Annotated in this window: 206 protein-coding genes, 4 tRNA genes, 1 other RNA gene and 6 pseudogenes; 75 read left to right on the top strand and 142 right to left on the bottom strand. The window is 68.0% G+C overall.

Annotation, left to right across the window (positions count from 1 at the left end; genetic code table 11):
* From smc to RJ1_RS06390, 4 genes are all read right to left on the bottom strand, one after another.
* Window positions 1-2,482, bottom strand: a 2,482-nt coding sequence (gene smc / locus RJ1_RS06375) for a chromosome segregation protein SMC (RefSeq protein ID WP_073359134.1), incomplete at its 3' end; no start/stop codon positions are given.
* A 22-nt stretch (window positions 2,483-2,504) separates the two neighbouring features.
* Window positions 2,505-2,765 (bottom strand): acylphosphatase, encoded by a 261-nt coding sequence (locus RJ1_RS06380; RefSeq protein WP_083400771.1) that lies wholly within the window; start codon window positions 2,763-2,765, stop codon window positions 2,505-2,507.
* 14 nt (window positions 2,766-2,779) lie between these two features.
* Complete coding sequence (locus tag RJ1_RS06385) at window positions 2,780-3,709, bottom strand: NHL repeat-containing protein (protein WP_083400770.1); 930 nt, start codon at window positions 3,707-3,709, stop codon at window positions 2,780-2,782.
* The gene (locus RJ1_RS06390; protein ID WP_073359137.1) at window positions 3,709-4,149 is read right to left on the bottom strand and encodes an OsmC family protein; all 441 of its coding nucleotides are present in this window, start codon (window positions 4,147-4,149) and stop codon (window positions 3,709-3,711) included. Before RJ1_RS06390 ends, RJ1_RS06385 begins: the two co-directional genes overlap by 1 nt.
* A 152-nt stretch (window positions 4,150-4,301) precedes the next feature.
* Here RJ1_RS06390 and RJ1_RS06395 point away from each other — a divergent pair, with 152 nt between their 5' ends.
* Complete coding sequence (locus tag RJ1_RS06395) at window positions 4,302-5,000, top strand: pyridoxamine 5'-phosphate oxidase family protein (protein ID WP_073359138.1); 699 nt, start codon at window positions 4,302-4,304, stop codon at window positions 4,998-5,000.
* Here the strand turns inward: RJ1_RS06395 and mutM are convergent.
* The 10 genes from mutM to RJ1_RS06445 form a co-directional block, all read right to left on the bottom strand.
* On the bottom strand, window positions 4,951-5,820 hold the full coding sequence (gene mutM / locus RJ1_RS06400; protein WP_073359139.1) for a bifunctional DNA-formamidopyrimidine glycosylase/DNA-(apurinic or apyrimidinic site) lyase: 870 nt from the start codon (window positions 5,818-5,820) through the stop codon (window positions 4,951-4,953). The genes RJ1_RS06395 and mutM overlap by 50 nt on opposite strands.
* The gene (gene rnc, locus RJ1_RS06405; RefSeq protein WP_073359140.1) at window positions 5,813-6,571 is read right to left on the bottom strand and encodes a ribonuclease III; all 759 of its coding nucleotides are present in this window, start codon (window positions 6,569-6,571) and stop codon (window positions 5,813-5,815) included. Before rnc ends, mutM begins: the two co-directional genes overlap by 8 nt.
* A gap of 19 nt (window positions 6,572-6,590) precedes the next feature.
* On the bottom strand, window positions 6,591-6,773 hold the full coding sequence (rpmF, locus tag RJ1_RS06410; protein WP_005240446.1) for a 50S ribosomal protein L32: 183 nt from the start codon (window positions 6,771-6,773) through the stop codon (window positions 6,591-6,593).
* Window positions 6,774-6,775: 2 nt separating this feature from the next.
* Window positions 6,776-7,336, bottom strand: a complete 561-nt coding sequence (locus RJ1_RS06415) for a YceD family protein (protein ID WP_073359141.1) — start codon at window positions 7,334-7,336, stop codon at window positions 6,776-6,778.
* A 160-nt stretch (window positions 7,337-7,496) separates the two neighbouring features.
* Complete coding sequence (locus RJ1_RS06420) at window positions 7,497-8,270, bottom strand: DivIVA domain-containing protein (protein WP_073359142.1); 774 nt, start codon at window positions 8,268-8,270, stop codon at window positions 7,497-7,499.
* Window positions 8,271-8,377: 107 nt separating this feature from the next.
* Entirely contained in the window at window positions 8,378-8,872 is a 495-nt protein-coding gene (gene coaD / locus RJ1_RS06425; protein WP_073359143.1) for a pantetheine-phosphate adenylyltransferase, read from the bottom strand.
* Complete coding sequence (rsmD, locus tag RJ1_RS06430) at window positions 8,869-9,435, bottom strand: 16S rRNA (guanine(966)-N(2))-methyltransferase RsmD (RefSeq protein WP_073359144.1); 567 nt, start codon at window positions 9,433-9,435, stop codon at window positions 8,869-8,871. The genes coaD and rsmD overlap by 4 nt, the downstream gene beginning before the upstream one ends.
* Entirely contained in the window at window positions 9,432-12,836 is a 3,405-nt protein-coding gene (locus tag RJ1_RS06435; protein WP_073359145.1) for a pyruvate carboxylase, read from the bottom strand. The genes rsmD and RJ1_RS06435 overlap by 4 nt, the downstream gene beginning before the upstream one ends.
* A gap of 155 nt (window positions 12,837-12,991) precedes the next feature.
* The gene (gene recG / locus RJ1_RS06440) at window positions 12,992-15,250 is read right to left on the bottom strand and encodes an ATP-dependent DNA helicase RecG (protein WP_073359146.1); all 2,259 of its coding nucleotides are present in this window, start codon (window positions 15,248-15,250) and stop codon (window positions 12,992-12,994) included.
* A gap of 8 nt (window positions 15,251-15,258) precedes the next feature.
* A complete protein-coding gene (locus tag RJ1_RS06445; RefSeq protein WP_073359147.1) occupies window positions 15,259-16,944 on the bottom strand; it encodes a DAK2 domain-containing protein in 1,686 nt (561 codons plus the stop codon).
* Window positions 16,945-17,180: 236 nt separating this feature from the next.
* Here RJ1_RS06445 and rpmB point away from each other — a divergent pair, with 236 nt between their 5' ends.
* Window positions 17,181-17,372, top strand: coding sequence for a 50S ribosomal protein L28 (gene rpmB / locus RJ1_RS06450; protein ID WP_005240429.1), 192 nt, complete (start codon window positions 17,181-17,183; stop codon window positions 17,370-17,372).
* A 148-nt stretch (window positions 17,373-17,520) separates the two neighbouring features.
* Window positions 17,521-18,309: an enoyl-CoA hydratase/isomerase family protein gene (locus RJ1_RS06455; RefSeq protein WP_073359148.1), complete on the top strand. Its 789-nt coding sequence runs from the start codon at window positions 17,521-17,523 to the stop codon at window positions 18,307-18,309.
* A gap of 218 nt (window positions 18,310-18,527) precedes the next feature.
* Here RJ1_RS06455 and RJ1_RS06460 read toward each other — a convergent pair whose 3' ends face one another.
* The 3 genes from RJ1_RS06460 to RJ1_RS06470 are packed head-to-tail and all read right to left on the bottom strand — an operon-like array spanning window position 18,528 to window position 20,710.
* Window positions 18,528-19,202 carry a uracil-DNA glycosylase gene (locus RJ1_RS06460; RefSeq protein WP_073359149.1) on the bottom strand — a complete coding sequence of 225 codons (675 nt, stop codon included), beginning with the start codon at window positions 19,200-19,202 and terminating at the stop codon, window positions 18,528-18,530.
* On the bottom strand, window positions 19,202-19,723 hold the full coding sequence (locus tag RJ1_RS06465; RefSeq protein ID WP_073359150.1) for a gamma carbonic anhydrase family protein: 522 nt from the start codon (window positions 19,721-19,723) through the stop codon (window positions 19,202-19,204). The genes RJ1_RS06460 and RJ1_RS06465 overlap by 1 nt, the downstream gene beginning before the upstream one ends.
* Window positions 19,724-19,732: 9 nt before the next feature.
* Entirely contained in the window at window positions 19,733-20,710 is a 978-nt protein-coding gene (locus RJ1_RS06470; protein ID WP_073359151.1) for a thiamine-phosphate kinase, read from the bottom strand.
* A gap of 191 nt (window positions 20,711-20,901) precedes the next feature.
* Between RJ1_RS06470 and RJ1_RS06475 the strand changes: the two genes are divergently transcribed.
* Entirely contained in the window at window positions 20,902-21,135 is a 234-nt protein-coding gene (locus RJ1_RS06475; RefSeq protein ID WP_073359152.1) for an Lrp/AsnC ligand binding domain-containing protein, read from the top strand.
* Window positions 21,136-21,137: 2 nt separating this feature from the next.
* Complete coding sequence (locus RJ1_RS06480; protein ID WP_073359153.1) at window positions 21,138-21,734, top strand: DUF3515 domain-containing protein; 597 nt, start codon at window positions 21,138-21,140, stop codon at window positions 21,732-21,734.
* Window positions 21,735-21,753: 19 nt separating this feature from the next.
* Here RJ1_RS06480 and RJ1_RS06485 read toward each other — a convergent pair whose 3' ends face one another.
* From RJ1_RS06485 to RJ1_RS06495, 3 genes are all read right to left on the bottom strand, one after another.
* Window positions 21,754-22,860 carry a D-alanine--D-alanine ligase family protein gene (locus tag RJ1_RS06485; protein ID WP_073359154.1) on the bottom strand — a complete coding sequence of 369 codons (1,107 nt, stop codon included), beginning with the start codon at window positions 22,858-22,860 and terminating at the stop codon, window positions 21,754-21,756.
* A 94-nt stretch (window positions 22,861-22,954) separates the two neighbouring features.
* A complete protein-coding gene (locus RJ1_RS06490) occupies window positions 22,955-24,079 on the bottom strand; it encodes a cystathionine gamma-lyase (RefSeq protein ID WP_073359155.1) in 1,125 nt (374 codons plus the stop codon).
* 4 nt (window positions 24,080-24,083) lie between these two features.
* Entirely contained in the window at window positions 24,084-25,082 is a 999-nt protein-coding gene (locus RJ1_RS06495) for an NAD(P)H-dependent glycerol-3-phosphate dehydrogenase (protein WP_073359156.1), read from the bottom strand.
* Window positions 25,083-25,254: 172 nt separating this feature from the next.
* Between RJ1_RS06495 and cofC the strand changes: the two genes are divergently transcribed.
* The 3 genes from cofC (at window position 25,255) to RJ1_RS06510 (ending at window position 29,207) form a co-directional block, all read left to right on the top strand.
* The gene (cofC, locus tag RJ1_RS06500; RefSeq protein WP_417716682.1) at window positions 25,255-25,956 is read left to right on the top strand and encodes a 2-phospho-L-lactate guanylyltransferase; all 702 of its coding nucleotides are present in this window, start codon (window positions 25,255-25,257) and stop codon (window positions 25,954-25,956) included.
* A 68-nt stretch (window positions 25,957-26,024) separates the two neighbouring features.
* On the top strand, window positions 26,025-28,238 hold the full coding sequence (locus tag RJ1_RS06505) for an RNA degradosome polyphosphate kinase (RefSeq protein WP_073359158.1): 2,214 nt from the start codon (window positions 26,025-26,027) through the stop codon (window positions 28,236-28,238).
* 33 nt (window positions 28,239-28,271) lie between these two features.
* The gene (locus RJ1_RS06510; protein ID WP_073359159.1) at window positions 28,272-29,207 is read left to right on the top strand and encodes an NUDIX hydrolase; all 936 of its coding nucleotides are present in this window, start codon (window positions 28,272-28,274) and stop codon (window positions 29,205-29,207) included.
* A 74-nt stretch (window positions 29,208-29,281) separates the two neighbouring features.
* Here the strand turns inward: RJ1_RS06510 and RJ1_RS06515 are convergent, their stop codons facing one another.
* The 3 genes from RJ1_RS06515 to leuC all read right to left on the bottom strand — a co-directional run bounded on the left by RJ1_RS06515 (window position 29,282) and on the right by leuC (window position 32,187).
* Window positions 29,282-29,971, bottom strand: coding sequence for an HU family DNA-binding protein (locus RJ1_RS06515; protein WP_073359160.1), 690 nt, complete (start codon window positions 29,969-29,971; stop codon window positions 29,282-29,284).
* A 158-nt stretch (window positions 29,972-30,129) separates the two neighbouring features.
* Window positions 30,130-30,738, bottom strand: coding sequence for a 3-isopropylmalate dehydratase small subunit (gene leuD, locus RJ1_RS06520; protein WP_073359161.1), 609 nt, complete (start codon window positions 30,736-30,738; stop codon window positions 30,130-30,132).
* A gap of 27 nt (window positions 30,739-30,765) precedes the next feature.
* Window positions 30,766-32,187, bottom strand: coding sequence for a 3-isopropylmalate dehydratase large subunit (gene leuC / locus RJ1_RS06525; RefSeq protein ID WP_073359162.1), 1,422 nt, complete (start codon window positions 32,185-32,187; stop codon window positions 30,766-30,768).
* 137 nt (window positions 32,188-32,324) lie between these two features.
* Between leuC and RJ1_RS06530 the strand changes: the two genes are divergently transcribed.
* The 3 genes from RJ1_RS06530 (at window position 32,325) to RJ1_RS46675 (ending at window position 33,835) form a co-directional block, all read left to right on the top strand.
* A complete protein-coding gene (locus RJ1_RS06530) occupies window positions 32,325-33,026 on the top strand; it encodes an IclR family transcriptional regulator (RefSeq protein ID WP_073359163.1) in 702 nt (233 codons plus the stop codon).
* A gap of 38 nt (window positions 33,027-33,064) precedes the next feature.
* Complete coding sequence (locus tag RJ1_RS06535) at window positions 33,065-33,583, top strand: pyridoxamine 5'-phosphate oxidase family protein (RefSeq protein WP_073359164.1); 519 nt, start codon at window positions 33,065-33,067, stop codon at window positions 33,581-33,583.
* A gap of 84 nt (window positions 33,584-33,667) precedes the next feature.
* Window positions 33,668-33,835, top strand: coding sequence for a DUF5302 domain-containing protein (locus RJ1_RS46675; RefSeq protein WP_162850380.1), 168 nt, complete (start codon window positions 33,668-33,670; stop codon window positions 33,833-33,835).
* A 62-nt stretch (window positions 33,836-33,897) separates the two neighbouring features.
* Here the strand turns inward: RJ1_RS46675 and RJ1_RS06540 are convergent.
* From RJ1_RS06540 to RJ1_RS06555, 4 genes are all read right to left on the bottom strand, one after another.
* Window positions 33,898-33,970 (bottom strand) — tRNA-Glu (locus RJ1_RS06540).
* 76 nt (window positions 33,971-34,046) lie between these two features.
* Window positions 34,047-34,118, bottom strand: a tRNA-Gln gene (locus tag RJ1_RS06545).
* A 141-nt stretch (window positions 34,119-34,259) separates the two neighbouring features.
* Complete coding sequence (gltX, locus tag RJ1_RS06550) at window positions 34,260-35,735, bottom strand: glutamate--tRNA ligase (RefSeq protein ID WP_073359165.1); 1,476 nt, start codon at window positions 35,733-35,735, stop codon at window positions 34,260-34,262.
* 73 nt (window positions 35,736-35,808) lie between these two features.
* Window positions 35,809-36,582 carry a fumarylacetoacetate hydrolase family protein gene (locus RJ1_RS06555; RefSeq protein ID WP_073359166.1) on the bottom strand — a complete coding sequence of 258 codons (774 nt, stop codon included), beginning with the start codon at window positions 36,580-36,582 and terminating at the stop codon, window positions 35,809-35,811.
* A gap of 115 nt (window positions 36,583-36,697) precedes the next feature.
* On the opposite strand from RJ1_RS06555, the gene RJ1_RS06560 reads away from it, so the two are divergent.
* The gene (locus RJ1_RS06560; RefSeq protein WP_073359167.1) at window positions 36,698-37,942 is read left to right on the top strand and encodes an MFS transporter; all 1,245 of its coding nucleotides are present in this window, start codon (window positions 36,698-36,700) and stop codon (window positions 37,940-37,942) included.
* Here RJ1_RS06560 and RJ1_RS06565 read toward each other — a convergent pair.
* From RJ1_RS06565 to RJ1_RS06585, 5 genes are all read right to left on the bottom strand, one after another.
* Window positions 37,939-38,949 carry a 3-isopropylmalate dehydrogenase gene (locus tag RJ1_RS06565; protein ID WP_073359168.1) on the bottom strand — a complete coding sequence of 337 codons (1,011 nt, stop codon included), beginning with the start codon at window positions 38,947-38,949 and terminating at the stop codon, window positions 37,939-37,941. The genes RJ1_RS06560 and RJ1_RS06565 overlap by 4 nt on opposite strands.
* Before the next feature lie 70 nt (window positions 38,950-39,019).
* Window positions 39,020-40,615: a phosphoglycerate dehydrogenase gene (gene serA / locus RJ1_RS06570; RefSeq protein ID WP_005240386.1), complete on the bottom strand. Its 1,596-nt coding sequence runs from the start codon at window positions 40,613-40,615 to the stop codon at window positions 39,020-39,022.
* 224 nt (window positions 40,616-40,839) lie between these two features.
* Window positions 40,840-41,841 carry a ketol-acid reductoisomerase gene (gene ilvC, locus RJ1_RS06575; protein ID WP_061700158.1) on the bottom strand — a complete coding sequence of 334 codons (1,002 nt, stop codon included), beginning with the start codon at window positions 41,839-41,841 and terminating at the stop codon, window positions 40,840-40,842.
* A 50-nt stretch (window positions 41,842-41,891) separates the two neighbouring features.
* Window positions 41,892-42,395, bottom strand: a complete 504-nt coding sequence (gene ilvN, locus RJ1_RS06580; protein WP_005240383.1) for an acetolactate synthase small subunit — start codon at window positions 42,393-42,395, stop codon at window positions 41,892-41,894.
* Complete coding sequence (locus RJ1_RS06585; RefSeq protein ID WP_073359169.1) at window positions 42,392-44,335, bottom strand: acetolactate synthase large subunit; 1,944 nt, start codon at window positions 44,333-44,335, stop codon at window positions 42,392-42,394. Before RJ1_RS06585 ends, ilvN begins: the two co-directional genes overlap by 4 nt.
* Window positions 44,336-44,602: 267 nt before the next feature.
* Here RJ1_RS06585 and RJ1_RS06590 point away from each other — a divergent pair, with 267 nt between their 5' ends.
* The 3 genes from RJ1_RS06590 (at window position 44,603) to RJ1_RS06600 (ending at window position 48,882) form a co-directional block, all read left to right on the top strand.
* Window positions 44,603-45,100 carry a PH domain-containing protein gene (locus tag RJ1_RS06590; RefSeq protein WP_073359170.1) on the top strand — a complete coding sequence of 166 codons (498 nt, stop codon included), beginning with the start codon at window positions 44,603-44,605 and terminating at the stop codon, window positions 45,098-45,100.
* Window positions 45,101-45,152: 52 nt separating this feature from the next.
* A complete protein-coding gene (ilvD, locus tag RJ1_RS06595) occupies window positions 45,153-46,997 on the top strand; it encodes a dihydroxy-acid dehydratase (protein WP_073359171.1) in 1,845 nt (614 codons plus the stop codon).
* A 349-nt stretch (window positions 46,998-47,346) separates the two neighbouring features.
* Entirely contained in the window at window positions 47,347-48,882 is a 1,536-nt protein-coding gene (locus RJ1_RS06600) for an amino acid permease (RefSeq protein ID WP_073359172.1), read from the top strand.
* A 69-nt stretch (window positions 48,883-48,951) separates the two neighbouring features.
* Here the strand turns inward: RJ1_RS06600 and RJ1_RS06605 are convergent, their stop codons facing one another.
* Window positions 48,952-49,821: a DoxX family protein gene (locus RJ1_RS06605; protein ID WP_073359173.1), complete on the bottom strand. Its 870-nt coding sequence runs from the start codon at window positions 49,819-49,821 to the stop codon at window positions 48,952-48,954.
* A gap of 98 nt (window positions 49,822-49,919) precedes the next feature.
* Here RJ1_RS06605 and RJ1_RS06610 point away from each other — a divergent pair, with 98 nt between their 5' ends.
* Window positions 49,920-51,074: a PQQ-dependent sugar dehydrogenase gene (locus RJ1_RS06610; protein WP_073359174.1), complete on the top strand. Its 1,155-nt coding sequence runs from the start codon at window positions 49,920-49,922 to the stop codon at window positions 51,072-51,074.
* Window positions 51,075-51,150: 76 nt separating this feature from the next.
* On the opposite strand, the gene gatB is transcribed toward RJ1_RS06610, so the two are convergent.
* From gatB to RJ1_RS06630, 4 genes are all read right to left on the bottom strand, one after another.
* Window positions 51,151-52,662: an Asp-tRNA(Asn)/Glu-tRNA(Gln) amidotransferase subunit GatB gene (gatB, locus tag RJ1_RS06615; RefSeq protein ID WP_073359175.1), complete on the bottom strand. Its 1,512-nt coding sequence runs from the start codon at window positions 52,660-52,662 to the stop codon at window positions 51,151-51,153.
* 42 nt (window positions 52,663-52,704) lie between these two features.
* The gene (locus RJ1_RS06620; RefSeq protein ID WP_073359176.1) at window positions 52,705-53,736 is read right to left on the bottom strand and encodes an ATP-dependent 6-phosphofructokinase; all 1,032 of its coding nucleotides are present in this window, start codon (window positions 53,734-53,736) and stop codon (window positions 52,705-52,707) included.
* 97 nt (window positions 53,737-53,833) lie between these two features.
* Window positions 53,834-54,496, bottom strand: a complete 663-nt coding sequence (locus tag RJ1_RS06625; protein ID WP_073359177.1) for a response regulator — start codon at window positions 54,494-54,496, stop codon at window positions 53,834-53,836.
* A gap of 9 nt (window positions 54,497-54,505) precedes the next feature.
* Window positions 54,506-55,702, bottom strand: a complete 1,197-nt coding sequence (locus RJ1_RS06630) for a sensor histidine kinase (protein WP_073359178.1) — start codon at window positions 55,700-55,702, stop codon at window positions 54,506-54,508.
* Between the two features lie 139 nt (window positions 55,703-55,841).
* Between RJ1_RS06630 and RJ1_RS06635 the strand changes: the two genes are divergently transcribed.
* Entirely contained in the window at window positions 55,842-56,486 is a 645-nt protein-coding gene (locus RJ1_RS06635) for a hypothetical protein (RefSeq protein ID WP_073359179.1), read from the top strand.
* Entirely contained in the window at window positions 56,483-57,934 is a 1,452-nt protein-coding gene (locus tag RJ1_RS06640) for an alpha/beta-hydrolase family protein (protein WP_073359180.1), read from the top strand. Before RJ1_RS06635 ends, RJ1_RS06640 begins: the two co-directional genes overlap by 4 nt.
* Here RJ1_RS06640 and gatA read toward each other — a convergent pair.
* From gatA to RJ1_RS06655, 3 genes are read right to left on the bottom strand one after another with little or no spacing between them, the layout of a single operon-like run.
* Window positions 57,931-59,412, bottom strand: coding sequence for an Asp-tRNA(Asn)/Glu-tRNA(Gln) amidotransferase subunit GatA (gene gatA, locus RJ1_RS06645; protein ID WP_073359181.1), 1,482 nt, complete (start codon window positions 59,410-59,412; stop codon window positions 57,931-57,933). The two genes, RJ1_RS06640 and gatA, sit on opposite strands and share 4 nt — an antisense overlap.
* Entirely contained in the window at window positions 59,409-59,708 is a 300-nt protein-coding gene (gene gatC, locus RJ1_RS06650; protein ID WP_073359182.1) for an Asp-tRNA(Asn)/Glu-tRNA(Gln) amidotransferase subunit GatC, read from the bottom strand. Before gatC ends, gatA begins: the two co-directional genes overlap by 4 nt.
* A gap of 59 nt (window positions 59,709-59,767) precedes the next feature.
* Window positions 59,768-60,325, bottom strand: a complete 558-nt coding sequence (locus RJ1_RS06655; RefSeq protein ID WP_073359183.1) for an antibiotic biosynthesis monooxygenase — start codon at window positions 60,323-60,325, stop codon at window positions 59,768-59,770.
* A 204-nt stretch (window positions 60,326-60,529) separates the two neighbouring features.
* Here RJ1_RS06655 and RJ1_RS06660 point away from each other — a divergent pair, with 204 nt between their 5' ends.
* The gene (locus RJ1_RS06660; RefSeq protein ID WP_073359305.1) at window positions 60,530-61,180 is read left to right on the top strand and encodes an ACT domain-containing protein; all 651 of its coding nucleotides are present in this window, start codon (window positions 60,530-60,532) and stop codon (window positions 61,178-61,180) included.
* Window positions 61,181-61,217: 37 nt separating this feature from the next.
* On the opposite strand, the gene RJ1_RS06665 is transcribed toward RJ1_RS06660, so the two are convergent.
* The 9 genes from RJ1_RS06665 to RJ1_RS06705 all read right to left on the bottom strand — a co-directional run bounded on the left by RJ1_RS06665 (window position 61,218) and on the right by RJ1_RS06705 (window position 70,941).
* Window positions 61,218-61,706 (bottom strand): GNAT family N-acetyltransferase, encoded by a 489-nt coding sequence (locus RJ1_RS06665; RefSeq protein WP_073359184.1) that lies wholly within the window; start codon window positions 61,704-61,706, stop codon window positions 61,218-61,220.
* Window positions 61,707-61,764: 58 nt separating this feature from the next.
* Window positions 61,765-63,855 (bottom strand): NAD-dependent DNA ligase LigA, encoded by a 2,091-nt coding sequence (gene ligA / locus RJ1_RS06670; RefSeq protein WP_073359306.1) that lies wholly within the window; start codon window positions 63,853-63,855, stop codon window positions 61,765-61,767.
* Between the two features lie 41 nt (window positions 63,856-63,896).
* Entirely contained in the window at window positions 63,897-64,919 is a 1,023-nt protein-coding gene (locus RJ1_RS06675) for a methionine synthase (RefSeq protein WP_073359185.1), read from the bottom strand.
* Window positions 64,916-66,010 (bottom strand): tRNA 2-thiouridine(34) synthase MnmA, encoded by a 1,095-nt coding sequence (gene mnmA, locus RJ1_RS06680; RefSeq protein ID WP_073359186.1) that lies wholly within the window; start codon window positions 66,008-66,010, stop codon window positions 64,916-64,918. The genes RJ1_RS06675 and mnmA overlap by 4 nt, the downstream gene beginning before the upstream one ends.
* Window positions 66,010-67,230 (bottom strand): cysteine desulfurase family protein, encoded by a 1,221-nt coding sequence (locus RJ1_RS06685; protein WP_073359187.1) that lies wholly within the window; start codon window positions 67,228-67,230, stop codon window positions 66,010-66,012. Before RJ1_RS06685 ends, mnmA begins: the two co-directional genes overlap by 1 nt.
* 17 nt (window positions 67,231-67,247) lie before the next feature.
* Complete coding sequence (locus RJ1_RS06690) at window positions 67,248-68,171, bottom strand: lysophospholipid acyltransferase family protein (protein WP_073359188.1); 924 nt, start codon at window positions 68,169-68,171, stop codon at window positions 67,248-67,250.
* On the bottom strand, window positions 68,168-69,001 hold the full coding sequence (locus tag RJ1_RS06695; RefSeq protein ID WP_073359189.1) for a GNAT family N-acetyltransferase: 834 nt from the start codon (window positions 68,999-69,001) through the stop codon (window positions 68,168-68,170). The genes RJ1_RS06690 and RJ1_RS06695 overlap by 4 nt, the downstream gene beginning before the upstream one ends.
* Window positions 69,002-69,136: 135 nt before the next feature.
* Complete coding sequence (locus RJ1_RS06700) at window positions 69,137-70,093, bottom strand: electron transfer flavoprotein subunit alpha/FixB family protein (protein ID WP_073359190.1); 957 nt, start codon at window positions 70,091-70,093, stop codon at window positions 69,137-69,139.
* A 47-nt stretch (window positions 70,094-70,140) separates the two neighbouring features.
* Complete coding sequence (locus RJ1_RS06705) at window positions 70,141-70,941, bottom strand: electron transfer flavoprotein subunit beta/FixA family protein (RefSeq protein ID WP_073359191.1); 801 nt, start codon at window positions 70,939-70,941, stop codon at window positions 70,141-70,143.
* A gap of 235 nt (window positions 70,942-71,176) precedes the next feature.
* Here RJ1_RS06705 and RJ1_RS06710 point away from each other — a divergent pair, with 235 nt between their 5' ends.
* From RJ1_RS06710 to RJ1_RS06720, 3 genes are read left to right on the top strand one after another with little or no spacing between them, the layout of a single operon-like run.
* Complete coding sequence (locus tag RJ1_RS06710; protein WP_073359192.1) at window positions 71,177-72,004, top strand: class I SAM-dependent methyltransferase; 828 nt, start codon at window positions 71,177-71,179, stop codon at window positions 72,002-72,004.
* Window positions 72,001-73,599, top strand: coding sequence for a 1,4-alpha-glucan branching protein domain-containing protein (locus RJ1_RS06715; protein WP_083400690.1), 1,599 nt, complete (start codon window positions 72,001-72,003; stop codon window positions 73,597-73,599). Before RJ1_RS06710 ends, RJ1_RS06715 begins: the two co-directional genes overlap by 4 nt.
* Window positions 73,596-74,840, top strand: a complete 1,245-nt coding sequence (locus RJ1_RS06720) for a glycosyltransferase family 4 protein (RefSeq protein WP_073359193.1) — start codon at window positions 73,596-73,598, stop codon at window positions 74,838-74,840. The genes RJ1_RS06715 and RJ1_RS06720 overlap by 4 nt, the downstream gene beginning before the upstream one ends.
* A 73-nt stretch (window positions 74,841-74,913) precedes the next feature.
* Here RJ1_RS06720 and RJ1_RS06725 read toward each other — a convergent pair whose 3' ends face one another.
* Both RJ1_RS06725 and RJ1_RS06730 read right to left on the bottom strand, forming a co-directional pair.
* Complete coding sequence (locus RJ1_RS06725; RefSeq protein ID WP_073359194.1) at window positions 74,914-75,171, bottom strand: DUF3253 domain-containing protein; 258 nt, start codon at window positions 75,169-75,171, stop codon at window positions 74,914-74,916.
* Window positions 75,172-75,193: 22 nt separating this feature from the next.
* Window positions 75,194-75,937, bottom strand: a complete 744-nt coding sequence (locus RJ1_RS06730) for an acyltransferase (protein WP_073359195.1) — start codon at window positions 75,935-75,937, stop codon at window positions 75,194-75,196.
* Between the two features lie 139 nt (window positions 75,938-76,076).
* On the opposite strand from RJ1_RS06730, the gene RJ1_RS06735 reads away from it, so the two are divergent.
* Window positions 76,077-77,384, top strand: coding sequence for an outer membrane protein assembly factor BamB family protein (locus RJ1_RS06735; protein WP_073359196.1), 1,308 nt, complete (start codon window positions 76,077-76,079; stop codon window positions 77,382-77,384).
* Window positions 77,385-77,423: 39 nt separating this feature from the next.
* Here RJ1_RS06735 and RJ1_RS06740 read toward each other — a convergent pair whose 3' ends face one another.
* The 5 genes from RJ1_RS06740 to RJ1_RS06760 form a co-directional block, all read right to left on the bottom strand.
* Entirely contained in the window at window positions 77,424-78,581 is a 1,158-nt protein-coding gene (locus tag RJ1_RS06740) for a THUMP-like domain-containing protein (protein ID WP_073359197.1), read from the bottom strand.
* 1 nt (window position 78,582) lies between these two features.
* On the bottom strand, window positions 78,583-79,554 hold the full coding sequence (locus RJ1_RS06745; RefSeq protein ID WP_073359198.1) for a class I SAM-dependent methyltransferase: 972 nt from the start codon (window positions 79,552-79,554) through the stop codon (window positions 78,583-78,585).
* A 55-nt stretch (window positions 79,555-79,609) separates the two neighbouring features.
* Window positions 79,610-80,389, bottom strand: a complete 780-nt coding sequence (locus tag RJ1_RS06750; protein ID WP_073359199.1) for an enoyl-CoA hydratase/isomerase family protein — start codon at window positions 80,387-80,389, stop codon at window positions 79,610-79,612.
* A gap of 57 nt (window positions 80,390-80,446) precedes the next feature.
* The gene (locus RJ1_RS06755; protein WP_073359200.1) at window positions 80,447-81,289 is read right to left on the bottom strand and encodes an NUDIX hydrolase; all 843 of its coding nucleotides are present in this window, start codon (window positions 81,287-81,289) and stop codon (window positions 80,447-80,449) included.
* 65 nt (window positions 81,290-81,354) lie between these two features.
* A complete protein-coding gene (locus RJ1_RS06760) occupies window positions 81,355-82,179 on the bottom strand; it encodes an ABC transporter ATP-binding protein (protein WP_073359201.1) in 825 nt (274 codons plus the stop codon).
* A gap of 50 nt (window positions 82,180-82,229) precedes the next feature.
* On the opposite strand from RJ1_RS06760, the gene glgX reads away from it, so the two are divergent.
* Window positions 82,230-84,377: a glycogen debranching protein GlgX gene (gene glgX, locus RJ1_RS06765; RefSeq protein WP_073359202.1), complete on the top strand. Its 2,148-nt coding sequence runs from the start codon at window positions 82,230-82,232 to the stop codon at window positions 84,375-84,377.
* 23 nt (window positions 84,378-84,400) lie between these two features.
* On the opposite strand, the pseudogene yczE reads toward glgX, so the two are convergent.
* The 4 genes and pseudogenes from yczE to ctaD all read right to left on the bottom strand — a co-directional run.
* Window positions 84,401-84,946: pseudogene (gene yczE / locus RJ1_RS49225) on the bottom strand (membrane protein YczE); the annotation flags it as partial.
* A gap of 83 nt (window positions 84,947-85,029) precedes the next feature.
* Window positions 85,030-85,809, bottom strand: coding sequence for an aminoacyl-tRNA hydrolase (locus RJ1_RS06775; RefSeq protein ID WP_073359203.1), 780 nt, complete (start codon window positions 85,807-85,809; stop codon window positions 85,030-85,032).
* Window positions 85,806-87,026, bottom strand: coding sequence for a phosphoserine phosphatase SerB (gene serB / locus RJ1_RS06780; RefSeq protein ID WP_015890195.1), 1,221 nt, complete (start codon window positions 87,024-87,026; stop codon window positions 85,806-85,808). The genes RJ1_RS06775 and serB overlap by 4 nt, the downstream gene beginning before the upstream one ends.
* A 104-nt stretch (window positions 87,027-87,130) precedes the next feature.
* Window positions 87,131-88,921 (bottom strand): aa3-type cytochrome oxidase subunit I, encoded by a 1,791-nt coding sequence (gene ctaD / locus RJ1_RS06785; RefSeq protein WP_005240299.1) that lies wholly within the window; start codon window positions 88,919-88,921, stop codon window positions 87,131-87,133.
* Window positions 88,922-89,223: 302 nt separating this feature from the next.
* Between ctaD and RJ1_RS06790 the strand changes: the two genes are divergently transcribed.
* From RJ1_RS06790 to RJ1_RS06800, 3 genes are read left to right on the top strand one after another with little or no spacing between them, the layout of a single operon-like run.
* On the top strand, window positions 89,224-90,231 hold the full coding sequence (locus RJ1_RS06790) for an ABC transporter substrate-binding protein (RefSeq protein WP_073359204.1): 1,008 nt from the start codon (window positions 89,224-89,226) through the stop codon (window positions 90,229-90,231).
* A gap of 35 nt (window positions 90,232-90,266) precedes the next feature.
* Entirely contained in the window at window positions 90,267-91,334 is a 1,068-nt protein-coding gene (locus RJ1_RS06795; RefSeq protein WP_073359205.1) for an iron-siderophore ABC transporter substrate-binding protein, read from the top strand.
* Window positions 91,335-91,342: 8 nt separating this feature from the next.
* Complete coding sequence (locus tag RJ1_RS06800) at window positions 91,343-91,816, top strand: NUDIX hydrolase (RefSeq protein WP_073359206.1); 474 nt, start codon at window positions 91,343-91,345, stop codon at window positions 91,814-91,816.
* 65 nt (window positions 91,817-91,881) lie between these two features.
* Here RJ1_RS06800 and nrdF read toward each other — a convergent pair whose 3' ends face one another.
* The 4 genes from nrdF to RJ1_RS06820 form a co-directional block, all read right to left on the bottom strand.
* The gene (nrdF, locus tag RJ1_RS06805) at window positions 91,882-92,847 is read right to left on the bottom strand and encodes a class 1b ribonucleoside-diphosphate reductase subunit beta (RefSeq protein WP_015890191.1); all 966 of its coding nucleotides are present in this window, start codon (window positions 92,845-92,847) and stop codon (window positions 91,882-91,884) included.
* Window positions 92,848-92,924: 77 nt separating this feature from the next.
* Window positions 92,925-95,108, bottom strand: coding sequence for a class 1b ribonucleoside-diphosphate reductase subunit alpha (nrdE, locus tag RJ1_RS06810; protein ID WP_083400689.1), 2,184 nt, complete (start codon window positions 95,106-95,108; stop codon window positions 92,925-92,927).
* Entirely contained in the window at window positions 95,066-95,542 is a 477-nt protein-coding gene (gene nrdI, locus RJ1_RS06815) for a class Ib ribonucleoside-diphosphate reductase assembly flavoprotein NrdI (RefSeq protein WP_073359207.1), read from the bottom strand. The genes nrdE and nrdI overlap by 43 nt, the downstream gene beginning before the upstream one ends.
* Before the next feature lie 88 nt (window positions 95,543-95,630).
* A complete protein-coding gene (locus RJ1_RS06820) occupies window positions 95,631-95,864 on the bottom strand; it encodes a redoxin NrdH (RefSeq protein ID WP_005240286.1) in 234 nt (77 codons plus the stop codon).
* A 563-nt stretch (window positions 95,865-96,427) separates the two neighbouring features.
* On the opposite strand from RJ1_RS06820, the gene RJ1_RS06825 reads away from it, so the two are divergent.
* On the top strand, window positions 96,428-97,261 hold the full coding sequence (locus RJ1_RS06825; protein ID WP_073359208.1) for a siderophore-interacting protein: 834 nt from the start codon (window positions 96,428-96,430) through the stop codon (window positions 97,259-97,261).
* A gap of 30 nt (window positions 97,262-97,291) precedes the next feature.
* Here the strand turns inward: RJ1_RS06825 and RJ1_RS06830 are convergent, their stop codons facing one another.
* Entirely contained in the window at window positions 97,292-97,855 is a 564-nt protein-coding gene (locus RJ1_RS06830) for an NAD(P)H-dependent oxidoreductase (RefSeq protein WP_073359209.1), read from the bottom strand.
* Between the two features lie 101 nt (window positions 97,856-97,956).
* Between RJ1_RS06830 and RJ1_RS06835 the strand changes: the two genes are divergently transcribed.
* Entirely contained in the window at window positions 97,957-98,556 is a 600-nt protein-coding gene (locus RJ1_RS06835) for a TetR/AcrR family transcriptional regulator (RefSeq protein ID WP_073359309.1), read from the top strand.
* A gap of 34 nt (window positions 98,557-98,590) precedes the next feature.
* Window positions 98,591-99,361: an META domain-containing protein gene (locus RJ1_RS06840; RefSeq protein WP_073359210.1), complete on the top strand. Its 771-nt coding sequence runs from the start codon at window positions 98,591-98,593 to the stop codon at window positions 99,359-99,361.
* Here RJ1_RS06840 and RJ1_RS06845 read toward each other — a convergent pair.
* Entirely contained in the window at window positions 99,358-99,909 is a 552-nt protein-coding gene (locus tag RJ1_RS06845; RefSeq protein ID WP_073359211.1) for a nucleosidase, read from the bottom strand. The genes RJ1_RS06840 and RJ1_RS06845 overlap by 4 nt on opposite strands.
* Window positions 99,910-99,959: 50 nt before the next feature.
* On the opposite strand from RJ1_RS06845, the gene nadE reads away from it, so the two are divergent.
* Both nadE and RJ1_RS06855 read left to right on the top strand, forming a co-directional pair.
* Window positions 99,960-100,799: an NAD(+) synthase gene (gene nadE, locus RJ1_RS06850; RefSeq protein ID WP_073359212.1), complete on the top strand. Its 840-nt coding sequence runs from the start codon at window positions 99,960-99,962 to the stop codon at window positions 100,797-100,799.
* Window positions 100,800-100,803: 4 nt separating this feature from the next.
* Window positions 100,804-101,577 carry an SDR family oxidoreductase gene (locus RJ1_RS06855; RefSeq protein WP_073359213.1) on the top strand — a complete coding sequence of 258 codons (774 nt, stop codon included), beginning with the start codon at window positions 100,804-100,806 and terminating at the stop codon, window positions 101,575-101,577.
* A gap of 22 nt (window positions 101,578-101,599) precedes the next feature.
* On the opposite strand, the gene RJ1_RS06860 is transcribed toward RJ1_RS06855, so the two are convergent.
* A complete protein-coding gene (locus tag RJ1_RS06860; RefSeq protein WP_073359214.1) occupies window positions 101,600-101,857 on the bottom strand; it encodes a MoaD/ThiS family protein in 258 nt (85 codons plus the stop codon).
* A complete protein-coding gene (gene moaA, locus RJ1_RS06865; RefSeq protein ID WP_073359215.1) occupies window positions 101,850-102,905 on the bottom strand; it encodes a GTP 3',8-cyclase MoaA in 1,056 nt (351 codons plus the stop codon). Before moaA ends, RJ1_RS06860 begins: the two co-directional genes overlap by 8 nt.
* 121 nt (window positions 102,906-103,026) lie before the next feature.
* Here moaA and RJ1_RS06870 point away from each other — a divergent pair, with 121 nt between their 5' ends.
* From RJ1_RS06870 to RJ1_RS06885, 4 genes are all read left to right on the top strand, one after another.
* Window positions 103,027-104,211: a molybdopterin molybdotransferase MoeA gene (locus tag RJ1_RS06870; RefSeq protein ID WP_073359216.1), complete on the top strand. Its 1,185-nt coding sequence runs from the start codon at window positions 103,027-103,029 to the stop codon at window positions 104,209-104,211.
* On the top strand, window positions 104,208-105,182 hold the full coding sequence (gene moaCB, locus RJ1_RS06875; RefSeq protein ID WP_073359217.1) for a bifunctional molybdenum cofactor biosynthesis protein MoaC/MoaB: 975 nt from the start codon (window positions 104,208-104,210) through the stop codon (window positions 105,180-105,182). The genes RJ1_RS06870 and moaCB overlap by 4 nt, the downstream gene beginning before the upstream one ends.
* A complete protein-coding gene (locus RJ1_RS06880; RefSeq protein ID WP_073359310.1) occupies window positions 105,175-105,588 on the top strand; it encodes a molybdenum cofactor biosynthesis protein MoaE in 414 nt (137 codons plus the stop codon). The genes moaCB and RJ1_RS06880 overlap by 8 nt, the downstream gene beginning before the upstream one ends.
* 250 nt (window positions 105,589-105,838) lie before the next feature.
* Window positions 105,839-107,257, top strand: coding sequence for a DEAD/DEAH box helicase (locus tag RJ1_RS06885; protein WP_174694944.1), 1,419 nt, complete (start codon window positions 105,839-105,841; stop codon window positions 107,255-107,257).
* On the opposite strand, the gene bluB is transcribed toward RJ1_RS06885, so the two are convergent.
* The 3 genes from bluB to RJ1_RS06900 are packed head-to-tail and all read right to left on the bottom strand — an operon-like array spanning window position 107,254 to window position 109,841.
* Window positions 107,254-107,913: a 5,6-dimethylbenzimidazole synthase gene (gene bluB, locus RJ1_RS06890; RefSeq protein WP_073359218.1), complete on the bottom strand. Its 660-nt coding sequence runs from the start codon at window positions 107,911-107,913 to the stop codon at window positions 107,254-107,256. The genes RJ1_RS06885 and bluB overlap by 4 nt on opposite strands.
* Window positions 107,910-108,947 (bottom strand): CobW family GTP-binding protein, encoded by a 1,038-nt coding sequence (locus RJ1_RS06895; RefSeq protein ID WP_073359219.1) that lies wholly within the window; start codon window positions 108,945-108,947, stop codon window positions 107,910-107,912. Before RJ1_RS06895 ends, bluB begins: the two co-directional genes overlap by 4 nt.
* A 45-nt stretch (window positions 108,948-108,992) precedes the next feature.
* On the bottom strand, window positions 108,993-109,841 hold the full coding sequence (locus RJ1_RS06900; protein WP_073359220.1) for an alpha/beta fold hydrolase: 849 nt from the start codon (window positions 109,839-109,841) through the stop codon (window positions 108,993-108,995).
* Window positions 109,842-109,906: 65 nt separating this feature from the next.
* Between RJ1_RS06900 and RJ1_RS06905 the strand changes: the two genes are divergently transcribed.
* Window positions 109,907-110,431, top strand: coding sequence for a MarR family winged helix-turn-helix transcriptional regulator (locus RJ1_RS06905; RefSeq protein ID WP_073359221.1), 525 nt, complete (start codon window positions 109,907-109,909; stop codon window positions 110,429-110,431).
* Here the strand turns inward: RJ1_RS06905 and RJ1_RS06910 are convergent.
* A complete protein-coding gene (locus tag RJ1_RS06910; protein ID WP_073359222.1) occupies window positions 110,371-110,856 on the bottom strand; it encodes an acyltransferase in 486 nt (161 codons plus the stop codon). The genes RJ1_RS06905 and RJ1_RS06910 overlap by 61 nt on opposite strands.
* 124 nt (window positions 110,857-110,980) lie before the next feature.
* Between RJ1_RS06910 and RJ1_RS06915 the strand changes: the two genes are divergently transcribed.
* On the top strand, window positions 110,981-111,382 hold the full coding sequence (locus tag RJ1_RS06915) for a PAS domain S-box protein (RefSeq protein ID WP_073359223.1): 402 nt from the start codon (window positions 110,981-110,983) through the stop codon (window positions 111,380-111,382).
* Window positions 111,383-111,651: 269 nt separating this feature from the next.
* On the opposite strand, the gene RJ1_RS45755 is transcribed toward RJ1_RS06915, so the two are convergent.
* From RJ1_RS45755 to prfB, 16 genes are all read right to left on the bottom strand, one after another.
* Entirely contained in the window at window positions 111,652-111,861 is a 210-nt protein-coding gene (locus RJ1_RS45755; protein ID WP_011598322.1) for a hypothetical protein, read from the bottom strand.
* A gap of 86 nt (window positions 111,862-111,947) precedes the next feature.
* A tRNA-Ala gene (locus RJ1_RS06920) sits at window positions 111,948-112,020 on the bottom strand.
* 162 nt (window positions 112,021-112,182) lie between these two features.
* Complete coding sequence (locus RJ1_RS06925) at window positions 112,183-112,914, bottom strand: DsbA family protein (RefSeq protein WP_073359224.1); 732 nt, start codon at window positions 112,912-112,914, stop codon at window positions 112,183-112,185.
* Between the two features lie 41 nt (window positions 112,915-112,955).
* The gene (locus tag RJ1_RS06930) at window positions 112,956-113,444 is read right to left on the bottom strand and encodes a MauE/DoxX family redox-associated membrane protein (RefSeq protein ID WP_073359312.1); all 489 of its coding nucleotides are present in this window, start codon (window positions 113,442-113,444) and stop codon (window positions 112,956-112,958) included.
* 26 nt (window positions 113,445-113,470) lie between these two features.
* Entirely contained in the window at window positions 113,471-114,697 is a 1,227-nt protein-coding gene (locus RJ1_RS06935) for an MFS transporter (protein WP_073359225.1), read from the bottom strand.
* Between the two features lie 59 nt (window positions 114,698-114,756).
* Window positions 114,757-116,388: a phosphoglucomutase (alpha-D-glucose-1,6-bisphosphate-dependent) gene (pgm, locus tag RJ1_RS06940; protein ID WP_073359226.1), complete on the bottom strand. Its 1,632-nt coding sequence runs from the start codon at window positions 116,386-116,388 to the stop codon at window positions 114,757-114,759.
* Between the two features lie 73 nt (window positions 116,389-116,461).
* The gene (gene crcB, locus RJ1_RS06945) at window positions 116,462-116,806 is read right to left on the bottom strand and encodes a fluoride efflux transporter CrcB (protein ID WP_073359227.1); all 345 of its coding nucleotides are present in this window, start codon (window positions 116,804-116,806) and stop codon (window positions 116,462-116,464) included.
* Window positions 116,803-117,174: a fluoride efflux transporter FluC gene (locus RJ1_RS06950; protein WP_073359228.1), complete on the bottom strand. Its 372-nt coding sequence runs from the start codon at window positions 117,172-117,174 to the stop codon at window positions 116,803-116,805. The genes crcB and RJ1_RS06950 overlap by 4 nt, the downstream gene beginning before the upstream one ends.
* Window positions 117,175-117,270: 96 nt before the next feature.
* Window positions 117,271-117,642: a transfer-messenger RNA gene (gene ssrA, locus RJ1_RS06955) on the bottom strand.
* Window positions 117,643-117,737: 95 nt separating this feature from the next.
* On the bottom strand, window positions 117,738-118,604 hold the full coding sequence (locus RJ1_RS06960; protein WP_501193849.1) for a DMT family transporter: 867 nt from the start codon (window positions 118,602-118,604) through the stop codon (window positions 117,738-117,740).
* Window positions 118,601-119,074: an SsrA-binding protein SmpB gene (smpB, locus tag RJ1_RS06965; protein ID WP_073359230.1), complete on the bottom strand. Its 474-nt coding sequence runs from the start codon at window positions 119,072-119,074 to the stop codon at window positions 118,601-118,603. Before smpB ends, RJ1_RS06960 begins: the two co-directional genes overlap by 4 nt.
* Before the next feature lie 76 nt (window positions 119,075-119,150).
* A complete protein-coding gene (gene ftsX / locus RJ1_RS06970; RefSeq protein ID WP_073359231.1) occupies window positions 119,151-120,056 on the bottom strand; it encodes a permease-like cell division protein FtsX in 906 nt (301 codons plus the stop codon).
* Between the two features lie 79 nt (window positions 120,057-120,135).
* Window positions 120,136-120,825: a cell division ATP-binding protein FtsE gene (gene ftsE, locus RJ1_RS06975; RefSeq protein WP_005240222.1), complete on the bottom strand. Its 690-nt coding sequence runs from the start codon at window positions 120,823-120,825 to the stop codon at window positions 120,136-120,138.
* A gap of 54 nt (window positions 120,826-120,879) precedes the next feature.
* Window positions 120,880-121,341, bottom strand: a complete 462-nt coding sequence (locus RJ1_RS06980; RefSeq protein ID WP_073359232.1) for an Rv3103c transmembrane domain-containing protein — start codon at window positions 121,339-121,341, stop codon at window positions 120,880-120,882.
* Window positions 121,338-122,234, bottom strand: coding sequence for a mechanosensitive ion channel family protein (locus RJ1_RS06985; protein ID WP_073359313.1), 897 nt, complete (start codon window positions 122,232-122,234; stop codon window positions 121,338-121,340). Before RJ1_RS06985 ends, RJ1_RS06980 begins: the two co-directional genes overlap by 4 nt.
* A gap of 5 nt (window positions 122,235-122,239) precedes the next feature.
* Window positions 122,240-123,346, bottom strand: coding sequence for a peptide chain release factor 2 (gene prfB / locus RJ1_RS06990; RefSeq protein WP_073359314.1), 1,107 nt, complete (start codon window positions 123,344-123,346; stop codon window positions 122,240-122,242).
* 166 nt (window positions 123,347-123,512) lie between these two features.
* Between prfB and RJ1_RS06995 the strand changes: the two genes are divergently transcribed.
* The 5 genes from RJ1_RS06995 (at window position 123,513) to RJ1_RS07015 (ending at window position 129,843) form a co-directional block, all read left to right on the top strand.
* Window positions 123,513-124,007, top strand: coding sequence for a beta-class carbonic anhydrase (locus RJ1_RS06995; RefSeq protein ID WP_073359233.1), 495 nt, complete (start codon window positions 123,513-123,515; stop codon window positions 124,005-124,007).
* A 49-nt stretch (window positions 124,008-124,056) separates the two neighbouring features.
* Window positions 124,057-124,845 carry a histidinol-phosphatase gene (gene hisN / locus RJ1_RS07000; RefSeq protein ID WP_073359234.1) on the top strand — a complete coding sequence of 263 codons (789 nt, stop codon included), beginning with the start codon at window positions 124,057-124,059 and terminating at the stop codon, window positions 124,843-124,845.
* Between the two features lie 532 nt (window positions 124,846-125,377).
* A complete protein-coding gene (locus tag RJ1_RS07005) occupies window positions 125,378-126,790 on the top strand; it encodes an acyl-CoA dehydrogenase family protein (RefSeq protein ID WP_073359235.1) in 1,413 nt (470 codons plus the stop codon).
* A 28-nt stretch (window positions 126,791-126,818) separates the two neighbouring features.
* Window positions 126,819-128,024, top strand: coding sequence for an acyl-CoA dehydrogenase family protein (locus RJ1_RS07010; RefSeq protein WP_073359236.1), 1,206 nt, complete (start codon window positions 126,819-126,821; stop codon window positions 128,022-128,024).
* A 184-nt stretch (window positions 128,025-128,208) separates the two neighbouring features.
* On the top strand, window positions 128,209-129,843 hold the full coding sequence (locus RJ1_RS07015; RefSeq protein WP_073359237.1) for an acyl-CoA synthetase: 1,635 nt from the start codon (window positions 128,209-128,211) through the stop codon (window positions 129,841-129,843).
* A gap of 54 nt (window positions 129,844-129,897) precedes the next feature.
* Here the strand turns inward: RJ1_RS07015 and RJ1_RS07020 are convergent.
* Window positions 129,898-130,801: pseudogene (locus RJ1_RS07020) on the bottom strand (nitrate ABC transporter substrate-binding protein); the annotation flags it as partial.
* A gap of 525 nt (window positions 130,802-131,326) precedes the next feature.
* Here RJ1_RS07020 and RJ1_RS07025 point away from each other — a divergent pair.
* The 3 genes and pseudogenes from RJ1_RS07025 to RJ1_RS07035 all read left to right on the top strand — a co-directional run bounded on the left by RJ1_RS07025 (window position 131,327) and on the right by RJ1_RS07035 (window position 134,336).
* A pseudogene (locus RJ1_RS07025) lies at window positions 131,327-133,003 on the top strand (transposase family protein).
* Window positions 132,991-133,591: pseudogene (locus tag RJ1_RS07030) on the top strand (2OG-Fe(II) oxygenase family protein); the annotation flags it as partial. The pseudogenes RJ1_RS07025 and RJ1_RS07030, both read left to right, overlap by 13 nt.
* Window positions 133,592-133,691: 100 nt before the next feature.
* Window positions 133,692-134,336 (top strand): GntR family transcriptional regulator, encoded by a 645-nt coding sequence (locus RJ1_RS07035; RefSeq protein ID WP_073359238.1) that lies wholly within the window; start codon window positions 133,692-133,694, stop codon window positions 134,334-134,336.
* A gap of 73 nt (window positions 134,337-134,409) precedes the next feature.
* Here RJ1_RS07035 and RJ1_RS07040 read toward each other — a convergent pair.
* Window positions 134,410-134,486: transfer RNA gene (locus RJ1_RS07040), tRNA-Met, on the bottom strand.
* 440 nt (window positions 134,487-134,926) lie between these two features.
* Between RJ1_RS07040 and RJ1_RS07045 the strand changes: the two are divergent.
* Together RJ1_RS07045 and RJ1_RS07050 are read left to right on the top strand one after the other, a co-directional pair.
* Window positions 134,927-135,256 (top strand): annotated as a pseudogene (locus RJ1_RS07045) (transglycosylase family protein); the annotation flags it as partial.
* Window positions 135,257-135,737: 481 nt separating this feature from the next.
* On the top strand, window positions 135,738-136,304 hold the full coding sequence (locus tag RJ1_RS07050) for a transglycosylase family protein (protein WP_073359240.1): 567 nt from the start codon (window positions 135,738-135,740) through the stop codon (window positions 136,302-136,304).
* A gap of 78 nt (window positions 136,305-136,382) precedes the next feature.
* On the opposite strand, the gene RJ1_RS07055 is transcribed toward RJ1_RS07050, so the two are convergent.
* Window positions 136,383-139,361: a UPF0182 family protein gene (locus RJ1_RS07055; protein ID WP_073359241.1), complete on the bottom strand. Its 2,979-nt coding sequence runs from the start codon at window positions 139,359-139,361 to the stop codon at window positions 136,383-136,385.
* 154 nt (window positions 139,362-139,515) lie between these two features.
* Between RJ1_RS07055 and RJ1_RS07060 the strand changes: the two genes are divergently transcribed.
* Window positions 139,516-140,127, top strand: coding sequence for a PPA1309 family protein (locus RJ1_RS07060; RefSeq protein ID WP_073359242.1), 612 nt, complete (start codon window positions 139,516-139,518; stop codon window positions 140,125-140,127).
* Window positions 140,128-140,131: 4 nt separating this feature from the next.
* On the opposite strand, the gene RJ1_RS07065 is transcribed toward RJ1_RS07060, so the two are convergent.
* On the bottom strand, window positions 140,132-141,154 hold the full coding sequence (locus tag RJ1_RS07065) for a YlbL family protein (protein WP_073359243.1): 1,023 nt from the start codon (window positions 141,152-141,154) through the stop codon (window positions 140,132-140,134).
* Between the two features lie 113 nt (window positions 141,155-141,267).
* Here RJ1_RS07065 and RJ1_RS07070 point away from each other — a divergent pair, with 113 nt between their 5' ends.
* From RJ1_RS07070 to RJ1_RS07080, 3 genes and pseudogenes are all read left to right on the top strand, one after another.
* Window positions 141,268-142,695 carry a zinc-dependent metalloprotease gene (locus tag RJ1_RS07070; RefSeq protein WP_073359244.1) on the top strand — a complete coding sequence of 476 codons (1,428 nt, stop codon included), beginning with the start codon at window positions 141,268-141,270 and terminating at the stop codon, window positions 142,693-142,695.
* 119 nt (window positions 142,696-142,814) lie between these two features.
* Window positions 142,815-143,708 (top strand): annotated as a pseudogene (locus RJ1_RS07075) (hypothetical protein).
* Window positions 143,705-145,060, top strand: coding sequence for an ABC1 kinase family protein (locus tag RJ1_RS07080; RefSeq protein WP_073359245.1), 1,356 nt, complete (start codon window positions 143,705-143,707; stop codon window positions 145,058-145,060). Before RJ1_RS07075 ends, RJ1_RS07080 begins: the two are co-directional and overlap by 4 nt.
* An 87-nt stretch (window positions 145,061-145,147) precedes the next feature.
* On the opposite strand, the gene RJ1_RS07085 is transcribed toward RJ1_RS07080, so the two are convergent.
* Window positions 145,148-145,489 carry a WhiB family transcriptional regulator gene (locus tag RJ1_RS07085; protein ID WP_073359315.1) on the bottom strand — a complete coding sequence of 114 codons (342 nt, stop codon included), beginning with the start codon at window positions 145,487-145,489 and terminating at the stop codon, window positions 145,148-145,150.
* A gap of 457 nt (window positions 145,490-145,946) precedes the next feature.
* Window positions 145,947-148,085, bottom strand: coding sequence for an ATP-dependent DNA helicase UvrD2 (locus RJ1_RS07095; RefSeq protein ID WP_073359247.1), 2,139 nt, complete (start codon window positions 148,083-148,085; stop codon window positions 145,947-145,949).
* Window positions 148,086-148,163: 78 nt separating this feature from the next.
* On the opposite strand from RJ1_RS07095, the gene RJ1_RS07100 reads away from it, so the two are divergent.
* Window positions 148,164-148,418, top strand: coding sequence for a mycoredoxin (locus RJ1_RS07100; RefSeq protein ID WP_073359248.1), 255 nt, complete (start codon window positions 148,164-148,166; stop codon window positions 148,416-148,418).
* Here RJ1_RS07100 and nudC read toward each other — a convergent pair.
* Both nudC and RJ1_RS07110 read right to left on the bottom strand, forming a co-directional pair.
* Window positions 148,415-149,326: an NAD(+) diphosphatase gene (gene nudC / locus RJ1_RS07105; protein WP_073359249.1), complete on the bottom strand. Its 912-nt coding sequence runs from the start codon at window positions 149,324-149,326 to the stop codon at window positions 148,415-148,417. The genes RJ1_RS07100 and nudC overlap by 4 nt on opposite strands.
* Before the next feature lie 20 nt (window positions 149,327-149,346).
* On the bottom strand, window positions 149,347-150,414 hold the full coding sequence (locus RJ1_RS07110) for a potassium channel family protein (RefSeq protein WP_073359250.1): 1,068 nt from the start codon (window positions 150,412-150,414) through the stop codon (window positions 149,347-149,349).
* Window positions 150,415-150,535: 121 nt separating this feature from the next.
* Between RJ1_RS07110 and RJ1_RS07115 the strand changes: the two genes are divergently transcribed.
* On the top strand, window positions 150,536-150,934 hold the full coding sequence (locus RJ1_RS07115) for a DoxX family protein (protein ID WP_073359251.1): 399 nt from the start codon (window positions 150,536-150,538) through the stop codon (window positions 150,932-150,934).
* On the opposite strand, the gene RJ1_RS07120 is transcribed toward RJ1_RS07115, so the two are convergent.
* The gene (locus tag RJ1_RS07120) at window positions 150,900-154,244 is read right to left on the bottom strand and encodes an ATP-dependent helicase (protein ID WP_073359316.1); all 3,345 of its coding nucleotides are present in this window, start codon (window positions 154,242-154,244) and stop codon (window positions 150,900-150,902) included. The genes RJ1_RS07115 and RJ1_RS07120 overlap by 35 nt on opposite strands.
* Window positions 154,241-157,537: an ATP-dependent helicase gene (locus tag RJ1_RS07125; protein ID WP_073359252.1), complete on the bottom strand. Its 3,297-nt coding sequence runs from the start codon at window positions 157,535-157,537 to the stop codon at window positions 154,241-154,243. The genes RJ1_RS07120 and RJ1_RS07125 overlap by 4 nt, the downstream gene beginning before the upstream one ends.
* Before the next feature lie 56 nt (window positions 157,538-157,593).
* Between RJ1_RS07125 and RJ1_RS07130 the strand changes: the two genes are divergently transcribed.
* Both RJ1_RS07130 and RJ1_RS07135 read left to right on the top strand, forming a co-directional pair.
* Complete coding sequence (locus RJ1_RS07130) at window positions 157,594-158,379, top strand: alpha/beta fold hydrolase (protein ID WP_073359253.1); 786 nt, start codon at window positions 157,594-157,596, stop codon at window positions 158,377-158,379.
* 10 nt (window positions 158,380-158,389) lie between these two features.
* Window positions 158,390-158,698 (top strand): MGMT family protein, encoded by a 309-nt coding sequence (locus tag RJ1_RS07135; protein WP_073359254.1) that lies wholly within the window; start codon window positions 158,390-158,392, stop codon window positions 158,696-158,698.
* 11 nt (window positions 158,699-158,709) lie between these two features.
* Here RJ1_RS07135 and RJ1_RS07140 read toward each other — a convergent pair whose 3' ends face one another.
* Both RJ1_RS07140 and yczR read right to left on the bottom strand, forming a co-directional pair.
* The gene (locus tag RJ1_RS07140; RefSeq protein WP_073359255.1) at window positions 158,710-159,990 is read right to left on the bottom strand and encodes a lipase family protein; all 1,281 of its coding nucleotides are present in this window, start codon (window positions 159,988-159,990) and stop codon (window positions 158,710-158,712) included.
* Window positions 159,991-160,120: 130 nt separating this feature from the next.
* Complete coding sequence (gene yczR, locus RJ1_RS07145) at window positions 160,121-161,566, bottom strand: MocR-like transcription factor YczR (protein WP_073359256.1); 1,446 nt, start codon at window positions 161,564-161,566, stop codon at window positions 160,121-160,123.
* Window positions 161,567-161,627: 61 nt separating this feature from the next.
* Here yczR and RJ1_RS47530 point away from each other — a divergent pair, with 61 nt between their 5' ends.
* Window positions 161,628-161,753: a hypothetical protein gene (locus RJ1_RS47530; protein WP_255284869.1), complete on the top strand. Its 126-nt coding sequence runs from the start codon at window positions 161,628-161,630 to the stop codon at window positions 161,751-161,753.
* 22 nt (window positions 161,754-161,775) lie between these two features.
* Window positions 161,776-163,524, top strand: coding sequence for an NTP transferase domain-containing protein (locus tag RJ1_RS07150; protein ID WP_073359257.1), 1,749 nt, complete (start codon window positions 161,776-161,778; stop codon window positions 163,522-163,524).
* Here the strand turns inward: RJ1_RS07150 and RJ1_RS07155 are convergent.
* From RJ1_RS07155 to RJ1_RS07180, 6 genes are all read right to left on the bottom strand, one after another.
* A complete protein-coding gene (locus RJ1_RS07155; RefSeq protein WP_143048957.1) occupies window positions 163,513-164,244 on the bottom strand; it encodes a sirohydrochlorin chelatase in 732 nt (243 codons plus the stop codon). The genes RJ1_RS07150 and RJ1_RS07155 overlap by 12 nt on opposite strands.
* Window positions 164,241-165,398 carry a uroporphyrinogen-III synthase gene (locus RJ1_RS07160; protein WP_073359258.1) on the bottom strand — a complete coding sequence of 386 codons (1,158 nt, stop codon included), beginning with the start codon at window positions 165,396-165,398 and terminating at the stop codon, window positions 164,241-164,243. Before RJ1_RS07160 ends, RJ1_RS07155 begins: the two co-directional genes overlap by 4 nt.
* On the bottom strand, window positions 165,395-165,796 hold the full coding sequence (gene nirD / locus RJ1_RS07165; protein ID WP_073359259.1) for a nitrite reductase small subunit NirD: 402 nt from the start codon (window positions 165,794-165,796) through the stop codon (window positions 165,395-165,397). The genes RJ1_RS07160 and nirD overlap by 4 nt, the downstream gene beginning before the upstream one ends.
* Before the next feature lie 81 nt (window positions 165,797-165,877).
* Window positions 165,878-168,388: a nitrite reductase large subunit NirB gene (gene nirB, locus RJ1_RS07170; protein WP_073359260.1), complete on the bottom strand. Its 2,511-nt coding sequence runs from the start codon at window positions 168,386-168,388 to the stop codon at window positions 165,878-165,880.
* 52 nt (window positions 168,389-168,440) lie between these two features.
* Window positions 168,441-169,847 (bottom strand): MFS transporter, encoded by a 1,407-nt coding sequence (locus tag RJ1_RS07175; protein WP_240319976.1) that lies wholly within the window; start codon window positions 169,845-169,847, stop codon window positions 168,441-168,443.
* A gap of 131 nt (window positions 169,848-169,978) precedes the next feature.
* Complete coding sequence (locus RJ1_RS07180; RefSeq protein WP_073359262.1) at window positions 169,979-171,229, bottom strand: CynX/NimT family MFS transporter; 1,251 nt, start codon at window positions 171,227-171,229, stop codon at window positions 169,979-169,981.
* 11 nt (window positions 171,230-171,240) lie between these two features.
* Between RJ1_RS07180 and RJ1_RS07185 the strand changes: the two genes are divergently transcribed.
* Window positions 171,241-171,906: a FadR/GntR family transcriptional regulator gene (locus RJ1_RS07185; RefSeq protein ID WP_073359263.1), complete on the top strand. Its 666-nt coding sequence runs from the start codon at window positions 171,241-171,243 to the stop codon at window positions 171,904-171,906.
* Here the strand turns inward: RJ1_RS07185 and RJ1_RS07190 are convergent.
* The 3 genes from RJ1_RS07190 to RJ1_RS07200 form a co-directional block, all read right to left on the bottom strand.
* Window positions 171,903-172,757, bottom strand: a complete 855-nt coding sequence (locus RJ1_RS07190) for a TIGR02569 family protein (protein ID WP_005562508.1) — start codon at window positions 172,755-172,757, stop codon at window positions 171,903-171,905. The two genes, RJ1_RS07185 and RJ1_RS07190, sit on opposite strands and share 4 nt — an antisense overlap.
* An 81-nt stretch (window positions 172,758-172,838) precedes the next feature.
* The gene (gene moeZ / locus RJ1_RS07195; protein WP_073359264.1) at window positions 172,839-174,023 is read right to left on the bottom strand and encodes an adenylyltransferase/sulfurtransferase MoeZ; all 1,185 of its coding nucleotides are present in this window, start codon (window positions 174,021-174,023) and stop codon (window positions 172,839-172,841) included.
* A gap of 135 nt (window positions 174,024-174,158) precedes the next feature.
* Complete coding sequence (locus tag RJ1_RS07200) at window positions 174,159-175,295, bottom strand: DUF3152 domain-containing protein (protein WP_143048956.1); 1,137 nt, start codon at window positions 175,293-175,295, stop codon at window positions 174,159-174,161.
* Window positions 175,296-175,519: 224 nt separating this feature from the next.
* On the opposite strand from RJ1_RS07200, the gene fasR reads away from it, so the two are divergent.
* Complete coding sequence (gene fasR / locus RJ1_RS07205; RefSeq protein ID WP_073359265.1) at window positions 175,520-176,191, top strand: HTH-type transcriptional activator FasR; 672 nt, start codon at window positions 175,520-175,522, stop codon at window positions 176,189-176,191.
* A gap of 57 nt (window positions 176,192-176,248) precedes the next feature.
* Here fasR and RJ1_RS07210 read toward each other — a convergent pair whose 3' ends face one another.
* Together RJ1_RS07210 and RJ1_RS07215 are read right to left on the bottom strand one after the other, a co-directional pair.
* Window positions 176,249-176,479 (bottom strand): DUF3107 domain-containing protein, encoded by a 231-nt coding sequence (locus tag RJ1_RS07210; protein WP_073359266.1) that lies wholly within the window; start codon window positions 176,477-176,479, stop codon window positions 176,249-176,251.
* A 133-nt stretch (window positions 176,480-176,612) separates the two neighbouring features.
* Window positions 176,613-177,293, bottom strand: a complete 681-nt coding sequence (locus RJ1_RS07215; protein WP_073359267.1) for a ferritin-like fold-containing protein — start codon at window positions 177,291-177,293, stop codon at window positions 176,613-176,615.
* 324 nt (window positions 177,294-177,617) lie between these two features.
* On the opposite strand from RJ1_RS07215, the gene RJ1_RS07220 reads away from it, so the two are divergent.
* Window positions 177,618-179,240 carry a DEAD/DEAH box helicase gene (locus tag RJ1_RS07220; protein ID WP_073359268.1) on the top strand — a complete coding sequence of 541 codons (1,623 nt, stop codon included), beginning with the start codon at window positions 177,618-177,620 and terminating at the stop codon, window positions 179,238-179,240.
* Window positions 179,241-179,249: 9 nt separating this feature from the next.
* Window positions 179,250-180,464 carry an Rv3212 family protein gene (locus tag RJ1_RS07225; RefSeq protein WP_073359269.1) on the top strand — a complete coding sequence of 405 codons (1,215 nt, stop codon included), beginning with the start codon at window positions 179,250-179,252 and terminating at the stop codon, window positions 180,462-180,464.
* Window positions 180,465-180,473: 9 nt separating this feature from the next.
* Here the strand turns inward: RJ1_RS07225 and RJ1_RS07230 are convergent, their stop codons facing one another.
* A complete protein-coding gene (locus RJ1_RS07230) occupies window positions 180,474-180,848 on the bottom strand; it encodes a VOC family protein (RefSeq protein ID WP_073359318.1) in 375 nt (124 codons plus the stop codon).
* Between the two features lie 93 nt (window positions 180,849-180,941).
* Window positions 180,942-181,931 (bottom strand): GlxA family transcriptional regulator, encoded by a 990-nt coding sequence (locus tag RJ1_RS07235; protein ID WP_073359270.1) that lies wholly within the window; start codon window positions 181,929-181,931, stop codon window positions 180,942-180,944.
* Window positions 181,932-182,030: 99 nt separating this feature from the next.
* Here RJ1_RS07235 and RJ1_RS07240 point away from each other — a divergent pair, with 99 nt between their 5' ends.
* Window positions 182,031-182,828: an NAD(P)H-dependent oxidoreductase gene (locus tag RJ1_RS07240; RefSeq protein ID WP_073359271.1), complete on the top strand. Its 798-nt coding sequence runs from the start codon at window positions 182,031-182,033 to the stop codon at window positions 182,826-182,828.
* A gap of 8 nt (window positions 182,829-182,836) precedes the next feature.
* Window positions 182,837-183,667 (top strand): SDR family oxidoreductase, encoded by an 831-nt coding sequence (locus RJ1_RS07245; protein ID WP_073359272.1) that lies wholly within the window; start codon window positions 182,837-182,839, stop codon window positions 183,665-183,667.
* On the opposite strand, the gene RJ1_RS07250 is transcribed toward RJ1_RS07245, so the two are convergent.
* Window positions 183,639-184,436: a ParA family protein gene (locus tag RJ1_RS07250; protein WP_073359273.1), complete on the bottom strand. Its 798-nt coding sequence runs from the start codon at window positions 184,434-184,436 to the stop codon at window positions 183,639-183,641. The genes RJ1_RS07245 and RJ1_RS07250 overlap by 29 nt on opposite strands.
* Window positions 184,437-184,505: 69 nt before the next feature.
* Here RJ1_RS07250 and RJ1_RS07255 point away from each other — a divergent pair, with 69 nt between their 5' ends.
* Together RJ1_RS07255 and RJ1_RS07260 are read left to right on the top strand one after the other, a co-directional pair.
* Entirely contained in the window at window positions 184,506-185,120 is a 615-nt protein-coding gene (locus tag RJ1_RS07255) for an acid phosphatase (protein ID WP_073359274.1), read from the top strand.
* Window positions 185,117-185,596, top strand: coding sequence for a GNAT family N-acetyltransferase (locus tag RJ1_RS07260; RefSeq protein WP_073359275.1), 480 nt, complete (start codon window positions 185,117-185,119; stop codon window positions 185,594-185,596). Before RJ1_RS07255 ends, RJ1_RS07260 begins: the two co-directional genes overlap by 4 nt.
* On the opposite strand, the gene RJ1_RS07265 is transcribed toward RJ1_RS07260, so the two are convergent.
* Complete coding sequence (locus tag RJ1_RS07265) at window positions 185,593-186,042, bottom strand: hypothetical protein (RefSeq protein ID WP_073359276.1); 450 nt, start codon at window positions 186,040-186,042, stop codon at window positions 185,593-185,595. The genes RJ1_RS07260 and RJ1_RS07265 overlap by 4 nt on opposite strands.
* Window positions 186,043-186,119: 77 nt before the next feature.
* Here RJ1_RS07265 and RJ1_RS07270 point away from each other — a divergent pair, with 77 nt between their 5' ends.
* Both RJ1_RS07270 and RJ1_RS07275 read left to right on the top strand, forming a co-directional pair.
* The gene (locus RJ1_RS07270; RefSeq protein ID WP_073359277.1) at window positions 186,120-187,076 is read left to right on the top strand and encodes a diacylglycerol/lipid kinase family protein; all 957 of its coding nucleotides are present in this window, start codon (window positions 186,120-186,122) and stop codon (window positions 187,074-187,076) included.
* A 241-nt stretch (window positions 187,077-187,317) separates the two neighbouring features.
* Complete coding sequence (locus tag RJ1_RS07275) at window positions 187,318-187,572, top strand: WhiB family transcriptional regulator (RefSeq protein WP_073359278.1); 255 nt, start codon at window positions 187,318-187,320, stop codon at window positions 187,570-187,572.
* Window positions 187,573-187,635: 63 nt separating this feature from the next.
* Here the strand turns inward: RJ1_RS07275 and RJ1_RS07280 are convergent, their stop codons facing one another.
* Together RJ1_RS07280 and RJ1_RS07285 are read right to left on the bottom strand one after the other, a co-directional pair.
* Window positions 187,636-189,138, bottom strand: coding sequence for a sensor histidine kinase (locus RJ1_RS07280; protein ID WP_073359279.1), 1,503 nt, complete (start codon window positions 189,136-189,138; stop codon window positions 187,636-187,638).
* A 21-nt stretch (window positions 189,139-189,159) separates the two neighbouring features.
* Window positions 189,160-189,375 (bottom strand): biotin/lipoyl-binding carrier protein, encoded by a 216-nt coding sequence (locus tag RJ1_RS07285; RefSeq protein WP_005240095.1) that lies wholly within the window; start codon window positions 189,373-189,375, stop codon window positions 189,160-189,162.
* Between the two features lie 94 nt (window positions 189,376-189,469).
* On the opposite strand from RJ1_RS07285, the gene RJ1_RS49230 reads away from it, so the two are divergent.
* Window positions 189,470-189,544 carry a 50S ribosomal protein bL37 gene (locus tag RJ1_RS49230; protein WP_022597109.1) on the top strand — a complete coding sequence of 25 codons (75 nt, stop codon included), beginning with the start codon at window positions 189,470-189,472 and terminating at the stop codon, window positions 189,542-189,544.
* 70 nt (window positions 189,545-189,614) lie between these two features.
* Here the strand turns inward: RJ1_RS49230 and rsrA are convergent, their stop codons facing one another.
* Both rsrA and RJ1_RS07295 read right to left on the bottom strand, forming a co-directional pair.
* The gene (gene rsrA, locus RJ1_RS07290; protein ID WP_015890105.1) at window positions 189,615-189,896 is read right to left on the bottom strand and encodes a mycothiol system anti-sigma-R factor; all 282 of its coding nucleotides are present in this window, start codon (window positions 189,894-189,896) and stop codon (window positions 189,615-189,617) included.
* The gene (locus tag RJ1_RS07295; RefSeq protein WP_073359319.1) at window positions 189,893-190,630 is read right to left on the bottom strand and encodes a sigma-70 family RNA polymerase sigma factor; all 738 of its coding nucleotides are present in this window, start codon (window positions 190,628-190,630) and stop codon (window positions 189,893-189,895) included. The genes rsrA and RJ1_RS07295 overlap by 4 nt, the downstream gene beginning before the upstream one ends.
* A gap of 101 nt (window positions 190,631-190,731) precedes the next feature.
* Here RJ1_RS07295 and ybaK point away from each other — a divergent pair, with 101 nt between their 5' ends.
* Window positions 190,732-191,226 carry a Cys-tRNA(Pro) deacylase gene (gene ybaK / locus RJ1_RS07300; protein WP_073359321.1) on the top strand — a complete coding sequence of 165 codons (495 nt, stop codon included), beginning with the start codon at window positions 190,732-190,734 and terminating at the stop codon, window positions 191,224-191,226.
* On the opposite strand, the gene RJ1_RS07305 is transcribed toward ybaK, so the two are convergent.
* On the bottom strand, window positions 191,213-191,971 hold the full coding sequence (locus RJ1_RS07305; protein ID WP_073359280.1) for an SOS response-associated peptidase: 759 nt from the start codon (window positions 191,969-191,971) through the stop codon (window positions 191,213-191,215). The two genes, ybaK and RJ1_RS07305, sit on opposite strands and share 14 nt — an antisense overlap.
* Before the next feature lie 77 nt (window positions 191,972-192,048).
* Between RJ1_RS07305 and aroA the strand changes: the two genes are divergently transcribed.
* Together aroA and rsgA are read left to right on the top strand one after the other, a co-directional pair.
* The gene (aroA, locus tag RJ1_RS07310) at window positions 192,049-193,383 is read left to right on the top strand and encodes a 3-phosphoshikimate 1-carboxyvinyltransferase (protein ID WP_073359281.1); all 1,335 of its coding nucleotides are present in this window, start codon (window positions 192,049-192,051) and stop codon (window positions 193,381-193,383) included.
* A complete protein-coding gene (rsgA, locus tag RJ1_RS07315) occupies window positions 193,329-194,369 on the top strand; it encodes a ribosome small subunit-dependent GTPase A (protein WP_083400687.1) in 1,041 nt (346 codons plus the stop codon). Before aroA ends, rsgA begins: the two co-directional genes overlap by 55 nt.
* 29 nt (window positions 194,370-194,398) lie before the next feature.
* Here rsgA and RJ1_RS07320 read toward each other — a convergent pair whose 3' ends face one another.
* The 6 genes from RJ1_RS07320 to RJ1_RS07345 form a co-directional block, all read right to left on the bottom strand.
* Complete coding sequence (locus tag RJ1_RS07320; RefSeq protein WP_073359282.1) at window positions 194,399-195,637, bottom strand: fatty acid desaturase family protein; 1,239 nt, start codon at window positions 195,635-195,637, stop codon at window positions 194,399-194,401.
* Window positions 195,638-195,749: 112 nt separating this feature from the next.
* On the bottom strand, window positions 195,750-197,006 hold the full coding sequence (locus RJ1_RS07325; protein ID WP_073359283.1) for a fatty acid desaturase family protein: 1,257 nt from the start codon (window positions 197,004-197,006) through the stop codon (window positions 195,750-195,752).
* Between the two features lie 62 nt (window positions 197,007-197,068).
* Window positions 197,069-198,184 carry a ferredoxin reductase gene (locus tag RJ1_RS07330; protein WP_073359284.1) on the bottom strand — a complete coding sequence of 372 codons (1,116 nt, stop codon included), beginning with the start codon at window positions 198,182-198,184 and terminating at the stop codon, window positions 197,069-197,071.
* Between the two features lie 93 nt (window positions 198,185-198,277).
* Window positions 198,278-198,790 (bottom strand): DUF6912 family protein, encoded by a 513-nt coding sequence (locus RJ1_RS07335; protein ID WP_073359285.1) that lies wholly within the window; start codon window positions 198,788-198,790, stop codon window positions 198,278-198,280.
* A 30-nt stretch (window positions 198,791-198,820) separates the two neighbouring features.
* Entirely contained in the window at window positions 198,821-200,245 is a 1,425-nt protein-coding gene (locus RJ1_RS07340; protein ID WP_073359286.1) for a WS/DGAT/MGAT family O-acyltransferase, read from the bottom strand.
* Entirely contained in the window at window positions 200,239-200,676 is a 438-nt protein-coding gene (locus RJ1_RS07345) for an HAD-IA family hydrolase (protein ID WP_073359287.1), read from the bottom strand. Before RJ1_RS07345 ends, RJ1_RS07340 begins: the two co-directional genes overlap by 7 nt.
* A gap of 105 nt (window positions 200,677-200,781) precedes the next feature.
* On the opposite strand from RJ1_RS07345, the gene RJ1_RS07350 reads away from it, so the two are divergent.
* Window positions 200,782-201,309, top strand: coding sequence for an Rv3235 family protein (locus tag RJ1_RS07350; RefSeq protein WP_073359288.1), 528 nt, complete (start codon window positions 200,782-200,784; stop codon window positions 201,307-201,309).
* Window positions 201,310-201,324: 15 nt separating this feature from the next.
* Here RJ1_RS07350 and secA read toward each other — a convergent pair whose 3' ends face one another.
* The 15 genes from secA to RJ1_RS07425 all read right to left on the bottom strand — a co-directional run bounded on the left by secA (window position 201,325) and on the right by RJ1_RS07425 (window position 220,027).
* On the bottom strand, window positions 201,325-204,195 hold the full coding sequence (gene secA, locus RJ1_RS07355) for a preprotein translocase subunit SecA (RefSeq protein ID WP_073359289.1): 2,871 nt from the start codon (window positions 204,193-204,195) through the stop codon (window positions 201,325-201,327).
* Window positions 204,196-204,346: 151 nt separating this feature from the next.
* On the bottom strand, window positions 204,347-205,024 hold the full coding sequence (gene hpf / locus RJ1_RS07360) for a ribosome hibernation-promoting factor, HPF/YfiA family (RefSeq protein ID WP_073359290.1): 678 nt from the start codon (window positions 205,022-205,024) through the stop codon (window positions 204,347-204,349).
* A 171-nt stretch (window positions 205,025-205,195) separates the two neighbouring features.
* Window positions 205,196-205,894, bottom strand: a complete 699-nt coding sequence (locus tag RJ1_RS07365) for a ComF family protein (protein ID WP_073359291.1) — start codon at window positions 205,892-205,894, stop codon at window positions 205,196-205,198.
* A 31-nt stretch (window positions 205,895-205,925) separates the two neighbouring features.
* The gene (gene lpqB, locus RJ1_RS07370) at window positions 205,926-207,716 is read right to left on the bottom strand and encodes an MtrAB system accessory lipoprotein LpqB (RefSeq protein WP_073359292.1); all 1,791 of its coding nucleotides are present in this window, start codon (window positions 207,714-207,716) and stop codon (window positions 205,926-205,928) included.
* Entirely contained in the window at window positions 207,713-209,491 is a 1,779-nt protein-coding gene (mtrB, locus tag RJ1_RS07375; protein WP_073359293.1) for an MtrAB system histidine kinase MtrB, read from the bottom strand. The genes lpqB and mtrB overlap by 4 nt, the downstream gene beginning before the upstream one ends.
* A complete protein-coding gene (mtrA, locus tag RJ1_RS07380; protein WP_005240059.1) occupies window positions 209,488-210,165 on the bottom strand; it encodes an MtrAB system response regulator MtrA in 678 nt (225 codons plus the stop codon). The genes mtrB and mtrA overlap by 4 nt, the downstream gene beginning before the upstream one ends.
* A 45-nt stretch (window positions 210,166-210,210) precedes the next feature.
* Entirely contained in the window at window positions 210,211-210,894 is a 684-nt protein-coding gene (locus tag RJ1_RS07385) for a dTMP kinase (protein WP_073359294.1), read from the bottom strand.
* Window positions 210,895-210,950: 56 nt separating this feature from the next.
* Window positions 210,951-212,435: an adenosylhomocysteinase gene (ahcY, locus tag RJ1_RS07390; RefSeq protein WP_073359295.1), complete on the bottom strand. Its 1,485-nt coding sequence runs from the start codon at window positions 212,433-212,435 to the stop codon at window positions 210,951-210,953.
* Window positions 212,436-212,526: 91 nt separating this feature from the next.
* Entirely contained in the window at window positions 212,527-213,147 is a 621-nt protein-coding gene (locus RJ1_RS07395; RefSeq protein ID WP_073359296.1) for a TetR/AcrR family transcriptional regulator, read from the bottom strand.
* A gap of 84 nt (window positions 213,148-213,231) precedes the next feature.
* Window positions 213,232-214,740 carry an amino acid permease gene (locus RJ1_RS07400; RefSeq protein WP_073359297.1) on the bottom strand — a complete coding sequence of 503 codons (1,509 nt, stop codon included), beginning with the start codon at window positions 214,738-214,740 and terminating at the stop codon, window positions 213,232-213,234.
* A 28-nt stretch (window positions 214,741-214,768) separates the two neighbouring features.
* Window positions 214,769-215,695 carry a cation diffusion facilitator family transporter gene (locus RJ1_RS07405; RefSeq protein WP_073359298.1) on the bottom strand — a complete coding sequence of 309 codons (927 nt, stop codon included), beginning with the start codon at window positions 215,693-215,695 and terminating at the stop codon, window positions 214,769-214,771.
* A 78-nt stretch (window positions 215,696-215,773) separates the two neighbouring features.
* Window positions 215,774-217,006 carry a mannose-6-phosphate isomerase, class I gene (manA, locus tag RJ1_RS07410; protein ID WP_073359299.1) on the bottom strand — a complete coding sequence of 411 codons (1,233 nt, stop codon included), beginning with the start codon at window positions 217,004-217,006 and terminating at the stop codon, window positions 215,774-215,776.
* Window positions 217,006-218,085 carry a tobH protein gene (locus RJ1_RS07415; protein ID WP_073359300.1) on the bottom strand — a complete coding sequence of 360 codons (1,080 nt, stop codon included), beginning with the start codon at window positions 218,083-218,085 and terminating at the stop codon, window positions 217,006-217,008. Before RJ1_RS07415 ends, manA begins: the two co-directional genes overlap by 1 nt.
* Window positions 218,086-218,160: 75 nt before the next feature.
* Complete coding sequence (locus RJ1_RS07420; protein WP_073359301.1) at window positions 218,161-219,528, bottom strand: phosphomannomutase/phosphoglucomutase; 1,368 nt, start codon at window positions 219,526-219,528, stop codon at window positions 218,161-218,163.
* A gap of 103 nt (window positions 219,529-219,631) precedes the next feature.
* Window positions 219,632-220,027 (bottom strand): DUF3499 domain-containing protein, encoded by a 396-nt coding sequence (locus RJ1_RS07425; RefSeq protein ID WP_073359302.1) that lies wholly within the window; start codon window positions 220,025-220,027, stop codon window positions 219,632-219,634.
* Between the two features lie 79 nt (window positions 220,028-220,106).
* On the opposite strand from RJ1_RS07425, the gene RJ1_RS07430 reads away from it, so the two are divergent.
* On the top strand, window positions 220,107-220,598 hold the full coding sequence (locus RJ1_RS07430) for a metallopeptidase family protein (RefSeq protein ID WP_073359303.1): 492 nt from the start codon (window positions 220,107-220,109) through the stop codon (window positions 220,596-220,598).
* Between the two features lies 1 nt (window position 220,599).
* Here the strand turns inward: RJ1_RS07430 and RJ1_RS07435 are convergent, their stop codons facing one another.
* Window positions 220,600-220,860 (bottom strand): WhiB family transcriptional regulator, encoded by a 261-nt coding sequence (locus RJ1_RS07435; protein ID WP_166680705.1) that lies wholly within the window; start codon window positions 220,858-220,860, stop codon window positions 220,600-220,602.
* Window positions 220,861-221,344: 484 nt separating this feature from the next.
* Between RJ1_RS07435 and RJ1_RS07440 the strand changes: the two genes are divergently transcribed.
* A partial coding sequence (locus RJ1_RS07440; protein WP_174694945.1) for a 2-phospho-L-lactate transferase CofD family protein occupies window positions 221,345-221,561 on the top strand: 217 nt, incomplete at its 3' end.

Raw genomic sequence — 221,561 nt, forward strand, 5'->3', positions numbered from 1 at the left:
CGCGCTCCACCTGTGCGGCACGGCGCAGGGAGTCGGCCTTGCCGCGCACCGACTCGGCCCGCTCCTCGGCGGTCCGCACGGACAGGCGGGCTTCCACTTCGACGGCCCGCACTTCGGCCAGCGCCGCTGCCGCCATCTCGCGATCGATGCTCGTCGAATCGGAACCACCCGTGTCGGCTCCGGCGGGTGATCCTTCCTGTTCCGCCATGCGCAGCCGTTCCTCGAGCTCGGCCAGCGCGGTCAGGGTGTCCTCGCGACCGCTCTCGGCCTTGTCCCGCTGCGCCATGAGCCGGTCGGACTCGGCATGCGCGGCCCTCGCCGCCTGGCCGAGACGGCCGAGACGCTCGTAGATGGCGGACATCGCGGCGTCGGACTCGTTCAGCGCGGCCAGCGCCTGCTCGGCGTTCTCCTGGCGATCGGCCTGTTCCGCGACCGCACCGGACAGTGCCGCCGACAGTTCCTCGGCCCGCCGTTCGGCGCGGGCGAGATCCAGCACCGAGTTGTCGATGGCGGCCTGGACCTCGAGGGTGCTCGGCTGCCGGTCGGAGCCGCCGCTCATCCAGCCCGCACCGAGGAGATCTCCGTCGCGGGTGACGGCGCGCACGTCGGGCCTGCGCCGGACGTGCTCGACGGCGTCGTCGAGGGAATCGACCACGACCACTCCGCCGAGGAGCGCCGCAAGTCCGGTCCGCAGTTCGGCCGGGCAGTCGATGACGTCGACGGCCCACCGGGCGCCGGACTCCAGGTGCCCACCGTTCGGCGCGGCCTGATCGGTTCCGATGACGAGGGACGCCCGCCCGTTGTCCGTGTCCTTCAGCGCGCCGACCGCGCTGCGGGCGGCGTCGAGGGATTCGGCGACGACGGCGTCGGCGGCGGGTCCCATCGCGGCCGCGACGGCGCCCTCGTACCCCTTCTCGACGGTAATGAGTCCACCGATCGACCCCCGGATGCCCTGTGAACTGCGGTTCTCGACGAGCCAGCCGGCGCCGTCCTTGCGTTCGAGACCCATCGACAGGGCGTCGATCCGGGCGCGCAGCGACGCCACCTCCTGCCCGGCGGCGCGCTCGTCGCTCTGGAGTTCGGTGACGCGTTCGGTGATCAGGCGCAGCGCCTCGACGGCACGCTCGTGATGGGAGTCGAGCCCCAGCTCTCCCGCGTCGAGGTCACCGATCTCGTCCTGGACGACCTCGAATTCGGACTGCGCCGCGTCGCCGCGCTGGCGGGCCTCCTCGATCGCGACCGTCAGCCGGGACACTTCGGCGTCGACGGAGTCGGCGCGCGTGCGCAGCGTGTCGACCTGCCCGGACAACCGGGCCAGGCCTTCGCGGCGGTCCGCGATGGCCCTGACCGCGGCCATGTGGGCCCGTTCGGCCTCGGCGGCGGTCTCCTCCCCCAGCGCCAGCTGCTCCTTGGCCGCGTCGAGCGCCGCGCGCGCCATCTCGACTGCTTCGACGAGTTCCAGTTCCTCCGCGGCGATCCGGTCGGCGCGGGCCTCCATCTCGTCGGGGTCCTGACCACGGTTGGCGGACGGCTCCGAGTCGAGGTGGCGCGCCCGCTCCCGGGCGATGCGGATGGTCGCGTTGACGCGCTCTGCGAGCGCCGACAACTGGAACCACGTCTGCGCGGCCGCTTCCGCGCCCGGAGTGAGCCTCGACAGTTCCTGCTCGTGACGGCCGAGCTCGAGATTGGCCTCGTCGAGCGCCGCGGTGACCTGGTCGTGCTGCTCGCGGGCCACCTTCTCGTCCTGGGCCTGGTCGGCCAGCTCCTCGCGCCGCGTCACCAGATCGTCCGCGGCGAGCCGCAGCTTCGCGTCACGGAGATCGGCCTGCACGGTCTGGGCGCGGCGTGCCACCTCGGCCTGACGCCCGAGTGGTTTGAGCTGCCGTCGCAACTCCGCGGTGAGGTCGTTCAGACGCGCCAGGTTGGCCTGCATCGCGTCGAGTTTGCGGACCGCCTTTTCCTTGCGTTTGCGGTGCTTGAGAACTCCGGCTGCTTCCTCGATGAAGGCGCGCCGGTCTTCCGGGCGCGATTCGAGGATCGCGGCGAGGCGGCCCTGCCCGACGATGACGTGCATCTCCCGGCCGATGCCGGAGTCGCTGAGGAGTTCCTGCACGTCCATCAGCCGGCAGGAGCTGCCGTTGATCTCGTATTCGCCGGCGCCGTCGCGGAACATGCGCCGGGTGATGGACACCTCGGAGTAGTCGATCGGCAGGGCGCCGTCCGAATTGTCGATGGTCAGCGTGACCTCGGCGCGTCCGAGGGGGGCCCGCCCGGCGGTGCCGGCGAAGATGACATCTTCCATCTTGCCGCCGCGCAGGGCCTTCGCCCCCTGCTCGCCCATGACCCAGGTGAGCGCGTCGACCACGTTGGACTTACCCGACCCGTTGGGCCCCACGACACAGGTGATTCCCGGCTCGAATCGCAGAGTCGTTGCGGACGCAAAGGATTTGAATCCCTTCAGCGTCAGACTCTTCAGATGCATGACGGAGAACTTTACCTGCGGTTCACCGTTCGACGAACCCGATGAGGTCTCCGCGCGCGGAATCCCACTGCTCCACGACGAGATCCACCGCGCCCGGCGTGTCGCCGGAACGGAGCAGCGTCAGCAGCGACTCCAGCTTGTCGCGCGGTCCCTCGGCGATCACGAGCACGCGGCCGTCCTTCTGATTGGCCGCATATCCGACGAGGCCGAGTTCCAGCGCGCGGGCGCGGGTCCACCACCGGAACCCCACCCCCTGCACGTATCCGTGCACCCACGCGGTCATTCTCTCCATACCTGTCACGACCGTTCGAGCTTGTAGATCTTTCCGGTGAAACTCGTGGCGTAGAGCGCGTCCGGATCCCAGCCCGGTCCGGCGCCGAACCGCACCGACGACACGAGGGGCAGTCCGGATGCCAGCGCGCAGCTCTCCCCGGTGGCGGGATCGACACGCACCACCCTGCCGCCGCCGTTGTAGGCGACGTACACGATGCCGTCCGGTCCGACGGTGAGGTCGTCGGCCGCGTTGAGGGGCCCCGAGCCGGGCAACTCGACCGACACGACGGGACCGCTGAGGTCGTTCTCGCGGAGGATCCGCAACGTGGTCGTCGTGTCGAACGTCGTCACCGTGTAGACGTTGCCGTCGTGCACCGCCAGACCGTCGACGGTTCCCAGATCGGTGCGCACCACCTCGGGTGTGTGGGGATCCGCGGCCGGGACGCGGGTCAGTCCCGCCCCGGAGCCCAGATTCCGGGCGGTGAGGATGTCGCCGTTGCTCAGCCGTACCAGCCCGTTGGGCATGACCAGACCCTCGGCCAGAGTCCGGGTGTCGCCCGTGTCGAGGTTCACGACGTCGACCGTGCCGTTCGTCGAGCCGGTGACCCCGGCCGCGAACGAGTTCCCCGTGGCGAAGTAGGCGTCTGCGCCGTCCACGGCGATCCCGCCCGGCGCCTCCACCTCGGGCACGACCGGGGTGACGGTGCCGTCGGGGCGGACGCCGTCGAGAGCTCCACCGCCGACCAGCCCGGTCCGCGACACCAGCATGGTTCCCGAGCCGTCGAAGGCCAGGTTCTCGAGAACACCCGCCCCGGACGCCACCTCGGACGCCGACCACGGGGTGCACGCGCCGGCCGGAGGCGAGAACGCCGGCCCGGCCGCGGCGGGCGCGACCACGAGCAGACCCGCGCAGAGCGCCGTCCCGCCCGCGAGCGCCGCAAGCTCTCGCCGCATCATGCTTCTCTCGCGACGGTCAACGTCACTTTCGTTCCGGCCTTCAACGTCCGCCCGACCGTGCACACCTTGTCGACCGACCGTTCCACGAGCGCCACCAGACGCTCCTGAGCGTCGGCGTCGAGCTCGCTGAGATCGAGTTCCATCACCTCGTCGAGCTGCGGGTACACCTCGTTCTCGCGGTCCGCGACGCCGGACACCCGGATGGTGGTGTCATAGTTTTCGCCGAGGCGACGCGACAGCGGGAAGTCCGAGCTCATTCCACTGCACGCGGCGAGGGCGATCTTCAGAAGTTCCCCGGGGGTGAACACGCCTTCCACGCCCTCGGAGCCGATCAGGACCTCGGCGCCGCGCGAGCTGCGGCCGGTGTACCGCCGCGTGCCCGTGCGCTCGACCCACAGTGAGGTGGGCGCCGTCGTGTCGGAAGTCTGTTCTGCCATGCGTCAATCCTGCCACCGGTCGGCGCAACGCCAGGTAGGAGGGTGGGCGACACCGGGTTCCGCGCACTTGTGAACGCGGATTCTCGGCAGAGGAAACCGTTGGGCCGTAGGGTGAACCGACCAATGACGCCGAGACGTAGCGGGGAATACAGATGGGTCAGATCGGTAGTGCGGGAGAGCACCGACTCCAATCCGAGCACGGCACCGAGGATCGTGCCGCCAAGTTCTACTCGGATCAGGTGCTGGACCATCTCAATCCGACGATGATCGAGTTCGTCGGACGCCAGGAGATCGCGTTCATCGCCACCGCCGACGCATCCGGTGAGTGCGACAACAGCCTTCGCGCCGGAACACCCGGGTTCATGCACGTCATCGATTCGAAGACCCTCACGTACCCGGAGTACCGCGGCAACGGCGTCATGGCGAGCCTCGGCAACATCCTGGAGAACCCGCACGTGGGAATCGTTCTCGTGGACTTCGTGCAGGATCTGATCGGTCTGCACGTCAACGGCTCGGCCCGGATCGTCGAGGACGCCGTTCTCCGCTCCGACATCGCCGACCTGCCGGCGGACCACGCCAACGGCCGGATCCCGGAACGCTGGGTGGTCGTGGAGGTCGAGGAGGCATACATCCACTGCCGCAAGCACATTCCGAGGATGGCGCCGGTCCCCCGGCACCGGGAGTGGGGCACCGACGACGTGAAACGCAAGGGCGGCGACTACTTCGACGCCAAGGCGACACCGCGGCACGACACCGACGGCCGGACGTCCGACGAGAACGTGACCGCCGAACTCACGCAGCTTATTTCGCCGGGCTTCTCCGTGGCGCCGGCTGGCACTTCGGGCAACTGAACGACGAGCGGTTCATGAACTTCTCCCGCCGGATCGCGGCGCCGCACCGTGGGCACGGGCGATCCTCCTGACCGTAGGCAGACAGGGAACGGTCGAAGTACCCCGACTCGCCGTTGACGTTCACGTACAACGCATCGAAGGACGTGCCGCCCTGAGTCAGCGCCTCACGCATGACATCCTGAGCGGCGGTGAGCAGTTCACGGATCTTCGGACCGCTCAGCCGGTCGGTGAGCCGGTTTCCGTGGATCTGTGCACGCCACAACGCCTCGTCCGCGTAGATGTTGCCGATGCCGGAGACCACGGTCTGGTCCAGCAGCGCGCGCTTGATCTCGGTGTGCTTGCCGCGCACGACCTTCACGGTGGCAGCGAGGTCGAAGCGGGGGTCCAAGGGGTCGCGGGCGATGTGCGCGACCGAGTCCGGGACGAGCGAACCGTCGACCTCGACGAGAGGCGCCAGCGCCCATCCCCCGAACGTCCGCTGGTCGACGAACCGGAGGTCGAGACCGGAATCGAGCCGCGCCCGGATACGGAGATGCTTCTCGGTCGGCAATTCCGGTGGCTGCACGAGCATTTGACCGCTCATGCCGAGATGCACCACGAGGGCGACCGTGCTGGGTTCGAGGACCAGCCACAAATACTTTCCCCGGCGGTCCGCGCTCGCGATGCGTTCGCCGGTGAGTTGCCCGGTGAGATCGGCCGCGCCGGGGAGGTGACGCCGAATCGCCCGCGGGTGAAGGATGTCGACCGAATCGATCGACGCCCCCACGATGTGGCGTTCGAGTCCGCGCCGGACCACCTCGACTTCGGGTAGTTCAGGCACTGACGTCGTCGGCGGCTACGTCGGGTCCGGCGTCGGACAACGCGTTCCACGCCGTGCTCGCGGCCTTCTGCTCGGCCTCTTTCTTGGAGCGGCCGATGCCGACGCCGAGGGGTTTGCCGCCGACGATCACAGTGGCGGTGAACTCCTTGTCGTGATCCGGTCCGGTCGCGGTGATCTCGTACGCCGGAACACCGACGCCACGCTCCGCGGTCAGCTCCTGCAGACTCGTCTTCCAGTCCAGGCCGGCCCCGAGGCGGGGGGCTCGCTGGAGGAGGTCGCTGAAGAGGTCGAGTACGACGCGTCGCGCCGTCTCGATGCCGTGCTCGAGGTGGATGGCGCCGAGAATCGACTCCATGCCGTCGGCCAGGATGCTCGGCTTGTCGCGGCCGCCGGTCATCTCCTCGCCCTTCCCGAGCAGGAGATGGGCACCGAGGCCGCCCTCACCGAGACTGCGCGCCACCTCCGCGAGCGCGTGCATGTTCACGATGCTCGCCCGAATCTTCGCGAGGTCGCCCTCGGATTTGTCGGGATGCGCGAGATAGAGCTTCTCCGTGACGGTGACTCCGAGTACGGAGTCACCGAGAAACTCGAGACGCTCGTTGGTGGGCAGACCACCGTTCTCGTACGCGTACGAGCGGTGCGTCAACGCCAGGGTGAGCAGCGAAGGCTCGATTTCTACGCCGAGGGCGGCGAGGAGGGAAGCGTGATCCTCCTCGCCGCCGGCGGGTGTATTACTGATGTCGCTCGTCACAACGCCTCTCCGTGGAGAATTAGACGGCGGCAGTGACCTGGCGGCCCTTGTATGTGCCACACGACGGGCACGCGACGTGGGGCAGCGTCTTCTCGCCGCAGCCACGGTTGGGGCACGTGACGAGGGTGGGCACAGTGGTCTTCCACTGGCTGCGACGCGACCTCGTGTTGGATCGCGACATTCTGCGCTTGGGGACAGCCACTTCTACTTCTCCTCGGCTTCGTTGTTCACAAGATTCTTGCTGGGTTCTGAATCCACGCCAAATTTGGCTGCAAGACCAGCCCAGCGAGGATCAAGTATGTCATGCCCATGGCCAGATTCGGCAATCGCCAGGCGAACGCCACATTCTGGGCACAATCCTTGGCAGTCGTCACTGCAGAGCGGCTGCAATGGCAGTGCGAGGCCGACGGCGTCGATCACGACGGGTTCGAGGTCGATCTCGTCGTCGACGACGTGATAGACCTCCCCCTCCTCCGTGGTCTCTACCGTGGTGCTGTCCGGGTATGCGAACAGCTCCGTGAGTGTGAGGTCCACCGTGTCGGAGAACGGCTCGAGACACCTCGAGCACTCCCCTGCGGTGTCGGCTCGCAACGAACCGGTGACCAGAACCCCCTCGGATACGGCCTCCAACCGGAGATCGAGATCGATCTCCGATCCTTCCTCGATGGCGATCAGGTCGAGACCGATGCGCCGTGGCGCCGTCACCACCCGTTCCACGGTGCGCATCGAACCGGGGCGACGGCCGAGTTTGACCGTATCCAGCACGAAGTCCGCGTCCCGACGGGAACGCGATGAGCTGTGGCGATGGGATGACAACAAACTTCACTTTCGAGAAAAGGGAAACGACAAAGGGCAACCACTCCACGATACGCAATCTGCGCGGTGGAGCCAAATTCGATCAGGTGCGCCGACCGGAGGGGACGCCTCAGCGGCGACGCTCGGCGCGGCGGTCGTCGACGTCATAGTCGGAGGAGTAGTCGGGAACACCCGAGCCCGTCCGCAACTGCTGACGGCCGCGCCCCACGGACCGGATGGTGCCGTTCAGGAAGTCCTCGAACTCCGCGAGCTTGGTGTCGACGTAGAGGTCGCAGTCCGAGCGGAGACGATCCGACTCGGCGTGCGCGGAGTCGATCACCCGGGCCGACTCGGCGTGCGCGGTCTGGACAACCTCCGTCTGCGAGACGAGACGCTCCTGCTCCGCCGTGCCCTCCGCGACCGACCGCTCGTAGGACGCCTTACCCGATTCGATCATCCGATCGGCCTCGGACCGGGCCCGGCCCGTGAGCGAGTCGTATTCGCGCTGGCCTTCCGCCACGGAGGATTCGGCCTCGGCGCGCGCGTCGGTGACCAACTGCTCGGCGTGCGCGCGGGCCTCGGCCACCATCCGGTCGGCCTGCGCCTTCGCGTCGGCCAGAATGCGGTCGGCGTCGTCGCGTGCGTTCTCGATGGTGGAGTTCGCCTCGGCGTTTGCGCCGGAGATCGTCTTCTCCGCGTTGGACCGCGCGTCCCCGACCAGTTTGTCCTTGTGGTCCAGGACGTCCTGGGCGTCGTCGAGTTCACCGGGGATCGCATCGCGCACGTCGTCGAGCAGTTCGAGGACGTCGCCGCGCGGAACGACGCAGCCGGCGGTCATCGGTACGCCGCGTGCCTCTTCGACAATCGCGACAAGTTCGTCGAGCGCCTCGAATACCCGGTACACAAGCAACCCCAATCGTCATGACCCTCAGCAGGTCGGCGCAGCCTTCTCCGTGCAAGTCTGCCCGACCGGACGCCGAGGGTGCGTCGTGGCAGCCGGTGTGTCGGGTATCAGCTGCTCTCGGCGGCGCGCTCGGCGATCCTCGCGAGGAGGCGGGCGTGTACCTTCTCCGGCAGCATGTCGGAGACGTCGCCACCGAACGTGGCCACTTCCTTCACGAGCGAACTCGACAGGTAGCTGTACGTGGGGTTGGTCGGGATGAAGAGGGTGTCGACGCCACTGAGCTTCTGGTTCATCTGGGCCATCTGCAGCTCGTAGTCGAAGTCGTTGGCGCCGCGCAGGCCCTTGACGATCGCCGTGATCCCTTGCTGCTTGGCGTAATCCACCAGCAGGCCGTGCCACGAGGACACCCGGACGTTGGGCAGTTCGCTGGTGGAGTCTTCGAGCATCTCGATGCGCTCGTCGACGGTGAACAGGCCACGCTTGCTCTTGTTGACCATGACCGTGACGATGACCTCGTCGAACTGCGCAGCAGCTCTGCCGATCACGTCAAGGTGGCCGTTGGTCACGGGGTCGAAGGATCCGGGGCAGACAGCGCCAGTCATGAGTCCAGACCGTAGCAGGTCGCCAATTCGATTCTCGCCTCGCCGTACTTCTTCGCCTTGACGGGCGCGAAGCCGTCGGGCCACGCGGTCTCGGGTGATCTCGACGACCGCTCGAGCACTACGATCGAGCCGTCGCCGACCCAGCCGTTGGCCCGCAGATGGCCGAGCACCGTCTGCACCGCCTCGTCGTCCACGGCGTACGGCGGATCCGCCATCACCAGGTCGTACGGCCGGTCGGCTGTGCCCGCCAGGACCGCGGCTACCGGAGCGCCACGCACTTCGGCGCCCGGCAGACCGACCGTGGTGACGTTGTGTTTGATGATCCCGGTGGCTTTGGAATCGGACTCGACTAGGACGACCCGATCCGCACCCCGGGAGAGCGCCTCCAGGCCGAGCGCCCCCGATCCCGCGTAGAGGTCGAGGACGGATGCGCCCTCGAGGTCCATCCTTGCGTGCAACGCACTGAACAACGCCTCGCGGACCCGGTCCGAGGTGGGCCGGGTCCCGCTCGGCGGGACCCGCAGGCGTCGACCGCCCGCGAGTCCCGCGATGATCCGAGTCACTCGCTCGCGGACTCCCCTGTCGCCACGACGGCGAGCAGGTCGCCGCCCTCCACCTGCTGGACCGATCCGATGGCCAGCCGGGAGACGGTGCCACCGCGGGGTGCGGTGATGGCCGCTTCCATCTTCATGGCCTCGATGGTCGCGATCGTGTCGCCGGCGGCGATGTGCTGGCCCTCGGTGACGGCGAGCGTCACGACACCGGCGAACGGCGCCGGGACGTGGCCGGGGTTGCTCTTGTCGGCCTTCTCCGCGGCGGGGATCTCACTGGAGATGGACCGGTCGCGCACCGACACCGGACGCAGCTGCCCGTTGAGGATGCACATCACGGTGCGGTAGCCCCGCTCGTCGGGTTCGGAGATGGCCTCGAGCCCGATGATCAGCTCGACACCCTGCGCGAGGCGGACCCGGTGCTCGTCGCCGCGGCGCAGACCGTAGAAGAACTGGTTCGCCGAAAGCTGCGAGGTGTCGCCGTACTTGTCCCGGTGCTCGAGGAATTCCTTCGTCGGGCCGGGGAACAGCAACCGGTTGAGGGTGGCGCGGCGTTCCGCGGACGTGCCGGAGAGGGCCTTCTCGTCCTCCGCGGACAGCGGCACCTCGGGCTTCGCGGCGCCGCGGCCTTCCAGTGCCCGGGTGCGGAACGGTTCCGGCCAGCCGCCGGGCGGGGTGCCCAGTTCGCCGCGCAGGAACCCGACCACGGAATCGGGGAGGTCGAACTTCGCCGGGTTGTCCTTGAACTCCTCGGTGGACGCCCCGGATCCGACGAGATGCAGGGCCAGGTCGCCGACCACCTTCGACGACGGGGTGACCTTGACCAGGCGGCCCAGCATGCGGTCGGCGGCCGCGTACTTGGCCTCGACCTCCTCGAACTTGTCGCCGAGACCGAGGGCCACGGCCTGGGTGCGCAGGTTCGACAGCTGACCACCGGGGATCTCGTGGGTGTAGACGCGACCGGTCGGGGCGGGCAGCCCGGACTCGAACGGCTTGTACACCTTCCGCAGCGCCTCCCAGTACGGCTCGAGGTCGCACACGGCCTGCAGGTCCAGGCCGGTGTCGTACTCGGAATGCGCGGCCGCCGCCACGATCGCCGACAACGCGGGCTGGCTGGTGGTGCCGGCCATCGCGGCCGAGGCACCGTCGACCGCGTCCGCGCCGGCCTGCCACGCCGCCAGGTACGTGGCGAGCTGACCGCCCGGGGTGTCGTGGGTGTGCACGTGCACGGGCAGGTCGAAGTTCTTGCGCAGCGCCGTCACCAGGGTGGTGGCGGCCGGGGCGCGGAGCAGTCCGGCCATGTCCTTGATCGCGATGACGTGCGCACCTGCCTCGACGATCTCCTCCGCCAGGCGCAGGTAGTAGTCGAGGGTGTACAGGTTCTCGTTCGGGTTCGACAGGTCGCCGGTGTAGGACAGGGCGACCTCGGCGAGGGCGGTGCCGGTCTCGCGGACGGCGTCGATGGCCGGCCGCATCTGGTCGACGTTGTTGAGGGCGTCGAAGATGCGGAAGATGTCGATGCCGCTGTTGGTGGCCTCCTCGACGAACGCCCGCGTCACCTTCTCCGGGTACGGGGTGTAGCCGACAGTGTTGCGTCCGCGCAGCAGCATCTGCAGGCAGATGTTGGGCACGGCCTCACGCAGCGCCGACAGCCGGTACCACGGGTCCTCGTGCAGGAACCGCAGCGCCACATCGTAGGTGGCACCGCCCCACGCCTCGATCGACAGCAGTTCCGGGGTCAGCCGGGCCACATGCCCGGCGACGTCGAGCAGACCGCTGGTGCGCACCCGGGTCGCGAGCAGCGACTGGTGGGCGTCGCGGAACGTGGTCTCCGTGACGGCGAGGGCCTTCTGCTCCCGCAGTGCCTTGGCGAAGCCTTCCGGACCGAGGGCCAGGAGCTTCTGGCGGCTGCCGTCCGGCGGCGGGGTGGACAGGTCGATCTGGGGCAGCTTGTCGCGCGGGTAGACCGCCGACGGCCGCTCGCCGTGCGGCTTGTTGACCGTCACGTCGGCGAGGTAGGTGAGGATCTTGGTGCCACGGTCGGCGGAGCTGCGCAGAGTGAGCAGCTGGGGGCGCTCCTCGATGAAGGACGTCGTGACCCGGCCGGCCTTGAAATCGGGGTCGTCGAGCACCGCCTGCAGGAACGGGATGTTCGTCGACACCCCGCGGATGCGGAACTCGGTGACCGCGCGGCGGGCCCGGGCGACGGCGGTTTCGAAGTCGCGGCCGCGGCAGGTGAGCTTGACGAGCATCGAGTCGAAGTACGCGGAGACCTCTGCCCCGACCGACGTACCGCCGTCGAGGCGGATACCGGCACCGCCCGGGGTGCGGTAGCCGGTGATCCGGCCGGTGTCCGGGCGGAACCCGTTGGCCGGGTCCTCGGTGGTGATGCGGCATTGCAACGCAGCCCCACGCAGGGTGATCTTGTCCTGAGTCAGGCCCAGATCGGCGAGGGTCTCGCCCGACGCGATCCGCAGCTGCGACTGCACCAGGTCGACGTCCGTGACCTCTTCGGTGACGGTGTGCTCAACCTGGATGCGCGGGTTCATCTCGATGAACACGTGGTTGCCGCGGGTGTCGAGGAGGAATTCGACGGTGCCCGCGCAGGAGTAGTTGATCTCCTTCGCGAACGCCACCGCGTCGGCGCAGATCTTCGCCCGCAGCTCTTCCGGAAGGTTCGGGGCCGGCGCGAGCTCGATCACCTTCTGGTGACGACGCTGCAGCGAGCAGTCCCGCTCGAACAGGTGGATGACGTTGCCCTGACCGTCGGCCAGGATCTGGACCTCGATGTGCCGCGGGTCGACGACGGCCTGCTCGAGGAACACCGTCGGGTCACCGAACGCCGATTCCGCCTCGCGGGCGGCGGCCTCGATGGACTCCTTGAGCTGCGCCGGCTCGGCGACACGGCGCATGCCGCGGCCACCGCCGCCTGCGACGGCCTTCACGAAGAGGGGGAACTGCATCGTCTCGGCCGCGGCCAGCAACTCGTCCACATCGGCGGACGGCGCCGACGACGCCAGCACCGGCAGACCGGCGGCCTTCGCGGCGGCGATCGCGCGCGCCTTGTTGCCGGTCAGCTCGAGCACCTCGGCGGAGGGGCCCACGAACGTGATGCCCGCCTCGGCGCACGCGGCGGCGAGATCCGGGTTCTCGGAAAGGAAGCCGTAGCCGGGGTAGATGGCGTCGGCGCCTGCCTGCTTGGCCGCGGAGACGATCTCGTCGACGGAGAGGTACGCCCGAACCGGGTGGCCCTCCTCGCCGATCTGATAACTCTCATCAGCCTTCAGACGGTGGATCGAGTTCCGATCCTCGTACGGGAACACCGCGACCGTTCCAGCACCTAGTTCGTAGGCGGCACGGAAAGCGCGGATCGCAATTTCGCCACGGTTGGCGACCAGGACTTTGGAGAACATTGGAGCAAACTACCCCGCTTTCGACGGTCGCGGAGAAATGGCATCCCACAATGCAAGATCCTCCGCAATCTTCACAAAGACGCCCCTGACGTGTGCGAATTCTGCAACAGACCCGAAACAGACGAGCGAAGATTTACGTGAAGCGAAGTAAGTTCTCACGTTTTCTCCAGGTATTCGATGCGGTCGGCGTCCAGAGCCGACGTCACCATCGCGGACAGCCCCGGGTGGTTCTCGAGTCGCGGATCGTCGGCGATCACCGATCGCGCGAACTCGGACGCCGCAGCGATGACGTCCTCGTGACCGAGTAGCGACAACAGGCGCAGCGTGGACGTCGTGCCCGACTGCGCCGCGCCGAGGATGTCGCCCTCGCGCCGGGTGGCGAGGTCGAGTTGCGCGAGTTCGAACCCGTCGTTGGTCGACGCCACGTTCGACAGTCGCTCGTAGGCGGGACCGCCCGGATTCATCTCCGTGACGAGGATGCACAGCCCCTGATGCTTGCCACGACCCACGCGTCCGCGCAGCTGGTGCAGCTGACTGACACCGAACCGATCCGCGTCGACGATCACCATGATCGTCGCGTTGGGGACGTCGACGCCGACCTCCACGACCGTGGTGCACACGAGGACGTCGATGTCGCCGGCCGTGAAGTCGCGCATCACGGCGTCCTTCTCGTCCGCCGGCAGCCGTCCGTGCAGCAGTCCCACCCGCAGGTCGGGCATGATGCTGCCGCTCAATTCCTCGAACACCTCGACGGCGGACTTCGTCTCTGGCTGCTTCTCGTCGAAGGAGTCCTCGCCGTCGCCCTTCTCGCCGTCGCCGATCCGCGAGCAGACGACGTACGCCTGCCGCCCCTCGGCGACGTCCTCCCGGATCCGTTCCCACGCCCGCGTGACCCACTGCGGTTTCTGGGACGCAGGTACCACACTGCTCTTGATCGGTGACCGGCCCTTTGGCAGCTGGCGCAGCGTCGACACCTCGAGATCGCCGAGCACGGTCATCGCGATCGTGCGGGGAATCGGCGTCGCCGTCATCACCAGCAGGTGCGGACTCAGCCCTTCCCGTGCCCGCGACCGCAACCGGTCCCGCTGCTCGACACCGAACCGGTGCTGCTCGTCGACCACCACCATCCCGAGGTTGAAGAACTCGACGTTGTCCTGGATGAGGGCATGTGTGCCGATGACGATCCCGGCGTCGCCCGTGATCGCTTCGTTGAGCGCCGCGCGTTTGGCGGCGACCGGCATCGACCCCGTCAGGAGCGCCACCCGCGTCGCCTTCTCGTGCGCCCCCAGCTCCCCCGCAGTGGCGAGCGAGCCGAGCATCGCCCGCAACGACCGGGCGTGCTGCGTCGCGAGCACCTCGGTGGGAGCGAGCAGTGCGCACTGGTAGCCGGCGTCGACCACCTGCAACATGGCGCGCAGGGCCACGATCGTCTTGCCCGAGCCCACCTCGCCCTGCAACAGCCTGCTCATCGGGTGCGGTTGCGCGAGATCGGCGGAGATCTCGTCGGCGACCGCGTGCTGTCCGTCGGTCAGCTGGAACGGCAGCATGCTCTCGAACACGTCGGCGATCCCGCCGGGCACCGGTGGGCACTCCGGTGCCAGCCTCTCCGCGTTGTCGTGGCGGCGGCGCGCGAGAACCAACTGGAGCGCGGTCGCCTCGTCGAACCGCAGACGGTCGTGGGCGTTCTCGACGTCCTCGCGGGTGTCGGGCAGGTGGACCGATCGGAGTGCCTCGTCGAGACCGATCAGGTCGCGTTCGGTGCGGACGTTCTCCGGCAGCGGGTCGTCGACGTGATCGAGCTGGTCCAGGATCTGCCGGACGCATTTCATGATCGTCCAGCTCTCGACCTCCCGGGTGGCGGGATAGAGCGGGATCAACGCACGGTCGAACACGGACATGTCGACCCCCGCACCGGCTTCCTGCGACGCCCGGGCGATGCCGGCGAGGTCACCGGCGCCGCGGATCCGCCCGACGTTCACCACGGGGTCCTCGCTGCCCGCACGCGGTTCGGGAAGGATCAGGTAGCTCGGATGGGTGAGGCTCCATTTGCTACGGAAGTACTTGACCGTTCCCGAGAACATCGCGCGCACGCCGGGCTTGATCACGTGCTTGACCTTCTGCGGACTGAAGAAGGTGACGTCGACGTTCTGGGTGTCGGTCGCGAGGACCACCTTGAGCATGCTGCCCGGCCGGTTCTTCATCTTCACGACGGCCGCGGACGTGACCCGGGCGATGATCGTGATGTGCTCACCCTCCGGCGGGTCTTTCTCGGCGAGCTCGCGGCCCTGCGAGGCGTAACGGTGCGGGTAGTGCCGCAACAGGTCCTCGACCGTGCGGATGTCGAACGCCGCCTCGAGCGCGTCGGCGGTCTTCTTCCCCAGCAGATGATCGAGCCGGTCGGACAATGTGGCCATCGAATTCCTCATTCCACCCCGAGTTGCAACAGATCTCCAGGCTGTCCACCGTGGTAGATCATCACCTCGACGCCGGGGTGCCGCTGCGAGATGTGATCCGCCAGTTCCGTGTCGAGCCCTTCCGGCGCCTCCGACCCCATCAGGAGGGTCACCAATTCTCCACCGGCACCGAGGACGAGGTCGACGAGTCGGCGTCCGGCTGCGACCGCGTCCGGTTCGATCACGATCACCTCGTGCCCCATCAGTCCGATGCCGTCTCCGGGTTCGCAGGTGCCCACGTAGGTGAGGGCGCGTTCCCGGGCGATTCGCAGCGACCCCCAGCGGGTGGCGGCGGCCGCCTCCGACATCGCGAACGCGTCGTCCACGGCCTCGCGCTCCGGATCGTGCACCGCCAGCGACGCGAGCCCCTGCACCATCGCGGACGTCGCGAGGAGAAGGACCTCGTGGCGGGCGTCCCTCGCCGCCGCACTGACCGCGACGAGCTCCTGGGCCGTCAGCGCGCCATTGGGGAGGACGAGCACCTCGGTGCGTCCCATCTGCCGGATGATGCCGAGGAGCTGGGCGCGGGTGACGGGAGCGTCGTCGCAGCGGAGAACGGTCGCGCCCTCGCTCGCGAACAGTTCGGCGGCGCCGTCTCCGGCGACGACGGCGACGATTCCGCGTTCGCCCTGATCCGGCCTGGTCCGGACCTGCGGGACGAGCAGCCCCTGGTCCCGAGCGTCCACGAGGAAGCTGCTGACCCGGATTCCGTGGATGCGTCCCGCGGCGAGTCCGGCCTCCACGGCCGCGCCCGCGTCCGTGCAGTGCACGTGCACCGACCAGCCCCCGCCGCCGTCGCCGACGATCACGATCGAGTCGCCCATCTCGTTCAGCGCGCTACGGAGGTCCGCCATGCGGGACTCGTCCGATTCCGCGACCAGATACATCACCTCGAAGTCCTGGTCCGAACCGTCGTCGCAATCCGGTCCGACGCCCGGGTGCGCGTGCATGTCCCGCGGGCTGTGCGCGAGGACGAGTTCGGTGGGGCGTGCGGAGGGTGTGCGGCGCGGAACGTGGACTGCGATCGGCGCCCGATCCGGCGGCGCACCCGTCACGGCCGTCACGAGAGCGTCGAGAATCACCACGAGTCCGAGCCCGCCCGCGTCCACCACACCCGCGGTGCCGAGCGCGTCGAGTTGTGACGGTGTCCTGGTCAGAGCCGCCGCCGCGGCATCGGCGGCGGCGCGTGCGGTGACCGCGATCGGCACCTCGTCGGGGAACTCCGCCGCCGCATCCGCCGCGCAGCGCAGCACGGTGACGATGGTCCCCTCCACCAGATAACTCACCGCGTCCGTCACCAGATTGGTGGCCATCAGCAGTCCCGTGCGGACCGTCCTCGTGTCGACGGCGGGGGTGACGGCTGCTTCCGCGAGACCTCGCAGCACCTGGGACAGGATCACCCCCGAGTTGCCCCGTGCGCCGGCGACCGCTCCCTTGGCGAGCGCGATCGCCACCTGCCGGACGTCCTTCGTGCCGCCGTCGGTCCCCGCGTACTCGTCGATCGCACCCAGCGCCGCGCGCATCGTGAACAGAAGATTCGTGCCCGTGTCGGCGTCCGGGATGGGAAACACGTTGAGGCTGTTGATCTCCTCGCACCGCCTTTCCAGTCCCGCAACGGCGGTCCGCGCCCAGGACTCGAGGACTCGACCGTCCATCGGGAGCTCAGGGGCCACTGTCGTCCTCTCCGGCCGGGGAATGGGGAAGGTGCCGTCAGACTAGTCGGGGGACGATGATCGGGCCTGCGGTCCGAGCCGTTCGGGACCGGGTTTGGCCAATCTGCACTCGAGCGGCTACTCTTGCACGGTTGCCTCGTTAAGGGCGCACTTGCTGTGTCCTGTCTTCACGAGGCCAGCAAATTTCACAGTTCACTATCTTGAAGGAGTTCGCGACTATGGCTGCCGTCTGCGACGTATGCGCCAAGGGGCCCGGCTTCGGTAAGTCGGTCTCGCACTCGCACCGGCGTACCAACCGTCGCTGGAACCCGAACATTCAGACTGTTCGTGCCGAGGTTGCCCCCGGAAACACCCGGAAGGTCAACGTCTGCACCTCCTGCCTGAAGGCTGGAAAGGTTGCTCGGGGCTGACCCGACGCTGCGTGCGATGTCACTGCGCCCCCGACACTTCGGTGTCGGGGGCGCAGTTTTTTTGTGTCGCCGCACCTGCCCGATTCGGCATCGGCGCAGCGCATCGGGGCACGACGGACACCGACCGGGGCCCACGTAAGGTGCAACGGTGACTTCTCTCGATGGACTCAGCAAAGTACAGCTCGAAGACGGCGTCCTGCGCATCACGATCGCGACGGCGGAGAACGGCACCTCGCTCGACGGCGAGGGCATGGAGCAGGGTGCCCGCGCACTCGAGGCGGTCGGTGACGAGATCGGCAGCGTGCTTCTCGTCGGTGAGGGCCCGAACTTCTGCGCGGGCGGCAACGTGCACGCTTTCGCGTCCGCGCCGGTGCGGAGCGAATACGTCGCCGAGGTGGCGCGCGTGTTCCACATCTTCGTCCGTGCGCTCGACGCCGTGACCGTTCCGGTGATCGCCGGCGTTCACGGATGGGCGGCGGGGGCCGGAATGAGCCTCGTGTGCCTGACGGACGTCGCGATCGGCGGTCCGGGCACCAAGATGCGACCGGCGTACCCGTCCATCGGCTTCACCCCGGACGGCGGAATGTCCTGGACCCTCCCGCGCATCGTCGGTGACGCCCGCGCCCGCGAGATCCTGATCAGCGATACCGTTCTCAGCGGTGACGAGGCCGTCCGCCTGGGCATCCTCAGCCGCCTCGTCGGCGACGACGTCGTCCAGGACGAGGCACTCCGGCTCGCCCGCACCCTCGCTGCCGGCCCGACGTCCTCCTACTCGGGGATCAAGAAGCTCGTCCGTGAGTCGCGGTCGCGCACGCTGTCCGAGCAGCTCGACGCCGAGGCCGCGTCGATCGCCACTGCCGCCGACAGTCCGGTGGGACTCGAGGGCGTCGACGCGTTCGTGGAGAAGAGGCGTGCCGATTTCGCATCGGTGAAGTGAAGAGGCGTGCCGATTTCGCATCGGTGAAGTGAAGAGGCGTGCCGATTTCGCATCGGTGAAGTGAAGAGGCGTGCCGATTTCGCATCGGTGAAGTGAAGAGGCGTGCCGATTTCGCATCGGTGAAGTGAAGAGGCGTGCCGATTTCGCGTCGGTGAAGTGAAGAGGCGTGCCGATTTCGCATCGGTGACGGAAACGCAGGCCTGAGGTGGGGCAGCCGGTTAGGGCAGCTGCCAGTTCACGGGCTCGGCGCCCAGACCGTCGAGGAGTTCGTTCGCGCGACTGAACGGCCGCGAACCGAAGAATCCGCGCGACGCGGACAACGGTGAGGGGTGGGCCGACTCGATCGTCGGCACGTCGCCCAGCATCGGTTTCAGCGTGGACGCGTCCCGGCCCCACAGAATCGCGACGAGGGGTGCGGGGCGCGCCACGAGAGCACGAATTGCCTGTTCGGTCACCGCCTCCCAGCCCTTCTTCCGGTGCGAGGCGGGAAGTCCCGGTTGCACGGTGAGGACCCTGTTCAGCAGGAGCACACCCTGCCGCGACCACGGTGTGAGGTCGCCGGTGGACGGCGTCTGGTATCCGAGGTCCTTGCTGTACTCGGTGAAGATGTTGCCGAGGCTGCGCGGCACGGGGCGCACGTCCGGAGCGACCGAGAAGCTGAGTCCGACGGCGTGACCGGGTGTCGGGTAAGGGTCCTGACCGACGATGAGGACCTTGACTTCGGCGAACGGGTGGGTGAATGCCCGCAGCACGTTCTCTCCGGCCGGCAGATATTCACGTCCGTCGGCGATTTCCGCACGGAGGAATGCGCCCATCTCCGTGATCCGTCCGGACACCGGTTCGAGCGCGTCGGCCCACCCGGCCTCGACGAGGTCCGACAGCGGCGCCGCCATCAGTCGAGCCTGCGGAGGGAGTCGCGGTAGTAGGCCGCGTTCGCGGCGTACATCTTCACGTTCATCTCGAGGTGGCCTTCGGGAACCTCGTAGCCCTGCCGTATCTTCGCGGGGACGCCGAGCGCCATGCTGCGCGGGGGCACCTCGAACTTGAACGGGACGACGGCGCCCGCTCCGACGACCGAGCCCGCACCGATGACCGATCCGTTGAGCACGATCGAGCCGGATGCGATGAGGCAGTGGTCGCCGATCGTGGAGCCCTCGATGTGTGCGGCGTGTCCCACGACGCACCCGGCACCGATGACGGTGGGATCGATCATCGTGCAATGGATCACGGTGCCGTCCTGGATGTTCGTGTCGGCGCCGACGGTGATGGTGCCGTAGTCGGCGCGCAGCACGGCCTGCGGCCACACCGAGGTTCCTGCTGCCAGGGTGACGTTGCCGATCACGACGGCGTCGGGATGGACGTAGGCGTCCGGATGGATGTCGGGTTCACGGTCCCCGAGCGCGTAGATAGCCATGCGTGCAACCTATACCGAGAAACTCTGCCAGCCTCCGGCCCCCGGCCGGGTCTCGCCGTCGACCGAGATGCCGGACCCGTCGTGGACCGCGCCGATCCTCGTCCACCCGGCGGGCAGGGGGACGTCGGCGGGAAACGTCGCGGCGAAGCCGTGATCTTCTCCCCCGCTGAGGACCCATTCCCAGTAGTCTGCGCCGAGAGCGTCCGCCGCCGCCACCACTTCGGGTGACACGGTCATGTCTGCACGGGTCAGTGACATTCCGACCCGGGACGCCTCGCAGATGTGGCCGAGATCGGCGAGCAGTCCGTCGGAGATGTCGGTCATCGAGTGGGCGCCTCCGTCGGCGGCGGCCCAGGCGGCGTCGTACGGCGGAGCGGGGACCCGGTGGGCGGCGAGAAGGGCCGGGAAATCCGAGGATCCTTCGAGCAGCAGTGCGAGCCCGGCTGCCGATCGGCCGAGGTCGCCGGCCACTGCGACGACGTCGCGGGGCTTCGCCCCCGACCGCCGGATCGGACTGCGGCCACCCAGATCGCCCAGGACGGTGACGGAAATCACGACCTGCCCGGCCTGCACCAGATCGCCGCCGACGACGCCGGCCCCGAGTTCCTCGGCGCCCTCACCGATGCCCGCCGAGATCCCGTCGGCCACGTCGATCGGAGTGTCCGGGGGCAGACCCAGAGACACCAGGAAGGCTGTCGGCCGCGCACCCATCGCCGCGACGTCGGCCGCGTTCTGTGCGACCGCCTTCCGCCCCACCTCGTGCGGCGACGACCAGTCGAGCCGAAAGTGCCTGTCCTGCACCAGCATGTCGGCCGACACCGCCACCCGGCCGTCCGCAGCCCGGATGAGGGCGGCGTCGTCTCCCGGTCCGATCAGTGTGGACTGCGGCTGCACCCGGCCCTCGACCGCTCGGCCGATCACGGCGAACTCGCCGACGTCGGCGACGGTGAGGAGCGGGTTCGGGTCCGGGGAATCCGTCGATGTGATGGTGTGCCTCCGTGCGCGCCGTAGTGTCGGGTGGCCCGCGCATCGGCTGTGGGTCCGTCGACGGAATGTGCGACTGCGGTACCTTCTAGCTGTTGCCGGGACTTCTCGGCACGTGACCGATCAGCGCGCCGAAGCACCCGCGACTCTACCGAGATCCATGCGGCGCGGAGCAGGGAAGGGCCGGAGCGAGAGTGCAAGCGTTCATCCTGATCCAGACGGAAGTCGGCAAGGCTGCGGCAATCGCAACCGAGATCGCGAAGATCACCGGAGTCCGGACCGCCGAGGACGTGGTCGGACCGTACGACGTGATCGTGCGGGTGTCCGCGGACGAGGTGGCCCCCGTCGTGCAGGAGATCCGTCAGGTCGCCGGCATCACCCGCACCCTCACCTGCGACGTCCCCCAGAAGTCTGCGAACAAGAACTGAGCATGTCCGACCTCGAACCCGAACAGAACACTCCCGCCGGCGACTCCGACGCGGCTCCGCCGGAGCGCCGGAATCCGGCACTCATCGCCACGGCGGTGGCGCTCCCGGTGGCCCTGGTCATCGGCATCGTCGTCGCCGCCGTGTTCGCCGGACGCAATCCGGTGAAGGAACCCGTGTCTCTGGGCCCGGTGCCCGCGCCGGCGTCCGGTTCGGCGGAGTGCGCCACCCTGATGGCCGGTCTCCCCGATGCCCTGGGCGACTACACGAGAGCAGAACTCACCGAACCGGCCCCGGAGGCGACCGCCGCGTGGCAGCCCGCCGAGGGTGAACCACTCGTGTTGCGGTGCGGACTGGATCGTCCCGCGGAGTTCGATCAGGCCTCGCCGCTCCAGGTGATCGACGGAGTCCAGTGGTTCGAGATCTCGGGTGAGAGCGCCGGCATCGATGCGAGCAGCTGGTTCGCCGTCGACCGTGGCGTGTACGTCGGACTGACGGTCCCGACCGGGGTGGGCCCGACGCCGCTCCAGGACATTTCCGGTGCGGTGTCGCAGGCGTTGCCGCAGAAGCCCCTCGATCCGGCGCCCGTCGCGAATCCGTGATCGCCGGACCGCCGCTCCTCTAGCGCAGGCCGATGCCGCGCGCGAGGGCCGTGTCGACGAGGGTCGAGACGAGGGTGCCGTAGTCGACACCGACCGCACCCCACATGCGCGGGTACATCGAGATCGACGTGAATCCCGGCATCGTGTTGATCTCGTTGATCACGGGACCTTCCTCGGTCACGAAGAAGTCGACGCGGGCGAGGCCTTGGCAGTCGAGCGCCGCGAATGCGCGCACCGCGAGTGCACGGATCTCCTCGCTGACCGATTCGTCGAGTTTCGCGGGCACATCGAATTCGCACACGTCGTCGAGGTATTTGCTGTCGAAGTCGTAGAACGTCTCGTCGTCGGCGGACGCTTCCGGCATCCGGATCTCTGCGATGACGCTGGCCCGGACCTCACCGTCCGGGAATTCGAGGACTCCGCACTCGACCTCGCGGCCGGTGATACCCGATTCGACGATCACCTTCGGGTCGTGCAGCCGGGCGTGGGCGATGGCGTCGTCGAGCGCGGCCCAGTCGGCCACCCGGGTGATACCGATGGACGATCCGCCGCGGGCCGGCTTCACGAATACCGGGAGGTGCAGGCGGGACTTCTGCTCGTCGGTCAGTGTGACGGTTCCGGGACGCAGGACCACCTGGAACCCGATGGGCAGGCCTTCCGCGGCGAGCAGCTTCTTCGTGAACTCCTTGTCCATGCCCGCGGCGCTCGCCAGCACGCCGGGACCGACGTACGGGACACCGGCGAGTTCGAGCAGGCCCTGGATGGTGCCGTCCTCGCCGTAGGCGCCGTGGAGGACAGGGAAGACGACGTCGACCGAGGCCAGGATCTTTCCTGCCTCGCCGTCGTCGAGGGCGACGAGGTCACCGGAACGGGTGGGGTCGGCGGTGAGTGCGAGTGCGGACCCGTCGGAGTCGACGCTGGGCAGGGCCCGGCCGCGAATGGACAGTGTCTCGGGGTCGGTCGAGCCGAGGACCCACGAGCCCTCGGTGGTGATGCCGATCGGCACCACCTCGTACCGTTCCGGGTCGAGGTTCCTCAGGACGCTGCCGGCCGACACACAGGACACGGAATGTTCGTTGCTGCGGCCACCGAAGATGACGGCTACCCGGGTACGCGGTTTACTCACGACACAAACCGTACCGTCGCCGTGACCCGCTCACCGAACCCACCTCTCCTCGCATTTCCTTCGCCGACCTCACGACACACCGGTCCCCGCAGCCTCACAGTGCGGACAGCGCCCGCTCGAGATCGGCCACGACGTCGTCGGTGTCCTCGATTCCACACGAGATCCGCACGAACCCGTCGGGTACGGGGTCGCCCCACCGCGCCCGGCGGTCGGCGCTGGTGTGGATGCCGCCGAAGCTCGTCGCCGGCACGAGGAGCTCACTGGCTGCCACGAGCTGATGGAACTGCGCGGCGGTATCCAGCTCGAAGCTCACGAGCCCACCGAATCGACGCATCTGACCGGAGGCGACGGCGTACGCGGGATCACCGGGAAGACCCGGGTACCGCACGCGGTGGGCGGCCGGGTGCGACTCGAGCAGGCCTGCGACAGCCAGGGCGTTGGCGCACTGACGCTCGAAACGCAGACCCGCCGTTCCGAGGCTCCGGTGGGCGAGCCACGTCTCGAACGGCCCCAGCACCGTTCCGGACAGCGCCCGCTCGCGCTCCATCCCGGCCAGGAAATCCGCATCCGATGCGGCGATGTAACCCATGAGGAGGTCGCTGTGACCACTCAAAGCCTTTGTGCCGCTGGCAACTACCACGTCAGCGCCCAGCGCGAGCGGTTGCTGGCCGAGCGGGGTGGCGGTCGTGTTGTCCACCACGAGAACGGCGCCGGCGATCGCGCACTGCTCCGACACCGCGCGCAGGTCCACCACGTCGAGAGACGGGTTGGACGGGGTCTCCGCCACCACGACCGTCGTCCCCTCGGCGGAGGCGAGCAGCGCGGCGGCGGTCTCGCCGGCCATGTCGGCCGTCTTCAATTCGTGCACGGTGATGCCCATCGGCTCCAGCCGCTCGCGGGCGTACGCGCGCACCTGGTAGTAGCCGTCGGACGGAACGACCACGGTGTCGCCTGCGGTGAGCAGGCTCCTCAGCACGACGGTGACCGCCGACATCCCGGAGCCGACGACGAGCGCGCCCGCGGCGCCCTCGAGCGTCGCCAGCGCCGACTCGAGGTCGCGCCAGCCCGGATTGGAAGCCCGGGCATAGGTGTCGGATTCGGTTCCCTCATCTGCGCTCAGTTGATACGGAGCCGCGAAAACCGGCCCCCGCTGCATCGGCGATCCGGGAATATGTTCTGCTGCAACCGCTTTGACGCAGCGGGTGGAATCACCACTCACGAGTTCACTCCGGCTTCGTACGGCGGCCGAGCAACTGGCCGATCGCGTCCTGCACCGCGAGACCCTCATGGCACACCCGGTGCACGGCATCGGTGAGCGGCATCTCGACGTCGTAACTGGCCGCGAGAGCCCGCACCGAGGAGCACGATTTGACGCCCTCCGCGACCTGGCCGTGGGTGGCAGCCTGGGCGCTCTCGATCGAACCGCCCTGACCGAGACGCTCTCCGAACGACCGATTCCGCGACAGCGGTGACGTGCAGGTGGCAACCAGATCGCCCACTCCGGCGAGGCCCGCGAGGGTGGCGGGCTTCGCACCGAGCGCGACTCCCAGCCGGATGATCTCGGCGAGACCGCGAGTGATGATGCTGGCGATCGTGTTCTCTCCCAGACCGATTCCCGACGCCATCCCGCACGCGAGCGCGATCACGTTCTTGCAGGCGCCGCCGATCTCGCAACCGATGACGTCCGAGTTCGTGTACGGGCGGAAGTATCCGGTGGCCGACGCCTTCTGCAGTGCGAGCGCCCGCGTCGAATCCGTGCACGCGACGACCGTGGCCGCCGGCTGACCGATCGCGATCTCCCGGGCCAGGTTGGGCCCGGACAGCACGGCGACGCGCCCCGGGTCGGCGCCGGTGACCTGAATGATCACCTGGCTCATCCGCATGAGGGTGCCCGTCTCGATTCCCTTGGCGAGACTGAGCATGGTCGCGTCCTCGGGAATCATCGGACTCCAGACCTGCAGGTTGTCGCGCAGAGACTGCGACGGCACCGCGAGGACGACGATGTCGGCGCCGTCGAGGGCCGCCCGGGCGTCGTCGGTGGCGGTCAACGACGGAGGCAGGGCGATGCCCGGCAGGTAGTCCGCGTTCTCGTGCCGCGTGACGATCGACTCGGCGACCTCACCGCGTCGCGCCCACATGGTGACGTCGGTCCCGGCGTCGGCCAGAACCTTCGCAAAAGCCGTCCCCCATGAACCCGCTCCCAGTACCGCAGCCTTGCTCACACAGCCCCCTCGTCGTTCGTTTCCCGATACATCGCCCACAGTATTGCCGATGCCGAGGTCGGGCGCTGCCCCGCTACCAAACCTCACTTGCCGCTCGACCGGGGAGCGGGCGCTCGGAGCACCACTGCGCGCGGACTGGCAAGATATCGGCATGAGCACAGCGACCCGATCCGTGGCGCCGCGCGCCCACGTACTCGTCGCCGTGAAGGAACTTCACGCAGCCAAGACGCGACTGTCGGGTGTCTTCGACACGGCCGACCGCACCGGTCTGGTGCTGTCGATGCTCCGCGACACCCTGTCGGTGGTCCGCGACGTCGCAACCGTCGTGGGTGTCACCGTCGTCACGCCGGACCCCGCGGTGGCCCGGCTCGCGCGCAGCGTCGGCGCGCACGTCTACGCCGATCCCGCCCCCGTCGCCGCGGAGAACCGGGAGGACGAGGCCGGGACCGAGCACAGTCTCAACGCGGCACTGTCGGCGGCGGCCGAGCACGTCCGCCGCAACGAGCGCGGAGTGGATGTCGTCGCCCTGCAGGCAGATCTTCCGTCCCTGCGCGGAGGTGAATTCCGCGAAGCACTCGCGGCGGCGAGAACCGGTGGCAGGTCGGTGGTCGTCGACCACCACGGCACCGGAACCGCGGCGCTGTTCTCCTGTGATCCGGCAGTTCCGCTCGATCCCCGGTTCGGGCCGGGTTCGGCGAAGCGGCATCTCGAGTCGGGGGCGCGCCGCCTCGACGGGCACTGGCCGGGACTGCGGACCGACGTCGACACCGCCGACGACCTCGACGCCGCGCAGGCTCTCGGCGTCGGACCTGCGACGCGAGCGGCACTCGACGCTCTCGCCCACACCACTCCCTCGCGCTGCGGAAACGAATAGGCTCCGGGCGCCGAGTGAATTTGCGCCATCGATTGTCCGTGGCCGAATTCTCGAGGGATGATCGTGGGGTGAGTAATCGTGAAGCACTCGACCAGCAGACCGACGTCGACCGTAGGGACGGCAGGAACGGAACCCGCGAGGGCACCATCACACCGAACCCCACGAGCGTTCCGATGGCTCCCCCTGCTGCGACCAGTGCACTCACCAGCGCCCTGATCGACGGGCTCCCCGAAGATCGTTACCTGAACCGCGAACTCAGCTGGCTCGATTTCAACGCCCGGGTTCTCGCCCTCGCCGAGGACACGTCGCTCCCGTTGCTCGAGCGCGCGAAATTCCTCGCCATCTTCGCGTCCAATCTGGACGAGTTCTTCATGGTCCGGGTCGCGGGGCTCAAGCGTCGCGACGAGACCGGACTGTCCGTGCGGTCCGCCGACGGCCTCTCCCCGCGCGAACAGCTCTCGCTGATCGCGACCCGGACGCAAGAGATCTCGGAGAAGGCCGCGCGGGTGTTCCTCGACTCCGTCCTTCCGGCGCTTGCCGCCGAAGGGATCTCCATCATCGGGTGGGCCGATCTCACCGACGACGACCGTGAGCGCCTGTCCGTGCATTTCCAGGACCAGATCTTCCCGGTCCTCACTCCCCTCGCCGTCGACCACGCCCACCCGTTCCCCTATATCAGCGGCCTGAGCCTCAACCTCGCGGTGACGGTGAAGGATGCGGTGACGGGCGGCGAACACTTTGCGAGGGTCAAGGTTCCGGACAACGTGGGACGGTTCGTCCGAGTCCGCCGCAACGAGACTCCGTCCTCCATCGACGCGTTCCTGCCGTTGGAAGATCTGATCTCCGCTCACCTCGACATGCTCTTCCCGGGCATGGAGATCGTGGAGCACCACGCGTTCCGGATCACGCGCAACGCCGATTTCGAGGTCGAGGAGGATCGCGACGAAGATCTCCTGCAGGCGCTCGAGCGTGAGCTGGCGCGCCGCCGCTTCGGTTCTCCGGTGCGGCTCGAGGTCGCGGACGACATGACCGAGCACATGCTCGAACTGCTGCTGCGCGAACTCGACGTCGATCCCGGCGACGTCATCCAGGTTCCCGGCCTGCTGGATCTGTCGTGCCTCTGGCAGGTGTACGCCGTCGACCGCCCGGCACTCAAGGACGCGCCGTTCGTTCCGGCAACGCACCCCGCGTTCGGCGAGCGCGAGACTCCCAAGAGCGTCTTCTCCACCCTGCGCGATGGCGACGTCCTGGTCCACCACCCGTACGACTCGTTCTCCACGAGCGTCCAGCGCTTCATCGAACAGGCCGCCGCCGACCCCCAGGTGCTGGCGATCAAGCAGACCCTGTACCGCACCTCGGGTGACTCCCCCATCGTCGACGCGCTGGTCGCCGCAGCGGAGGCGGGCAAACAGGTTGTGGCACTGGTCGAGATCAAGGCGCGATTCGACGAGCAGGCCAACATCAAGTGGGCCCGCAAGCTCGAACACGCGGGCGTACACGTGGTGTACGGACTCGTCGGGCTCAAGACCCACTGCAAGACGTGCCTCGTCGTTCGTCGCGAAGGCTCCACCATCCGGCGTTACTGCCACATCGGAACCGGCAACTACAACCCGAAGACCGCCCGGCTGTACGAAGACATCGGACTGCTCACCGCGGCGCCCGAGATCGGCGCCGACCTCACGGACCTGTTCAATTCCCTCACCGGTTATTCGCGGAAGACGCAGTACCGCAACCTCCTCGTCGCGCCCTACGGTGTGCGCCGGGGAATCGTCGAGCGGATCGACGCCGAGGTGGCGCACCAGTTGCGGGGTGACGAGGCCGGAATCCGACTCAAGGCCAATGCGTTGGTCGACGAACAGGTCATCGACGCGCTCTACCGCGCATCCAAGGCCGGTGTGCGCGTCGAGATCGTCGTCCGCAGCATCTGCGCTCTCAAACCCGGGGTTCCCGACCTGAGCGAGAACATCCACGTCCGGTCCGTCCTCGGGCGGTTCCTCGAGCATTCCCGCGTGTTCCACTTCCGCGGCGCGGACGAATACTGGATCGGCAGCGCCGACATGATGCACCGCAACCTCGACCGCCGCGTCGAGGTCATGGCGCAGGTGAAAGATCCTCGCCTCACTGCTCAAATCGGCGAGATCCTCGATTCGGCGCTCGACCCCTCCACGCGGTGCTGGGCTCTCGGACCCGACGGCCGGTGGGTTCCGTCGCCGGCGCACGGCGAGGACGTCCGCGACCATCAGGAGGCCATGATGCGCAAGCGAATGGGCACCGGATCCTGATCGCGCGAATCCGCGGCAGAAGGAAGGAACTCGGTGAGCAGTTCACCCGGCAAACCGGTCAAAGCCAATATCTTCGCCGCCGGAGCAGTGCTGTGGCGAAAGTCTCCCGATAATCCCGACGAGATCGAGATCGCGCTCATTCACCGGCCCAAATACGAGGACTGGTCATTTCCCAAGGGAAAACTCGACCCCGGCGAGACCGCTGTCGTGGCCGCATTGCGGGAAGTGGAAGAGGAGACGGGTATCCGCGGGCGCCTCGGGAGGCACCTCGGCGCTTTGACGTATCCGATACCGGGGCATCGCCGTTTGAAACGAGTGGAGTACTGGGCGGCCGAGGTCCGCGACGGTGAATTCGCTGCCAACAGCGAAGTGGACGAAATGCGGTGGCTTCCCGTATCCGAGGTAGCCGACGCACTGTCGTATCCCATGGATCGCAAGATGCTCCGCCGATTCACGGCTCAGCCGCCCGACACGGCAACAGTTCTTCTGGTGCGGCATGCGAAGGCCGGAAGCCGGAAACGCTACAAGGGTGACGACACCACCCGCCCCTTGGATGCGAACGGCCGGCTCCAGGCCGACGCGCTCATCGCACAACTCGACGCCTTCGGAGCCACCGACATCACGTCCGCCGATCGGACGCGGTGCACGCAGACGGTCGAACCGCTGGCCCGCGCCCTGGACACGACCGTCCGGTTGGATCCGCTGCTGACCGAGGAGAGCTACACCGCCGACCCGGCGGCCACCCGCACCCGGGTCCGCAAGATCGCTGCTCTCGGCGGAGTTCAGGTGATCTGCAGTCAGGGCGGCGTCATTCCCGATCTGCTCGAGTGGTGGGCGGAGAACGACGGCGTCGCCCTTCCCCCGGCACGGAACAGAAAAGCGAGCACCTGGGTGCTGTCGCTGTCCGGCGGCAAACTCATCGCCGCCGACCACATCGACAGTCCCCTACCCCCGTCGCGCAAGGACTGAGCGCCTACACAGACAGGCGCCGACCCCAGGGGTCGGCGCCTGTCTGTGTTCAAGCAGTCCTGCGTGCGCTGGTATTACTTGGCACGCTTCGCGGGAGCCTTCTTTGCCGCGGTCTTCTTGGCTGCAGTCTTGGCCGGAGCCTTCTTGGCTGCAGTCTTCTTGGCGACGGTCTTGGCCGGAGCCACCTTCTTCGCCACGGTCTTCTTCGCTGCCGTGGTCTTGGCCGGAGCCTTCTTGGCTGCAGTCTTCTTGGCGACGGTCTTGGCCGGAGCCACCTTCTTCGCCACGGTCTTCTTCGCTGCCGTGGTCTTGGCCGGAGCCTTCTTCGCCACGGTCTTCTTCGCTGCCGCAGTCTTGGCGGGAGCCGCCTTCTTGGCTGCGGTCTTCTTCGCCGCCGTCTTCTTGGCTGCGGCCTTCTTCGCGGCGGCCTTGGTGGCGGGCGCCGCTGCGCCGCGCTTGACCGCCGGACCGGTGGCCGGAAGCTTCTGGCCGCCAGCGATAACCGCCTTGAACTGAGCGCCCGGACGGAACGCCGGCACCGACGTCGGCTTGACCTTCACGGTCTCACCCGTGCGCGGGTTACGTGCGACACGTGCCGCACGACGACGCTGCTCGAAGACACCGAAACCGGTGATGGTCACGCTGTCGCCGCGGTGCACCGCGCGGACGATCGTGTCCACGACATGCTCGACAGCTTCTGTTGCCGTGCGCCTGTCCGTCCCCAGTTTCTCGGTCAGAACATCGATGAGCTCTGCCTTATTCATTGAAATTCCTCCGCGAACTAATGGCCCATCATCGGACCGACTACGAACTACGGTAAACCTGAATACCGCAGGAGTCTATGTGCCACGCCAATTCTCATACAACGCGGCACCATTCTCAGGAACTTATTATCTCGGAGACAGGGCTCCGATTCCAACTTTCAGTCGGCCGAAGTGGGCTCCGGAAGAGTCGCAGGTTTCCAAGAAGGCCTTGACTTTTCGAACTCGGAAATGGCTTCTACCTGCCGTAATGTCAATCCGATGTCGTCCAGACCCTCGATCAGACGCCACCTCGTGTAGTCATCAATATCAAAGGGCACCACGGTGGTTCCGGCGGTCACGGTCTTGTTCTCGAGGTCCACGATCAATTCGAGACCGGGTTGCTCGTCGAGCAACTTCCAGAGCAGTTCGACGTCGGGCTGGGCCACCTGGGCGGCGAGCAGACCGGCCTTGCCGGAGTTGCCCCGGAAGATGTCCGCGAAGCGAGACGCGATCACGACCCGAAATCCGAAGTCGGATAGCGCCCACACGGCGTGCTCCCGGGAGGAGCCCGTGCCGAAGTCGGGGCCCGCCACCAGAACGCTCCCCTTGTCGTACGGCGCGACGTTCAGAACGAAGTTCGGATCGTTGCGCCATGCGGCGAACAGACCGTCCTCGAAACCGGTGCGGGTCACTCGTTTCAGATAGACCGCCGGGATGATCTGGTCCGTGTCCACGTTGGATCGCCGCAGCGGGACGCCGATACCTTTGTGTGTGCTAAAGGATTCCATCGAAAAATCTCCTAAATTCCTTGAGTCCTAGGCCAGATCTGCCGGCGCGGACAGCGTTCCCCGGACCGCGGTCGCGGCGGCGACGAGCGGCGAAACCAGGTGAGTGCGGCCGCCCTTGCCCTGACGTCCCTCGAAATTGCGGTTGGACGTGGAGGCCGAACGCTCGCCGGGCGCGAGCTGATCCGGGTTCATGCCGAGGCACATCGAGCATCCCGCCTGCCGCCATTCGGCGCCCGCAGCGATGAAGATCTCGCCCAGACCCTCCTTTTCGGCCTGCGCGCGCACACGCATCGAGCCCGGCACGACGAGCATCCGGACCCCGTCGGCGACGTGGCGGCCGCGCAGCACATCGGCCACTGCCCGCAGATCCTCGATCCGGCCGTTGGTGCACGAACCCACGAAAACTGTGTCGATCGCCACCTCACGCAACGGAGTTCCGGCCTCGAGACCCATGTAAGTCAACGCCTTCTCGGCGGCGTGGCGTTCGCTCTCGTCGACGATCTCGGCCGGATTCGGCACCGTCTCGCCCAGCGGCAGTCCCTGCCCCGGGTTGGTGCCCCAGGTCACGAACGGCGTGAGGGCGCTCGCGTCGATGTGGACCTCGTTGTCGAAAACCGCACCCTCATCGGTCTTCAACTGCTCCCACGCCGCCACCGCGGCGTCCCAGTCGGCGCCCTTCGGGGCGTGCGGGCGCCCCTTGATGAATTCGTAGGTGATCTCGTCCGGGGCGATCATCCCGGCCCGCGCGCCCGCCTCGATGGACATGTTGCAGATGGTCATCCGCGCTTCCATCGACATCGTGCGGATCGCTTCGCCGCGGTACTCCAGGACATATCCCTGACCTCCGCCCGTTCCGATCTTGGCGATGACGGCCAGAATGAGATCTTTGCTCGTCACGCCGTCGGGCAATTCGCCGTCGACGGTGATCGCCATCGTCCGGAAGGGACGCAACGACAACGTCTGCGTCGCCATGACGTGTTCGACCTCACTGGTGCCGATACCCATCGCGAGCGCGCCGAAGGCGCCGTGTGTGGACGTGTGGCTGTCGCCACAGACCACCGTCATGCCGGGCTGGGTGAGACCCAGCTGCGGGCCGACGACGTGGACGATGCCCTGATCGATGTCGCCCATCGGGTGCAGCCGGACACCGAATTCCTCACAGTTACGCCGCAGCGTGTCCACCTGAGTCTTGGAGACGGGGTCGGCGATCGGCTTGTCGATGTCGACGGTGGGGACGTTGTGGTCTTCGGTGGCGATCGTCAGGTCGGGCCGGCGCAGCGGACGCCCGGCGAGCCGAAGTCCGTCGAATGCCTGCGGACTCGTCACTTCGTGAACGAGATGCAGATCGATGTAGATGAGGTCGGGGTTGTCTCCCTCACCCCGGACCACGACGTGGTCGTCCCACACCTTCTCTGCCAGGGTGCGTGCTTTCTCGGCCATCTTCTCCACCTCTGTGTGTCCTCTCGCACCGCGGGCTTCGGGCTGGTCCGCTGTGCGCCTGATGTCGCTACCCTCTCCTCGGACACGCACTCGCCTGAGACGAAGGTGCGCTATGATCCCAATATGCGAGAATGTGGTATCGACCTATGAGACAGCATAGCGGCATCGGAGTCCTTGACAAAGCGGTGGGCGTGCTCCATGCCGTGGCCGAGAAGCCCTGCAGCCTCACCGAACTGTGTTCGCGTACCGGACTCCCCCGCGCCACCGCCCACCGGCTGGCCGTCGGGCTCGAGGTCCACCGCCTTCTGACCCGGGATTCCGACGGATTGTGGTGCCCCGGTCCCGGGCTCGCCGAACTGGCTGCGACGGCCAACGATCCGCTCGTCTCGGCGGCCGCCCTGGTGCTGCCACGACTGCGCGAGATCACCGGTGAGAGCGTGCAGCTGTACCGGCGGGAAGGCACGCAACGCATCTGCGTGGCGGCGATGGAACCACCCACCGGCCTTCGCGACACCGTTCTCGTCGGGGCGCGCCTGCCGATGAGTGCCGGTTCGGGCGCCAAGGTCCTTCTCGCCTGGGCCGACCCGCAAACGCAGCGGACGGTTCTCCCCGACGCGGCGTTCGGCGAACGCGTCCTCCTCGAGGTCCGCCGGCGCGGCTGGGCCCAGAGCGCCGCCGAGCGCGAACCCGGCGTCGCCAGTGTCGCCGCCCCCGTGCGGGACTCCTCCGGTGCTGTCATCGCAGCGATCTCGGTATCCGGGCCCATCGACAGAATGGGCAGGCGCCCCGGCGCCCGGTGGGCCGCCGATCTGCTCGCCGCCGCGGAGGCGTTGCACAAAAGACTCTGATCACGCGCGACCGACGTTCACTGCGACAGGAGAAGCCGATGGGGAAGAACCAACGCTCACAGATCACGTTGACGGATTCGGAGATCTCCGAATTCGTGGATCGGAGCCGGATCGCCACGCTCGCAACGGTGGCAGCGGACGGCAGACCCCACCTGGTCGCCATGTGGTACGCCGTGATCGACGGCGAGATCTGGTTCGAGACCAAGACCAAATCGCAGAAGGCGGTCAACCTGCGCCGCGACGACCGGGTCACCGTCCTGATCGAGGACGGCGACACCTACGACACCCTGCGCGGGATTTCGGTGGAGGGCCGGGCGGAGATCGTGGAGGACCCGGACGCGATGTTCGCGGTCGGGGTCAGCGTGTGGGAGCGCTACACCGGGACTTACACCGACGAACTCCGCCCCGCCATCGACCAACTCCTGCACAAGCGGGTGGTCGTGCGGATCGTTCCCGAGCGCATCAGGAGCTGGGACCACGCAAAGCTCGGCCTCCCCGCCATGCCGGTGGGCGGGACCACGGCCGCATACCTGGAGGCGGCCGACCGCCGCGCCTGATTACGCGCCAGAGAAAAAACGGGAGCATTCTCGGTGTCCTCGGCGTAGCTTCACAGAGTGAACCGACTACCGAGGGAGTTCACCATGACTGACGCCAGTAACGAGGACACGAAAAAGAAATTCCGCGAAGCACTCGAACGGAAGAATCATCAGGCCGGGCTGTCCACCGATCACAAGGACGGGCATTCCAAGGCACACGACGCCCACGGGCCCGCCGACCACAAACGCGAATTCCGCCGTAAGACCGGATAAACGACATATCATCCGGATAAAAAGAAACACCCTCCAAATTCTGTGGAGGGTGTTTCTCTTTGTAGCCCCGACGGGATTCGAACCCGCGCTACCGCCTTGAGAGGGCGGCGTCCTAGGCCGCTAGACGACGGGGCCAGGAACTTTGTCTTGCTTTGGAAGCTCGGCAAGCATAGCTTCCAGAAGTTCGGAGTCAAAATCGGCCGAACTTCCGCTGGGGTACCAGGACTCGAACCTAGAATGGCGGTACCAGAAACCGCTGTGTTGCCGATTACACCATACCCCAATGGCCGTTCTCGAACCGCTGAGCTTCTGGGCTCTGCGGTCCGCCTCGGGCCGTAGAAGAGATTACCAGCCTACTGCCGGGATTTACCAAATCGTATGGTCAGAGACTGTTTTTGCACCCTCCTCGGCCCGAGGGCGGCGCCTAACCAGCGATGCCGGCCCGCGCTGAGCGCAGCCGGGACAGCGAGAGGTCGCGCCCGAGCAGTTCCATCGATTCGTAGAGCGGTGGGCTGATGTGCGAGCCCGTGAGGGCCACCCGGACCGGAGCGAATGCCTTACGCGGCTTGAGGCCCAGTTCGTCCACGAGAGCGGTCTTGAGGGCCCCTTCCAGTGACGCCGCGTCCCACACGTCGACCGCGTCCACCGACGCGATGGCGGCGTCGAGAACCGGCGCGGCGTCGGCCCCGAGGTTCTTGGCCGCAGCGGCCGGATCGATCGAGAAGTCGGCTTGGTCGACGAACAGGAACTTCAGCAGATCCCAGGCGTCGGACAGCACCACGATCCGCGTCTGGACCAGTTCCGCAGCGGTCGCGAAGACGGACTCGTCCACCGTCTCACCGAGATGACCGTGGACCGTGAGGAAGGCCCGGAGGCGCGCCGCGAAATCTGCGGGCTCGAGCAGCCGGATGTGCTCGGCGTTGATCGCGTCGGCTTTTTTCTGGTCGAACCGCGCCGGATTGGAATTGACCTTGGAGATATCGAAGGCCGCCACCATCTCGTCCAGCGAGAACACGTCGTGGTCGTCGGAAATGCCCCAGCCGAGCAGCGCCAGGTAATTCAGCAAACCCTCGGGAACGAAACCGCGGTCGCGGTGGATGAAGAGGTTCGACTCGGGGTCGCGCTTCGACAGCTTCTTGTTGCCCTGTCCCATGACGAACGGAAGGTGCCCGAACTGCGGCGTGAAATCGGCCACGCCGATCCGCTGCATCGCCTCGTAGAGGGCGAGCTGACGGGGCGTCGACGACAGCAGGTCCTCGCCGCGCAGGACGTGTGTGATCTTCATCAACGCGTCGTCGACGGGGTTGACCAACGTGTAGAGCGGAATGCCGTTTCCGCGGGTGAGCGCGAAGTCGGGCACGGTTCCCGCCTTGAACGTCGTCTCGCCGCGCACGAGGTCGACCCACGTCAGGTCGTGATCCGGCATGCGGAGCCGCACGACCGGCTTGCGTCCCTCGTCGAGGAACGCCTGCCGCTGCTCCGGCGTCAGGTCCCGATCGAAGTTGTCGTAACCCAGCTTGGGATCGCGGCCGGCCGACTTGTGCCGCTCCTCGACCTCCTCGGGCGTCGAGAACGACTCGTATGCCTCGCCGGCCGCGAGCAGTTTCGCGACGACGTCCAGGTGCAGGTCGCGCCGCTGGGACTGACGGTAGGGCTCGTACGGTCCCCCGACCTCCGGGCCCTCGTCCCAGTTCAGTCCGAGCCAGCGCAGCGCGTCCAGGATCGCCTGATACGACTCCTCACTGTCACGGGCAGCATCGGTGTCCTCGATGCGGAACACGAACGACCCGCCGTTGTGTCGGGCGAACGCCCAGTTGAACAGGGCGGTTCGGACGAGCCCGACGTGCGGGGTTCCGGTGGGAGACGGACAGAAACGGACGCGAACTTCGCTTGTGGTCATGGCTCACTTGGGTCGACGCTGGGAAAACGGACTCCTACAGGCTAGTCCGCTCCCGATCTCGACACGAGAGCCGTCAACGCTTGGCGGTCACCGGGTTGGTGAGGGTGCCGATGCCACCGATGGTCACGCTCACACTCTGGCCGTCGACGATCGGACCGACGCCCTCCGGCGTCCCCGTGAGGATGACGTCGCCCGGGAGCAGCGTCATGACGGCCGACACCCACTCGATGATCTTCGGAATGTCGTGCAGCAGAAGCGAAGTGTTGCTGCGCTGCTTCACTTCGCCGTCCACCTCGGTGGTGATGTCGACGTCGGATGCGTCGAGCCGGGTCTCGATCCACGGCCCGAGCGGGCAGAACGTGTCGTGGCCCTTCGCCCTCGTCCACTGCCCGTCGTGGCGCTGGTGGTCGCGGGCCGACACGTCGTTGGCTGCCGTGTATCCGAGCACGACGTCGAGCGCCTTGGCTGCGGGCACGTCCTTGCAGGGGCGTCCGATGACGACCGCCAGTTCACCTTCGTAATGAACCTCGTTGGAGGACTTCGGCAGGACGATCGCGGCGTCGGGGCCCACGATCGAGGTATTGGGCTTGAGGAAGATCACAGGGTCGGCCGGCGCCTCTCCCCCCATCTCGGCGGCGTGCGCGGCGTAGTTCTTTCCGATGGCCACGACCTTGCTGGCGAGGATCGGGGCCAGCAGTCGCACATCGGCGAGCGGCCAACTCCGGCCGGTGAAAGTGGGAGTGCCGAAGGGGTGCTCGGCGATCTCCTTCGCGATTCGGGACTCCCCGTCTCCCTCGATACTGACGAACGCAACACCATCGGGACTTGCCACTCGACCAAGACGCATGGGGCCGAGTCTATCGGCCCGGCGTCACCGACGTTCCGGGACGCCGGAGGACGGGAGGTATAGACTCCGAACGTTCGCCAATATATGAGAAGTCAATCCTAGATACTGAGATGACATGACTGCATCGATCGACACGCCGTCCTCCGTCGGAACTGCCCGCAGATGGTGGATGCTCGCACTCGGGATGTTCGCCCAGGCCGCACAGGCGGTCTTCGTCAACGGCGTCGCCTTCCTGATCCCCGAACTACAGGCGAATCACGGGCTCAGCCTCGCCCGTACCGGACTCCTCGTCGCCGCACCCACCCTCGGAGTGATGCTGACGCTGATCGCGTGGGGCGCACTCGCGGACCGCTACGGCGAACGCACGGTGCTGGCGGCTGGAATGGCGACGACGGCAGCGGCGGGGCTGGGCGCGGCACTGTCCGGATCACTCACGGCCACCGCGGTCTTCCTGCTGCTCGGCGGCATGGCGGCGGCTTCCGCGAACGCCGCGAGCGGACGAGTCGTCGTCGGATGGTTCCCGCCCGAACGCCGCGGACTGGCGATGGGAATCCGGCAGATGTCACTGCCCCTCGGCATCGCGTGCGCAGCATTGACGCTTCCCGGCGTCGCGCACGATCACGGCATCGGCTGGGCGCTCGCCCTCCCCGCCGCCCTCTGTGCGAGTGCCGCACTGGCCTGCGCCGTCTGGGTCGTCGATCCGCCCCGGCCCAGTCGCAGCGCCGCTGCGGATCTCGGCATGCTCGCCAACCCTTATCGCGACGGTCGCACGCTGTGGCGTATCCACGCCGTCTCGGTCCTGCTCGTCGTGCCCCAGTACACGGTGTGGACCTACGCGCTGGTGTGGTTGATCTCCGAAAGGCATTGGGAAGCAACGGCAGCAGGGCTGATCGTGACGCTCGCCCAGATCTGCGGCGCGCTCGGCAGGATGGGAGTCGGGTTCTGGTCCGACGTGGTCGGCAGTCGCATGCGTCCCCTCCGCTGGGTCGCCGTCGCCGGCGGACTGTCGATGGCAGCGCTCGCCGTGACGGACTCGGTAGATTCGCCGCTGGCGATCGTGGCGTTGCTCGCGGCGTCCGTCGCGACCGTGGCACCGAACGGCCTCGCCTTCACCGCCGTCGCCGAGATCGCCGGACCGTTCTGGGGCGGACGCGCACTCGGGGTCCAGAACACCGGGCAGTTCGTCGCGGCCTCGATCGTCCCCCCGGCATTCGGCGCCCTGATCGGAATCGTCGGCTTCCCGGTGACTTTCGCCATAGCCGCAGCGTTTCCCGCGGCCTCGATACCACTGATCCCCGTGGCCCGGTCCGAAGACCGGTCCACGGGGATCGAGGACGAGAGGGTCGAATCGCGGACTTAGAGGGCCGCAGCGATCCGGTCGCCGACCTCCGACGTCACGACCTTCGACTCCCCCCGGGAAGCCAGATCGGCTTCGACGGCAGCCTCGATGCGCGCCGCATCGCCGTCCCGGCCGAGATGCCGCAAGAGCAGCGCCGCGGACAGGATCGCCGCCGTGGGATCCGCGATCCCCTGGCCGGCGATGTCCGGGGCGCTGCCGTGCACCGGTTCGAACATCGACGGGTTCGTGCCCGAGGCGTCGATGTTTCCCGACGCCGCCAGTCCGATGCCGCCCGTGACCGCACCGGCGAGGTCGGTGATGATGTCGCCGAACAGGTTGTCGGTGACGATCACGTCGAAGCGCGACGGGTCGGTGACCATGTAGATGGTGGCCGCGTCGATGTGGCAGTAGGCCGTCTCCACGTCCGGGTACTCGGCCGACACCGTCTCCACGGCGCGCGTCCAGATCGCACCGGCGTTGGAGAGGACGTTCGTCTTGTGGATCAGGGTGACGTGCTTCCGCCGGGTCTGTGCCAGCGCGAACGCGTAGCGCACCACCCGCTCGGCACCGAACCACGTGTTGATCGACACCTCGGTCGCGATCTCGTGCGGCGTGCCGACTCGGATCGCACCACCGTTACCGGTGTACGGGCCCTCGGTGCCCTCGCGCACGACGACGAAGTCGATGTCGGGCTGCGCCGCGAGCGGCGATTTCGTGCCCGGATACAGCTGCGACGGACGCAGATTCACGTGGTGGTCCAACGCGAACCGCATGTTCAGCAGCAGTCCCCGTTCGAGCACTCCCGGAGTCACCGACGGGTCGCCGATGGCGCCCAGCAGGATCGCGTCGTGCTCGCGGATCGCCGCGAGATCCGCGTCCGGGAGCAGCTCCCCCGTCGCGTTGTATCGACGGGCACCGAGGTCGTACTCGGTGGTCTCGAGATCGGGGACGAGTTTCCGCAGCACCTTCAGCGCCTCGGCGGTGACCTCGACACCGATGCCGTCACCCGGAATGACCGCAAGCTTCATGAACGCCTCACTTCACATAGAGCTGTGCGCGTGTCACGACGTCGGGGTCGTGACACGCGCACAGTGGGGATTAGGCCAGGTTGACGAGCTCGATCTTGGTGGCGCCGACGGCGGTGGAGATCGCGTCCCGCACCTCGCTCGGCACCTCGCGGTCGACGCGGAGGAGGATGGTGGCACCCTCGCCCTCGGCGTCCTGGCTGAGCTGCGCGGCCTGGATGTCGATGCCGGCGTTGCCGAGCTGCGTGCCGATCTTGCCCAGCGCGCCGGGCTGATCGGTGTAGTTGACCACCAGGTTGAGACCCTCTGCGCGCAGTTCGAAGTTGCGGCCGTTGATGTTGACGATCTTCTCGACCTGCTGCGGGCCGGTCAGGGTGCCCGACACGTTGATGACACTGCCGTCACCGAACACGGCACGCAGGTCGACGACACTGCGGTGGTTGGGGCTCTCGGCCGCCTTGGTGACCTCGGCCGTCACGCCACGCTCTTCGGCGAGTGCGGGAGCGTTGACGAACGTGACCGCGTCCTCGATGACGGCGGAGAACACGCCGCGCAGAGCCGACAGGGCCAGCACCTCGACGTCCTCGGAGGCGAGCTCGCCGCGCACGTCGACCGAGAGGTTGACGGGCAGTTCACCCGACAGCGCACCGATGAGCACACCCTGCTTGCGGACGATCTCGAGCCACGGGGCAACTTCCTCGCCCACGGCGCCACCGGACACGTTGACGGCGTCGGGAACGAAATCGCCTGCGAGAGCGAGCAGTACGGACTTCGCGACGTCGGTTCCGGCGCGGTCCTGCGCTTCACTCGTGGACGCACCGAGGTGCGGCGTCACGACGACCTCGGGCAGGTCGAACAGCGGGCTGTCGGTGCAGGGTTCGGTCTCGAACACGTCGAGGCCCGCGGCGCGGACGTGACCCGACTTGATGGCCTCGGCCAGAGCGGCCTCGTCGATCAGACCGCCACGGGCGGCATTGACGATGACGACGCCCTTCTTGGTCTTCGCCAGGTTCTCCGTGCCCAGCAGCCCCTTCGTCTCTGGAGTCTTGGGGAGGTGCACGGAAATGAGGTCTGCGCGCTCCAGCAGTTCGTCGAGGGTGACGAGCTCGATGCCGAGCTGCGCGGCACGGGCGGCCGACACGTAGGGGTCGTACGCGATGACGTGGGTCTCGAACGCGGCGAGACGCTGCGCGAACAGCTGGCCGATGCGGCCGAGGCCGACGACACCGACGGTCTTGCCGAAGATCTCCACACCGTTGAACTTGCTGCGCTTCCACTCGCGGTCGCGCAGGGTGGCGTCGGCCGCGGGGATCTGGCGGGCCGTGGCGAGCATCAGCGCGACGGCGTGCTCGGCGGCCGTGTGGATGTTGGACGTCGGGGCGTTGACGACCATGACACCGCGCTCGGTGGCGGCGGGCACGTCGACGTTGTCGAGGCCGACGCCGGCGCGGGCGACGATCTTGAGCTTGGTTCCGGCCGCCAGGACCTCGGCGTCGACGGTGGTGGCGGAACGGACGAGGATCGCGTCGGCCTCGGGCACGGCCGCGAGCAGGGCCGGGCGATCAGGTCCGTCGACCCAACGCACCTCCACACCGTCGCCCAATGCCTCGACGGTGGACGGCGCGAGCTTGTCGGCGATCAGAACTACAGGACGGCCTGGCTGGCTCACGTGCAAACTCCCTGAATAGGTGGGTGTGGGGGTGTTGAAACCACACACAGCTTAGTCCGCCCTCACAGGGAAACCGCATCCTGGTCTGCGATACCACATACTGGACGCCTGCAACAACGGAATCGGACACGAAGCAACACCGGCCCAATGTCACATCGGGGGCCTCTGACGAGACCGATGCGACATCGGGCCGGTGCTGCGGTGGAACCGTAAAGCAATGAAACCTAGGCGGTTTCGGTGATCGGGCGATCGACCCAGCTCATCAGGTCGCGCAGCTTCTTGCCGGTGACCTCGATCGGGTGCTCGGCGTTGGCCTTGCGCAGGCCCTCGAGCTCGGTGTTGCCGTTCTCGACGTTGGCGACGAGACGGCGGGTGAACTCACCCGACTGGATGTCGGCCAGGATCGCCTTCATGCGCTCCTTGGTGCCGGCGTCGATGACCCGCGGGCCGGACAGGTAGCCACCGAACTCCGCGGTGTCGGACACCGAGTAGTTCATGCGGGCGATGCCACCCTCGTACATGAGGTCGACGATGAGCTTGAGCTCGTGCAGCACCTCGAAGTACGCCATCTCGGGGGCGTAGCCGGCCTCGACCATGACCTCGAAACCGGTCTTGACCAGTTCCTCGGTGCCACCGCACAGCACGGCCTGCTCGCCGAAGAGGTCCGTCTCGGTCTCTTCCTTGAACGTGGTCTTGATGACGCCGGCGCGGGTGCCTCCGATGCCCTTGGCGTAGGACAGCGCGAGGGCCTGGCCCTCACCCTTCGGGTCCTGGTCGATCGCGATGAGCGCGGGAACACCCTTGCCGTCGACGAACTGACGACGCACCAGGTGGCCGGGGCCCTTGGGGGCGACCATGCCGACGGTGACGAACTCCGGAGCCTTGATCAGGTCGAAGTGGATGTTGAGGCCGTGTCCGAAGAACAGCGCGTCGCCGTCCTTCAGGTTCGGCTCGATGTCATTGGTGAAGATCGACGCCTGCGCGGTGTCGGGTGCCAGCACCATGATCACGTCGGCCCACTCGGAGACCTCGGCGGGGGTGCCGACGGTCAGGCCCTGCTCCTCGGCCTTGGCGCGGGACTTCGAGCCCTCCTTGAGGCCGATGCGCACATCGACGCCCGAATCGCGCAGGCTCAGCGAGTGCGCGTGGCCCTGGCTTCCGTACCCGATCACAGCGACCTTACGGCCCTGGATGATCGACAGATCGGCATCGTCGTCGTAGAACATCTCGACTGCCACAGTTCAACCTCTTTCTTGGAATGTGCGTAACTAAAGTACTAGCGAGTGGCCGTGATGGACTTCGGCCCCCGTCCCACGGCCACGACCCCGGACTGCACGATCTCCCGGATGCCGTACGGATCGAGCATCCGCAGCAGCGCATCCAGCTTGGATCGCGTTCCAGTCGCCTCGATCGTGACCGACTCCGGGGAGACGTCGATCACCTTGGCGCGGAACAGATTCACCGTCTCGATCACCTGCGTGCGCACGCTGGCGTCGGCTCGCACCTTGATGAGCACCAACTCGCGGGCGACGGAGGCCTCACCGTCCTGCTCGACGATCTTGATGACGTTGATGAGCTTGTTGAGCTGCTTGGTCACCTGCTCGAGCGGGAATTCGTCGACGGTCACGACGATGGTCATGCGTGAGATCTCCGGAAGCTCGGTACCACCGACGGCGAGCGACTCGATGTTGAACCCACGACGGGAGAACAGCGCGGCCACCCTGGCCAGCACGCCCGGCTTGTCCTCGACGAGAACACTGAGGGTGTGGCTGGTGCTCACTGATCTTCCTCCCCGGCCGCTGCGGCCGTGCCCGAACGCTGCTCGCGCTCCATGGCCTCGTGAATGACGGCCGGCTCGGCAGCCGCCTCGTCGTCGTCGAACAGCGGACGGATGCCCCGCGCCGCCATGATCTCGTCGTTGCTCGTACCCGCGGCGACCATCGGCCACACCTGGGCGTCGGCGCCGACGATGAAGTCGATCACCACCGGCTTGTCGTTGATGGCCTGAGCCTCACGGATCGCAGCCTCGACGTCCTCTTCGCGCTCGACGCGAATGCCGTGGCAGCCCAACGCCTCCGCGAGCTTGACGAAGTCGGGGATGCGGATCGCACCGTGCGTGCCGAGGTTGGTGTTGGAGTAGCGCTGGTCGTAGAACAGCGTCTGCCACTGACGCACCATGCCGAGGTTTCCGTTGTTGATGAGCGCAACCTTGATCGGGATACCCTCGAGCGCGCAGGTGGCGAGTTCCTGATTGGTCATCTGGAAGCAGCCGTCACCGTCGATGGCCCACACCTCGGTGTCGGGCATACCCATCTTGGCGCCCATCGCGGCGGGCACGGCGTAGCCCATCGTGCCGAGACCGCCCGAGTTCAGCCACGTGCGCGGCTTCTCGTAGTTGACGAACTGCGCGGCCCACATCTGGTGCTGCCCGACGCCGGCGCAGTAGATCGCGTCGGGACCGGCGAGCTTGCCGACCGCCTGGATCACGAACTCCGGGGACAGCGCGCCGTCGGAGGGACGGTCGTAGCTGAGCGGGTACGTGCGACGGATTCCGTCGAGGTACGCCCACCACTCGGTGAGGTCCAGCGTGGTTCCGGTGGCCAGGTCGGCCTTGATCGCCTCGATCAGTTCGACGATGACCTCTTTGCAGTCGCCCACGATCGGGACGTCCGCGTACCGGTTCTTGCCGATCTCCGCCGGGTCGATGTCGGCGTGGATGACCTTGGCGTCGGGGGCGAACGAATCGAGCTGACCGGTGACGCGGTCGTCGAAGCGCGCGCCGAGGGTGATCAGCAGGTCGCTACGCTGCAGCGCCGCCACCGCCGCGACCGTGCCGTGCATGCCGGGCATGCCGCAGTTCAGCGTGTGACTGTCCGGGAATGCGCCGCGCGCCATGAGGGTGGTGACCACCGGAATGCCGGTGAGCTCGGCCAGTTCCAGCAGTTCCGGAGACGATTCCGACTTGATCACGCCGCCACCGACGTAGAGCACCGGGTGCTTCGCGTCGGCGATCAGACGAGCGGCCTCGCGGACCTGCTTGCCGTGCGGCTTGGTGACGGGACGGTATCCGGGCAGTCGCATCTCCGGCGGCCACGAGAACGTCGTCTGCGCCTGGAGAACGTCCTTCGGGATGTCGACGAGCACCGCGCCGGGTCGACCACTGGACGCGAGGTAGAAGGCTTCCGCGATGATCCGGGGAATGTCGACGCCGTCGGTGATGAGAAAGTTGTGCTTGGTGATCGGCATCGTGATGCCGGAGATGTCGGCTTCCTGGAACGCGTCGGTCCCGATGAGCGCCCGGCCGACCTGGCCGGTGATCGCCACGACCGGAACGGAGTCCATCTGGGCGTCGGCGAGCGGAGTCACGAGGTTGGTGGCACCCGGGCCCGACGTCGCCATGCAGACGCCGACCTTGCCGGTCGCCTGGGCGTAACCGGTGGCGGCGTGGCCTGCTCCCTGCTCGTGACGGACGAGCACGTGCCGGACCTTCTTCGAGTCGAAGAGCGGGTCGTAGACAGGGAGAACGGCACCACCCGGAATGCCGAATACCGTGTCGACCTCGAGCTCCTCGAGGGCTCGGACCACGGACTGGGCGCCACTGACCCGCTCGGGGGCGAGTTGGCGGCGGCTACCGGTCTGCGTCGCGGCTGCCGCGGTCGTCGGGCTTGCTGCCCCCGACTTGCGCGGCGTGGGTTGAGGCCGTGCGGTTGGTGCGCTCACTGGGAAATCCTCTGATTCTGGCTCCGGGCAACAAAAAACCCCCGTCAGCGAATGCTGTACGAGGGTGGCGCGTCGTTATCTGGCGAGTTGAAGGAATCGACTCAGGCGACGACGCGCCGGCCGATTACGAGCAACTCATTCTGTTTCACGCGCTCGACGGTAGGCGCGCTAATGGTGAACAGTCAACTTGGTGAGTCGGCCGTCCCAGAATATGAGATACATCGGCTGCGGTGCGAAGATGTAGAGGTGTCAACTTCGCAGCAGCCCGTGCCACCAGAATCATCATCCCACACGACGAACCCACCCAAGCAGGTCATCCGGATTTCTCCTTTGGCCTACCTGGGATGCGCCTTCCTCCTGTTCGCCGTGTCGTTCCCCATCTTCGGCTGGCCCGCCGCCTTCGGCTGGCTCGTGATCGCCCCGATCGTCGCGGTGGCCTGGGTCGCACGGGTGCGCACCACGGTCACCTCCGACGGGCTCGAAGTGCGCCGGCTGTTCGGCAGCCGATCGCTGGACTGGTCCGAGATCACGGGATTCCGCTTCCCCAAGCGCGGCTGGGCCCGGGCAACGTTGGCGGACGGCGGCGAGGTCACCCTTCCCGTGGTCACGTTCGACCGGCTCCCCGATATCGCCGAGGCGAGCGGCGGCCGGATCACCGACCCCTACGCAGCAGCCGCCGCAGCGGAGGAAGCGGGCCACCACGCCGCGACCGAAGCGAACGGCGAGCGCCCGGCGAAGAACCGGCCGGACACAGACGGGGAATAGTGCGCGAGTAGCGTTTGTCAGTACTTCCGTACGCTGACTAAGGAATACGCTCATGCCCCCGCTGAGGTCCCGAACCACCACCGCAGGACGAAATGCCGCAGGCGCCCGCGCACTGTGGCGCGCCACCGGAATGACCGACTCCGACTTCGGGAAGCCGATCGTCGCGATCGCGAACTCGTACACGCAGTTCGTTCCCGGGCACGTCCACCTCAAGAACGTCGGCGACATCGTCGCCGACGCCGTCCGCGCCGCCGGTGGTGTACCTCGCGAGTTCCACACGATCGCTGTCGACGACGGCATCGCGATGGGACACGGCGGCATGCTGTATTCCCTTCCCAGCCGCGAGATCATCGCCGACTCCGTCGAGTACATGGTCAACGCGCACACCGCCGACGCGCTCGTCTGCATCTCCAACTGCGACAAGATCACCCCCGGAATGCTCAATGCGGCACTGCGTTTGAACGTCCCCACCGTGTTCGTGTCGGGCGGGCCGATGGAGGCGGGCAAGGCGGTCGTGGTGAACGGTGTCGCACAGGCGCCGACCGACCTCATCACCGCGATCTCGGCGAGCGCCAACGACCAGGTCGACGACGAAGGACTGTCCGAGGTCGAGCGCAGCGCGTGCCCGACGTGCGGGTCGTGCTCGGGCATGTTCACTGCGAACTCGATGAACTGCCTCACCGAGGCGCTCGGCCTGGCGTTGCCGGGCAACGGTTCCACCCTCGCCACCCACGAGGCCCGCCGCGCGCTGTTCACCCGCGCCGGCACCACCGTCGTCGACGCCGCCCTCAGGTACTACCGCGACGAGGACGACTCCGTCCTCCCCCGCAACATCGCGACGCCTGCCGCGTTCCGCAACGCGATGGCACTGGACGTCGCGATGGGCGGTTCCACCAACACGGTGCTGCACACTCTCGCGGCCGCCCAGGAGGGTGAGGTCTACGACTTCGACCTCGACAAGATCGACGAGATAAGCCGCAAGGTGCCGTGCCTGTCGAAGGTCTCGCCGAACTCGGACTACCACATGGAGGACGTGCACCGGGCCGGCGGAATTCCCGCGATCCTCGGCGAACTCCGCCGCGCGGGACTGCTCGAGAGCGACGTCTCCACCGTGCACACGAAGAGCTTCGACGAGTGGCTCGACACGTGGGACATCCGCTCCGGCAAGGCATCCGACGAGGCCGTCGAACTGTTCCACGCCGCTCCCGGCGGGGTGCGCACCACCGAGCCGTTCTCCACGAACAACCGGTGGTCGACGCTCGACACGGACGCCGCCAACGGCTGCATCCGCGACTTCGAGCACAAGCACACCGCGGAAGGCGGCCTCGCCGTGCTGCGCGGCAACATTGCCGTCGACGGCGCGGTCATCAAGACGGCGGGCATCGACGAAGACCTGTTCCACTTCCAGGGACCCGCGCGTGTGGTGGAGTCGCAGGAGGAGGCGGTGTCGGTGATCCTCGGCAAGAAGATCCAGCCCGGCGAGGTCCTCGTCGTGCGCTACGAGGGTCCCGCCGGCGGCCCGGGCATGCAGGAGATGCTGCACCCCACCGCATTCCTGAAGGGCTCCGGGCTCGGGAAGAAGTGCGCGCTGATCACCGACGGCCGATTCTCCGGTGGTTCGTCGGGGCTGTCCATCGGCCACATCTCCCCCGAAGCCGCGAGCGGCGGCGCCATCGGCCTGGTGGAGGACGGCGACCAGATCCTCATCGACATCGCGACACGCACGCTGAAGCTTCTCGTCGACGACGCGGTGCTCGCGGAGCGCCGGGCCAAGATGGAGTCGTCCGAGCGTCCGTGGCAGCCGTTGAACCGCGAACGCACCGTCACCACGGCCCTGCGCGCCTACGCCGCGCTGGCCACGTCCGCAGACAAGGGCGCGGTCCGCCAGGTTCCCTGACCGTCCCCAGGGGTCGCACCGACCGAGACACGAAGCCGGGTGCCGCAGCAGGAAGCTCCTGCCGCGGCATCCGGCTTCCGTCGTCGTGGAGGCCGTCGATTCCTCCTCCTCGAATGTGACCGATTCCGACTCGAATGTGACCACGCTCACGGGTGATCAACTCGCTCAGACGGAAACACCGCAGAACACGTTCTACTGATCGAATTGATCAGTTGAGCCGACCCTTCTTGCACACGGCGCTCAGTAGTGGTTCCCTCAGTTGGCCGTTGAGACCTACATCACAATCGGCAGCACCACCGGAACATCTCCGGCCCACGAGGCCATCGGGAACACAACCAAGGAGCGACACATGCCAGGAGTCGGCATTTGGCGAACGAAATCCGTTGAGCAATCGATAGCGGACACCGACGAACCCGACACCCGGCTGCGGAGGGAACTCACCGCGAAGGACCTCACCGTCTTCGGTGTCGCCGTCGTGATCGGCGCCGGCATCTTCACGCTCACCGCCCGGACTGCAGGCAACGTCGCCGGGCCGTCCATCTCGCTCGCCTTCGTCCTCGCCGCCATCGCGTGCGGCCTGGCCGCCCTCTGCTACGCCGAGTTCGCATCCACCGTCCCCGTCGCGGGCAGTGCGTACACCTTCTCCTACGCCACCTTCGGCGAGTTCGTCGCCTGGATCATCGGCTGGGACCTCATCCTCGAATTCGCCCTCGCGGCGGCCGTCGTCTCCAAGGGCTGGTCGCTGTACCTGGGTAACGTCCTCGGGTTCAGCGGATCCACCACGGCCCACCTCGGGCCCATCGACTTCGACTGGGGCTCGCTGATCATCGTCGGCGGCATCACCATCGTGCTCGCCATCGGCACCAAGGTGTCCTCACGCGTGTCCGCCGTCATCACGGCCATCAAGATCGCCGTCGTCCTCCTCGTCATCGCGGTCGGCGTCTTCTACATCAAGAAGGAGAACTACGCCCCGTACATTCCGCCGGCCGAGGGCAACGAGAGCGCCGCGCACGGTGTGCACCAGACCCTCTTCTCCTTCCTCTCCGGTGCCGACGGCAGCAGCTACGGCTGGTACGGCCTCCTCGCCGCCGCGAGCCTCGTCTTCTTCGCCTTCATCGGATTCGACGTCGTCGCCACCACCGCCGAGGAAACCAAGAACCCGCAGAAGGCTCTGCCCCGCGGCATCCTCGGCTCCCTCGCGATCGTCACCGTGCTCTACGTCGCCGTGACCCTCGTGATCACCGGAATGGTGAAGTACACCGACCTCAAGACCGGTAGCCCGCTCGTCGGCGACAGCAGCGCCACCCTGGCGACCGCCTTCGAGGCACACGGCATCACCTGGGCTCAGACCGCCATCAACTTCGGCGGGCTCGCCGGCCTGACCACCGTCGTGATGGTGATGATGCTCGGCCAGACCCGCGTCCTCTTCGCCATGTCCCGCGACGGACTCGTGCCCCGCAGTCTCGCCAAGACCGGCAAGAACGGCACCCCCGTCCGCATCACACTGTTCGTCGGCGCCGTCGTGGCACTGCTCGCCGCCTTCTTCCCGATGGGCACGCTCGAGGAGATGGTGAACATCGGCACCCTCTTCGCGTTCGTCCTGGTCTGCATCGGCGTCATCATCCTGCGCCGCACCCGCCCCGACCTGCCCCGCGGATTCCGCGTTCCGCTGGTCCCGCTCGTTCCCATCCTCGCCGTCCTGGCCTGCGGCTGGCTGATGCTGAACCTCTCCGTCGAAACCTGGATCCGATTCCTGGTGTGGATGGCCCTCGGCGTCGTCGTCTACCTCGCCTACGGCCGGCGCAAGTCCGTCCTCGGACAGAGGCTGAAAGCACAGGCAGGCCCGCCCGAGGAGGAGAACATCCCGGAACTCGTCCAGCGTTGATCTGACGAGAACGACTGCGCCGCACTCCCGATCCCGGGGTGCGGCGCAGTCGTGGAATGTGCGAAACGATCAGATGAGCGGGTTGGCACCGTTCAGGAAGATCCACACGCACACGCCGGCGCCGATGCCCAGGATCAGTGCCGCGAAAGACCCGATGAACGGGCGCGTCGCCCAGCCGCGACGGCCGTCGAGCGAGATACGTCCCGGCCCGGTGAGAATGATCACGCCGGCGCACACACCCAGCAGCGTCTCGTACTCGGTGCCTGCGGGCGCGAAGTACTCGAGTCCCGGTTCCGCGATCTGCCGGAACGCCCACGCATTGATCATCACGGCCAGCACCGAGGCGGCGGCCAGCGGGGTTACGAGACCGAGGATCAGCAGCGCACCGCCCGCGACCTCACCGATGGCACCCAGGATCGCGAGCAGTTTCGCCTGCTGGAACCCCGAGTTCACGAGCACCTCCTCGAACCCGTCGAGTCCCGGACCGTTCCACATCCCCGTCAGCTTCTGCAGACCGTGCACGAGTGCCGTTCCGCCGACCGCGAGTCGCAGGGCCAGCAGTCCGAGGTCCAGTGTGCCGCGGCCGATCTTCACGTCGCCCTCACCGATCCGATCGGTCGACGGTTCACCCGCCGTGGCCCCGAGGGACGCGCCGGAACCCGCGCCGATCACCTGCGTCGGCTGGTCCGACATGTCGGACGCCCCCGACTGCCGGTACGCGGGGATCTGTTCCGTGGGAAGGCCCGCGCCGCGCGCGTCGCCGTAGTCGAGTTCGTCGTCGGTGTGCGGCAGGCCCTGCCCAGCCGAACCGGATGCCGGCGTGGTCGACGCAAAGCGTTCGGTGGGAAGGTCGTAAGGGCTCGAGACCTTGCCGTAGCCGGGTGAGGCGCCCTGGTCCGCAGCGCCCTCGTCCGACGACTCGCTGGGGTCTTTCCGCATGTCAGTCACACCGTCAAGCCTAGGTCGATCCGCCGGACATCGCTGGTAGGCGGAACCGGCGTGGCGGCGACCTCGCTCTCTTCCGTAACGTCTCCATCATGATGGTGGGTGGGCGGCGCCGCACGGCGTCCGGCAGATCGGTGATGGCGATGTCCGTGCTGTGCGTGACGGCGGTCCTCGCCGCCGGGTGCGCAAAATTCGACGACTCCGCGTCCTCACCGTTCACCCCCGAGCCGACGGGTGCGTCGGGCGCCGAGGTGGAACCGGAGAACCCGCCGCCGTCCACCACGACCACGCCCCCGCCGAGCGGGCCACTGGGACCGTGCCAGGATCCGGACCCCAGCGTCATCGCCACCTGCCTCGACACCACGGGCGGACTCGTCGTCCTCCCCGACGGGGCCACCGCCCTGGTCGCGGAACGCCGAACCGGGCGCATCCTGCAGGTCGCCCAGGGCCAGACCCCCAGGGAGATCGCGCACGTCGACGTCGACGGCAGTTCCGACGGCGGCCTCCTCGACATCGCGCTGTCGCCGAGTTTCGTCGAGGACAACCTGATCTACGCCTACGTCACCACCCCGACCGACAACCGGGTGGTGCGGATCGCGCCGGGAGACTCCGCCAAGGAGGTGCTCGGCGGCATCCCGCGCGGCGACGCCGGCAACGCCGGTTCACTCGAATTCTCGGGCGACGAACTGATGGTCCTCACCGGCAACACGGGCAACCCGGCCGCGGCCGCGGACCCGGCGTCCCTCGCCGGCAAACTACTGAAGGTCACCGCGCTGTCGCCCGCACCGACGCCGGCGCAGCCCCGTCCGCAGGTGGTGCTGACGGGCATCGGGACCGCCGGAGGGGTGTGCGTCGACCCGGGTGTGGCCGTGTGGGTCACCGACCGCACCCCGCTGGAAGATCGGCTGCTGCGGGTCAGCGCCGACGGAGCGGTGTCGTCTCCGGTGTGGACGTGGCCGGAGCGGCCCGGCGTCGGCGGGTGCGTCGCCGCCGGTGACGTCGTGGCGGTGTCACTGAGCACCGCGAAGGCCATGTCGGCGCTCGCCGCCGACCCCGGCACGGGAGCCGTCACCACCGCCCCCGGTGTCATCGTCCAGGACCGGTACGGCCAACTCGGCGGCGCCGCGCTCGGACCCGACGGTCTCATCTGGGTGAGCACCGTCAACAAGACCGGCGGTCAGCCCGGGCCCAACGACGACCGGGTGATCAAGATGCCCCTGCCCTCCGGCGGCGGCGGATTCGACTGACGGCCCGCTCCCGTCGAAACCAACGGGACGCTCGTTCGGTTGATCCGAGCGAGCGTCCCGTTGGTGCAGACAGGGGTCAGCCGCAGGCCTCGATGACGAGTTCCTTGACGCGGGCCGGGTCGGCCTGGCCGCGCGTGGCCTTCATCACGTCGCCGACGATCTTGCCCGCGGCCGCGACCTTGCCGCCGCGGATCTTCTCGGCGATGTCGGGATTCGCGGCCAGAGCCTCGTCGACGGCGGCCTTCAGCTTCGTGTCGTCGCGCTCGACGACCAGTTCGGGGTGATTCGCGACGACCTGCTCGGGGTCGCCCTCACCCGCGAGGACGTGGTCGACGACCTGGCGGGCCACCTTGTTGTTCAGCTTGCCGCTGTCGATCAGTGCGACCACCTGCGCGACCTGAGCCGGGGTGATCGGCAGCTCGGCGAGTTCGACCCCGCGGGTGTTCGCCTGCTGCGCCAGGTACGACACCCACCACGACCGTGCGGCCTCCGGCGCGGCGCCCGCCTCGACGGTGGCGATGACGAGGTCGAGGGCGCCCGCGTTGACGAGGTCGCGCATGACCTCGTCGGAAACACCCCAGTCGGACTGGATCCGGGCACGGCGGACCCACGGCAGTTCCGGCAGCGTGCCACGCAGTTCTTCGATCCACTCCGCGCTGGGCGCGACCGGCTCGAGATCGGGCTCCGGGAAGTAGCGGTAGTCCTCGGCGGTTTCCTTGCGGCGGCCCGGCGACGTCGTCCCGTCGGCCTCCTGGAAGTGACGGGTCTCCTGGATCACCTCACCGCCGGCCTCCAGCACGGCGGCCTGCCGTCGCATCTCGTACCGGACCGCCACCTCGACGCTCTTGAGGGAGTTGACGTTCTTCGTCTCGGTGCGGGTGCCGAGTTCGGTCGCCCCGATCGGCATCAGCGAAGCGTTGGCGTCGCACCGCATCGACCCCTGGTCCATGCGGACGTCCGAGACGTTCAGCGACTTCAGCAGGTCGCGCAGCGCGGTGACGTACGCGCGGGCCACCTCGGGCGCGCGGGCACCGGCGCCGCTGATGGTCTTGGTGACGATCTCGACCAGCGGGACCCCGGCGCGGTTGTAGTCGAGCAACGAGTGGCTCGCCCCGTGGATCCGCCCGGTCGCGCCGCCGACGTGCAGCGACTTTCCGGTGTCCTCCTCCATGTGCGCGCGCTCGATCTCCACGCGCCACGTGGTGCCGTCGTCGAGGGCGACGTCGAGGTAGCCGTCGGTGGCGATCGGCTCGTCGTACTGCGAGATCTGGTAGTTCTTGGGCTGATCCGGGTAGAAGTAGTTCTTGCGCGCGAACCGCCCCCAGGGCGTGATCGAACAGTTCAGTGCGAGTCCGATCCGGATCGCCGACTCGACCGCCGCCTCGTTGACGACGGGCAGGGACCCGGGCAGGCCGAGGCACACCGGGCAGACCTGCGTGTTCGGCTCGGCGCCGAACTCCGTGGGGCACGGGCAGAACATCTTCGTTTCGGTGCCGAGCTCTACGTGCACCTCCATGCCGAGAACAGGCTCGTACTTGGCGAGCACTTCGTCGTAGTCGAGGAGGTCCGGAGCGTCGACAGCAGTCATGCCAGAGAGTTTATGCGTCCGGGCGTTCGTCGAAAAACGCGGTCAGCCGAAAAATGCGGCCGCCTCGTCGTACCGCTCCCTCGGCACCGTCTTCAGCCGCCGGGTCGCGTCCGTGAGGGGCACGAGGTCGATCGACGTGCCGTGCAGGGCGACCATGTTGCCGAAGTCGCCGCGGTGGACGGCGTCGGTGGCGTGCACCCCGAATCGGGTGGCGAGCACCCGGTCGTAGGGCGTCGGGGTTCCGCCGCGCTGCACGTGCCCGAGCACCGTCGTCCGGACCTCCTTACCGATGCGGCGGACGATCTCGTCGCCGAGTTGCTGCGCGACGCCGGTGAACCGTTTGTGACCGAACTCGTCGATACCGCCTTCCCGCAGACTCATCGACTCCGGGGTCGGAGTGGCGCCCTCGGCGACGACGCAGATGAAGTGCGAATCGCCGCGCTGAAATCGCTTCTTCACGAGGGAGCAGACTTCGCCGACGTCGAACGGGACCTCGGGAACGAGAGTGAGGTGCGCACCGGTCGCGAGCCCGGAGTGCAGCGCGATCCAGCCCGCGTGCCGGCCCATCACCTCGACGAGCATCACCCGCTGGTGGGATTCGGCGGTGGTGTGCAGGCGGTCGATCGCATCAGTCGCGATGGACAGGGCGGTGTCGAAACCGAACGTCACGTCGGTGCAGTCGATGTCGTTGTCGATCGTCTTCGGAACACCGATGACGGGCACCCCGCTCTCGGCGAGCCAGCTCGCGGCCGTGAGCGTGCCCTCGCCGCCGATCGGGATGAGCGCGTCGATCCCGTTGTCGTCGAGCGTCTGCCGGATCTGGTCGAGTCCGGCCTTCAACTTGTCGGGGTTGACCCGCGCGGTGCCGAGGATCGTGCCGCCCCGGGTGAGGATCCGGTCGATCCGGTCGTCGTTGGACAGCACGGTCTTGCGGTCTTCGAGCAGGCCGCGCCAGCCGTCACGGAATCCCACCACCGAGCTGCCGTATCGGCCGGCGGCGGTCCGCACCACCGCCCTGATCACCGCATTGAGTCCGGGGCAGTCGCCGCCTCCGGTGAGCATTCCGATCCGCATCCAAGCACCCCTCGTCGTCTCGTGTGGTGATGGTGGTTCTCTCTACACATCTTGCCGCTCGGAGCGGGTTCGAGCACCTCGGATCGAGCAGTCGACCTCAGCCGGGTGTGACCAGTCCGCTCTCGTAGGCCAGGACCACGGCCTGTGCACGGTCGCGGAGGTCCAGTTTGGACAGCACCTTGCCGACGTGCGTCTTGACGGTCTGCTCGGCGACGAACAGGCGATCCGCGATCTCGGTGTTCGACATGCCGCGCGCGATGAGTTCGAGCACCTCGCGTTCGCGTGGCGTCAGCGCGGACAGTGCGGCCGGTTTGCGCCGCGCGGTGCTGCGGCGACTGGTCACGTCGGCGATCAGTCGGCGGGTGACGGTCGGCGCGAGAAGCGCCTCGCCGTCCGCGACCACCCGCACCGCACGGATGAGTTCCTCCGCGGGGGCGTCCTTGAGCATGAATCCGCTGGCCCCGATGCTCAGCGCCTCGTACACGTAGTCGTCGACGTCGAACGTCGTGAGCATCAGCACACGTACCGGCGGATCGAAACCGGCGGACAGGATGACGCGCGCGGCGTCGAGCCCGTTCATCTCCGGCATGCGGACGTCCATGAGGACCACATCGGGTCGGAGACGCCGGACCTCGCTCACGGCCACGGCCCCGTCCGGAGCGTCACCGATGACACTGATGTCGGGCTGTGAGGCGAGCAGGGCTCCGAAGCCCTGCCGGACCATAGCCTGGTCGTCAGCAATGAATACGGTGATGGCCACGCAGCCAGCCTAGGCGGAGGCGACCGGGAACTCGGCGTGGACCTCGAATCCGCCGTTGTCGTGCAGGTGGGTGGTGAAGGCGCCCCCGACCGCCTGCGCCCGTTCCCGCATGCCGATGATCCCGTTGCCGCCCGTCGATTCGTGCCTGGTCAACGCCGATACCAGGCTCCGCCGGGGTGGGCCGTTGACGATCGACACCGAGGCGATCGGTGTCTCGTAGGCGATCTTCACCTCGACCGCGGCGCCGGCCGCGTGCCGGGCCGTGTTGGCGAGCGATTCCTGCAGGATGCGGTACATCACCAGCCCGACCGACTCCGACACCAGTCCCGGGTCGCCGTCGACGTGCCAGACCACGGGGATGCCGGCGCGGCGGCTGCCCTCGAGCAGTTCGCCGATCTGCTGCACCCCCGGCTGGGGTGCGTGCTCGGCGAGCTGTCCGTCGCTGCGCAGAACTCCGAGCAGTCCGCGCACCTCGTTCAACGCGGCGCGTCCGGCTGCCCCGATCGATTCGAACTCGGCCCGCGTCTCGTCCGACATGCCGGCGAGGCGGTACGGCGCGCTCTGCGCCTGCACCACGACCATCGACATGTGATGCGCGACGACGTCGTGCAGATCCCGGGCGATGCGGGCCTTCTCCTCGAGGATGGTCCGGCGGGTGCGTTCGAGTTCGCTCAGCTCCTCCTGCTGCGCGAGTTGCCGGCGGGAGAGCACCAGCCACCGGATCAGCAGGCCGAACACGACGATGGCGGTGAGTCCCACCGCCCATCCGCGGCCGTTGGTGCCCGGGGTGTCGGCGAGGAACAGCAGAACGGTGGAGATCCACGCCACACCGACCACCGGAATCGCGGCCCGCATGCTGACGGCAGCGAGCAGGGCGAGCATCACGAGGATGTGCACCACCTGCCAGGGGTAGTCGTACCCCTCCTGCAGCGCGAAGACACGAGGAATGACCAGCGCCGAGATCGCGGAGACGGCCCAGGCCAGAGCGGGGTTCGACCGGATGAGCAGGAACGGGAACGCCGCGAGCGCCGCCACGAACGGCTGAATGGGCGGACCGACCTGGTGGGTCAGCTGCAGTGTCGGCCACGCGACGGCGAACAGAATCGCCGTGACCACGACGATTGCCACGTTCAGCCACTGGCCTTCGGCGGCTCGCCGGATGCGCGTCTTCGTCTTCACACCGTCGACAGTAGAAACCGTGGTCACGGCGTGTCCTCATACCCCGGGCCCATGTCGGGGTACCCCCACGGTATGAGATCCCCGCCCCCTCGCACCACGAAGCCAGAGATCGAACCGGACTCCGGTGTGATGTGGCCGCGCAACACGAATTCATAACGTCGTCGTCATGCGAACGACGGGGACACGGAAGACGACTTGGGCCGCGGTGGCGTGCGCCGCAACCGCAATACTGACCACGACAGGTTTCGCCGGCACCGGCGCGGCGAGCACACCCCGGCACGAGAACGTCGCCGCCTCCGCTGCCGTGCACATGCTCACCTCACCGGAGGAGCTCTCCGAAGACTCCATTCCCGCGGACTTCGATTCCGTGATGGGGTACACCCCGGTGCGGATCGACGGCATGCTCGCCAACCCGGGCGGAGACTGCTCGTCGCCGGTGCCGCTGCCACTCGAATTCGATACGTCGTGCAAGGCCCACGACCTCGGATACGACCTTCTGCGGTACGCGTCACGATCCGGCGAGGACCTGGGTCCCTGGGCGCGGCAGAGCATCGACGCGCAGCTGGATCAGCGGATGCACGCGGCGTGCGACACCCGCGCCGACGAGCAGGCTCGGGCTCAGTGCTTCGTGATGGCCAACGTCGCCACCACCTTCGTCACCGGAAACAGCTGGCGTCAGGGCTATTCGGCTCCGGTCACCGAATCCGGGCTGCCGTACGCACTGGCCGGCGGTGTCGGCATCGTCCTCCTCGCCGGTGCGGCGGCCTGGTCGATCCGCCGCCGTCCGCAGCCGGTCGGAGCCGTCGCATGACACTCAGCGCTCTGTCCGGTCTTGGACGGAGCACCCCGCACGGTCACGCACGCACACAGCCGAACGTCCTGCGCCGCACACTGGTCACGACGATTCCGATCTCCGCACTCCCCCGCGCCTCCTCCACGATCGCCGTCACCGCGCTGACGCTCGCGTCACTCGCCCCCTCACTTCTCCCCCGGAGTGCGCTGACGCAGGCCCTGTTCACCGGGTTCCTCGCCGCCGTCGGCTTCGGGATCGTCGTCCTCGTCCGCCGACTGACCCGACTCGTCACGGGTGGGTCGGCGCACCGCGCCGCGCGGGAGTCGGTGCGACTGCTCACCGTGATCGGCGCCATGGTCGTCGTCAGCTGGACGATCGTGCTCGCCGACCACTGGCAGGATTCGCTGCGCGCCGCGATGGGCATGCCGGGCGTCGGGCCTGACCACTGGATGCAGGCGATCGTCGGGGCGGCGCTGACATTTCTGCTCTTCGCCGGCCTCGGCAGCGCCATCGGTACGGTCGCCCGCCGTCTCGGCTGGATCGGCAGCGCCACGACCGCCGTCGTCCTCGCGACCGGACTCCAGCTGGTCGCCGGACCCGCGTTGTGGGGCATGATGTCCCGCTCCTACAGCGACTCCAACGCATTCGTCGACGTGTCCCTGCATCAGCCGATGTCTGCCGAACTGTCCGGCAGCCCGGAGTCCGCGATCAGCTGGGAGTCGCTCGGACGCCAGGGGCGACGGTTCGTGGCCGCGGGCGAACAGTCGTCGGGCATCCGCACCTATGTGGGAATGGACTCGGCGCCGGACGTCGAATCGCGTGCGGCGCTGGCAGTGTCGGAGCTCGAGCGCGCCGGCGGATTCGCCCGGTCCGCCATCGTCGTCACCGTCCCCACCGGTTCCGGATGGATCGACGAGAACGCCGCCGAAGGATTCGAGGACCGCTTCGACGACGACGTCGCCATCGTCGGCATGCAGTACTCGTACCTGCCGAGCTGGATCACCTTCGTATTCGGGCGTTCCGCCGCAGACGAATCGGCGGCGGCGTTGTTCGACGCCGTCGCCGAGCGGATCTCCGACCTACCCGACCTGATTCGGCCCGCGCTGTACGTGTACGGCCAGAGTCTCGGATCCGTCGGCGGCAGTGCAATTTTCACCGACGCCGATCAGCTCCGCGCCCGGGCTTGCGGCGCACTGTGGGCGGGGCCGCCCGCCGGATCCGTGCCGACGAACGGCGCGACGGTCCTCGCCAACACGTCCGACCCGGTGGTCTGGTGGTCGCCCGACCTCATCCTGCACCGCCCCGACCTCTCGCTCGCAGTACGCGACGCGCCGGTACCCCAATGGATTCCGGGCATCACGTTCCTGCAGACGAGCGTCGATCTGGTGTCCGCGCTGAACTTCGCGTCCGGGCACGGGCACCGCTACGGCAGCGGGCAGGGCACCGCCCTGCCCGACTGCCCCTAGCTCGGCGAGCCGATCGGACCGCGCGCGGCCTCGTAGGCGGCACCGACTCGGTACAGCCGCTCGTCGGCGAGCGCGGGAGCCATGATCTGCAGGCCCACCGGCAGGCCGTCGTCCGCGGACAGTCCCGACGGAACCGACATCGCGCAGTGCCCGGCCAGGTTGGTGGGCAGCGTGCACAGGTCCGAGAGGTACATCGCGAGCGGGTCGCCGACCTTCTCCCCCAGCTTCCACGGGGTGAACGGGCTGGTGGGCGACACGAGGACGTCCACCTTCTCGTAGGCCTTGTCGAAGTCGCGGGCGATGAGCGTCCGCACCTTGAGCGCCTGACCGTAGTAGGCGTCGTAGTAGCCGGACGACAGGGCGTAGGTGCCGATCATGATGCGGCGCTTGACCTCCGGCCCGAAGCCGGCGGCGCGCGTCGCGGCCATCACCTGGTCGGCGCTCATGTTTCCGTCGTCGACGCGCAGTCCGTACCGCATCGCATCGAATCGGGCGAGGTTGGACGACACCTCACTCGGCAGGACGAGGTAGTACGAGGCGAGCGCGTACTCGAAGTTGGGGCACGACACCTCGACGACCTCGGCACCGAGTTCCGTGAGCTTCTCGACGGCGGCGTCGAACGAGGAGATGACTCCCGGCTGGTAACTGTCGGAGTGCAGTTCCTTCACCACACCGACCTTCACGCCCTTCAGGTTTCCGCCGGCACCCTCACGAGCAGCCGCGACCACGGGGCGCACGGGTGCGTCGATCGACGTGGAGTCGCGCGGGTCGTGTCCGGCGATGACCTCGTGCAGCAGCGCGGTGTCGAGGACCGTACGACCGCAGGGACCGCCCTGGTCGAGCGAGGACGCGCAGGCCACGAGTCCGAAGCGGGAGACCGTGCCGTACGTCGGCTTGGTGCCGACGGTCGCCGTGACGGCGGCGGGCTGACGGATCGAGCCGCCGGTGTCGGTGCCGATCGCGAGCGGGGCCTGCCGGGACGCCAGGGCCGCGGCGCTGCCGCCGCCCGAGCCGCCGGGAATGCGGGTGGTGTCCCACGGGTTGCGGGTGGGGCCGTAGGCCGAATTCTCGGTGGACGAGCCCATCGCGAACTCGTCGAGGTTCGTCTTTCCGAGGATCGGGATGCCCGCCGCGCGCAGCTTCGTGGTGAGCGTCGCGTCGTAGGGCGCGATCCAGCCCTCGAGGATCTTCGACGCGCACGTGGTGGGCATGTCGGTGGTGGTGAAGATGTCCTTGAGCGCCAACGGAACTCCCGCGAGCGGGGAGGCCGGCGCGTTGCCCGCGGCGAGGCTGCTGTCCACTTCCTTCGCGGACACGAGGGCTTGCTCACCGGCCACGTGCAGGAAGGCGTTCAGTTCGCCGTCGACCGCGGCGATCCGGTCGAGATGCGCCTGGGTGACCTCGACGGACGACACCTCACGGCTGTGGATCTTCGACGCCAGGTCTGCCGCGTCGAATGTGGTCAGTTCGGCGCTCATTCGCCCTCTCCAAGAATCTGCGGAACAGCGAAACGATCCTGCTCGACGGCCGGTGCGCCGGACAGCGCCTGCTCGGGGGTCAGGCCGGGAACGATCACGTCGGTGCGGGTGACGTTGGTGACCGCGTTCGGGTTCGCCATCGGCGGAACATCCTCGGCAGGCACCTCGGTGACCACCTTCACGTGGCTGAGAATCGAGTCCAGCTGACCGGCGAACTCGTCGAGCTCGGCATCGGTCAGGGCGAGTCGAGACAGCCGCGCGAGGTGCGCGACCTCGTCACGGGAGATGGCAGGCACCGCGGGGCCCCTTTCGGTTCGGACGTACAGAAGTGAGTCCAGCCTAGAGCGTGGCCCGATCAGCTGTGCAGCCAGCGCCGCAACCTGCCCGTCAGGAACGGCAGAACCACGAAGACCATCACGGGTGTGGTGATCAGCGACGCCACCGCGGTGCGGGTCACCACGTCCAGAGCCGCGAGGTGCGGGGTGACGAACATCGCGACGAGGAGGGAGATCGGGAAGAAGCCGAGCCAGATGGTGACCGCCTGCTTCCACCGCGGCGGTGGTGCGGTGACCCGCACCGCGTGCGTGAGCGTGGACTGCGGTTCGAACCACCCCTCCACCCCCGTCAGGCGGTGCGTGACCGTGTCCTGCGCGAGCCCCGTCCCCCGCCCCACCCACACCTTTCTGGCAGGCGAGGTCGTCCACGCGTCGAGAGTCTCCTCGTCCGCGAACCGGTACACCACGTGATACTTCTCGGGATCGGATGCGGACCGCAGCCAGCCGCCGCCGAGGAACCCCGGGAACGTGCCCGCCATCGCCATCCCGGCGTCCGTCCAGCGCAGGAATTCCTGTTCCCGGCCCGCCGACACCCGTCTCGAGGCGGACGTCGTCACTCCCGTTGCCGTGGTGCCCATGGCCCCATGTTCGAGCCGTCGTGTTTCGCGGACGAGGCGAATCCGTATCGGCGGTGTCACGAATCGGGCGCGACCTGCGATCCGCGGTCGCGACCCCGGCGAACCCGCAGGGGGCACCGCATACTCGGGAACGAAAGTGCAAGGATGGTGAGCGACGGGGGTCGCAGGTACTCCCGCGTCTATCTCGTGGTGAAAGGGACGCACGTGTCGTATCTGCTTCGCGTCCAGCTCCCCGACCGTCCCGGTAGCCTCGGCTCTCTCGCCGTCGCCCTGGGCTCGGTGGGTGCTGACATTCTGTCGCTCGACGTGGTGGAACGGGGTGCCGGATTCGCCATCGACGACCTCGTGGTCGATGTCGAGCCGGGATCGCTCCCCGACACCCTCATCACGGCCGCCGAGAACCTGGCCGGCGTCACCGTCGACTCGATCCGGCCGTACGCCGGCATCCTCGACACCCACCGCGAACTCGAACTCATCGACCAGGTCGCGACGGCCACGGACGATCGGCTGCAGGTCCTCGTCGACGGGGCCCCGCGGGTGCTGCGGGTCGGCTGGTCCGTGGTCGCCGATCTCGGCCCACACGGCGCCTACCGCGTCGTCGGCAGCTCGGGCGCTCCCGAGACCCACGCCACCGAAATCCCGTGGATGCCGCTCGAGAAGCCCACCGCGCTCGACAGCGAAGGCGACTGGGTGCCGCAGGTGTGGCGCGACATGAACACCACCCTCGCCGCGGCCCCGCTCGGCACCACCGGCCGCGTGCTGATGCTCGGGCGGCCCGGTGGCCCGGAGTTCCGCCCGTCCGAGATCGCCCGGCTGGGCTACCTCGCCGGCATCATCGCGACGGTTCTGAGCTGACCCTCGTCCCCGCCCGGATCGTCGGGCGGGGTTCGCGTCAGACGAGCTCGCGGACCAGGACGGTCAGCTCGACACCCGGAACGGGTACCCAATTGCGTTCGGGCACAGGCACGAAGCCGTTGCGGTCGTAGATGCGGCGCGCATCCTCCATGTCGGGCTGGGTGGACATGACGACCGCGCGGTCGCCGCGGTCGTAGGCCGTGTCCAGCACGTGCCGCACGAGCGCGGTCCCGACGCCGGAACCGCGCGCGTCGGGTGACACGGCGAGCATCCGGAATTCGAGCTCCCCCGGCTCCGCGACATCGGCGTACGGCGTGGCCGGCTCCGCGATCGTGACGGAACCCACGATCTGGCCTTCCTTCACGGCCACCCGGACGTCCGCCTGCTCCGCACGCTCGGCGGTATCGCGCAACCGGTTCGTGTACGGATCGTGTGCCTCGACGAAACCGCCGCCCACGTAGGCGATCACCGTGAGGTCGGCGACGGCCTCGTAGTCGTCCGGCGTCGCATTCCGAATCTCGATCATGTCCAGAACTATGACAGGGACCGCTCACGCCGCCCAAAACACGGGCGTGAGGTTCCGATCACACCCCGGAATCGGCGACCGCGTCCGGACCGCCCTCGAGCAGTCGGCGGAACCCGTCCTCGTCGAGGACCGGCACACCCAGTTCGACTGCCTTGTCGTGCTTCGAACCCGGCGACTCACCGACCACCACGAACGCCGTCTTCTTCGACACCGACCCCGCGGCCTTGCCGCCCCGGACGAGGATCGCCTCCTTCGCCTGGTCGCGCGAGAACGTCTCGAGCGAACCCGTGACGACGATCGACAGTCCCTCGAGATTGCGCGGAATCGATTCGTCGCGTTTGTCTTCCATCCGCACGCCGGCCGCGGACCACTTCTCGACGATCTGCTGGTGCCAGTCGACGCCGAACCACTCGGCGACGGCCGCGGCGATGGTGCCGCCGACCCCGTCCACGGCCGCGAGTTCCTCGACGGAGCTCTCCCGGATCCGCTCGAGAGACCCGAATTCAGCGGCCAGCGCACGCGCCGCCGTCGGGCCCACGTGCCGGATGGACAGCGCGACCAGCACCCGCCACAGCGGCTTATCCTTGGCGGAGTCGAGATTGTCGAGCAGGCGGCGGCCGTTGGCCGACAACCCGCCGGCCTTGGTCCGGAAGAGCGAGGTCTTGAGCAGGTCATCCTCGGCGAGCGAGAACAGGTCGCCCTCGTCGCCGATCGCCTTCGCCTCGAGCAGGCTCGTGGCGGCCTCGTAGCCGAGGACCTCGATGTCGAACGCACCGCGGCCCGCGACGTGGAACACGCGCTCCCGGAGTTGCGCGGGGCAGTACTGCTGATTGGGGCAGCGGATGTCCGCGTCGCCCTCCTTGGCCGGGGCCAGCGGTGTGTCGCACTCCGGGCAGTGGGTGGGCATCACGAACTCGTACTCGTCGCCGGTCCGGGCGTCGACGACCGGCCCGAGGACCTCGGGAATCACGTCACCGGCCTTGCGCAGCACCACCGTGTCGCCGATCAGCACGCCCTTGCGTTTGACCTCGGAGCCGTTGTGCAGGGTGGCGAGGGAGACGGTGGACCCGGCGACCGTGACCGGTTCCATGTAGGCGAACGGGGTGACCCGCCCCGTGCGACCGACGTTGACCCGGATGTCGAGGAGTTTGGTGGTTGCCTCCTCCGGGGGGTACTTGTAGGCGATCGCCCAGCGCGGCGCCCGCGACGTGGACCCCAGCCGGCGTTGCAGGGACGTCTCGTCGACCTTGACCACCAGACCGTCGATCTCGTGCTCCACGTCGTGCCGGTGTTCGCCCCAGTACTGCACCTTCTCCACGACGGCGTCCGCGCCGGTGACGCGGGCGGTGTGGGTCGAGACCGGCAGGCCCCACGCCGCGAGCGCGGTGTAGGCGTCGTACTGGGAGACGGGCTCGAATCCTTCGCTCCGGCCCAGGCCGTGGCAGATCATCCCGAGGCGCCTGCGGGCCGTGACGGCCGGGTTCTTCTGCCGCAGCGAGCCGGCCGCGGAGTTCCGCGGATTCGCGAACGGCGCCTTGCCTTCCTCGACGAGCGCGGCGTTGAGGACCGCGAAGTCCTCGAGCCGGAAGAACACCTCACCGCGCACCTCGAGCAGCGCCGGCACCGGGTATTCGTCTGTGCCGGTGAGCCTTTCCGGGATGTCGTCGATGGTCCGCGCATTGAGCGTCACTTCTTCACCGGTGCGGCCGTCGCCCCGCGTGGCGGCACGCACGAGACGACCGTTCTCGTACACCAGGTTCAGCGCGACCCCGTCGATCTTCACCTCGCACAGGTAGTGGAGGTCCGGCCCGGTCTCCTGCTCCACCCGGCTGATCCAGGTGCGCAGTTCGTCGGTGGCGAAGACGTTGTCGAGGCTCAGCATCCGCTCGAGATGGTCGGCGGAGGCGAAGTCGGTGGCGAAACCGCCGCCGACGAGTTGGGTCGGCGAATCGGGCGTCCGCAGGTCGGGGTACCGGTTCTCGAGGTCGTTCAGCTCGCCCAGCAGCGCATCGAACTCCCCGTCGGAGATGATGGGTGCGTCGCGGACGTAATAGCGGAACTGGTGCTGCCGCACTTCCTCGGCCAGCTCGTTCCAGTGCTCCCGTACGTGTCCGGGGGCCGGTGTCGGGGCTTCGGTCGATTCACTCACCACCGAAGATTAACCGGTCCGGCCGACACCGAGCGCCGGACTCAGAGTGATTCGGGGTCGTCGGTGAACGCGCTGCTCACCTCGGCGCACAACTTCAGCGCCTCCCGGCTCCAGGACCCGTCGGCCCCCGCGAGTCCGCAGGCAGGAGTCACGGCAACCTGGGTCCGCAATGTGGTACGCGGAAATCCGAGGCGGTCGATCAGCGTCACCGCAGGTCGGGCCAGCTCGCGCCACGTGGCCGGAACGGCGGGGGCGACGGTGGGGACGAGCCCGAGTGCGAGCTCCTTACCCGCGTCGAGCAGCTCCCCGATGCCGTCCAGGTCGGCGGAGGTCAGCTGTGCCACGTCCAGACCCACGGCCACTGCGGTGCTGCGTCGCAGGAGGTCGGCGGGAAGACTACCGGCGCAGCAGTGGACCATCGTGGCACCGCCGGATCCGGTGAGCGTGGTCTCGAGCACGGCGAGAGCCTCCGGTTCCGGCATCGCCCGCACGGTCTCGAGCCGGGTACGTCCGGACAGTGTGCCCGCGAGCACGGTCGGCAGTCGTGGCTCGTCTAACTGGATCAGCACCTGCGTGCCGAGACGACGGGTGACCTCGGCGGCGTGCCGTGCCAGACCCTCGCCCAGCGATTCGGCGAAATCGCGCACCGCCCCGGGGTCGGTGAGAACACGCCGGCCGGTGCCGAGTTCCACTTCGGCCGCCAGAGTCAGGGGGCCCACCGACTGCACCTTCACCACGTGATCGGCGCCGACGAGGCCCGCGGTCTCCCACGCCTCCTCCAGCGCGTCGAGGTCCTGATTCAGCAGGTCGGCTGCCCGCTTGGCGACGGACCCGCGCCGCTGCACCACGCGGTACGCCGTCGTGGACACGTCCAGTTGCAGATCCACCAGCAGCGCGCAGGCGCGGCCGATCATGTCCGCACCGAGCCCGCGGGCGGGGAGTTCGACGAGGTGCGGGAGCCGGCCCAGTTCGCCGAGCACGATCGTGGCGGCTTCGCGCGGATCCGTTCCCGGCCACGAGCCGACGCCGGTGACGGCTCCGGCCAGTGAGATACCCTGCGTCACTGCGTGTTCGGACGCGCGTCGGTGCCCGAGATGGTTCCGCTGCCCAGCACGATGTCGCCTGCCGGGTCGGTCCGGTACAGGACGACCGCCTGCCCCTTCGCGACACCGGTGAGCGGTTCGCGCAGCGAGATACGGATACCGCCGTCAACCGCTTCCGCGACCGCTCCGGCGAGTCCGCCGTGCGCGCGCACCTGGACGGTGCACTCGACCGGTCCGACCGGCGCGCTCCCGGACGTCCACACGGCGCGATCCGCGGTGATCGCGTGCACCTCGAGGTTGCGAGCGGAACCGACACGGACGGTGCCGGTGTCGGGTTCGATCGACGTCACGTACCGCGGCTGCCCGTCGGCTGCGGGCCCCTGGACGCCGAGGCCCTTGCGCTGGCCGATCGTGAACCCGTGCACGCCTTCGTGTTCCGCGAGTACCTCGCCCGAATCGGCATCGACCACGCGGCCCGGACGGACACCGATGCGGGCACCGAGGAACGCGCGGGTGTCGCCGGACGGAATGAAGCAGATGTCATGACTGTCGGGCTTGTTCGCCACGGCGAGACCGCGTTCGGCGGCCTCCTCCCGGATCCGGTCCTTCGGGGTGTCACCCACCGGGAACATCGCCCGCGACAGCTGCTCGGCGGTGAGCACACCGAGCACGTACGACTGATCCTTGTCCGCGTCGACGGCCCGGCGCAGCACGCCGTCCTCGAGCTGCGCGTAATGGCCGGTGGCCACCGCGTCGAACCCGAGGGCGATCGCCCGATCCGCGAGCGCCGCGAACTTGATCTTCTCGTTGCACCGCAGGCACGGGTTGGGGGTTTCGCCTGCGGCGTAGGACGCCACGAAGTCGTCGATCACGTCTTCCTTGAAGCGGTCGGCGAAATCCCAGACGTAGAACGGGATTCCGAGCACGTCCGCGGCCCGCCGCGCATCGCCGGCGTCTTCCTTGGAGCAGCAGCCCCGGGATCCGGTCCGCAGCGTGCCCGGCTCGGCGGACAGCGCGAGGTGCACCCCCACCACGTCGTGCCCGGCAGCGACTGCCCGAGCCGCCGCCACGGCGGAATCGACACCGCCACTCATGGCCGCCAGTACTCGCATCAACGATCCCCTCCACGTGCTCCGACACCGGCGAGCCCGGCGGCGCGGGCCCGCTCGACAACTTGCGGCAGTGCCGCGACGACTGCATCCACGTCCGCGACCGTCGACGTGTGCCCGAACGAGAACCGCAGCGATCCCCGCGCGGTCGCGGAGTCGACGCCCATCGCGATCAGGACGTGGCTCGGGCGGGCGACCCCGGCGGTGCACGCCGATCCGGTCGAACACTCGATCCCGGCGGCGTCGAGCAGCATCAGCAGCGAATCGCCTTCACAGCCGGGGAATGTGAAGTGGGCGTTTCCCGGCAGCCGGGCGCTGCCGACCGGCCCGTTCAGCACGGCGCCGGGGACGACCTCGCCGACGCGCTCGATCAGGCGGTCGCGCAGGTCGGTCAGTTCCGCGGCACGGGACGCGAGGTCTGCGGTCGCGTCCTGCAACGCCGCCGCCATGCCGACGACACCCGCCGTGTCCGGGGTGCCCGACCGCAGGTCACGTTCGTGTCCCCCACCGTGCAGCAGTGGCACGCACGGCACCTGCCGACCCAGCAGCAGCGCACCGACGCCCTGCGGTCCTCCGACCTTGTGCGCGGCGATGCTGAGCGCGGACAGCCCGCTCGCCGCGAAGTCCACGGGAACGTGCGTGACGGCCTGGACGGCGTCGCTGTGCATCGGCACGTCGAACTCTGCCGCGACCGCGGCGAGTTCGGTGATCGGCATGATCGTGCCGACCTCGTTGTTGGCCCACATGATCGTGACGAGCGCCGTCTCGTCCGCATGGACCGCGAGTTCGTCGCGCAGCGTCTGCGGGGACACCCGGCCCAGCTCGTCCACGGGCAGCCAGGTGACCTGCGCACCCTCGTGCTGCTCGAGCCACTCGACGGCGTCGAGTACCGCGTGGTGCTCGACGGAGCTGGCGAGAATCCGCACCCGCGCGGGATCGGCGTCGCGCCGTGCCCAGAAGATGCCCTTGACCGCGAGGTTGTCGCTCTCGGTGCCACCGGAGGTGAAGATCACCTCGGACGGTCTGGCGCCGAGGTCGGCGGCGATGGACTCGCGGGCCTCCTCGATGCGACGGCGGGCGGCCCGTCCGGAACCGTGCAGCGAGGACGCATTGCCCACGGTGCTGAAGATGTCGGTCATCGCCCGGACGGCTTCGGGCACCATGGGAGTGGTGGCTGCGTGGTCCAGGTAGACGGGGTGATCGGCACTGCGGGCAGAGGTCATGACGTGACCAGGATAGCTCAGGCGACGAGACGCTCCGCCGCCTCGATGCCCGCAGCAGCCGTCCCGGCGGCCCCCTGCAGCGGATCGAGGATGTCGTGCGCTGCGAGATCGATCAGTTCGGTGCCGCGCGCCGCGCGTTCACATCGCGCGGCGAGATCCCGGCGGGACTCCCCCGGATACTCGATCGGCGCGAGCCGGACCTCGGCGGTGACACCCTTGTGCCGGATGATGCGCCGGATCGACTGCCCGATCGTCTCCTCACCCACGAAGCACGGCCCGGTCGTCAGTTCCCCACCCCGGGCGGTGTAGCGCAGCGAGATCGGCTGGACCGGGCATTCGGCGTCGATCGCCGCCTGGAACAGCGCCGGCCGGAAGCCGCCGTACGCCCGTCCGCACCACGTGGTGCCTTCGGGGAAGACGACGACCCGCTCGCCGGCGCGCAGCCTGCCCGCCGTCGTCGCCACCGTGTCCGGGAGTGCCCGCAGGTTCTGCCGGTCGATCGGGACGACCCTCATCCGCCGAGCGAGTGATCCCAGCACCGGCCACTCCAGCAGATCCCCGCGGGCGACGAAGTTCGCCGGGGCGAGGGCGCTGAGGACCAGCACGTCGGTCCAGGACACGTGACCCGCGACCACGAGGATTCCGCCGGAGTGGCGGCGCTTTCCGCGGTGATCGACGACGACGAGCCGAATTCCCACGCAGCGCAACAGGATCGCCGCGTACCGTCGTTGCAGACCGGTCCGCCACGACCGGGGCAGCAGCCACCCTGCCGTCAGGAGCGGCGCCGTGGCCAGCGCCGACAGCACGAGACACCACCGGGCGACGACGGTGGGGGCGGACACGCCGTCCGCCTCGTCCGGCAGGCATCCCGCGCCGCACGGACTCGACGGCATCCAGGAGTGCACGGTCACCGCACCCGTGTCGGATACGGCGGTGCTCACGCCGACGCCCCGGCCTCGAGCGTGGCCGACGCCGAACGCAGGCGCTCGAGGTACCGCTTGTTGGCGCCGTGCAGCCCCTGCAGAGCAACGAAATCGGCGACACCGAACTCCGGATCGTGCGCGGGCTCGCCGCACACCTTGGCGCCGAGGCGCAGATAACCCCGCAGCAGCGGCGGCAGGGCAGGCCTGGCGGGCGGCTCGATCTCGTCGAGGGAACGTCCGTCGACGTGCACCGGGTTCCGGGGGACGGCCCGCGCCGCCGGATCGTTGGCGTACTTCCGGAGCAGCAGGTCGCGCACTCCGCGCACGTTGGAACCTGCCACGGCGTCCGGATGCTCCTGCATCGGCACCGAGACGCAGCCCATGACCCATTCGTATCCGGTCAACTGCAGGTAGTGGAGGATCCCGGCCCACATCAGGCTCAGGACGGAACCGGAGCGGTGGTCGGGGTCGACGCACGCGCGCCCCATCTCGACGATGCGGTTGCCGACGGGGTCGAGTGCGGAGATGTCGAATTCGGTGGCGGTGTAGTAGCCGCCGGCCTGGGCGGCGGCGTCGGGCGGGAGCATGCGGTAGCAACCGACGAAGTCGCCGGTCTCCTCGTGGCGGACGAGGAGGTGGTCACAGAAGTCGTCGAACCGGTCGGCGTCGAGGGCGTCCGCGTGGGTGGGAACGGAGAATCCGGGTTCGGAGGCGAACACGCGGTAGCGCAGGCGCTGGGCGGCCACGCGATGTTCGCGGTCGGAGGAGACGACCAGGGAGTATCTGGGCGCGGTTACAACAGAATCGGCGGTCTCACCCGGTGCGCGGAGAACAGACGAAGTTGTCATGGCGCAGGTTTACCGAGCAGGGGCGGCGTGGGGGCATCGCCCGGGTGTCGTGTCGATGCAGCCCCGATGAACGACGGACGATACGACGGCGGCCCCGCCCCCTCGGAAGGGAAACGGGGCCGCCGTCGGCCGAGATCAGCCCTTGTGGGTCTTGACAGCCTCGGTGAGCTGCGGAGCGACGTTGAACAGGTCGCCGACGATGCCGAAGTCCGCGATCTCGAAGATCGGGGCTTCCTCGTCCTTGTTCACGGCGACGATGGTCTTCGACGTCTGCATGCCTGCACGGTGCTGGATGGCACCGGAGATGCCGAGCGCGATGTACAGCTGCGGGGAGACCGTCTTACCGGTCTGACCGACCTGGAACTGGCCCGGGTAGTAGCCCGAGTCGACCGCGGCACGCGAGGCACCGACAGCGGCACCGAGCGAATCGGCGAGCTCCTCGACGACGGAGAACTTGTCGGCGCTGCCGACACCGCGACCACCGGAGACGACGACCGTCGCCTCGGTGAGCTCGGGGCGGTCGCCACCGACGATCGGATTACGCGAGGTGATCTTGACGGCGCCCTCGTCCTGAGCGGGAACCTCGACGGAGACCTTCTCGCCTGCGCCTGCTTCGGGCTTCGCCTCGATGGCACCCGGGCGGACCGAGATGACCGGGACGTCGCCGTTGGCCTTCGCGTCGACGGTGAACGCGCCACCGAAGATGGAGTGCACGGCGCTGCCGTCGGACTTCACGTCGACGACGTCGACGAGCAGGCCGGAGCCGATACGGGCAGCAAGACGTCCGGAGACCTCCTTGCCCTCGACGCTCGCGGCGGTGATGACCGCGGCCGGGGCGGCCGACTCGACGAGGGACGCGAGCACGTCGACCTTCGGCGTGACCAGGTAGCCGTCGATGTCGTCCGACTCGGCGACGTAGATCTTGGCCGCGCCGGCGGCGGCGAGGCCCTCTGCCAGCTTGTCTGCGGTGCCGGCGGGACCGGTGACCACTGCGGCCGGCTCACCGAGCGCGCGAGCGGCGGTGATGAGTTCGGTGCTGACCTTCTTCAGCGCACCCTCTGCGTGCTCGACGAGCACCAGTACTTCTGCCATTGTCCAACTCTCCCTGTGTGTGTCTGCTGGTCTCTAGAGGGGCGCGATCAGATGATCTTCTGGCCCACGAGGTAGGCAGCGATCTTGCTGCCGCCGTCGCCCTCGTCGACGATGCGCTCACCAGCGGTACGCGGGGGCTTGGGGGTGGAGGCGGTGACGGTGGTGCCTGCGTTGGCGACACCGACGGTCTCCGGGTCGACGCCGAGGTCTGCCAGCGTGTAGACGAGAACTTCCTTCTTCTTCGCGGCCATGATGCCCTTGAAGGAGGGGAAGCGGGGCTCGTTGATCTTCTCGGTGACGCTGACGATGGCCGGCAGGCTCGCCTCGAGGCCGAAGACGCCCTCGTCGGTCTCGCGCTCACCGGTGACGGTGCCGTCGGTGACCGTGAGCTTGCGCAGCTGCGTGAGCTGCGGGATGCCCAGGTACTCGGCGATGATGGCCGGGACGGCGCCGACGCGACCGTCGGTGGCCTCGTTGCCGGCGATGATCAGGTCGGCGGGCTCTTCGTTCTCGAACGTGATCTGTCCGAGCGCCGCGGCCAGGGTCCACGCGGTCTGCACCGCGTCGGAGCCGTGGAGGGCCGGGTCGTTGATGTGCACTGCCTTATCGGCACCCATGGACAGGGCCTTGCGGATGGCGTCGGTGGCGCGGTCCGGACCTGCGGAGAGGACGGTCACCTCGCCGCCCTGAGCCTCCTTGATCAGGAGCGCTTCTTCGACGGCGCGCTCGTTGATCTCGTCGAGCACTGCATCGGCGGCCTCGCGGTCAAGCGTGTAGTCACCGTCGGTCAGCTTGCGCTCGGACCACGTGTCGGGGACCTGCTTGATCAAAACAACGATGTTCGTCATGGGTCTTCGTCGACCTCCTGTGTGTTCTTGCGTGGTGAGTTGCTCCGCGTGGGCCGAGCTCTCGTCTTCGATATTTCGTCGCACGATTGCTCTGCGACAGATTACCCCACGTTAAGTTACCCGTCAGTAACTTGCGTGAAAGTCTCGTTCACCATAACGGCCGAAAGCGCATTTCATCCCTGTGATGTAGACCACCTGGACGAGCGACCTTGCCGGTGGCACTAACCTCGCAGCGGTGAGCGAATCATTTGTCGGCGACCGCGAGGACGCACCGCTGCCCGCGCTCGGTCACGAGCAATTGCCATCGACCGGAGACGAGCACCTGCCCCTCACGGGCGAACGGACCGTGCCCGGAATCCCCGAGGAGAACTACTGGTTCCGGCGTCACGAGGTGGTCTACCGCGACCTCCTCCCCCGTTGCGCGGGACGCAGAGTGCTCGAGGCCGGATCCGGAGAAGGCTACGGCGCCAACATGATTGCCGATGTGGCGCAGCACGTCACCGGCCTCGACTACGACATCTCCGCGGTCGAACACGTCCGCGTGCGGTACCCCCGCGTCGAGATGCTGCACGGCAACCTCGCGGAGCTTCCACTCGGCGACGGATCCGTCGACACCGTCGTCAATTTCCAGGTGATCGAACACCTGTGGGACCAGGCGCAGTTCCTGCGCGAGTGCTTCCGGGTGCTGACGCCGGGAGGGGAACTGCTCGTCAGCACACCCAACCGGATCACGTTCTCGCCGGGCCGCGACACACCCCTCAATCCGTTCCACACCCGCGAACTCGACGCGGCCGAGCTGACCGAACTCCTCGAAGAGGCCGGATTCACAGTGGCCCTCATGACCGGTGTCCATCACGGCGATCGACTGAAGGCCCTCGACGCCAAGCACGGCGGCTCGTTCATCGGCGCGCAGATCGATCGCGCACTCGCCGGTGAACCCTGGCCCGAAGAACTGACCCGCGACGTCGAGGGCATCACCGTCGACGATTTCGCACTGCACGAGGGCGACATCGACGACAGCCTCGACCTGGTGGCCGTCGCAGTGAAGGATCCTGTTCGGTGACCGAATCCCACAACCGCACCGGAGCGGGCGACGCGACGGAACCGGGCATGTTCTGCCTGGTCCTGCACTCTCACCTGCCCTGGCTCGCCAACCACGGCCGCTGGCCGGTGGGCGAGGAGTGGCTGTACCAGTCGTGGGCGGCGTCGTACCTCCCCCTGACCGCGATGTTGCGGCGACTGTCCGACGAGGGCCGTTCTCACCTGCTGACCCTCGGCATCACCCCCGTTCTCGCAGCTCAGCTCGATGATCCGCACTGCCTCGCCGGAATGCACCACTGGCTCGGCAACTGGCAGATACGGGCACACGAGGCTGCCGGGATGCCCGACGACGCGCACCGCGACCTCGGTGCGCGCGAGCACCGCGCCTCCGCCGCCGCACTCGCCGACTTCGAACTCCGCTGGCGTCACGGCGGCTCACCGGTACTGCGCGACCTCCTCGACCGTGAGGCGTTCGAACTGCTCGGCGGTCCCCTCGCCCACCCGTTCCAGCCGCTGCTCGACCCCCGGTTGCGCGCCTTCTCCCTCCGCGAGGGACTCGCCGACGCCACCGCGCGATGGAACTGCACCCCGACAGGTATCTGGGGGCCCGAATGCGGGTACACCCCCGGCATGGAGACCGGATACGCGGAAGCGGGCGTCAGCCATTTCATGGTCGACGGTCCCGCGCTGCGCGGCGACACGTCGCTCGGCCGGCCGGTCCGCGCGTCCGACGTCGTCGCGTTCGGGCGCGATCTGAAGGTCAGCTACCGCGTGTGGTCGCCGAAGTCCGGCTATCCCGGGCACGGCGCCTACCGCGACTTCCACACCTACGACCACGCCACCGGCCTCAAACCCGCCCGGGTCACCGGCCGCACCGTCGACTCCGCCGACAAGGCACCGTACGACCCCGAACTCGCGACTGCGGCGGTCGACCGGCACGTGGCCGACTTCGTCGACACCGTCCGCAGGCGGTTGCGCGACGAATCCGCGCGCATCGGACGTCCCGCGCTCGTGGTCGCCGCGTTCGACACGGAACTGTTCGGGCACTGGTGGCACGAGGGTCCCGAATGGCTCGAGAAGGTGCTGCTCGCGCTGCCCGAGGCCGGAGTGCGGGTCGGCACCCTCGACGACGCCCGACGGCAGGGCTACGTCGGCGAACCCGTCGAACTCGAGAACTCGTCGTGGGGGTCCGGCAAGGACTGGCGGGTCTGGGCCGGCGACCCGGTCTCCGACCTGGTGCAACTCAACGCGGAGGTGGTCGGGACCGCACTCGACACCGTCGACAAGTCCCGCGACGCCGACGCCGCACCGGGGCGTCCCGCGCTCCGGAACCGCGTGAACGATCAGATCCTGCGAGAGGCACTCATGACGGTGTCGAGCGACTGGGCATTCATGGTGAGCAAGGACTCGGCGGCCGGATACGCCCGCGACCGGGCGCACAAGCACGCGCACGCCACCCGCGAGATCGCGGCCGCGGCCGCAGCGGGCAAGGACACGGCCGCGATCCGGCTCGCGGAAGGATGGAACCGCGCCGACGGCCTGTTCCCCGGGCTCGACGCGCGGCGACTGCCCGCCGGGGACCACCGGCTGCCGGACACCGAGGGAGGGGCGTCGTGAAAATTCTGATCGTGTCGTGGGAGTACCCACCCGTCGTGGTCGGCGGACTCGGCCGCCACGTGCACCACCTCGCTACCGAACTCGCGGCAGCGGGACACGAACTGGTGGTGCTGTCGCGCCGGCCGTCGGGCACCGACGCCTCCACCCACCCCACCGTCACGCACATCGAGGACGGCGTCCTGGTGGTCGCCGTTGCCGAGGACCCCGCCCATTTCGTGTTCGGCGAGGACATGCTGGCGTGGACACTCGCGATGGGACACGCGATGGTGCGGGCCGGTGTCGCCCTGCACAAGCCGGGTGTCGGGGAGGGGTGGCAGCCGGACGTGGTGCACGCCCACGACTGGCTCGTGGCACACCCCGCCATCGCGCTGGCCGAATTCTACGACGTCCCTCTGGTTTCCACGCTGCACGCCACCGAGGCGGGGCGGCACAGCGGCTGGGTGTCCGGCCGGATCAACCGCCAGGTGCATTCCGTCGAATGGTGGCTGGCCAACGAATCCGACGCCCTCATCACGTGTTCCGCGTCGATGGAGGAGGAGGTGACCACACTCTACGGTCCGCAGCTCCCGCCGATCACGGTGATCCGCAACGGAATCGACCTCACCACCTGGAATTTCCGTGAGCGCGCCCCGCGATCCGGGCCCCCCAAGTTGCTGTTCGTCGGCCGCCTCGAATACGAGAAGGGCGTGCAGGACGCCATCGCCGCGCTCCCCCGCATCCGCCGCAGCCACCCCGGGACGACGCTGTCGATCGCCGGGGAGGGCACCCAGTTCACCTGGCTGTATCAGCAGGCCCGCACCCACCGGGTGGCCCGCGCCGTGAACTTCCTCGGCAACCTCGACCACATCGAACTGCTCGGCTGGCTCCACGGCGCCGACGCGATCGTCCTGCCCAGCCGGTACGAACCGTTCGGCATCATCGCGCTCGAGGCCGCCGCCTCCGGAACCCCGCTCGTCGCGTCCACCGCCGGCGGCCTCGGTGAAGCGGTCGTCGACGGGGAAACCGGCATGTCGTTCCAGCCGGGCGACGTCACCGGACTCACGTCCGCGGTCCGGGAGGTCCTCGACGACCCGGCCGCGGCGCAGCAGCGCGCGGTGGCCGCCCGCGACCGTCTGACCGCCGACTTCGACTGGCACAAAGTGGCCGAGGACACCGTCCACGTCTACGCAGGCGCCAAACGCCGTGTGCGGCACCCGCTGGCGAGGCCCGAGATTCCCGAGCGTCCGCTGCCCGGCCGCTGACCCGGGGCGAATGTATCGTCCGGTGCCTCGGAGGCGGTTTCAGGTAGTCGATACGCCGAACGGTACATTCGCCTCAGTCACCGCGAGCCCGACGGATCCGGATCGGACCCCGTGCCGATCCCGGATCCACCACGGCGCCCTTCTGTGTGACGTCGACTTCTCCCGCGTCGGCCAGTCGCCGCGCGGCCCGGCGAACCGGTTCCATCAGTGGCCGCCAGTCGTCCGGGGCGACGGCGCGGGCGACATCCGACGGGCAGATGCTCGCACTGTCCGCCCGGGCGTCGAGCAGTGCCCGGATGCTGTCCTCGAGTTCACGTTCGGACGCGGCCATGGATCCGACTATGCCACCGCGGTCAGTTCTCCTGCGCCGCCTTCTTCCGGGCGATGTCTTCGAGGGCCGCAATGTACTTGGCCCGCTCGGATGCGCCGGCGTCCCACTCGGCCTTGCGGTTCTTCACCGCCTTGGCGGGTGAGCCGACGGCGATGCTGAAGTCCGGGATGTCGCCCTTCACGACGGCGTGCGCGCCGAGGACGCAGCCCCGCCCCACCCGCGTGTTGCGGAGAACCGTGACCTTGGCCGCCACCCACGTGTCGGGCCCGATGCGGACGGGGCCCTTCACGATGCCCTGATCCTTGATCGGGACGTTCACGTCGTCCATGCGGTGGTCGAAGTCGGTGATGTAGCACCAGTCGGCCACGAGCGTCGAGGCGCCGATCTCGATGTCGAGATACGTGTTGACGACGTTGTCCTTGCCGAAGACCACCTTGTCGCCGATACGCAGGGACCCCTCGTGGCACCGGATCGCGTTGCCGTCGCCGATGTGCACCCAGCGGCCGATCTCGAGCCGCGACAGGTCGGGGGTGGAATGGATCTCCACCCGCTTGCCGAGGAACACCATTCCGCGCAGGATCACGTGCGGGTTGGCCAGCTTGAACTTCGCGAGGCGGTAGTACCGCACGAGGTACCACGGCGTGTAGGCCTTGTTCGCCAGCACCCACCGCAGCGAGTCTCGTGTCAGGAAGCGGGCCTGCTCGCTGTCACTCCGCCGGGATCCTCGCCACCTCGTACGCAACGGTGCGCCCCACATGCTCGTCATAACCTGTCAGCCTACGTTCACGCCCCACATCCCCGTCCGGGTGTGTCCGGACGCCGACACCGCCATCGGGGTGTGCCGATCGGAGCGGCGTCGGCGGGATAGTCTCTGGGCCGAGCGTTATCGAAGACGAGGAGATGTAATGCGGCGGGTCCTACGTTCGTCAGTACTGGCGCTGGCGACGATCTCGGCTGTCGTTCTCAGCGGCTGCAGCAGCGGAACGCAGGTCGACGACATCTTCTCCGCAGGCGGGTGGCCCGGCATGCACGCCGACGCCCGCAACAGCGACACCAGCCCCGTCACCGGTTCCCGCGACATCTCCTTCGCCTGGTCGCGTCCGCTCGGCGGTCCGGTGGCGAACTATGCGTCCGTCGCCGCCAGCGGCCAGATCTTCATCACGGCCCGCACCGAGAAGGGCTGCAACCTCTTCTCCTACCAGATGGACAGCGGACGCAAGCGCTGGTGCCGTCAACTCGCACCCGGCGTCGTGGCGTCCACACCCATCGTCGACGGCGCCGCCAACGTGTACGTCGGCGAGAACGGCGCCATCAACTCGTTCAACGAATACGGCCAGCTGCGTTGGCGCACACCGGTGGTCGGGACCCCGCTGTCGGCGCAGTTCACCGGCGACGGCAACCTCCTCTTCATCACCCAGCTGGGCCAGATCAACGTCGTGAACACGCAGAACGGCCAGAAGGTCGTGGCGCCGTACGACCTGATTCCCCCGCCGTCGGTCGCCGACGGCGCGAACGTGGACATCCTTCCCGACGACAAAGGCCTGAGCGGCTGTTTCTTCGGCTCCCCCGATTGCCCGGTGGCCAACATGCCGGCCATCGACCTCGAGTCCGGCAAGTTCTACTTCACGTTCTTCGCGCCCGGCGCGCCCCAAGCTGAACTCGTCGCGATGAAGTACTCCGGCGGCGACAACCCCGCGATCACCCAGGAATGGTCCAGCGACACCCTGCCGGGCGGCAGCGCGTCCAGCCCCGACCTGTCGGCCGACGGCTCCGTCGTCTACGCCAACGACAACTGGGGCACGTTGTGGGCGATCGATTCTGCGACCGGCGATCCGAAGTGGAGTCACGACATCGGGTACGCCGCAGCCGGTAGCCCGTCGACGTCCGCGGACGGTCTGATCATCCCCGCGGGCGGACCCGACGGCCACCTCCTGGCGCTGCAGGACAAGGGCGATCACGCCGAACTGGTTTGGGAGCGGAAGGATCTGCTGCAGCTCGGTGTCCCGGCGCAGACGGCCGGCTCCACCGGGTACGCGGTGGTCCGCGAGGGGACGGACGGACTGGCGATGCTCGCGTTCGACACCGGCACCGGCGAAACCCTCGATCAGGACACCCTGCCCGGGGCGAAGGGGTTCACGGTCGGTACGTCCATCGGGCCGAATGGTGAAGTCCTCACACCGACCCTGCTCGGGGAGCTGTTCGTCCTCCGCTGACCCGTGAGTACTTCTTAACCGCGGGCGGTTGACAAGTACTCACGGGCGCGAAGCGCAGATGAAGGCCACGCCGGCTCGGCCGACCCGGGTGATCACCACACTGAGCGAACGGCTTCCGCGCAATTTCAGCTTGGGTCGCAGAACCGCCGGATCGACGTCGACGCCGCGCACCAGGATCTCCACCACACCGCAGTCGTGACGGGCCAGCTCCTGCCGCAGCGACTTCTCCGAGTACTTCACCTGGTCGAGGATGCGGAAGCCCCGCACGCCCTCGGGAACCGAATCACCGGTGAGATAGGCGATCCGGGGATCCAGCTGCCACAGTCCGTGCCGGGCCGCGTAGTGTCGCACCAGACCCGCACGCACCACGGCACCGTCGGGGTCGACGATCCACTCCCCCGGTGCGCGTTCAGGGATCTCGTCGTCCTCGGCGTCGGTGACCGTCCACGCGGTTCCGTTGGAGCCGAGGACGCTCGCCCGCCGCGTGACGCCGGCACCGGACAGTCCCGGCGACCACAGGCACGCCTCGCGCACGCCGCCGTCGAGAGACACCACCTCGACCTCGCCGTCCCAGCCGAGCCGGTCGAAATCGAGTCCGGGAGCGCATTTCACCGCGAGATCCCGGCCGCGGTACGCGTCGATCAGGTCCGGTAGCGGCGGCTCGAGTGCGGCAGGATCGTGTGTGCGCCTTCCGCCGGACCGTCGCGCCGGATCCGCGAGCACGACGGTGCCGCGGGTACACGGGACGAGCGCGTCGGCGCGGAGAACCGTCGCCCCGGGCACGTTGTGTTGCGCCATCAGGAGCCGGACCGGGTCGAGGTCGCTGCCGATCACCGTGGCGGCCGTCCCGACCACCGCGTCCAGTTCGGCGCCGATGGAGCACGTGACGTCGTGAACGTCCCGGCCCGTCAGCCGCGTCGCACGGTGCACGGCGACAGCACGCGGAGTCGCCTGTTGCAGTGCGTCGTCGGTGAAGAACCAGGCCTCGGTGCCGGGGAGTTTGGCTCCCGCCTTCCGTCGCAGCAGCACGGTCTCGACCAGCATCGCGACGTGCGAGCCGAAACGCGTACGCGCCCGGCCGATGTCGGCCAGGCGCGTAGACGCGGTCAGTGCGAAACCGTCCACCTCCGCGAGAGCGGCTGTCCCCTCAGGGCTCTGCAGGAACTCCACGTCCCCGGGAGTGAACGCATAACCCAATTCAGTTGCCGGGCTTCACGCCGGTGATCATGACGTTGTAGAAGAATCCGCGCGGCACCACGTGCCGGAGAATCTTCTCGTCGACCCAGCTGAGTGTCTTCCATCCGGTGAACGCGAAACGCCCCCAGCCCCAGCCCAGCTTCTCCGGCGGCACCGCGGCCTCGAATGTGCGGACGGGCCATCCGAGCAGAGCGGCGGCGAATTCCTCGGTGGCCGCGTGAACCTGCTCGGCGCCTGCCGACTTCGCGATCTTCTCGAGGTCGCTGGGATCGAACGTGTGGAGGTCGACGACGGCCTCGAGCGCAGCGGCGCGCGAGGACTCGTCCAGTTCCGCCTGCGGGCGACGCCAGTCGGCGAGGAACGGCAACTTGGTGACCCGGGTGGTGGCCTCCCACGTCGCGCGGCCGAGCCAGCGGGCGTAGAAGTTTCCGATCGTGGTCGGCTCACCGGCGAAAACGAAACGCCCGCCCGGCTTCAGGACCCGCAGAACCTCGCGCAGCGACTGCTCGACGTCCGGGATGTGATGCAGGACCGCGTGACCCACGACGAGGTCGAACGTGTCGTCTTCGTACGGGATGGTCTCGGCGTCGGCCACCCGGCCGTCGACGGACAACCCCAGGCCCTCGGCGTTGCGCAGCGCGACCTTCACCATGCCGGGCGAGAGGTCGGTGACCGAACCGGTCTTCGCGACCCCACCCTGCATCAGGTTGAGGAGGAAGAATCCGGTGCCGCAGCCCAGTTCGAGCGCCCGCTCGTAGGGCAGCGGCTGATCGCCGGCGACGGCGTCGAAACGTCCGCGTGCGTAGTCGATGCACCGCTCGTCGTACGAGATCGACCACTTCTCGTCGTACGTCTCGGCTTCCCAGTCGTGGTAGAGCACCTGGGCGAGTTTGGTGTCCTTCAGCGCAGCCTCGACCTCTTCGGCGGTGGCGTGCGGATGAGGAGCGGGGTCGTCATGGGCGCTAGCAGTCATGCGGCAAATCCTACTCGCTGGTAAGAGTGAACAGGTTCTAGTTTCGGGCTCCAGACTACTCGCCCGTGAACTGAGCCTTACCTGGGCCGTTCTCGATGAACGATTCCATCCCGATCGTGCGGTCCCGGGTGGCGAACAGCGAGGTGAACAGCTGACGCTCCACTGCTAGCCCGGTACCCAGATCCACGTCCAGACCGTGGTCGACGGCAGCCTTCGCCGCGGCGAGCGCGCGGGGCGCGCCCTTCGTGAACTGCGACGCCCAGGTGCGGGCCGCCTCGTACACGTCGTCCGGCGCCACCACCTCGTCGACCAGACCGATCGCGAGCGCCTCCTCGGCGTCGACGAACCGTCCGGTGAACAGCAGGTCCTTCGCCTTGGACGGTCCGATCAGCCGGGCGAGGCGCTGGGTTCCCCCGCCGCCGGGAATGACGCCGAGCAGGATCTCCGGCACGCCGAGCTTGGCATTGTCGCCCGCGATGCGCCGGTCCGCCGACAGCGCGACCTCGAGGCCGCCGCCGAGCGCGTACCCCGTAATGGCGGCGACGGTGGGCTTCGGGATCTCGGAGACTGCCGCGAGGTCGGACTGCAGGTCGCCGATCACGTCGGCCATCTGCCCGAAGTCCATCTCGGACATTTCCTTGACGTCCGCGCCCGCGGCGAAGACCTTCTCACCGCCGTAGACGATGACGGCCTTCACGTCGGCGTTGACGGTCGCCTCCCGCGCCGCTGCCCGCAACTCCTGCTGAACCTGACGGTTCAGGGCGTTCATCGGGGGGCGCGCGAGCCGGATCGTGCCGATGCCTTCGGATACCTCGAGAGTGACAAACTCAGCCATGAGGCAAAAGGCTACTTGTCTGCCTCCGACCCGGTTTCGCGGCCCGCCGCATCGCGATCAGTCGCGGGACGCCCACGGATGCGGACCGGCTTCGTAGTAGCCGTCCTGTCCCGGGAACTCGACCCGCAGTTGCTCCTCGTCCGTGACGAGGGTCGGCAGGATCACCGGGATCTCGGGCTCCGCGGCCAGCACCTCCGCGACCGAACCGAACGCGCTGAGCGCCGTGAGCTGACTCCATGTCGGCGGCAGCAGAATGCTTCCGCCGCCCTGCCAGTGCGCGAGCGCAGCGGCGGGACTCTGCCACTGCACGTCCTCGGCCTCGGACGTCGCGCCGTCCGCGATCTGACCGTGCGGCGCGGCGGCGACGAAGAAACGCGTGTCGTAGCGGCGGCCCTCGCCGATCGGGGTGATCCAGTTGGCCCAGGGCCGCAGCAGATCGGCCCGCAGCACGAGGTTCTCCCGTTTCAGGAAGTCGCTGAACGACAGCTCACGCTTCTCGAGCTGGGTGCGGGCCTGCGCGTAGCGCGACGTGTCCGCCACGACCGTGTCCGCGCTCGGCCCCGCGAGAAGCACGCCGCATTCCTCGAACGTCTCGCGCACCGCCGCGCACACGAGGGCCTTCGCGCGCGCCGCATCGGTGGAGAAGCGCTCGGCCCACCAGTCGACGGGCGGGCCCGCCCAGTCGACCTCGGCTTCGGCATCCGACGGGTCGACCCCGCCGCCGGGGAACACGGTCATGCCGCCGGCGAAGGCCATCCCCTTGACCCGGCGGAGGAGGAACACCTCGATACCGGACCCCGCGACGTCTGCCTCGGCGTCACGGATGAGGATGACGGTGGACGCGTCCTTCGGTGCCACGTCGGTGCTGTCGCGGGGCGCCTGCTCTTGCTTCGAGACCATGACTCGGAACCTACGCCGCCGGGTGACGCGGGTCGCAGTCGGTCCCCCGCTGTGACCGCCGGTCCTCAGCCCCGCCGGTGCGCGCCGGGGACGCGGGTACGCCGCGCGAAGAATCGGCCGTCGACCCGGTCGAGGCTGATCGACTGGCTGAACGCCTCGCTCAGGTTCTCGGCCGTGATGACGTCGTCCAGGAGCCCCTGCGAGACCACCTCTCCCTCCTTGAGGAGCAGTGCGTGGGTGAATCCCGGCGGAATCTCCTCGACGTGGTGGGTGATGAGGACCGTCGCGGGGGCGTCCGGGTCGGCGGCGAGATCGGTGAGGCGCGCGACGAGTTCCTCGCGTCCACCGAGGTCGAGACCGGCCGCGGGTTCGTCGAGCAGCAGCAGTTCCGGGTCGGTCATCAGGGCACGGGCGATGAGGACGCGCTTACGCTCACCCTCGGACAGGGTGCCGTAGGTGCGCTCGGCGAGGTGCTCGGCGCCGAGGCTCTCGAGCATTTCGACGGCACGGTCGGTGTCCATGTCGTCGTAGCGCTCACGCCAGCGGCCGAGTACGGCGTAGCCGGCGGAGACGACGAGATCGGTGACGACCTCGTCGGACGGCACCCGATTGGCGAGCGCCGAGGAGGACAGTCCGATCCGCGGTCGAAGTTCGTTGATGTCGACGCGGCCCAGTCGCTCGCCGAGAAGGTAGGCGCTTCCGCTCGTGGGATGCAGTTCGGCGGCCGCGATCCGGAGCAACGACGTCTTACCTGCCCCGTTGGGTCCGAGGACGACCCATCGTTCGTCGAGTTCCACCTTCCAGGTGACCGGGCCCACCAGAGTGTTGCCCCCGCGGCGGAGGAGAACGTCGTCGAATTCGATGAGGAGATCAGGATCAGGTTCATGCACGGACCCATCTTCCCGCACATCTTCCGAGCATTCGCGGCAGGATCAGTTGCGTGTCGCCTCACATCGATTCGCACCCCGGCGCGATGCCCTCGCTCCCGCCGAGTCTGCGGCTGCCCGGATCCCCGTTTCCCCTGGGAGCGAAAGTGCGTGGCACCGGAACGCAGTTCGCGGTCCACGCCCCCGACGCCGAACTGGTACAGGTGTGCCTGATTTCGGAGGATGGCGCCGAGACCCGGATCGACCTGATCCAGCGGACGTACGGCATCTGGCACGGCATCGTCGAGGGCGTCGGCGCCGGACAGCGCTACGGCTACCGCGCCCACGGGAGCTGGGACCCTGCACACGGCGTGCGCCTCAATCCGGCCAAGTTGCTTCTGGATCCGTGGGCGAAGCGCATCACCGGCGAACTCGGCGACCACGACGCGCTCCTCCCCCACGACGGCGACCCGTTCGGTGGGCCCTCACGGGTCGACAGCCTGGGCCACACACCGCTGTCCGTCGTGACGGCCGACCACTCCCGCACGACCGGACCGCGGATCGAGAGGCCGTGGGAGGAAACCGTTGTCTACGAACTCCATGTGGGAGCGTTCACCGCACGGCACCCCGACGTGCCGCCGCAGTACCGCGGAACGTATCTGGGCCTCGCCGAACCCGCCGTCATCGGTCACCTCGTCCGCCTCGGGGTGACCGCCGTCGAACTGCTTCCGGTCCAGGCCCACGTCTCCGAAGCCACCGTGCGCTCACGGGGCATGCGCAATCACTGGGGGTACTCCACCGCAGCGTTCTTCGCCCCGCACCCGGGCTACGCGGCGGTGCCGGGCGAGGAGATCACCGAGTTCCACACCATGGTCGACGCGCTGCACGCCGCGGGCATCGAGGTGATTCTCGACGTGGTGTACAACCACACCTGCGAGCAGAGCGTCGACGGCATCAGCCTCAGCTGGCGCGGCCTCGACGCCCCCGGCTACTACCTCCTGGACGCGGAGGGCCACGACATCGACCTCACCGGGTGCGGCAACACCGTCGACGCACAGTCGCCCGTCGTCGTCCGGATGATCGGCGACAGTCTCCGCTACTGGGCGCACGACATGGGCGTCGACGGCTTCCGGTTCGACCTCGCCTCCGCTCTCGGCAGGCCCGGTGGAGGCCGATTCGATTCCCGCGCTTCGGTCTTCTCCGCGATCACCGCGGATCCTGTTCTCTCCCGCTGCAAGTTGATCGCCGAACCGTGGGACGCCACTCCGGACGGATATCGGGTCGGTCAGTTCGGCCTGCAGTGGTCGGAATGGAACGACAAGTACCGCAATACCGTTCGACGGTTCTGGAACGGCGACACCGGGGTACGCGACCTCGCCTCCCGGGTGGCAGGCTCGGAGGACGTGTTCGGCGCCCGGCGGCCGTGGGCGTCCGTCAATTTCGTGACCGCACACGACGGGTTCACCGCCGCCGACCTCGTGTCGTACGTCCGCAAGCACAACCAGGCCAACGGCGAGGACAACCGGGACGGCGCCGATCACAACGATTCCGTCGACCACGGCGTCGAGGGCCCGACCGACGACCCGTCGATCACCGAGGCGCGGTCTCGGCACGTCCGGGCCCTGCTGGCGACGCTGGCACTGTCGACCGGCACGCCGATGTTCACCGCCGGCGACGAATTCGGGCACTCGCTCGGCGGCAACAACAACGCGTACTGCGTCCCCGACGGCACTCCGCGTGAAGATTCCTGGCCCCTCGACTGGAGCGAGCGGGACACGACCCTCACCGCGTTCGTGACCCGCGCCCTCGATCTGCGTCGCGCCTCCCCCGCGCTCCGTCAGCCGGAGTTCTTCGAGGGCAGACGCACCCCCACCGGCCATCCTGATCTCGTGTGGTTCGGTGCGGACGGCGCGGAGATGGACGACGACGCCTGGCACGACGACTCCCGGCGCACCCTCCAGGCGTGGATCGACGGATCCGACATCCGCTCCCACACCGAGGACGGGCACGAACTGACCGACGACAGCTGGCTTCTCGTCCTCCACTCCGGCGGACCCACCGAGATCACCCTCGGCTGTCCCGAATGGTTCTACGGCACGGTGCTCGCCGAGTTCGACTCGGCGTCCCCCGACGGCGCACCCGCACCGGGCGGCCCGATCTCGGGCGACTCGGCGATCGCACTGTCGGGCCCCACGCTGCTCGTCTTCCGCGCAGTCGGGTAGATGAAGCCGATCCGCATCATCAGCTGGACGAGCGGGCCGATACCCAGCGCATAGACGACGGTGCCCACCCCGACGGTGCCGCCGAGCAGCCAGCCGGTGGCCAGCACCGTCACCTCGATCGACGTGCGGATCACGCGCACCGACACACCGGTTCGGGCCACCAGCCCCGTCATGAGACCATCCCTCGGGCCGGGGCCCATTCCCGCACCGATGTACAGCACCGTCGCGAGTGCGTTGAGGACGACGCCACCGAGCATCAGCGCGACCCTCACGTACAGGGAGTCCGCGGAATCCAGCAATGCCAGCGACGTGTCCACCGACACGGCCACGACCACGACGTTGGCGATCGTGCCGAAGCCCGGTTTCTGACGGATCGGAATCCAGAGCAGCAACACCACCACACCGGTCAGTGCGGTCACCGCGCCGAAGCCGAACGGAGTGCGACCCGCGACCCCCTGATGAAACACGTCCCACGGATCGAGGCCGAGTCCGGCGGTGATCATCATGGCCATCGAGAAGCCGTACAGCCACAGTCCGGTGAACAGGGCGAGGAGACGTCGAACGAGCATGACAGTCAGTGTGTCGTGAACTCCGGCCGCACCCCATAGCCATGACGTCGTTACTGGACTGTCGACGCGTCAGCTGTGGACGCTCAGGGGCAAGCGATCACGGTCATCGATCCGGGGGCCACCTCGGTGAAGCCTGCATCGCGCACCGCGATCGCCCTGCCCCGGACCACCTCGATCGTCAGCTCTTCCCACAGTCCGACGTCGGCGTCACGCACGGCGCAGCGGTAACCGGTGGCAGCCCACGCGCGTGCCTGCTCGGTGCTCATCGCACCGGCGAGCAGCATGGATGCGTGACCGACCTGCGCCGCGGCCTTCCCCACCGTCATGTCCAGGGCGGAGTTGATCCACAGCACCGGGATCCCGTCCGGGATGTCGCCGGGGTCGTCGTGGTCGAGATCGGTCCCACCGATCTGCAGCTTCTTGATGCGCGGATCGAGGCTGCCTACCGCGGCGGGCACGAGCGCGCGGGCCTGCGCACCGTCGACGTCGACAGTGATCCCGTCGACGTCCTGCGCCGCACTCCACTGCGCCCCGCGTGCCCGGCGGGACACCTTACGGATCCGGGACCCGACCCAGGCCAGGTAGTCCTCCTGCCACGGTCCGGGCGCACCCGTCTCCTCGGGGCCGACGCGGGGGTCGAGGCACAGCGCCACCGCCGCGCTCGCGGCCGCCTCGAGCAGTGCACTGCGCGGCGGGGGGTCGGCCTTCGGGATGTGCAGCACGATCGGCATGGCGAGGACCTGCGCCGGGTCGTCCGGGTCGGGGCTACCCCCGTATCCGGCTGCGAGGACGGCGTGACGCGCCGCCCACGAGTCGTCGTCGCCGGTCTCCGCGGTGACCGCGTCGCGGCACGATTCCGTCACGGCAGCGGAACTCGTCGCACCACACCGTCCACCGCGTCGGCGGCCTCGACCTCGTCGCGGGTGACTCCGAGGATGAACAGCACGGCGTCGAGGAAGGGATGGGACAGTGCGGTGTCTGCGACCTCCCTCAGGGCGGGCTTGGCGTTGAACGCGATTCCCAGACCGGCCGCGTTGAGCATGTCGATGTCGTTGGCACCATCACCGACCGCCACCGTCTGTTCCATCGGGACGCCGACCTGACCGGCGAACTTGCGCAGCGCGGTGGCCTTCGCGGCCCGGTCGACGATGTCGCCGATCACCCGGCCGGTGAGTTTGCCGTCCACGATCTCGAGCGTGTTGGCCTGCACGAAGTCGAGTTCCAGTTCGTGGGCCAGGCCCTCGATGACCTGCCGGAATCCGCCGGACACCACACCGCAGTGGAAGCCGAGCCGGCGGAGGGTCCGGATGGTGGTGCGGGCGCCGGGTGTCAGCTCCAGGCCGTCCGCGACATCGTCGATGACGGAGGCGTCGAGGCCCGCGAGGGTCGCGACCCGCTGATGCAGCGATTCGGTGAAGTCGATCTCGCCGCGCATCGCGGATTCGGTGACGGCGCGCACCTCGTCCTCGACTCCCGCGCGGGCGGCGAGCATCTCGATGACCTCGCCCTGCACGAGGGTCGAGTCGACGTCGAACACGATGAGCCGCTTGGCGCGGCGGGCCAGTCCCCCACGCTCGACCGCGATGTCGACGTTCTCGCGCACGGCCACTTCCGCGAGCACGGTGCGCAGGCTCTTGTCTGCCTCCGCCGTGCCGGGCGCGGACACGAGGAGTTCGAGGCCCGTCACCGGGTAGTCGGCGACACCACGGATGGAGTCGATGTTGACGCCGAGGGTGGCCATCTCCCGGGCCACCGAGCGCAGCGCACGAGCGGACACCGGACTACCGAGGACGACGACGGCGTGCGTGGACAGCGACTGCCGGCCGGGATCCGCCCCGATCTCGACGTCCACCGACATCCCGACGGTGGCCATCGCCTCTTCGAGCTCCTCCTGCAGCGCCTCCCCGTTCTCGGGGCAGGCCACCAGGACACCGAGGGTCAGTCGCCCACGAATCACCACCTGCTCCACGTCGAGAAGGCTCACGTCGTGGCGGGAGAGCGACCCGAAGAGCACCGAGGTGACGCCGGGTCGGTCGGGGCCCGTCACGGTCACCAGAACAGTGGTGTCAGCTGCACCCACCGATGTACTCCGATCATGTTGCTCGCGCGGCTTGTCCGGCACCCATTGTGCCAACTGAAAAGCCCCGCCCGGTGTGGGGGCGGGGCCTTTCCGAAACTGATGTGTCAGCGGCCGGTGTCGGTTCCGGGGTCGCCTTCGTCGCCGACGGTCAGCGGCTCGTGGCGTTCCTTCTCGAGCACGGTGCTGGCGTGCTTGCCACCGTGACCCGGTCCGACGTGCGCCTCCGCCTTCATCCGCTCGACCATGTGCGGGTAGTGCAGCTCGAACGCGGGGCGCTCGGAGCGGATGCGCGGCAGCTCGGTGAAGTTGTGCCGCGGCGGCGGGCAGCTGGTGGCCCACTCGAGCGAGTTGCCGTAGCCCCACGGGTCGTCGACGGTCACGACTTCGCCGTACCGGTAGCTTTTGAAGACGTTCCAGATGAACGGCAGCGTCGACGCACCGAGGACGAACGCGAAGATCGTGGAGAACGAGTTCAGGAATGTGAAGCCGTCCGAGGGCAGGTAGTCGGCGTAGCGGCGCGGCATACCCTCGTTACCCAGCCAGTGCTGGACCAGGAACGTGCCGTGGAAGCCGATGAACGTGGTCCAGAAGTGCCACTTGCCGAGACGCTCGTCCATCATGCGGCCGGTCATCTTCGGGAACCAGAAGTAGATACCGGCGTAGGTGGCGAACACGACGGTGCCGAAGACCACGTAGTGGAAGTGGGCGACCACGAAGTAGGTGTCCGTCACGTGGAAGTCCAGCGGCGGGCTCGCGAGGATGACGCCGGACAGACCACCGAAGAGGAACGTGATGAGGAAGCCGATCGAGAACAGCATCGGCGACTCGAACGTCAACTGACCCTTCCACATGGTGCCGATCCAGTTGAAGATCTTCACACCTGTCGGGACGGCGATCAGGAACGTCATGAACGAGAAGTAGGGGAGCAGCACGGCGCCGGTGGCGTACATGTGGTGCGCCCACACCGCGATGGAGAGGGCGGCGATCGCCAGCGTCGCGTAGACCAGGCCGCTGTAACCGAACACCGGCTTACGGCTGAACACCGGGAAGATCTCCGACACGATGCCGAAGAACGGCAGCGCGATGATGTACACCTCGGGGTGACCGAAGAACCAGAACAGGTGCTGCCACAGCAGCACACCACCGGTGGCCGGGTCGAAGATGTGGCCACCGAGGTGCCGGTCGACGAACAGACCCATGAACGCGGCGGTCAGCAGCGGGAACGCCAGCAGAATCAGGATGCTGGTGATGAAGATGTTCCACGTGAAGATCGGCATGCGGAACATCGTCATGCCGGGGGCACGCAGGCAGATCACGGTGGTGATCATGTTGACGCCACCGAGGATGGTGCCGAGGCCGGCGACCGCGAGGCCCATGACCCAGAGGTCGGCTCCGACGCCCGGGGAGTGCAGCGCACTCGTCAGGGGCGTGTAGGCGGTCCAGCCGAAGTCAGCGGCGCCACCGGGGGTGATGAAACCTGCGGTCGTGATGATCGCGCCGAACACGTACAGCCAGTAGCTGAACGCGTTGAGTCGCGGGAACGCCACGTCGGGGGCACCGATCTGCAGCGGCAGGATGTAGTTGGCGAACCCGAACACGATCGGCGTCGCGTACAGCAGCAGCATGATCGTGCCGTGCATCGTGAACAGCTGGTTGAACTGCTCGTTCGACAAGAACTGCATACCGGGCACAGCGAGCTCGGCGCGCATCATCAGGGCCATGAGACCACCGATGAGGAAGAACGCGATCGAGGTCGTCAAGTACATGATTCCGAGCACCTTGGGGTCGGTGGTCGTAATCATTTTGAAGATGAACGAGCCCTTGGGTCCCTGCCGCGGCGGGTAAGGCCTGGCTGCAGCTATCGCGGGGACTGGCTGGGGCGCTACGGCAGTCACTGATCCTCCTGAATGCGCGTCCGACCCCGGGCTGCGAGGCGAACGGTCTCTGGCTTGCGCTCATCGAATCGTAGACCGTGCCCTGAGCGGCCTCCGACTGGGTCCTACCCACTGTCGTACTTACCCCGACTCAGAGCAAATTGGGGCGCATTCGACCTGCGGTTTGGCGCACCGGGGAGTGCTCACCGTCACGCGGTCCGGCGTGTCGCACCCGCCCGGTCGACACTGCCCCGAAGAGCTTCCGAGACGCCTCGAGCCCGGTGCTAAGGTTTCGCTCACCTAACTTCTATCAGGAGCTCCATGTGAACGTCCTTTCCCGACGCCGGGTCGTCGCCGGCGCGGTCGCACTCGCCGCTGCAGCCACTTTCTCCCTCACGTCCTGCTCCAGCAGTGACGACACCGCCGCCGCAACCGACACCACCACGTCGACCGGGCAATTCCCGCGCACCGTCGATCACTTCCGCGGCAGCACCGAGATCCCGGCCGCCCCGCAACGGGTCGTGGCACTCGACAACAGCTTCACCGACGCCGTCCTCCTCCTCGAGACGCCGCTCGTCGGCTACGTCGACTACCGCGAGCCCGGACTCCCCGACTACCTCGGCTCCTCGCGCGACGAATTCGCACCGGAAGCCGAGTCGGTGGGCAAGGTCAGCAACGCGAGCCTCGAGCAGATCGCCGCGCTGCAACCCGACCTGATCATCTCCGCCGAGGTGCGCGACGCGAAGAACTACGAGCAACTGTCCGCGATCGCGCCGACCATCTTCACCGAGACGACCGGGCCCACCTGGAAGGACAACATCCGACTCGTCGGCAAGGCGCTCGGCAAGGAAGAACTCGCGGAGCAGAAGATCGGCGCCTACGAGGAGCGCGCCGCCGCCGTCGGCGCGGAGATCAACGGCAAGGCGGCCGATCCGGTGATCTCGGTCGTCCGGTTCGCGGGCGAGCCGACGGCCCGCCTCTACCGCACCACCTCGTTCAGCGGGATCGTCCTCTCGGACGCCGGGTTGGCCCGCCCCGGGAGCCAGGGCCCCGACCCCGCCGATCCGGACAACATCATGCAGGCCATCAGCCCCGAGCTGATCAGCGAGGCAGAGGGCGACGTCATCTTCGTCAGCACCTGGCAGGACCCGGCGGGCAAGAGCGCCGAAGCGGCGAAGCCGTTCCTGGAGAGCCCGCTGTGGCAGACGCTGGAGGGACGCAAGGTCGACGTCGACGACGCCCGCTGGATGTCACCGGTCAGCATCCAGGGCGCGCATCTCATCCTCGACGACCTGTCGGACACGTTCGGGGTGGAGAAGCACAGCGGCTAACCTGAACGCGCCCGCACACACAGGAAGTCGCCGAATTGTCCCCTCGTAGGTTTTCCGCCCGCCGCGCGTCCACCGGTCTCGTCACTGCCGTCGCCGTGCTCGCACTCGCCGGCTGCTCGCAACCGGCCGACGACGATCCCGCAGCGTCCATCGTCCGGACCACCACGAAGATCGCCGGGGCCGGTGTGGTCGGTATCGAGAGGGACACCACGACGGCCTGCGCCGAGTCGGCCCCGGTCGACCCAGCACTCGCGGCCGGCTCGACGCACCGGGTTGTCCACACGAAGGGCGAGGCCGACGTGCCGTCCGATCCGCAGCGGATCGTGGTACTCGACAGCGCCGCACTGGACGCCGTGTGCGCACTCGGTCTGTGGGAGAACGTGGTCGGCGCGGCCACCGTCGACGGGGACTCACCTCAGCCCGGATACCTCGGCACGGGCATCTCCGAGATCCCGAGCGTCGGGACCGTCGACGCACCGGACGTGAACAAGATCGCCGCGGCGGACCCGGACCTGATCCTCGGATCGAGTCCGGCGTCCGACCAGCTGTACGGCGAACTCTCCCCCGTCGCGCCCACCGTGTTCGTCGGGTCCGACCCGGTGTACTGGAAGGCGCAGTTCGTCCTCGCCGGCAACGCCCTCGGCCGGGCCGACGCGGCGGCGGCCGCGCTCGAGCAGTACCAGCAGGACGCCAAGCAACTCGGCATCGACATCGACGCGGCGCAGACTCAGGCGTCCATCGTCCGCTTCGGCGCCGACAGCATGGAGGTCGAGGGTCCGGCGACGTTCGCCGGCCAGGTCCTCACCGACGCCGGGGTGCGGCGTCCCGCCTACCAGAACCTCGACGGTGTGGTCACCGAACCGATCTCCGAATCCGACATCGACCGGGCCGAGGGCGACCTGATCTATGCCGTCATAGACGGCGCGGACGGCACCGCCCACGCGGAGGACGTCATGTCCGGTGAAGCCTGGGAAGACCTCGAGGCCGCCGCCGACAAGCGAGTGTTCGCCGTCGAGGGTGACGTCTGGGGCGGAAACGGTCTCGTCGCCGCCCGCGCGATGCTCACCGACCTGCGGAACACGCTGAACGGCTACGTCGGCTAGGAGGCCCGGTGCCCGTCCCCGAGTTCGTCACCGCCCTACGCAGCCACGTCGGCACCGCGCCGCTGTGGCTGTCCGGGGTGAGCGTCGTCGTACGTGACGACGACGGCCGGGTGCTGCTGACCCGCCGCGTCGACAACGGCAAGTGGGCCGTCGTGTCCGGCATCCTCGAACCCGGAGAAGAACCCGGCCCCGCGGCGCTGCGCGAGATCCGCGAGGAGACCGGCGTCGACGCCGAACTGATCCGGATCACCAGCGTCGACGTCACCGACCCGATCACCTACCCCAACGACGACGTCGCGCAGTATCTCGACGTGTGCTTTCTGGCGCGGTACGTGAGCGGTGACGCGGCCGTGTCGGACGACGAGAACCACGACGTGGCCTGGTTCGCCCCCGACGCGCTGCCGTCGGACCTCACCCCGTCGTCGCGGTTGCGCCTCGACAAGGCGCTGCAAGACGAGCCGGAGGCGTGGTTCCGGCGCTGAACGCAGTTCGCCCGATGTCGCACCGGTGCAGTCGAACTGAACCGGTGCGACATCGGGCGACGGCTCTAGAAGTCCCAGTCCTCGTCTTCGGTGTTGACGGCCTTGCCGATGACGTAGGAGCTGCCCGAGCCGGAGAAGAAGTCGTGGTTCTCGTCCGCGTTGGGTGAGAGCGCCGACAGGATCGCCGGGTTGACGTCCGTCTCGTCCTTCGGGAACAGACCCTCGTAGCCGAGGTTCATCAGCGCCTTGTTGGCGTTGTACCGGAGGAACTTCTTGACGTCCTCGGTGAGGCCGACCTCGTCGTAGAGGTCCTGGGTGTAGTCGACCTCGTTGTCGTAGAGCTCGAAGAGCAGCTCGAACGTGTAGTTCTTGAGGTCGTCGCGCTCGGCCTCGGTGAGCTGTTCGAGGCCCTTCTGGTACTTGTAGCCGATGTAGTACCCGTGCACCGCCTCGTCGCGGATGATGAGGCGGATGAGGTCGGCGGTGTTGGTGAGCTTGGCCCGCGACGACCAGTACATCGGTAGGTAGAAGCCCGAGTAGAACAAGAAGCTCTCGAGCAGGGTGGACGCCACCTTGCGCTTGAGCGGCTCGTCGCCCTGGTAGTAGTCCATGACGATCTCGGCCTTGCGCTGCAGGTTCGGGTTCTCCTCGGACCAGCGGAAGGCGTCGTCGATGTCGCGGGTGGAGCACAGCGTCGAGAAGATCGAGCTGTAGCTCTTCGCGTGCACCGACTCCATGAACGCGATGTTGGTGTACACCGCTTCCTCGTGCGGGGTGATGGCGTCGGGGATGAGGCTGACGGCGCCCACGGTGCCCTGAATGGTGTCGAGGAGCGTCAGCCCCGTGAACACCCGCATCGTGAGCTGCTTCTCCTGCGCGGTGAGCGTCCCCCACGACGGGATGTCGTTGGACACCGGCACTTTTTCGGGCAGCCAGAAGTTGCCGACGAGACGGTCCCACACCTCGGCGTCCTTCTCGTCCTGGACGCGGTTCCAGTTGATCGCGGATACGCGACTCACCAGCTTGACCATTGATTCCTCACTTCGTTCGGCTGTGAGTACTTATTAACCGCCGGCGGTTGACAAGTACTCACGGGCGGCGGAGCCGCCTACAGCATGCAGGAAACGCAACCTTCGACCTCGGTACCCTCCAGAGCCATCTGACGCAGACGGATGTAGTACAGCGTCTTGATGCCCTTGCGCCACGCGTAGATCTGCGCCTTGTTGATGTCGCGGGTGGTGGCGGTGTCCTTGAAGAACAGCGTCAGCGACAGCCCCTGGTCGACGTGCTGCGTCGCGGCGGCGTAGGTGTCGACGATCTTCTCGTACCCGATCTCGTAGGCATCCTGGTAGTACTCCAGGTTGTCGTTGGTCAGGTAGGGCGCCGGGTAGTAGACGCGGCCGATCTTGCCTTCCTTGCGGATCTCGATCTTCGACGCCACCGGGTGGATGGAGCTGGTGGAGTAGTTGATGTACGAGATCGACCCGGTCGGCGGGACGGCCTGCAGGTTCTGGTTGTAGATGCCGTACTTCTGCACGGACGCCTTCAGCTCGCGCCAGTCGTCCTGCGTCGGGATGTGCACATCCGACTCGGCGAACAGCTGCCGCACCCGCTCCGTCTTCGGCTCCCACACCTGATCGGTGTACTTGTCGAAGTACTCGCCGGACGCGTACTTGGACTGCGGGAAGCCCTTGAAGTGGGTGCCCCGCTCGATGGCGATCCGGTTGGACGCCCGCACCGCGTGGAACACGACGGTGTAGAAGTAGATGTTCGTGAAGTCGATGCCCTCTTCGGAGCCGTAGAAGATCCGTTCGCGGGCCAGGTACCCGTGCAGGTTCATCTGGCCGAGACCGATGGCGTGAGAGTCGTTGTTGCCCTGCTCGATCGACGGCACCGAGTAGATGTGCGTCTGATCCGACACCGCGGTGAGCGCGCGGATCGACACCTCGATGGTGCGGGCGAAGTCCGGTGAGTCCATGGCCTTCGCGATGTTCAGCGAGCCGAGGTTGCAGGAAATGTCCTTGCCGACCTCGCTGTAGGAGAGGTCGTCGTTGAACAGCGACGGCGTCGAGACCTGCAGGATCTCCGAGCACAGGTTGGAGTGGGTGATCTTGCCCTCGATGGGGTTGGCCCGGTTCACCGTGTCCTCGAACATGATGTACGGGTAGCCCGACTCGAACTGCAGCTCGGCGATGGTCTGGAAGAACTCGCGCGCCTTGATCTTCGACTTGCGGATCCGCTTGTCGTCGACCATCTCGTAGTACTTCTCGGTGACGTTGATGTCGGCGAACGGCACACCGTAGATGCGCTCGACGTCGTAGGGCGAGAACAGGTACATGTCCTCGTTCTTCTTCGCCAGCTCGAACGTGATGTCCGGGATGACGACACCCAGCGACAGGGTCTTGATACGGATCTTCTCGTCCGCGTTCTCACGCTTGGTGTCGAGGAACCGGTAGATGTCGGGGTGGTGCGCGTGCAGGTACACCGCGCCGGCGCCCTGACGGGCACCCAGCTGGTTGGCGTACGAGAAGGAGTCCTCGAGCAGCTTCATGATCGGAATGACGCCCGAGCTCTGGTTCTCGATCTTCTTGATCGGGGCGCCGTGCTCACGAACGTTGCTGAGCAGCAACGCAACTCCGCCGCCGCGCTTGGACAGCTGCAGCGCCGAGTTGATGGAGCGGCCGATGGACTCCATGTTGTCCTCGATGCGCAGCAGGAAGCAGGACACGGGCTCGCCGCGCTGCTTCTTACCGGAGTTGAGGAACGTGGGGGTGGCGGGCTGGAACCGGCCGGCGATGATCTCGTCGACGAGTTTGGTCGCCAGCTCTTCGTCGCCGGCGGCGAGCGTGAGCGCGACCATGCAGACGCGGTCCTCGAACCGCTCCAGGTAACGCTTGCCGTCGAACGTCTTGAGCGTGTACGAGGTGTAGTACTTGAACGCGCCCAGGAACGTCGGGAAGCGGAACTTCTTGGCGTAGGCGTGATCGATCAGCGACTTCACGAAGGCGCGCGAGTACTGGTCGAGGACCTCGGGCTCGTAGTAGTTCTCTTCCACGAGGTAGTCGAGCTTCTCGTCCAGGTTGTGGAAGAAGACGGTGTTCTGGTTGACGTGCTGCAGGAAGTACTGGCGGGCGGCGGCGACATCCTTGTCGAACTGGATTTCGCCGTTGGGGCCGTACAGGTTGAGCATTGCGTTGAGCGCGTGGTAATCGAGACCGTTCGTCGAGTCTCCACCGCGCGCGTCGCGCTCTACGCTCCCCGCGTCGATGGTGTCTGTGATGGTCGGCGCCACTTCTCGTGCTCCTCGTCGTCTAAGTGATCCCAGAATTCACCCAGACCGGCCCTGACCCGCTCGACGTCCTCGGCTGTGCCCATGAGTTCGAAGCGGTAGAGGTAGGGAACGTGGCATTTCTGAGAAATGATGTTTCCTGCAAAACAATAGGATTCACCGAAGTTGGTGTTTCCTGCCGCGATCACGGCTCGGATCAGCGACCTGTTGTGTGTGTTGTTGAGAAATCGGATGACCGGCTTCGGGACGTAACTGGTGTCGCGTCCCATGGCCGTCGTTCCCCCGCCGTAGGTGGGGACGATCAGCACGTAGGGTTCGTGAACCTCGAAGGTGCCCTCGCGGTCGTGTATGGGTATGCGCGTCGCAGGCAGCCCGAGCCGCTGGACGAATCGGTGCGTGTTCTCCGAGGCGCTGGAGAAGTACACCAGCGATGTCATCGGTTTCCACCATCTGGACTAGTACTACCGTTTACGGCCGCCCGGGAACCGGATCGTTCTCGATCTCGGGCGGTGCGATCGCCTCGCTTCAAGCAGCGTTTGCCGAGAGGGTCTTGATGCGGTCGGGGCGGAAGCCCGACCAGTGCTCGTCACCGGCCACGATCACGGGCGCCTGCAGGTATCCCAGCGCCATGACGTAGTCCCGGGCTTCGGGGTCTTCGGTGATGTCGACGACGGAGTATTCGATACCCGCCTTGTCGAGGGCCCGGTAGGTGGCATTGCACTGAACGCAAGCGGGCTTGGTGTAGACGGTGATGCTCATGAAGTCCCTCTTTCCACTGCCGAATGGAGCTGACGAAGTGTGTGTTCAGCGCACTGAGATCTCCCCTGATCGAGATGGCGGTGACCCCCGATGGAGATGCTCACCGAGTCGGTTCTCGTTGTGGTCTCTCAGTGCTCAAGACACTACACCTAGTGGCCGACAGAAACACTTAACCCGAGATGTTGTGAGTCACATCGATGAAATTCCCAGGTCGTCATTCCGGCGACCATAAATTTCGCACTCACATCGGCGTGTCGCGCATCACATTTTCGGCGTGATGCGGGTCACCCCGCGGATCGCGCTCGTGCGCTGGAGGCTCAGGGAGCTTACGTCACCTCGGCGGACACGCCCGCATCCGCTGCGCGGACCCCGCGGGCGCACCGTCCGCACCACCCCGGACACCACTCCGGCGGGCACTGTCCGCCCCCCTTCCGGCGCCCGCCGCCGAGCCACCGTCGCGGCCCGCCGCTCGCCGCCCGGCACAGGACGTCGTGGGCACCGCACCCCTGCGCTTGCCGGCCGGTAACTGCAGGCCCGACGACCGGTCCCGGTAACTTGAGCGCATGCCCGAAGAGTCCCTCGAACACCTCGACTGGTCGGCGCCCGTGGTGCGCACCACGAGGGTGACGCCGAACATGCAGAGGATCACCCTCGTGGGCGGAGATCTCGGCCGATTCGAGTCCAGCGGGCGGCCGGACGAGCGCCTGCTGCTCGCGTTCCCACCGGACGGCGCCGAGAAGCGCAGCTACACCGTCCGCCGCTGGAACCCGGACGCGCTCGAGATGGACATCGATTTCGCCGTCCATGCGGGCGGGGCGGCGGCGCAGTGGGCGGCTCGCGCACAACCCGGCGAGTCCCTGGGATTCTCCACAGCGTCGGGGTGGTACGCACCGCCCGCCGACGCCGCATGGCAGCTCCTGATCGCCGATATGACGGCTCTGCCTGCCGTCGGCCGGATCGTCGAGGAACTACCGGGCACGGCGCGCGTGCACGTGATCGCGGAGGTCACCACCCGGGGCGACCGGCAGGAGTTCGCCACCGCCGCCGCGCAGACCACCACCTGGCTGCACGGGAGCGGCAACGGCACCGGCGACAGTCTGCTCGCCGAGGCGGCCCGCGACTGGGTACGACCGGACGCACCGGGATACGTGTGGTTCGCGGGCGAGGCGAAGGTGTCGCGGGTGGTCCGGCGCTGGTTGCGCCACGAACTGGGCTGGCCGGCGGACCGCTACGACGTCATCGGCTATTGGCGCGACAACAAGGAGGAGTGGGTCGCGCGGTACGAGACGGTGCGCGAACAGATAGAAGCCGCCAGGGACTCTGCCCTGGCGGCCGGTCACGACTTCGACTCGGTGCGGGACGCCGTCGACGCAGCCCTGGATCGGACCGGACTGTAGCGGCGGCGGCATCCCGCGCGCGGGCGACCGTCAGGCGTCGACGAGCTGCTTCGTGGCCTCGACGAGGCTGGCGACGACGTCGGCGACCTGCTGCGCGACCTCGGCGTTCTCGCGCGGGTGGCGGTCACCGAACTTGTCGATGGTGCCGCCGATGGCGAGGGTGACGTCTTCGAGGACCTTGCCGCCGGCGATGCGGACGGCCTTGCGGGTGTCCTCGTGCGCCCACTGTGCGCCGTTGCCGCTGGGCGAGGCGCTGATGACGGCGACGGGCTTGTCCTTCACGGCGCCGGTGCCGTACGGCCGGGAGATCCAGTCGATCGCGTTCTTGAGGACGGCAGGGATGGTGCCGTTGTACTCGGGCGTCAGGATGAGGAGCGCGTCGGCGCGGCCCGCGGCGTCACGCAGGGCCTCGACGGCGGGGATGGAACCGGCGACGTCGATGTCCTCGTTGTAGAAGGGGACCTCTCCGAGCCCGTCGAACACGGTCACCTCGGCACCCTCGGGTGCCACGGCGACCGCGGTCTCCGCGAGCTGACGGTTGACCGAGGCGGCGCGCAGGCTGCCGACGAGAACGAGAACGTTGGTCTGTGACATGTCAATAATCCTTCGATGGTGCGTAGGGCGACTCGCGAACATGTATAGCAACTAAACGGACCGCGGTCCACTTATGTTCCCGTCACGGTAGGATGCGAACCGTGACCAGCCCCCTACTTCCCCAGATCGGGGTCGATCCCCCCGAACGCGGAGACGCCGCACGTAACCGGCGTCTTCTGCTCGATGCGGCTGCGCTGCTGGTGGCCGAGCGCGGCGTCGACGCCGTCACCATGGACGCCGTCGCCTGCAGGGCGGGTGTGGGCAAGGGCACAGTGTTTCGCCGGTTCGGTAGCCGCTCCGGTCTCATGCACGCACTTCTCGACCACACCGAACGTGAACTCCAGCAGGGCTTCATGTTCGGTCCGCCACCCCTCGGGCCCGGCGCCGACCCGATCGACCGGCTGATCGCCTTCGGCCACGCCCGCATCGCGATCGTGGAGGTGCAGGGCGAGGTGCAGCGCGCCGCGGAGAACTCCCTCGAGTTCCGGTTCGCCGCACCCGCGCGGGCGGTGTCGGTGCGCCACGTCGTGTCCCTGCTCCGCGCCGCCGGGGTGCAGGGCGACCACGAACTGCTCGCCTGTTCGCTCCTCGCGCCGCTCGAGGCCACGCTGGTGTTGCACGAACTACGCGACCTGGGCATGTCGGTCGAACGGCTCGGCGCCGCCTGGGAAGACCTGATCCGGCGCGTCACCCGATGTTGAACCCGAATCCGGGCCTTTTGTCTAACCTCGGGGAATGCGCACCACCGCCGCCGTTCTCGGCATCCTGACGTTCGCCTCGCTCACCGCCTGCGGCGGGGACGGGCAGACCACGCCGGCGGATCCGACCGGCCGCACGTTCGTCTCCACCTCGGTGGAGGGCGATCCCATTCCGGGCGGCGGGCCGCTCGTCCTCGGGTTCACCGACCCCGGACGCCTCTCCGTCGCTGCCGGCTGTAATCAGGGCAGCGCCGACGTCGACCTGGCCGACGGAAAGCTGGTTGCCGGTCCGCTCGCGATGACGCTGATGGCGTGCCCGGGTGAGGCGGCCGGCGCGGACGCCTGGGCGGCGGGACTGCTGGACGCGCAGCCGAATTGGACCCTCGACGGCGACACCCTCACCCTCACCACGGCCAGCGGTTCGGTGACGCTGTCGGACGAAAAGGTCGCCCGGCCGGATCGGCCCGTTTTCGGGACCACCTGGACGGTGACCGCGCTGATCAGCCCCGATGCGGTCACGACGACCGCGGTGCTGGAGCAGACTGCACCTCAGTTGCTGATCGCCCGGGACGGTTCCGCGTCCGGCTTCACCGGCTGCAACCGGATGAGCGGGTCCGCGGACGTGCAGCCGAGTTCGATCACGTTCGGGCCCTGGGCCACCACCCGGATGGCCTGTCCTCCGGACGTCATGGAGGTCGAGCGTGCGGTTCTCGCAGCGTTGACCGGCGAAACGAGTTACAGCGTCCATTCGGACACGATGCAGGTGACCAACGCCGACGGGTTCGGGTTGACGCTGCGGGCGAGCTAGAGGGCCGCGAGCCAGCTGCCCAGCGCCCGGGCGCTGGCATCGATCCGCGCGGGCCAGTCCAGGGCCGAGTCGTCGGCCGTGTCGCTGACGTGCTTGACCAGCCGGCACCGGGCGCCGCTACGGGCGCTGGCGTAGGCGATGGCGAAACCCTCCATGTCCACGAGGTCGGCTCGCCGGGCCAGTACGTCGCGCACCGCGGCATCCGCCACGAACAGGTCACCGGTCGCGAGCACGGAACCGTCGCCGTCCGGCAGGGCGAGGACATCGGCCACCTCGTGCCCGAGCGCCCGGATGGCGTCGCCACTGATGTCGTGGTTGAGGACGGTCGACGGCGTGAACAGGCCGCTGTGATGCTCGTGCAACGCACCCGCGGTGCCGATGTTGACGACGAGAGGCTTGTCATTCCGGGGGTAGTCGGCGAGCGCGGACGCCACGGCCACGGCAGCGCTCACCTTGCCGATGCCCGTGATCAGAACCTCGAACCCCGAGGGGACGTGCACCGCCTCCGCCTTGGTCGCGCTGACCACCAGGACGTCCGATCTACTCATGCGCGGAACCGTACCCTGCGCCTGTCAGGGGCACTCGCTAGAGTTCTGTCATGGCGAATCCACGTGCGCAGATCCTCGAGGAACTCGGTGCCCGGCCCACCATCGACGCGGCCGACGAGATCCGCAAACGCGTTCAGTTCCTGAAGGACTACCTGCTGTCGACCCCGGCCAAGGGCTTCGTCCTCGGCATCAGCGGCGGTCAGGACAGCACCCTCACCGGACGTCTCGCCCAGCTCGCGGCGAGCGAGCTGCGCGACGAGGGCCACGACGCCGAGTTCGTCGCCGTCCGGCTCCCCTACGGCACCCAGGCCGACGAGTCGGATGCCCAGATCTCCCTCGACTTCATCAAGCCCGACCGGTCGGTGGTCGTCAACGTGAAGCCCGGCGCGGACGCCACCGCGAAGGAATCGTCCGAGGCGCTGCGCGACATCATCGGCGACGGCGGTGAGCTGCGCGATTTCGTCCGCGGCAACATCAAGGCCCGCGAACGCATGGTGATCCAGTACTCGATCGCCGGACAGCTCGGGTATCTCGTGGTCGGCACCGATCACGCCGCCGAGGCGATCACCGGATTCTTCACCAAGTTCGGCGACGGCGGCGTGGACGTCACCCCCCTGACCGGGTTGTCCAAGCGTCAGGGCGCTGCACTCCTACGCGAACTCGGCGCACCCGAGAGCACGTGGAAGAAGGTCCCCACCGCCGACCTCGAGGACGATCGTCCCGCCCTTCCCGACGAGGAGGCGCTGGGAGTGACGTACGCGCAGATCGACGACTACCTCGAGGGCAAGGATGTGCCGGAGGACATCGCCCGGAAGCTCGAGACGATGTACCGCAGCACCCGGCACAAGCGGACCGTCCCGGTGACACCGCTCGACACGTGGTGGCGGTGACCCGATGGTCCAGGCGCTGGTCGCGGGCGGTACCGGCACTGCAGGCCGGCAGGTGGTCAAGGAGTTCCTCGCTCGCGGTCACTCGGTCCGGGTCCTGACCCGGCACGGTGGTGCCCCCGGCAGCGAAATCGTCCACTTCCACGGCGATCTCGTCACCGGTGACGGTCTCGCGGAAGCATTGGACGGCGTCGACGTGGTGGTCGACACCACCGACGGCAAGACCCGGGGCACCCGGGCCGTGCTCGAGAAGGGCGCCGAGAACCTGCTCGCCACCGCGGACGGCGCCGGGGTCGGACGCGCCGTGCTGCTCTCCATCGTCAACGTCGATCGGAGCGACTTCGCCTACTACCAGGCGAAGCGGAAGCAGGAACTGGTCTACGAGAACGCGGCGATGGACACGACGATCGTGCGGGCCACCCAGTTCCACGATTTCATCCCCATGATCGCGAAGCCGGCGAGCAGGGCCGGATTGATACCCGCCTTCTCCAAGACGAGCTTCCAGACGATCGACACCCGGGACGTCGCGACCGCGCTGGTCGACGCCGCCCTGGCCGCCGAACCGTCACCGGAGGGCCCGATCACCATCGGTGGCCCCGAGGTCCGCACCGCCCGCGACCTCACTGCGGCGTGGAAGAAGGCCACGGGCACGCACGGTGTCGTCGTGAATGTTCCGCTCCCCGGCGCGATGGGGAAGTTTTTCCGGGAGGGGTTGAACCTGGTGCCCGACAATCAGTTCGGAACGATCACCTTCGACCGGTGGCTGGCCGACTCCCGCTGAGCGCGCAGACCTGGGACGTGCCCTAACCGCCGGCGAACGGTGGCAGCACGTCCACCTGTGCACCGGCCGTGCGGGTCAGATCGCGCGTCAGCTCGGAGTCGACGAGGAACGCGGACACCGACAGCACCCGCTGCATGTCGGGCCCGTACTTCGCGAGGAGAAGTTCTTTCACCTGGCCGAGGTCTGCGCTCGCGGGGAGGTCGAGAGTCTCCTTGGTGCACCCCGCCGCGTCGGCGGCAGCTGCGAAATACCGAATCGAAATACCCGTCACGTCAACCACCGATTGCTCCCATGCTGCGTTCCGGCGGGGCGAAGCCGTCCGCGTTGATTCCGTGGCCCGCCCACTTGTTCCACATCGCGCCGCGCCACAACTGCGCCAGCTCCTCGTCGTCCGCACCCGACCGCAGCGCCGCCCTCAGGTCGATCTCCTGGTCACTGAACAGGCACGACCGTACCGTTCCTTCGGCGGTGAGGCGGGTGCGGTCGCAGTCGGAGCAGAACGACCGGGTGACGGACGCAATGATCCCGACCGTGGCCGGACCACCGTCGACGAGCCACTCCTCGGCCGGCGCCGAGGGGTCGTCCCGGCCGTGTTCGGTGAGCGTGAACCGCTCACCGAGGACGGCCAGCAACCGGTCGGCGGGAACCATGTTCTCGCGCGCCCACTCGTGATCGGCGTCGAGCGGCATTTCCTCGATGAACCGCAGTGCGACGCCCTCGGCCAGGCACCACTCCAGGAGATCGGCGGCGCCACCGAGTGTTTCGGGCATCAGCACCGCGTTGATCTTCAGCGGCGCCAGTCCGGCGTCTGCGGCGGCGCGGATGCCTGCGATGACGGACGGCAGCCGATCGCGTCGCGTCAGCCTCGCGAAGTGCTCGCGATCGACCGAATCGAGGGAGACGTTGACCCGTGTCAGACCGGCACGGGCAAGCTTGGCTGCGCGGTGTTCGAGACCGACCGCGTTGGTGGTCATCGCCAGCGGGATCCCCGGCACACGTTCGGCGCAGCCCGCGATCATCTGCTCGAGATCCACCCGCATCAGCGGCTCGCCGCCGGTGAACCGGACCTCGCGCACGCCGAGGCGGTGGACGGCGATGTCGACGAGCCGGACGATCTCGCTCGCGGTGAGGAGGTTCTGCGCCGGAATGGCCGGCAGCCCTTCCTCCGGCATGCAGTACGTGCAGCGCAGCGAACACTTCTCGGTGATGGACACCCGGAGGTCGCGCGCCACCCGGCCGAACCGGTCGACCAGGTGGTCGACGTCCGGCCTGCCCGCGAGCGACACCGACGACCGGACAGTCGGGATACCCATCTCCACCGCCGTCATCGAGTTGCCTTTCCCTGCATCTGTCCAGTATGCCGCTAGGGGTGATCGCTGTCCGGCGCGGTGCCCTCGTCGCTCGGCCGGAAGGATGCCTAGGATTGGTGACCATGGCCGGAGGAATGTCGTGACCGCACGCTCTGTGGAGCAGCACGCCCAGCATGTCGCCGAGCTCCTCGCGCCGCTCCACGAGCGACCGGCGGAGGAGATTCCGCTCGGCGAGGCACTCGGACGCGTCCTCGCCGCCGACGTCCATTCCCCCGTCGACCTGCCGTTGTTCCGCAATTCGCAGATGGACGGGTACGCGGTCGATGCCGCATCCGTGGCGTCGGTCCCGGCGGTGCTCCCGGTGCGGGGCGTGATCGCCGCGGGCCCGGCCGAGGCCACCACGCACACTCCCGGTACCGCCTACCGGATCATGACCGGGGCGCCGATCCCCGACGGCGCCGACGCCGTGGTCCCGGTGGAGGACACGGAGGCGACGGACGGACAGGTCCGGATCGGACGCTCCCGCACCGCCGGGGAGTTCGTGCGCGAGCGCGGCAGCGACGTCCGGGAGGGCACCCTGCTGCTGCCCGCAGGCAGCATTCTCGCCGCCCGGCACATCGCCGTACTCGCCGCCGTCGGCCTGCAGCGCGTCCCGGTGCGCCCGCGGCCTCGCGTCGCCGTGATCACCACGGGCGCCGAACTCGTGGACGCCGGCACCACACTGCATCCGGGAGAGATCTACGACTCCAACGGAATCGCCCTCGCGTCGAGTGCCCGGGCCAACGGTGCCGAGGTCGTCTCGATCACCCGCAGCGGCGACGATCCCGCCGAGTTCCGAACCCTGCTCGCGGAGGCGACCACCACCGCCGATCTCGTCCTGACGTCCGGTGGAGTGTCGATGGGCGACTTCGAGGTGGTCAAGGAGACCCTCTCGCCGCTCGGCGCAGAGTTCGGTCACGTCGCGATGCAGCCGGGCGGCCCCCAGGGCACCGCCGTCGTGGACGGTACGCCCGTACTCAACTTTCCCGGCAATCCTGTGAGCACCCTCGTGTCGTTCGAGGTGTTCGCCCGTCCCGAGATCCGGCGCGCGGCGGGGCTCTCCCCGACCGAACCCGAGGAACTGCCGCTCGCCGCGGCCGTCACCTCCATCAAGGGCAAGCGGCAATTCCTCCGCGCCCGCCGTACCGATGCCGGAGTCGAACTCGTGTCCGGCCCCGGTTCCCATCTCGTCGCCGCGATGGCATGGGCGGACGTCCTCCTCGACGTTCCCGCCGACGTCACCGCACTCGACGCCGGCCAACTCGTGAAAGTGATCCCCCTATGAGCGACCTGACGCACCTCGACAGCGAGGGCCGCGCCCGCATGGTCGACGTGAGCGCGAAAGCGGACACGACTCGAACCGCGGTGGCCGCCGGGCAACTGGTCACCACCCCCGCGGTGATCGAACTGGTCCGGGCCGACGACCTCCCCAAGGCCGACGTGCTCGCGACGGCCCGGATCGCCGGGATCTCGGGAGCGAAGAAGACGTCCGAGCTGATTCCGCTGTGCCATCAGCTCGCGCTGTCGTCGGTGAAGCTGGAATTCGGATTCACCGACGACGCCATCACGATCGAGGCGACCGCGAAGACGAAGGGCCCGACCGGCGTCGAGATGGAGGCCCTCACCGCCGTGGCGGTGGCCGGATTGACGTTGCACGACATGGTGAAAGCGGTCGACCCCGCCGCGACACTGGACGGTGTCCGGTTGCTCAGCAAGGACGGCGGCAAACGCGGACACTGGACGCGGGAGCAGCAGAGCACCGGAAACCTCACGGTGACACCGCGATCCGCGGCGGTTCTGGTCGCCTCGACCGGCGGCGCGAAGGGCACCCGGGAAGACACGACCGGCCCGGTGATCGCAGCGTGGCTCGAGGAACGCGGCTTCACCACCCGGGGACCGCTGGTCTACGCGGACGCCGACATCGCGGCCGGCCTCGCCGACGCACTGTCCGGCAATCCCGCGCTGATCATCAGCACCGGCGGCACCGGCGTCTCCCCCACGGATGCGACCCCGGAGGCCACCCGTGCGGTGCTCGACCGCGAACTGCCCGGTGTGGCCGACGCCATCCGGAATCGCGGGACGGAGGTGACCCCACACGCCTCGCTGAGCCGCGGACTCGCCGGTGTGGCGAACGGCACAGTGGTCGTGAATCTCCCCGGCTCGCCGGGCGGGGTGAAGGACGGGCTGTCCGTCCTCGACCCCATCGTCGATCATCTTCTCGCTCAGGTCGCAGGCGGAGGTGCGCACGATGCCTGACATCCTCGCCCAGATCTCGGATCAACCCCTCGATCCCGCCGTCGTCGACGCTGCCGTGGCCGGCCCCGAGCACGGCGCCGTCGTCGTGTTCACCGGCGTCGTTCGCAATCATGATGGTGGACAATCGGTTTCGGCCCTCGAGTACCAGTCGCACCCGGACGCCGAGCGCTTCCTCCGTACCGTGTGCGAAGAGGTGGCGGCCTCCACCGGACTCCCCGTGGCAGCCGTCCACCGGGTCGGATCCCTCACCGTCGGCGACCTCGCGGTGGTCGCCGCGGTGGCCGCTCCCCACCGCGCCGCGGCGTTCGCTGCGTGCGCCGAACTGGTGGAACGGATCAAGCATGAGGTACCCATCTGGAAGCGGCAGAAGTTCGCCGACGGAGCCTCCGAATGGGTCGGTCTGTGACTCCTCGGTCGGACCGTTCGGCTGCCACCAGGTAGACTCGCCATCACTAGGTGACCACGACGGTCATCCAGCGTCGTAGAACGCATTCAGTTCGGTTACCCGAATCCTGTTGGATGTGCACTCGCATCCGCTCTTCTTACGGCGAAGAAGCTTGCCGACCGGCAACGCCGCCAACCTGTGCTCGAGCTCCGACGGAGACCTTCCGTATCGGCCCTCCGGGCACGACCCTGTGCCCGAAAGGCCTGACCACTTGTCTGACACACGTACCCCCGACACGACATTCGCCGCGCTCGGTGTCCGCGAACCGCTGGTGAAAGCGCTCGCCGACAAGGGGATCACCTCCCCGTTCCCCATCCAGGTCGACACCCTCCCCGACACGCTGTCGGGTCGCGACGTGCTCGGCCGCGGCAAGACGGGCAGCGGTAAGACGCTCGCCTTCTCCATTCCGATGGTGTCCCGCCTCGCCGGTGAACTGTCCGGCGGCAAGCGCCGCCCGGGCCGCCCGGTGGGTCTGATCCTGGCCCCCACCCGCGAGCTCGCCACCCAGATCACCGCGGCACTCGAGCCCCTCGCCGCCGCCTACGACCTGCGGGTCACCACGATCTTCGGTGGTGTCTCACAGAACCGTCAGGTCAGCGCGCTCAAGGCCGGCGTCGACATCGTCGTCGCGTGCCCCGGACGGCTCGAAGACCTGATGAAGCAGAAGTTCGTGAGCCTCGACGCCGTCGAGATCACCGTGCTCGACGAGGCCGACCACATGGCCGACCTCGGCTTCCTGCCCGTCGTCACACGCATCCTCAGCGCAACCCCCCAGCAGGGGCAGCGGCTGCTGTTCTCCGCCACCCTTGACAACGGTGTGGACAAGCTGGTGAAGCGGTTCCTGAAGAACGAGGTCCTGCACTCGGTCGACGAGGCGAACTCGCCGGTCGCCGCCATGACGCACCATGTGTTCGACGTCGACGGCGTCGAAGCCAAGCGCAAGCTGGTCGAGCGACTGGCGTCCGGCACCGGACGGCGCATCCTGTTCATGCGGACCAAGCATCAGGCCCGCAAGCTGGCCCGTCAGCTCACCGAGGCGGGAATCCCCTCGGTCGATCTGCACGGCAACCTGTCGCAGGCGGCCCGCGACCGCAACCTCGCGTCCTTCTCCGCCGGTGAGGCACGCGTGCTGGTGGCCACCGACGTCGCGGCCCGCGGCGTCCACGTCGACGACGTGCAGTTGGTCGTCCACGTCGATCCGCCCGCCGAGCACAAGGCGTACCTGCACCGTTCCGGTCGCACCGCACGCGCGGGCAGCGCCGGCGACGTCGTGACGGTCGTGCTGCCCGAGCAGCGCAAGGACCTGGCGGTCCTCATGCGCAAGGCCGCGATCAAGGTGACCCCCGTCCGCAGCACCGCGGATTCCGCACACGTGCTCGACCTGATCGGCGACATCGCACCGCACGTCACCCCCGCTCCCAAGGCGGCACCGGCGTCGAACGGCGGCGGACGCAATCAGCGGCCGGGCGGCGCCCAGGGTGGACGCGGCCAGGGCGGTCGCGCACACGGTGAGGGCGGCGGGGCTCGTCGCTCCCGCTCGGGTGGAGCGGGCCGCACCCGTGCAGCCTCGTCCACGGGCGGCGGAACCCGCACCGCGGCCGCAGGCGGCTCACGCCGCCGGCAGGGCTAGAACTTCTCGAGGTGGACGGCGTCGGCCAGTGGCCGGCGCCCCCGCCACCCGAAGCGCTCGAGGTCCGGCACCTGCTGGAACTCGGCCACCTTCCCCACACACAGCCACGCGATCGGGCGCACCGGCTCCGGAATGCCCAGTAGTTCGGTGAGATACGGCTCGTCGTAGAACGACACCCAGCCGACACCCACGTTCTCGGCGGCCGCGGCGAGCCACAGATTCTGGATCGCGAGCACCGCGGAGAACAGGCCGGTGTCGTCGACCGTGTGCCTGCCGAGGATGTGCTCGCCGCCGCGACTCCGGTCATAGGTCACGACCACACCCATGCCGCTCTCGCAGATACCTTCGATCTTGATCGGGTCGAACGTCTTCTTCCGGTCTTTCGGCAGCGACTCCGCGAACCGCTGACGGGCACCCGCCACGTGCTCGGCGAACGTATTCAACGTGCCGGTGTCGCGCACGACGACGAAATCCCACGGTTGTGTGTTGCCCACGCTGGGGGCGCAGTGCGCAGCGCCCAGAATTCGATCGAGGACGCCCGGCGCGATCGGCTCCCCGGTGAACTCGGCCCGTACGTCCCGGCGACGACGGATCGCGTCGTACACGGACAAGACGGGTTCGGGGCGGGGTTCGGGACTACACGCAGACTCGGTCACGCCGTCACGGTATAGCGATGCACACCCAGCATCGCGCCGGGGTCCGCATCTTCTCCGTCGGCCACGACGCAGTCCGCGAGCCGGTTCCGCACGTGCTCGGCCTCGATGTCGGCCCCGATGAGCACCAGCTGCGTCGCCCGTTCCTCACCGGGTTCCCAGCGCGTCGATGTGAATCTGATGTGCGGTCCGACCGTCTGCACCTCGAACTTCCGCGACTGCCCGGGCACCGCGAAATGCACGAATCCCTTGATCCGGTAGATCCCGACCGGTCGTTTCTCGAGGAACTCGACGAGCCGCCGCGGATCGATCGGCGTCTCCGAGGCGAAATCGACTGCCTCGTAGGACGAGTGCAGATGGTCGTGACCGTCGCAGTGGTCGTGTTGATCCAGCAGGAGCTGATCGAGGGTGAGCTGCTCCCCTGCCGCCGGTTCACGTCCGGGCTCCCGGTCGAACAGCAGGGTGGGCTCGATCCGGCCGTGTGCGGTAGTCAGGACCGGCGCGCGGTCGTTGTAGTCGCGGACCATCGCGTGCACGGCGGCGCGTCGGCCTTCGTCGATCCGGTCGGTCTTGTTGAGGATCACCAGGTCTGCGAGCGTGACCTGCTTGCCGAGGTCCGGGTGCTGGGCCGACATGTCCTCGAACTGCTCACCGTCGACCATCACGACGAGACCGCCGTAGACGACGTGTGGGTTCGCGCTGCCGAGTACGAGCCGAATCATGTTGCGCGGCTCGGCAAGCCCGCTCGCCTCGACGATGATCACATCGATCTGCGACGTGGGGCCCGCCAGGCGGTCCAGCATCTCGTCCATGTCGCTGACGTCGACGGCGCAGCACATGCAGCCGTTGCTCAGCGACACCATGGAATCGACCTGCCCGGCCACCATCATCGAATCGATGTTCACGGCACCGAAGTCGTTCACGATGACGCCGACGCGGACCCCGCGGTTGTTGCGGAGCACGTGGTTGAGGAGTGTGGTCTTCCCCGAACCGAGGAATCCGGCGACGATGACGACGGGAATCCGCTTCTTCGCCAACGCTGCGACCTCCGTGGACCCTCGACGATCTACCGGGCGCCCATCCTAGCGCCCCGCCCCCGCGGAGAGGATCGCCGCGTCGACGTCGGCCGCGGGAGTCATCGGCAACGTGTGATGGGTGGCTCCGGGAATCGTCGTCACCGTGGCAAACGGGAGCAGCCGCCGGGCGTTCTCCGCCACCCGGCCCGCATCGTGCGCCCGGCTGCCTCCCGCGAGCACCACGGTGGTGCCGACCGTCAGTCCTTCCAATGCACGGGCGTTCGGGCGTGGCGGCACGACCAGCGAGGTGCGGCCGAACGCGGCCGCCCCGAGCGCGGTGACACGAAGCCACCGGGGGTCGACGCCGGCGCCCGCGGTCTCCCAGCCGATCAGGCGCCGTTGCCGCTTCTCCGTGGGCCGGATCAGCAGCGGCACTGCGTGGAGCACGTATCGCCGACTCATGCCCGCGAAGCAGGACGTCGGGTCGAGCAACACGAGACGGTCGACGCGACGGGAATCGTGCAGCGCGTACGCGAGCGCGATCATGGCGCCGTACGAATGCCCGACCACCCCCGCCGATGTCGCCCCGAGATGGTCGAGCACCGCGTCCAGCCACGCGACCAGATCCGCGGCCGTGCGTAGCGGCGCGCCGTCGTTCACGCTGCGCCCCACGTCGCCCATGACGTCCACCGCGAACACCCGGTGACCACGGGCGAGCGCCGCGACGTTGGCGACCCACACGGTCGACGTGGCCCCGCCCCCGGGAAGCAGGAGAATCGGCGTACCCGTCTCAGGTCCGCACACGTTGACCCGGGTAGGCCCGAACGGCGTCGGGACGTTCACGGGGGTGACGTTCACCGGCCAGTCGTCCAGCAGCGAGTCGTAGGCGCGGAAGAAGTCGTCGACTGCCGCCATCACGTCCTCCTCGGGTTATCTCGATAGTCGAGATACTAGACAATCGAGAGAAGAGTCGCAGTAGATTGCAGAGCGTGAATCCGGACGAAGACGCACAGACCGTGCACAGGCTGCGCGGGCTCGCAGTCGAGCTGAACCTGCTCGGCGCCGAGTTCGCGCAACTGCACGGACTGCACACCACCGATCTCCGCGCCCTGATCTGCATCCTCGACGCCGACCGCGCGGACCTCCCCGCCACCCCCGGATGGCTCGGAAGTCAGCTCGGCATCAACTCGGCCTCCGTCACCGCACTCCTGGACCGCATGGAGAGTGCCGGGCTGATCCGGCGCGACCGCGACGCCGACGACCGCCGCCGGTCGTTGCTCGCCGTGACCCCCCGTGCCGTCGACCTCGGCCAGTCCTTCTTCGGACCGCTCATCAACCGGACGGCAGCCGTCCTGGAAGGCTTCGACGCCACCGAAAGAGACACCATCTCGCGGTTTCTCGACGGCGTGAACCGTGCGGTCGCCGGCGAGCGACAGACCCGCAGTCAGCCGACGGACGCGTCGGCGCCGAGGTCGCGGACCCGACGCGCGGGTGAGCCGGCGTAGAGCCCGTTCGGCTCACAGTCGCGAGTGACCACCGTGCCCGCGCCGATGACGCACCCTTCCCCCACCGTCACTCCGGGAAGGATGATCGCGCCGGCGCCGATCCAGCAGCCGTCGCCGATCACGATCGGGCGATCGACCACCCGCCCGCCCCGACCCGAGGACGGACCGATGTCGTGAGTGCTCGTGATGAACTGCGCACGATGCCCGACAGCAACCTGCCTGCCGAGCGTGATGGGCGCGGTCCCGTCGAACAGCACCCCGCGGTTCACGAACGTTCCCACACCCATCGAGATGTCCTTGCCGCCGAAGTGGCAACCCGAGTAGATGCCCGCTCCCCACACCTTCGCGCCCGCCGCCATCAGCAGGAGCACGCGCAGCCAGACGGGGACGAACGCGGAGGCCTGAACGATGGTGACGAAGCGCACCCCGTCACCCTATCCCCGGGGAGCAGCTCCACGGACCGAAGATTGCTCGTCGTTAACTGTCTAACCGCCCGAAAATCCGGGGTCCGGCGTACTATGTGGCCGACGAAGAATACAGAGGGGGACTGTGAGAGAACTGGATAGCGACGGATTCGCTGCACTGGTGGAGTCCATCCCGCATGCGATCAGCGTTCACGACCGGGAACGAAACGTCATATTCAGCAACTCCGCATGCGCCGCCCTGATCGGCTACGGCACCGAGGAATTCGCCGACCTCGAGCACGAGCAATTGTTCCACCCCGACGACGGCGAACTGTGGGGCGCCATGCTCGCCCGGGTCCTCGGAACGGAAAACCCCAGCGCGACAGCGCATCTCCGGATCCGACACCGCGCCGGGCACTGGATCTGGGTGCGCGTCGCAGCATCCACGTTCACCGCGGACACCGAGAGACTGGTCGCGCTCGTCCTCCAGGACGAATCCGACACGATCTGGGGCAATCCGACGGCCGCGAGGCAGCCCATCCGATAGCGGTCCGATCACCGCCCCTCGCCGGGGGCCGGGCAGCTGCACGGCGGAGTCCGGATCGTGGCGCCGCATCGCCGGCAGAAATGGGTGCGGTGCCCACCGTTGTTCGACGTCGGGCACCCGCACACCTCCCACCCCACCAGGCACGTGTTGGCGGCCAGCAGGTGGCCGTTCGGACAGCGTCCCGGCGCGGTTTCCGTTCTGGCAGCCACACGTCGAATCTACCCCACTATCGAACACATGTTCCCATCACGCCGGTGTCTGCCGGACGGTCACATGTAGTTGCCGGGCGAACCGTCCTCCTGCCCGTCCTCCCGCTCCACCAGGAACCAGCTGCCGGGGGCGTAGATCAACTCCCGGGCGGCACGGACGATGACGAGGGCCCCGGACTCGTGGATGCTGTAGCTGTCGTCGTCGCCGAAGTCGGTGACGGCGAACTCCGCCAATTGGTCGAATGATCGATGCGTCACAGTGAATGTCATGACGCCAGTCTCCCACCGGCACAACGGGGATGAATGAGGAAAGCCTCCCATCCGCAGGTTTGCGGATGGGAGGCTTCTCTCGAAAGTGGAGCTAAGGGGACTCGAACCCCTGACCCCCACACTGCCAGTGTGGTGCGCTACCAGCTGCGCCATAGCCCCGTATTCGGTTGTTCTCCGCACTCGGAATCACTTCCTCCGTGCTCGAAGAAAGTTACACCATTGCCGACCGGGCCAACAAATCGCCTGGTCAGAGGCGCTTCGCGCCCGTGCGCCTTTCTGGTTGTTCCAGCTACCACAAAGGCGCACGGGCGGCGGAGCCGCCTACAGCTGGGACACCCAGTTCTCGTTGGAGAGCGCGTCGATCACGGTGCCGTCCTTCACCACCGCGGGCGTGCCCGTCGCACCGCTTGCTGCGAGGGCCTGACGTCCCGCCTCGGCGTGTGCCCGGGCCTGCTCCACCTTCGCACCGGTGGTGATGCACTGGGCGGCCGCGTCGGAGGCTCCGGCGTCGCTGGCGATCCGCGCGAGTTCCTCGTTGGTGTGGTCGGAGCTGCCGTTCTCCTTCGGCTGATTCGCCGGCGAGAACAGGGCCGCATGGAACGCCGAGTACGCCACGGCGTCACCGGTTTCGGCGACGCATTCGGACGCAGCGACTGCCCGGGTGGAGTAGTCACCGCTCGCCGAGAGCCGGTCGAGGAAGTTCAGGACGTGATAGCGGACGGCCACCTTGCCGTCGTCGACGGCCTGGGCGAGTTCCTGCCCGTTCTTGTTCTCGAGCTCGGCACAGTACGGGCACATCGGGTCTTCGAACAGATCGATCGTGGTGGCCGCGTCGGGACGACCGAGAAGCACCACGCCGTCGTCCTGCAATGCCACCTGGACCTCGGAGTTCTGGACGCCACCGTAACCGTCGTTCCGCGGCTTGCTGCGGTTGCTCTGCCAGATCACACCCCCGATGACCAGCACGGCGATCACCAGCACGGCGAGCCCACCGAGAATGTAAGTGGACCGGCTGGATTCCGGCTGCGGGTTGTACTTGTTCTTCGCGCTCACGTGGATGCAGTCCTTCGACGTCGGATCGATTTACCGAATGCTTACTCTGCCACCGTCTGCTGAGGGGTCACTGAGAGAGTGGTGCGGGAGCCGAGCCCCAGCGCGAACGGCGACCGCGGGAACACGATCAACCACGCTGCCAGCGCGAGGAAGGCCACATCCCGGAGGATTTCCTTGGTGTAGTCCCAGCCGTTCACGTCGGCCGCACCGCCGCCGCCGAAGCATCCGCAGTCGATGGACAGCCCGCGGGCCCACACCGAGACGATCACGCCGATGAGCACGAGCAGGAGTACGGCCGACACGGAGGCCGTGACGCGGACGGCGAGCCCGATCAGCAGGAGCAGGCCCAGGGCGATCTCGAAGAACGGCAACGTGTTGGCAACCGGTCGTACGAGGTCCTCGGGCAGCAGTTGGTAGGCACGGACGGCGATGATCGTCTGGGCGGGGTCGGCGACTTTGAGTGCGCCGGAGACCAGCCAGACGGCGGCGAGAGACAGCCGGGCGAGGAGGGAGACGATCTTGATCCACACCCGAACGAGCGTACCGAAGTCGCCGGTCAGACCGCCTCGACCGACACCTTGGGTGCCGCCTTGTTCGGCACCAGCAGCCACCCCACAGCAGCGAGGAGCATGACCCCTCCGGTCACGCCGAAGGCGACCGCGTACGACAGGTGCTGAGCGAGCAGACCCGCTCCGACCGGGCCGAGCACTCCGCCGACATCCGCGACCATCTGGAAGGTGGCCAGCACGGGACCACCGCGGGACTTCGCGCCGACGACGTCGGCGACCGCAGCCTGCTGTGCCGGACTCATCACACCGGAACCGATACCTGCGATGCCCGACAGCACCAGGAAAACCAGGAGGTTCTCACTGAGGCCCATCCCGACGGTGCTGGCGCCACACACGAGGAGGCCGAGCAGGACGAACAGCTTGCGGCCGTACACGTCCGACAACCGTCCCGACACGATGAGGACGAGTGCGTTCCCGACGGCGAACACGGTGAGGGCGATACCGGCGAGGGCGGCGTCGCGGTGCAGCGCCTCGACGACGAACAGCGGGACCATCGCCACCCGCACGCCGAAGATCACACCGCCGAACGCGAAGTTGGATCCCAGCGCGGCCCGATAGATCGGCTGTCCGAGGGCTTCACGCAGCGTCATGGTGGCACCGGCAACGGTGGCGTCGGGCGCGGTGAGGTGGGAACCGCGCAGGCTCACGAAGACGACGGCCGCGGCGATGACGAGGGCGATCGCGTAGATGACGAACGGAACCCGGAGGCCGAAGCCGACGAGCAACCCGCCGACGAGTGGCCCGGAGATCGAGCCCATCAGGAAGCTCGTCGCATACAGCCCGGACACGCGGCCACGACTGTCGACCGGCGCGATGCGGATGACGAGGCCCATCGCCGACACCGTGAACATCGTCGAGCCGATGCCCCCGAGTGCGCGGAAGATCAGCAGCTGCCAGTAGTCGCCCGCGACCGCGCAGGCTGCGGTCGACGCGGCGACGATCAGCAGACCGGTGATGTAGACCGGCCGCTCCCCCAGCTTCTGCACGAGCCGTCCGCTGACCGGGGCGAAGACCAGGCGCATGAATGCGAACGACGAGATCACGACGGTGGCCGCGGTGACGCTCACGTCGAAGCTGCGGGCGAACTGCGGGAGGGCGGGTGCGACGATCCCGAACCCGAGTGCGATGACGAAGCTGGCCGAGACCAGCACCCAGATTTCGGAAGGGATCCGCGGGCCACGCCCGGCGGGCAGCCCGGCTGCGCGAGTGTTCATAGTTGAATCCGATGGTAGGTGCCCCGGCTTCGGCGACGGCACCTACCCCGCCCGAACACCTACTTCAGGACGTCGGCGACCAGTTCCTTGGCTGCCGCCTGCACCTCCGCGAGATGGTCCGGGCCCTTGAAGGATTCGGCGTAGATCTTGTAGACGTCCTCGGTCCCCGAGGGCCGCGCCGCGAACCACGCCGAATCCGTGGTGACCTTCAGCCCGCCGAGCGGCGCTCCGTTGCCGGGCGCACTCGTCAGCGTCGCGGTGATCGGCTCCCCCGCCAGTTCGGTGGCGGACACCTGTTCGGGCGACAGCTTCGCGAGCACAGCCTTCTGCTCCCGGCTGGCCGGGGCATCGATGCGCGCGTAGGCCGGACTGCCGAACTTCTCGGCGAGTTCCCGGTACCGGACCGACGGTGTCTTGCCGGTCACGGCCGTCATCTCCGAGGCGAGCAGGGCCAGGATGATCCCGTCCTTGTCGGTGGTCCACACCCCGCCGTCGTGACGCAGGAACGAGGCCCCCGCACTCTCCTCACCGCCGAATCCGAGCGAGCCCTCGAGAAGTCCGGGGACGAACCACTTGAATCCCACCGGGACCTCGAGCAGGTCACGGCCCAGGCTGTCGACGACGCGGTCGATCATCGACGAACTGACGAGCGTCTTGCCCACCTTCACCGTCGATCCCCACCCCGTCCGGTGGGAGAACAGGTAGTCGATGGCCACTGCGAGGTAGTGGTTGGGATTCAGCAGTCCCCCATCGGGAGTGACGATCCCGTGCCGATCGGCGTCGGCGTCGTTTCCGGTGGAGATGTCGAACCGGTCGCGGGCTCCGATCAGCGAGGCCATGGCATCCGGTGACGAGCAGTCCATGCGGATCTTGCCGTCGGTGTCGAGGGTCATGAACCGCCAGGTCGGATCGACGAGCGGATTGACGACCTCGAGATCGAGCCGGTGGGTGTCGGCGATGGCGCCCCAGTAGTCGACGCTCGCGCCGCCCAGCGGATCGGCGCCGATCCGCACACCGGCGCTCCGGATGGCGTCGAGATCGAGAACGCTCGGCAGGTCGTCGATGTAGAAGCGGAGAAAGTCGTATCGCTCGGCCCGCTGGATCGCCCGGTCCGCGGAGATTCTCCGCACACCCGAGAGGTCCCGGCGGAGTAACTCGTTCGCGCGGTCGGCGATGATCGTCGTCGCCTCGGAGCCGGCGGGGCCCCCGTGCGGCGGGTTGTACTTGAAGCCGCCGTCGCGGGGCGGGTTGTGCGAGGGAGTCACGACGATGCCGTCGGCCTGAGACTCCGGGCCGCTGCGGTTATAGCGGAGAATCGCGTGACTGACCGCGGGGGTCGGGGTGTACCGGTTCCGCGAATCGATCAGCACCGTCACGTCGTTCGCGGCCAGGACCTCCAGGGCCGACGTCCACGCCGGCTCCGACAGGGCGTGGGTGTCGCGTCCGAGGAACAGCGGTCCGTCGATGCCCTGCGACGCCCGGTATTCGACGATGGCCTGGGTGGTGGCCAGGATGTGCGCCTCGTTGAATGCCGTATCGAGGCTCGACCCTCGGTGTCCGGAAGTCCCGAACACCACTTGCTGCAACGGATCCTCGGGGTCGGGCACACCGCTGTAGTACGCGGTCACCAGGTGCGGGATGTCGACGAGATCTTCCGGCAGTGCCACCTGACCCGCCCTGTCGTGCGCCACGAGACCTCCTGAAACTCGTCGGGATCGAACTCGACTACCCACCCATCCTGCACCCTCGCGCAGGACTCTGCCCTCAAGTCGTCAATCGGAATCCGAGCCAGGCGGCGGCCAGTCCGAATGCCACACTCGCGACCACGTACACGAGGGAGGTGAGCGCGAGCCGGATCCGCGCGAGGCCCACCGATTCCACCGCGAACGTCGAATAGGTGGTCAGTCCGCCGCAGAATCCCGTGCCGAGGAGGGCGAAGGTCTGCGCCGACATCGACGCCCCGGACAGCAGTCCGAGGATCAGGCAGCCGGCGACGTTCACGACGAAGGTGGCCACTGGAAAGCTGCGGTACGAGTCGACGTACCGGCCTGTGAGGTAACGCGTCGTGGCACCGAGCGCACCACCGAGCGCCACGAGCAGAACGGTCATGCGACGGCCTTCCGCGTACGCCGGTGCCGGTACAGGTGGCCGACGAGCATGCCCAGCCGCGCCGCGAGCAGCGCGGGTATCAGGGTCGCCACGACGTAGAGCGCCGCGGTGGCCGCGTTCTCCCGCACGGCGTCCACTGCGAAGGTCGAGAAGGTGGTGAATCCGCCGAGCACACCGACTCCGAGGAACAGCCGCCACAACCGGTCCGGCCCGAGGACCTCGGCCAGGCAGCCGAGCAGAAGTGAACCGACCACGTTGATCACGAGGACGGTCCAGATGCCCGGCCACAGCTCGGACAGGAGGAATCTCGCGGACGCACCGAGGGCACCGCCCAGCGCGACCACGGCCACGGGCTTCGTCAGGGACACGGCTCACATCGTGTCACGGCGACGCCGCGGGTCGTTCGAACTCCACCAGGCACAAAAAATCCGGGCCGGACACCTGGTGGTGTCCGACCCGGACCTTGGTGGAGCTGCCGGGAATTGAACCCGGGTCCTCCGCAGCAAAGCTAGGGCTTCTCCGTGTGCAGTTTGCTATGCCTCTACTTGGATCTCCCAGTCTCGCAAACAAGCCAGGATGACGATCCCAGTCGCTGTTGGTTGTCCCATTCGACTCCGCGACCGAGTCGAACGGTAAAGCCCTCTAGCTGATGCCAGTACCCGGACCGAGGGCGAACCCGGACTGACAGACACGCAGTCGCTACTTAGGCAGCGAGTGCGTAGTCGCGCTGATTGGAATCGGCGCTTATATGTTTGCAGCGACGCTCACGGTGGTCTCTTGCCTGCACCGACACGCTTCCCCTACCTCAACGTACGCAGTCGAAACCGTTCAGCCCCGTACGTGCCCCACGAGTCTCGCGGGGCCACCTAGTGTAACGCGAACATCGTCCGGAATCATCCCGATATTGCCTACCGGTGCCCTTGGGCGTGTTTCAGCTGGCCACGGCGATCATCGCGACGGCGGCGAGGGCGAGGAGCATGCCCGCCTGCTGCATCTTGCTCACCCGTTCCCCGAGCATCACCATCGCCAGCAGCACCGTGGCGGCGGGGTAGAGCGACCCGATGACACTCACGAGTGACAGCAGCCCGCCCTGGAATGCGTACATCATGGCGGCGTTGGCCAGGACGTCGAGGAAACTCACGTACACGGCGAGCTTGAGGGGTTCGCCGTGCGGCAGCACGAAATGGCCGGCGGACAACGCGACGAGCCACACCACCGCGGTCGCCGCGGCACGCGACACGGCGAGCGCCCACATCCCGCCGTCGTCACCGATCTGGTGCAACGAGACGAACGAGAGCGCGAACGCGATGCCGGATCCGACGGTGAGCAGCGCCACGGTCCGGGTGAAGCGCAACACCCTGCCCCCGGCGACCTCGCCCGCGGTCTCGTCGGGAGATTCCCGGCTGACGAGGACGACGGCCACGAGCGCCACCACGATGCCGATGAACGCGATCGGCCCGGGCCGCTCACCGAACACGAGCCCGATCAGTACCGGAATACCGGCAACCAGCACGGCCGTCAGCGGCGACACCACCGACATCGGCCCCGACGCCAGCGCGAGATAGAACCACCAGACCGCCACGCCCCCGGCCACTCCGGCCAGGGCTCCCCAGACGACGGAGGTGGTGGTGAGGGTGCCGCCGGCGAACGGAGCGATCACGAGCACGATCAGCAGCGACAGCGGATACGACACGATGACGACCCGGAGGGCCGCCACCCGGCGGGACGCGACTCCCCCGACGAAATCGCTCACGCCGTAACCGATCGCGGCCACGAGCGCGAGCAGGATGGAGGTCAGCGCATGCCCTTGACTCGGCGTCCGAGTTCGCGGGTCACCTCGCGCTCGGCGGTTCGCCTGGCCAGATCCTGGCGCTTGTCGTAATCCTGCTTACCCTTCGCGAGCGCGAGCTCCACCTTGACCTTGCCGTCGGAGAAGTACATCGACAGCGGAACCAGGGTCTGGTTGCCCTCGCGGGTCTTGCCGACGAGGTGCTCGATCTCCCGCTTGTGCAGCAGCAACTTCCGGGTGCGGCGCGGCGCGTGATTGGTCCACGTTCCCTGGGTGTACTCGGGGATGTGCAGTCCGCGCAGCCACACCTCGCCGTCGTCGACGGTGGCGAACGCGTCGACCAGCGACGCCTTGCCCTCGCGGAGGCTCTTCACCTCGGTGCCGAGGAGGGCGATGCCCGCCTCGTAGACGTCGAGGATGCTGTAGTTGTGACGCGCCTTGCGGTTGGTCGCAATGACCTTGCGGCCCTTTTCCTTCACGTTCCGGGCCTTTCAGTCCGCGATGTCCGAGGTGAACAGTTCGTATCCTCCAGCATAGGAGAAGGAGCAAGGCGAATTATTCGCGGACGTACAAGCGCAGGGTCACGTAGGCGGTGACCGCCGCCATTCCGACGCCCACCAGCACCAGTACCGGTGAGACGAACAGCACGTCACTATTGGAGATCCGGGCGACGATGTTGGCTTCGTAGACGTCCGACAGCACGTCGTCGATGAACATGTTCTTCGCGGTGAACAGCCCGACGATGGCCAGCACGGCACCCACCAGGGCGGCGACCACCGCCTCGAGCAGGAACGGCAACTGCGTGTACCAGCGGGTGGCGCCGACCAACCTCATGATGCCGACCTCGGTGCGCCGGGTGAAGGCCGCGATCTGAACCATGTTCGCGATCAGCAGAATTGCGGCCACGGCCTGCACGATCGCGATCGCGAACGCGGCGTTGCGCACACCGTTGAGCACACTGAAGAGACGCTCCACCAGCTCGCGCTGGTTGAGGACGCTCTCGACACCCGGGCGGGTGCCGAAATTCTCGTTGATCACCCCGAAACGCTCGGGATCGCTCAGCTTCACCTTGAACGACGCCGGGAAGCTGTCGGGGCTGACGAGCGCGGCGAGTTCCGGCTGGTCCTTGAACACCCGCTCCGTCGCGTCCTTCACGGCGTCGTCCCGGTTCAGGTACTCCACAGACACCACCGACGGCGTCTCCTCCAGTTCCTTGCGCAGCACACTGCAGATCTCCCCCTCGCAGCCCGGATCGGACGTGGAGATGTCGTCGGTGAGGAAGATCTGCACCTCGACGCGGTCCAGGAAGATCTGCTGCGTCTTGCCGGCCATCTGCACCACCAGCAGCCCGCTGCCGAACAGGCCCAGGGAGATCGCGGTGGTGAGGATCATCGCGATGGTCATGGTGACGTTGCGACGGAGGCCGGTCAGGACCTCACTGAAAATGAAACTGGCACGCATCGGGGAATCAGAGTCCTTCGTAGACGACTGGGGGACAGTGGCTGGGGGACAGTACTGAAGCTGGAGTGCAGGGAGGGCGCTAACGCCCCACGCCGTACACACCCCGAGCCTCGTCGCGCACCACTCTGCCGAGGTCCAGTTCCACCACGCGGCGGCGCATCGAGTCGACGATGTGGTGGTCGTGGGTCGCCATCACCACCGTCGTCCCGGTGCGGTTGATCCGTTCGAGCAGCAGCATGATGTCCTGGCTCGTCTCCGGGTCGAGGTTGCCGGTGGGCTCGTCGCACAGCAACACGAGCGGCCGGTTCACGAACGCCCGCGCGATGGCGACACGCTGCTGTTCACCGCCCGACAGTTCGGTGGGGAGTCGATCGGCCTTGCCGGACAAACCGACCATCTCGAGCACCTCCGGGACGGTCCGGGAGATCATCGCGCGCGGCTTCCCGATCACCTCGAGCGCGAACGCGACGTTCTCGGACACGGTCTTCTTCTGGAGGAGCCGGAAGTCCTGGAAGACGACGCCCATGCTCTGCCGCAGCTTCGGCACACGCCGGGCGGAGAGCTTGTTGACGTGGAAATCCGCGATGTGAATGTCACCCGACGTCGGCGACTCCTCCTTGAGGAGCAGGCGCATGAAGGTCGACTTTCCCGAGCCCGACGGGCCGATGAGGAAGACGAACTCGCCTTTGTCCACCTCGACGCTCACCTTGTCCAAGGCGGGCCTCGTGGAGGTCTTGTACGACTTCGACACATTCTCGACGCTGATCACGAGGAGCCAGTCTAGACGTTATCGAACAGTGACCAAATGGAGCGACGCGCGGCGTCATCCCCCACTCTGCGGTGTCACCGACGTCGTCGGGACGGAAGACGTGGTCGGCGGTGTGCCCGTCGCCGCAGGCGGGAACGGGTTGGGAATCCCGAACGGCAGCGTCGGAGTCGTCGTCACCTGACTGGTCCCGGTGGGCGCCGTCTGCTGCGGCGTCGGTTCGGGTGTCGACTCGGTCGTCGTGAGCGTTTCCGACGTCGGCTCCGTGGTGTACTCGGTCGTCGACGGCGCGAACGTGGTCTCCGGGGCGGGTGCCTCCCTGGTGGGAACGACCGCCGGCGCGACGGGCCCCTGGACCACCTCTTCGGCGGGGTTGAGGTACGTGTACAGCGTGTACAGCACCACCCACAGGATGCACAGCGCCAACGTCGACGTCCGCACCCGGCCGCCCAATATCTTGGCGGGAAGGACGGACGAGTGCAGGATCCGGTCGAGCCCCCGCCGGGGTTCGTCGGTCATCCCTCGCCCTCCGCTACCTGAACCGTCTGGAGGTCCGGCTCGACGGTGATCCCCTGTCGCCTCATCGCGGTGGCGATGCGCACGCGCAGGGCGCGGCCGACCTGGAACTGCTTACCCGGCAGAGTCCGCGCCACGACGCGAACGCTGACCTCGTCGACAGTCAGACTCTCCACTCCCATCACAGTCGGCTCGTCGAGCAGTAGTTTCTTCAGTCCGCGATCCGCGAAGGCCTCGACACCGACCTGGTGGAGCACCTCGTTGACCCGGTTGATGTCGGACGAGGCGGGTACGGGCACGTCGATCACGGCCCGCGCCCAGTCCTTGGACAGGTTGACGGCCTTGACGATCTGGCCGTTGGGAACGGTGATGACCTCACCGTCCGAATTCCGCATCCGTGTGACGCGGAGCGTGACGTCCTCGATCACGCCCTCGGCGTCCTCCGACGACCCCGTGACCGCCAACTGCACCGTGTCGCCGAACCCGTACTGCCGTTCGGTGATGATGAAGAATCCGGCCAGGATGTCCTGGACGACGCGCTGCGCGCCGAAGCCGAGCGCCGCACCCAGCACGGTCGCCGGTGCGACGAGGCTGCCGATCGGCAGATTCAGCTGGTCGAGCACCTTCATCGTCGCGATGACGTAGATGATCGTGATGATCACCCAGGTGATGACCTGTGCCACCGAGTGCCGGTGCTTGGTGGCCTCGGATCGGACGAGGGCGTCGCCCTGCTTGTAGTTGTTGTCGATCCGGTCGGTGATCTTGCTGCCGCCCCAGTTGACGAGTCTCGCCATCAGGACGGCCCCGAGGACGGTGAGCGAGACCGCCAGCCCCGACGACGAGAGCCAGTCGAGTAGGTTCCGGGTCGGGGCGAACATCGCTGCCGTCGTCTCCACGGGAATCAGGACGCCTGATTCTCGCGCATCCGCCACCGGATGCCGGACTCGAGGAATCCGTCGATGTCGCCGTCGAGCACGGCGGACGGGTTGTTGACCTCGTACTCGGTGCGCAGGTCCTTGACCATCTGGTACGGGTGCAGCACGTACGACCGCATCTGGTTGCCCCAGGAACTGCCGCCGTCACCCTTGAGCGCATCCATCTCGGCGCGCTCCTCCTTGCGTTTGACCTCGAGCAGCTTGGCCTGCAGGACGCGCATCGCCGACACCTTGTTCTGCAGCTGCGACTTCTCGTTCTGACAGGTCACGACGATGCCGGTCGGGATGTGCGTCAACCGGACCGCGGAGTCGGTGGTGTTGACGGACTGACCACCGGGACCCGAGGAGCGGTACACGTCGACGCGGACGTCGTTCTCGTTGACGTCGATGTGGTCGGTGGTCTCGACCACGGGCAGGACCTCGACCTCGGCGAACGACGTCTGACGGCGGCCCTGGTTGTCGAACGGGCTGATCCGGACCAGCCGGTGCGTGCCCATCTCGACGGACAGGGTTCCGTAGCTGTACGGCGCCTTCACCGCGAACGTCGCGCTCTTGATGCCGGCTTCTTCGGCATACGAGGTGTCGTAGACCTCGACGCCGTAGCCGTGCTTCTCCGCCCAGCGGATGTACATCCGCATCAGCATCTCCGCCCAGTCGGCGGCGTCGACGCCACCGGCGCCGGAGCGGATGTTGACCAGCGCGTCACGCTCGTCGTATTCGCCGGAGAGCATCGTCTTGACTTCCATCGCGGCGATGTCTTCCCGCAGGCTGTGCCGTTCGGCGTCGGCGTCCGCTATCGCGTCGGCGCCCTCGTCCTCCGCGAGTTCGTAGAGCACCGGCATGTCGTCGAGCCGCGATCGCAGTTGCTCGACGCGGCGCAATTCGGCCTGGGAGTGCGACAGCTGGCTGGTGACCTGCTGGGCGTGCTCCTGGTCGTTCCACAGCTCGGGATCGGCGGCCTGGTGTTCGAGCTCGTCGATGCGGCGGCGCAACTCTTCTACGTCCAGCACCGATTCGACGGTACGGAGAGTGGTGTCGAGCTCGCTGAGGTCTGCGGATACGTCGGGATGCACGGTTCCCAAGGTTACCGGGTGCGGGCGGGGGCCCTGTCACCCCTTCGTCCCGGCGGAAGTCACCCCTTCCGATCACGTCGCGTGGAAGCATTGCCGGCACCGCACCCACCGCGTTCCATGCACGGGTACGCACATGCATGTGCCGCCATCCCGGACGGAGTCGACGATGACCGTGACCGACCAGTACCTGAAGAACAACGAGGCCTACGCGGCCGGATTCACCGGGCCGCTCCCCCTCCCTCCCAGCAAGCACGTCGCGGTCCTCGCCTGCATGGACGCGCGCTTGGACGTCTACCGGATCCTCGGCATCGAGGAGGGCGAGTCGCACGTGATCCGCAACGCCGGCGGGGTGGTGACGGACGACGAGATCCGATCCCTCGCGATCAGCCAGCGACTGCTCGGCACCACAGAGATCATCCTGATCCACCACACCGACTGCGGGATGCTCACGTTCACCGACGACGACTTCAAGAAGTCCATCCAGGAAGAGGTCGGGATCAAGCCGGCGTGGTCGGCCGAGGCATTCGCCGACCTCGACGAGGACGTCCGGCAGTCGCTGCGCCGGATCGAGTCCAGCCCGTTCATCACGGCAACCACCTCCCTCCGCGGGTTCGTCTTCGACGTCGCCACCGGAAAGCTCGCAGAAGTGAAGATCGACTGAGTTCGCGCCGGCGCGGTACCAGTACGCGCTACGAGTAATCTGAGCGACCGTGACCGACCTCCACGCCGACCTGCAGCTCGCCCTCCGAATCGCCGACGAGGCGGACGCGATCACCAGGGCCCGATTCGGGGCGCTCGACCTCTCGGTCGACGACAAGCCGGACCTGACGCCGGTTACGGACGCCGACCTGGCCGTGGAACGGGCAGTTCGGGCGACGCTGGAATCCGAGCGGCCCGCGGACGCCGTCCTGGGTGAGGAGTTCGGCGGTGCCGCGCAGTTCTCGGGCCGGCAGTGGGTGGTCGACCCGATCGACGGCACCAAGAACTTCGTCCGGGGCGTCCCGATCTGGGCCACCCTGATCGCGCTGCTCGAGGACGGTGTTCCCACGGTGGGCGTCGTGAGTGCCCCGGCACTCGCGCGCCGTTGGTGGGCCGCGTCGGGTACCGGCGCCTGGTCGACGTTCGACGGGTCCGAGCCCGCTCGCCTCTCCGTGTCGGCCGTCGACCGACTGGGTTCGGCCAGCCTCACCTTCTCGAGCCTGTCGGGCTGGAAGGAACTGGGTATCCGCGAACAGTTCCTCACCCTCACCGACGACGTGTGGCGGGTCCGCGGATTCGGCGACTTCTTCTCCTACTGCCTGCTCGCGGAGGGCGCCGTCGACATCGCCGCCGAGCCCGAGGTGTCGCTGTGGGACCTCGCACCCCTCGACGTGCTGGTGCGCGAGGCCGGTGGCCGGTTCACCAACCTGGCCGGCGCCGACGGTCCGCACGGGGGCAGCGCACTGGCCACCAACACGCTGCTGCACGACGAGGCGCTGTCCCGACTGCGCTCGCACTGACGTCGGGGTAACACGGACAGATACTCCTGACAAGCTTCGGCGGAGGAGTCGGGTCCGGTCATCCTCGTCCCCGAGGAGGGCGGACCGCCGGTGTCCGTCACCAAAAATGTCTCCTGAGCCGCGACTCCCGATTCCGCCGTTGGCGGCGTCGACAGTGGACGACGCCGGCGTCCGGCACTTCACACTCACCGCGCGAGCGGGCACGTCCGAGATCCGCATGCACGTCCCGGCCAGGTGCGACGGCGACCACGATACGACCGAAGGCCTCGACCTGCCGAAAACGTATGGCCTGGACGATATTCCGCTGATCATTCAGAACAGGCGGTAGGCCGGCGACACTCGGTACTCGCCGCGGAACGTGCTCGCGAGCAGCAGGAGAGACACGAGCACCACCGGCGCGAGACGCATGAGGGGACGCAGCCGGCGCGCCGTCGGGAGGGTCTTCGGCGGTGGAACTTACTCGATAGTAGACACCAACCTTACCGCTGAGTAAGATAGATCGTGTCCACGCCCGAACACCGAGAAACAGCTGGTGATCATGAGCAAGCAAGACACTGTTGTCCCCCACGACAGCGCGAAGCGGAAGACCCGCGACACGTCCGCCGTCGGCCTGAATCCGGTCAAGCGCGACGCCATGGGTGCCGCGATGCGAGTGCTGACCAAGATCACCGGTTCCGACCTGGCCGAGAAGTACAACCTGCGCCAGACGATCGACCGGGTAACCTACGAAGGCACCAAGACCGGATTCAAGACACTCGGCGCCGCGACCCGCGGTTTCCAGAAGGTGTCCGGCGGCGGCGCCCCGAAGCGTCTCCCCGACAACCCGACGGCGAAGGCCGGCTACTTCGACCTCACCCCCAGCGACGAGCAGCAGATGATCGTCGAGACCGTGCGCGAGTTCGCGGCCGAGATCCTGCGGCCCGCGGGCCACGACGCCGATGCTGCCGCCGCCGCGCCCGCGGATCTCGTCAAGCGTGCCGCCGAACTCGGCATCACCCTCATCAACGTCCCCGAGGAACTCGACGGAGCCGCCAGTGAGCGGGGCGCCGTCACCAATTCCCTCGTCGCCGAGGCCCTCGCCCACGGCGACATGGGGCTCGCGCTGCCGATCCTCGCGCCGAGCGGTGTCGCCGTCGCCCTCACCCAGTGGGGCACCGACGCCCAGCAGAAGACCTACCTCCCCTCGTTCACGGGCGAGCAGGTTCCGAATGCCGCCGTCGTCGTCAACGAGCCCCGCGCACTGTTCGACCCGTTCGCGTTGCAGACCAAGGCCGTTCGCTCCCCCAGCGGCTACAAGCTCAACGGCGTCAAGAGCCTCGTCCCCGCCGCGGCCTCGTCGGAGCTGTTCATCGTGGCCGCCGAACTCGACGGCAAGCCCTCCTTCTTCATCGTCGAGGCCGACACCAAGGGACTCGTCGTCGAGGCGGATCCGAGCATGGGCCTGCGCGCCGCGGGCATCGGCCGGCTCAACCTCACCGACGTCGCGGTACCCGAGTCGGGTTTGCTCGGCGACGCCGATGCCGACGTGCGGAGGGCCGAGTACGCCGACGCCATCCGGCTGGCCCGCCTCGGCTGGGCGTCGCTCGCAGTGGGCACCGGTCAGGCCGTCCTCGACTACGTGATTCCGTACGTCAACGAGCGGGTCGCGTTCGGTGAGCCGATCAGCAACCGTCAGGCGGTCGCGTTCATGGTCGCGAACATCGGCATCGAACTCGACGGACTGCGTCTGGTGACGTTGCGCGGCGCCTCACGCGCCGAACAGGGACTCTCCTTCGCCCGCGAATCGGCGCTCGCCCGAAAGCTGGCGTCCGAGAAGGGCATGCAGATCGGTCTCGACGGCGTCCAGCTGCTCGGCGGCCACGGTTACACCAAGGAACATCCCGTGGAGCGCTGGTATCGCGATCTGCGCGCCATCGGCGTCGCCGAGGGCATCGTCCTGATCTGAGCGGCCGGACTCGAACTAAGGAACTGTCATGATCAACCTCGAACTTCCCAAGAAGCTCAAAGCCTCCGCGAACCAGGCTCACCAGGTCGCGGCAGAAATCTTCCGGCCGATCTCCCGCAAGTACGATCTCGCCGAGCACGCCTACCCCAAGGAACTCGACACCATGGCCGCCATGGTGGAGGGCCTCAACGACTCCGGCAAGGGTGCGGCGGGTGCCGCCCTCGGGCGCGGCGACGAGCCGAAGGTCATCGGAAACGTCAACGGCGGCAACATGTCGTCGCTGATGAACGTCATCGAGACCTGCTGGGGCGACGTGGGTCTCACCCTGGCCATCCCCTACCAGGGCCTCGGCAACTCGGCGATCGCCGCGGTCGCCACCGACGAGCAGCTCGAGCGTTTCGGCAAGGTCTGGGCGTCGATGGCCATCACCGAGCCCGGCTTCGGTTCCGACTCCGCCGCCGTCACGACCACCGCGGTCCTCGACGGTGACGAGTACGTCCTCAACGGCGAGAAGATCTTCGTCACGGCCGGCGAGCGTTCCACCCACATCGTCGTGTGGGCCACCGTCGACAAGACCAAGGGCCGCGCCGCGATCAAGTCGTTCGTCGTCCCGCGCGACGCCCCGGGCCTGAGCGTCGCCCGCCTCGAGCACAAGCTGGGCGTCAAGGCGTCCGACACCGCGGTACTGCTCCTGCAGGACTGCCGGATCCCCGCGGACAACCTGCTCGGTACGCCGGAGGTCAACGTCGAGAAGGGCTTTGCCGGCGTCATGCAGACGTTCGACAACACCCGTCCGATCGTCGCCGGCATGGCCGTCGGCCTGGGCCGGGCGGCGCTCGAGGAACTGCGCAGCATCCTGTCGGACGCCGGTGTCGAGATCTCCTACGACACCCCCGTCTACAACCAGCACGCGGCTGCCGCCGAGTTCCTGCAGCTCGAGGCCGACTGGGAAGCCGCCTACCTGCTCGCGCTGCGCGCGACGTGGATGGCGGACAACAAGAAGCCGAACTCACTCGAGGCGTCCATGTCGAAGGCGAAGGCCGGTCGCACCGGAACGGCCATCTCCCTCAAGGCCGTCGAACTCGCCGGCACGTTGGGATATTCGGAGCGCCCGCTGCTCGAGAAGTGGGCACGCGATTCCAAGATTCTCGACATCTTCGAGGGCACGCAGCAGATCCAGCAGCTGATCGTCGCCCGCCGTCTGCTCGGGAAGTCGTCCGCAGAGCTGAAGTAGCAGCTCGGGACTTTCCTCGCGAGGGGTGTAGCCCCCGCCGCGCTCACCTGCGGCGGGGGCTTCTTCGTACCTGGTTCTCCTGCGCGTTTCCCTGAGCGTCCGGCTTCGCCGGACCGCGTGGCTGGACCGTTTTCTTCATCTACGCTGAACGGGAAATCCGTCATCGCAGCCGGAAGGGTTCTCCATGCCAGCTCAGCAATTCCTCACCAAGATCACGGACACCGTGGGAGCGGTACGGGTGATGAACCGCGCAGGCCTCGTTCCGTTTCCCCGGGTCGACCAGGGCATCCGATCCATTCTGGCGGTGCGGAAGTACGGTCCGTTCGCAGGACCTGTCCACGCGAATGCCGAGGCGGGGCTCGATGCGGTGGCCCTGATCGACGAGCGCGGTTCGCTCACCTACTCCGACATCGAGGAACAGTCCAACGCCCTGGTGCGGGCGTGGCAGGCCGACGGCATCACTCCCGGTTCGGTTATGGGCTGCATGTGCCGCAATCACCGGGGTCTGGTGCTCACCATGCTGGCCGCCGCCAAGAACGGCACCAAACTGGTGCTGATGAATACCGGTTTCGCCCGGCCGCAACTTGTCGACGTCGCCGCACGCGAACAGGTTCAGGCCTTCGTGTACGACGACGAGTTCCACGCAGTCGCCGAGGCGCTCCCCGACGAGGTGATCGCCTACCGTTCATGGGCCGACGACGATTCGACGTCGCAGGTCCGCACCCTCGATGAACTGATGGAGGGCAGAGACCGCAGTTCACTGCCCGCCCCGTCCACGCTCGGCGGCTTCGTCCTGCTCACCAGCGGCACCACGGGCACACCCAAGGGCGCTCCGCGCGGACACACGTCGCCGCTCGCCTCGGCCCAGTTCCTCGACCGGGTGCCGCTGCGGCGCGGACAGACGATGATGATGGCGGCTCCCGCGTTCCACGGGACGGGGGTGTCTCAGTTCGCCCTCGCACTGGCACTCGGCCAGACGGTGGTGATGCATCGCAAGTTCGATCCCGAGAACACGATTCGTCTGGTCGAGAAGCACCGCTGCGACACACTGGTCGTCGTCCCCACCATGCTGCAGCGCATCATCGACCTCGCGCCGGAGACCCTGGCCAAGTACGACACGTCGAGCCTGAAGATCATCTTCGCGGCCGGCTCGGCGCTCTCCCCCGACCTCTGCAAGCGCACCACCGCCGCGTTCGGCGAGGTGCTCCACAACCTCTACGGCTCCACAGAGGTGGCCGTCGCCACGGTCGCGACTCCCGCGGACCTCGCGCTGGCACCGGGCACGGCCGGCCGGGCGCCGGTCACCTGCCACGTAGCGCTCTACGACGAGTCGAGTCGACGGATCACCGAACCCGACACCGTCGGACGCATCTTCGTCGCCAGCGGTCTCAGCTTCTCCGGGTACACCGACGGTCGCGACAAGGAGCGCATCAACGGCCTCCTGTCCACCGGCGACGTCGGACACTTCGACCGCAACGGCCTGCTTTTCGTCGACGGCCGGGACGACGACATGATCGTCTCCGGAGGCGAGAACGTCTATCCCCTCGAGGTCGAGAACCTGCTCGCCGACCGGGACGACGTGATCGAGGCTGCCGTGATCGGCGTCGAGGACTCCGAATTCGGTCATCGCCTCAGGGCTTTCGTCGTACCCGGCCCGGGGGCCACGAAGGACGCCGAGGAGATGAAGGCACACGTCAAGGCGAACCTCGCGCGGTACAAGGTGCCCCGCGAGATCATCTTCATCGAGGAACTCCCCCGCAACGCGACCGGCAAGTTGCTGCGTCGCGTACTGATCGAGATGGACGTCACGGAGAGCTGACCGCTACGCGACCCCTGACCCCCGGCACGCGCCGGGGGTCGGGGCGCTGCGGCGTCAGCCGATGCCGATCCCGATCGCCGGATCGGTGAACCGGTTCGTGTAGATCTGTTCCGCGGTCAGCGAGTCCGGGATCGCGGCGCCGCCGGAGACGAGGTTCGGCTTCAGCCCGTCGACGGTCCCCTGCACTCTGGCCATGTCGTACGTTCCGACCGATCCGTCGGCCTCGTTCGCAATCAGCCCCTTGTCCTTCAGCAAGCGAGCGCTGAACTCCGCTTCACCCTCGGCGTACCGCGAGAACGAGGTGTCCTGCGAGACGACGTCCACGATGGTCTCGTTGGTGGCCTCGGGAGCCGTGACATCGTCCGCGGTCGACCGCTGGATGACGGGCACGAGTTTCTGCAGGCACGGAGCCAGCGATTCCACCTTGTCCGAACGGACCGAGATGTTGGAAGCGTAGATGTCGAATCCCGAATCATTCAGCAGGTCGTAGGCGACCGGTTTGTCCCAGGCGGGCGTCTCGTGCTCGTAGGTGTACGGCTCCGAATTCGCGAATCCCTGTTGCGCAATCGAAGGATCCCCGACGAACCGTGAGGGCGCGCCGTCGTAGCTCGTGTCGAGTTGCGACTCCTTCAGCAGGCCCCGCGCCACCAGCCATTGCGGGAACAACTGTTCCTTGGACACCACCACGGAGGCATCCGACCTTCCGATGTCGGCCACTGTGTGCCAGTCCGGGTGCGTCTCGGGATTCCATATCAGGATCGCCGGACTGTATTACAGCAGCGGCGTCACCGCCACCACCGGTTGGCTCGCCGCGGCAGCGATCACCTGATCCCCGTGGACGACACCGAAGATCGATCGAATCATCCACGTACATCTGCGAAGTCACCGATTGGAATCCGATCGCGGGACCACCGGCGCGGAGCGTCAGGTCCACACCGGCGTCCTTGCCGCCGGCCACGTCGATCCCCAACGTCCACGCCATCGTCATCGCTCCTGTCGGTCCACATCCCTGTTCACCGGGTGACTGACCATCGCGGCCACGGCCCAGACATTCTCCAAGCAGGAGTCCACGCCTACCGGGCTGGCTCCAAGTTCCCGAACAAGGACACCGCTCGACCAGACACCGAGCCCGCAGACGACCACTCAAAAGCCAGGGATCACCAGGTGTCCCGGTCGGACGTTCGGCCCGCCTGCGGACTCCCTCCGAGACTAAATGTCGGAGGTCGGCGTTACCGTCGAGGTCCTGCGAGAGGCGGGCGAGCGGTGGGGGGAGTTGGCGGATGACGACATCGTGTTGCCGGCATCGTTGTCCGGCTGGTTGTAATCAGCTGCAGTCGATGCAGATTCAACACCGGCTTCTTCAACACCGGCTTCGGGGCGATGCCGCCGCACGGTTGGGAAGGGGTAGCCGGTGAAGATCTCGGGGGATCGCGGGTCTTCTTCGACTGCGGGGGTGCTCGCCGATCGTGAATTGTGCCCGGCCATGACCGGGCTGGGATCGACTGTGCCGCGGCAGTTCGCGGTGACGACCCGCGCATTCATGGCGGTCGACGACGCGACCGGCGAGCAGATCGGACTCGACGACGTCGACACCCGGGTGGGGTGGCTGCTCGACCTGATCACCGCGGCCGGCGGCGAGTTGATGTTGCGGCTGTGGCAGCCGGCGACGTCCGATGTGCTCGCCGCCGGCCAGGACCACCACGACCGCAGGCTGCCCGCACAGGGCCATGTCGCCGCGGCCCGCCTCGGCTGGAACCCGATCTACCCGGACGGTGTCTATGTGCCGTCGCGGGTGACGCGGGTGGTGACGGCGCAGGTGGTGGCGACCCTGCGGACCCTGTCCTATCGGGATGCCGCGATCGCGGCGCTGTCGGCCCGATTCGACCCGGCCACCGGGGTTGTGGCGCCGCCGGCCGGGTCGGGCGACGCTGTGCCACCGGCTTTCGCTCGGGGAGTCCGGCGCCAGCTGATTGCCCGCGCCCGTCGCACCGATGGTGCACCGGCCGGCCAGTTGCGGATCACCGAGGTGCAGGAACCGCCCCGGATGGCGGCGATGGCCCGACTGTCGGCCGCCGATCGGCAGCTCGCGCAGCTTGCCGTCACCGGCGACGAGTTGGTGTTGACGGTGAAGCTGCCGACCTGTCCCGCCCCTGCGGGTCGGGCGCAGTGGCGCAGTGTCCGGCTGACCGCGACCATCCCTGCGCATCTGTACGGCAGAGCTGTCACCGATTGGCATCTGCCGACCCTGGTCCTCGACCACCGGGGCCTGCTGTGGCGGTGCCCCGCGACCGAACTCGTCCCGGCAGATGACCTGGAATCGGCCACGGTCGCTGTGGGGGTGGACTGGTCACCGACCACTCTGGGTGCCGCCGCCATCGTGGCAGAGGGCCCCGGCGGGTTGACCTCGGACTACCGGGGATGGACCTACGACGACCGCGGCCTCGGGATCAAACTGGCCCGCCTGCAGACGGAGGGGCAGCTGCTGCACGCCAAGGCGGCCCGGCTGACACGGCTGGCCGCCACCGCCCCGCCCGAGGTGCGCGCGGAGCTGGAGGAGAAGATCGCCGTCCTCGACGCCCACCGCGAGGCGGTGGGTATCAAGAGGGGGAAGATCAACCGGGAACTGGCCTTCGACTTCGCCCGGCAGGTCACCGACTACGCCACCGCGGCGGGCGCGCACGTGATCGCGGTCGGAGGATCTCACCACCCTCGAGACCCGCGGACACGGACGGGCCAACAACAATCGGGCCGCGCAGTCCGCCCGCCGCCAAGCGGTCGCCGCGCTCGCGCGCACCGCCGCCGGTGTCGGTGTCGCGGTGATCTCGGTGCCCGCCCGAGATTCCTCCGCGTTGTGTCCGGGCTGCGACGAACCCCTCTGCCGTCCCGGCGGTTACCACGACGCGTGGTGCCCGGGCTGCCGGGTGGGCGGTAACCGGGACCACATCGCCGGGGTGAACCTGGCCAAACGCGCACTGCTCGCCAGAAACAAAACCACCCGGCGGCGTGGGCAGATGCCCCGAATCGGTATGTTCCTGCACCACAAGCGTCGGTGTGGGACACGGTCAAACCCACACCACCGCAAGGTGATACGGGTAGCCGTGACACACGTACATCTCAAGCGTCCGCCACACGAGTGGCAGATAGTATGAGATCTACGTAGACGCTCAGGTGCTCGCGCGAATTCTCATGGCCGCGTTCGCCGATGCCCTCGGGGTGGAACAGGAACATTTCGACACGATGGTCGACCACTCGATCGACGCACTGAAGATGAACAACTACGCGCTTCCTCACGGTGAGGTCGCATTCGACGGTGATGCCACCGGCATGGGCGCCCATACCGACTTCGGGATCCTCACGATCCTGTGGGCCGATCAGGTTCCCGGCCTGCAGATCCTCGGCTCCGACAACACCTGGCACGAAGCACAGCCCGCCGACGGAGCACTTCTCGTCAACCTCGGCGACGCCATGGCCCGGTGGACGAACGACCGGTGGCGCTCGACGGTGCACCGGGTGAATCCGCCCGTCACCGACGGGCGGATCGTGCGCCGTCGCTCCGCGGCGTTCTTCTTCGACGGGAACCACGACGCCCTGATCGAAGCGCTCCCCCGGCACTCTCTGCGACGGCGAGACAGGGTATCCGCCGATCACCGTCGCGGAGAATATCGCGGCGAAGGTCGGCGGCTTGAAGGCGGGCATCAAACCGACTGCGGCACTTCGTGAAGCCGAGCGGGTGCTGTCCGCCCGATAGCAGGGACGCCGCCCCGCCGGCGATCGAATAGAGTCGACGCAGGAGCCGGGCCCGGCGGCGAGGTCGCGTCCCGCCCCGAGGAAAGGGTTCGGAAAGATCGATGACACACACGGAACGAGCCCTGCTCACCGAATCCGTTCACGACACTCTTCGTGAGCAGATCTTCTCCGGCGAGCTCCCACCCGGAACCCCGCTCAGCGTTCCCGCGCTGGCAGCGAAACTGAATGTCAGCCGCACTCCCGTCCGCGAGGCGGTGCAGCAACTCATCTACGAGGGCATCGCCGTCTACACGCGGAACGCGGGCGCCAAGGTCGAATCGCTCGACGCGGACTCGATCAGGGCCGTGTTCGAAGTCCGTGAGGTGCTCGACGGTCTGGCCGCATTCCACGCCACGTCCGCCGCCACACACGAGACGGTGCAGCAGTTGAAGAAGATGGTGCAGGTCCAGCGTGAACTGCTGGACGGCCCCGCCGATCAGCGCCGCGATTCCCGGCTCGACCTCGAATTCCACACCCACATCCGGGAAACCGCCCGCAACAAGCCGCTGAGCGAAGCACTCCTCCGGCTGGACGGCCAGTCGCATCTGTACCGGTCCGACATGTGGAGTGCGGATCTCAATCGGAGACTCGCCGTGACCGAGCACGAGCGAATCGTCGGCGCCATCGAGTCCGGCGATGCGGTGGGTGCGCGCACCGCGGCGTGCGCGCACGCGGCCGGACTGCTGGTGCGCACCACGCGTATGTGAAGACCGCCCGCACGGAAGCGAGACAGACAAAAAAAGAACCGGCGTCCTGGATTCCAGGACGCCGATTCTTCAGTGGTAGCGGGGACAGGATTTGAACCTGCGACCTCTGGGTTATGAGCCCAGCGAGCTACCGAGCTGCTCCACCCCGCGTTGCATGAACAAAGTTACACGAGCGAACGAACGGATTGCAAATCGCCCGGAAAGCGTCCGATCAGCAACCTTTCAGCACCACTCGAGTCACATCCGTTACCTAAAAGTTATGACGCTCGTCACAATTCAGGCGAAATCTGTAACGCTGCCGAAACACGAAACTCGAGGGTCGACCTGCGGAAACACCCTTCGTTCATCCCAGTATTTGGACGGTCGTCACAGAAAATCGACCCGTGACCATTCCGTGATCACCGCGTACGTTCGTTGCCAGCCCGAAACTACCGGGCAACGCCGATCCGCCGCAGCTCGACCTGCCCCCGCGGATTCGGAATCCCGACACCTCGAGGGGCAGGGACGAGGACAGAGCGACCCACGGGTCGGCACACCAGCCGTCATCCACAGGACCACCTCGTCAGCAGGCGCGGAGAGGAAACAACCACATGACCAACTTCAGCATCGTCAAGCGGACCATGGGCGCAGTCGCACTCACCGGAGCAGTCATCGGAGTGCCGCTCGGCCTGAGCACCGGCACCGCATCGGCCGCATCGGGCGACTGGGACGCCGTCGCAGCGTGCGAGAGCAGCGGCAACTGGGGCGCCGACACCGGCAACGGCTTCTCGGGCGGTCTGCAGTTCACCGACAGCACCTGGGCAGCGAACGGCGGATCCGGCTCGCCGGCCAACGCCTCGCGCGAGGAGCAGATCCGCGTGGCCGAGAGCGTCCTGGCGACCCAGGGACCCGGCGCCTGGCCGGTCTGCGGACAGTACCTCTGATCCGCACCCACACACTTGCTCGGAGTGCCCTGCGCGCAGCACGACTGCGCGCAGGGCACTCCTGCATTGCACGGCATCGCCCTACACCACGGGGACGCGAATCCCCGCCATTTCTTCGTGAGCTGCTGCACAAATTCGTGGTGATCCCCACCACATAACAGCGGGGTAACAAACAGGCGCCGAAACGGTCTCGCATGTCGCTGACCTGCAGAGACACGGGAATTTCGGTTCCGGCGCCGGACAGCTGTCCACCATTTTCGCCAGGTGAACTGCGGGCAGACCTCCCGTACGGTCGCTCTCGGCCCGAAACAACCGGGCGAAAGCCGGCCCGCCGCTGCTAGCTCTGCCCCGCGGGTTCGGAATCCCCGAAACCTTCGAGGGGCAGGAACGCGGCACAGAATCGCAGCCCGGATCGACGACGCGACCGTCGTCGCCCGCAGGCCGGCCACGCCAGCAAGCGCGGAGAGGATTGACCCGCATGACCAATCACAGCATCAGCAAGCGTGCCCTCGGCTGGATCGCCGTCACCGGCGCCGTCGTCGCCGTCCCACTCGGTCTGAGCACCGGTACCGCCTCCGCCGCCTCCCACAACTGGGACGGCGTCGCGCAGTGCGAGAGCGGCGGCAACTGGGGAATCAACACCGGAAACGGCTACTACGGCGGCCTGCAGTTCTCGCAGAGCACCTGGGAGGCCAACGGCGGCAGCGGCTCGGCATCGAGCGCCAGCAAGGCCGAGCAGGTCCGCGTCGCCGAGAACGTGCTCGCAACCCAGGGCCAGGGCGCCTGGCCGGTGTGCGGCCAGTACCTGGCCACCGGCGGCGGCGAGGTCACCGAGGCTCCCGCGCCCACCCCGGCACCCGCCCCAGCCCCAGCCCCAGCCCCAGCCCCCGAGGCTCCGGCCCAGGTCCAGGTTCCCGCCCCCGCCCAGCCTTCGGCGCAGCAGGCACTCGACGCCGCTCGTCAGCTCGCCGAGCAGAACGGCTACGGACAGCAGTTCCAGCAGCTGGTGGACACCAACCCGCAGTTGGTCGACGCACTGCGCTGATCTTCCGATCAGATACGACGAGGCCCTGTCATCCGAACCGGATGACAGGGCCTCGTTCTCTCTGCGGGTGTCGCTCCCCTACTTGGGGATCGCCTCGTACGCGGCGACCGCCTTCTGGACGCGGGCGAGGGCTGCGCCGTACGCCGCGAAGTCACCGCTGCGCTGCGCCACCGTCAAGGCATCGAGCGACGCGTCCAGCTCCGCGACCGCAGCCGAGACGTCCGTACCGGACGGCGGAGTCGCCGGGGCCGTGGGCGCGGGCGCCGCACCCTGGTCGACGGGCGGCGTCGTGCCGGTCTCCGGAGGTGTCCCCTCTTCCGCGCTGGGTGCCGTCGCCACGGAACCCGTGCCGGCACCGAACACCTGGTCGAGCGCCTGCGCCAGCGTCGGGGCGTACCCGACTCGCACACTGTTACTCGGTGGCGGCTCGCGGTAGCTCACGAGCACTCGCGACAGCTGCGGGAACGTCGACGTGTTCGGGCCCGTCGAACTTCGCTCCGTATACATCGGTTCGACGTACAGGATTCCGCCGTCCGCGATCGGCAGTGTCAGCAGGTTGCCGTACTGGATCTTGTTCGATCTCTCGAGCAGAGTTCTCTCCGACGCCACGCGTGGATCGGAGATCATCGAGTTCTGCGTCTGCTGCGGACCCTGGGTCTGTGTGTCCGTCGGCAACTGAAGCACGGTGAACTTGCCGTAATTGTCCGGATCGGATTTCACCGACAGATAGGCGGACAGGAACTCGCGACTGTAACCCACCATCGCGCTGGTCAGGTTGAACGACGCTTTCCCGGTCTCGGGATCACCGACCAGCACGTAGTACGGAGGCTGGTTCGCGCTCGTATCGATCGTGGGATCGCTCGGCACCGACCAGAACGCGTTGTTGGTGAAGAATTCCTTCGGATCATCCACGTGGTACTTGGCGAGCATCTCGCGCTGCACCTTGAACAGGTCCTCGGGATAGCGGAAGTGCGCGCGCAGTTCGTCGGGAATCGAGTCCGCCGGCTGAACCGCACCCGGGAACACACCCATCCACGCGTCGAGCACCGGATCGTTCTGATCCACCTGGTACAGCTTCACGGTGCCGTCGTACGCGTCGACGGTGGCCTTCACCGAGTTACGGATGTACGACACCTCCTTGCGGGGCAGCAGCCGGCCGGTGTTCTGGTCGATGCTGTCCTCGACGAGTCCGTCGAGCGAACTGCGCTGGGCGTACGGGTAGTCCTGCAGTGTGGTGTAGGCGTCGACTATCCACACGACCTTGCCGTCGACGACGGCCGGGTACGAGTCGCCGTCCGCGGTCAGCCACGGGGCGACGTGGGTGACCCGGTCCCGCGGGTCCCGGTTGTAGATGATCTTGGAATCCGAGCCGATCGCGCCGGAGAACAGGATGTTGCGTTCCGTGTACTTGGCGGCGAAGGCCAACCGGTTGAACCAGTTGCCGATCGGCACACCACCCGAACCGGTGTACGTGTAGCGCGAGGTGTCGGTGTCGTACTCCCGCGGATCCGAACCTTGCGATCCGCCGACGATCGCGTAGTCGGCATCCGTGTCGGCGATGACCTCGCCGTAGTAGATGCGCGGCTGCTCGACGGGTATGACCTGATTACCCGCCTCCTGCGAGGCGATGTCACTGACCATGTACACGGGGTAACCGCTGTTGCTGTTGGCGGCTTCCTCCGCGGACTCGCCGGCGGCGGCGTTCACCCGGTTCGCGGGAGCCGCGACCAGTCCGTTGCCGTGCGTGTAGACGGTGTGCTTGTTGATCCAGTCCGTCTGGTTACCCGTCAGGCTCTTGGACGACAACTCGCGGGCCGCGACGATGTAATCGCGCATCTCCCCGTCGATGTCGTACCGGTCGATGTCGAGCGTCGGCGGGAAACCGTAGAAGTTCTTCAACTGCTGCTGCTGGGTGAACGTCCGCGACAGGATGTTCGGATCGAGCAGTCGGGTGTTCGCGATGGTCGTGACGTCGGCCGGCACTTCCCGCGGAGGCTTCGTTCCGTACCCCTGGTAATCCTGGTACTCGACCTTGTCGTCGGTGATGCCGTACGCCTGCCGGGTGGCGGCGATGTTCCGCTCGATGTACGCGCTCTCCTTGTCGGCGGCGTTGGGACGCACCGAGAACTGCTCCACGACAAGCGGCCACACTGCACCGACCAGGATCGAGGAGAGCACGAGTAGGGCTGTCGCCATCGCCGGAATCCGCAGATCACGCAGGAAGATCGCCGCGAAGAACGCGCCCGCGCAGATGACCGCGATCGCCAACAGGATCAGCTTGGCCTGCAGCACCGCATTCATGTCGGTGTAGCTACCACCGGTGAACGTGGGTTCCTTACGGCTGCTCGACAGCAGCGAATACCGATCGAACCAGTACGCGACGGCCTTGAGAAGGATGAACGTTCCCGCGAGCACGGCCAACTGGACCCGCGCCGCGTTGGTCAGTGCCCCGCCCCGGCCCGCCAGCTTCAACCCGCCGAATATGTAGTGCGTCACCAGGCTCGCGAAGAACGCCAGCAGCACCGCGACGAACAACCAGTTGAGAACGAACCGGTAGAACGGCAGATCGAAGGTGTAGAAGCCCACGTCCAGACCGAATTCGGGATCGGCGACCCCGAAGTCGCCTCCGTTGACGAACAGCTGCACCGTCACCCAGCTCGACTGGGCGATCAGCCCGGCGAGCAGTCCCACCGCAATCGGAATGGCCAGGCCGAACAGACGCAGCCGGGTCATCACGGTGGTGCGGTAACGCGCGACCGGATCGTTGGGACCCGACACCGGGACGAACACCGGCCGCGAGCGATACGCGAGCAGCAATGCCAGCCAGACGATTCCGCCGACCACCACCCCGACCACGACGAAGAGCAGCAGACGGGTGACGAGGACCGTGGTGAACACCCCACGGAATCCGACCTCACCGAACCACAACCAGTCCGTGTAGGTACTGATCAGCCGCGGACCCACCAGCAGCAGGGCCGCGACGACAAGCGCCAGCACCAGCAGCACTCGACTGCGTTTGGACAACGACGGTAAACCTGCGGGGGGCCGCATGCCCACGTGCCACACTCCAAGAACTCGGCGACGCTGTCGCGCCGCGATCAACTTCACCGTTCGGCCGTCCACACCCGAACAGCGAGGGCGTGACCGTTTCGTCCCACTCTACGTAACAACCGAGAGATGCGGCCGTCGGTCCTGTTCCGGGGGTGCGAAGATGGGTCTCGTGAGTGAAGAGAATGTGAACCGAGAGACGGACGCCCTCGCCCGCTGTGTGCGTGAGGTGGTCGAATTCGTCGACGCCGGAGGGTGGGATCAGCCGCCCCAGATGTTCGCATTCGTCCCGACCGAACTCCTCGCGGCCGCCGAACCGAGCCTGCTCGACCAACTCGCCGACGGTGCGGAATTGACCCCGGTGGAACAGGATCCGTTCCCCGACGACATCGACGGCGGGTCACGCGCGCTCGACGAGTTCCTCGCCACCACCAGCTGGCCGGACTCCGTGGTGGGGTGCGCCCTCGTTCAGGAGATCGTCGTCCTTCCGCCCGAGGCGGAGTCCGATCTCGACGACGCACTCGTCCCTCTCTTGTCCGATCGCGACGCTGCCGACGACGCCGCGCGGGCCGCGGCCGAGTCGCATCCCGACCGCCGGTCCGCGCGGTTGATCGCCGCTGTGCTGCGCGACGGACCGTCGCTGTGCCTGATGCAGTTGCGACCCGACGAGGACGCCGACCCGTACGCCGGGATCGAACTGCTCACCTACGAGGACCTGGCGCCCAATCTCGTCAGCGCGCTGTACGCCACCCTCGACGCGACCGTAGAAGACTAGATACTCAGCAGCCGGGCGCGTCGCCACCGGCGTCGATGGCCTCGAGCGCGTCGACGGCTCCGGCGAGGGTCTCGACCTTCACCAGCCGGAGTCCGTCGGGTGCGCCCTGGCGGGCCTCGTCGCAGTTCTTCGCGGGCACGAGGAACGTCTCGGCGCCTGCCTCGTCCGCAGCGATCAACTTGTACTTGATGCCACCGATGGGGCCGACGTCGCCGTCCGAATCGATCGTGCCGGTGCCGGCGACGAACTTGCCGCCGTTGAGTTCGCCCGGGCTGAGCTTGTCGATGACGGCGAGTGTGAACATCAGCCCCGCCGAGGGTCCGCCCACGTCGGCCAGGTTGAAATCGATGGTGAACGGAACGTCCGGGACCTCTTCGGGCGTGATTCCCAGGTACCCCTTCGACTCGTCGCCCGGGCGCGCCCCGAGCGTCACCCGGACCGTCGTCTCGGCGCCGTCGCGGCGGATCACGATCGGCACCTCCGTGTTCGGCGCCACATCCGCCACCGCCTCCTGCACGCCGCCGACCGTCGTCACCGCCGTCCCGTCGACGCTCACCAATTCGTCGCCCTCACGCAGAAGTCCCGAGGAGGGGCCGTCCACCCCGACCTTCGCGATCCGCAGGTCGACCGGCTTGCCGAGGAAGTGGAGCGCGGCGAGTTCGGCGCTGTCCTCGGACTGCTGGAAGTCGGCGTCGTTCTCCTGCTTGACCTCGTCCTTCGACTTGTCCGGCGGGTACACCTCCTCGCGGGGGACGATGCCCTGGCGGCCGCTGGCCCACAATCCGAACGCCTCGAACACGTTGAGGTCGTCGCGCACCGCGACCGTCGTCATGTTCAGGTGTCCGGTGGTGTCGTCCACCTCGGTTCCCTGGATCGCGACGACTTGCTCGCCGCCCACTTCGCCGAGGGTGTTGAACGTGGGGCCCGGCCCGAGAGCCACGAACGGCACCGTGATCACCGTGCCGAGAATTCCGAGTACCACGATCGGGGCCAGCGCGGCCAGAAGCGTCACGATCCGTCGATTCACCTGGACCAGCGTAGAGCGCGAACCGGCGGGACCCGCTGTCGGCTGTCCGCGTGTTCGCCGTCAGCGTGACGTGGTCGACACCCACGGAACCATGCGCCTTGTACCGTTGAGTCATGAGCAATCTGCCGTTCGGCTTCTCCAGCTCCGACGACGATCCCGATCGTGACAAGAACACGGGGGATCAGAACGGACCCGACCGCGACAAGAACGCGGGTGGTTCCGGCGACTTCGGTTTCGGGGCGGGTGGTTTCCCCGCCGGGGGTTTCGACCCGGCCGCTCTCGGCCAGATGCTGACCCAGTTCGGTCAGATGCTGAGTGGGATGGGCACCTCGATGGGATCGGGTGAGCAGACCGGACCCGTCAATTACGAGATCGCGAAGAAGCTGGCCCGCCAGCAGATGGGGTCCGTCGCTCCCATCACCCAGGGCAATTCCGAGGCGATCGCCGATGCCTCCCGGCTCGCCGAACTGTGGCTCGACGCCGCGACGACGTTGCCCGCGGGCGCAACCAAGACTGTCGCGTGGACTCCCAACGACTGGCTCGACAACACCCTCGACACCTGGAAGCGGCTGTGCGACCCCGTCGCGGAGAAGGTTGCCGGCATGTGGGTGCAGGGTCTGCCCGAGGAGGCGCAGCAGATGGCCGGGCCCATGCTCGGCATGATGAGCCAGATGGGTGGCCTCGCGTTCGGCTCCCAGCTCGGCCAGGCGCTCGGCCAGCTGTCGAAGGAGGTACTCACCTCCACCGACATCGGTCTCCCGCTCGGTCCGGCCGGCACCGGTGCACTGCTTCCCGCCGCCGTGGAGCGGTTCAGCAAGGGCCTCGAGCAGCCCGACCGCGAGATCCTCGTCTTCCTCGCCGCCCGTGAGGCCGCCTACCAGCGCCTCTACAGCCACGTCCCGTGGCTCCGTCAGCGGCTCCTCGCCACCGTCGAGGAGTACGCCCGCGGCATCACGATGGACTTCTCCGCCATCGAGGACATGGCGAAGAACCTCGATCCGTCCGCGCTGAGCGACCCTTCCCAGCTCGAGAACATACTGCAGCAGGGGGCGTTCGAACCGCAGACCACACCGGAGCAGAAGCAGGCCCTCGAGCGACTCGAGACGCTGCTGGCTCTCATCGAGGGCTGGGTCGAGGTCGTCGTCGGTTCGGCGCTGAACGACCGCCTTCCCGGTGTCGCGGCCCTCAGCGAGACGCTCCGCCGCCGGCGCGCGACCGGCGGACCCGCCGAGCAGACGTTCGCGACGCTCGTCGGACTCGAACTGCGTCCCCGCAAGGTCAGGGAGGCCGCGCAGCTGTGGAATCGCCTCACGTCCGAATCCACCATCGACGCCCGTGACGGCGTGTGGGCCCACCCCGACCTGCTCCCCGACTCGTCCGACCTGGACAGCCCCGACGCGTTCGTCGACCGGGTGCTCGGTGGCGGCGACGGCGGCAACTTCGACAATCCTATGGCGCAGCTCGAGGCGACCGAAGCCCGTGAGCGGGCCGAGGAGGCCGAACGCGGCAAGTCCGGCAAGGACGACGAGTCCGAGTCCTGACCGCCTGAACCAACCAATTTCGCAGCAGCGGGAAATCCACAGGCCGGAGCACGTTTCGGCCTGTGGACAACTCGTCTTCCAGGGGCTGACACGTGGTGGCGGCCTGCAATTCTCTGCGTGTGACCATCCAGCACCCACCCCACGTCGGCGTCACCCTCGACCCTCGCATTCCGGTACTCGTCCGCCCCGACGGACGGGTCCAGTTCGGCTGGGATCCCGAACGCGCACTCGTTCTCGCCCCGCCGCCCGGCGTCCGGACCGAACAAGTCCTGGCTGTCATCCGGCTGCTCGACGGCAAGAACTCTCGGCCGCACATCCTGTGGACGGCTGTCGGATACGGCCTGGCACCCACGGACGTGTCGAAGCTCCTCGGTGATCTCGACCGGGCCGGTCTGATCGAGGTTGCCGCCGTATCCCCCGTCGCGGACACGATCGCGATTCGCGTGCACGGTCGCGGACCGCTGTCCGATGCGCTCTCGGCCGGACTCATCGACGGCGGTATCCGGGTGTCCCGGTCGCACCGCTATTCCGCCGACGGCGACGTCCGTCGGTGGAACGCGCTGTGTGTCGTGCTCGCAGACGAACTGGTCGCCGAACCGCGACTCGTCGCCGATCTCGTCCAGAACGGGATCCCCCACCTCCAGGTCCGGCTGCGAGACGGGCGCGGCGTCGTCGGTCCCCTGGTGCTTCCGGGCCACACCAGTTGCCTCCGGTGCGCCGATCTCCTCCGCTCCACGTACGACGAGGACTGACCGCACCTGTCCGCGCAGCTCCTCGGGACCGTCGGACACGCGAGCCCCGCCGTGATCATGGCCACCGCCGCGGTCGCCCTCGGCCAGCTCGAGGCCGTTCTGGCCGCTCCGCGAGGTGCGCCGCCGAGCAGCCTCGACGCGACCCTCGAGATCGATCTCGGCGCGCATCGGCTGGTGACCCGGCGCTGGCCGCGGCAGGCGAGTTGCAGCTGCACGTATCTGGCACCCGCTGTGGGCGAATCGAACCGTCGTCCGTCATGATGCATGATGGTGGGGTGTCCGACATCCCCCGCAGGAGTTCTGCCCGCACCGCCAAGCTCGCGAGCATTCCCTTGGGGATCGCGGGGCGGGCTGCGATGGGCTTCGGCCGGAAGCTGACCGGCGGCGACAGGGACGAGATCGACGCCCAGCTCAGCGCGAAGGCCGCCGAGCAATTGTTCGCAGTCCTCGGCGAACTCAAGGGCGGCGCCATGAAATTGGGGCAGGCGCTCAGTGTCATGGAGGCCGCGATCCCCGAGGAGTTCGCGGAGCCCTATCGCGAATCGCTGAACAAGCTGCAGGCGCAGGCGCCCCCGCTCCCGGCGCGGGCCGTGCACAAGATGCTCGACCAGCAGTTGGGCACCAAATGGCGTGACCGGTTCGAGTCGTTCGACGACACACCGACCGCGTCGGCCAGCATCGGTCAGGTGCACCGCGCCGTGTGGGCCGACGGTCGCGACGTGGCGGTGAAGGTTCAGTACCCCGGCGCCGACGAAGCCCTGCGCGCCGACCTGAAGACGCTCGGCCGGTTCGCGGGCCTGTTCGCGTCGGTCATGCCCGGAGTGGACGTCCGCCCCGTGATCGACGAGTTCACCGCCCGCACCGAAGAAGAACTCGACTACCGGATAGAGGCGAACAACCAGCGCCGCTTCGCCAAGGTGTACGACGGGGATCCGCAGTTCGCGATTCCGCACGTGGTCGCCAGCGCACCCAAAGTCGTGGTGACCGAATGGATGTCGGCGAAGCCCTTGTCGGCCATCATCGCGGACGGCACACCCGAGGAACGCAACACAGCGGGGGCGCTGCTCGCGGAGTTCCACTTCGCCTCCCCCACCCGGGTCGGTCTGCTCCACTGCGACCCGCATCCGGGAAACTTCATGCTGCACAGCGACGGCCGGCTCGGTGTCATCGATTTCGGTGCGGCGGCTCCGTTTCCGCACGGACTTCCGCCCGTGCTGGGGGCCATGGTGCGACTGTCGCTCCACGAGCAGTTCGACGAACTGGCGGAGTTGCTGCACGCCAACGGGTTCGTCCTGCCCGGCAGAACGGTCACCGACAAGGAGATCGCGGACTACCTGCGCCCGGTCACCGATCCGATCCGCACCGAGTCGTTCCACTTCACCCGCGCCTGGCTGCAGAAGGCCGTGGGTTCTGCCACCGACTTCAACAGTTCCCAGTTCCGTACGGCCCGGGCACTGAACCTGCCCGCCGAGTATCTGATGATCTTCCGAGTTCTCGTCGGCTCGGTCGGGATCTGCGCTCAGCTGGATGCGTACGCGCCGTACATGGAGATCCTGACACGGTGGCTCCCCGGATTCGCCGACCCGGCGCCCGAGGACGAAGACACCGTCTGACCCCCGATACACAGAACGGGCGTTCGCCCGGCCCACTCGTGTGAGTGGCCGGGCCAACGCCCGAACTCTTCCGCCCCGTATCGGTTTCTACGCACAGACCAGAGTCTGTGTCTTGCGTGGACGTCCCCGGGGACGCTTGCGGGCGATCACGACGCCCTGGTCGAAGATCTCGCCGCCCCACACACCCCACGGCTCGGCCCGATCGAGGGCAGCGTCGAGGCAGCGGGAGCGGATCGGGCAGGACGCGCACAGCGCCTTGGCCTGCTCCAACTGGGTGGGCGAGTCCGCGAACCACAGGTCGGGATCATCGACCCGGCAGGGCAGGTCGCCACGGGTGGACACTATCTGAACAAATCCGCTTGTGGCGGTTGAGGTTTCGGATACCCCTCGGCATGTCACGGTAGACACGTCCTTCTCCTCTGCTCTCATTGCGACGGTCATTCTCTTCGGTTCGATGGAGTGGGTGCGAACCAGAGCCGAGGCTGCGAGCGGGAAAAGTGCTCGAACTACAAAGGCCACGGTCCGCGATGCGGGTCCGTGGCCTTGAAAAGACGGTGGGAGTTGCTCTACCTTTACCGAGGATTTCCTCGACAACTCCGATACACGGACTCGACTGCTGCTGCGGGACGACGACGGGCTGCCGACCAGACAATCGCCGGTGCCGGTTCCGCCGCGTTCATGCCGAACAGCGGGGAGGCAGCAGCGCTTGCCGTCACATGTGCTTGGAACTTCGTCATTTCACTGCCACCTCCATTTCTTCTCGATCCGATGTGAACCACACGGGTCTCCCCGCGCACTGAAACCACAGTAGGCAATTCTCCAGAACCGCACAACCTTTTTTTGACCTGCGGTGATGCGCACAACTCCGCCGCCGCGCGGGAGCGGTTCAGTGACTACCGCTTCCGTTGATCACGCCGAGGACGTCCTCACCGAACTGCTCGAGTTTCTTCGCACCGATCCCGGGGATCGCGACGAGCCCCCGATCGTCCTGCGGTCGCTGCTCGGCGAGGGCCGTCAACGTGTTGTCGCTGAACACCACATACGCCGGGACCTTCAGCTCCCGCGACTTCTCCAAGCGCCACGACCGCAGCGATTCGAGCAGTTCGACGTCGACGTTGGACGGGCATCCCTCGCAGCGACCCAGCATGGTCGCGGTGGTCCCGATCAGCGGTTTTCCGCACAGCCGGCACCGGGGGCGCTTCTTGTTGCTCTTGGCCGGCGCCGCGATCCGCGACGCAGGCGAGTCTTCGGGGATGAGCCCGTGCAGGAACCGCGAACGGCGCCGCGACTTGCGGCCGCCCTCGTTCCGGGACAGCGCCCACGACATCTGCAGGTGCTCGCGTGCGCGCGTCACACCGACGTACAGCAGACGGCGCTCCTCCTCCACGGCAGCCTCGTCCGGCGCCGAGTTGGAGTCGCCGAGCACGTGCTGGATGGGCAACGTTCCGTCGGTGAGCCCGACGAGGAACACGGCGTCCCACTCGAGACCCTTCGCCGCGTGCAGGGACGCGAGCGTCACACCCTGCACGACGGGTGGGTGCCGCGCCTCCGCCCGGAGACTCAACTCGCGCAGCAGGGCGTCGAGCGTCAACTCCGGGTCCTGCGTCAACTGCTCCTCGGTGAGCGCCACCAGCGCCGACAGCGAGGACCACCGTTCCCGAGCCTGCGCACCCGCCGGTTCCGCGTCGGTCAACCCGAGCGGCGTGAGCACCGCGCGGACGAGGGTGACCAGGTCGGCGCCGACCGCGTCCGGCAGATCGTCGCGGCCCGCGGCCTGACGCAACGCCGACACGGCCTGACGCACCTCGGTGCGCGTGAAGAATCCCTCCCCGCCGCGCACCTGATACGGGATGTCGAGTTTCGTCAGCGCCTGCTCGTGCACCTCGGACTGGGCGTTGATCCGGTAGAGGACCGCAATCTCCGCTGCCGGAGTACCCGAGGCGATGAGCCGCTTGATCGTGCGCGCCACCCCGGCGGCCTCGGCGGGTTCGTCGTCGAACTCGACGAAACTCGGTTCCGGCCCGGAGTCGCGTTGACCGATCAGCTGGAGACGGGTGCCCGCGATCCTGCCGCGCGCCGCTCCGATGACCCGGTTCGCCATCGACACGACCTCGGGGGTCGAACGGTAGTCACGCTCGAGCCGCACGACGGTCGCCTCGGGGAACCGGCGCGAGAAGTCGAGCAGGTAGTTGGGTGTGGCGCCGGTGAACGAGTAGATGGTCTGGTTGGCGTCACCGACGACGGTGAGGTCGTCCCGCTCCCCGAGCCACGCGTCGAGGACACGCTGCTGCAGCGGCGTGACGTCCTGGTACTCGTCCACCACGAAGCACCGGTAACGGTCGCGGAACTCCTCGGCGACAGCCGAATGCTCCTCGAGGGCCGCCGCGGTGTGGAGCAGGAGATCGTCGAAATCGAGGAGCATCCCGTCCTGGCCGCGGGCCTTGAGCTGCTCGTAGCCGTGGTAGACCTCGGCGACCTTCGCGGCGTCGACCGGCGCCTCCCGGCGTAACTTCGCCACCGCGCGCGGATAGTCCTCGGGCGCGATCAGCGAGGCCTTGGCCCACTCGATCTCACTGGCCAGGTCGCGGACGCTCTCCGTGCTGGTGGACAGACCGACCCGCCCCGCCGCGGAGGACACGACCGCGAATTTGCGGTCCAGCAGCCGCCACTCGGTGTCGCCGATCACCTGCGGCCAGAAATACCTCAGCTGCCGCAGCGCGGCGGCGTGGAACGTGCGCGCCTGGACCTGCGCTCCCCCGTCGCCGATCCCCAGGCTGCGCAGCCGGCCGCGCATCTCGCCCGCCGCGCGTGCCGTGAACGTGACCGCCAGCACCTGCCCCGCGGCCACGTGCCCACTGGCCACGAGGTGCGCGATGCGCCGGGTGATGGTCCGGGTCTTCCCTGTTCCCGCACCCGCCAGCACACACACCGGGCCACGGGGGGCGAGTACCGCTGCGGACTGTTCGGGATCGAGACCGGTACTTGTCACCTCTGCTGCGCCGGCTGCTGACATGGCGTCCATCATGACAGGGGCAACCGACAGGGCGCGAAGCGGACGAACCGCAGTGGGAACACAACGCGGGGTCGTGGTGTTATATGCGCCGTGACTGCAACCGACGCCCCTGCCCTGACCATCTACTCCACCACCTGGTGCGGCTACTGCCGGCGCCTGAAGACGCAGCTGGACGAGTCCGGCATCGGCTACGTGGAGATCGACATCGAGGACGATCCGGCGTCGGCAGAGTTCGTCGGCAGCGTCAACGGCGGAAACCACGTCGTCCCCACCGTCAAGTTCGCCGACGGCAGCACCGCGACCAACCCGTCGTTGTCGCAGGTCAAGAAGCTCCTCGGCGTCTAGGACGCCGACGCTGCTCCCGCCCAGGACTCGATGATGCCGCGCGCGATCGAGATCGAGCCCGGGAGCAGCAGCGGAGCGTCGCCGTCCGACGCCCAGTCGCCGAGTTCGAGTGCCCTGCGCACCTCGTCCCGGGTGAACCACCGGGCCTCGGCGATCTCTCCGTCCGCGAAGGTCAGCGGGGCGTCGGGGTCGCCGACGGCGGCGAAGCCGATCATCACCGACCGGGGAAACGGCCAGGGCTGGCTGCCCAGGTAGCGGACGTCGCGGACGTCGACACCCACCTCTTCCTTGATCTCCCGGACGACGCACGTCTCGAGCGACTCACCGGCCTCGACGAACCCGGCCAGGATCGAGAACCGCCGCGGCGGCCACGTGGGCTGCCGGGCCAGCAGGACTCGATCCCCGCCGTCGTGCACGAGGCAGATGACCGCCGGATCGGTGCGGGGAAATTCCTCGTGCCCGGTGCTCGTCGAGATCCGCGACCACCCCGACATCGTCGGCTCCGACGGCGCACCGTCCAGGGCGCTGAAGCCGGCGCTGTCGTGCCAGTTGAGCATCGCCAGCGCCCCTGTGAGCACCCCCGCGTCGGCGTCGTCCAGCGTCCCGCCGAGCAGCCGGAGATCGGCGAGCTCGCCGGTCAGCGCCTGCACCCGGACCGCCCACACGTGCCGGTCCTTGCGGATGCCGAGGAACACCGCGCCCGGTTGCGGCTCGGGGCCGAGTTCGGTGGCCTCCGCGAAGACCAGCCCGTCGTCTCCCACCCGGACCTGTCCGCGGTGATTGACGCGCAACAGCTGCGCTTCCCGCCAGCCCGACCGCAACGCGTCCGTGTCCGAACGCATTTCCTCGGCCCGCCCGACAGCGGAGCGGGACAGGAGCGGGGTTTCGTTCAACCGGAATGCAGTCACGCCGTCGACACTACTGCCGATCAGTTAGCGACCCTACGGATGTACAGCAGTCGGTCGTTTTCCTCGATCGAATCGACCTCCGGCGAGCCGACCCGGATCAATCGTCCGTCCCGCACGACACCGAGCACGATGTCCGCGAGGTGGCGGGGGGAACCACCGATCTCATCCCGCTCCACGGAGCGTTCGGCGATCGCAAACCCGGCCTCGGGGGTGAGCAGATCCTCCATCATCTCGACGACGCTGGGCGTCTTCGTGGCAATGCCGAGGAGCCGGCCCGCCGTCTCCGAGGACACCACCACCGAGTCGGCGCCGGACTGCCGGAGCAGATGCGTGTTCTCGGACTCCCGGATGGCCGCCACGATCTTGGCCTTGGGGGCGATCTCGCGCGCCGTCAGCGTCACCAGCACCGCGGTGTCGTCGCGGTTGGCCGCGACGATGATCGCCGACGCGTTCTGCGCGCCCGCCAACCGCAGGACGTCCGACTTGGTGGCGGACCCGTGGACCGTCACCAGGCCCTTGCTGGCCGCCGAATCGAGCACGGCGTGATCGGTGTCCACCACCACGATCTCCGACGGCGGAACGTCGTCGCCGAGCATCGCGTCGATCGCGGTGCGTCCCTTCGTTCCGTAGCCGATCACCACGGTGTGATTGCGCACGTGCTGCCTCCAACGCTGAATTTTGAACGCCTGCCGGGAGCTCTGCGTGAGCGCGGAGAGAGTCGTACCGACCAGGACGATGAGGAAGAAGATTCGAAGAGGGGTGATCAGGAGGACGTTCACGAGTCGCGCGGACGGTGTGAACGGCGTGATGTCGCCGTAGCCCGTCGTCGACAACGACACCGTCGCGTAGTAGATGCAGTCGAGCAACGACAACTCGTTGTCCTGCGCATCGCGGTAGCCCTCCCGGTCGATGTAGACGATGAGAACCGCCAACGCCAACGCCGCCAGGGCGATACCCACCCGGCGGTAGATCGCCCGCGCCGGACTGGTCTGCAGCTCCGGGATCCGCAGCACACCCACCAACGCGAAATCCGGCCGGTCGGTGAGGGTGTCCGACCTGGTCAATCTCTCACGCAGCCTACCGGCCATATGTTTGTCTCCACGTTGCACTGAACTCCGACATCGGCTGGCAGCCTAACCCCGATTGTCCCACCGGTGACACGTCGGAGCCTCGTTGTCGCGAACCGAGTTGTTCGGGCAAGCTGGCGTCATGCAACGAGAGAGCCACACACCACGACCGAGCCAGAAGCCCGCACTCCGCCTTGCCGCGCTGCTGCTCGGCGCCGGCACGATGCATTTCGTCGCGCCCAAGTTCTTCGACTCCACGGTCCCCACTCAATTGCCGGGCGACGCCCGCACCTACACCTACGTGTCCGGGGTCGCCGAGCTCGCCATCGGCACCGCGCTGGCGGTGCCGCGGACCCGTAGGCTCGGCGGCGGCCTCGCCGCGCTCCTGTTCGTGGCCGTATTCCCCGCCAACATCAACATGGCGGCCGATTGGCTGAAGAGTTCCAAGACCACGAACGTGCAGAAAGCCGGTGCGGTACTGCGACTTCCGCTGCAGATCCCGTTGGTCACCGAGGCTCTGAAGGCTCAGCGTCAGGCCTGACCGTCTCCTCGGCTCCGGCCGACCGAATGAGATGGGCGAGCGCGTCGGCGTCGGGCAGGCGGTCCGGCGCGATCGTCCGTCCGGTCCGCACGTAGTGGAACGCGGCGCGCACCCGCTCGATCGGCACGTCCATCAGTTCGGCCCACGCCAATCGGTACGCGGCCAACTGCATCACCACGGCCTTCTCGTTGGCCACACTCGGCTCCGCACCGGTCTTCCAGTCGATCACCGTCCACCCGCCGTCGGGGTCGGTGAACACCGCGTCGATCCGGCCGCGGAGCACCGTCCCCGCCACCGATGTCTCGAACGGCACCTCGACCTCCGTCGGGTTGCGGTCGGCCCAGGACGAGCGCAGGAACGCGTCCTGCAGCGTCGCGAGATCGATGTCGGGACCCGCACCCGTGTCGGCGGCACCGGGTAGTTCGTCGAGGTCCAGCAGCCGGGTGGCCCCGAATCGGCGTTCCACCCAGGCGTGGAACGCGGTGCCGCGCCGCGCGAGCGGATTGGGTGGGAACGGCAGGGGACGCCGGAGCCGGGCGGCCAGGGCGTCGGGGTCGGCCTCGAGTTCGACGAGCTGGCTCACCGACAACTGGCCGGGCAGCACCACCTCGGTGCGGGCATTCGCCCGTGCTTCCCGCTCCGCGAGGAGGGCGTCGACATCGGCGGCCCAGCTCTCCGGATCTTCGTCCTCGCCTGCCGGTGCCGGCTTGCCGACGTCCTTCAGCGCGGCGACCACCAGGGCAGCTCCGCGCTCCACCGACTGCCGGCGGAGCCCGAGCGGATCGCGCGGCCACGCAGCCGACTTGGGAGTACTGGTCAGCGGGTTCTTTTCCTCCGGCTCGGGTGCGGGCGCCCAGATGTCGACGATCCCTATTCCCTCGTGTTCCTCGTCCGTCACCGTGTCGCGCAGTTCGGTGAGGAACTCCGACGGCCCCTTCGGCTCGGTGCCGGATTCTGCCCAGTGATGACCCGAGGCGAACAGCACCCGTTCGGTCCGGGTGAGCGCGACGTAGAACAACCGGCGGTCCTCGTCGAGTTTGCGTGCGGCCAGCGACGCCTTGTGCGCCTTCACGGCCTCCTCGAGATCCTTCCGGTCGTACAGGTTCTCGAGCTCGAGAACCGGCACGCCGTCTGCGGACTCACCCGGTCGGGCCCGGTCTCCGCGCAGCGACGGCGGAAGTTCGCCGACGGCACCGAGCCAGGACCCGGATGCCGTCCTCGACGGAAACACGCCGGCGGTGAGGTGCGGTACGGCAACCACTTCCCATTCCAGCCCCTTCGCCGAATGCACGGTCAGCACCTGGACGCGGTGCGGATCCACCTCCACTTCGCCCGGTGCCAAACCCTTTTCGACGGATTCCGCGGCCGCCAGGAAGGCGAGCAGCCCGGTGACGGTGGCCGACGCGCGACCCGCGTACCCGGCGACGACGTCGGCGAACGCATCGAGATGTTCTCGTCCCGCGCTGCCACGCGCCGACTGCCGCGTCCGGGCCTGCGCTTCGATGCCGATGCCCAGCACCCGTTCGACCTCGGCCACCAGCTCCGTGAGCGGCTGCCCGATCCGCTCGCGCAGCGACGCCAACTCCCCCGCGACGGCAGTGATCCGCGCGTAGCCGGCCTGCGAATAGCGTTCGGCGGGACCGGGATCCGCCAACGCGTCCGCCAATCCGGCCTGCTCGGCGTGTTCCCCGGGCAGTGCCCCGCCGACGGCGTCCGCCAGCGCGGCCGAATCGGTGACGGCGCCGGTGGTGCCGTACCCGGTCCCGATGGCCAGTTCGGACGCGCGGCGCGACAACGCCGTCAGGTCGGCGGCCCCGATCTGCCATCTCGCCCCGGTCAGCATCCGCACGGCGGCGCTGCCCGCCATCGGGTCGGCGACCACCCGCAGCATCGCGATCACGTCGGCCACCTCGGGGGTGTGAAGCAGTCCGCCGAGACCGACCACTTCGACCGGCAGACCCCGCGAGCGCAGCACCTCGGCGACGGGTGCGGCGTCGGCGTTGCGGCGGATCAGCACGGCGGCGGTCGGCGGGTCCTCGCCGCGGCTCGCGGCGTCGGCGTACTGCTCGGCGACGCGGTCGGCCACCCATTCCCGTTCCTGCACGACGTCGCCGGTGAGAGCCAGCCGCACATCGCCCGGCACCGCCTGCGGGCGCGCCCGCAGCGTGCTGACCGACACCCCCCGCTCACGCAGGGACGCCGAAGCCATGTTGGCCAGCGCCAGGGCCTCCGGCGGATTGCGCCAACTGGTGAGCAGTTCCAGGGTCGGCGCCGGATCTCCGTTGGTCAGCGGGAAATCCGTCGCGAAGCGGGGAAGGTTGGCCGCCGACGCACCGCGCCAGCCGTAGATCGACTGCATGGGATCGCCCACCGCGGTGAGCGCGAGCTCGCCGTCCAGACCGCCACCGAAGAGGGACGACAGCAGCACCCGCTGCGAGTGCCCCGTGTCCTGGTACTCGTCGAGCAGCACCACCCGGAACCGCCGGCGTTCGGCGAGTCCGACCTCGGGATGGTCGGAGGCCACGCGCGCCGCCAGCGACATCTGGCTGCCGAAATCGAGTGCGCCCTCCCGGCGCAGAGTGTCCGCGAGACGCTGCACCAGGGGAAGGAGCTCCACCCGCCGGTGCTGGGTGTCGAGGATGTCGAGCAGTTCCTTGCTCGGGCCTCCGCGCTGCCGCGGTCCGGCGGGCAGGGTGTGGACGAGTTTGTCGAGCTCGGTGTGCGCCTCCCGCAGGTCGTCCGGTTCGACGAGGTGCTCGGCCAGCTGCCCGGACAGTGCCAGCACGGCTTCGGTGACCGAGGCCGGATTCCGGTCGGTGTCGAGGTCGCCGTCCCACGAGCTGACCACCCGGTGCGCCAGCTGCCACAGTTCCGTTTCCGACAGCAACGTCGCCGACGGTTCGATGGGCAGCAGGAGCCCGTGTTCGGACAGCAGTCGTCCGGCGTACGAGTGGTAGGTGCTGACCTCCGGTTCACCCGCAAGGATTCTCGACCTGAGGTCACCGCCCGGGTCGACCCGGCGGAGCAGTTCCGAACCGGCCAGCCGGGCAAGACGCTTCCTGATCCGGGCGGTCAGCTGTTGTGCGGCCTTGCGGGTGAAGGTCAGCCCCAGCACCGCCTCGGGGTCGACGACACCGTTGGCCACCAGCCACACGACGCGGGCCGCCATCGTCTCGGTCTTGCCGGCGCCCGCCCCGGCGACGACGAGGGTGGGGCCGAGGGGGGCCGCGATGACGGCGGCCTGCTCCGGGGTCGGCGGATGCTGGCCCAGGCCGATCGCGAGTTCCACCGGGTCGATGCGGATGGTCATTCCGACGTCACCTGCCGTCCCTCGTCGTGTGCCGGGCAACTCGTCCGCACCGGGCAGTGCCGGCACCCGTCGTTGACGCGGGCGAGGAACTCGGGGCCCTTGGTGGCCGCTGCCGCCGCGTGGATGACGGCGAGCCACATCTCGAGGTCCTCGTCCGACAGCGGCGCCTGCACCCGCTGCGTGGCACCTTCCTTCTTGTGCGGTTTGGCGACGAAGACCAGCCGCGCCCCACCGGGTTTCGACGCGGGCTCCCCGTCGATCGCGCCGGCCGCCGCCGCCACCTGGTAGGCCGCCAGCTGGGCATACTGCTGGGCGTCCTCCTTGGTGACGGGTGAGCGGGCGGTCTTCACGTCGACGATGACGGGCCTGCCCTCGGCGTCGCGCTCGAGCCGGTCGATCCGCCCCCGCAACCGGATCTCGGGGGCACCCTCTTCCCTCGGTTCCAGGACACCGTCGACCGCCACCTCGACGCCGACCTCGGTGAGTTCGGAGCGGGTGTTCCCGAGCCAGGCGGTGAACGTGGCGAGCATGTCCCGGGTGCGGTCGAGTTCACGGCGTGAATACCACTGGGATCCCAGATCGATGGACTCCCAGGCATTCTCGAGCGCGCGCGCCACCTGGTCGGGCGGGATCCGCCCGGCGAGGGCCTGCACCAGCGTGTGCACGAGGGTTCCGGCGATGGCATGGGTGTTGTCGCCGTCCGTCCCGCCGTGGCGTTCGAGCAGCCACCGCAACGGGCACGTGTTGAGCAGGTCGACGGTGGACGGCGACAGCGACACCGGCCCGTCCTCCGCGTTCCACAACGCCACGCCGGTGCTCGGTTCGGCCGTGCCGTACCACTGGTCCGGGTGTGCGCCGCGCACGCCGGCTTCGGCGAGCCGGGCGAGTTGACGTGCCGCGCGTTCCTGCCGGGCAGGATCGGATTCCGCGACGTCCGGATCGCAGACCACGCTGCGCAATTCGGCGACGAGCGCAGGCAGAGCCAGGACCCGGACAGCCGGGTCCTCCGTCGGCACGACCGCCTCCTCGACGTCGGAACCCTGGTCTCCGGCGAGCAGTTCGTCGACGAAGCGGGAGTGGACGAGATCGGTGTCGCCGCTGGCCGAGTCGACGGCGGTGACGAGCAGACTCCGCCTCGCCCGGCTGCACGCGACCAGGAACAGCCTGCGTTCCTCGGCCAGGAGCGGTGCGGTACGCGACATCCGGTCGGCGGCCGTCTCGCTGCCGTCGGACACCCCGCCCGTGAGGTCGATCAGCGCCTCGGTGCCGAGCAGGCTGCCGCGGGCCCGCAGGGTCGGCCACAGCCCTTCCTGGACACCGGCGACCGCGACGACGTCCCATTCGCGGCCGGCGGCCGAGTGCGCGCTGAGCACCGACACGGCGTCGACCGGGACGCCCGAGACGATGCGCGTGGTGGGAATCGCCTGCCCGGTGAGGTAGTCGACGAACCCGGCGAGTTGGGCTCGAGGGAGGCGGTCGACGTAGCTCGCCGCGGCGTCGAACAGGGCGACCACGGCGTCGAGATCGCGGTCGGCCTGGGCACCGATCGGGCCGCCGCGGGCGGAGGCGGCCGCCCAGCGACGTTCGAGTCCGGTGGCCTGCCAGGCCGCCCACAGCACGTCCTCGATGCCGCGGCCACGGTCCAACGGCACCCTCGCCTTCCGCAGGACGGACAGCACCCGGTTCAGGGATGCCGCCTCGACGTCGGTCAGCTTGGCCGTGACCCGGCGGGTGCCGTCGATGTCACCGACGACGACGAGACGGAGAAGTTCCGCGGAGTCGCGGTCGCCGCCGGACGCCAGTTCGGCGCGCCGCAGACCCCGGCGAAGACGCCGGAGCGCCACGGGTTCCGCGCTTCCGACCGGACCGGCGAGCAGGGCGAGCGCGTCCTCGCCGGTGAACTCCTGCCCCGACAGTGCCCGCAGCACGAGCATCAGTCCGGACACCCCGTGCTGACGGGCCAGCGGCAACTCGGACGCCGCGGTGGTGACGGGAACACCCGCCCCGAGCAGAGCGCGGCGCAGCGGAGCCAGGGCACGCGGCACCGAACGCACGATCACCGCCATGTCCGACCACGGCACGCCGTCGAGGAGGTGGGCGCGACGGAGGGTGTCGGCGATCAGGGCCGCCTCCTTCGCCGCGCTGCCCAGGACCCGGACCGCGGTTCTGCCGCCGTCCTGCGACGGGGTCCAGATCCGGTGCGGCAGGTGGCCCGGGAGGCGGGACGTGATCCGCGCCGCTGTGGTCGCGACCTCCGCCGAACTGCGAAAGTTGACCGGCAGCAGCACCTGTCGCGGATCGCCCTTGTCGGCCAGCTCGACGAGGAACGACGGGTCGGCCCCCCGGAATCCGTAGATCGACTGGTCCGGATCGCCGGCGACGACCGTGGTGCGGGTGCCGGTGCCGACGAGCCGGACCAGTTCCGCTGCCTGCGGATCGAGGTGCTGCGCGTCGTCGACGAGCAGGTGCCGGACCCGGGCGCGCTCCGTGCGCAGCAGGTCGGGGTCGGTGGCGAACGCGGTGAGGGCGGCACCGATGAGCTCGGCGGCGTCCAGCGCCGGTGCCGTGGCCTCGGGGGCCTCAACCCCGACGGCGCCGCGCAGCAGCATGCCGTGCTCGTAGCGGGCGGCGAACATTCCCGCGGCAACCCACTCGGGACGCGCGTGCCGCCGGCCCAGCTTGATCAGATCCTCCGGGCCGAGACCCCGCTCGCTGGAGCGCAACATCAGGTCGCGGAGCTCGACGGCGAAGCCCCCCAGTGCCAGTGCGGGACGCAGCCGTTCGGGCCACATCTCGCCGCCGTCCTCGATGTCGCCGTGCAGCATCTCGCGCAGCACGGCGTCCTGCTCGGCGCCGGTGATGAGGCGCGGCGGCGGGTTTCCATGGGCGGCGGCCTGCAGTCGCAGTACCGCGAACGCGTAGGAGTGGACGGTGCGCACGAGAGGTTCGCGGGTGGCCCGGGGCCCGTGCTCCTCGTCGTGCCCGACGAGTGCGGCGGTGACCTCCTCGCGCACCCGGCCCGCCGCCCGCCGCGACTGCGTGAGCACCAGCACGGACTCGGGGTCTTCCCCACCGGCGATCCGGTCGACCGCGACGTCCACGAGGAGCGACGTCTTACCGGTGCCGGGGCCGCCGAGCACCTGCCAGGGATTCCAGCCCAGTCCGAGCGGTGGGGCCGTGAGCACGCGCTGCGTGGAGTCGTCCCACACCCGGGCCTCGCGGCCGGGGCTGCGACGGTGCACGAGCCGGGCACGGGGAGTCGACGATTTGGTGCGCACCGCCGATTCCGTCATGGGCAGCATTCCACCAGAACGGTCCGACATCTCGTCCGGCGACCCGATCCGGCATCATGGGTGAGGTGTCAGCACTGAATACGTACCTGTTCGGCGCCGAGGACGGCACCGAGATCCTCGCCCTGCACGGACTCACCGGTCACGGCAGACGGTGGGAGGCGCTGGCCACCGATCATCTTCCCGGCGCGCGCTGGATCTCCCCCGATCTGCTCGGTCACGGCCGTTCCACGTGGGCGCCGCCGTGGAACCTCGAGACTCACGTGGCGAGCCTCGTCGACACGCTCGACGCGCACGCGCGGGGGCCGGTCCTCGTGGTCGGTCACTCGTTCGGTTGCGCCCTCGCACTGCACCTGTCGCGGGCCGTCCCCGACCGAGTCCGGGGGCTGGTGCTCCTCGATCCCGCGATCGGGCTCGATCCCGGGACGATGCAGTCGGTGGCGGATCTCACCATCTCCTCCCCCGATTACACCGATGTCGCGGAGGCGCGGTCCGAGAAGGTGCACGGCGCGTGGGGCGAGGTCGCCCGGGACGTTCTCGAGAACGAGATCGCCGAACACCTGGTGCCGCTGGAGAACGGGCGGGTGAACTGGCGACTGTCCACCCCGGCCGTCGTCACGGCGTGGGGCGAACTGGCCCGCGAAGCGGTGCTGCCGCCTGCGCATCTGCCGACCGTCCTCGTGCAGGCGTCGAAGGTGCAGCCGCCCTATGTCACACCGGAATTCCGGAAGGCTCTCACCGACCACCTGGGTGACGATCTCACCGCCGTCGACCTCGACTGCGATCACATGGTCCCGCAGGCCCGGCCCGACGAGGTGGCCGACCTCATCCGCACCCTCCTCTGATGGTTCCCTGATGGTGGCGACGACGGAAGAACAGGTCGAGGCGGTCCGCGCGCTGGTCGCGTCGATCCCGCCCGGCCAGGTGGCCACCTACGGCGACATCGCCTCGGCAGCAGGGCTGTCCAGTCCGCGGACTGTCGGCTGGATCATGCGCACCGACTCCGCCGACCTCCCCTGGCACCGGGTGCTGGGAGCGTCGGGCCGGCCGGCGCCGCATCTCGCGCACCGGCAGATCGCGAAGCTCGAACTCGAGGGAGTTCCCATCCGGGACGGCCGCGTGGATCTCGAGGCGGCCCGCCACCGATTCGATCCCGTCGACTGAGCCCGGCCGCCTCAGCAGGTGCTCGGCGGCGGATCACCGCGGAATCGCGCGTCCATCCAGTCCAGACCCTGGGGCAGGCCCAGCGCCGCCGCCGACAGATGGTCGGGAGTCGGGGTGAGCAGCGTCTGCACCGGGGTGCCCGCGTCGCAGTACCGCCGCAAGGTGGTGTCGATCGAATCGACCGGGATCAGCGCATCCGTCGGGCTGTGCCATTCGAAGATCGGCGTGGTGGGCACGCCCGGATACAACTCCAGGCTGTTCTCCTCCATCACCTTCCACGCTTCCGGATCGTCCATGAAGTTCTTGTTGTCGGTCATCTGCGACGCGCTGTGCCCGAGCCCGAACAGCATGATCTCGTTGGTGCATCCATTGCCGATCATCTGCTTCATCAGGCGGCCCTCGTCGTTGAGCTGGCCGGTGACGTCGATCCGGTCCGGGTACTCACGCTCGAGCCCCAGTGCGGCGGCCATGGCGAGGCCGAACGCGGGATGCGGGTTGGTGCCCAGCGCCTCCGCCATCTTCACCAGGTTCATCGGGGTTCCACCCGCTGCGGCGCCGACGATGTTCAGCTCGGGGGCGTAGGTCGGTGCCAGGGCCGCAGCCCAGGCCGTCGCCATGCCGCCGCCGGAATATCCGCCCAGCCCGACCTTGCTGTTCGTCACCTGCAGTTCGGGGACCCGCTGGACGGCGCGGATGCCGTCGAGGGTGATCTGGCCACCGAGCTTGGCCGCGCCGTACGCCATCCTCGGACCCAGATGGTCGGGCAGCGCCACGGCCCACCCGCGAGCGAGCGCGATGTTGAGCCCGGCGGCCTCGCGGATCTGGTGCAGGGGGTCGGTGGTGTAGAGCTCGGTGGCGATCTTGCACTTGTTGCCCAGCGAATTGATGATGTGCTGGTAGGACACCAGCGGGCCGTCGGGGACGTGGTTCGGCGGGAGAACGTACGTGGTGTTCGCCGCGATCGGCCTGCCCTCCGAGTCCGTGGTCCGGAACAGCAGCTCCCACATCGCGCTGCCGGGGAAGTAGTACGACGGCGGCAGCTGCCGGATCTTCAGGACTTCGCCCGGCGCATGGTCGGCGACATCCACGGGTTGAATGTAGAAGGGGTCCGGATCGGCGACGGGGAAGATCGCGTCGGGAGTGGATGGCGTCAGCTGGGGCGGCGACAGCAGGGGTGGTGCCGGCAACAGCGGTTGCGCCGCGGATGCACCCGCACCCACGAGGGCGGCGGTCAGCGCGAGGACCGAGCCGAGTACAGCGGTGCCGAAGGATCTGCGAATCAACGAGCCCATGACCTACCCCACATTCAACGAGCCGGGTCGACGGCATCACTATGCCAGAGCGCCGATAAAGATCAGCACCTTTCGCGGTACCGAACAGGTCACTGACCGATACTTCGATTCACAGATAGTTTCGCCGCCCTCAGACGACGAGCGTCGGAGTCGCGGACATCGAGGCGTCTCCGGACACCACCAGTGTGGCAAGGATGTTCACCGCGGCGGCCAACTCTGACGCCGGTCGAGTGAAGGGCAACCGCTGGTGATCGTCGAACAGATGACCTGTGCCGAAGCGCGGTCCGGGTGCCAGCAGCAGGCCCCTCGGCCGCGCGGAGGCGACGAGTTCCGTCGAACTCGTCCCGGCGGGAAGTGTGCACCACAGGGACAGCCCGCCGGCAGGCAGAACGTAACTCCACCCCGGCAATTGCGCGTCGACCGCCGCCGCGAGCACGTCCCGCTGCATCCGGAGGTCTCGGCGACGCCGCTCGACCAGACGGTCGTGTTGCGCGAACAACCGCACGGCCGCCAGCTGATCCAGCACCGACACCGACAACTGCCTGCGGGCCATGATCTTTGCCATCTGCGCGGTGCGGGCAGCCTCGGCGCGGACCCAGCCGATGCGGATACCTCCCCACACGGTCTTGCTGAGGCTGCCGATCGCCACGGTCGCCGATTCGGGAACCGGGACACCGAACGGCTCGAAGCAGTCCGAGCCGTCCAGCACGAGTTCGGCCGCCACCTCGTCCACGACCGTCACCACGCCGTGACGGGCCAGCGTCGCGGCCAGCCGCCGCCTGCCCGCGGACGTCGCCCGCGCTCCGGACGGATTGGAGAAGTCCGGCATCAGGTACGCGACGGTCGGCGCGCTCTGCCGGGCAGCCCGGTCCACGTCGGCGACGAATGCGTCCGGGTCGGTCGCGTCGATCGGCACCGGGACGGGTCTGCCGCCGGCGGCCTGCACCGACTCGACCGCGCCGGGATACGTCGGGTGTTCGACGAGCACACGGTCGCCCGCCTCGACCAGCGCCTCGAACACCACTTCGGTGGCGTCGCCCGCGCCGCCGGTGACGAGGATCTGGTCCGCGGTGGTCGGGCGTCCCCGGCGCGTGTATCGGCCGGCGATTGCGGCGCGGAGCGTCGCGAGCCCGCCCGGGTGGTATCCGTGCTGGGGCATGAAGCGGGGCAGCTCGTCGACGGCGTCCAGGTAGGCCTCGCGGAGTTCGGGCGCCGCGGCCGGCGCGGCGTTGACGAGATCGACGACCCCGTCGACCGGCGAGCCGACCATGCTCCCCCAGGCCGGCGGACCCGACGGCATCGTCACGAACGTCCCCGACCCGTGCCGCGCCGACGCCCAACCAGCCTCTCTCAGTTCGCGATACGCGGCACTGACGGTCACCCGGCTGAGCCGGAGCTCCTCCGCGAGCGCACGTTCGGCGGGGAGCCGGACCCCCACGGCCATCGACCCGTCGGCGACCCTCTCGCGGAGTGCGTCCGCGAGCCCGCGGTACAGCGGTTGACCACCGGCGGTCGCCGCGCCGAGCAGCACCGCCAACTCGGCAGCCGTGACGGTCCGGACTGATTCGCTACTCATACAGGCCACTTTTCCACAGAGGACTGAAGATTGCGGTCCACTTGGCTCCGATAATCGATACATGCTGGTAATTGGAATCCTCTTGATCCTCAGTCTGGCCTCAGTGGCCTGGCTCGGCGTCAGCACAGCGCACGGCGGACGGTCGGGGCTCTCCGGCCCTCCCCGCAGCCACCTGCACAACGACTGACCGGGTGCGGCAGCATGAGGGAATGAACTCTGCCGCACCCGTTCACGCGATCGTCCTCGCCGGTGGACGAGCGACCCGGATGGGCGGCGTCGACAAGCCGGCCGTGGTCGTCGGCGGACGCCGGATGCTCGACACCGCCCTCGACGCCGTCGACGACTGCGAGCGCGTCGTCGTCGTCGGCCCGAGGCGCTCGGATCTCGATTCGACGGTCCTCCAGACCCAGGAGACGCCGCCGGGCACCGGCCCGGTGGCGGGGGTGGCCGCAGGGCTGGCCGTGCTCGACGCCGACCCGGCGGACCGGGTGATCCTGCTCGCCTCGGATCTGCCGTTCGTCAAACCCGCGACGGTCGAAACCCTCGCCGCCGCAGTGCAGGACGCCGATACCGTGTTCGCGGTCGACGAGTCGGGGCGTCTGCAGTTCCTGTTGTCCGCGTGGCGCGTCGGCGCGTTGACCGACCGGATCCGCTCGCTGGGCTCGGCCGTCAATCAGCCGATGAAGGCCCTCGTCCCGGCGACGTTCGACACCGTCCTTTTCCGCGGCGTCACCGACTGCGACACACCGGACGACATCGAGCGGGCCCGGAGCGACGCCTCGGCCGCACCGGTCACCGTCGAGGAGGCCCGGAACGCGATCCTGGCCACAGTCCCCCCACTCCCGCCGCGGTCCGCGGAGCTCGCGACCTCGCTCGGCGCCACACTCGCCGAGCCGCTGCTCGCCGCCGAGGCCCTGCCTCGCATCGCCGTCTCCGCGATGGACGGATACGCCGTCGCGGGCGAAGGTCCGTGGGTGCTGCGCGACGCCGTCCGGTACGCGGGAAGCTCCGAGGAACTCGAACTGGCGGACGGCGAGGCGGCACGCATCGCGACCGGTGCGCACCTCCCCAGCGGCGCGACCACCGTCGTGCGGGACGAGTTCGCCGTGGCGACAGACACTCCCGAGGGCCCGAGGCTGTCCCGCAGGGAGGGCACGCCCGTGCGCGACGATGCGCGGCGCCGCGGCGAGGACTGGCACGAAGGTCATCGACTCGCGGAGGAAGGGACGGCCGTCACCCCCGCTCTCCTGTCCGCAGCGGCGAGCGCGGAGGTGACCACCGCGGGCGTTCGCGGACCGGTCCGCGCGCACGTCGTGGTGACCGGGGACGAGATCCGGCGGGAAGGCCCACTGCGACGGGGGCAGACGCGCGACGCTCTGGGACCCGTTCTCCCCCAGTTCCTCTCGTCGTGCGGCATCCGGACGGTCGCCGACACCCACCTGCGTGACACGTCCGACAGCTTCGACGAACTGTTCCGGGAAGTACGCCAACCCGATCTGATCGTGATCGTCGGGGCCACCGGGGGCGGCGCGGCCGACCAGTTGCGGGCGGCGCTCGACCGGGCGGAGGCCCGGGTCGTGGTGGGGAGGGTGCGGTGCCGGCCCGGCGGTTCCCAGGTGACCGCACTGCTGCCCGACGGACGGGTGGTGCTCGGTCTGCCGGGAAACCCGTACGCCGCGGTCGCGACGCTCCTGACCACGGTTCCGTCCATCGCGGCCGCGCTCACGGGCCGCATCCCGGCACTGCCGCAGTGGGGTCGGATCGCGAATGCGTCCGAGGTCAGCGGTGACGCCACCCGCATCCTGCCGGCCGTCCCGCAGCCGGACGGCACGTGGCGCGTCGACCCCGGAATTCGCACGGCGCATCTGGCGGGCCTGATCGACCGCGAAGCGCTGGCGCTGGTCCCGGCGGGAGCGGTCGACGGCGATCTCGCCGAATTGGTGCCGCTACCGCGCTGACGCGAACCGGCGACGGATCAGCGCTGGAACGACAGCGCGCTGCGCCGCCGGAATACCACTGCGGTACCGATCGGCCACGAGACCGACGATGTCCGGATCCACGCCGAGCGGCGCCGCGACACCGTCCGCACCCGCGTCGGCGAGACGTGCGTGGAACAGTCCGTGGGCCAGGAGGTACGACGCGACGAACACGCGCTTCTCGCCCGCCGCGCGCAGCCCGGCGACCACGTCGGGAACGCGGGGTTCCGCCGTCGCCACGTAGCCGATGCGGACCGGCGAGGCCACGAGTTCCGACAGCAGCGCCGCGGCCCGGCGCACGTCGCGCAGGGCCCGGGGGTCGGACGAGCCGGCCGCGGCAAGCACGACGGCGTCGCCCGGTTGCCAGCCCGCGTCGACGAGACGCCGCAGGAGGACATCCGCGAGAACGGGGTCCGGTCCGAGTGCCCGCGTGACGGCCACGGACGGGTGGCCGCTGTCCGCGACCTCCCGGGGAACGTCGGTGTGGACGTGGTAGCCCGAGGCGAGGAACGCCGGGACCACGACCGCGGGGCCGGGGATGTCGCGGAGTACCTCGGCGGGCGAGGGTCCGAGGACGTCCACGAAGGACACCCGGGTGGGTCCGACCCGCTCGGCGACGGCGTCGGCGAGCGCGGCGATCATTTCCACGCCTCGGGGACTCCGCGTTCCGTGTGCCACCAGTACCAGTGCTGTGTCGTTCATGGCTGTCCCTCCTCACGTGAATCGACGCAGTCGACGGGGTCGAGGGCGAGGCGGTATCCCCGCTTGACCACCGTCTGGACTGCTTTCGGTGCGCCCAGGGACGCGCGCAACCTCGCGACCGCCGTCTCCACGGCGTGGGTGTCGCCGCCACCGCCGGGCAGTGCCGCGAGCAGTTCGTCGCGTGGCACGACCCGGCCGGGGCGGGCGCCGAGTGTGCGCATCAGCGACATCGCAGCCGGAGGCAGCTGACGCACTTCGCCGTCGACGACGACGCATCCACCGCGGATGCTCAGCTCGTGCCCGGCGGTCTGGATCTTGTTCGCCCGCCGCGGCAGCTCGTCGGCGAGGTGCCGGGCGAGCGCGCCGAGCCGCGACCGCGCCGGCATCGTCGTCGGGACCTCGAGTTCGCGCAGTGGTCCGGCGGTCACCGGCCCCACGCAGGCCGCGAGGACTCGGTGCCGGAACGAGTGGAGGACCATCTCGATCATTCCGGTCTCCTTGGCACGGGTCAGCAGCGAGGCCACGGCCGGTGCGCTGGTGAAGCTGACGGCGTCGAGTCCGCCGGTGGCGATGAGCTCGATCATCCGGTCCATCGGGGCCTGGTCTTCGAGCGGAGTCCACCGGTACACGGGGACGGCGATGACGTCCGCACCCGCGCAGCGCAGCACCTCGCAGAAGTCCGCGACCGGCTCCCACTCCGTGGTGGCACCGTGCAGCTGCACCGCGATGCGTTTGCCTTCGACGCCCTCACCGAGCAGATGATCGAGCACCTCGGCCGAGGACTCCGAGGCGGGCGACCACTCTTCCCGCAGGTCCGCGGCCCGGATCGCGCCCTTCGCCTTGGGGCCACGGGCGAGCAGGCGGCTCGAGGCCAGCGCCTCGCTCAGTTCCTCCGCTTCGCCCCAGCCGTCCGCGGCCTCCATCCACCCGCGGAAGCCGATACCGGTGGTCGCGACCACGATCTCCGGCGGGTTGCCGATGATCTCGCGCGTGACACGCTCGAGTTCCGTGTCGTCGGCCAACGGGATGATGCGGATGGCCGGGGCGTGCACCACGGTGGCGCCGCGCCGCGTCAGCAGCATGGCGAACTCTTCCGCACGCCGAGAGGCCGTGATCCCGACCGTGAACCCGCACAGGGGCGTCGCGTCGTTCACGCGTTCGTGCTGTGGACCTGGACGACGCCTGCCCACACCCGTACGTCGTACACGGGCAACCGCACCGAATCGTCGTCGAGGCAGCGACCATCGACCAGCGAGAACACCTGCTTGAGCAGCGGCGACGCCACCGTGGGCTCGCCTGCCCGGTCACCGACCAGGCCACGGGACATCACGGCTGCGCGGCCGAACGGGTCGATGTTGCCCACGGCGTGCAGGGATCCGTCCTCGAGCAGGAACAGTGCGACCTGTTCCCCACCGCGCAGCAGCACCGCCACCCCGAGTCCGGGAATCAGCTGGCTGAGCGGGCACGCGGACGTCCATTCGAGACGGCCTGACTTGACGCTCTCGCGCCTGGTTCCACTGGCACTGTGCACGTTCATGTCGACGACGGTCATCACAGTCCTCCTTCGGGCTGGTGTGTATCCGTACTTGGATACATGGTTCGTGGTCGGTGTTTCCGCAGCGTTAAGCGGGGATTACTCCGGTGTAGAAGCTGCGAATTTCGGCATTCCCATCAGAACCGGGACCTTCCGAACACCCGTGTCGTCGAATGCGACGGTCGGATCGGCTTCCTCGGGCGCGTTGACGAACGACACGAACCGCGACAGCTTCTCCGGGTCGTCGAGCACACCCGCCCATTCGTCTTTGTAACCCTCGACGTGCTTGGCCATCGCCGCCTCGAGCTCGGCCGCGATACCCAGGCTGTCTTCGCACACCACGGCCTTGAGATGGTCGAGGCCGCCTTCCAGGGAGTCGACCCACGGCGCGGTCCGCTGCAGGCGGTCGGCCGTGCGGATGTAGAACATGAGGTAGCGGTCGATGTAGGCGACCAGGGTGGCGTCGTCGAGTCCGCCGGCGAGCAGCTGGGCGTGCTTCGGGGACTGACCGCCGTTGCCGCCGACGTACAGGTTCCAGCCGTTCTCGGTGGCGATGATGCCGACGTCCTTGCCGCGGGCCTCGGCGCATTCGCGGGCACAGCCCGAGACGCCGAACTTGATCTTGTGCGGAGACCGCAGGCCGCGGTACCGGTTCTCGAGGTTCACGGCCATCCCGACCGAGTCCTGCACGCCGTAGCGGCACCAGGTGGACCCGACGCAGCTCTTCACGGTGCGCAGCGACTTGCCGTAGGCCTGGCCCGACTCCATGCCGGCGTCGACGAGACGCTTCCAGATTGCGGGCAGCTGCTCGACGCGGGCGCCGAACAGGTCGATGCGCTGACCGCCGGTGACCTTCGTGTACAGACCGAAGTCGCGGGCCACCTCGCCGATGACGATGAGCTGCTCGGGCGTGCACTCGCCGCCCGGCATGCGCGGCACCACCGAGTAGGTGCCGTTCTTCTGGATGTTGGCGAGGAAGTGGTCGTTCGTGTCCTGCAGTCCCGCCTGGTTGCGGTGCAGGATGTGGTCCGAGTCGGTGGACGCCAGGATCGAGGCGACTACGGGCTTGCAGATGTCGCAGCCCGAACCCTTCCCGTACTTCGAGATGAGCGCGGAGAACGTCCTCGTGTTCGTGGCCTGGACGATCTCGAACAGCTCGGCGCGGGACTGCTCGAAGTGCTCGCACAGCGCCTTCGACATCACCACGCCCGACGACGCGAGGAGCTGCTTGATGGTCGGGAGGCAGCCACCGCAGGTGGTTCCGGCGTTGGTGCAGCTCTTGACCTGTGCGATGTCGCAGGCACCGTCGGCGATGGCCCCGCAGATCGCGCCCTTGGTGACGCCGTTGCAGGAGCACACCTCGGCGTCGTCGGGCAGGGACCCGGCTCCGGGCTTCTCGCCCGCGGGCGAGATGAGCGACGCCGGGTCGCCCGGCAGTTCGCGGCCGACGAGGGGCCGCAGCGACGCGTAGGCGGAGGCGTCGCCGACGAGGATGCCGCCGAGCAGCGTCTTCGCGTCGTCGGACACGACGAGCTTGGCGTAGGTGCCCTTAGCGGCGTCGCTGAGGACCACCTCCAGGGCGCCCGGAGTCTGCGCGTGGGCGTCGCCGAAGCTGGCGACGTCGACACCCATCAGCTTGAGCTTGGTGGAGAGGTCGGCGCCGGGGAACTCCGCCGCGCCACCGAGCAGGCGGTCCGCGACGATCTCCGCGGTGGTGTAGCCGGGAGCGACGAGGCCGTAGCACCGTCCCTCCACCGCGGCGCACTCGCCGACCGCGTAGATGTTCTCGTCCGACGTGCGGCAACCGAGGTCCGTGATGATCCCGCCTCGCTCGCCGACGTCGAGTCCGGCGTCTCGGGCGAGCTGGTCCTGCGGTCGCACACCGGCGGAGAACACGAGAAGCGCAGCCTCGATCACCGAACCGTCGGACAGTTCGACGCTGATCCCGTCGGGACCCTCGGTAATGCCCGCGGTGCCGACGCCGGTGTGGACGGTGAGTCCCAGGTCGGTGACGAGGTTGGCGAGCAGCGCGCCGCCGCCCTCGTCGACCTGGAGCGGCATCAGCCGGGGCGCGAATTCGACGACGTGCGGGGTCATGCCCATCAGCTTGAGGGCGTTCGCGGCCTCGAGGCCGAGCAGGCCGCCGCCGACCACGACACCGACCGCGCCGGGGCCGGCCGCGTCGGCGCACTTCCGGATGCCGTCGAGGTCGTCGAGCGTGCGGTAGACGAAGCACTCCGGCCGATCGTGTCCGGGGATCGGCGGCACAAAGGGGTAAGAACCGGTGGCCATCACGAGAGCGTCGTAACCGACGACCTCACCCGAATCGGTAGTGACCTTGCGGGACTCGCGATCGATGGCGGCCGCCCGGCGGCCGATCCGCAGGTCGACGAGAGCGTCGTCCGGGTAGTCGTTACCCGCGAGCGCAAGCTCCTTGGGGTCCCACGCCCCCACGTAGGAGGACAGTCCCACCCGGTCGTACGCGGGGAGGGGCTCCTCGCAGAGCACCGTCACCGACCAGTCGTCCGACTCGTCGCGTGCGCGCAACGCCTCGACGAACCGGTGTCCGACCATTCCGTGTCCGATGACCACTGCTGACTTGCGGCTCATGCCGTCGCTCCTTCTAGCTGAATTACTCGAGTTCATGCGGTACTGCGAGAGGTCACGCCGAGACCGACACCTTTTCGTCGTCGCCGTCGGTGACTGCGACGCCGTGCGAGGAGGGCCGGCGCAGGAAGACGAACCAGGTGACGAAGATGCACACGACGTAGAAGGCGAGGAACACCCAGAACGCCATGGTCGCCGACTTGGCGGGGCTGCTGTACGAGGCGCGGAGAATCAGGTTGATACCGACGCCACCGAGGCCGCCGATGGCTCCGGCGAAGCCGATGAGCGCACCCGACATCGAGCGGGACCAGCTGGCCCGGTCCTCGCGGCTCACTCCCTCGAGGCTCTGCGCCTTCGCTTCGAAGATCGACGGGATCATCTTGTAGACGGAGCCGTTGCCGATGCCGGACAGCAGGAAGAGGGCGATGAAGCCGAGGACGAACGTGGCCATGACACCACCGGTGGCGGCGCCGGCCGTGCCGTCGTCGATCGTGCCCGCGGTGACGAGCACACCGGCGGCGAGTGCCATCGCGGCGAAGGTGTAGAGGGTGATCCTGCCGCCGCCGATCCGGTCGGCGAGCTTGCCGCCCATCGGACGGGCGATGGAGCCGAGCAGCGGACCGATGAACGCGATCTGTGCGGCGTGCAGTGCTGCCTGTGCGGGGGTTGCGCCGCCGGCGAGGAAGTTGATCTGCAGAACCTGGCCGAACGCGAAGCTGAAGCCGATGAACGAACCGAACGTGCCGATGTAGAGGAAGCTCACCACCCAGGAGTGCGAGAACTTCAGGGTCGCGCCCATCGCCCGGAGGTCGGCCTTCTGATTGCCGAGATTGTCCATGAACAGCGAGGCGCCGACCGCGGCGACGGCGATGAGGACGAGGTAGACGGAACACACGATCCACGGCTCGGTGTTACCGACCGTCGCGATCACGAGGAGGCCGATCAGCTGGATCATCGGGACACCGATGTTGCCGCCACCGGCGTTGAGCCCGAGGGCCCAGCCCTTGAGCCGCTGCGGGTAGAACGCGTTGATGTTGGTCATCGACGACGCGAAGTTGCCGCCACCGACGCCGGCGAGAGCGGCCACCAACATGAACGTGGTGTACGACGCCCCGGGGTTCATCATCAGGTACAGCGTGAACAGCGTTGGGACGAGTAGCACGAGGGCGCTGAAGACGGTCCAGTTACGGCCACCGAACTTGGCCGTCGCCACCGTGTAGGGGATCCGCAGAATCGAACCGACCAGGGTCGGGACCGCGACGAGGAAGAATTTGCCCGCAGCGTCGATGCCGTAGATGTCGGTCGGCATGAACAGCACCATCACGGACCAGATCGACCAGACGGAGAAGCCGACGTGCTCGGCGATCACCGACCAGATCAGATTCCGCTTGGCAACGTCCTTGCCGCCCGCCTCCCAGGCGTCGACGTCTTCCGCGTCCCAGTGCTCGATGTAATGCTTCACCCGGGCCTCCTCGTTGTGTGGGAGACCCAAAGGTAGAAAACCGGTGTTGCGCCGGTGCTGCGGTCGGTGACCACAACGTCAACTGATTCTCACTTTTCGGCCAGGCCGATGTGAGGTTTCCTGCATGTTTCCTAGGCGTGTCGAAGAGCGTCCTCAGGCTCCGAATCGGCGTGCCAGCTGTCCTCGAGCATGCGCGGCTTGCACGCCTGGAACGCTGCTATGAGGAGGATCATCACGCCGAACGTCAAGAATCCGAACGACAGGGTCCACCCGCCGGACGCATCGTGGAACACGCCGAACAGTAGCGGACCGAGGCACGCGACGGCATAGCCCACGCCCTGCGTGAAACCGGACAGCGTCGACGATCCGATGTGGCTGCGCGTGCGGAGATTGATCAGTGTCAGCGACATCGGGAACGTGCTGGGCCCGAGTCCGAGCAGCACGATCCACAGGATGGGCGCGCTCATGGGGGCGAGCAGCAGTCCGCTGAAGGACACGAGGTAGCAGACCGCGCACCCGATCACGATCGGGAACGGGTTGCGCATGCGCGCGCACAGTGTGGGAGCGCCGAACGCCGCGACGAGGCCCATGAAGGAGAACAGTCCCACCATGGCACCGCCGAACGCCTCGCTCGCACCGGCGTCCGCGAGGATGTCGGGAATCCAGGTGAACATCGAGTACGTGATCATCGACGTCATCCCGAACATGCCGGCCATCCCCCAGCCGACGGGTGAACGCCACGCGTTTCCGTGCGGACGGTCCGCCGGGACGTTCGCGGGCGGTGCGGTCGCCACGACCACTGCGCGACGTCGTTCGCGGGTGAGAAGGAGAATCCACGGCACCGCCGCGGCGAATCCGAGGACTGCCCACACTCCGATCGAGAACCGCCAGCCGAATGCCTCCGCGAGCGGGACCGCGACGAACGCGGGCGCGATGGTGCCGATCTGCACGCCGACGATGTACACCGAGCTCATAACGGCCAGGCGGTCGGAGAAGTACCGTTTCACGAGCGGGGGAATCACCACGTTGCCGATCCCCATACCGGCGAGTGCGAGCGCCGACAGCGCGAGCAACGACCAGGTGTCGCTCATCAGGGCCCTCGTGAGCATGCCCACTGCGGCCATCAGCATGGCGGCGAGGGCCGTGCGTTCCAGGCCCCACCGCTTCGCGATGAGCGGCGTTCCGAGCCCGAACAGGGCGAACATCGCCGTCGGGACCATTCCGAACACCCCGACGATCGTCGGCGAGAATCCGATGTCCTCCCGAATCTGGGAGGCCAACGGGGAAAAGGACGTGACCGCCAGTCTCAGCACGAGAGCCGACATGGCGATCGCACAGAAGACGAGGAGGCGGCCGCGTAGAAGAGTCACGAGAGAAATCATAGGATGACCGGATGACCTTTGGAAAACCCGTGCAGCGTTCGAGTCTGATCTCACAGGTCACCGAGCAACTGCGCGACGAGATCTGCAGCGGACGGTGGGCGGTGGGCGAGAAGATCCCGACCGAGACCGCGCTGTCCGAACTCACCGGAACAGGACGGAACACCGTCCGTGAAGCAGTGCAGGCCCTCGTCCACACCGGACTGCTGGAACGGCGTCAGGGATCGGGCACGTACGTCGTCGCCACCTCCGACGTCGGGGGCACACTCGGCAAATACTTCGCGGGCGCGCACGAGCGCGACGTCACCGAACTGCGGCAGGCGCTCGACGTCACGGCCGCCGCCCTCGCCGCCCGGCGACGCACCCCGGACGACGTCGCACGCCTGCAGAGCCTCCTCGACGAGCGCCGCCGATGCTGGGCCGCATCCGACACCGAGGCCGCCGTCGCGGCCGACGTGACGCTGCACCGAGCGATCGTCGAAGCGAGTCACAACGCCGTGTATCTCGAGTTCTACGACTCACTGCTGCCCTCGATCGCCCAGACCGTCGACCGGCACGTACACGCGACCGGAGCGGGGTTCCACGACGAGCACGGGCGTCTGATCCAGGCCGTGGTCGACGGGGACGAGACCGCGGCGGCCACCGCCGCCCGCGACCTGTTCGCGGAACTGCTCACCTAGAGCAGGAGGCGGACCACGTCGGCCGTGCGAGCGAGTCCGGGAAACGCCTCGGCCGTGGACCGAGGATGCAGCACGTGGACGGCGAGCCTGAACAGCACGGCACGCAGCAGCATCTGCGGCCACTCCGGCAGATCTTCCCAGCGCCCGATCAGAGCCTCGTCGGCCCCACCCCAGGAGATGGCGTCCACCACGGCCACCGCCGCCGCCCACGACGCGGGACGCCAGTACGGGGTGATGTCGGTGATGCCGGGTGCGAGCGCGCCGGCGAACAGGACGGTGCCGAACAGGTCCCCGTGCACCAGTTGGTCGGGGCTCGTGACGGGCTTGCGCAGAGTCGCGAGACCGGTGATCAGTTCGAGACTCTTCCGGCCGTCGGGCGACGGCGTCTCGAGCTGTTCGGCGCCCTTCGCGCTACGGAGAGGGATCTTCTCCCAGGCGGCCCGGTCGGCCGCGACGAACACGTCGACCTCCGCCCACGGCGCGACCGGGGGCTGCACCAGGAACCGGGGCCGGTCGAGCTGCGAGGTGGCGGCGTGGAGGCGTCCCGACATCGACACGACCTCGTCGTGACGCGGTTCGGGTGTGCCTTCGATGAACGTGTCGGCGCGCCACCCCGAGACCACGTACCTGCCGTCGGTGGAACGGACCGGACGCGCGAGCCGCACCCCGTCCACCTCGAGTGTCTCGCGGACCTTGGCGGACCATGCCGCGCGCGCGTGGTCGGCGACGGCTGACAGGACTACGTCTCCACACAGCCACCCGCCGTCCCAGTCCGCACCGAGCGGGATGGGCTCGACTTCCCGGAGGCCGAACGTGGAGCACACGTGTTGAGGGGGTTGGCCTGTGCTCACGAACTCAACGCTACCGCCGGGTGGGCCGGGGACAGCGCAAGGCGCGCTGGCCCGGAGACGGCAATCACGCCGCGGCCGGCGTCAGTAGACGGGCAGGCTCGTGTCCACCTGTTTCGCCCACGCGATGACGCCGCCCTGCAGATGTGTGGCGTCGGAGAAGCCCGCTTTCTTCAGCGCGGCCAGCGCCTCCGCCGACCTCACGCCCGTCTTGCAGTGCAGCACGATCGGCTTGTTCTGCGGAAGCTCCGACAGCGCCTCCCCCGACAGGATGCGGTCCTTGGGGATCAGCACCGCACCGGGCAGGTGGACGATGTCCCACTCGACCGGCTCGCGCACGTCGATCAGTTCGATCTCCTTGCCGGAGTCGAGGAGAGCGCGCAGTTCGGTGGCGGTGATGGTCGACCCGGCCGCCGCAGCCTGGCCCTCGTCGGACACGACCCCACAGAACGCGTCGTAGTCGATCAGTTCGGTGATCGGAGTCCGCGCCGGGTCACGGCGCAACGTGATGGTGCGGTACGTCATGTCGAGCGCGTCGTAGACCATCAGCCGTCCGAGCAGCGATTCGCCGATGCCGGTGATCAACTTCACCGCCTCGGTCGCCATGATCGATCCGATCGACGCGCACAGCACGCCGAGCACGCCGCCCTCGGCGCAGGACGGCACCATGCCGGGCGGCGGCGCCTCCGGGTACAGATCGCGGTAGTTGAGTCCGCGACCGTTCGGCGCGTCCTCCCAGAACACGGACGCCTGACCTTCGAAACGGTAGATGGAACCCCACACGTACGGCTTGTGCGCCAGCACGGCGGCATCGTTGACGAGGTACCGGGTGGCGAAGTTGTCGGTGCCGTCGAGGATCAGGTCGTACTGCTCGAACAATTCGACGGCGTTGTCGGGCTCGAGGCGGAACTCGTGCAACCGGACGTCGACGTTGTCGTTGATCTCGCGGATCGAATCGCGCGCGCTCTCGGCCTTGGGACGGCCCACGTCGGAGCGGCCGTGGATGACTTGACGCTGCAGGTTCGACATGTCGACCTCGTCGAACTCGACGATGCCGATCGTCCCCACACCGGCCGCTGCCAGGTAGAGCAGGGCCGGGGAGCCGAGGCCGCCCGCACCGATGACGAGGACCTTCGCGTTCTTCAGGCGCTTCTGCCCGGCCATGCCGACGTCCGGGATGATCAGGTGCCTGCTGTACCGCGCCACCTCGTCACGGGAAAGTTCGGCGTCGGGTTCCACCAGCGGCGGCAGTGCCCCGGTGGTCTTCACAGAACGGTCAAGCGACACGGTCCACTCCTGACGATTGCGCGACAGCTTCCGATGTGTCGGACAGCATTGAATTCAACGTCCCGACGGGGTCCATTCTTCCCCTCACCCGAGCAGTCGCGCCGGGGCGGTCCCTGCTCACGCCCTGGGGAACGGCCACGGGTTGAAATGGCAGGTCAACCCGTTCATCGGGACGATGCCCTCGGGGTCGAGCTGCGCGATGTCGTTGTTGGCCGTCCCGAACGTCTGCTGCATCATCACCGGCGCGAGGCCACCCTCCGTCTCGCACGGCTGGTGGTCCTGGTAGCCGATGGCGTGGCCGACCTCGTGGTTGATCTGGTACTGCCGGTAGGACCCGATGTCGCCCTGGAACGCGATCGCGCCGCGCACCCAGCGCGGCTCGTTGAGGACGACGCGGTCGATACCGGGGTTGTAGCAGGACACCTCGAGCTGGATGTCGTAGCCGCACGCGTCACGAATCGTCATCTGCGACGTCAGTGACACCCGGAAGTCGGGGTCGCCCTGGTCGACGCGGCGGAACGCGAACCGCGGGTCCTTCGTCCAGCTCTTCGGGTTCGACAGCGTCTGGTCGACCATCCGGCCGAACGACTCGTCGCCGCCGAATCCGGAGGTGTCGACGCCGTCCTCGATCTCCACGCTGTAGGTGAATTCACGTTCGGTGCCCTGCCCGACCTTCGGCCCGGCTCCGGGAACCACGTGCCAGGTGCCGGCGCCCACCGCGGTGAACGGGCCTCCCTCCGGTAACGCGCCCGACGGAAGTTCGGCGGCGAAGTTCCCGTCGGCCTCCGGCGGGACCCCGATGACGCTCGAGCCGTCGGTGTCGCGGGACAGGGTGCCGAACCCGGGGGTGTCGGTCTCGGCGGTCGTCTCGTTGGCCCCGGTGTCCCGGACCGCGTCGACCACGACGAGAACGGTGACGACCAGCAGGATCGGGATGGCGTAGGCGCGCCAACCGTAGGTGGAGACGAACCGGCCGATGCGGCTCTGCTTCCTCGCCTGCCGCTCGGGACGCGGGTTCCGGGGCCGGCCGACGTCGCGGCTGGTCGGGTCCCATTGCGCACGCAGTGGTTGATGCGACTGCGCTCGCGGCGCCGACTGCGAGGCGCGGGGAGGGACTTCACGCTGGTCGATGCTGCGCGATCGTCGCTCCCCGTCCTCGGAGCTCTGCGGAGCCCGGCCGCGAACACGCGGTCCTCCTCGGTCAGTCACGCAGCCCAGAATCTCACAGTCCGGCACCACCTCGTCCCAGCGCACTGTCCGCTGCTCATTCGGCGTGTCACGCGGATGCTGCCCGCAACGTCGCGGCTATCGGGATCACCAGGTGCCCTCGAGGCCACCGGCGCGTCAGCTACCGGTCAGACAATATCCTTGACCGGGCGAGTCCAGCGAGTCCACCATGAACGGTTCACTACGCGCGGGTATCGTTCACACAGTTACACAGAATGTGACGCGGAATACTTGTGCAGATTGGAAGCGCTATGACTGAACTCGCGGATCGGACGAACTCCGATCGCGATGCCACCACCGGAAAGGGCACCGGGGCCCGCCGCAGCACGCGACTCCCCCGTGACGCCCGGCGACTGCAGCTACTCGCCGCAGCCAGCGAGGTCTTCGTCACGCGCGGGTACCACGCTGCCGGTATGGACGAGATCGCCGAGTGCGCCGGTGTGAGCAAGCCCGTCCTGTACCAGCACTTTCCCGGCAAGCTCGAGCTGTATGTGGCCGTGCTGCAGAGCTATGTCGACAGCCTGATCTCCGGTGTCCGGCAGGCGCTGCGTTCGACCACGGACAACAAGCAGCGCGTCCGTGCCGCGGTGCAGGCGTTCTTCGACTTCGTCGACAACGACTCGCAGGGCTTCCGCCTCGTGTTCGAGTCGGACCTCATGGGTGAGCCGCAGGTGCAGAGCCGCGTCGAGCAGGCCACCGAGGCCTGCGTGGACGCCGTGTTCGACCTCGTCAGCCACGACTCCGGTCTCGACCCGTACCGCGCCCGAATCCTCGCCGTCGGCTTGGTGGGCGCCAGCCAGTTCACCGCGCGGTACTGGCTCGAGGCTGCACGCCCGATCCCGAAGGAAGAGGCGGTCGACACCACCGTGACACTCGCCTGGGGCGGTCTGTCCCGCGTGCCGCTGCATCCCGAACAGCGCTAGCACCGTGCATGAGAAAGGGCCCGCAGTCGAGTCGACTGCGGGCCCTTTCTCGTGTGCTCACTTGGTCGGAGCGAAACCGACCTTGCGGATATCGGACGGGCCGATCTCCACGTAGGCGATCTTGCTGGACTGAATGAGGTACTTGCGTCCCTTGTCGTCCTGCAGAGACAAGATCCCGTCGCCTCCGGCGAGGGCGTCCGAGACCAATGTCTCGACCTCGTCCGGGGTCTGCTCGCTGCTGACGATGAGCTCACGCGGGCTGTCGATTACACCGATCTTGACCTCCACGGTCAACCTCCGAACTCTCCGAGAAACATCAGCTGTCCTGGCCAGGCTAATGCAGCCGCCGCCGCGGGTGCGCGTCTGTGGGCTGTGCCCTGAGCGAACACGTGCCGTCACAGCAGGCACGACGGCGGTGCCGTCACACAAGCCCCAGCACGGCCATGCGTTCGGCGTGCATCTCCTGCATGCGGTCGAACAGCGCGACGACCCCGTTGAGGTCGCCGGACGCGGAGATGACGAGTTCGGTCAGCGCCTCCCGCTGCGCGAGGACGAACTGTGCCTGGGTGATGGCCTCGCCGAGCAGTCGCCGGCCCCACAGCATGAGGCGGTCCTTGTCGCGGCTGCTGGCCTTGATCGCCTGCTGCACCTCGTGGACGACGAACTCCGAGTGGCCGGTCTGCGAGAGCACCTCCTCGACCGTCCGCGAGGCCTCGGCGGGCAGTGAGTGCCCGATTTCGCGGTAGAAGTCCGCGGCGATCCCGTCGCCGACGTACGCCTTCACCAATGCCTCGAGCCACGTCGACGGGGTGGTGGACGCGTGATAGTTGTCCAGTGCGCGGACGAAGGGGTCCATTGCCTCGTAGATGTCGAACCCGCGGGCGGTCAGAGCCTTCTCGAGCATCTCGAAGTGACCCATCTCGGCAGCCGCCATGCTCGCGAGTGCCACTTTGCCCTGCAGGGTGCGCGCCATCAGCGCGTCCTCGGACAGCCGGTAGAACGCGGAGATCTCGCCGTACGCGAGGACCGCGAAGAGTTCACTGACGCCGGGGTGATCAGCGGGAATGGTGGAATCAGAGGATGCAGGCGTGTTGGGCTCCATGGCGCCACAGCCTAGTGTGTCGGGCAGTGATGTTTGCCATGCGTAACCAGTTGTGGGGCGTTCTCCGGCTACAATGATCGTGGGCAACCGCTCGCGACCACGTTCGTCCTCACGGAGAACGCGGGTCGAGTGATGATCGATCACGATCCGATCGGCGGTTCCCACCGATAATGTGCGCGCACCTGATCGACGGTCCCAGCCGCGCCTCGCCGAAATCTCCGATTTCTGCGCTGAGGCAGAGGCAGGATCGACTCGGAAGAGGACATCGACGAGAGCGTCGACTGGGAAATCGGGCCGACCAGCGGCCTGGCCCTTACCTCGTGCGTGCGTGCAGCTACGAGGAAGGCCAGTCCCCTGAGCAAGATCACTGTCGACCATGAAGACGACGCAACCGAGACCACTCTCTCGGCGCAGCTCGACTCCACGCACGTCGCCCCCACTTTCGCCGAGCTCGGAGTTCGCGACGAGATCGTCCGCGCGCTCGACGAGATCGGCATCGAGCGCACCTTCGCCATCCAGGAGCTCACGCTCCCCCTCGCCCTCGCCGGCGACGACCTGATCGGTCAGGCCCGCACGGGCATGGGTAAGACGTTCGGTTTCGGCGTCCCGCTGCTCCACCGCATCTCCACCGGCACCACCGGCACCGCAGCGCTCGACGGCACGCCCCGCGCGCTGATCATCGTCCCCACCCGCGAGCTGTGCATCCAGGTCACCAAGGATCTCGAGGGCGCCGCGAAGTACCTGAAGGGCGAGAAGAACAAGCTCGAGGTCCTCGCCATCTACGGTGGCCGCCCCTACGAGACGCAGATCGCGACTCTCCAGAAGGGCGCCGACGTCGTCGTCGGCACCCCCGGCCGCCTCCTCGACCTGGCCAACCAGGGTCATCTGATCCTGGGCAAGGTCGAGGTCCTCGTGCTCGACGAGGCCGACGAGATGCTCGACCTCGGCTTCCTGCCCGACATCGAGCGCATCCTCGGGATGGTTCCGGACAAGCGGCAGACGATGCTGTTCTCGGCCACCATGCCGGGCCCGATCATCACCCTTGCCCGCACGTTCCTCACCCAGCCGACGCACATCCGCGCCGAGCAGGCCGACGATTCGGCGGTGCACGACCGGACCAGCCAGCACATCTACCGGGCGCACGCGCTCGACAAGGCGGAGATGGTCGCCCGCGTGCTGCAGGCCGAGGGTCGCGGCGCGACGATGATCTTCACACGCACCAAGCGCACCGCGCAGAAGGTCGCCGACGATCTCGCCGAGCGCGGATTCTCCGTCGGCTCCGTTCACGGTGACCTCAACCAGGTTGCCCGCGAGAAGGCGTTGAAAGCGTTCCGGACCGGCAAGATCGACGTGCTGGTCGCGACGGACGTCGCAGCTCGCGGTATCGACATCGACGACGTCACGCACGTCATCAACTACCAGTGCCCGGAGGACGAGAAGACTTACGTCCACCGGATCGGCCGCACCGGCCGCGCGGGCCGCACCGGCATCGCCGTGACGCTCGTGGACTGGGACGACATTCCCCGCTGGCAGCTCATCGACAAGGCCCTCGGTCTCGGTATCCCCGATCCGGTCGAGACGTATTCCAGCTCACCGCACCTGTACGAGGAACTGTCGATCCCGACCGAGGCGACCGGCACGATCAAGCGCGCCCGCGTCGAGAAGGCCGAGAAGTCCGAGAAGGTCGCTCCGGAGCAGGGCGAGAACGCCGAGCAGGGTGAGAGAGCCGAGCGCACGGAGCGTCCGGCACGCACCCGCGCCCGTCGACGCACCCGCGGTGGCCGTCCCGCCGATTCCGTGGGCCCCAAGTCCGTGTCGCCGGAGCCGACGGCACCCGAATCCGCTGCTCCGAGCACGGACAGCGACGGCGAAGGCGCATCCAAGCCCCGCCGGCGCCGCCGCCGCCGGACCACGAAGGTCGGCGCCGCCGCGACGAACGCGGAGTAGCCGGCCACCGTGCTCGCACCTGAGCGGCGCTCGCGCGCCGATCTCGTCGTCGCGGCCGGAATCGCACTGGCCGTGGTGGTCGCCATCACCGTGGTGTGGTTCCGCAGCGACGCCCGGGGCACCACCTCGATCACCGCGGCCGAGCCGCCTGCCGCGCTCGTCACGGCGCTGACCGTGCCGGAGACGCTGAACCCGATCTGGGATTCGTCCAGCTCCGCCACGACCGCACCCCTCGTCGTCGGTGGTGCGGTCGTGACCGCGGAGGGCGGAGACGTCGTCGGACGGGACCGCATGTCGGGCGCCGAACTGTGGCGGTACGAGCGCGACCTCGACCTGTGCGGTGTGACAGCGTCCTGGGAGAAGGTCGTGGCCGTGTACCGCGACCACCGCGGATGCTCGCAGGTCACCGAACTCGACGGCGGTACCGGCCAGCGCCTGGCCCAGCGGAACAGCGACGCGGATTCCGAGGTGTCGCTGACGTCCGACGGCACCTATGTGGCGTCCCTCGGCGACAGTCGTCTGGAGCTGTGGCGTTCCGACCTGGTGCGCACCGTGGAGTACGGCCGGGTGGACGCGCCGGTGAATCCCAAGAAGCAGCCCCGCAGCGGGTGCACGCTGATCGACGCCGGTTCGAGCAGTAGCCGGTTCTCCGTTCTCGAGCGCTGCCCCGGCGAGGCGGCCGATCGTCTGACGGTCATGAATCCGTCGCCGAAGGACAACCAGGAACCCGAAGAGTACGGCTCCAGCGTCCTCGCGGGTGTCGACGCCGGCGTCGAGGGTGCCCGCATCCTCGGGGTATCGGGCGAGACCACGGCCGTGTATCTCCCCGCGGGGAAGACGTACGGGCCGCGGCTCGGTCTGTTCGACGGCACCGGCAACGCCGTGTCCGAGTACGCGCTGTCCGGTCCGGTGGGACCGGAACCGGTCACCTCGACGAGCAGTTCGGTGGTCACGTGGTGGACGGGTTCCGAGGTGGTGTCCCTCGGCGCCTCCGATCTCGCACCCCGCTGGGCCTTTCCGGGCGCTCTCGGCCCCGGCGCCGTGATGGCCGGCAATCTACTGGTTCCGGTGGACTCCGGCATCGCCGTGCTCGACCTGTCGACCGGAGCGTTGTTGCGGACGATCCCCGTGGCCCGCGACGCCGCAACCGGTCCGATCACCACGACCGTGGCAGGCGACGTCGTCCTCGAACAGCGCGCAGACCGGGTCGTGGCGCTGCGCTGAGGTGACCGCTCACGCGGGTTCGGCGAACACGACGAGGTAGCCGTCGAGGTCGCGGATCCAGATCTCCCGGTGTCCCGCATTGGGATTGACGTGCACGTCGGTGATCACGTCGGCCCCCGCCTCCCGCAGCCGCGCGACGGTCGCGTCGAATTCGGCGGCCTCGAACCAGATCGCCACCCCGTTCCCCCGCGGAAGTGCGGGATCACCGACGGGGCCGTGGTGGTGTCCCTCCTCGAGCCGGTGCAACTGCAGGACCATGTGCCCGTCGACGAGGAGTTGCTCGTAGTCCCGTCCACCGTGGCCGCTGTGCGCGCCCAGGACCTTCCGGTACCACTCGCCGGCCCGTTCGACGTCGTCGACGGCGAGGAGCGGCTGAGCCCGCATCGTGAGGGTGTTGCTCCGGGGTGCGTCTGTCATGGTGTCGACGCTAGCGCCGCGCGCTCCCCCTCACTTGGACGAATGAGCACCCCGCACTCGTCATCGAAACGTCGCGCGGTACGCGGTGGGTGAGACGCCGACGGTGCGAGAGAGATGCTGTCGCAGCGACGTCGCGGTGCCGAAACCCGCGGCCCAGGCCACGTCGTCGACCGGCAGATCGGTGTTCTCGAGCAGTTCGCGTGCGCGGATGATCCGCTGTTCGAGAATCCACTGCGTCGGCGACATCCCGGTCTCGGCACGGAATCGCCGGGTGAACGTGCGCACGCTCATCGACTCCCACGCGGCCATCTCCCGCAGCGACAGCGGTTGATCGAGCCGGGTCAGTGCCCGGGCCCGCGCTTGCGCGGTGGATGCACCGGCGGCCTCCGGGACGGGCTCGGTGATGAACTGCGCCTGACCACCGCTGCGGTGGGGCGGCACGACCGTTCCCCTCGCCACCTCGTTGGCCACCGACGCTCCGTGGTCGACCCGGATCATGTACAGGCACAGATCGATTCCCGAGGCGACCCCGGCGGCGGTGAGGACGGCACCGTCGTGGGTGTAGAGCACACCGGGGTCCAGCCGAACGTGGGGATAGAGCCGCCGGAACGCGTCCGCCGACTTCCAGTGCGTCGTGGCGCGCCGGTTCTCGAGGAGCCCGGCGGCCGCGAGAACGAACGAACCGGTGCAGATCGACGCCATCCGGGTACCGGGGCGAATGTGCGCGAAGGCATCTGCGAGCGGGCGGGGCAGGCAGCCGTCTTCGGGTGGGTCGTAGTCCTGGTCCGATGCCGGGACCACGACGGTGTCGGCCGTGCCGAGCAGTGCGGGACCGTGCTCGACCGAGATCGTCACGTCGGTGTCGGTGCGGACGGCACCGGGAGTGAGGGCGCAGGTCAGGACTTCGTAGAGCGGCTCACCGTCCCGCGATCTCGCCTCCCCGAACAGGCGGTGGACGATGCCGAACTCGATCGGGAGAACGCCGTCGCGCACGAACACGACCACACGGTGGGGACGCACGAGCCGCGAGCGGTCTCCCGAATCGGACATGGCTCGATTATTTCACATAGTGTCCTGCAGGCCACTGTCGCGACGGCATCTGCGCACGGATGATCGGAGGAGTCAGGACGACCGAGCGGAAGGTGGACCATGAAGATCCTGTGGGTATCGGCACATCCCGAACCAAAGTCCCTGAACGCGGCACTTCGCAGTGACGCCCTCGCAGCGCTGCGCGGCGCCGGCCACGAGATATGGACCTCCGACCTCTACGGGATGCGATGGAACCCGGTGGTCACGGCAGACGATTTCGACCACGACCCGCATCGTCGCCTCCGGGTCGGTGCGCGGTCGGCGCAGGCCCTGACCGAGGGGACTCTCGCCCCCGACATCCGTGCCGAGCAGCGAAAACTCGACTGGGCGGACGCGGTGATCGTGCAGTTTCCGCTGTGGTGGTACGGCATGCCCGCGATCCTCAAAGGGTGGTTCGACCGGGTCTTCGTCGAGGGCTACGGCTACGGATTGCGCCGCGAGAACGGCTCCACCCGGCGGTACGGCGACGGCACCCTCGCCGGCAAGCGGGCGATGACGGTCGTCAGTTTCGGCGGCAGCGCGGACAGCGTCGGCCCGCGCGGCATCAACGGCCAGATGGACGAGGTCCTGTTCCCGATCCATCACGGAATCTTCTGGTACACGGGGATGTCCGTGCTGCCGCCCGTCCTGATCGACAGTGCGGACCGGCTGCCCGACGGCCACTATCCCGGCCTCGCCGCCCGGCTGATCGATCGCCTCGCCGGACTGTCCACCGAGGCGCCGTTGCCTTTCCGTGCGCAGGACGGCGGCGATTACGACGCACGCTTCGTGCTGCGGGAGGACCGGGCGCCCGGCGTCACGGGAGTGCGCGCCCACTATGCGGAGTCCGCACCCGCCACACACTGCAACGTGTTCTAATTCACGGCATGGCAACCTACGTGATCACCGGCGCGGCCTCGGGCATCGGAGCGGCGAGCCGCCGCACACTCGAGGCCGCCGGCCACACGGTCATCGGCGTAGACCTCGCGCAGACCGACGTGGTGGCGGACCTGTCGACCCCCGGCGGACGAGCGGCGGCCGCGGCCGCCGTCGACGAAGCGAGCGGAGGCGTCGTGGACGGTCTCGTCTGCTGCGCCGGACTGGGTTCGCTGTCCCACGTCCCGGGCGGCACCCTCGTCGCCGTCAACTATTTCGGAGCCGTGGACCTCGTGACCGCCCTCAAGCCCGCCCTGGAACGCGCCGGCACCGCCTCGGTGGTGGTGATCTCGTCGAGCAGCACCACCACGCAACCCGGTATTCCCGAGCATCTGGTGGCCGCGTGCCTCGACGCAGACGAGGCGGAGGCGGTGCGCATCGGCGACGAGGTGACCGCCATTCCGGCGTATCCCGCATCCAAGCTGGCACTGGCGTGGTGGATCCGTCGTGAAGCGGTACGACCCGAATGGATCGGCAACGGCATACGGCTCAACGCGATCGCGCCGGGCATGATCGACACACCGATGACCAGCGGGGACGACCTCGACCCCGAACTCGCGAAGGCTCTGGACTTCTACCCGGTGCCGCTGGGCCGGCGCGGACGTCCGGACGAGATCGCCGCGCTCGTCGAATTCCTACTCGGGCCGGGATCGACACTGTTCTGCGGCAGCGTCGTCTTCGCCGACGGGGGCACGGATGCCCAATTACGGCAACAGGATTGGCCCGCAGCGTGGAATCCCACGACGGAGGAACTTACTCGGCACTTCCAGGCGAGAAAGTAGCGAGTTCGGATCCCGCCCAGTGCTTGGCGAGGTTCTCGGCCAGATCCCGGTACGCCTGGGCGCCCTTGTTCTTGCGTCCCGCCAGGACGGTGGCGCCTGAGGCCGTCGCCTCTGCGAATCGCACCGTCCGCGGGATCGGCGGAGCGAGGACCGGCAGGTTGTAGCGGTCCGACACGTCGGAGAGCACGTCCCGACTGTGGGTCGTGCGCGCGTCGTACAGCGTCGGCAGCGCTCCGAGCAGCACCAGATCAGGGTTGGTGATCTGCTGCACCTCCGTCACCGTCCGCAGCAGTTGCCCCACGCCGCGGTGCGCGAGCGTCTCGCACTGCAGTGGCACCAGGACCGACTGCGCTGCCGTGAGGCCGTTGAGAGTGAGGACGCCGAGTGACGGCGGGCAGTCGATGATGACGGTGTCGTAGTCGTCCAGCAGAGGCGCCAGAGCGCGCTTGAGGGCGAATTCGCGACCGGGACGCATGAGCAGCAACGCTTCCGCGCCCGCCAGATCGATCGTGGCCGGGAGGAGCGCCACACCGTCCGCGGTGTCGATCACCGCATCCTGCGCCACCAGATCGCCTGTCAGCACCTCGTGGACGGAGGCATCCAATCGGTCCGGGTTGTGCCCGAGGGAGAACGTCAGGCACCCCTGTGGGTCGAGATCCACCACCAGGACTCTCTGCCCCAGCGCGACGAGAGCCGCGCCGAGAGAGGCCACCGTGGTGGTCTTCGCGACGCCACCCTTCTGATTTGCCACTGCAAGAACCGTTGTCACGGCTCGATCCTTACCTACTTCGTCCTCAGAGGCGAGCCATACACGCATATTGACTGACATGATGGATGGATGCCACCCAGTGATTCGCCGCGCGGCCGTCGGATCGTCCTCCTCCGACACGGCGAAACAGAATGGGCCCGTTGGGGTAAACACACCGGTAGAACCGACGTCCACCTCACCGAACTGGGCGAATCCCAGGCGCGGCGGGTGGGTCCGGCGATGGACGCACTCGAACTGCGCGACCCCCTCGTCATCGTCAGCCCGCGGCACCGCGCTCGGGAGACGGCGGAACTGGCGGGATTGAAGATTCAGCGCACCTGGGACGCGCTCGCCGAATGGGATTACGGCATCTACGAGGGCATGACGACCCCGGAGATCAGGCAGCAGGTGCCCGACTGGACCGTGTGGACCCATCCGTGCCCCCGCGGGGAGCAGGCCGAGCAGGTGCACACCCGGTGCGACCTCGTGCTGTCCGTCGCGCATTCACAACTCGTCGACCGTGACGTGATCCTCGTCGGGCACGGGCACTTCTCGCGCGCGCTCATCGCCCGCTGGGCGGAACTTCCCGTCAGCGAGGGTCGACGCTTCGCGATGTCGCCCGGCGCCTACTCCGTCCTCGGCTTCGAGCACGGGGCGCAGCAGGTGATCAGCCACAATGTGACCAGCGAGAAAGGTGCCCGATGATCAGACGCGCAGTACCCGAGGACGTCTCCGCGATCACCGCCATGATCTACGAACTCGCCGACTACCAGAAGGCCCGCGACGAGTGCACCGTCACCGCCGAGCAGATGGACGACGCCCTGTTCGGTCCGCGGCCGTCCACGTTCGCCCACGTCGCGGTCAGCGACGACGACCGGGTGGTCGGGATCGCGGTCTGGTTCCGCAACTTCTCCACGTGGGACGGAACACACGGCATCTACCTCGAAGACCTGTTCGTCAGCCCGTCCGAGCGCGGTTCCGGACACGGCAAGGCCCTGCTCGCCACACTCGCGAAGGAGTGCGTCGACAACGGCTACACCCGGCTGTCGTGGTCGGTGATCAATTGGAACAAGCCGTCCATCGCGTTCTACGAGTCGCTGGACGCACACCCGCAGGACGAGTGGACCACGTACCGGCTCACCGGGGATCCGCTCGGGCGCCTCGCCTCCGAGGTGGGTTAGCGGTCCGTGGGGTTGTCGGCGTCGGTGTCGGTGTCGGTGTCCTGGCCGTATTCGGCGGCCAACCACTTCGACGTGGGACTGCTGAACAGGCACCCGAGGGCCGCCACCACGATGACGCCGAGCAGTACACCGAAGAACGGCTGGTGCGAATCGGTGAGCAGCGACCACGCCACCGGGAGCAGGAGCAGCTGGGCGACGATCGCGATCGCCCGCCCCCAGCGACGGCCGAAGATGAGGGCGAGTCCGGCGGCGAGCACCGCGCCACCGAGAATCGCGAACCACGCCGCGGTTCCGTAGCCGCTGCTGACACTCTGGTCGTGCCCGAGAAGCCCCCGAATCACCAGCACCACGGCCACGCCGACGGCGACCGCACCCTCGAGCGACACCAGGGCGCCCGCCGCGCGGACCGTGGTGGGCGTGGACTTACGGAGAGACGGATTCGGCACGTCGGCCAGCCTAGAACACCCCGTCGCCGTCGGCCTCGGGACGGTGACACCGCCTGCCCCCGCTAGGCTTGGGCCCCGTGCGCGCGCTGCTGATCGTCAACCCGAATGCCACGTCGACGACCCCGGCCGGGCGTGATCTGCTCGCCCACGCACTGTCGAGCCGGGTGCGGTTGACGGTCGCGCACACGACACACCGCGGCCACGCCGCCGAGCTGGCGCAGCAGGCCTGCGTGGACGGAATGGGCCTGATCATCATCCACGGCGGCGACGGCACCGTGAACGAGGTGGTCAACGGACTGCTCGGCACCCCGGAACCGAAATCCATGAGCGCGGTGACGGTGGGGCCCATTCCCCCGATCGCCGTCGTTCCCGGCGGCTCGGCGAACGTCTTCGCCCGCTCGCTCGGCATCGCCGCCGACCCGGTGGACGCCACCAATCAGCTCATCGATCTCCTCGCCCGCAGGCAGCGGCGCAGGATCGGCCTCGCCCACTGCGACAACCGCTGGTTCACGTTCAACGCCGGTCTCGGCTGGGACGCCCAGGTGTGTGAGGCGGTCGACATGCACCGTGAGAACGGGCGCCCCGCCACACCGGCGCAGTACGTCCGCGCGGCGATTCGCGTGTTCTTCCGATCGAAGTACGCCGACCCGACGCTCACCGTGGAGGTTCCCGATCGCGATCCGGTCGAGGGCGTTCATTACGCGTTCGTGTCGAACGCGAGTCCGTGGACCTATCTGAACAAGCGCGAAGTTCACACGAATCCCGACACCACCTACGACACCGGACTCGGTGTCTTCGCGATGCGGTCCACAGCGATCCTCACCACGGTGCGGGTCGCCCGCCAGCTGCTGACCCCCGGCACCCGCCCGAAGGCGAAGAAACTCGTCCGGGTCGACGACGTTCCCTGCGTCCGGATCTCCGCGACGGAGCCCATCGGCCTGCAGATGGACGGCGATTACATCGGACTACGCAAGGTGGTCGAGTTCGTGTCGGTGCCCGACGCGCTCGACGTGGTCGCGCCGGCGCGACCCTGAGAAACATCTCGAAAATCCCCGATTTCACCTGGCGGGAAGTGACGGGACGGGGTACAAAGGACGGCGCACCTCGAAAGGGCAGCCTAACTACGTGAGCTCCCCCACGGTGCGGCGGTTTTCTATTGACATCCCGCCAGTTCGTGAAAGCATTCACAAGCAACAGTGCGGAAACATTCTCTACGCACACATGAACTCACCAAGACAAAACGGTGCACGACGCACCCAGTTAAGGAGCAGAAGGATGGACTGGCGCCACAAGGCAATCTGTCGCGACGAAGACCCCGAGTTGTTCTTCCCTGTGGGCAACAGCGGTCCGGCCCTCGCGCAGATTGCCGATGCCAAGGTTGTCTGCAACCGCTGCCCGGTCACCGCCGACTGCCTCTCGTGGGCACTCGAGTCGGGCCAGGACGCCGGTGTGTGGGGCGGCATGAGCGAAGACGAGCGCCGCGCACTCAAGCGCCGCAATGCTCGGACGCGTGCTCGCACCACCGTCTGATACTTCAGAAGGAGACGGGCCCGGCACCACATGGTGCCGGGCCTTTTGCTTGCCCTTCGGCGATCAGTACCGCGGTCCACGACGCCCCAGCGGTACCCGCAACACGGCATCCGTTCCCCCGTCCGCCCCGGGATGCAACCCGAGGGAACCGTTCAACTCGGCGGCCACCAGGGTCCGCACGATCTGCAGTCCGAGGCGATCGGACCGCTCCAGGCTGAACCCGGGCGGCAATCCCCTCCCGTCGTCGTGGATCACGACGTCCAGCCACCGCGCGGACCGTTCCGCCCGCATGGTGACCGTGCCCGGAGCGCCGGGTTCGAAGGCGTGCTCGATCGCGTTCTGCACGAGTTCGGTCAGCACCATCACCAGCGGTGTCGCCCGCTCCGCGGAGAACACCCCGAAACTGCCCTCGCGGCGGACCTTGATCGGCGTGCTCACCGTCGCCACGTCGGACAGGATCGGCACGAGGCGGTCGACGACCTCGTCGAGGTTCACCTCCTCGTCCACCGACATCGACAGCGTGTCGTGCACGAGTGCGATCGAGGTGACGCGGCGCACCGATTCGCTCAGCGCCTGCCGGGCTTCCTCGTTGTTGGTCCGGCGGGCCTGCAGCCGCAGGAGCGCCGCCACCGTCTGCAGATTGTTCTTCACCCGGTGGTGGATCTCGCGGATCGTGGCGTCCTTGCTGAGCAGCGCACGATCCCGTCTCTTCACCTCGGTGACGTCCCGCACGACGACCGCAGCGCCCACCCGCTTCCCCCCGGGTTTCAACACGAGCGCCCGGAGCAGGACGGTCGCTCCCCTGGCCTCGATCTCCATGCGACGGCCCGGTTTGTCGGCGATCGTGTCGCGGATGTACCCCGCCACCTCCTGCGACTCGAACGGGTCGGTGACGAGTGATCGGGTGGTGGCGGCCAGGTTCTGACCGATCAGGTCCGAGCTGAGGCCCATGCGGTGGTAGGCCGACAGCGCATTGGGACTCGCGTAGACCACACGCCCCTCGGTGTCGAGTCGGATGAAGCCGTCGCCGGCGCGGGGACTCGAATTCGTGTCCGACCGCGCCTCACGGATCGGGAACGTGCCGTCGCTGATCATCTGGCACAGATCCTCGGCGCAGTCGAGGTACGCCACCTCGAGCGGGCTCTGCGCCCGCTGGTGCGACAGATTGGTGTCTCGGCTGAGGACGGCGATCACCTCGCCGTCCCACCGCACCGGGACCGCTTCCCCGCGCGGCGGCAGACCCGCGTGTCCACCACCATCCTCGGGGCGCACGACGCTCCCGTCGAGCAGCGCCTGCAGCACCTGCGGGTGTTCCGACTCCGACACGACCGTCCCGACGACATCCTCCGGGAACGCGGTCGACGCGGTGGTGGGCCTGCAGTGCGCGACGCAGATCACGGTGCCGGTCGGGTTGGTAGCCGCGGAATCCGTTCCGACCCACAACAGAACGTCCGCGAAGGAGAGGTCGGCGAGCAACTGCCATTCGCCGACGACCCGCTGGAGGTGATCGACGGCCTCGCCGGGCAGGTCAGTGTGTTCGGCGAGCAGATCGCTCAGAGTGGACATCGTGGGTGGGTGTCAGTCAGCTCAGGAGATGACTGCGATCAGGTCGCCCTGCTGGATCACGTCGCCGACCTTGACGTCCACGGAGGTGACCGTGCCGGGCTCTTCGGCGATGACGGGAATCTCCATCTTCATCGACTCGAGGATGACGAGGGTGTCGCCTTCCTTCACCTCGTCACCCGCGCTCACCACAACCTGATACACCGTCGAAACCATTTCGGCCCGCACGTCTTCTGCCATTGTGATCCTTCACTCCCGGGTGTCGAGAAAGCCCTGTTGCAAGGACACCCAACCACACGTGGAAGACTGTAGTGAAAAGAAGGGAGATCTACTCATGGGTAAGCGTGGTCGTAAGAAGCGCAGTCGCAAGGGCAACGCCGCAAACCACGGCAAGCGTCCCAACGCCTGACGCGCCGTAGAACGCACCAGGGGCCGGAAAGCAGCGATGCTTTCCGGCCCCTGATTACTGTTCTGGCGGCTCAGGCTTCGGGTTCGGTATTGGTGATGAGGATCGTTCGCCGCAATTCGATGGAGAGCCTCTGGCGCAGGCTTTCCGGTGCGTGCTCGCCGCCGCACTTGCGGTTCACGAGGCTCTTGACCTTCTCCTCGATGCCGTACGCCTCGAGGCACGATCCGCACTCGTCGAGGTGCCTCTGCAGCCGCGCCCTCGACGCCTCATCGCATTCGCTGTCCAGCATCAGCCAGACGTCCGCGATGACGGCGGAGCAGTCGAGCTGCTCGAATTCGTCCTGCTCGCTCACCGAGAAACCTCCTGTTCCGAACTCACGACAGCGCCGGCGGGCACATCGTCGGCGCCCCCACGGTTGAATCCACGTTCACGTGCGACGTCGGCGAGGAGCCCCCGGAGCTGCTTGCGCCCGCGGTGCAGTCGCGACATCACGGTCCCGATCGGGGTGCCCATGATCTCGGCGATCTCCTTGTAGGGAAAACCCTCGACGTCGGCGTAGTAGACGGCCATCCGGAACTCCTCAGGCAGGGCCTGGAGTGCTTCCTTGATGTCGTCGTCGGGGAGCGCGTCGAGTGCCTCGACCTCGGCGGACCGCAGACCGGTGGACGAATGCTCGGCCGTTGCCGCGAGCTGCCAGTCGGTGATCTCGTCGGTGGGGTACTGCGCGGGCTGACGCTGCTTCTTGCGGTACGAGTTGATGTACGTGTTCGTGAGAATGCGGTACAGCCATGCCTTGAGGTTGGTGCCCTCGCGGAACGAACGGAACGCCGTGTAGGCCTTCACGTACGTTTCCTGCACGAGATCCTCGGCGTCCGCCGGGTTCCTGGTCATCCTCAGAGCAGCGCCGTACAGCTGATCCAGAAGTGGAAGCGCATCCCTTTCGAAACGCGCGATCAACTCGTCCTGTGGCTCGGCCTGTTCTGCCGTCGGACGGTCATGTTCCTGCACGCTGATCCCTTCGGTCGCCGTGGGCGTCAAGGTTACCGCCAACCGGAGACGCGACGTGGGCTCCATTACCGAGGACATCACGATACGGACCACTCCCTTCGATGCACGCTGTTGTTCTGCACGTACCAACACGACTCCCGCCCGCTGTGTTCCCGGACCGCGTGGCAGAGTGTCTGCCCATGGCCGGAACTGCCACTCCCGCGACGAAACTGCTCGACAAGCACGGCATCGACCACGCCGTGCACAGCTACGCGCACGATGCGCGGGCGGAATCGTACGGTTCGGAGGCCGTCGACGCGCTGGGCGACACCGTCGGCGTCACTGCTCACCAGGTGTTCAAGACACTCGTGATCAAACTCGACACGGGCAAGCTGGCAGTCGCGGTGCTGCCGGTGCCGGAAAAGTTGTCGCTGAAGGCGGCGGCCGCCGCGCTCGGCGCGGGCAAGGCCGTGATGGCGGAGCGCACCGAGGCGGAGCGCTCCACCGGGTACGTGTTCGGGGGCATCTCCCCGCTCGGGCAGCGCAAAGGACTGCCGACGGTCGTCGACGCCTCGGCGCTCGACTGGGACCGGGTGCTGTGCAGCGCCGGCCGCCGCGGCCTCGAGATCGAACTCGCCCCCGCCGACCTGGTGCGACTCAGCGGGGCCGTCACCGCGGCCGTCACAGCAGGCTGATCTGCTCCCCCACCCGATCCTCGTCACGACCGCCGGCTTCGGGGTCGAGGAGTTCCGGTCCGTTGTTCTTCACACTGTTGACGAGCGTGGACACCCGCCGCACGGTGATGTCGGAGAGGGCGTCGGGCGACACCTCGAGCAGGTCGATCGAGGCGGGGTGCTCGGGATCGAGCCACGCGGACCAGCGGTCGCGGGGCATCACCAGCGGCATCCGGTCGTGGACGTTCTCCAGCTGGGCGGCGGAGTCGACCGTGATGATGCTGCAGCTCAGGACCGGAGGCGACTCCTCGACCGCGGGATCGTGCCAGACCGACCACAGTCCGGCCATGTACAGCCGTGAGCCGTCGGCCGGCGACATGAAGTACGGAATCTTCTTCGCCTTGCCCGCCTTCTTCCCGGGCCCGGCCGGGTCTGCCTCGGTCTGCCACTCGTACCAGCCGTCCATCGGGACGAGGCACCGCTTGTACTTGAACGCATTCCGGAAGGCGGGTTTGTTGTCGACCGAATCCGCGCGCGCGTTGAACAGGACCGGCCCCTTGCCGAGCTCCTTGGTCCACGAGGGGACGAGCCCCCAGCGCATCCGCCGGATCCGGCGGGCGTCGTGACGGTCGACCACCGTCAGGACCTGCGTGGTGGGTGCCACGTTGTAATCGGGCGGACCCTCCTCCTCGCCCGCCTCGTTGATCGCATCGAGATCGGCCGCGAGCGTCGCCGGATTCGCCGTGGTCGCATACCTGCCGCACATGGCACCAGAGTCGCACGAACCACCGACACCCGCGACACGCCGCCCACCCCGCCCGGGGCCCCGCCCGATAGGCGAAGATGGAGTCCGTGAGCCTGAGCCTGTGGAACGCCCCCCGTGCCGAAGCGCCCGTCGTCGCGACGGTCGCCCTCCCCGGATCGAAGTCGATCACCAATCGCGCGCTGATCCTCGCCGCACTCGCCGACGGTCCGTCCACCCTCACCGGGGCACTGCGCAGCCGGGACACCGACCTCATGATCGACGCCCTCCGCACACTGGGAACGAGCATCGACACCGTGACGCATGCCGGTGGGCCGGACACGGACACGACGCTGCGGATCACCCCGGGCCGGTTCCGGGGCGGTGCGGTCGACTGCGGCCTCGCGGGCACTGTGATGCGGTTCCTCCCGCCCGTCGCCGCGCTCGCCGACGGGACGGTCCACTTCGACGGCGACGAGCAGGCCCGGACCCGTCCCCTCGACACCATCCTGAACGCGCTGCGCGGTCTCGGCGCGGACATCGACGGCGACTCCCTTCCGTTCACCGTCCGCGGCGCGGGCTCGCTGCGCGGTGGACGGGTCACGATCGACGCGTCGGGCTCGTCGCAGTTCGTCTCCGGGCTGCTACTCTCGGCGGCCGCGTTCGACGAGGGCGTCACGGTCCATCACGACGGCAAGACTGTCCCGTCCATGCCGCACATCGACATGACCGTCGAGATGCTCCGCGAATCGGGTGTCGAGGTGTCCACCCCCGCGACCGGCGGGGAGGCCGATACGTGGCGGGTCGCCCCCGGCGTGGTGCGGGCCGTCGACCGGGCGATCGAGCCCGACCTGTCGAACGCCACCGCCTTCCTGGCCGCCGCCGCCGTCACCGGCGGCGAGGTGACCGTGCCCCTGTGGCCGAGCAGGACGACGCAGCCCGGCGACGCGATCCGCGAGATCCTGCTGACGATGGGCGCGGACGTCCGGCTGGACGGGTCGAACCTGACCGTCCGCGGCCCGCAGAAGCTGAACGGCATCGACATCGACCTGCACGACGTGGGCGAACTCACCCCCACCGTCGCGGCGCTCGCCGCCCTCGCCGACGGCCCCTCCCACCTGCGCGGCATCGCGCACCTCCGCGGTCACGAGACCGACCGGCTGGCCGCTCTCGCACACGAGATCAACTCGCTGGGCGGCAATGCCACCGAGACCGAGGACGGCCTCACCATCGTCCCGGCCGACCTGCACGGTGGGACGTGGCACTCCTACGCCGATCACCGGATGGCGACCGCGGGGGCCATCGTCGGTCTGACGGTCGACGGCATCGTGATCGAGGACATCGGCACCACGGCCAAGACCCTGCCCGGTTTCGAGAACCTGTGGGCCACAATGCTGTCCGCAGCCGCGGGTACCGAACGGAAGGCGAGCTTCTGAGTCGCAGGCAGTACGACGAGTCCGACGTCCGGGTGCGCCCGGGCAGAGGAACGCGCCCGCGCACGAAGACCCGGCCGGAGCACCTCGCCGCGGAGTCGGCGATGGTCGTCTCGGTCGACCGCGGCCGGTGGGGTTGCGTGCTGGGCGGCGACCCCGAGCGTCCCCTCGTCACCATGCGCGCCCGGGAACTGGGCCGGACTCCCATCGTGGTCGGCGACGAGGTGAGCGTCGTCGGTGATCTGTCCGGCAAGCCCGACACCCTGGCACGGATCGTGCGGGTCGCCGAACGCTCCACGGTGCTGCGACGCACCGCCGACGACACCGATCCGTACGAGCGGATCGTCGTGGCCAACGCCCAGCAACTGCTGATCGTCGTGGCGCTCGCCGACCCGCCGCCGCGGACCGGATTCGTCGAACGCGCACTCGTCGCCGCGTACGCGGGCGGGTTGAGTCCCATCGTGTGCCTGACGAAGAGCGACCTCGAGCCGCCCGAGGAGTTCGCGAGTGCGTTCGCCGACCTCGACGTCCCCGTCATCGTGGCCGGTCGTGACGATCCGGTCGACGAGGTCCTGTCGATGCTGTCGGGCCGGCTCACCGCGCTGATCGGCCACTCGGGGGTCGGGAAGTCGACTCTCGTCAACCGCCTCGTGCCCGATGCCGACCGGGCCGTCGGCGTGGTCTCCGGCGTCGGCAAGGGCCGCCACACGTCCACGCAATCGGTCGCGCTGCCGCTTCCGACGGGGGGCTGGGCGATCGACACCCCGGGCATCCGGTCGTTCGGACTGGCCCACATCTCCCCGGAGAACGTCGTGGCCGCGTTCTCCGATCTAGCCGCGGCCATCGAGGACTGTCCGAGAGGGTGCACCCACCTCGGCCCGCCTGCCGACCCGGAATGCGCTCTCGACCAGCTCGAGGGGAAGGCCGCCAAACGCGTCGGCGCGGTCCGTCACCTCCTCACGGCCATCGCGTCCAACGAAGCCTGGTGAGGGACGAACCGCGCCCGTAGCGGAACTTTCTAGCGGGAGAGCAGCGCGCGCAGACCGCGACGCTTGCGGGTGCGCGTGATCGCGCTACGCAGCCCCTGACGGCGGCCGGTCACGGGATCGATTGTCGCCGTGGTGTTTCCACCGAACTTTCGCTCCGATGCAGTCTCGGGAGCGTCGTCCGCCGTCGCCTTGAGGTACTTGTTCGGCAACGACAACTTGGCGATGGTGCGCCACGACTTCCCGTACTGCACGAGGAAGGGCCCGGTCGTGTACGGCAGGTCGTACTTTTCGCACAGTTCCCGCACCCGCACGGCGATCTCCGCATAGCGGTTGCTCGGCAGGTCGGGGAACAGGTGGTGCTCGATCTGGTAGCTGAGGTTGCCGGACATGAAGTCCATGAGCTTGCCGCCCTCGATGTTCGCGCTACCGAGCATCTGCCGCAGGTACCACTGGGCCGGCGTTTCCTTGTCGATGTCCGCCTTGGTGAACTTCTCGGCGCCGTCGGGGAAGTGCCCGCAGAAGATGATCGCGTTGGTCCACACGTTGCGGATCATGTTCGCGGCGATATTGGCGGTGAGCGTGCTCTTCCACGCGGGACCGGTGACCGCGGGGTGGACGACATAGTCCTTGAGGATCTGCTTGCCGACCTTCTCGCCGACCTCGCGGAGCTTGCGCTGGGTCTCCTCGTTCGGCACGCGTCCCTTGGCGACCTTGCCGAGTTCGAGGTGCTGCGCCGCGATTCCGTACTCGAAGAACAGCGCGAGCAGGGTGTTGTACACCAAGTTGCCGGCGTTGAACGGCTTCCACCGCTGGTCACGCGTGACGCGCAGCAGTCCGTATCCGACGTCGTCGTCCATGCCGAGGACGTTGGTGTACTTGTGGTGAATGTAGTTGTGGGTCTGCTTCCAGTGAGCGGACGGACCCGTGACGTCCCACTCCCACGAGGTGGAGTGGATCTCGGGGTCGTTCATCCAATCCCACTGGCCGTGCATGACATTGTGGCCGAGTTCCATGTTCTCGATGATCTTCGAGAGCGAGAGCAAGGCCGTGCCCGCCAGCCAGGCGGGTCGACGCTTGCTGGCGAAGAGCACGGCTCGGCCACCGATTTCGAGGGAACGCTGCAGTCTGATGGTGTTGCGCACGTACCGCGCGTCACGCTCCCCGCGGGACTCTTCGATATCGCGCCGGATCGCATCCAGCTCGCGTCCGAGCGACTCGATGTCGGCTTCGGTGAGATGTGCGTATTCCTTGACGTCTGCAATCGCCATGGGGGACCTCCTCCTGGCTGGGTCGACAGTTCACACCCGATAGGCGCTGACTGGACCTACCGTACCGTAAGTTACGACACCGTAGGTTACCTGGGTGTAGGTGTGAGTGAAATCACCGTCGACGGCGAGGAATCTTGGCCTCTGCGCGGGCACGCAGCGCCGACAGCAGCCCCCGGCGCTGCCCCGTGACGGGGTCCGTACGCAACGTCTCGACCATCGCGGCACCCGCCTCGCGGGCATCGCGGAACTTGCGTTCCGAGGACGTCTCGGGGGCGTCGTCGGCCGTTGCCCGCAGGAAGCGGTCGGGCAGCGCGAGCTTGTGGATCGTGCGCAGGGCCAGCAGGTACTGCTTGGCGAGCGAACCCGTGGTGTACGGCAGGTCGTACTTCTCGCACAGCGCCCGCACCTTCACGGCGATCTCGGGGTACCGGTTGCTGGGCAGATCCGGGAACAGGTGATGCTCGATCTGGTAGCTGAGATTCCCGCTCATGAAGCCCATGATCTTGCCGGAGTCGAAATTGGCGCTGCCGAGCATCTGCCGGAGGTACCACTCGTGCCGGGTCTCGTTCTCGTACTCCGCGACGGTGAACTTCTCGGCGCCGTCCGGGAAGTGGCCGCAGAAGATCACGACGTACGCCCACAGATTCCGGACGAGGTTGGCGGTGGCGTTCGCCGACAGCGTCGACTTCCAGGCGGGCCCCGCGAGCACCGGGAACAGGAGGAAATCCTTGCCGACCTGACGGAAGATCTTGCGAGCGAAATCCTTGTTGGCCTGGGAGTTGAGCTGCCCCTTCTCCGCACCCTCGAGTTCGGCGGCGAAGGTGAGGTCGTGGAGAGCGATCCCCCACTCGAAGGTGGCGGCCAGGATGATGTTGGCGAAGGGCTGCAGCAGATTGATCGGCCGCCACTCCTCGTCGCGAGTCATCCGCAGGATCCCGAATCCGACGTCGGAGTCCATTCCCACAATGTTGGTGAACGTGTGGTGGGAGTAGTTGTGGGCCCGCTTCCAGTGCTCCGAGGGGCCCGTCTGATCCCACTCCCACGACATGGAGTGGATCTCCGGATCGTTCATCCAATCCCACTGGCCGTGCATCACGTTGTGCCCGAGTTCCATGTTCTCGATGATCTTCGAGAGGGAGAGCATGGCGGTGCCGGCGAGCCACGCCGGTCGGTATCGGCTGCCGAACAGCGCGAGCCGGCCACCGAGCTCGAGCAGTCGTTGAGCGCGGATGGCCCGGCGGATGTAGCGGGCGTCGCGGACGCCCCGCGAATCTTCCACGTCGAGCCGGATCGCATCCAACTCACGCCCGAGCGATTCGATGTCCGCTTCGGTCAGATGCGCGAACTCTTTGATGTCGGTGATCGCCACCGTGCTCCTCCGTCTGGTGAGAGTCCGAGAATAGCGGAGTCAGGTGAACAACACGCTGACGCTCACGCGTCGAGCGTGCAGTCCCCTGCCGCCGCGGAGATGCAAGTCTGGACTCGGTCACCTTCGGCATGCTGCTTGCCGGACCTCAGATCGATGGCGTGCCCGGCGAGAATCGGCACGACACAGGTCTGGCAGATACCCATCCGGCAGCCGAACGGCATCAGCGCACCGACCTGCTCCCCGGCCTCGAGGAGCGTGGTGGCGCCGTCGATCGCGACGGTTTTCTCGGCCTTGGCGAACGTGACCGTTCCGCCCTCGCCCGAGGTGTCCGCCCGGGAGACGGCGAACCGCTCGAGGTGCAGCTTGTCCTCGATGCCCTCGTCGCGCCACAACGTCTCGATCTCGTCGAGCATCGGCAGCGGTCCACAGGCCCACGTCTGGCGTTCACGCCAGTCGGGGCACACCTCGTCGAGCGCGGACAGCGCGAACTTGCCCTGACTGCGGGTGAGCTGGATCTTGCACCGGAAGTCGTCGTGCTCCTCGTGGAGCCGGGTGAGCTCGTCGGCGAACATCACGTCGGCGTCGGTGGGCGCCGAGTGGACGTGGAAGACGTCGGGGAGCTGACCGCGGCGGTTCATCGTGCGGAGCATCGCCATGACGGGAGTGATGCCGCTACCGGCGGTGAGGAACAGGATCCGCTCCGGCGGCGGGTCGGGCAGCGCGAAGTTGCCGGTGGGGGTCGCGAGCCGCACGATCGTTCCCGAGGGCACGCCGTTGACGAGGTGACTCGACAGGAATCCCTCGGGCATCGCCTTGACTGCGATGGAGATGAGCTTGTCGTCCCAGTTCGGCGGCGACGTGAGGGAGTACGAACGCCAGTGCCAGCGCCCGTCGATGTGCAGGCCGATGCCGATGTACTGACCCGGCTCGTAGTCGAAGTCGAATCCCCAGCCCGGTTTGATGACGATCGTGGCCGAGTCCGCCGTCTCGGCGCGCACCTCGACGATCTGCCCGCGCAGTTCACGGGCCGACCACAGCGGGTTGGCCAGGTGCAGGTAGTCGTCGGGCAGCAACGGCGTCGTGAGCCGTGCAGCCGCACCGCGCAACCAATTGAGCTTGGACCGCTTGGCGGGCACGACCGCTGCTGCGGGCGCCTCGATCCAATCCTTCAGACCCATCCGACCTCCACCTTTTCCGTCATGACCTACGCTACCGTAGGTTATACAAGCTACGGTACCGTAGGTTACCCCGAGGTAAGAGGATGTACCCGGTCAGAGCAGTTCGAGCAGGAACGGAAGCTCCTGGGTGGCGTACCACGCCAGAACATGATCTTCCGCGTCACCGAGCACGAACTCGGCGTCCGGATCCCCGAGATCGGCCTCGTCGATCGCCGACACGGCCCGCTCGATGTCCGGTTCCGCCTCCGCCAGATCCACGTGCACCGACGCGACCCGGCCGATCGTCACGGGCCCGGGCAGCCGCACCACCGCGTCGTCGAGATCCGGCCGGGGCGTCACGTCGTCCACGTCCGCGGCGACCACCGCGCGCCGGAAGCGCACACCGTCGGTCCCCCCCTCCGCGACCCGGCCCGCGATCAGGCGCAGCGAGGCCCGGGCAGCCTCCGCCATCGCGACCTCGGCCAATTCGTCGTCGTCGCCCGACGAGTACGCCTCACGGAGGGTGGCGGTGACGGCGAAGGCGGTACGGCTCATCGGATCGAATTCCTGGTCGGCAACGAGCCGCTGGAGGATCTCGATCGTCGCGGGAACGTACACCCTCGTCATGCGTCACCCGTCATTCGCACCGCGGACTTCTCACCGGCTGGCATCCAACAACTCCTCGAGAGATTCGTACAGCAGCGCCGCCACCACGTCCACGTCGGCCATGGCGTCACGGTCTGCATTCAAACCGTAGTAGACGTTGCCGTCGTAGGACGTCAGCGCAATGCTCAAAGTCTGGTTTTTCAGCAGCGGCGACACCGGATACATCTCGAGCATCCGCGCTCCCCCGACGTACAGCGGCATCTGCGGACCCGGCGCATTGGTGATCATCAGATTGAACATCCGCTGCGAGAAACTGCTTGCCACACGGGCACTCATCGCGTGCAGCGTGGCCGGCGCGAAACCCGACAAACGCACCAGGGTCTCCGCGGTGACCCGCTGACTCTGCTTCGCGTGCGCCTCCATCGCGTGGGCCACGTGCGAAAGTCGCACCACGGCATTCGGTTCCCCCACCGGCAGGTCGATGAGGAACGACGACACCATGCTCCGCGGATCCGCCCACTCGCCGCGGCGCGACTCCTCCTCGGCGTCGTCCGGGTCGGTCGCATACACCGACATCGGGACCATCGCCCGGACCGTCGTCGACTCGGCCACCGGTTCGCCGCGAGAGAGCAACCAGTACCGCATCGCACCCGACACGACGGCGAGGATGACGTCGTTGACCTCGCACCCGTACTGCGCGCGAATCTTCCGGTAGTCGCCCAATTCGGTCTTGACCACGGCGAAGCGCCGGTTGCGGGAAATGGTCGCGTTGAGCGGACTCGCCGGCGCGACCTGAGTGGCGGTGCGCACCACGGCGGCGAGTTTGCCGACCGCGCGCACGGTTTCGCCGAGCGCCGACGCCATGTCACCCAGCGTCACCCGGAGCGCCGTCAATCCCTCGCCCGGCCGTGCCACCATCTCCGCCAGCGCCCCGGCGATGAGCGTGGACTCGCTGGGCGCGGGGCTCGGCATCCACAACTCCTCGGCCATCGGCCGCCGGGTCTTCGCCGGGTCCAGGATCACCTGACCGATCTCGAGCGCAGTCTCGCCGTCGACGAGCGACGAATGGGACTTCGTGAAGATGGCGAAGCGGTTGTTCGACAACCCCTCCACCAGGTACATCTCCCACAGCGGGCGCGTGTTGTCGAGCGGGCGGGACGTGAGCCGCGCGACCAGGTCGTGCAACTGGGCATCCGATCCGGGCTTCGGCAGCGCCGACCGCCGGACGTGGTACTCGATGTCGAAGTCCTGGTCGTCCACCCACACCGGACGCGACAGCCCCAGGGCCACCTCCCGCACCTTCTGGCGGTAGCGCGGCACCAGACTCAGCCGCTCCTCGACGAGGCTCAGTAATTCCTCGTAGGACAATCCGTTTCGCGGCTTCCGGAAGATCGCGAGCGAACCCACGTGCATCGGCGTGCTGCTCGCCTCGAGGAAATAGAACGACGCATCCTGCGTAGTCAGTCTCGTCACCATGTCGGCGCCTGTCCCCCTTGCATCCCGTCTCGATCCACGTCGAGAAGTATCGCTATCTCGCCCGCGGTGGCCGCACCGTCGACGTGGTGGACCCCGACCATCCCGACCGCCACCGCACCCCGGACGTTGACCGGCAGGTCGTCGACGAAGATACAGTCCCCGGGGTCCAGGCCGAGTGCGTCGGCGGTCAGCCGGTAGATCCGCGGATCAGGTTTGGCGACACCGACATCCCCGGACAGCACGACCCGGTCGACGAACCGGCCGTCGCCGAGTTCCCGCAGCCACTGCGCGCCGGGTCCCCCGGGATCGTTGCTGAGGATCGCGGTCCGCACACCACGGTTCCGGGCACCGGCGAGGACGGACGACAGCCCGTCCATGTCCGAACCGGGACCCGCCAGAACGCCGCCGAAGTCCAATATCAATCCCCGCACGTCCCCACCCTAGGGTCCGCTCCACGGTTCGGCGACACGACGACCGGATCCGTGCGAGTATGACCGCTACGACGGCCGTCTCATGCCGAAACCGGGGGGTAAGAAATGAGTGAGTCCTACACGTTCCTGTCACGGGTGCCGCACTTCGAGCCGGCTGCCCGCGACGTTCCCGCACCGCCGTTGCCGGCGCGTCCCGACGCGCCTTCGGGCGGGCGCCATGCACCGCGCCGCGGTCGGCACCGTCCCTCGCCCCACTCCGGGGCGTCGCCGAGAACCACCGCGGCGGCGCAGCCGGAGACGCTGCCGCTTCCCCCGCGGGATGTCCAGCGATTCACGGAGCAGGCGTTCCGGCTCGTGCTCGAGGTGCTGGATCGGCGGCGCAACGTGCGACAACTGCGGCCGCTGGTGTCGCCGTCGCTCGTCGACGTCGTGCGCACGCTGGCGCTGGCCGATTCGCCGGGCAGGCGGCTCGGCGTCGCGACGCTCGTCCGCGTGCACCTGCGCGCGGTGGACCCCGGCGCGTTCGAGGCGTTCGGCACCTACGGCCGGGGACCCCGGGTCTTCGTGATCGCAGCCCGTGTCGAACGAGCGTCCGACACGGGCTGGATCGTCACCTCTCTGGTGATCGGCTGATCAGGCGCTCCGCGGTCAGCGCTTGCGCTTGGTCCGCGGGGCCTTCTTGCCCTTCGTCTGCGACCGCGCGACCTCACGCCGCTGGCGACGAGTTCCCGCGTCGCCGGCGTCCTCCGACTCGCCCGCTCCGCGGCGGCTGAGCTGGGCGTTGCCGTCCTCTGCGGGCCCCGAGTACGTGAGCCCGCGCGGCTCGCCGTCGTCCAGTCCCTTCGCACGGAGGGCGGACGGCGCGGCCGTGCCCTGAGCCTGCTGCGCGGCCTCCTGGGTGGGCAGCGGACGCGGTGCCGCCGGAGCGGGTGCGGCCGAGGCCGTTGCCGCTGCGGACGCCGCGGTGACGCTGACACCCGCGGCCGGTGCAGCCTGCGGTGCCTGCGCCTCGACCTGGAGATTGAACAGGAATCCGACCGACTCCTCCTTCAGGCCCTCGAGCATGCCGCCGAACATGTCGAAACCTTCGCGCTGGTATTCGACGAGTGGATCACGCTGGGCCATCGCCCGCAGACCGATGCCCTCCTTGAGGTAGTCCATCTCGTAGAGGTGTTCGCGCCACTTGCGGTCGAGCACGCTCAGCAGGACCCGGCGTTCCAGCTCACGCATGGATCCCTCGCCGGCCACACCGTCGATCTCCGCCTCACGACGGGTGTAGGCCTCGTGTGCGTCCTTCAGCAGGGTCTCGCGTAGTTCGTCGGCGGTGATGTCGTTCGTCTCGCCGTCGTCGCTGTCGCCGACCAGTTCCTTATAGTCGACGCCGACCGGGTACAGCGTCCTGAGCGCCGTCCACAGCTGTTCGAGATCCCAGTCCTCGACGTATCCCTCGGCGGTGGCGCCGTCGACGTAGGCGGTGACCACGTCGGTGATCATCTTCTCGACCTGGCCCTCCATGTCCTTGCCCTCGAGGATCTGGCGGCGCTCGTTGTAGATGACCGTGCGCTGCTGGTTCATCACCTCGTCGTACTTGAGGACGTTCTTGCGGATCTCGAAGTTCTGCTGCTCGACCTGCGTCTGAGCGCTCTTGATGGCCTTCGAGACCATCTTCGCCTCGATGGGAACGTCGTCGGGCAGGTTGAGCCGGGTCATGATCGACTCGAGCGCCGCACCGTTGAACCGTCGCATCAACTCGTCGCCGAGTGACAGGTAGAACCGCGACTCACCCGGATCGCCCTGACGGCCCGACCGGCCGCGCAACTGGTTGTCGATACGCCGGGACTCGTGCCGCTCGGTGCCGAGAACGTACAGCCCGCCCGCCTCGCGGACCTTGTCCGCGTCGGCCTTCACCTCGGCCTTGACCTGGTCGAGGACGTCGTCCCACGCCGCCTCGTACTCCTCCGGGGTGTGCACGGGGTCGAGTCCCTGCTTACGCAGAGCGATGTCCGCGATGATGTCGGGGTTGCCGCCGAGCACGACGTCGGTGCCACGACCTGCCATGTTGGTCGCCACGGTGACCGCGCCCGACCGGCCGGCCTCGGCGATGATCTGGGCTTCCTGCTCATGGAACTTCGCGTTCAGCACGTTGTGTGCCACGCCGCGCTTGGTGAACTGCTTCGACAGGTACTCGGACCGCTCGACGCTCGTGGTGCCGATCAGGACGGGCTGGCCGTTCTGGTGGCGCTCGACCACGTCGTCGACGACGGCGTCGAACTTGGCTTCCTCGGTCTTGTAGATCAGGTCGCCGTTGTCGACGCGGACCATCGGCCGGTTGGTGGGGATCGGGATGACGCCGAGGTTGTAGATCTGGTGCAGCTCGGCGGCCTCGGTCTCGGCCGTACCCGTCATGCCCGACAGCTTGTCGTACAGGCGGAAGTAGTTCTGCAGTGTGATCGTGGCGAGGGTCTGGTTCTCGGCCTTGATCTCGACCTTCTCCTTGGCCTCGATCGCCTGGTGCATGCCCTCGTTGTACCGGCGGCCGACAAGGACGCGGCCGGTGAACTCGTCGACGATGATCACTTCGCCGTCGCGGACGATGTAGTCCTTGTCCTTCGTGTAGAGCTCCTTGGCCTTGATGGAGTTGTTCAGGTAGCTCACAAGCGGCGAGTTGGCGGCCTCGTACAGGTTGTCGATGCCGAGCTGGTCCTCGACCAGTTCGACGCCGGCCTCGTGGACGCCGATGGTGCGCTTGCGGATGTCGACCTCGTAGTGCACGTCGCGCTTGAGCAGCGGGGCGATGCGGGCGAACTCCGCGTACCACTTGCTCGAGGCGTCGGCGGGGCCGGAAATGATGAGAGGGGTTCGAGCCTCGTCGATCAGGATGGAGTCGACCTCGTCGACCACGGCGAAACTGTGACCGCGCTGGACGAGATCGTCCAGGGAGTGCGTCATGTTGTCGCGCAGGTAGTCGAATCCGAACTCGTTGTTGGTGCCGTATGTGATGTCGGCCGCATATGCCGCGCGGCGCTCCGCGGGCGACATGCCGGACAGGATCACGCTGGTGTCGAGGCCGAGGAAGCGGTGGACACGGCCCATCCACTCGGAGTCGCGCTTGGCGAGGTAGTCGTTGACCGTGACGACGTGCACGCCGTCACCGGCAATCGCATTGAGGTAGGCGGGCAACACGCAGGTCAGGGTCTTGCCTTCACCCGTCTTCATCTCGGCGATGTTGCCGAAGTGCAGGGCCGCGCCGCCCATGATCTGCACGTGGAAGTGCCGCTGGTCGATGACCCGCCAAGCCGCCTCGCGGGCGACCGCGAACGCCTCGGGCAGCAATTCGTCGAGCGTTTCGCCGTCCCGGTAGCGGGCGCGGAACTCCTCGGTCTTCGCGCGGAGCTGCTCGTCGGTCAGGTCTTCGACCTCGGGTGACAGCGAGGAAACGTGGTCGGCGATGTGCTTCAGTCGCTTGACCATGCGACCTTCACCAACACGGAGCAGCTTCGATAGCGACAGCGACGGCACAGTCTTGTTCGTCCTCAATCTTCGGCAGTGGATGGGTGACACACAAAATCCGGCCGGAGGTCCGAGAACCCCGGCCGGATTCCATGGTAGGCGCTTCCGCGATCGGACGAGTAGACCGACCGCTCAGATCGTCAAGCGGAACGGGAGTACATCACGCCAGACGTATCAATCCGTAGTCGAACGCGTGCCGCCGGTAGACGACGGCCGCCTTGTCCGATTCCTTGTCGTGGAACAGGAAGAAATCGTGTCCTACCAGCTCCATCTCGTACAAAGCGTCGTCGATGGTCATCGGCGTGGCCTTGTGTTCCTTGGTGCGCACGACATGACCCGGTGTGTGCTCTTCCGACACCTGACCATCCAGGGAGATGTCGGGACTGATGCCGAGACTGTCGTCCTCGGCGAGTTCGGCGGTGGCCTCCGCCACCGACACCGGGGTCTTTTCCCCGTAGTGGACCTTCTTCCGATCCTTGGTGCGGCGGAGCCTGCTCTCGAGCTTGGCGGTCACCGACTCGAATGCTGCGTAGAAACTGTCGGCGCTTGCCTCGGCTCGGGCTACCGGCCCCTTGCCTCGGGCAGTGATCTCGACGCGCTGGCAGTTCTTCCTCTGGCGTCGATTGGGTTCGTGTTGAAGTTCGACATCGAACAGGAATATGGAGGGATCGAAGCGCTCGAGGCGCGACAGCTTCTCGGAGACGTACACGCGGAAGTGGTCGGGTACCTCGACGTTGCGTCCCTTGACGACGATCTCGGCGTGGGGGGTATCCGTCTTCTCTTGTGCATCCGTAGTGCGGTCGTCGACGAAAACCGAGGCTTGCGAAGGGGTCGTCACTCGTACCTCCCGATTACGGCCCCGCCCCTTGGTGGGCGGCGGCGAGTTTGAGCAATGCCGGAAGGGGGTCCGCCCGGCACCAGGTTCGAAGTTCCACCTCCTACCTGTGTTTTCGGGTGTGTCCGCGACGCTAGTACGTAACGCGCGCGAGTGCCACTGTTCGGCAGAATTTCATCCGACACCCGCCACGACGACCACCGCACCGACTCGGATACCCACTCGCGACAGCACCCGAACCGACTCGGCAGCGGTCGCCCCGGTGGTCGACACGTCGTCCACCAGCACCACCGAGGTGCGTTGCGGCGCAGCCGATTCCGAGGCGAGATGGCGTGCGAATCCTGCACCGCTACGCGTCAACCGGACGCCACCCTCGAGGTTTACTCGACGTTGATCGGCGCTCAGTCCGACCGAATCGCGCACGCCGCGACGCATGACGAGGGCCGGACACACCCGCCTCGCCCCCACCGCGGCGACGGCGATCCGGGTGACGGGGTCGCCGCCGCGCGCACGGGCCGCCCGGGGACGCGTCGGGGCCGGCACGAGAACCACCGGCGCCAGGTCCGGCGGGTCGAGTTCACCCCACTGCTGCAGGCGGCTCACCGCACCCGCCACGGCGGCTCCGAGCGGCACCGCGAGATCGCGACGGCCCCGTTCCTTCGCAGCGATCACCGCCCGCCGGCGTGGACCCGAGTAGGGTCCGAGCGCCCACACGTCGACACCCGGATCCACGCGGGGCCGGAGCAGCACGGGATCGTCGGCCAGCTCCGCGGCGCAGCGGGCACACCACTGCGTGCCCGGCACCCCGCACCCGCCGCATTCGGCGGGCAGGATCAGGTCGAGCAGGCTCCGAAGGCCGGGCAGGGCTGGCATGCGGGCAGTATCCGTGCCCGCACCGACAGCCTCAGCCCGGCAGGATCGGGATCGCCTTCACACCCGTCAACCCGGGAACCTCCCGCCAATACCGGTCGCCCGCCGGATCGTTGTTGTTCAACTGGAACACCGCGCGCGAGTCGGCGACGAACTCGGTGGTCGTCGACGCGTCCACGGCCACCACCGGCGCGGTCAGGTTGCGGCTCGGCAGCGCGTCCATCCGCGAACCGTCGACGGCCACCTGCACCACGGGGATGTCGGAGGCCGCGCGCGCCACGACGATCGTGTCGCTCGTGCTCCAGTCGAGGGAGAGCGCCGGGCTGCCCAGTCCGATCGCGACCGCTCGGGGGTTCGTCAGCGCATACTCACCGCCCGGCATCTGCGTCACGATGGCCAGATAGACCTTCCCGTCCACGATCAGCGCGGCACGCACCCCGTCCCGGGACAGCCGCAGCTCCGTGATCGTCGTGCCCAGCGCGGTGACGGCACCGGCGTCCACGTTCACCACCGACGTCCGGCCCGTGCCGGGTTCACGCAGCACGCGAATGACCGTGTTGCCGTTGACCGCAGCCCAGATCGCCGAATTGTCCGGGGCCCACGTGGGCCGGGTGATCGCGCCACCCTCGAGCACCGACGCCGCACCGTCCTCGTACGCGCCGACCATCAGGGAGCTCGCGGGTTCCGGCGCGGGACGGCCCGTATCCGCGACCGCGGCAACCAGCTTGCCGTCCTGCGACAGCGCGAGCGAGCGCATGTTGCGGGCCGAACCGAAATATCCGGGCACCGGCGTGACACCGGTTTCGGTGACACTCACCAGCGAACCCTCACGCAATGCGTGCAATCCGACGGTCGCGCTCGACGTCGCGAACGGGTTCATCGACGCGACGTCGGCGGTGGTCCACCCGTTCGGGAACCGGTCGTCGAACGGCTCGCCGTCGGCGAGCAGCACGTAGGGTCCCGAGATCTCCGCGTTGGCGAGAGTCCAGATCACCTGCGCCGCGAACAGCTGTTTGGCCTGTTCGTCCATCGGCGGCACCCCGGCGAAGTCGATCCTGATCCCGCCGAGCCCCACGCCCACCTGCGCGGTGCGGCCGTCGGCCTTCGTGATCGGCCCGCGCACCGACACCCCGGCGAGCTCGTTCCGCACAGCCGGCGCCAGGGCGGCCTTCGGCCCGTCGATCAGCAGGCCGACCAGCTGCGACGCCATCTGGTCCTGGGCACCCGACACCCACCGCGGATCCGGCACCACCGTCGTCCCGGCCGGGTCAAGGAAGTACAGCGATTTGCGCTGGTAGGTGTTCAGGAACTGCGCCCGGTCCAGGATCACCCCGGCGGGGAGCTCGGAGATCCGCCACTCCCCGTCGAGAAGCTCGAGACTGATCTTCGTCTCGAAGCTGCCCTCCTCCGCGACGTACAGTCCGCCGGGCTCGAGCTGCCCCACCTTGTTGGCGCGGATCGTGTACGTCGCCTTGTCGGTGGACCGTGTCTCCGGCAGCACGTCGACCTTGTCGACGATGGTTGCGCTGGCCGCGTCGTCCCAGCTGCCGGACACCCCGGCGGTGAGGAATTGGCGGGCCGCCAGATGCCGGTCGGACGGGTCCGTGCTGGCCTTGAAGAAGTCGCGCAGCAACAGGTCGGGCTCACGCCCGGGCGCCGGGGCCGCGACACTCGATCCCGGTGAGTCACGGTTGATCGTGCCGATCGCCTGCGGCGTCGAGGAATCCGGCAGGCTCGCGCAGCCACTGACCGCCACGAGCACCGCCAGGACGAGCGCACCGCACACCGACCGCGACACGAGAGCAGTCCTGCGGTGGGGCGTCACAGGTCCTGCTCCGGCAGCTGCGAACCCTCACGGTCACCGACGTGTGCCCGCTCACGCTCACGCTTCTGCGGAACCGTGCGGGAGTCGTCGACCGCCGTCTCCCGGCTCTCGTTGCGGACCGGCAACGTCGAGTCGTCCGGGACCGGCTGTCCTTGAACATATTTCGCGGTACCCGGTTTCAGCGGCAGCGGACTCGACACGACCTTGCGGCCCCGTACCCGGGGCAACGTCAGACGGAAGCAGGCGCCGCGGCCGGGTTCACCCCACGCCTCGAGCCTGCCCTCGTGGAGGTTCGCGTCCTCCACACTGATCGCGAGACCGAGGCCGGTACCGCCCGACCGCCGCACGCGCGACGGGTCGGACCGCCAGAACCTGTTGAACACCAACTTCTCCTCGCCCGGCCGCAGTCCCACGCCTTGGTCGCGCACGATGAACGCCGCGGCGCTGTCGTCGGCGCGCAGGCGCAGCAGCACCGGTTTGCCTTCTCCGTGATCGATCGCGTTCGCCAGGAGGTTCCGCAGAATCCGCTCCACGCGACGTGGGTCCACCTCGGCCATCACTGCCTGATCGGGCAGGTCCACGATCAGTTCGGTCCCGCTCTCGCGTGCGAGGTGCCGCACGGTCGAGATCGCCGCGCGCGCACACATCCGGACGTCCAGTTGCTCGGCGGCGAGTTCCGCGACGCCGGCGTCGTGCCTGCTGATTTCGAGGAGGTCGGCGAGCAGACCTTCGAACCGGTCGAGTTCCGCGACCAGCAACTCCGACGACCGCCGGAGCACCGGGTCGAGATCGTCGCTGCCGTCGTGGATCAGGTCCGCCGCCATGCGCACCGTCGTCAGCGGTGTCCGCAGCTCGTGGCTCACGTCGGACGTGAACCGCTTCTGCAGATTTCCGAACTCCTCGAGTTGGGTGATCTGTTTGGACAGGCTCTCCGCCATCTCGTTGAACGACATCGCCAACCGGGCCATGTCGTCCTCGCCGCGCACGGGCATGCGTTCCTTCAACCGGCCGTCGGCGAAACGCACCGCGATCCGCGACGCCGACCGGATGGGCAGGACCACCTGCCGGGCGACGAGGAGCGCGATGGCCGCGAGCAGCACGGCGAGCACCGCACCACCCACCAGCAGCGTGCCGCGGACCAGCGACAGGCTGCGGTCCTCACTGGCCAGCGGGAACACGAGGTACAGCTCGAGCGTCGAGATGGCTGACGCGGTCGGGCTGCCGACGATCAGCGCGGGGCCCGAATAGCCCTCGGGGTCGTTCACGGTGGCGAACTGGTACGCCACCTGACCGGCCTGGACGAACGCACGCAACGATTCCGGGATCTGGTCGGCCGGACCACTCGACGTCGGCGCGCGGGGGCCGTCACCCGGCACGATCAGCACCGGATCGAATGTCCCCGCCGAACCCGACGCCTGCCCGGCGTCGGGTTCCCGGTTGGTCAGCGCGGCCCGGGCTCCGTCGAGCTGGGTGGTGGGCGAACTACTGTCGTCCGCGCCGGCCAGCTGCCCCTCGACCGTGCTGCGGGCACGGTCCATCTCCTCGGTGGCCGCGTTGATCTTCGTTTCGAGCAGACGGTCGGTGATCTGGCTCGTGAGCACGACGCCGAGCACGACGATGACGATGAGAGACAACGTCAACGTCGAGACGACGACCCTCAGCTGCAGCGAACGACGCCACGTGTGCGCGAGGGTATTGCTCAGTGAGTGACCCCACCGAAGGATCGGCGAAACGCGTCGATTGACGCGACGCCGCCATCGGGAAACACCTGTCACGGCGGTCCGGCCTTGTAGCCGACCCCCCTGACCGTCAAAACCACTTCGGGATTCTCGGGATCAGTCTCGACCTTGGCCCGCAGACGCTGAACGTGCACGTTGACCAGGCGGGTGTCGGCTGCATGTCGGTAACCCCACACCTGCTCGAGGAGCACCTCGCGGGTGAACACCTGACGGGGCTTGCGCGCCAGGGCCACCAGGAGGTCGAACTCGAGGGGGGTGAGGGAGATCAGTTCTTCGCCCCGGCTCACCTTGTGGGCGGGGACGTCGATGACGATGTCGGCGATGCTGAGCAGCTCGGCCGGCTCGTCTTCGGTGCGGCGGAGCCGGGCCCGGACCCGCGCCACCAGTTCCTTCGGCTTGAAGGGCTTCATGATGTAGTCGTCTGCGCCGGATTCCAACCCCAGGACCACGTCGACGGTGTCCGTCTTCGCGGTCAGCATCACGATGGGAACACCGGAATCGGCCCGCAGGACGCGGCACACGTCGATGCCGTTCATGCCGGGCAGCATCAGGTCCAGCAGCACCAGGTCCGGGCGTGTCTCCCGGACCGCGGTGAGCGCCTGGGTCCCGTCCCCCACCACATACGGATCGAATCCTTCGCCACGGAGCACGATCGTGAGCATCTCCGCGAGCGCAGTGTCGTCGTCGACAACCAGAATCCTTGGCTTCATGTCCCTATCGTTGCATCTTCGGAGGCCGTAACAGCCCGTTCGCCGTTACGGCGTGCCGTGTTCTTTCTCGTCACGGCGTGCCGTGCTGTCTTTCCAGAGTGCCAGGTTTTCGGCGAGCGTGACCGGATCGGTGTCCGGGGTGAGCACCCACCACGGGGAAATCCACTCTTTCGCGGCCAGTTCGCGGTACACCTCGCCGGTGCGTTCCTGCAGTCCGCGGTCGCGCTCGTAGGCGTCGAGCGCCCGGCTCGCGTCGGCCGACTCGCGGCCCCGGGCGCGCTGCTCGGCCAGCGCGACGGGAACGTCCAGATACAGCTGCAGGTCGGGCCGGGGAAGCCCCAGCCGCTCGAATTCGAGGTTCTCGACCCAGCCCACGAACTCCTCGTCCGCCCGCTGATGCAGTCGGGCCGCACCGTAGGCGGCGTTGGACGCCACGTAACGGTCGAGGATCACCAGGTCGTGATCGGCGAGCAGGGCGGACAACTCCCCGACGGCGCCCGACCGGTCCAGGGCGAACATCACGGCCATCGCGTGCACGGATTCGCTCAGGTCGCCGTGCGCGCCCTTGAGGGCCTCGGACGCCAGGTCGGCATGCACGGACCTGCCGTACCGGGGGAAGTCCAGCGTGCCGACCGTCATGCCCTGCCGGGTGAGGTGTGCCACCGCTGCGCCGACGAGTGTTCGCTTGCCCGCGCCGTCGAGGCCTTCCAGCGCAATCAGTGTTCCCACGAGGAAGAAGGCTATCCCCCGGCCCGTACGCACCGAACCGGGGGACGCCGTGATCTCTAGTAGCGGTAGTGCTCGGGCTTGAACGGGCCCTCGACATCGACGCCGATGTACTCCGCCTGCTCTTTCGTGAGCTTGGTGAGCGTGCCACCGAGAGCCTCGACGTGGATCTTCGCGACCTTCTCGTCGAGGTGCTTCGGGAGGCGGTACACCTCGTTGTCGTACTCCTCGGGCTTCGTCCACAGTTCGATCTGCGCGATCACCTGGTTGGAGAAGCTGTTGCTCATCACGAACGACGGGTGACCGGTGGCGTTGCCGAGGTTCAGCAGGCGACCCTCGGACAGCACGATGATCGAGTGGCCGTCCTTGAACCGGAACTCGTCCACCTGCGGCTTGATGTTGATGCGGGTGACCTCGCCGGAACGCTCGAGTCCGGCCATGTCGATCTCGTTGTCGAAGTGGCCGATGTTGCCCAGGATCGCCTGGTGCTTCATCTGCTTCATGTGGTCGAACGTGATGATGTCCTTGTTGCCCGTGGACGTGATGACGATGTCGGCCCAGCCGATGGCCTGCTCGACCGTCTTCACCTCGAAGCCGTCCATCAGAGCCTGCAGGGCGTTGATGGGGTCGACCTCGGTGACCGCGACGCGGGCACCCTGTCCGCGCAGAGCCTCGGCGCAGCCCTTGCCGACGTCGCCGTAACCGCAGACGAGTGCCGCCTTGCCGCCGATCAGCACGTCGGTGCCGCGGTTGATGCCGTCGAGCAGCGAGTGGCGCGTGCCGTACTTGTTGTCGAACTTGCTCTTGGTGACCGAGTCGTTGACGTTGATGGCCGGGAACGCGAGCTCACCGGCGGCCGCGACCTGGTAGAGACGCAGGACGCCGGTCGTGGTCTCCTCGGTGACACCCTGGACGGACTCCGCGACCGTGGTCCACTTGGTCTTGTCCGCTTCGAGGGACTGACGCAGCAGGGCGAGGAACACCTTGTACTCGTCGGAATCCCGCTCGTCGTCGGTGGGCGGCACGACGCCGGCCTTCTCGAACTGCGCACCCTTGAGGACGAGCATCGTGGCGTCGCCGCCGTCGTCGAGGATCATGTTCGCGGGCTTGTCCGCGTCCGGCCAGGTGAGCATCTGCTCGGCGGCCCACCAGTACTCCTCGAGGGTTTCGCCCTTCCACGCGAAGACCGGGGTGCCCTGCGGCTCCTCGGGCGTTCCGTGCGGTCCGACGACGATCGCGGCGGCGGCGTGGTCCTGCGTGGAGAAGATGTTGCACGAGGCCCAGCGGACCTCTGCGCCCAGCGCGGCGAGCGTCTCGATGAGGACGGCCGTCTGGATGGTCATGTGCAGCGAACCGGAGATACGAGCACCCTCGAGCGGCAGCACGTCTGCGTACTCGCGGCGAAGCGCCATCAGTCCAGGCATCTCGTGCTCGGCGAGCCGGATCTCCTTGCGGCCGAACTCGGCGAGCGAAAGGTCCGCCACCTTGAAATCGATCCCGTTTCGGCTCTCGGCCACGGGCGTGGTTGAAACTGAGGTCGTCATCTGCCTCTCCTGGTTGACTGCTGTTTCGATCAAGGCTATCGGGTACGACGGCCCGGGGGTGACACTCACACGACGCCGCGCCACCGAGCGGTCACTCCCGGTCGGCCCCGTCGACGGCCTTGTCGACGAAAGGCCCCAGGAGAGCACCCAGATCCTCGGCGACGTTGGCCTCGGATTCGGGGGGCATCGAGATGTAACTCATAGCCAGGCGCACGATGGCCCGGCTGAGAATCCCGGCGTCCGACGGATTCGCCCGTACCCACCCCCGCTGGAAGACCTCGGCGAGTCTCGTGGACGCCCGCTCGATGATCGGGGCACTCTCGGTGGTGATCAGCCGGAGGAGGTCGGGCTTGGTCTCACCCCGCAGGAGCGACTGCACCAGCGGATCGGACAGGCTGCCGGCGAAGAACGCGGCGAATCCGTGGAGAAGCGCGGCGCGGCCCTCCCCGACGTTCGCCACCAGCGCCCCGTCCACGGCGTCGACCAGTTCGTCGGCCAGCCGCAGGGCATACGCCTCGGCGAGGCCCTGCCGGGACTTGAACTCGTTGTAGAGCGTCTGCCTGCTCACCCCGGCACCGACCGCGACATCCGACATCGTGATGTCCGACCAGTCCTTCTCGAACAAGAGATCCCGCATCGCATCGAGCACCGACTGACGCAGCAGCAGCCGCGCGGCCTCCTGATAGGGCACCCTGACACGCGACGAAGTCATGGCGAAGACATTAGTGCCCGCCGCCTCCGGGGTACTCGCCCGGTACTGCCGCTCCGGCCCCCGGACATCGAATCCCGTTGCGTGTCAGACCTCGCCGCGGCTGCGTCTCTCCATCATCGAGTGCCTGCGGCTGTAGGCGAAGTAGATGATCACGCCGAGCGCCATCCAGACGATGAACCTGATCCACGTCTCGACCGACAGGTTGAACATCAACCACAGGCACGCGAGGACGGCGAGGATCGGTACCCACGGAACCAGCGGCACCCGGAATCCGCGGGGCAGATCCGGGCGGGTCCTGCGCAACACGATCACACCGATCGACACGAGGACGAACGCGAACAGCGTTCCGATGTTCACCATCTCCTCGAGGGTGCCGATCGGGAAGACGCCCGCGAGCACCGCCACCACGACACCGACGAGCACGGTGATCCGAACGGGTGTGCCGTGCTTGCCGGTCGGCGCCAGCCGTCTCGGCATCAGTCCGTCCCGGGACATGGCGAACAGCACCCGGGTCTGCCCGAGCATCAGCACCATCACCACGGTGGTCAGGCCCGCCAGAGCACCGAACGAGATCAGGTTCTTCGCCCACGTGATCCCGTGGATGCCGAACGCGGTGGCCAGATTGGAAGTGTCCCCGGCCAATTCGTGGTAGTCGACCATGCCGGTGAGCACCAGCGTCACCGCCACGTAGAGGATCGTCACGATGATCAGGGATCCCAGAATTCCGCGGGGCAGCGCCTTCTGCGGATCCTTCGTCTCCTCGGCGGTGGTGGCGACGATGTCGAAACCGATGAACGCGAAGAACACCAGGCTCGCCGCCGCGAGCAAGCCGTACCAGCCGAACGTGCTGCCGCCGGCGCCCGTGACGTAGGAGAACAGCGACTGGTGGATGCCCTCGCCCGTGCTGCCCGCCTCGGACGGCGGGATGTACGGGGTGTAGTTGTCGGGGTCGATGTAGAACGCGCCGACGACGACCACCACCAGCACCACGGCCACCTTGATCGACGTGATCACGAGTGAGACCCGCGACGACAGCTTGGTGCCCGTGGCCAGCACGACGGTGATGATCGCGACGATCAGGACCGCGCCCCAGTCGAACTTCACGGAACCGATCTGAGCTATCGGCGTGTGATTGCCGATCACCTCGCCGAGATACAGCGACCAGCCCTTCGCCACGACCGACGCGGCGAGGGCGAATTCGAGGATGAGGTCCCAGCCGATGATCCACGCGACGAGTTCACCGAACGTCGCATACGAGAACGTGTACGCGCTGCCTGCGACAGGGACGGTCGAGGCGAACTCTGCGTAGCAGAGGGCCGCGAGACCACACGCGATGGCAGCGATGACGAACGCCGCCGACACCGCGGGCCCCGCGACGTTGCCTGCGGTACGCGCGGTGAGTGTGAAGATACCGGCACCGATGACGACCGCGACACCGAAGACGGTAAGATCCCACGCGGTCAGATCCTTGCGGAGCTTGGTTTCCGGTTCGTCGGTGTCTCGGATCGACTGCTCGATCGACTTGGTGCGGAACAACCCGGTCGGCCTACCGCCGAGTTCCGGTTCTCCGCCGCCTTTGTCCTGGATGGCCACATCAGCCTCCTCAATCGAAAGTTGCCGTTCAGCCTATGCCTTCGGTTGCCCGGAACAGGTCGGGTTCGATGTAGATGCGGCGAGCCGCCGGGACGGCTTCGCGGACCCGTGCCTCTGCTCCGTCGATGGCGTCGGCGACCGCGCTGATGTCCGATCCGGCGGCCACCGCGACCTTCGCCGCCACGAGGATTTCCTCGGGTCCGAGGTACTGGGTCTTGCAGTGGATGACGCGCTCGATCCTGTCGCCGTCGACGAGGGCGGCGAGGATGCGCGCCTCCTCGTCGGCGGTGGCCCCTTCCCCGATCAGCAGGCTCTGCATCTCGACGATGAGGATGATCGCGATGATTCCGAGCAGCGCGCCGATGCAGAGGGTGCCGACGCCGTCCCACACGGGATCGCCGGTGAGCATCGTCAGACCGACACCGCCGAGCGCGAGGACCAGACCGACCAGCGCGCCGGTGTCCTCGAGCAGCACCACGGGCAGCTCGGGACTGCGCGACGTGCGGATGAACCCCCACCAACTCGCCCGCCCCTTGAGCGGACGCGATTCCCGCACGGCCGTGACGAAGCTGAATGTCTCCAATCCGATCGCGATCACCAGGATGACCACCGCAACGAGCGGCGACGTCAATTCCTCGGGGTGCTGAATCTTGTGGATCCCCTCGTAGATCGCGAACAGCGAACCGAGGCTGAACAACACGAGCGCGACGACGAAGGAATAGAAGTAACGGCTACGGCCGTAACCGAACTGGTGCAGATCGTCGGCGGCGCGTTCGGCCTTCTTCTGGCCGAGCAGGAGCAGGCCCTGGTTGGAGGTATCGGCCACCGAGTGCACGGATTCCGCCAGCATGGACGACGAACCGGTGATCAGGAAGCCGGCGAACTTGGCTACCGCGATACCGGCATTGGCGCCGAGCGCGGCGAGGATCGCCTTCTTTCCCCCATGAGCCGACAACTGACTTCTCCTCTCGGTCGCACACGGCCCACAGGACGGGCCGCGGTGCCCTTCTCGGATCTCAGGGCGGCTCACAGGCTACGCGATCGGCGGCCCGACCCTCGCACTGAACAATTGGGCGCGATCCGTGCCCGCCGTCACCACCACTTCAGGGTCCTCGGCCGCGATCCAGACGGCATTGCCCTGCGACAGTGCGAGCGTGTCGGCTCCGCATCGCAGCTCCACCGAACCCGACGTGCACAGCAGGATGTGCGGGCCCTCCGTGTCGAGTCGGTGTTCCGCGGGACCGTCGGGCGACAGGTCGATCCGGGCGAGCACGAACTCCGGCGCCGGTGTCGAGTACACGAACTCGCCACTGCCCGGGCATTCTTCCGCCTCCAGGATGGGAATGTCGACGGTGTCGAAGTCGAGGACACGCAGCAACTCCGGAACGTCCACGTGCTTGGGAGTGAGTCCCCCGCGCAGCACGTTGTCGGAGTTGGCCATGATCTCGACGGCCATGCCGTGCAGATAGGCGTGGAGGTTGCCGGCGTCGAGGTACAGGCCCTGCCCCGGTTCGAGAGTGACCCGGTTCAGGAGGAGCGCGGCAAGCACGCCGGCGTCGCCGGGGTACACCTCGCTCAGTTCGAGGGCCGTGCGCACCTCCGCCGTGAACTCACCATCCCTGGTGTTCGACAGGTAGTCGACGCAACCGTCGAGCACCCTCGGCATCAGCGCGCCGAGCACCGGCTGCGGCAGCGTGATCCACGTAGTGAACAACGCGCGGAGACCGTCCGAGTCGGGTTGCCCGGCAATCAGTCCGACGTAGGGCTGCAGTTCCGGAACCGCGATCGCCTCGAGCAGCTTGACGGTGCGCTGCGGGTCCCGGAAACCGGCGAGCGCGTGGAACCGGCTGAGCGCCACGACCAGTTCCGGTTTGTGGCTGGCGTCCTTGTAGTTGCGCACTGAGGACTCGAGGGGGATGCCCGCGTCGTTCTCCCGCGCAAACCCTTCCCACGCCTGTTCCGCGCTCGGGTGCGCTTGCAACGACAGAGGCTCCTCCGACGCGAGCAACTTCAGCAGAAACGGGAGGCGGTCGCCGAACGACTCCACACTCCGCTTGCCGAGCTGGCGTTCGGGCTCCGAGTGCACCAGGTCCAGAAGCGACCGGGGACCCTCGTCGGTGAGGACGCGGGCCGGATCGCCGGGGTGCGCGCCCAGCCAGAGTTCCGCCTCCGGATGTGCCGTCGGAACCGGAAGTCCGCGCAACTGAGCGATGGCTGTGCGCGATCCCCACGCGTAGGACCGAAGCGCACCTTCGAGTCGGTGCACTAGATACCGCCCATCAATTGCAGATACGCGGCAGTCATGTCGAGCCGGCCGACGAGAACCGCCGCCTGTTCCAGTTCGGGACGCTGCGAGGGCACCTGCCCCTCGTCGGACGACGCGACGACCAGGTCGGCGTCGCCCAGGACGACGATCTTGCGCTCGGTGATCATGCGATCCGCATCGGCCGAGAACACGAACGTGCGGACCGGGCTGGCGGGCGGCGGACCGTCCAGTTCGGGATCGTGGAATATCGAGTCGTGCGATCCGAGCGCCTGGTCGACGCGGAACGTGCCCGCCGCACTCAGAACGTCCGGCAACTCGGAGGCGGTGGCCACCCGGCCGGCGTGCAGCAGTGCCTCGGCGCCGTGCCGGGCCAGTTCCACCGCGCTCTCCGTATCGCCCGTGAGCACGATGCGGCGCCCCTGCATGCGGGAGGCCAGCGACTTCGCCGGGTTGTGGAACACCTCGTTGTTCGGCCTGTCACGCAACGCCTCACCGTCGACGGCGTCGGCGAGTTGCTCGAGGTCGGGGACCTCGTCGCCCCAGCGCTCCGAACCGACCACCCGGAGGACGGCGAGCAGGACTGCGAAGTACCGCAACAGTCCGTGCCGGGTGAGAGCGTGCACGCGCGGCGCGAACATCACGACGCGTCCGGCGGCCGCAGCCTGCAAGGGTCCCTCGTCCGGTGCGGCCACCACCACTTCGGCGCCGCGCCGCACCGCGGCGTCGATGGCCTGCACGAGCCGGGGGTCGCCCGCGTCGTCGCCGGCCACCACGACCACGTCGAGGGGGCCGACCCACACGGGGGTGCGGGTGGCGCGCAGCAGCGGGAATCCGATCCGTTCGGCGAGGACCGCTGTGAGGATCGCCGCGCCGCGGCTGGCCCGGCCGGCGCCGGTGACCACGACGACACTGCGGGGACGCAGGCCGCGCAGCCGCTCGAGGGTGCCTTCCTCGACCGCGGAGCGGGTGGCCCGGATCTGGGCACCCCCCATCGCCGCGGACCGCAGTACGCCCTCGGTGTCCGCGGAGACCAGGGCGTCCCCGTCGTCCAGATCGAGCAGGGGCGTCGGCGCTGTCATGACACCGCACCCCCTTCCTTCATCGGTGCACGCCACATTCGCAGCACGCAGATCCTGTGGTTTCAACTATGGCAGTCAGGCTCGGACGATGCCCACTATCTCGGTAACGAGTGCATCTACGTCTGCCGTCGTGGGCGCTTCGACGTTGAGTCGTAGCAGCGGTTCGGTGTTGGAGGCGCGCAGGTTGAACCACGCGTCGCCCGTCAGTTCGACGGTGACACCGTCGAGCCGGTCCACGCCCGTGGTGCGACCGGCGAACGCCGCCACCACCGCGTCGGTCCGCTCGGCGGCGTCCGCGACCGTCGAGTTGATCTCTCCCGACGCCGCGTACCGCTCGTACTTGGCCATCAGTTCGGACAGCGGGCGGTCCTGCTCCCCCAGTGCGGCGAGGACGTGCAGTCCGGCGAGCATGCCCGAGTCGGCGCCCCAGAAATCGCGGAAGTAGTAGTGCGCGGAGTGCTCGCCGCCGAAGATCGCACCCGTCTCGGCCATCTGCTGCTTGATGAACGAGTGCCCCACCCGGGTGCGCACCGGGTGTCCGCCCAGTTCGGTGACCAGTTCGGGTACCGCACGGGAGGTGATCAGGTTGTGGATGACGGTCGCGCCGGGCTCCTTGGCCAGCTCACGCTCGGCGACGAGAGCCGTCACGGCGGATGGCGACACCGGGTTGCCGAGTTCGTCGACGACGAAGCAGCGGTCGGCGTCGCCGTCGAAGGCCAGACCGATGTCGGCGCCGGTCTCCCGCACGTACCGCTGCAGGTCGACGAGGTTCGCGGGGTCGAGCGGATTCGCCTCGTGGTTCGGGAAGGTGCCGTCGAGCTCGAAGTACAGCGGTTCCAGCTTCACCGGCATCGGCTCGAACACCGCGGGGACCGTGTGGCCGCCCATCCCGTTGCCCGCGTCGACGGCCACCGTCAGCGGACGGAGGTCGGAGAGGTTTACGAGTCCGCGGACGAAACTCGCGTACTGCTCGAGGACGTCCTCCTCGGACACCGAGCCGGGAGCGCCGTCGCACTCGGGGACCCCGTCGATGACCTCGGCCGAAATCGTGGCGAGGCCCGTTTCCTGCCCCACCGGCTTGGCGCCCGCGCGGCACAGCTTGATCCCGTTGTACTTCGCAGGGTTGTGGCTCGCCGTGAACATCGCACCCGGGCAGTCGTACAGCCCCGACGCGAAGTACAGCTGGTCGGTCGACGCGAGGCCGATGAGAACGACATCGAGGCCCTGGGCGGTGACGCCGTCGGCGAACGCGCGGGCCAGTTCCGGGGAGGACGCGCGCATGTCGTGGCCGATCACGACCTTCGTGGCGCTCTCCTCGCGAACGAGCCGTGCGAATGCGCCACCCACGTCCTGCACGAACGCGGCGTCGATGAGTTCACCGACGACTCCCCGCACGTCGTAAGCCTTGATCACGGCATGTACGGACTCGGCTGATCGCGCCACTTCTGTTTTCTCCTTTACGAGCACCAGTGCTGGCGCAAGCCTAGTGCCTGCCCGTCGCGGGCACGGCACACCGCGGGCCTCCGGCCCGGGACGAGCGGGGACTTCAGTTGGCGGGGTCGGGAAGAACCCGCAGGTGGCCACGGCGACCGGTACGCGCCGGGCCGGGCTGGGTGCCGGTCTCCGCGCGATCCTCCGTGGACGCAGCCCGTTCGGACCGTCCACGATCACCGAGGCCCGCTTCCCGCACGGCTTCCGCCAGCGCGGTCAGATCGTCCTCGTCCGGGGTGCTCGACGAAAATCCACCCTCGTACCGAACCAGTTCCCAGCCCTTGGGTGCGGTGATCCTCGATCCGTGCGTGTCGCACAGATCCCACGAGTGCGGTTCGTCGACCGTCGCGAGCGGGCCGACGACGGCGGTGGAGTCCGAGTAGACGTACGTGAGCGTCGCGACAGCGGGGTTCTTGCACCCGGGGCGGCAGCATCGACGCAGAGATCTCACAGCTAGGAAGCGTAGCCCACGAAGGCCCGACACCTACTCGGACACACCGAGAGTGTGCGGCTGTCGTAATGTCCACACCATGTCCAGAGCACGACGCAGGCGTCCCGTCACCACCCGATCCGTCGACCGACGGGGACGTGGAATCCGCGGATCTGTGTTCCCTCCGGACGCGCCGGCGCGTCGAAGCCGCGCGGAGAAATTCGACCTGGTGGTCCTGGAAGCGTTCGCGCCGATCGACGCCCGCTGGCGCGAACGCCTGACGAAGCTGGACATCGCCGTCGACGAGGTCCCGAAGATCCATGCGCTCGACCCGGATTCGGTCAACTGGCCCGCCGAGGTCGTGGCAGACGGGCCCGTGCCGCTGTCACGATTGATCCCAGCGGGAATCGACCGTCATGGAGCCACGACGCGGGCGAGAGTCGTCCTGTTCCGGCGACCGCTCGAACAGCGCGCCAACGACCCGGACGACCTCACCGACCTGGTGCACGACGTGCTCGTACAGCAGGTGAGTACGTACCTCGGGGTCGAACCCGAGGTCATCGACCCGGACCTACCGGGCGACGAAGACTGAACTAGACAATTCCCCGCTTCAGGCGCCGGCGCTCACGCTCCGACAGGCCACCCCAGATACCGAACCGCTCGTCGTTGGCCAGTGCGTAGTCGAGGCATTCGTCCCGGACCTCGCAGCCCAGGCAGATGCGCTTCGCTTCCCTGGTGGAGCCTCCCTTTTCGGGGAAGAAGGCCTCAGGGTCGGTCTGCGCGCACAGCGCGCGTTCCTGCCACTGATCCTCGATGGTCTCGAAAAGCTCGTCGAAACCGGTCACCAGACTCAACGCCGGGCGGGTGCCCGTCGTCTCGACTTCCTGTGCGACGAGCTCCGGCACAGGACTTTCCTTCACACGGTCTTCTTGCACAACACTGTCTTCTTGCACACAGACTTCTCGAGCAAAGACGCCGTCTACTGCGCCTGCTTCGGAATTGGTCTGCGGTTCGTCGCTTACTGTGCTCCAGCGAGTCTCCGACTCGACCTGCTCATTGGGCATCGTTCCGCCTCCTCACCTGTGATAGCGCAGAAAATTTCGATTGATCACGCACCCCGAACCGAACACCCCTGCCACCCGTTCGAACAACCGTTCGAATTGATCCCCGCTGCAAGTGATTCCACGCCCACAACGTTGGAATGACATATTTGTGATTAGACACGCCCAGCGTGTCGCGGTCAAGCTAAGTGCCGAAAGTCCATTACTATTTCGCGCTCTCCAATCGCTCGGGGGAAGCACTCACAGGAAGCGGACGGCCACCGCCTAGGCTTGCATCGTGAACGTGACTGTTTTGGTGGGCGGGGTCGGCGGGGCCCGATTCTTGCAAGGCGTGCGCAGGCTTCTCGGGGCCGATACGCCCGGTCGTGTGGGCGCCGATTCCGGCCATGGCATCACCGCGGTGGTCAATGTCGGTGACGACGTGTGGATGCACGGGCTGCGGATCTGCCCGGACCTGGACACCTGCATGTACACCCTCGGCGGTGGTATCGAAA

Source organism: Rhodococcus jostii NBRC 16295 (assembly GCF_001894825.1).
In the GTDB taxonomy this organism is placed as follows: Bacteria; Actinomycetota; Actinomycetes; order Mycobacteriales; family Mycobacteriaceae; genus Rhodococcus_F; species Rhodococcus_F jostii.

Coding starts and splice junctions, on each gene's coding strand:
- RJ1_RS06380 (WP_083400771.1), bottom strand. CDS start 2,765: ATGACCGCGTGGGTGCACGGATACGTGCAGGGGGTGGGGTTCCGGTGG.
- RJ1_RS06385 (WP_083400770.1), bottom strand. CDS start 3,709: ATGCGGCGAGAGCTTGCGGCGCTCGCGGGCGGGACGGCGCTCTGCGCG.
- RJ1_RS06390 (WP_073359137.1), bottom strand. CDS start 4,149: ATGGCAGAACAGACTTCCGACACGACGGCGCCCACCTCACTGTGGGTC.
- RJ1_RS06395 (WP_073359138.1), top strand. CDS start 4,302: ATGGGTCAGATCGGTAGTGCGGGAGAGCACCGACTCCAATCCGAGCAC.
- coaD (WP_073359143.1), bottom strand. CDS start 8,872: ATGACTGGCGCTGTCTGCCCCGGATCCTTCGACCCCGTGACCAACGGC.
- RJ1_RS06435 (WP_073359145.1), bottom strand. CDS start 12,836: ATGTTCTCCAAAGTCCTGGTCGCCAACCGTGGCGAAATTGCGATCCGC.
- recG (WP_073359146.1), bottom strand. CDS start 15,250: ATGGCCACATTGTCCGACCGGCTCGATCATCTGCTGGGGAAGAAGACC.
- RJ1_RS06445 (WP_073359147.1), bottom strand. CDS start 16,944: ATGGACGGTCGAGTCCTCGAGTCCTGGGCGCGGACCGCCGTTGCGGGA.
- rpmB (WP_005240429.1), top strand. CDS start 17,181: ATGGCTGCCGTCTGCGACGTATGCGCCAAGGGGCCCGGCTTCGGTAAG.
- RJ1_RS06460 (WP_073359149.1), bottom strand. CDS start 19,202: ATGGCGGCGCCGCTGTCGGACCTCGTCGAGGCCGGGTGGGCCGACGCG.
- RJ1_RS06465 (WP_073359150.1), bottom strand. CDS start 19,723: ATGGCTATCTACGCGCTCGGGGACCGTGAACCCGACATCCATCCGGAC.
- RJ1_RS06480 (WP_073359153.1), top strand. CDS start 21,138: ATGTCCGACCTCGAACCCGAACAGAACACTCCCGCCGGCGACTCCGAC.
- RJ1_RS06515 (WP_073359160.1), bottom strand. CDS start 29,971: ATGAATAAGGCAGAGCTCATCGATGTTCTGACCGAGAAACTGGGGACG.
- leuD (WP_073359161.1), bottom strand. CDS start 30,738: ATGGAATCCTTTAGCACACACAAAGGTATCGGCGTCCCGCTGCGGCGA.
- RJ1_RS06530 (WP_073359163.1), top strand. CDS start 32,325: ATGAGACAGCATAGCGGCATCGGAGTCCTTGACAAAGCGGTGGGCGTG.
- RJ1_RS06535 (WP_073359164.1), top strand. CDS start 33,065: ATGGGGAAGAACCAACGCTCACAGATCACGTTGACGGATTCGGAGATC.
- RJ1_RS46675 (WP_162850380.1), top strand. CDS start 33,668: ATGACTGACGCCAGTAACGAGGACACGAAAAAGAAATTCCGCGAAGCA.
- gltX (WP_073359165.1), bottom strand. CDS start 35,735: ATGACCACAAGCGAAGTTCGCGTCCGTTTCTGTCCGTCTCCCACCGGA.
- RJ1_RS06555 (WP_073359166.1), bottom strand. CDS start 36,582: ATGCGTCTTGGTCGAGTGGCAAGTCCCGATGGTGTTGCGTTCGTCAGT.
- RJ1_RS06560 (WP_073359167.1), top strand. CDS start 36,698: ATGACTGCATCGATCGACACGCCGTCCTCCGTCGGAACTGCCCGCAGA.
- RJ1_RS06565 (WP_073359168.1), bottom strand. CDS start 38,949: ATGAAGCTTGCGGTCATTCCGGGTGACGGCATCGGTGTCGAGGTCACC.
- ilvC (WP_061700158.1), bottom strand. CDS start 41,841: ATGTTCTACGACGACGATGCCGATCTGTCGATCATCCAGGGCCGTAAG.
- ilvD (WP_073359171.1), top strand. CDS start 45,153: ATGCCCCCGCTGAGGTCCCGAACCACCACCGCAGGACGAAATGCCGCA.
- RJ1_RS06600 (WP_073359172.1), top strand. CDS start 47,347: ATGCCAGGAGTCGGCATTTGGCGAACGAAATCCGTTGAGCAATCGATA.
- RJ1_RS06605 (WP_073359173.1), bottom strand. CDS start 49,821: ATGCGGAAAGACCCCAGCGAGTCGTCGGACGAGGGCGCTGCGGACCAG.
- RJ1_RS06610 (WP_073359174.1), top strand. CDS start 49,920: ATGATGGTGGGTGGGCGGCGCCGCACGGCGTCCGGCAGATCGGTGATG.
- gatB (WP_073359175.1), bottom strand. CDS start 52,662: ATGACTGCTGTCGACGCTCCGGACCTCCTCGACTACGACGAAGTGCTC.
- RJ1_RS06620 (WP_073359176.1), bottom strand. CDS start 53,736: ATGCGGATCGGAATGCTCACCGGAGGCGGCGACTGCCCCGGACTCAAT.
- RJ1_RS06635 (WP_073359179.1), top strand. CDS start 55,842: ATGCGAACGACGGGGACACGGAAGACGACTTGGGCCGCGGTGGCGTGC.
- RJ1_RS06640 (WP_073359180.1), top strand. CDS start 56,483: ATGACACTCAGCGCTCTGTCCGGTCTTGGACGGAGCACCCCGCACGGT.
- gatA (WP_073359181.1), bottom strand. CDS start 59,412: ATGAGCGCCGAACTGACCACATTCGACGCGGCAGACCTGGCGTCGAAG.
- RJ1_RS06655 (WP_073359183.1), bottom strand. CDS start 60,325: ATGGGCACCACGGCAACGGGAGTGACGACGTCCGCCTCGAGACGGGTG.
- RJ1_RS06665 (WP_073359184.1), bottom strand. CDS start 61,706: ATGATCGAGATTCGGAATGCGACGCCGGACGACTACGAGGCCGTCGCC.
- mnmA (WP_073359186.1), bottom strand. CDS start 66,010: ATGCGAGTACTGGCGGCCATGAGTGGCGGTGTCGATTCCGCCGTGGCG.
- RJ1_RS06685 (WP_073359187.1), bottom strand. CDS start 67,230: ATGACCTCTGCCCGCAGTGCCGATCACCCCGTCTACCTGGACCACGCA.
- RJ1_RS06695 (WP_073359189.1), bottom strand. CDS start 69,001: ATGACAACTTCGTCTGTTCTCCGCGCACCGGGTGAGACCGCCGATTCT.
- RJ1_RS06700 (WP_073359190.1), bottom strand. CDS start 70,093: ATGGCAGAAGTACTGGTGCTCGTCGAGCACGCAGAGGGTGCGCTGAAG.
- RJ1_RS06705 (WP_073359191.1), bottom strand. CDS start 70,941: ATGACGAACATCGTTGTTTTGATCAAGCAGGTCCCCGACACGTGGTCC.
- RJ1_RS06725 (WP_073359194.1), bottom strand. CDS start 75,171: ATGGCCGCGTCCGAACGTGAACTCGAGGACAGCATCCGGGCACTGCTC.
- RJ1_RS06730 (WP_073359195.1), bottom strand. CDS start 75,937: ATGACGAGCATGTGGGGCGCACCGTTGCGTACGAGGTGGCGAGGATCC.
- RJ1_RS06735 (WP_073359196.1), top strand. CDS start 76,077: ATGCGGCGGGTCCTACGTTCGTCAGTACTGGCGCTGGCGACGATCTCG.
- RJ1_RS06745 (WP_073359198.1), bottom strand. CDS start 79,554: ATGACTGCTAGCGCCCATGACGACCCCGCTCCTCATCCGCACGCCACC.
- RJ1_RS06750 (WP_073359199.1), bottom strand. CDS start 80,389: ATGGCTGAGTTTGTCACTCTCGAGGTATCCGAAGGCATCGGCACGATC.
- RJ1_RS06755 (WP_073359200.1), bottom strand. CDS start 81,289: ATGGTCTCGAAGCAAGAGCAGGCGCCCCGCGACAGCACCGACGTGGCA.
- nrdF (WP_015890191.1), bottom strand. CDS start 92,847: ATGGTCAAGCTGGTGAGTCGCGTATCCGCGATCAACTGGAACCGCGTC.
- nrdI (WP_073359207.1), bottom strand. CDS start 95,542: ATGACATCGCTGGTGTACTTCTCCAGCGCCTCGGAGAACACGCACCGA.
- RJ1_RS06820 (WP_005240286.1), bottom strand. CDS start 95,864: ATGAGCATCACCGTCTACACCAAGCCCGCTTGCGTTCAGTGCAATGCC.
- RJ1_RS06825 (WP_073359208.1), top strand. CDS start 96,428: ATGCCCGAAGAGTCCCTCGAACACCTCGACTGGTCGGCGCCCGTGGTG.
- RJ1_RS06830 (WP_073359209.1), bottom strand. CDS start 97,855: ATGTCACAGACCAACGTTCTCGTTCTCGTCGGCAGCCTGCGCGCCGCC.
- RJ1_RS06840 (WP_073359210.1), top strand. CDS start 98,591: ATGCGCACCACCGCCGCCGTTCTCGGCATCCTGACGTTCGCCTCGCTC.
- RJ1_RS06845 (WP_073359211.1), bottom strand. CDS start 99,909: ATGAGTAGATCGGACGTCCTGGTGGTCAGCGCGACCAAGGCGGAGGCG.
- nadE (WP_073359212.1), top strand. CDS start 99,960: ATGGCGAATCCACGTGCGCAGATCCTCGAGGAACTCGGTGCCCGGCCC.
- RJ1_RS06855 (WP_073359213.1), top strand. CDS start 100,804: ATGGTCCAGGCGCTGGTCGCGGGCGGTACCGGCACTGCAGGCCGGCAG.
- moaA (WP_073359215.1), bottom strand. CDS start 102,905: ATGACGGCGGTGGAGATGGGTATCCCGACTGTCCGGTCGTCGGTGTCG.
- moaCB (WP_073359217.1), top strand. CDS start 104,208: ATGAGCGACCTGACGCACCTCGACAGCGAGGGCCGCGCCCGCATGGTC.
- RJ1_RS06880 (WP_073359310.1), top strand. CDS start 105,175: ATGCCTGACATCCTCGCCCAGATCTCGGATCAACCCCTCGATCCCGCC.
- RJ1_RS06900 (WP_073359220.1), bottom strand. CDS start 109,841: ATGGCGGCAGTCGACGACTTCTTCCGCGCCTACGACTCGCTGCTGGAC.
- RJ1_RS45755 (WP_011598322.1), bottom strand. CDS start 111,861: ATGACATTCACTGTGACGCATCGATCATTCGACCAATTGGCGGAGTTC.
- RJ1_RS06935 (WP_073359225.1), bottom strand. CDS start 114,697: ATGAACACTCGCGCAGCCGGGCTGCCCGCCGGGCGTGGCCCGCGGATC.
- crcB (WP_073359227.1), bottom strand. CDS start 116,806: ATGACCGTTCTGCTCGTGGCGCTCGGTGGTGCGCTCGGTGCCACGACG.
- ftsX (WP_073359231.1), bottom strand. CDS start 120,056: ATGCGTGCCAGTTTCATTTTCAGTGAGGTCCTGACCGGCCTCCGTCGC.
- RJ1_RS06980 (WP_073359232.1), bottom strand. CDS start 121,341: ATGACCGACGAACCCCGGCGGGGGCTCGACCGGATCCTGCACTCGTCC.
- RJ1_RS06995 (WP_073359233.1), top strand. CDS start 123,513: ATGACCGTGACCGACCAGTACCTGAAGAACAACGAGGCCTACGCGGCC.
- RJ1_RS07010 (WP_073359236.1), top strand. CDS start 126,819: ATGATCAACCTCGAACTTCCCAAGAAGCTCAAAGCCTCCGCGAACCAG.
- RJ1_RS07015 (WP_073359237.1), top strand. CDS start 128,209: ATGCCAGCTCAGCAATTCCTCACCAAGATCACGGACACCGTGGGAGCG.
- RJ1_RS07035 (WP_073359238.1), top strand. CDS start 133,692: ATGACACACACGGAACGAGCCCTGCTCACCGAATCCGTTCACGACACT.
- RJ1_RS07050 (WP_073359240.1), top strand. CDS start 135,738: ATGACCAATCACAGCATCAGCAAGCGTGCCCTCGGCTGGATCGCCGTC.
- RJ1_RS07060 (WP_073359242.1), top strand. CDS start 139,516: ATGGGTCTCGTGAGTGAAGAGAATGTGAACCGAGAGACGGACGCCCTC.
- RJ1_RS07070 (WP_073359244.1), top strand. CDS start 141,268: ATGAGCAATCTGCCGTTCGGCTTCTCCAGCTCCGACGACGATCCCGAT.
- RJ1_RS07080 (WP_073359245.1), top strand. CDS start 143,705: ATGATGCATGATGGTGGGGTGTCCGACATCCCCCGCAGGAGTTCTGCC.
- RJ1_RS07085 (WP_073359315.1), bottom strand. CDS start 145,489: ATGAGAGCAGAGGAGAAGGACGTGTCTACCGTGACATGCCGAGGGGTA.
- RJ1_RS07095 (WP_073359247.1), bottom strand. CDS start 148,085: ATGATGGACGCCATGTCAGCAGCCGGCGCAGCAGAGGTGACAAGTACC.
- RJ1_RS07110 (WP_073359250.1), bottom strand. CDS start 150,414: ATGGCCGGTAGGCTGCGTGAGAGATTGACCAGGTCGGACACCCTCACC.
- RJ1_RS07115 (WP_073359251.1), top strand. CDS start 150,536: ATGCAACGAGAGAGCCACACACCACGACCGAGCCAGAAGCCCGCACTC.
- RJ1_RS07120 (WP_073359316.1), bottom strand. CDS start 154,244: ATGACCATCCGCATCGACCCGGTGGAACTCGCGATCGGCCTGGGCCAG.
- RJ1_RS07125 (WP_073359252.1), bottom strand. CDS start 157,537: ATGACGGAATCGGCGGTGCGCACCAAATCGTCGACTCCCCGTGCCCGG.
- RJ1_RS07130 (WP_073359253.1), top strand. CDS start 157,594: ATGGGTGAGGTGTCAGCACTGAATACGTACCTGTTCGGCGCCGAGGAC.
- RJ1_RS07135 (WP_073359254.1), top strand. CDS start 158,390: ATGGTGGCGACGACGGAAGAACAGGTCGAGGCGGTCCGCGCGCTGGTC.
- RJ1_RS07140 (WP_073359255.1), bottom strand. CDS start 159,990: ATGGGCTCGTTGATTCGCAGATCCTTCGGCACCGCTGTACTCGGCTCG.
- yczR (WP_073359256.1), bottom strand. CDS start 161,566: ATGAGTAGCGAATCAGTCCGGACCGTCACGGCTGCCGAGTTGGCGGTG.
- RJ1_RS47530 (WP_255284869.1), top strand. CDS start 161,628: ATGCTGGTAATTGGAATCCTCTTGATCCTCAGTCTGGCCTCAGTGGCC.
- RJ1_RS07150 (WP_073359257.1), top strand. CDS start 161,776: ATGAACTCTGCCGCACCCGTTCACGCGATCGTCCTCGCCGGTGGACGA.
- RJ1_RS07155 (WP_143048957.1), bottom strand. CDS start 164,244: ATGAACGACACAGCACTGGTACTGGTGGCACACGGAACGCGGAGTCCC.
- nirD (WP_073359259.1), bottom strand. CDS start 165,796: ATGACCGTCGTCGACATGAACGTGCACAGTGCCAGTGGAACCAGGCGC.
- nirB (WP_073359260.1), bottom strand. CDS start 168,388: ATGAGCCGCAAGTCAGCAGTGGTCATCGGACACGGAATGGTCGGACAC.
- RJ1_RS07180 (WP_073359262.1), bottom strand. CDS start 171,229: ATGATTTCTCTCGTGACTCTTCTACGCGGCCGCCTCCTCGTCTTCTGT.
- RJ1_RS07185 (WP_073359263.1), top strand. CDS start 171,241: ATGACCTTTGGAAAACCCGTGCAGCGTTCGAGTCTGATCTCACAGGTC.
- fasR (WP_073359265.1), top strand. CDS start 175,520: ATGACTGAACTCGCGGATCGGACGAACTCCGATCGCGATGCCACCACC.
- RJ1_RS07215 (WP_073359267.1), bottom strand. CDS start 177,293: ATGGAGCCCAACACGCCTGCATCCTCTGATTCCACCATTCCCGCTGAT.
- RJ1_RS07230 (WP_073359318.1), bottom strand. CDS start 180,848: ATGCGGGCTCAGCCGCTCCTCGCCGTCGACGACGTCGAACGGGCCGGC.
- RJ1_RS07235 (WP_073359270.1), bottom strand. CDS start 181,931: ATGTCCGATTCGGGAGACCGCTCGCGGCTCGTGCGTCCCCACCGTGTG.
- RJ1_RS07240 (WP_073359271.1), top strand. CDS start 182,031: ATGAAGATCCTGTGGGTATCGGCACATCCCGAACCAAAGTCCCTGAAC.
- RJ1_RS07245 (WP_073359272.1), top strand. CDS start 182,837: ATGGCAACCTACGTGATCACCGGCGCGGCCTCGGGCATCGGAGCGGCG.
- RJ1_RS07255 (WP_073359274.1), top strand. CDS start 184,506: ATGCCACCCAGTGATTCGCCGCGCGGCCGTCGGATCGTCCTCCTCCGA.
- RJ1_RS07260 (WP_073359275.1), top strand. CDS start 185,117: ATGATCAGACGCGCAGTACCCGAGGACGTCTCCGCGATCACCGCCATG.
- RJ1_RS07275 (WP_073359278.1), top strand. CDS start 187,318: ATGGACTGGCGCCACAAGGCAATCTGTCGCGACGAAGACCCCGAGTTG.
- RJ1_RS07280 (WP_073359279.1), bottom strand. CDS start 189,138: ATGTCCACTCTGAGCGATCTGCTCGCCGAACACACTGACCTGCCCGGC.
- RJ1_RS07285 (WP_005240095.1), bottom strand. CDS start 189,375: ATGGCAGAAGACGTGCGGGCCGAAATGGTTTCGACGGTGTATCAGGTT.
- RJ1_RS07295 (WP_073359319.1), bottom strand. CDS start 190,630: ATGTCCTCGGTAATGGAGCCCACGTCGCGTCTCCGGTTGGCGGTAACC.
- ybaK (WP_073359321.1), top strand. CDS start 190,732: ATGGCCGGAACTGCCACTCCCGCGACGAAACTGCTCGACAAGCACGGC.
- RJ1_RS07305 (WP_073359280.1), bottom strand. CDS start 191,971: ATGTGCGGCAGGTATGCGACCACGGCGAATCCGGCGACGCTCGCGGCC.
- aroA (WP_073359281.1), top strand. CDS start 192,049: ATGGAGTCCGTGAGCCTGAGCCTGTGGAACGCCCCCCGTGCCGAAGCG.
- RJ1_RS07320 (WP_073359282.1), bottom strand. CDS start 195,637: ATGGCGATTGCAGACGTCAAGGAATACGCACATCTCACCGAAGCCGAC.
- RJ1_RS07330 (WP_073359284.1), bottom strand. CDS start 198,184: ATGGGTCTGAAGGATTGGATCGAGGCGCCCGCAGCAGCGGTCGTGCCC.
- RJ1_RS07335 (WP_073359285.1), bottom strand. CDS start 198,790: ATGACGAGGGTGTACGTTCCCGCGACGATCGAGATCCTCCAGCGGCTC.
- RJ1_RS07340 (WP_073359286.1), bottom strand. CDS start 200,245: ATGGTGACGAGACTGACTACGCAGGATGCGTCGTTCTATTTCCTCGAG.
- RJ1_RS07350 (WP_073359288.1), top strand. CDS start 200,782: ATGAGTGAGTCCTACACGTTCCTGTCACGGGTGCCGCACTTCGAGCCG.
- RJ1_RS07365 (WP_073359291.1), bottom strand. CDS start 205,894: ATGCCAGCCCTGCCCGGCCTTCGGAGCCTGCTCGACCTGATCCTGCCC.
- mtrA (WP_005240059.1), bottom strand. CDS start 210,165: ATGAAGCCAAGGATTCTGGTTGTCGACGACGACACTGCGCTCGCGGAG.
- ahcY (WP_073359295.1), bottom strand. CDS start 212,435: ATGACGACCTCAGTTTCAACCACGCCCGTGGCCGAGAGCCGAAACGGG.
- RJ1_RS07395 (WP_073359296.1), bottom strand. CDS start 213,147: ATGACTTCGTCGCGTGTCAGGGTGCCCTATCAGGAGGCCGCGCGGCTG.
- RJ1_RS07415 (WP_073359300.1), bottom strand. CDS start 218,085: ATGACAGCGCCGACGCCCCTGCTCGATCTGGACGACGGGGACGCCCTG.
- RJ1_RS07430 (WP_073359303.1), top strand. CDS start 220,107: ATGTCCAGAGCACGACGCAGGCGTCCCGTCACCACCCGATCCGTCGAC.